Origin of the sequence: Nocardioides sp. (assembly GCF_044226765.1) — a bacterium.
In the GTDB taxonomy this organism is placed as follows: Bacteria; Actinomycetota; Actinomycetes; order Propionibacteriales; family Nocardioidaceae; genus Nocardioides.
On sequence record NZ_JBGAGJ010000001.1, the window covers coordinates 735,712 to 960,594 of the forward strand.

Consider the following 224,883-nt stretch of genomic DNA (forward strand, 5'->3'; position numbering starts at 1 on the left):
CCCCCAGTACGTCTCGGGTGTGCTCCCCCGCCGAGAGGGTGTCATGACACCGGACGCTAACAGGGTGTCATGACACCTGCCCAGCAGACTGGGCACATGCCAGGGAGGGGTACGCCACGCCGAACGTTCCGGATTCCAGACGAGTTGTGGGAAGCCGCTCAGCGCGAGGCTGAGGATCGCGACGAGGATCTATCCGACGTCGTCCGCCGGATGCTCAGGCAGTACGTCGACCACGACGACCCGAAGTAGCTCTGTCGCGGCCCTCCACGTAGGCGGCCAGGAGCCGGGCGAGCGCCGTGTCGACGTCCTCGCCGCGCGCCTTTGCCTCGGCCTGCGCTGCGGTCCACAACCCGTCGTCGATCTCGATCCCCCGAGCGGTGATCTCCATGCCGCCACGGTAACCGGTGCACACTCGTACATGCAGCCCCGAGCCGTCCGATAACCATTCACGATCGGGTGCGCTGCTGCAGGGTCCTGTCGCATCTGTTAGCCCAGCACCCCACCTAGGACCAGGTCGACCAGCGCCCCCGAGCGCTCCTCGACCTCCTCGTCGGTGAGGGTGATGTTGCCCAGGCGGATGCCGAGGGTCTGCATGGTGACGGCGCCGTAGAGGCACTGCGCGAGCATGTTGGGGTCGGTGCCGGTGGGCGCCTCGCCGCGCTCGATCGCGCGCTGGACGACCTGGTCGACGTGCTCGACCTGGACGTCGATCACCGCCGTCGAGAACGCACCGAGGGCCTCGGAGGCGCCGGCGGTGTCGATCGTGATGCGCAGGGTCGCCCAGCCGGCCGGCTCGCGGAAGTAGCGGAAGATGTTGCCGGCCAGCTCACAGAGGTCGCCGCGCAGCGATCCGGTGTCGACCGCGCCGAGCTCGTTGCTGGCGGTCCCGACCGCGTCGGTGAGGAGGGTGTCCTTGTCCTGCCAGCGCAGGTAGACCGTCGACTTCCCGACGCCTGCGCGACGGGCGACGCCATCCATGGTGAAGCCGGACCAACCGTGCTCGCCGTACTCCTCGAGCGCCGCGTCGATGATCCGCTTCTCCGCCCCCGGAGTCCGTGGTCGACCGCGGCCCCTGCGGGGCTCCTGTGTCGTGGACATGGTCGATTAGACAACATCCCGTGGCCCATGTGTGCGCAATCGCTAGGGTCGTCGACATGGCTGAGCCGTCGGCACCGCTCAAGCTCGGGCACCGCACCTACACCGACGGGCTGCCGCTGGTGATGGCCATCGTCAACCGCACCCCGGACTCCTTCTTCGACCAGGGCGCCACCTACGCCGAGGACCGCGCCTGGGCGCGTGTCGAGCAGGTCGTGGAGGAGGGTGCCGACATCGTCGACATCGGCGGGGTGCGGGCCGGCTACGGGCCACACGTCGACGTCGCTGAGGAGATCGGGCGGGTCGCGGGCTTCGTGGGGCGGGTGCGGGCGGCGTACCCCGACCTCGTCATCAGCGTCGACACCTGGCGCTCGGAGGTCGCGCAGGCCGTGCTCGAGCAGGGGGCCGACGTCATCAACGACGCCTGGGGCGGGCACGACCCCGACCTGGTGGCCGTCGCCGCCGCGCACGGGGCGGCGGTGATCTGCACCCACGCCGGCGGGCTCAGCCCGCGCACCGACCCCTACCGGCAGGAGTACGACGACGTGGTCGCCGCCTGCATCGAGACCACCGTCGGCCTGGCCGAGCGGGCGGTGGCCGCGGGCGTCGACCCGCACAGCGTGGTCATCGACCCGGCCCACGACTTCGCCAAGAACACCTTCCACTCCCTGGAGGTGACCCGGCGGATCGGGGAGATGGTGGACACCGGCTATCCGGTGCTGGTGTCGGTCTCCAACAAGGACTTCGTCGGCGAGACGCTCGGGCTGCCGGCCGGGGAACGGCTGCACGGGACGTTTGCCGCGACCGCGATCTGCGCGATGGCGGGGGCGCGGATCCACCGCGTCCACCAGGTGCGCGAGACGCGGCACCTGGTCGACATGGCGTGGTCGATCGCGGGCCGGCGGCCGCCGCTGCGGGCGATCCGGGGATTGGCATGAGGGCGGTGCTGGTGCCGGGGGTGCCGGCGCTGCTGCCGGCGTACGCGTCCTTGGAGGACCCGGTCGCGGCGCTGCGGGCTGTGTGTCTGGCTGCTGTTGCGTGGGCTGGGGAGGGTGGGCCGGTCGACGTGGTCGGGACGGCGCAGGGGGTGCGGGTCGGGGTGTCGTTGGTCGAGGCTGCGGGTGGGGTGGTTTCGAGACAGGCGCTAGCGCGCCTTCCTCAACCACCGGGGGGTCTCGATACGCCGTCGCTCGTTCCTCACGACGGCTACTCGACCAGCGATGGGGGTCTCGATACGCCGTCGCTCGTTCCTCACGACGGCTACTCGACCACCGAGGGAGCTCTCCCTCGCGACGGCTACTCGACCAGCGAGGTGTCCGGGCTGGTGGTGGTGGGGAACGGGTCGGCGAAGCGGGGGGAGGCGTCGCCGGGGTACGTCGACGAGCGGGCGGTCGGGTTCGACGCCGGGCTCGGGGCGCGGCTGAGGGCCGGTGACCTGGCCGGGGTCGACCACGAGCTGGCCCGCGAGCTGTGGGCCGACACGGCGGCCCTGGCGGAGCTGGCGGCGGTGCTGCCGGCCGGCTGCGCGGTGACGGTGGACCTCGAGGACGACCCCTTCGGCGTGCAGTACTGGGTGATGAGGTGGGAGTGGTGAGCTTCCGCGTGCTGGTCGGGCCGGACACCGACGACCTGGCGGCCCTCTACGCCGCCCCCGCCGACCCGTGGCTGCGGGTCAACATGGTGACCACCCTCGACGGCGCCGCCGCCGGTGCCGACGACCGCAGTGGCTCGATCAACAACGCCGTCGACAAGGTCGTCTTCGACCAGCTGCGGGCGCTGGCCGACGCGATCGTCGTGGGCGCGGGCACCGCGCGGGCGGAGGGCTACGCGCCGGTCGAGCGGCCGACCGTGGTCGTCAGCCGGCGCGCGGACGTGCCCGAGCGGCTGCGCGGCGGCGCGCCGGGAGCGGTGCTGGTCGCGACCTGCGCGAGCGCGGAGCACCTCGCCGAGGCGCGCGACCTGCTCGGCGCCGAGCACGTCCTGGTGCTCGGCGAGGGCGAGGTCGACCTGCGCCGGATGCGCGCGGAGCTCGGCGCCCGCGGACTGACTCAGCTCCTCGCCGAGGGCGGCCCCCACCTGCTGCGCGACCTCGTCGCCGCCGGGGCGGCCGACGAGATCTGCGTGACGATCGTGCCGCTCCTCGTGGCCGGGGAGCAGCCGCGGATCGCCCAGGGACCGCCCGTCGACGTACCGCTGGAGCTGCTCACCCTCCTCGAGCGGGAGGGCACCCTGCTCGGCCGCTGGCGGGTCCGGGGTTAGGCTGCGGAATCCGCCTGCTCGGGCAGGTCCCTAGATCGAGGAGAGCCATGTCGCGTCCCCTTCGCCTCTTCGCCGCGCTCGCCGCTGCCGCCCTGGGCGCAGCGGTGCTGCCGGCGGGGATGTCCGCCACCGCCGCACCACCCGACCACGGGATCTATCGCCCGGCCGGTGGCTTCAAGCCGTCGGGACCGCACGTGCGCGTGGCCCCGAAGCACTACACCGCCTTCCGGGTCCACCCCGGCCAGGTGCGCGCCGCCCTCGCCGGCGCGCCGGCCGCGGGCAGCCAGCGCACCGCAGCGATCACGCTCCCCACGCCGACCGGGGGGATCGAGCACTTCGCCGTGCAGCGCACCCAGCTGATGCAGCCGAAGCTGGCCGCCGCCCATCCCGAGATCTCCACCTGGGCCGGGTTCTCCACCGACCACCGCGGCACCAGCGTCGCGCTCGACGTCACCCCGATGGGCCTGCACGCCAGCGTCCGCCCGGGCGACGGCCAGGGCGCGTGGTACGTCGACCCGGCGTACAACACCCGCGGCACCACGACGCACCTGAGCTACTACGGCGGCGCGCTGCAGCAGCAGACCAAGCAGTTCGTCGAGCGCGAGATGCCGGCGGTCAAGAAGGCGATCGCGCACCGCAGCTCCGCCCGGGCCGCCAGCACCGCGACCGTCACGCAGAAGACCTACCGGCTCGCGCTGATCACCGACCCGACGTACGCGAGCTACTTCGGCGCGGCCAACGTGACCTCCGAGAAGGTCACCCTGCTCAACCGGGTCAACCAGATCTACAACGACGACCTGGCGATCAACCTGCAGCTCGTCAACGACAACGACAGGCTCAACCTCAACACCTGGGACGAGGCGACCGGGCCGAACGGGCCCTGCGGCGAGCACGCCTGCTACGTCGACGACCCGGACTCCGACGGCTACGTGCAGGGCCAGATCGCCTACTGCGACGTCGGCACGCTGGAGCGCAACCAGATCGTGCTCGGCCAGCTCGTCGGCGCCTCGAACTACGACATCGGCCACCTGATGCTCGGCGTCAACGGCGGCGGCATCGCCGGCCTCGGCGTCGTCGGCGGCATCGAGAAGGGGATGGGCTGCACCGGCCTGCCCGACCCGACCGGTGACTTCATGGCGATCGACTACGTCGCCCACGAGATGGGCCACCAGTTCGGCGGCAACCACACCTTCAACGGCACCCGGTGGAACTGCTCGGGCGGCAACCGCAACGCGGGCACGTCCGTCGAGCCGGGCTCCGGCACGTCGGTGATGGCGTACGCCGGCATCTGCCGCCAGGACAACCTGCAGAGCCACAGCGACCCCTACTTCTCCCAGCGCACCCAGACCGAGGCCAACCGCTACACCGGCTCGCCTGGGGCGCCGCCGGTGGAGGTGCAGGACGTCTCGCTGATGGGCTTCGACACCGACGGTGACACGCTCACCATCGGCTACCCCGGCACCGACCAGACGTTCACGCTGGAGCGCGGCGGCAGCGGCGAAACGGCGTACACGAACGCCAACGTCGAGCACGCCGTCGAGACCCTCACCGGTGAGGACGTCACCGTCGCCGGGTGGGGCTACGACCCCTACTCGGAGATCTACAACGACCCGCCGAACAACCACTACCCGGCGCCGCTGACGACGGTCGACGACGGCGGCTTCCAGGTGATGTTCGCCGGCGACGCCGACCCCTACACCTCCGACAGCGACCGGCAGGCGATGCACAACATCAAGGTCACGCCGTCCGACGGGGTCACCGCGCACGTCGGGGAGACCGCGAAGGGCGGGCCGGCCGACAACCAGGGCCGGCACAGCCGCACCGGCAACCACAGCCCGGTCGTCAGGGCGCCGGCGGACCGGACCATCCCGACCCGCACGCCGTTCATCCTCACCGGCAGCGGCACGGACCCCGACGGCGACCCGCTGGTCTACCTGTGGGAGCAGAACGACGACTCCCGCGGCCTCAACGGCACGGCGCTGATCGACAACTACAAGGACTACGGGCCGCTCTTCCGGGTCTTCGGCAAGGCGGCGAACGTCAGCGACTCCGGCACGCTGGAGTACAACTCGCCCGGTGAGAACCTGGCCACGGAGGGGTCCCGCTCGCGGACCTTCCCGGACCTGCGCCAGGTCCTCGACGGCAACACCAACGCCAAGACCGGCTCCTGCCCGCACGTCGACACGGTGATCGACCCCTACGTGCCGGTGCCGGACGACGCGGTGGACTGCTACTCGGAGTTCCTGCCGACCAAGAACTACCACGGCACGCCGGGCATGACGAACCGCGTCATGCACTTCCGGCTCACCGCGCGTGACCAGGTGCCCGGGGGCGGCGGCGTCGGCTACGACCAGGTGAACCTGCGGGTCAACCCGAAGGCCGGGCCGTTCCTGGTCACGACCTTCGGCAAGCCCGGGGTGACCGCGACCGGCGGGGCGAAGCGCAAGATCGCCTGGCAGGTCAACGGCACCCAGCAGATGGCGCCCACGGTCAAGATCCTGCTCTCGACCGACAACGGCCGACGCTGGACCGTGATCAAGAAGATGACCCCGAACGACGGGGCCACCAAGGTGAAGATCCCGAGGACGAGGACCAACCAGGCCCGGATCATGATCCGCGCCCGGGGAAACTACTTCTTCGACGTCAACGACGTGGCGTTCTCGATCAGGTAGCGCTCGCAACGACAGCCCCCGGCCGGGTGGTCGGGGGCTGTCGTGCGTTGCGGGGGTGCTTGGGTTCTGGGGTCTCGACAGGCTCGACCACCGGTGGGTTCGGTGGTCGAGCAGCGAGCGCAGCGAGCGGCCGTCGAGACCCCGGGGGGTGACCGCCGACGTCGGGTGCGGGGGTCTCGACAGGCTCGACCACCGGGGCGTCAGCCCGTGGTCGCGGGCTCCGTGGGGACGGGGAGGTCGAGGTCGCGGATCGCGGCGGCGAGCTTCGCTCCGATCAGGTCGTGGCCGGCCTGGTCGGCGACCCCGGGCTCGACGAGCAGGTCCGGCTTGTCGGTGCGGCCGGCCCCGGCCCAGCCCTCAGCGACCGGGTCGACGACGTAGCCGTCGTACTCGTCCATCAGGTCGGTGACCGCGCGGGTCATCTCCTCGTCGGGCGCGTCCTGGGCCAGCCGCCACGGCACGACCTGCACGAGCGTCGCGTGGGGGTACGCCGCACGCAGCCGGCCGACGTAGTCGTCCATCGCGGCGACGATCGCCGGCGTGGAGTAGACGCCGAGGTCGTTGCGGCCGGCGTCGACGACGACGACGTCGGGGGCCTGCTCGGGGAGGTCGTCGATGCGGTCGCCGAGGGTGGCGTACGTCGGGTCGAACGAGGAGCCGTCGCTGAGGAACCCGGTGCCGCGCTCGGCGTTGAGCGCGCACCGCCAGCCGAGGTCCTTCGCGGCGACGCACGCCTCGCCGGTGTGCGAGCGCTTCGCGCCGGCGCCGGCGGTGTAGCCGTCGCCGATCCACAGCGACACCGGCCGGGGGCCGGTGCTGTGGGTGGGACTCGAGCTCGGGCTGGGGCTGACGTCCGGCGTGAGCGTCGGCAGCGGGGGCGCCTCCTCGGCCTCGGCCGTGGTCTGGGCGACGCGATGGTCGAAGTCGACGAGCATGGCCGCGGTCCCGCCGACCACGCCGACGGTCAGCAGCCCGACGAGGATGGTGCCGACCCGAGACGTCACTCCCGAAGGCTAACCCGCGCCCCCTCGGGATCCGGCACACTGCCCTGCGTGGACGTGGGGATGACGCTGCCGGTGATGGAGCCGGACCTGTGGGCCGCCGAGGACACCCTCGAGCGGTGGGCGCGGGCGGTGGACGAGGGGCCGTGGTCGTCGCTGTGCTTCGGCGAGCGGATGGCCTTCGACAACCCCGAGACGCTGACGCTGCTCGGTGCGGCCGCCGCGTGGACGTCGCGGGTGCGGCTGGTCACCACCGTGGTGGTGCCGCAGCTGCACCCGCCGGTGCCGCTGGCCAAGGCGCTGGCAACGGGCGACCGGCTCTCGGGCGGCCGGCTGACCGTCGGGCTGGGAGTGGGCGGGCGCGACGAGGACTACCGGGCGGCCGACGCCGACCTGGCGACCAAGACGATCGCCGGGATGGCCGAGCGGGTCGCCGCGATGCGGCGGGTCTGGGCGGGGGAGCGGGTCGCGGACGCCGTACGCCCGGTCGGGCCGCCGCCGGTGCAGCCCGGTGGCCCCGAGCTGCTCGTGGGGACGCTCGGGCCGCGCACGATCCGGGCCGCGGCGGCCTGGGCGGACGGCCTGGCCGGGATGTCGCTCGACCTCGACCCGGCCGAGATGGCGAAGGTCTTCGCGCTGACCCGCGAGGCGTGGCGCGAGGCCGGGCGGCCCGAGCCGCGGGTGACGACGTCGTTCTGGTTCGCCCTCGACGACGGCGACGGCTCCGCCCGCGAGCAGATTCACCGGCACCTGCGGCACTACATGAACTGGATCCCGGCCGACTTCGTCGACCTGGTCGCCGCCACCGCCGGGTTCGCCGGCACGCCCGCGCAGCTGCGCGAGGTCCTCGACCGGGTCGCCGACCTCGGCGCCGACGAGGTGCAGCTGATCCCGACCGCGTCGTCGGTCGACCAGGTGCACCGGCTCGCGGACCTGCTGGTCTGATCGGGCGCCGGTTTCTCCCCCGGCTGGCCCACCGGGGGCCTAGGGTCGGCGCGTGCGCATGGACTGGGTGCCGGTCTCGGCGGCGCTGCTGCTGACCGGCGCCCTGGCCTTCTGCCTGGGCGCCTTCCTCATGCCGCGCTCGGACGACGCCGTCGACTCGCTGCGGATCGTGCAGGAGCAGGGCGGCCAGTGGATGACCGCCGCCGCGATCCTCGCGATCGCCGCGGTCTGCCTCTCGCTCGGCGTGCCCGCCATCCTCACCCTGGTGCAGCGGCGCGGCTGGGCCACCGGCCTGCTCGCGGCGGTCGTGCTGGAGGTCGGGTTCATCGGCACGGCGGCGTTCGCCCTGCTGATGGTCTTCTTCCACTCCCTGGTCGTCACCGGCACCGTCGAGGCGCACGGCCTCGACGACGTGGCGTCCGAGACCGGGCTGTCGGTCTTCTTCTGGATCTGGATCGCCGGGCTCTACGTCGGCGAGCTGCTGCTCGCCATCGCGCTGCTGCGCGCCCGGACCACGCCCGTGTGGGTGCCCGTGGTGCTGCTGCTCCACGTGTTCACGCTGCCGCTGTCGACGCTGCTGCCCGAGTGGCCGTCCAAGGGCACCTCGCTGCTGCTGGTGCTCGGCTTCGCCGGCGTCGCCATCCACGCCGCCTCGCCGGAGAACCGGCGGCGGCTGGGGTGAGGGTGGCGCGGGTTTCCGCGCAATTGCTGGGAGATGTAGCGGTCCGTGGGCCGATACCGGCACCTGAGCGCGCAATTGCACGGAAACCGACGCCCGCCGCAGGCCGGCCCGGCCGAGGAAACGCCAGCCGGCGCCCTCGCTAGCGCAGGGCGTCGGCGAGGGCGCTGACCTGGTCGAGCGGGGCGTCGTAGCCGGGGAAGTAGGCGCACACCCGCTCGGCCACGTCGCCGAAGCGGCGGCGGATCTCGGCGGCGCACTCCTCCGGGGTGCCGCGCACGGCGAGGGTCTCGAGCATCTCGTCGGTCACCAGGCCGAACATCGCCGCCCAGTCGCCCTGCTTCGACAGCCGGTTGAGCTCGGGCTGGACGTCGGCCCAGCCCTCGACATCCAGGACGGGGCGGTACGCCGGCGTGGAGCCGTAGAACGCGAGCAGCCCGCGCACGCCGACGCTCGCCGCGGCCAGCTCCTCCTCCGTCCGGCCCATCGCGACGATCGCCTGCGGCTGGATCGCGAGGTCGGCCCGAGTGCGGCCGGCCGCCTCGAGGCCGGCGTCGACCGCCGGCAGCGTCCGCTCGCGGAAGTGCCGGTGGCTGTGGAACGGCATCACCAGCAGCCCGTCGGCGACCTCGGCCGCCGTGCGCGTCATCACCGGGCCGAGGGCGCCGAGCAGCACCGGCGGGACGCCGTACGGGTTGGGACCGGGGACGAACGTCGGCGGCATCAGCGTGTGCCGGGTGAACTCGCCGCGGAAGTCGAGCCGGCTGCCCTCCTGCCACGCGGTGAGGATCGCCTTGATCGCCAGCACCGACTCGCGCATCCGGGCGGCGGGGCGGTCCCAGGTAGCGCCGTACCGGTGCTCGATGTGTGGGCGGACCTGGGAGCCCAGGCCGAGGCGGAACCGGCCCTGCGAGAGCAGCTGCAGGTCGTACGCCGCGTGCGCGAGGTGCATCGGGCTGCGCGGGATCGCGATCGCGACGTTGGTCATCAGGTCGACGTCGACCGCCTCCGCCGCGACGGCCAGCGGGAGGAAGACGTCGTGCGGGCCCTCGAACGTGAACAGCCCCGCCACCCCGGTCGCCGCGAGCTCACGGGCCCGGCGGGACGCCTCGTCCGGGCGGCCGTCGAGCTGGACGTCGAGGAGCACGGTGCGGCCGGGTCAGCGCAGCGCGAGGCAGCCCGAGGCGTGCGCCGCCCAGGGCAGCTCGGCGTCCTCGGCGATCCGGCGGTCGAGCTTGGCGGCCACGTCGTCGGGCCACGGGGCGGTGCGCCGGGAGCTCATGTCGATGTGGAGGAAGATCTCCTCCATCACGAAGCTCAGCCGCTGGTGGGTGTCGTCGAGCAGGTAGACCAGCACGTGGGCCGCCCGCTCCGAGCGGCCCAGCAGCCGCACCCGGGTGGTCAGCCGGTCGCCGGCGCGCAGCTCGGCGAGGTAGGTCAGGTGGTGCTCGGCGGAGAAGCAGGCGTGGCCGGCGGCCGGCCAGTTCTGCGGGATCCCGAGCTCGACCAGCGCCTCGTCCAGGCCCTCGCTCGCGATGCCGGTGTAGTGGCGCACGTTGAGGTGGCCGTTGACGTCCTCGAAGGCGATCGGCACCGGCTGCTCGGTGTACGCCGGCATCACGGCGAGCTCGTCGTACGTGGGCTGCGAGGTCGTGGTCACGGTTCGGGACGATACCGGTGCGAGCGGGGCTGCCAGTCGTAGACCACCGTGGTGGCCAGCACCAGGTCCTGCACCGAGCGGTTGCGCCGGTCGATCGCGACCCACATCAGGCCGATCGGGAAGCCGACGTAGAACGCCGCGCGCAGCAGGGCGCGCAACCAACCGACGTCACCGCCCCGGCTGCCGGTCACCCGCAGGCCGAGCAGGAGGTTGCCGTAGGTGCGGCCGCTGATCGCCCAGGTGACGGTGGTGTAGAAGCCCATGAGGAAGCCACCGAGCAGGACGCTGCGCAGAATGTTGGGGTCGGGGAAGGTGAACGTGCGCGGGTCGACGAGGAAGAGCAGGCCGGCGTACCCGAGGTAGAGCCCGATCAGGGCCCCGAAGATGATCGTCCCGTCGATCGTGGCGGCCGCCACGCGGGTCACGACGCCCGCGCGGCTGCCCTGGAAGGCCCGGGCCTCGCGGGGGATGGCCGAGAGCTCGTGCTGGTCCACGGTCAGGCCGTCCCGCCCGGCGCGGGCCGCGCGCGCTTGCGGCGCAGCAGCATCCGGTCGACGACCCGGGCGACGGCCTCGTCGGCGTTGACGCCCTGCAGGCGCACGGTCTGCACCGTGTCGGAGGCCATCGTGCCGGTCGAGCCGCGGATGATCTCCGGCAGGTCGATCTCGTCCATGACCTCCTCGACCAGGGCGGGCAGGTCCATGCTCGCCAGCACCTCGTCGATGATCCGCTTCAGGTCCACCCGGGTGGTGACGGTCTCGGTGAGGTCGAGCCGGTCGAGGATCTGCTCGATGTCGATGCGCTTGGCGACCTCGTCGAGGTCGACGGTCTCGATGACCGCCTCGACGTCGAGGCGCTGGGCCACCGCGTCCAGGTCGACGGTGGCGACCAGTCCGTCGAGGTCGACGTACCGCCGCACGGCGAGGTCGACCAGGCCGGGCGCCCAGGCGTCGACCTCGCGCACGATCCGGCCGCGGATCACCGCGCCGGTCGCGAGGAACGGCGCCGCCGCGCGCGCGACCAGGCCGTCGACCCGCAGCGTCCGCGCGGCCCGCGTCGCCACCGCCGCGGACACGGCGACCACGCCGACCACCAGGTCGACCGCGGTCAGGGCCGCTGCCGCGTCCTCCGGCAGCCGGCGTACGGGGACGCTCACGAAGGGCAGTGTCGCCCCCGCGCTCGCCGCCCGCCTCACCTTTAGCGGGTGAGGGGTGCCTAGGGTGTCCCGGTGACCTCGGATGATCGGGAATCAGGGAGTCAGGCGCGACAGGTGCGCGGCGAGCTCGACGCCGCCCTGACCGCCGTCGCCGACCACGGCCGGCTGAGCGCCCGGCTGGGGCGGGCGCGGGAGGCCGAGACCACTGCGTCCCGGGGGGTGGCCGCGGCGCGGGCGGTGCTCGCGGACGAGACCGCCGACGTCGCGGCGCTGGAGTCCTTCAGCCCGACCCGGATCTGGGCCGCGCTGCGCGGCAGCCGGGACACCGACCTCGACCGCGAGCGGGCCGAGCAGCAGGCGGCGGAGTACGCCGTCGCGCGGGCCGAGGCCGAGCTGGCGGCCGCGCAGGCGGAGGTGGCGTCGGCCGAGGCCGCGCTCGCCGCGCTGGGGGACGTGGCCGCGCGCCGGCAGCGGGCGCTGGCGGCGATGGAGGACTGGCTGCGCGCCTCCGACCCCGAGGTCGGCGGGCAGCTGCAGCGGCTGTCCGGCGAGGTGGCGGCGGCGACGGCGCAGCGCACCGAGGTGGCCGAGGCCGCGGGGGCCGCGGCGGAGGCCGCGCGGCTCCTCGGGGTGGCTCAGCAGTCGCTCGGGTCGGCAGGCGGCTGGGCGACGTACGACACGTTCTTCGGCGGCGGCCTGATGACCGACATGATGAAGTACGACCGGATGGACGCCACCCAGCAGGCGCTGCACCAGGCCGACGGCGCGCTGCGGCGGCTGGCCCGCGAGCTCGCCGACGTCGGCCTGCGCAGCACCGTCGACGGGCTGCAGGTCGACGGGCTGACCCGGACCTTCGACGTGTGGTTCGACAACATCTTCAGCGACTGGGCGGTGAAGTCGCGGATCTCCGAGGCCGCCGAGCGCACCGACCGGGCGGCGCGGCTGGTCCACGAGGTGCGCGTCCGGCTCGCCGAGGAGGACCGCGCGGTCGCGGCCACGCTGGCCCGGCTGACCGCCGAGCGGGAGCGGCTGCTCGGCGCCTAGCGCTTCCTGGTCAGCGCCTCGGGCTTGTGCACGGCCTCGCCGCCGCTCTGGTCGCTGCGGACGAGGTACTGCGGCTCGTCCTGCGACGCGCGCACGGTCCGGCCGGCCGCCTCGGTGTCGCTGGTGATCTTGCGGACCACCTCGCCCTCGGCCGTCCCGCCGTGGCTCTGCCAGGTGACCTTGTCGCCCTTCGTGAACTCAGCCATGTGCTGGTCGTACCCGGCCCCCCCGGACGTCATACGAGGTGGTCGCCGGGGCAGCCAGGTCGTATGACGTCCGGGCGGCCACCCCGGACGTCGTACGAGGCGGTCGCCGGGGCAGCCAGATCGTATGACGTCCCAGCCGGCCAGCAGCCTGCAGACGCCTACCGCGCCTTGCGGGCGCGAGAGGCGATCTTGGCGCGCTCGTTCTGGTCGAGGACGACCTTGCGGATCCGGACGGTCTCGGGGGTGACCTCGACGCACTCGTCCTCGCGGCAGAACTCCAGGCACTGCTCGAGCGACAGCTTCCGCGGGGGGACCAGCTTCTCGAAGTTGTCGGAGGTGGCGGACCGGATGTTGGTCTGCTGCTTCTCCTTGGTGATGTTGACGTCCATGTCGTCGGCGCGGGAGTTCTCGCCGACGATCATGCCCTCGTAGACCTCGGTCGCGGGCTCGACGAACATCACGCCGCGCTCCTGCAGGGAGGTCATCGCGTACGCCGTCGCCGCCCCCGAGCGGTCGGCGACCAGCGAGCCGGAGGCGCGCGAGCGGATCTCGCCGGCCCACGGCTCGTAGCCCTCGGAGATGTGGTGGGCGATGCCGGTGCCGCGGGTGTCGGTGAGGAACTCGGTGCGGAAGCCGATCAGGCCCCGCGCCGGGACCAGGAACTCCATCCGCACCCAGCCGGTGCCGTGGTTGGTCATCTGCTCCATCCGGCCCTTGCGGGTGGCTAGCAGCTCGGTGATGGTGCCGAGGTACTCCTCCGGCGCGTCGATGGTCAGCCGCTCGACCGGCTCGTGCACCTTGCCGTCGATCTCGCGGGTGACCACCTGCGGCTTGCCGACGGTCAGCTCGTAGCCCTCGCGCCGCATCTGCTCGACCAGGATCGCCAGCGCCAGCTCGCCGCGGCCCTGCACCTCCCACGCGTCGGGGCGCTCGGTCGGGAGCACCCGCAGCGACACGTTGCCGACCAGCTCGGCGTCCAGCCGGTCCTTGACCAGCCGCGCGGTCACCTTGTGGCCCTTGCCGCCCTTGCCGACCAGCGGCGAGGTGTTGGTGCCGATCGTCATCGAGATCGCCGGCTCGTCGACGTGGATCAGCGGCAGCGCGACCGGGTTCTCCGCGTCGGCCAGCGTCTCGCCGATGGTGATCTCCGGGATGCCCGCGACCGCGACGATGTCGCCCGGCCCGGCCGACTCGCCGGGCTTGCGCTCCAGGCCCTCGGTGACGAGCAGCTCGGTGATGCGCACGTTCTTCTTCTCGCCGTCGCGGCGGATCCACGCGACGGTTTGGCCCTTCTTCAGCGTGCCCTGCTTGATCCGCAGCAGCGCGAGGCGGCCGAGGAACGGCGACGCGTCGAGGTTGGTGACGTGTGCCTGGAGAGGCGCGCCCTCGTCGTACGTCGGCGCCGGGATCGTGTCGAGGATCGTGCGGAACAGCGGCTCGAGGTCGGTGCCGTCGGGCAGCTGCCCGTTCTCCGGCTGCTCCAGCGACGCGATGCCGGCCTTGCCGGAGGCGTAGACGACCGGGAAGTCCAGGGCGTCCTGGCTGTGGCTGTCGTCGAGCAGGTCCATGAAGAGCTCGTAGGTCTCGTCCACGACCTCCTCGATGCGGGCGTCGCCGCGGTCGACCTTGTTGACGACCAGCACGACCGGCATGTCGGCGTTCAGCGCCTTGCGCAGCACGAACCGGGTCTGCGGCAGCGGGCCCTCCGAGGCGTCGACCAGCAGCACGATGCCGTCGACCATCGACAGTCCGCGCTCGACCTCGCCGCCGAAGTCGGCGTGCCCGGGGGTGTCGATGATGTTGATCGTCATGCTGTCGACGCCGGCCTCGCGGGCGGACGGACCGGTGTAGTGGATCGCGGTGTTCTTCGCGAGGATCGTGATGCCCTTCTCGCGCTCGAGGTCACCGGAGTCCATCACCCGGTCGGCGACGCTCTCGGCCTGGTGCTCGGTGAACGCACCGGCCTGGCGGAGCATCGCGTCGACCAGGGTGGTCTTGCCGTGGTCGACGTGGGCGACGATCGCGACGTTGCGCAGGTCGCTGCGGGCGGAGGTAGGCACGAGGGTCGAGTCTAGTCGTGAGCTGGGTCCCGGCCCGCATCGGCGAGTACCCTCGAGGGCATGGGGGGCAGGCTGCGGCATGCCTTGTCTCGGGGGGCGCCGACATGGGGGGTCGCCGCGACGCTGGTCGCGAGCGCCCTGCTCGTGCTGCCCTCCTCCCCGGCGGCCGCGGTCAGTGCCGGGCGGCCGATCGCGGTCGGGGTCGGCGACGACGGCACGGCGTACGTCGGCTTCGCCTCCGGCGGCCGGCTGCTGCGCCTCGACGGTGACGGCGGGGTCGACGGGTCGCTCACTCTCGACCAGGACGCGCCGGTCGACGGGCTCGCCGTCGACGCGGACGGCGACGTGTGGGTCGACTACGGCGACAGTGTCTCCGAGCTCGCCCCCGACGGCACCCTGCTCAAGCACTTCGCGCACTCCCCGCAGCACGCCTGCCCGGCCGACGCCGCCCACAACCCGGCGCGGTACGGCGGCATCGCGGTCACCTCCTCGCGGATCTACGTCGCCGGCCGGTGTCGCGGGGACGTCGAGGTCTACTCGATGAGCGGCGTCCTGCAGGCGGCCGTCGACCTCCCCGGGAGCGGCTACCCGCGCGGGGTGGACGTCGCGCCGGCGTACGAGGGGATCCCGGCCCGGCTCTACGTGACCGTGCCGGACCAGGCGGTCGTGCAGGTCTACAACCTCGGCTCGCTGGGCTCCGGCTCGCGGCCGGTGCGGACCCTGCGGGTGCAGCGTGGCACGGGCTACGCCCGCCCGGTGCCGGCCGGCGTCGTGGCCGACGAGCGGGGGCAGGTGGCGGTGCTGGACTCCGCCAACAACGCGCTCTACCTCTACAACGGCAACCAGGGCTACGGCTTCTACCGGACCCTGGGCCACCCGCCCCGGCCCGGCTCGACCCTGGGCCACCTCGACCACCCGCGGGCGGTCGGGGCGCCGGACGTCGGCAGCAACTACTGGGTGGCCGACACCGGCAACGGCCGGGTCCAGCGCTGGACCAACGACGGCACCACCCGGTGGATGACCGACACCACCGTGCCCGGCGACCCCGGGGCGCCGGTCAACACCGCGCGCCCGGTCATCAGCGGCACCGTGGACGTCGGCGAGACGCTCACGTGCAGCAACGGCTCGTGGAGCGGAGCGCCGACGTCGTACACCCGGGTGTGGCAGCGCGACGGCGTGACGATCGACGGCGCCACCGACCCGGCGTACGACGTCGTGGCCGGCGACGCGGGCACCGACCTGACCTGCGTGGTGACCGCCCACAACGCGGCGGGCGCGAGCGGCCCGGCCAGCAGCGCCGCGGTGACGGTGCCGGGCGGGCCGGTGCCGCCGGTGCGGACGTGTCGCGGCAGCCCGTCGGTGCGCATCGACGGCGGCGCGCGCTACGCCCACGACCCCTACGTCGTGCTGACCGTCCGCGCACCGGCCGGCGCGACCACGGTGCAGATCTCCAACGACTCGTTCGCCCACTACGACACCAAGGTGCTCACCCGCAGCTGCCGCTACGCCTGGACGCTGCCGAAGCAGTCGAGCCGGACGCCGAAGACGGTGCGCGTGCGGTTCCCCGGCGCGGGGTCGGCCGGGGGTGCGTCGGACAGCATCGTGCTCGACTCGGCCGCGCCGGTGATCCACCGCGTGAGCGCGCACTGGAGCAACCCGCGGCACGGGTGGGTGGTGAAGATCAGCGCGACCGACCAGGGCACCGGCATCGCCACGGTCACCTACGGCCGCTCGCCGACCAGCAACCAGACCGTGCGCTGGGGCAAGGACATCGTGTCCTGGGACAGCGGGTGGATCAGCTACTTCCGGGTCAAGGACCGGGCCGGCAACGTGAGCGGCTGGTACCACCTCACCGGGATCTGAGGCTCCGGGGCCCCCTGGAGCCGCCCACCTAGGCTGGGGAGCATGCCGAGGATCGCGACGAACGACCGGGTCGACCGCGAGCAGCTGCTCGACTTCGTGCGCACCCGCCACCACCTGGTGCTGGTCACCACCCGCTCCGACGGCCGGCCGCAGGTCTCGCCGGTGACCGGCGGGGTCGACGGGGACGGCCGGATCGTCATCTCCACCTACCCCGACCGCGCCAAGGCCGCCAACCTGCGCCGCGACCCCCGGGCGAGCGTGCTCGTGCTCTCCGACGAGTGGGACGACGCCTGGGTGCAGGTCGACGGCACGGCCGAGGTGCTCGACATGCCGAGCCAGGAGGCCGAGGACGGCCTGGTGGAGTACTTCCGGTGCATCGCCGGCGAGCACCCGGACTGGGACGACTACCGCGCGGCGATGCGTCGGCAGGGCAAGACGCTGCTGCGGATCACGGTGGAGCGGTGGGGCCCGGTCGCGACCGGCGGGTTCCCGCCCGACCGGGCGCCGGACGCCGGCTGACCCCGCGGCTGATCCCGCGAGGGAGGCGGTCCAGACCACCCCCCATCCCGCAGAGAGCGACGGCGGTCCCGACTAGGCTCGCGCCGTGCGCGCCCGTTCATCCGTGGGCCGCCTGGTCGGCCTTGCCATGATCCTCGCGGGGCTCGGGACCGCGACCGTGGCGACCCCACCGGAGGCGGCCGCAGCCTCCACCCGTCCGACCGCCATCGGCCTGGCGCCGAGCGGCACGACGTACGTCGGGTTCGCCACCGGCGGCGTGCTGCAGCGGGTCAACGCCGCGGGCCACCGGCAGGGCGGGGTCCGGCTCGACCGGGTCGACCCCGTGGACGGCCTGTTCGTCAACCAGTCGGGCGACATCTGGGTCGACTACGGCACCAGCGTCTCGCTGCTCACCCCGGGTGGCCGGGTGCTCCGGCACTTCGCGCACGACCCGGTCGTCACCTGCTCGAGCACCGCGGTGCCCACCCGCTACGGCGGCATCACCGTCGCCGACGGCCGGGTCTTCGTCGCCAACCGCTGCACCAGCACGCTGTCGGTCTACAGCACCGGCGGGGCGCTGCTGGCCACGGTGCGCCTGTCCGGCCGCCCGCGCGGAGTGGCGTACGGCGTCGCGCAGTCCGGCCGTCCGGCGTTCGTCTACGTCGCGGTGCCCGACCGCGGCCAGGTGCTCGCGTTCCGCGCCGACACCCTGCGCAACAGCTCCCAGCCGGCCAGCCGCTACACGCTCAAGCGGCCGCGCGGCGGGCTGCGTCCCGCGCCCGGGGGCGTCGTGGTCGACCGGCACGGCCAGCTGACCGTGACCGACATGGCCAACAACGCGCTCTACCTGGTCAACACCAACTACAAGTACTCGCTCTACCGCACCCTGGGGCACCCGCCGCACGGCAGCAGCAAGGTCGGCCGCCTGCGCGCCCCGGGGGCACTGGCGCAGCACACCCAGGACGGCGGCGGACTGTCCGGCAACTACTTCGTCCTCGACACCAACAACAGCCGGGTGCAGCGGTGGAGCACGGGCGGCTACTCCTACTGGGGCCGCACGGTCTACCCCGGCAACGGCGGGGGTGGTGGCACCGGCGACGGCCCGAACAACGAGGCGCTCCCGAGCATCACCGGCACCCCGGAGGTCGGCAACACCCTCACCTGCCACCGGGGCAGCTGGCAGACCAGCGGGGGCACGATCTCCTACAGCTACTCCTGGCGACGCGACGGCAGCCCGATCTCCGGGGCGACCAGGTCGACCTACCTGGTCGTCGACGCCGACGAGGGTGCACGGCTGACCTGCCGGGTCACCGCCGTCGACCTCAACGGCAGCACCTGGGCGACCTCCGAGGGCGTCGACGTCGGCGGCGGGGGGAGCGGGCCGACGAACAGCGAGCCGCCGTTCATCACCGGCGCCCCGGCCGTCGGCAGCACGCTCACCTGCAACAAGGGGACGTGGAACGGGGGCGGCGGCCCGTCCGGGTCGATCTCCTACAGCTACGCCTGGCGGCGAGACGGTGCCGGGATCGGTGCCACGTCCGCGACGTACGTCGTCACGTCGGCCGACCGCGGCCACCAGCTGACCTGCCTGGTCACCGGCGCCAACGGCTCCGGCAGCCGGACCATCGAGAGCGACCCGGTGACCGTGCCCGGCGACGGTCCGTCCAACACGACGGCGCCGTGGATCTCCGGGACGCCGGAGCCCGGCCAGGTGCTGACCTGCAACCCGGGCGGCTGGTCGGGCACGGGGACCATCAGCTACTCCTACGTGTGGCGCCGCAACGGCACCGCGGTCGGCGCCGGGTCGACCTACTCCGTGGTCGGCGGCGACGTCGGCGCGTCGTTCGTCTGCACCGTCACCGCCACCGACGACACCGGCAGCACCCCGGTGCCCACCGCCGCGGTGACGATCACCTCGCCGTCGGGCGAGGCGCCGACGGCGGGGGCGACGCTCCCGAAGATCACCGGCACCCCCGCGGTCGGCCAGACCCTGACCTGCGTCAACGGCAGCTGGAACGGGTCGCCGACCTCGTTCGCCTACAGCTGGCGCCGCAACAGCACCGTGCTCGGCAGCACCTCCACGACGTACGTCGTGCAGGCCGGCGACGTCGGCGCCGCCCTGCGGTGCACCGTGGTCGCGAGCAACAGCTACGGCACCGCCACGGCCACGTCGGCGCCGGTCGACGTCCTCGACGCCAGCCCGCCGAGCAACAACACGCCCCCGAGCCTCAGCGGACCCGGGACGGTCGGCACCGCGCTCACCTGCGACAAGGGCAGCTGGTCGGGGCAGAACCTGGTCTACCACTACTCCTGGCGCCGCGACGGCACCCCGATCGCGGACACCGACGACAGCCGGTACGTCGTCCTGTCCGACGACCAGGGATCGACGCTGACCTGCCAGGTGACCGCCCGCAACACCGCCGGCAGCGTGTCGGTCCCCTCCACCGGCAAGACCGTCCCGGCGGCACCCGGGGGTGCACCGGACGTGCTCACGCTGCCGTCGATCACCGGGACGTCGGGCGAGGGCCTGCAGCTCACCTGTGACGTCGGCAGCTGGTCGGGCGCGCCCACCGGCTACGCCGTGGTCTGGCAGCGCGACGGCGTGACCATCGCGACCGGCATCACCTACACCCAGACCTCCGCCGACACCGACCACGCGCTGCGCTGCCTGGTGGTGGCGAGCAACGCGGCCGGACGGGGCGCGGCCCGATCGCCCGCGCGGGGCTCGGTGCCGTGCGGGGAGACCACCGGCGTGGTGATCAACGGTGGCGCCGCCGAGACGACCAGCCCCGAGGTCGAGCTGACGATCACCCCGCCGCCCGGTGCGCGGTGGTTCACGATCTCGAACAACGAGACGATGGCCGGTGGGCAGACCTTCGACGTCTCGGTCGGCTGCACGATCTACCCGTGGCAGATGGACTCGATCCCGGGCCTGCCGCTCTCCTGGTCGGTCTACGTCACCTTCGACAACGACGAGCACACCTACCACGACGACATCGTGATCCGGCAGCCCGCGCGGATGCGTTTGTGGTGATCCGGCGGGGGTGAGACTGGGTCGCATGGAGACCGGGCCCGTGGAGACCTGCCGATTCGTCCCGCCCTACCTCCTGCGCCGCATCGCGCCGCAGTCGCTGGTGGTCGACCAGGTCCACCGCGGGCGCCGGTCGGCGCTGCTGCTCGAGGGCCGCTCGGTCGTCGCACCGGGCGGGCCGGCGTGGCGGGTGCACACCGCGGCCCACGGCACCGACCTGCCGGGCGCGCCGGCGCGCGCGGCAGGCCAGCCCCCGTCCGGCGACCCGGCGGTCGACGAGGCCGCCGACGGGATCACCGGGGCGCTCGCGCTGTTCGCGGAGGTCTACGGCCGCTCGTCGTACGACGGCCACGGCGCGCCGGTGACGCTGTCGGTGCACTACGGGCAGGACTACGACAACGCCTTCTGGAACGGCACCCAGCTGGTCTTCGGCGACGGCGACGAGAAGGTGTTCGGGCGGTTCACCCGGCCGGTGGACGTGCTCGGCCACGAGCTGACCCACGCGGTCACCGAGCACACCGCGGGGCTGCGCTACCAGGACCAGCCGGGGGCGCTCAACGAGTCGATGTCCGACGTGTTCGCCTCCTGCCTCAAGCAGCGGCTGCTCGGGCAGACCGCCGAGGAGGCGGACTGGCTGATCGGCGCGGGGCTGTTCGTGCCCGGGATCCGGGCGCGGGCGCTGCGCGACATGGCCGCGCCCGGCACGGCGTACGACGACCCGCTGCTGGGCCAGGACCCGCAGGTCGGCACCCTCGCCGACTACGTCGAGACCAGTGACGACGACGGGGGCGTGCACATCAACTCCGGGATCCCCAACCGGGCCTTCCAGCTCGCCGCGGTCGGGATCGGCGGCACGTCGTGGGACGGTGCCGGGCGGATCTGGTACGCCGCGCTCACCGGTGGCGACGTGGGACCGGACACCGACTTCGCGGGGTTCGCCGCGGCGACGGTCGCGGCGGCGGGCACCCACGCGGACGCCGTACGCCGGGCGTGGTCGGCCGTCGGCGTGGCCACCGGCCGGCGGGTGGCCGTGCGGCGGTCTGGCGGGTTCGCGGGGCTGCGGACCGGGGCCGAGCTGGACCTCGACGGCGACGACCCGCGGGCGGCCGAGGCTGCCTGGCTGGTGGGGCGGGTCGACCTGGCCGCCGTACCCGCGGACGACCCGCACCCCGACCGCTACGTCTACGACCTCGACCTCTGCGGTGCTCGCGCCCGGGTCCCCGAGCAGCACCTCACCCCCGACCTGGCCCGGCTGGTGGAGCTGGTCCTGGGGGATAGTCCCTGACGATCGCGTGGTCAGGATGCCTTTCAGACCACTCGATCGTCAGGGACTATCCCTGTCGGGGGCTCAGGCCAGGGCGCGGTCGAGGGCGGCCTCGACGTGCAGGGTGGTGCAGGGGAAGACCGGGATGTCGGCGTCGGCCTGGCGGACCAGCAGCTCGAGCTCGGTGCAGCCGAGGATCACGCCGCCGGCGCCGGCGTCCCAGAGCTCGTCGATGAGCGAGACGACCGTGCGGCGCGAGGAGTCGAGCACCTTGCCGTGCACGAGCTCGTCGTAGATGACCCGGTTGAGGGTCTCGTGGTGCTCGGTCGCCGGGACGTGCACGGTGAGGCCGTGGGAGGCGATCCGGTCGGTGAAGAAGGACCGCGACATCGCGAACGTCGTCCCGAGGAACCCGACCTGCTCGACCCCCTGCGCCCGGCAGGCGTCGGCGACGACGTCGGCGAGGTGGAGCAGCGGGATGCCGACCGCGTCGGCGACCTGGTCGGCCACCCGGTGGAACGTCGTCGTGCACAGCAGCAGGAAGTCCGCCCCGCCCGCCTGGACCCCGCGGGCGGCGGTGGCGAGCACCTCGGCGACGTCGTCCCAGCGCTCCTGCTCCTGCAGCGACGTGACCTCGGCGAAGTCGACCGACGTCATCACCGTCCGCGCGGAGGAGAACCCGCCCCGCCGCTGCTCGACCCCCTGGTTCAGCGCCTGGTAGTACGCCGCGCTGCTCTCCCAGCTCATCCCGCCGACGAGTCCGATGGTCTGCATGCCGGGAGTCTGTCAGATCGGCCGCCGCGCCGGCCGGGTGCGACCCGTCTGTGGTCGCGGCAGCTGTAACGCGGGGTTATGGCCGCTTCCGCAGCCGCATGCGGCCTCTGCAGCGACCATAACCCCGCATTACAGCTCCGGGGCCGGTCGGGCTCAGCCCTGGCGGTGGACCTTGTGGTGGGCGGCCTGGGCGCGGGGGCGGATGACAAGCTCGTCGATGTTGACGTACGACGGGCGGGTGACCATCCAGGTGATCGCATCGGCGACGTCGTCGGCGGTGAGCGGCTCGGCCACGCCGGCGTACACGGCGTCGGCCTTCGCCTGGTCGCCGCCGAACCGGACCAGCGAGAACTCCTCGGTGCGCACCATCCCCGGCACCACCTCCATCACCCGCACCGGCTGGTCCCAGAGCTCGAGGCGGAGGGTCTCGGTGACGACCTGGGTGCCGTGCTTGGCGGCGGTGTAGCCGGCGCCGCCCTCGTAGGCGATCCGCCCGGCGGTCGATCCGACGTTGAGGATCGCCCCGGCGCCGCTGGCCAGCAGTGCGGGCAGCAGCGCCTTGGTCACCTCCATCAGCCCCAGGACGTTGACCTCGTACATCCGCCGCCACTCGTCGGCGTCGGCCTGCGCGACGGGGGCCGAGCCGAAGGCGCCCCCGGCGTTGTTGACCAGCACGTCGAGCCGGTCGCCGACGACGTCGGCCAGCGCGGCGACCGAGTCGGGGTCGGTGACGTCGCAGGTCACCGGCGTGCCCCCGATCTCGGCGGCGAGCGCCTCGATGCGGTCGCTGCGCCGGGCCGCGCAGAAGACGTGGAAGCCCTCGCGGGCCAGGTGGCGGGCGGTCGCGGCGCCGATGCCGCTGCTCGCCCCGGTCACGACGGCGGTGCGGGTCTGCTCCATGGCGCCATCCTGGTCGACCGGTCAACTCAGGTGGCACACTGTCTCGTCGTCACGGGGGCTCAGTCGATCCCGAGAGGGACCGATCTCGGAAGGAGAACGCGATGCGTTCAGCCGTGGCGCTCGCTGCTGTGGCCGGTGGGCTGTGCTGGGTCGCCGGAGCCTGGGTCGGGCCACTCGCCTGGCTCGGTGGACTGCTGCTCGCCGCGGCCGTCCTGGCGGCCGGGGCAGCGATGGTCAGCCGCACCGCGACCTGGCTGCGGGTGCTGGTCGCCGTCTGCTTCCTCGCCCTGGTCGCCTCCCTCGTCGCGCTCCTGGGCGACAGCCTGGGCCGGGAGGTCCTCCTGGTCGGGGTCGGGCTGCTCGCCGCGGCCGCCGGAGGGCTCGCGCTGGCCCGCCGGCCGGCCCACGACCCGCGCCCGCGCGGGGCACACGCGGCCTGAGAGGATCTCGACGCACGGGAATCACCGGCTCGGGGTACGTGTTCACCGTGGTTGGACCTTCCGGACAGCACACCCCGAGGTGGACGTGGACCCGATCCGTCGTGTGGCGATGATCAGCCTGCACACGTCCCCGCTCGACCAGCCCGGCACCGGGGACGCCGGCGGGATGAACGTCTACGTGCTCGAGCTCTCCAAGCGGCTGGCCGCCCAGGGCATCGAGGTCGACATCTTCACGCGCGCGACCAGCTCCGCGCTCGAGCCGGTCGTGCCGGCGTACGACGGTGTCACCGTGCGCCACGTCCACGCCGGGCCGTTCGAGGGGCTGACCAAGGGCGAGCTGCCCGGGCAGCTGTGCGCGTTCGCCCGCGAGGTGCTGCGCGCCGAGGCCGCCCAGCCCGAGGGCCACTACGACGTCGTGCACTCGCACTACTGGCTCTCCGGGCAGGTCGGGGCGCTGGCCCGCGACCGCTGGGGCGTGCCGCTGGTGCACACGATGCACACGATGGCCAAGGTCAAGAACCAGGCGCTCGCCGAGGGCGACACCCCCGAGCCGGCCGCCCGCACCATCGGCGAGGAGCAGGTGGTCGAGGCCGCCGACATGCTGGTCGCCAACACCGACCTCGAGGCAGCGCAGCTGGTCGGCCTCTACGACGCCGATCCCGGCCGGCTGGAGGTCGTCCACCCCGGCGTCGACCTCACCGTGTTCCGTCCGCACGACCGGCGCGAGGTGCGGGCCGCGCTCGGGCTGCCCGCGGACGCCGCGGTGCTGCTCTTCGCCGGCCGCATCCAGCCGCTCAAGGCGCCCGACGTGCTGCTGCGCGCGGTCGCCGAGCTGCTCGCGCAGACTCCGGCGCTGCGCTCCCGGCTGGTGGTGCCGGTCGTGGGCGGACCCTCCGGCTCGGGCCTGGAGCACCCCGAGTCGCTCGCCCAGCTGGCCACCGGGCTCGGGCTGGACGACGTGGTGCGGTTCGTCCCGCCGGTCACCCAGGACGAGCTCGCCCGGTGGTACGCCGCGGCGACGCTGGTCGCCGTACCGTCCTACAACGAGTCCTTCGGGCTGGTCGCCGTGGAAGCCCAGGCCACCGGCACGCCCGTCGTCGCCGCCGCGGTGGGCGGCCTGACCACCGTCGTCCGCGACGGCCACAGCGGCCTGCTCGTCGACGGCCACGAGCCGCACGACTGGGCCGCCGCCCTGCGCCGGGTCGTCGAGGACGACGCGCTCCGGCTGCGCCTGGAGGCCGGCGCGCTCGAGCAGGCCCGGGCCTTCTCCTGGGAGCGCACGGCCGAGCGGGTGCTCGAGGTCTACGAGCGGGCCCGCGCGGAGCTGCGGGAGACCGTGTGACGTCGACGGACGTGGCGCAGGTGATCCGCGACCACCTCACCGAGACGGGTGTGGAGTTCGACGAGGTCTCCGAGGGTGTCTTCTCGCTGTCGCTGCCCGGCGAGCGCAAGCTGCAGACCGCCTGCCGCCTCGACGTCGGCACGCACGCCCTCGGCGTGCACGCCTTCGTCTGCCGCCGCCCCGACGAGCAGCACGAACGCGTCTATCGGTGGCTGCTGGAGCGCAACCTGCGGATGTACGGCGTCGCCTTCGCCCTCGACGCGGTCGGCGACATCTACCTCGACGGTCGCCTCCCGCTGTCGGCGGTCACCCCCGACGAGCTCGACCGGCTGCTCGGCTCGGTGCTCACCTACGCCGACGAGTCGTTCAACACCATCCTCGAGCTCGGCTTCGAGTCCTCGATCCGCAAGGAGTGGGAGTGGCGCACCTCGCGCGGCGAGCCCACCGCGAACCTCGAGGCCTTCCGGGGGTGGCTCGCGCCCGACGACGACCCCGGGACGCAGAGCCGGTCGCCGGCTCAGTAGCGGCGCCAGTGGGCGTGGAACGCCACGTGCCGCGACGCGTCACCCGCATCCCAGGACCCGTGTACCTGGGTGTCGGTGACCCAGGCCCCGCTCGAGCAGTAGCCGCCGTGGCAGGTGCGGTGCCAGGCGGAGAGGTGGGTGCTGACGTGCGCGCCGCCGATCAGCTTGTGGCCGACCCGGAAGTGGGACATCTGGTTGTGCCCGTCGTAGTAGAAGCTGATGTGGCGGTGGTGGTGGTCGGTGCCCTCGTAGTGGCCCTGCGCGGGAAGCAGGGCGGTCCTCGACGACGAGGTCGCTGACGAGGTGGCGGTCGCCGGCTGCGTGCCGACCAGCAGGCCCGCGACCAGGGCGAGCATGGCGACGAGGGCGAGCCGAGCGCCTCGGGACGTGCGGTGGGAGTGGTGCATCGAGTCCTCCGTGCTGCGTCTGGTGGGCCGGGGGTCCCGAGACCCTTGTCACGCTAGGACTGCAGCTCGCGATGCGCCATGGTCAGCACGGGTCATCCGGTCGGGCACCGGGTCCGCGCCGCTACGCCGGCGGACCGACCTCCTCGGCGACCGTGCGCGGCTTGCGGCGGGCGACCGCGACGCCGACGAGGGCGAGCGCGCCGCCGGCGTACGCCATGGTCGGCGGGGCCTCGTCGAGCAGCAGCACGCCCATCACGATGGTGATCGGCGGGACCAGGTAGGTCGTCACGCCGAGGCTGCTGGCGCTCATGTGCCGCAGCGCGTAGGCGTAGGTCGTGAATGCGATCGCGGTGGGGAACACCCCGAGGTAGACCACCCACAGCACCGACGAGGCGGAGGCGTCGGCCGCCTCCCCGGCCAGCCGCCCCGCGAACGGCAGGCACACGATCGCGCCGACCGAGCAGGCCAGCCAGGTCACGTGGATCGCGGGCAGCCGCGCGACCAGCGGCTTCTGCAGGATCAGGCTGACCGAGTAGACGACCGCCGAGACCAGGCACAGGACGACGCCGAGCACGTCGTTGCCCCCGCCCTCGCTCATGGAGAGGCTGATCAGCCCGACCCCGGCGAAGGCGAGCGCCAGGCCGAGCCCGAGGTAGAGCGTGAACCGCTCGTGCAGGAACACCGCCGCCAGCAGCGCGATCAGCACCGGCGACACCTGGATGAGCATCGCCGCGGTGCCGGCGTCGACGCGCCGCTCGCCGGCGTTGAGGGCGACGTTGTAGACACCGAACCACAGCACCCCGATCACCACGATCGAGACCCACTGCCGCCCGGTGGGTCGCGGCACGCCCCGGCTCAGCGCGACCACCCCGAGGCACACCGCGCCGACGAGGAGCCGGCCGAGCGTCAGCGCGCCGGGCGAGAAGTCCTCGCCGAGGTGGCGGATCGCCACGAACGCCGACGCCCAGAAGAAGAGGGTGACCCCCACGGCCGCGACCGGCAGCCAGGCCGGCGGGGCCGCGACCACCTGGTCGCCGGCGGCCGTCGTGGTGCCCGTCGTGGTGCCCGTCGGGCCGGTCGGTGTGGTCACCCGGTCAGCGTAGGGACCGCCACCGACATCGGGCACGCGGGTTTCGGACGTGCCACCATCGGGCGATGAGCGACCTCCTCGGGACGACGTACGACGCCGTGACCGCCCACGTGAGCGGCCTGCCGCCCGAGCGGCTGGAGGAGCCCTCGCGGGCAGCCGCGTGGAACGTCCGTCAGCTGCTCTTCCACCTCCTCCTGGACGCGCAGCGGGCACTGGTGACCTTCGCGACGCCGGCCGACGGGGAGCCCGACGTCGACGACGTGACCTACTGGCGGCCGTTCCTGCCCGGGGGCGAGGACGACGCCGGGGCGCACGCCCGCTTCGTGGTCGCCGCCGCGGACGCGTACGACGGCGCGGCCGGCCTGCTGCGGCAGTGGACGGTGACCTCGCGGGCCGCGGCCCACGCCGCCCGGACCGCCGACCCGGCCGGCCCGGTCGCGACCCAGGGCCACGTGCTCACCGTGCCGGACCTCGTCTCGACGCTCGTCGTCGAGGCGACCATCCACCTCGTCGACGCCCACGGCGAGCCGCCGCCGGCGGCCGTCGCCCACACCCGCCGGGTGCTGGAGGCGATCTACGACGAACCGCTTCCGGGTTCGGGCCCGGAGGCGCTCCGGCTCCGGTAGCCTCCGGAGGCGCGGCTCGGGACGCTGTCCGTCCACAAACCCGGAAGGCTCCCATGCCCCGCCACACCCTCGCCGCGCTCGGCGCGGCCGTCCTCGGCCTGGCCCTCGTCCCGCTCGCCGGTGCCTCGACCTCCGCGAGCGCGGGCGGTGACACGGTCACGATGAGCGGCACCGCCTACCAGTTCAACACCGTCCACACGATGCTCGGCGGGGCGACCATCCACGTCGCGGAGGACCCCGACCTGACGACCACGGTCGCCGAGGACGGGACCTACTCCCTGGAGCTGCCCGACCACGCCACGGTGACGCCGTACATCACCAAGGACGGCTACGGCACGATCTATCTCCAGACCTTCCGCACCAACGGCCAGGACCTGGTCAACGTCAACTTCCAGACGCCCACGATCATGGTGCGCGACCTGCTGGCCCAGGGCCTGGGGATCGAGACCGACGACGACGGCTACCCGACGCAGTGCGCGGTCGTGACGACCGTGAGCACCAAGCAGGTGCGCGGCGTGACCTACCAGCAGTTCATCGACTGGGGCGCCCACGGCGTCGCCGGGGTGACCGCGACCATCACGCCGCAGGTCGGCAACCGCTTCTACTTCAACGAGCACGTGCTGCCCGACCCCAACCAGGCGAAGACCTCGGTCGACGGCGGCGTCGTCTGGACCGCGGTGCCCCCGGGCAAGTACACCCTCGCCGCGCACGGTGCCGGCTCGCGCTGGCCCGACGTGCACATCACCTGCGCGGCCGGCCGGATCGTCAACGCCAACCCGCCGTGGGGCCTCAACCAGCGCGCCACCACCGTCCCGACCCAGGTGCGGCCCACCTGGGCGAAGGGCAAGCGCGACGTACGCCGGCTGGCCGGCCTGACGGTCGCTGCGTTCCCCAAGCAGGTGCTGCCGGCGGCGGCGGTCGGGTACGGCGAGACGATCGACTTCCGCGGCCGGATCACCGTCGGCTGCACCGGCAGCGGCTGCTTCGCCCCGAAGTCGGTGCCGGGCAGCATGAAGAAGCCGGTGAACCTGATGACGGTGCTGGGCAAGGACGCAGCGAGGCTGCGGCCGGGACGCACGCTCACGGTCACGCTCGCGGTGCCCGGCTACAACACCCGGGTGGACTCGTGGCGGATCCCCGCCCACGGCACGCCGACCCGCCGCACGCAGTGCATCACGCTGGGCTGGAGCCGGCTCCAGAAGACCTGCTGAGCGCGTTCGAGCCGGACCTCCGAGCCCTCCGGGCTCCGAGGTCCGGTCTCGGCGCGCCCGTCGCCGCCTCGTGTCTCGCGCGCCGCGGGGTCGTTCGGCGCGCTGGATCGCTGACCCTCCGGGCTCAGAGGTCCAGCTTGTAGCCCAGCCCGCGGACGGTGACGAGGTACTTCGGCTCGCCCGGGTCGGGCTCGATCTTGGCGCGCAGCCGCTTGACGTGGACGTCGAGGGTCTTGGTGTCGCCGACGTAGTCCGAGCCCCAGACCCGGTCGATGAGCTGGCCGCGGGTCAGCACCCGGCCCGGGTTGCGCAGGAACATCTCGAGCAGCTCGAACTCCTTGAGCGGCAGCTTCTGCTGCTGGCCGTCGACGGTGACGACGTGCCGCTCGACGTCCATGCGGACCGGCCCGGCCTCCAGCGTCGCGGGCGCGAGCTCGGGCTCCTGCCCGCGGCGCAGGACCGCCCTGATGCGGGCCACCAGCTCGCGGGGGGAGTAGGGCTTGGTGACGTAGTCGTCGGCGCCGAGCTCGAGGCCGACCACCTTGTCGACCTCGTCGTCCTTGGCGCTCACCATGATCACCGGGACGCTCGAGGTCGCCCGGATCTGGCGGCACACCTCGGTGCCCGGGATGCCGGGCAGCATCAGGTCGAGCAGGACGATGTCGGCGCCGTTGCGGTCGAACTCGGTCAGCGCGGCGTTGCCGTCGGCGGCGACCGCGACCTCGTAGCCCTCCTTGCGCAGCATGTACGCGAGCGCGTCGCTGTAGCTCTCTTCGTCCTCGACGACGAGTACGCGGGTCACCGGCCTGCCTCCTGGTTGCTCGCTACGGGTGTCCGGCCCGAGAGGTGGCGGGGCAGCGTCAGGGTGAACGTGGACCCCTGCCCCTCGACGGACCACACCCGGACGTCTCCGCCGTGGGTGGCCGCCACGTGCTTGACGATGGACAGGCCGAGGCCGGTGCCACCGGTGGAGCGGTGCCGGGCCGGGTCGACACGGTAGAACCGCTCGAAGATGCGGTCGATCTCGCCCGGGGGGATGCCGATGCCCTGGTCGACGACCGAGATCTCCACCATGTCGCCGTCGACCTTGGTCGAGATGAGCACGGTGGCGTCCGGGTCGGAGTAGGACACCGCGTTGGCCACCAGGTTGGCGACCGCGGCCATCACCTGCTCCTCGTTGCCGAAGACCGCGAGGTGGGGCGTGCCGCCGGTGACCACCGAGATGCGCTTGGCGTCGGCGTCGATCGCGCTGGTGTCGACCGCGATCTTGACGACCTCGTCGATGTCGACCGACACCGGGTGGTCCAGCGGCTCGTCGCCCTGGAGCCGGGAGAGCTCGATGACCTGCTGCACCAGCCGCGAGAGCCGGTCGCTCTCGGTGAGCATCCGGTCGGAGAAGCGGCGTACGGCGTCGGGGTCGTCGGCCGCGTCGTGCACGGCCTCCGCGAGCAGCCGGATGGCGCCGACCGGCGTCTTCAGCTCGTGGCTGACGTTGGCGACGAAGTCGCGGCGCACGGCCTCGACCCGCCGCTCGCGGGTGCGGTCCTCCACCAGCGCCAGCACCAGCCGGGCGCCCAGCGGCGCGACGCGCGCGGTGACGTGGCGCGGGGACGCCGCGGGCCGGCTCATCAGCAGCTCGGTCTCGCGGATCTGGCCGTCGCGACGCACCTGCCGGACCAGCTCGGCCAGCTCGTCGGAGACCAGCACGGTGCCGCGCACCAGGCCCATGGCGTACGCCGGGGCGGAGGCCTTGAGCACCGTGTCGGAGTCGTCGACCAGGACCGCGCTGCTGCGCAGCACCGACAGCACGGCGGCGACGCCGTCGGGCACGGCGGGCTCGGGCGTGGGCTCGACGGAGCGCTGCTGGCGGTCGCTGACGTGCCAGGCGAGCACGGCGCCACCGGCGACCACCGCGCCGATGAGCGCCGCGGCGAACGCCTGCGTCGTCGGATCCACGCCTTGATCGTACGAGTGATTTCACCGCGAGTTCGCCCGGAGGCCCCGGGCTTCGCGATGTTCACCTCTCGTTCACGGTGCGTCGCCGGCCGTCCACCTGCCCGAACTAGGCTGATCCCCATGCGACAGGCCTTCCACGACCAGCTCGACGCGATCTTCGCCGACCTCGCCGACCTCTGCGGCGACGTCGAGCGCGCGGTCCGGCTCGCGACCGAGGCGCTGCTCCAGGGAGACTCGTCGGTCGCCGAGCAGGTCATCTCGGGGGACGCCGAGATCGACGCCGAGCGCGAGCAGATCGAGGACTCGGCCCTGCTCCTGCTCTCCCTCCAGGCCCCGGTCGCCAGCGACCTGCGCACCGTCGTCGCGGCGCTGCGGATGGTCAGCGACCTCGAGCGGATGGGTGACCTGTCGGTGCACGTGGCCAAGATCGCCCGGCTGCGGGTCCCCAACGTGGCGGTGCCCGAGCCGATGCGCCCGACCATCGAGCGGATGGCCGAGCTCGCCGAGACCATGGTGGCTCGGACCTCCCACGTGATCGCCGAGCGCGACGTCGACGAGGCGCGGTCGCTGGCCGAGGCCGACGAGGAGATGGACCGCCTGCGCCGCACCACCTTCGCCGACATGCTGTCGGCCGACTGGGAGCACGGCGTCGAGGCCGCGGTCGACGTGGCCCTGCTCGGCCGCTACTACGAGCGGATCGCCGACCACGCCGTCTCGGTGGCCAACCGGGTCGTCTTCGTGGTCACCGGCGAGACGCCGTACGCCGTCGACGCCTGAGGCTGCCCGGGATAGTCCCTGACGATCGAGTGGTCAGGACGGCTTGTCGACCACTCGAACGTCAGGGACTATCCCGGCGAAGCGCTGCTCAGCGGCCCTGGTTGGCGACCGCGGCGGCGGCCGCGGCGGCGGCCTCGGGGTCGAGGTAGCGGCCGCCCGGGACGGTCGGGCGCAGGTCGTCGCCGAGCTCGTAGACCAGCGGCATGCCGGTGGGGATGTTGAGTCCGGCGATGTCGGCGTCGCTGATGCCGTCAAGGTGCTTGACCAGCGCGCGCAGGCTGTTGCCGTGCGCCGCGACCAGCGTGGTGCGGCCGGCGCGGAGGTCGGGGACGATCGAGGACTCCCAGTACGGCAGGAACCGCTCGATCACGTCCTTGAGGCACTCCGTGCGCGGCATCTCGTCACCGAGGTCGGCGTACTGCGGCAGGCCCGCCTGCGACCACTCGGAGTCGTCGGAGATCGGCGGCGGGGGGACGTCGAAGGAGCGGCGCCAGAGCATGAACTGCTCCTCGCCGTACTGCTCGAGCGTCTCCTTCTTGTTCTTGCCCTGCAGGTCGCCGTAGTGCCGCTCGTTGAGCCGCCACGACCGCCGCACCGGGATCCAGTGGCGGTCGGCGACGTCGAGCGCCAGCGCCGCGGTGTTGATCGCGCGGCGCAGCAGCGAGGTGTGCACGACGTCGGGCAGCAGGCCCGACTCCTTGATCAGCTCACCGCCGCGGACGGCCTCGCCGCGGCCCTTGTCGTTGAGCGGGACGTCGACCCACCCGGTGAACAGGTTCTTGGCGTTCCACTCGCTCTCGCCGTGGCGGAGCAGGACCAGCGTGTACGTCATGGCCGGCGTCCCGTCACTCGGCGGACGAGGAGGAGTCGGGGGTCTCGACCGTGCAGTCCTCGGTGGCCGAGGAGCCGTCGCCGGACTCGTCCAGGCCCTCGTACTCGTGGCACGGCGGGTAGACCGGCACGTCGACCTCGACCGAGGAGCCGTCACCGAACCCGATGCTCAGCTCCAGGAAGCCCCCGGAGGCGACCTGGTCGCCGGTCAGCACGACGCCGCCCTCGTCGGCCAGGTTGACCAGGCCGCCGGCGGGCACGGTGATGGTCGTGAAGTCGGAGGCCTTGACGTCGCTGTCGGCGCCGGTGCCCGCGATCGAGGTGACCGTCGCCTGCTGCTCCTGGTCGTTGTTGGCGAACGACGCGATGAAGGTGCCCGAGCCCTCCTGGCCCGAGACCACGACGGCACCGAGGACGTCGACGTCGGCGTCGCGGTCGTTGACGCCCGCGCCCGGGGTGTAGACCCGGTCGGTGGCCAGGTCGAACCCGCACGAGGACAGGGTGGTGGCGAGCGCGAGGGCACCCGCGGCGGCAAGCACGCGGGCGGACAGGCGGAGCTGCATGATGAGGGCCTTCACGGGGTCGACGTCGGTGCGGGCCCCAGCCTAGCGGCGTGCGACCTCGCGCCCCGCAGAGGTCGGCCCGGGCCCGCTCAGCGGGACAGGCCGACGCTGCTGCCGACCAGCAGCAGTCCCACCAGGCACGCCGCGACCCAGCCGATCGCGAGCACGAGCAGCCGGGTGGCGCCGATGCGCAGCGCGATCCGCAGCGGCAGGTGCCGCAGGCCGTCCTCGTGGTCGGCGACCAGGCCCGGCAGGGCGCACAGCACGTGCACGCCGGCGCCGAGGAGCGCCGCCAGCGCGACCATCGACCACTGGGGCGGGCTGCCCTCCGTGGCGCCGCCCCAGCCGCCGTACGACAAGAAGAACGGGTAGAGCCCGTAGGCGACCGCCCACGGCAGCCAGGACAGCCAGCCCTGCCGCAGCACGACGTTGCCGAGCATCCCGACCGCGACCGAGGCGAGGTACGCCGCACCGGCGGTCACACCGTTCTGCACCGACAGCGGCACGACGAGCAGCACCGCGCAGGTCAGCGCGAACCACACGGTGCCGGGGTCGAGGTAGCCGTCCGCGATCGGCTTCCCGCTGCGCCCGTCCTGGGGCAGGCGGGCGGCGTCGCGGCGGCGGTCCACCAGGTCGTTGAACCAGCCGAGGATCGCCTGGCCCACCAGCACCGTCGCGAGCACCAGCCAGACCTCGCGGCCGCTGCGGCCGCTCAGCGCCGCCGCGACGGCCAGGCCGCCCGCGGTGAGCACCGCCTGGCGCGGGTGGGCCGCCTGGACGAGGAGGACCGGCATCGAGTGCGCGAGCAGGCGCCGGCTGGTCGCGGCCGGCTCCGGCGCGGCCGGCTCCGGGCCGGCCGGCTCCGGAACGGCCGGCTCCGGGGCGGCCGGCTCCGGCACGGCGACGGCGGTGCCGCCGGACGGCCCGCTCGGTGTCTCGACCGCGGGCGCCGCGGTCTCGGCGCTCTTGCGGCGGCGCAGCGTCGGTGACATGGCGGCAGTATCCGTCAGACCGCCGCCGAGCGGGAGGGTCCGGCGCCGACACGTGGCCGCCACCACACCGACCCCGGATCTGTCAAGCCCCGATTGTGCCTCTGACCTGCGCAAACGCGATTCGGCGTACCTGAGAGACGTGTTAGAATGTTCACCTAGGAAGGGGTACCTGACATATGACTTTCACTGTCGGCGAGACGGTTGTCTATCCGAATCACGGGGCCGCGGTCATCGAGGACATCGAGATGCGGACCATCAAGGGAGAGGACCGGCAGTACCTCGTACTCCGCATCGTCGCCCAGCAGGACCTGGTCGTGCGCGTGCCGGCCTGCAACCTCGATCTCGTGGGTGTGCGCGACGTCGTCGACAAGGAGGGCCTGGACCGCGTGTTCGACGTCCTCCGCGCGGCGCACGTCGAGGAGCCGACCAACTGGTCGCGGCGCTACAAGGCCAACCTCGAGAAGCTGCACAGCGGTGACGTGATGAAGGTGGCCGAGGTCGTCCGCGACCTGTGGCGCCGCGAGCGGGACCGTGGCCTGTCGGCCGGCGAGAAGCGGATGCTGGCCAAGGCCCGCCAGATCCTCGTCTCCGAGCTGGCGCTGGCCGAGCACACGAACGAGGACAAGGCAGAGGCGCTCCTCGACGAGGTGCTCGCTTCCTGATCTGCTGACGCGTTGGCCCCCGGACCCGGTCCGGGGGCCTTCGTGCGTCTCGGGCCGGGACGTCATACGTTGTGGTCGCCATGACGACCGATCCGTATGACGTCCTCGCCGACACCCCGGCGCTCGGCCTCGTAGTCGACGAGGACCGCGGGGCGCTGCCCTACGCGCTGGTCCACGGCGAGGCGCTGGTCGCGGCCGCCGCCTGGGCGCTGGGCGAGGCGGGGGTCACCCTGGTCGACACGGGTACGCCGTGGGGCACGCTGGTCGCCGCGGGCGAGCCCGTGGTGCTGCACGACGCGCTGTGCCCGATGACGCCGCCGGACTTCATCGTCGGGTGCGTCGCCCGGGCGGTCGAGCGGTCCTGCGTGGTGGTCGGGGTGCGCCCGGTCACCGACACCGTCAAGGTCGTCGCCGAGGGGCTCGTGGGCGAGACCGTCGACCGGGCCGGGCTGGTCGCGGTCGCCTCCCCGGTGGTGCTGCCGCCGTCGGTGGTCGCGGCCCTCGACGGCCCGCCGTCGACCGACCCGGTCGCCCTGGTGGCCGGGCTGCGGCGACGGTTCCCGGTCGAGCTCGTCGAGGCGCCGCCCGCCGCCCGCCGAGTGGGGTCGGAGGAGGACCTGCGGGTGCTGGAGGCGCTCACCGCGGGGTGACTCGCTGCCTGCTGCTGGTTTACCCGGTCGACCGGGTAAACCGTTGCTTGTCGGCCGAAGTTTCGGCCGACAAGCAACGGTTTTGGCCGACAAGTCCGGCGACGGGGTGGGCTCAGGCCAGGCGCAGCGCGAGGTCGAGGTCCTCGGGGAAGGTGATCTTCAGGTTGCGCGGGCTGCTGGGGACCGCGGCGACCGGCAGGTCGGTGTAGTGGGCCCAGCAGGCCGCGGTGTCGGTGCCGTCGAAGCCGTCGCGGGCGGCCTGCTCGTAGGCGGCGAGCAGCTCGGCCGCCCGGAACGCCTGCGGCGTCTGCACGCCGTCGAGCTCGGGCAGCTCCGCGCCGCCCAGGTCCAGCAGGCCGGGCAGCGGCACGCACGGGATCGCGCCGCCGTGCTCGCGGGCCGCGGCGAGCGTCGCCTCGAACAGCGCCCGCCCCGCGAGCGGCCGGGCGCCGTCGTGGATCGCGACCACGTCGAGGTCGCGGGCGACGATCTCGGGACGAAGCGCCTGCAGCGCGTGCCACTCCGACGCGTGCCGGGTGGCGCCGCCGTCGACGACGCCGACCTCGCGCCCGCCCAGGTGCGGCCCGAGGGCGTCGGCCACCAGGCCGTCCTCGCCGGGGCGGACGACCACGAGCACCCGGCGTACGTCGTCGAGCGCCAGCGCGTCCAGCACCGACCAGGCGAGGACCGGCCGGTCGCCCAGCGGCAGCAGCACCTTGTTGGAGCCGGCGCCGACCCGCTGGCCGGCGCCCGCGGCGAGGATCACGACGGCGGCGGGCACGACCGGAGTCTGCCACGCCCCGCTCGCCAGGGTTTTCACGGTTGTTACACGGCGTAACCGGGCCTTGATCCCGCCGCCCCTACGGTCGTCGGACCAGGAAGGGGCGACGATGGAGTGGCAGCCGGTGTGCCGGATGGCCGAGCTCGAGGTCGAACGCGGCGCCACCGCGCTCGTGCACGGCCAGGCGGTCGCGATCTTCCGCACCCAGGGCGACGAGGTCTACGCGCTCGGCAACCACGACCCGTTCGCCAAGGCCTCGGTCATCGCGAAGGGGATCGTCGGGGTCCGCGACGGGGTGCCGTTCGTCGCCTCCCCGGCCCACCGCCACGCCTTCGACCTGCGCACCGGCCGCTGCCTGGACGACGACCACGTGTCCGTCCCGGCGTACGACGTCCGCGTGGTCGAGGGCGTCGTGCTGGTCGGGCAGCGCAAGCACGCCGCGGCATGACGTCTCCTCGCAATTGAACGCTCAGTGCCCGTTGCGGGGCTCGGTAGTGGTCGTCGGCGCGCAATTGAACGCTCAGTGCCCGTTGCGGGGCTCGGTAGTGGTCGTCGGCGCGCAATTGAACGCTCAGTGCCCGTTGCGGGGCTCGGTAGTGGTCGTCGGCGGGCAATTGAACGCTCAGTGCCCGTTGCGGGGCTCGGTAGTGGTCGTCGGCGCGCAATTGAACGCTCAGTGCCCGTTGCGGGGCTCGGTAGCGGTCGTCAGCGCGCAATTGAACGCTCAGTGCCCGTCCCGGGCGGTCAGAGGCCGGAGGGGATGGTGGCGGTGAGGATGTCGTCGCCGCCGTAGACCGCGTCCTGCCAGACCAGGCGGTTGCCGGAGAGGGCGGGGAACCCCTGCTGGCCGCGGGTGTCGACCAGGTCGTAGATCTTGCCGGTGTCGAAGGAGACCAGGTAGAGGTCGGTGTCCTGCGCCTGCGCCTGCGCGGCCTTCGCCGCGCCGCCGCCGAGCAGGCCGACGACCTCGGGCCAGACGGCGTAGTGGTCGTTCATCGCGACCCCGAACGGCATGGCGCGGGTGGACAGGGTGGCCGGGGAGCCGGAGGACGGGTAGAGCACCGCGTTGCCCTGCAGGTCGGCGGCGACGACCCGGCCACCCGAGGCCGCCACGGACATCACCGTGTCGGCCATCGTGTCGAGCTGGCGGAAGCGGCCGCCGGGACGACCGACGAGCAGCGAGCCGTTGCCGGTGCCGACCGCGACCACGCCGTCGCCGGTGCCGACCGCGGTGACCAGGTCGTTGCCCAGCCGGAGCCGGGTCGAGGTGACCCGGCCGCGCGTGTCGACGTACGACACGGTGCCGTTCTCGGTCGCCCAGGCGGCTCCCTCGTCGGAGCCGGCCAGCCCGGCGATCGCGGTGCCGCGGTCTGCCTTGCCCACCACGCGGCTGCCGGAGCCCGGCGCGAACCGGACCACGGCCCCCGGCACCTGCCCCTGCGGGAACTCCAGCCCGACCAGGGCGTCCCCGGCGAAGACCACCTGGGAGGAGAACGTCGAGCCGTCCAGCGCGGTCGGCCGGGTGCCGACCCCGCCGGTCGCCAGCGCGCCGAAGCCGCCGTCGCCCTTGGCCAGCCAGGCGATCCGCTCGCCGTGGACAGCGGGCTGCGTCTCGGTCTCCGTCGCGTTGCTGACCACCTCGCCCACCACCTCACCGGTGTCGGCGCAGCCGGCGCAGATGTCGGCCTGGTCGAAGACCTCGCGCTCGACGCGGAGGATCACCGGGTCGGCGCCCGCGTCGACGGTGGTCTGCTCGATCGCCCGCCGGGCGTCGACGAACCCGGCGGTCGGCCCGAGCTGGGTGGTCAGCGTCGCGAAGACGATCTTGTCGAAGTCGGTCGCCAGCTGCGACCGCAGCGCGGGCACTCCGTCGATCTGGGCGAGTCGGCTGCGGATCGACCACAGCGCGTTGTTCCAGATCGCCGAGTTGGTGTGCACCCCGCCGTTGTCCTGGCTCAGGCGCACCGCGCTGAGCTTGCGGGTGCTGCTGTCGAGGGCGAAGAAGTAGTCGTCGAAGGTGGTGCCGTTGGGCAGGTAGCGCAGCGAGCGGGTGCCGTCGGGGTTGGCCTGGCACATGATGGTGTCGTCCAGGCCCTCGCAGACGTGCTCCATGACCGCGTTGCTGTCGCTGCCGAGGAACTGGTCGCCGATCACGTTGCCGAAGTAGTCGGAGAAGCTCTCGTTCATCGCGCCGGACTGCCCGGAGTAGACCAGGCCCGCCGACGACTGCGTGACGCCGTGGGTGATCTCGTGGGCGGCGGTGTCGATGTCGAGCTCACTGATCTCGGCGGGCTTCCCGTCGGGTGCGCACTGGTTGCCGTAGACCATCTGGAAGCCGTTGAAGTAGGAGTTGCAGAACTCGTTGTCGGCGTAGTGGATCGAGGAGATCATCGACGACCCGCGGTCGTCCCAGGACGCCCACCCCAGCGACCCGTAGTAGTCGTAGACCGCGCGACTGAAGGCCTGCGCGGCGATCGCTTCGGGGTCGGAGATCCGGGTGGACCGCTCCACGTAGCGCACCCCGGGCAGCCGCGAGTCGTCGTCGCTGCCCTGCATGTCCCAGGTCTCGATGCCGCCGCCGAGCGTGCGGGCGTCGAAGGTCGGCACGGTGCTGTCGAAGAGCACGACGCCGTCACGGGTCCGGACGCCGTACGCCGTCAGCCGGTCGCCGGTCGGGTCCGTGCCCGTCACCTTGACGGTGCCCTGCAGGGGCGCCAGCGCCGCCCGCCGGGCCACCGGGGTCCGGGTGGGTGTGGTCGCCCCGGCCCGCACGAGGCGCACCGGCGTCCGCCCCTCGGCCGACGCCGGCCGGGTCGAGACCAGGACCCCGGTGCGGGCGTCGATGAAGTAGAAGCCGTCGGTCGGGGCCAGCGCCGCGTCGGCGTCGGACTGGGTGATCGTCACCTTCCAGGCGAGCCGGCCGTCGCCGTCGGGCACGACCACCAGCTCCGGGGTGGTCACGCTCGAGCCGCCCGAGACGGCCTCGGCCCGCGCGGCCGCCCGATCCGCGTCGAGCACCGGCCGGGTCGGGACCTCCAGGCCCGCGAAGGCCCGGCCGCGCACGGCGTTGAGCCGGGGCCGGCCCGCGGCGTCGCCGATCGTGAACAGCAGCACGCCGTCCAGGACCGGGACCCCGCCGACCTGCTGCTCGGCGCGGATCGTCGTCGAGCCGGCTGTGGTGGGCGGCGTCTGGTCGCCGAGCGCCAGGTCCCCGGACGTGACCCCGAAGAGTCGCTCACCCCAGGTGTCGAGGAAGGACCCGACCACGTCCGCCGGGGTCGACCCGCCGAAGTAGCGCCCACCGGTCAGCTCCCCGAGGGCGCCGGTGACCTCGTCCTGCCGGCCCACCCACCCCGAGTCCGTCGAGGCCCGCAGCTCGTCGACGGCCGTGCGCAGCGCGTCGGTGGCGTCGCCGGCGTACCCGGTCGCCACCACCAGGGTCGTCGGCTGGGCGCCCGCGGCACCGAGCTGCGGCTCCTGTCCGTTGCACGCGGTGAGCAGCCCCGCCGCCAGGGCGACGAGGGCGAGCACCGGGGCACGGCGGAAGGTGGGCATGGTTCCGCGATTCTGGGACTGGTCCAGATAGGTGTCAACGACCCGATCGAACCGGTCTGGAACCCCCCGGACGGGTGCTCGGAAATGTCCGGACCACCGGGCACCATGCCCTGGTGACCTGCCCGACCTGTGCGACCGTGAACCCCGAGGTCGCCTCCTTCTGCCACCGGTGCGGCACCTCGTTGCGCGGCAGCGCGTCGACCCGGACCGCGACCTATGCCGTGCAGTCGTCGGAGGGCGTGAACCAGTTCGCGCTGATCTCGACGATCATGCCGCACACCAACCGCGAGACCGCCGACAACTACCGCTGGGCGATGATCGCGAGCGCGGTCTTCATCGTCGGCGCGACGGCGTTCGGGCTGCTGCCGGTCGCGATCGCCGCGGCGGCGTTCCTCGTGCCGGTCTCCTACCTGGTCTACATCTACGACGTGAACCTCTGGGAGGACGCCCCCGCCCCGGTGGTGATCGGGCTGTTCCTCGTGACCGGTGCGCTGTCGGTGGTCGTCTCCCTGGTGTTCTTCGACTGGGTCTTCGAGTCCCAGTACCAGAGCTTCGCCGCAGGCGGCAGCCGTGGCGGCATCGACACCCTGTCGGTCCCGGCGCTGCTGCTCTTCGCGGTCCTGCTGCCGGTGGTCGCCCAGGTCGTCGCCAACGTCCCGGCGGCGCTGCTGGCCACCCGGCCCCAGTTCGACGACATGATCGACGGGCTCACCTTCGGCGTCGCGGCCGGCACGGCGTACGCCGCCTTCGAGACGATCGTGGTCTTCCACTCGGTCTTCACCACCGGCGGCCTGCGCACCACCGACGGGCTGGCGACCTGGTTCGTGGTGATCGTGAACCTGATGGTGGTCAAGTCGCTGATCTACGGCACCGCGGCGGGCATCGCGGTCGCGGCGTTCTCCGGCAAGGGCGAGGGGTACGACGGCTTCACGGTGTCCTACGTCAAGAACTTCGCGTTCGCGACCGGCATGACGGTCCTCTACTGGCTGGGCGTGCGGCTGGCGGCGTACCTGCCGTTCGGCCAGGCGCTGGGCCTGCTCTGGGGCTTCCTCGTGCTGGCCGTGCTGGTCATCCGGATCCGGGTGATGCTGCAGGCGGCGCTGCTCGAGGCGGCGATCGAGGACGCCGCGAAGGAGGGGCACTCCAAGCGCGAGACGTTCGTGGAGACCTTCTGTCCCGAGTGCGAGAACATGCTGCTCGTCGGGTCGCAGTTCTGCATCGCGTGCGGCACCTCGGTGCGCTCGACCTCGCACCAGGCGCGACGACAGATGTCCGAGGCGGCCGAGGGAGGCGCGTCATGAGTGCCCCGACGCCGCCCCCGGCCGGTCCTCCGGCCACGCCGCCTCCCGCCGGTCCGCCTCCGGCTGGTCCCCCGGCCGGTCCGCCGGCTGGTGCTCCGGCCGGTCCGCCTCCGGTCGGTCCGCCGGCGTACCAGCCGGCGGCGCCGCCTCCGGGTGGGCTGTTCCGGTCGAGCCGCTTCCGGACGATCGGGCTGATCGTGGGCGGGGTCGTGCTGGCCGGCGTGGCCGGCGGCGTCGTGGCCGTGGTCGCCGGTGGTGGCGACGACGGTGGCTCGTCCTCCTCGCAGGCGCCGACGACCAACCCGGGGATCCTCGACCCCGAGCCGGTCGGCAGCATCGACACCCCCGCGGACGAGCCGACGCCCACCGAGGCGCCGACCGAGCAGCCGACCGAGGACCCGGTGCCGATCGAGCCGACGCCGACGGAGGAGCCGACGCCCACCGAGCAGCCGACCGAGCAGCCGACCGAGCAGCCGAGCCAGGAGCCGGTCACGTCCGGCGACGCCGTGCGCGTGGGCGGGGTGCTGGTGCCGCTGCCCGCGGGCTGGGCGCCGATGGGCGACGTCGGGTCGGACAACGCGGCGTTCACCGACGAGGACGGCAGCTGGGTCTACGTGCTGACCGGCACCGTCGATCCCGCGAGCGACGCCGGGAGCCTGCTCAGCAAGAACCTCGACTACTTCATCGGCGGCGAGAACTACAGCCAGGTGCGCAAGGGCGACATCGTGCCCCTGGACCCGTTCGGCTCGATCGTGTCGGCCGCGACCGTGGACTACCGGGCGACGTGGGTGGACTCGCAGGGGTCGATGCCGCTGCGCGGGGCGATCTGGTCGGCGGTACGCCAGGACGGGACTGCGGTGATCATCGCGGCCGAGCACGCCCCGCCGGGCGAGTGGGACGCGAGCGCCGCGGCCTGGGGGCCGCTCGTCAACGCCACGTTCAACCAGTTCGGTGGGAGCTGAGCGGGGCGCAGTTTCCGCGCAATTGCTCGCTCAGAGGCGCTGACGTCCATCCGGGGTCGGTCGTTTTCGTTCAATTGAACGCTCAGGCACCGCTACCCGCGGATAGTCGGTTCCTCAGCGCGCAATTGTGCGCAAACGCACCCCGGGCCGGCGCAGCCGAGGACCCGCGCCGAGTCAGAGGATCAGGGCGGTGGCGATCGCGGCGACGCCCTCGCCGCGACCGGTGAGGCCGAGGCCGTCGGTGGTGGTGGCCGAGACCGACACGGGCGCGCCGGCGGCGGCGGAGAGGGCCGCCTCGGCCTCCGCGCGGCGCGGGCCGAGGCGCGGCCGGTTGCCGATCACCTGCACCGCGACGTTGCCGACCTCGAACCCCGCGGCGCGCACCCGGGCGGCCGTCTCGGCCAGCAGCGCGGCGCCCGAGGCGCCCGCCCAGGCCGGGTCGGAGGTGCCGAAGTTCGAGCCGAGGTCGCCGAGCCCGGCCGCCGAGAGCAGCGCGTCGCAGGCCGCGTGCGCGGCCACATCGGCGTCGGAGTGGCCCTCCAGGCCGTGGGTCTCGTCGGGCCAGGCGAGCCCGGCGAGGTGCATCGGCACGCCCTCGACGAGCCGGTGGACGTCGGTGCCGATACCGATCCGGGGCACGATCCGGGGCGCGGGCGGCGGCGGGGATGTCACGGAATGATCATGCCTGAGCGCGGTCGCGGCCGCGCCGGCGAGCCACAATCGGTCGGGTGAGCACCTCTCGCGGCGCCTGGGCGGTGGCCGGGGTCGTCGCCGGGTACGCCGGCCTGGCCGCCGGCTCCTGCGTCTCCGCCCTCGCGACGGCGCGCGGCGGCGTGGTCGTCGCCGTCGCCGACCTGGTCATCGAGCGCACACCGGGCCAGGCGGCCGAGCAGGCGATCCAGGTCTTCGGCCACCACGACAAGACGGCGCTGGTCACCGGCATCCTGGTGCTCCTCACCCTGGTCTTCGCCGGCGCCGGCCTGCTCGCCCGGCGCGGCTGGCCCGGTCCGCTGCTCGTCGCCACCGCGGTGACGGCGGTCGGCCTCCTCGCGCTCACCTCCCGGCAGGGCACCTCGCCGGTCGAGTACGTCGCCCTGCTCGTCGGGCTGCTCACCTGGGTCGGCTGCCTCGCGCTGCTGACCGCGCCGCTGCGCCCCGCACCCACGCCCGCGGAGCCGGCCATGGGCGTCTCGCGCCGCGGGTTCCTGCTCCGGGTCGGTGCCGTCGGTGCCGGCGCGGCGGTCGTGGCCGTCGCCGGGCGGGCGGTCGGTGCGGGGCGCCGTCAGGTCGAGCAGGCCCGGCGGCTCCTCCGGCTGCCCGGCGTCACCCGGCCCGTGGTCCCGCGGGGGGTGGGCGTCGACGTCGCCGGGATGCCGCCGTGGGCGACGCCGAACGCCGAGTTCTACCGGATCGACACGGAGGTCGTCGTACCGGCGGTGGACCCGGCCACCTGGCGGCTGCGGATCCACGGGATGGTCGACCGGGAGGTCGAGATCGACTTCCAGGACCTCGTCGACCGGCAGGACACCGAGGCCTGGGTGACGATCTGCTGCGTCTCCAACGAGGTCGGGGGCGACCTGATCGGCAACGCCTGGTGGAGCGGGGTGCGGGTCGCCGACCTGCTGCGCGAGGCGGGCCCGCAGGAGGGCGCCGACGCGGTCCTGCAGACCTCCGACGACGGCTGGACCTGCGGCACCCCGCTCGAGGCGCTCACCGACGACCGGGACGCGATGCTCGCGATCGGGATGAACGGCGAGCCGCTGCCGGTCGAGCACGGCTTCCCGGTCCGCACGATCGTGCCCGGGCTCTACGGCTACGTCTCCGCCTGCAAGTGGGTGGTCGACCTCGAGGTCACGCGGTTCAGCGACATCTCGGCGTTCTGGACCGAGCGCGGCTGGTCGGAGCTCGGGCCGGTGAAGATGTCGTCGCGGATCGACGTGCCCCGCAACGGCGGCTCGGTCGACGGGCGTGGCGGCCAGGTGGCGGGCGTCGCCTGGGCCCAGCACACCGGCATCGCGGGCGTCGAGGTGGCGGTCGACGACGGCGACTGGCAGCCGGCGCGGCTGGCGCGGGTGCCCAGCGCCGACACGTGGGTGCAGTGGGTCGCGACCCTCGACGTGGAGCCGGGCGACCACACGCTCCGGGTGCGGGCGACCGACGCGGACGGCCGGGTGCAGACCGGCGAGCCGCACGACGTGGTGCCCGACGGCGCGACAGGCTGGCACACGATCGGCTTCACGGCCACCTGAGGAGGACGACGTGGGCGACTTCAGCGACCGCGACGGCGTGGCACTGGTCGTCGGGGGCAGCGGCGGCATCGGGCTGGCGGTGACCCGGCTCCTCGCCCAGCGGGGCAGCGACGTGGTCGTGACCTACCGCGCCCGCCCCGAGGCAGGAGCGGCCGCGGTCGAGGCCGCGCGGGAGTGGGGGGTGCACGCGACGGCGTACCCCCTCGACCTGACCGCTCCCACCGCCGCCGAGGACGCCGCCCGGGTCGTCGAGGCGGCGGCGGGCCACGGCGGCCTGCACACGCTCGTGCACGCGGCCGGCCCGCACGTCCCGATGGTGCACCTCTCCGGCGTCGCCCCGGCCGAGATGGCGGCGCAGCTGGCGGGCGACGCAGCCGGGTTCTTCACGGTCGTCTCGCCCGCCCTGCCGCACCTGCGCGACGCGCAGGGGTCGGTCGTCGCCGTCACGACGGCGGCGACCACCCGGTTCCCCGTCCGCGACGGGCTGTCCTCGGCGCCCAAGGCCGCCGTCGATGCCCTGGTCCGCGCGCTGGCCGCCGAGGAGGGGCGGTACGGCGTCCGCGTCAACGCGGTCGGCCCCGGCATGCTCACCGACGGGATGGCCGCCCGGCTGATCGACTCCGGCGAGCTGTCCGACGAGGCGCTGGCGGTCACCCGGCGCAACATCCCGCTGCGCCGCTTCGGCACCGCCCACGACGTCGCCGAGGCCGTCTGCTTCCTCGCCTCCGACCGGGCCGGCTTCGTGTCGGGGCAGAAGCTCGACGTCGACGGGGGCTGGGGCGTCTGACGAATGAGTGCTGCGGTGCCGCGATCCCTAGACTTGGCGGGTGACCTTCAGGCTGTACGACACCGCGACCCGCGAAGTCCGTGACTTCGTCCCCCTCGAGGAGGGGAAGGCGGGTCTCTACGTCTGCGGTCTCACCGTGCAGTCCGAGCCGCACGTCGGCCACGTCCGGTCGGGCGTGAACTTCGACGTGCTGCAGCGCTGGCTGCGCCACCTCGGCTACGAGGTGACGTTCATCCGCAACGTCACCGACATCGACGACAAGATCCTGATGAAGTCCGCCGACCAGGGGATCGCCTGGTACGAGCTGGCCTACCGGATGCAGCGCGAGCTCAGCCGCGCCTACGACGCGCTCAACGTGGCGCCGCCGACCTACGAGCCCGCGGCGACCGGGCACGTCCCGGAGATGATCGTGCTCATCGAGGAGCTGATCGCGAAGGGGCACGCGTACGCCGCCGAGGACGGCTCGGGCGACGTCTACTTCGACGTGCGTTCCTGGCCGGAGTACGGCGAGCTGACCCGCCAGGGAGTCGACGACATGGCCCCGGCCGAGGACGCGGATCCGCGCGGCAAGCGGGACCCGCGCGACTTCGCCCTCTGGAAGGGGTGGAAGAAGGAGTCCGAGCCGGAGACCGCCGCGTGGCCGAGCCCCTGGGGTCCGGGCCGCCCGGGCTGGCACATCGAGTGCTCGGCGATGGCGGGCAAGTACCTCGGCCCGGCGTTCGACATCCACGGTGGCGGCGTCGACCTGCGCTTCCCCCACCACGAGAACGAGCAGGCGCAGTCGCGCGCGGCCGGCCGGCCGTTCGCGTCGTACTGGATGCACAACGCCTGGATCACCACCGCCGGCGAGAAGATGAGCAAGTCGCTCGGCAACTCGCTGACGATCCCGGCCGTGCTGCAGACCTACCGCGGGATCGAGCTGCGCTACTACCTGGTGGCCGCGCACTACCGCAGCCACGTCGAGTTCTCCTTCGAGGCGCTCGACGAGGCGGCCGCGGGGTTCCGGCGGATCGAGAGCTTCCTCGAGCGCGCCGGTGAGGTGGCTCCCGGCGAGCTGCCGCCGGCCTTCGTGGAGGCGATGAACGACGACCTCGGCACGCCCGCCGCGATGGCAGTCCTCTTCGACACGGTGCGCGACGGCAACCGGGCCGACGACCCCGCGCCGTACGCCGCCCAGGTGGTCGCCATGCTCGACGTGCTCGGGCTGAACCCCGCCGACCCGGCGTGGGCCGGCGTCGGCGGGGAGGACCACCGGCTGACCGAGGCGCTCGACGTGCTCGTGGGTGCGCTGCTCGAGCAGCGGGCCGAGGCGCGGGCGGCCAAGGACTTCGCCACCGCCGACGCGATCCGGGACCGGATCAAGTCCGCCGGCATCGAGGTCGAGGACACCCCTGACGGACCGAAGTGGAGCCTGTCGTGACGGCGGGCCGGAGGGTGGATGAATCCCCGGTCAGCCGGGGAAACCTGACGTTGTCGGGGGTTGCAACCCCGACAACGTCAGGAAGACCCCGACAACCCTCCGGCTGTGGTGCGGCCCGGGCCGCAGCACCGACCACCGAGAAGGACACTGACGTGGCAGGCAACAGCCAGCGCAAGGGCGCGGTGCGCAAGAGCAGCAAGGGCAACCCGACCGCGGGGTCGGGCGGCCGGGTGCGCCGCGGCCTGGAGGGCAAGGGCCCGACGCCGAAGGCGAAGGACCGGCCCTACCACGCGCAGTACAAGGCCGCGCAGAAGGCGGAGAAGACCGCCGCGCGCCGGCCCCAGCGCAAGAGCAAGAGCAGCGACGCCGAGTGGGTCGCCGGGCGCAACTCGGTGGTCGAGGCGCTGCGGGCCGGGGTGCCGGTCACCGGCCTCTACGTCGGCGAGGGCGCCGAGCGCGACGGGCGGCTGCGGGAGGCGTTCGCCCTCGCCGCCGAGCGTGGGCTCAACATCTCGCAGGTCACCCGGGGCGAGCTCGACCGGATGACCGGGGGTGCCGTGCACCAGGGCCTGGCGGCGCGCATCCCGTCCTACCAGTACGCCCACCCCGACGACCTGCTCGACGCAGCCGCCGACGCGGGGGAGCCGCCGCTGATCGTGGCGCTCGACTCGGTCACCGACCCGCGCAACCTCGGCGCGGTCGTCCGCAGCGCGGCCGGCTTCGGCGCCCACGGCGTCCTCGTGCCCGAGCGGCGCTCGGCCGGCATGACCGCCTCGGCGTGGAAGACCAGCGCCGGCGCGGCCGCCCGGACCCCGGTCGCCCAGACCGTCAACCTGGTGCGCCAGCTCAAGGCCTACCAGGACGCGGGCTGCATGGTCATCGGTCTGGCGGCCGACGGCGACGTGAGCCTGCCCGACCTCGACCTCGCCGACGGACCGCTGGTGGTGGTGGTCGGGTCCGAGGGCAATGGCCTCTCCCGCCTGGTCAGCGAGACCTGCGACCAGCTCGTCTCGATCCCGATGGCCTCGACGCTGGAGTCCCTCAACGCGGGCGTGGCGGCCTCGGTCGCCCTCTACGCGATCGCGCAGGCGCGAGCCTGAGTGGGGACGCGCCAGCGGATCCACTGATGGTCGAGCGAGACGCGCGCCCGAGCCCGCGAGGGCGCGACCGGCGTGTCGAGACCCATCGACGACGTACGGCGCGCGTCCTGGCCCTCCTCGGGGTCTGGCTGGGCTGCGCGGTGCTCGCCGGGCTGCTGCTCTTCCTCGGCAGCAGCCGCGCGGTCGTGGTCGCCGGCCACGACGCGGTGGTCAGCCCGGACCTGAGCGGCTGGGCGGTGCTGCACACCGGGCCGGTGCTGCCCGACGTGCGGGTGCCGACCGACCAGGTCGTCGGCGTCGACATCCGGCTCGGCAAGACCAACGCCACCTCGGTCGACGACCTGGTCGACCGCTACGCACTGCTCGCCAGCCAGCCGCAGGGACAGGTCGAGAAGATCACCGGCGCGGTCCAGGGCATGGCGCTCGACGCGGCCCTGCGCGGTGCGGTGGTCGGGCTGCTGCCCGTGGGCATCTGGCTGCTCCTCGGAGCGCGCCGGCGCGGCGAGCTCCGCGCCCGGGTCGGACCGCGCCAAGCGGCCGTCGGCGTCGTCGTCCTCGCGCTGCTCGCAGTGGCCGTCTGGCAGCCGTGGACCGGGGACGAGGACCCGGTGCAGGCCGGCGAGGACTGGGAGTCGCTGGCGTCGTTCCTGGGCCCCGCCGTGCCGGTGCCCGACGAGCTCGACGGCATCGAGGTCCGCGGCGACGTCACCACGGCGTCGACGCACCGGCTCATCGAGAGCGCGGTCAGCACCTATGACACCAGCAAGACGTTCTACGCCGACGCCGCACGCCGCGCCGCGGACCTGCCGCTGCGCGCTCCTCGGCCCGGCGACACGGTCGTCGCCCTCGTCTCCGACCGGCACGACAACATCGGGATGGACCCCGTCGCCCGGGCGATCGCGGACGCCGCCGGCGCGACCGCCGTCCTCGACGGCGGGGACGACACCTCGATCGGGCGGAGCTGGGAGGCGTTCTCGCTCGACTCGGTGGACGCCGCCTTCGACGGGTTCGAGCGCTGGGGCGTGGCCGGCAACCACGACCACGGCGACTTCGTGCACGCCTACCTGGCCGAGCTCGGCTGGACCATGCTCGACGGCGAGGTGGTCGACGGACCGGCCGGCACGGCCCTCCTCGGCGTCGACGACCCGCGGTCGAGCGGCCTGGGGAGCTGGCGCGACGAGACCGGGCTGACCTTCGACGAGGTCGCCGCCCGCCTGGCCGACGCGGCCTGCGACTCCCGGCGCCGGGTCACCACGATCCTGGTGCACGACGCGAACCTCGGCCGCCCCGCCCTCGACCGCGGCTGCGTCGACCTCGTGCTCGGCGGCCACACCCACGTCCGCGCCGGCCCGCACCGGGTGACCGGGCCCGACGGGCAGGTCGGCTACACCTACACGACCGGGACGACCGGCGGGGCGGCGTACGCCATCGCCCTGGGCAGCAAGCCCCGTCGAGCGGCCGACGTCTCGCTGGTCACCTACCGCGCCGGGCGCCCCGCCGGGGTGCAGTGGGTGACGCTGCAGACCGACGGCACGTTCACCACGGGGGCGTGGGTGGCGCTGCGGTACCCCGGCTGACGCGGGTCCTCGGCGGCGTCGATTTCGTTCAATTGTTCCGAATAGGACGTCCCGCCGGCCCGCAAGCGGTGCATCCGCCAGCAATTGAACGCCCACGACCACCCCGAGCCCACCGGCCACGTGTCGTGCGTCACCTCTGCGCGCCGCGGTCGTTGAGCCAGAACTGATACACGTTCTAGTTCTCCCCTGGAGGGCCCGTGGTGCCGTTCCCCCGCGCCGTCGTCGCGCTCGTCGGGGCCGTGCTCGCGCTGCTCCTCGCGGCCTGCGGCTCCCAGCTCGACCCCGACACCGTCGCCCGGGCCGGCGGCACGACGGGCACCGGGGACGGCGGGGCGGTCGCTGCGGGCGACCCGGCGGCCGCCGGTCCGGACGGCTCGGTGCCGGACGCTGCCGGTGGCACGACGAGCACGGGTCGGGGCGGTACGACGACCGGCGGCTCGGCCGCGACCACCGGCGGCACCTCGGGCGGCACGGGCGGCGGGGCCGCGACGGGCGGCACCGGGGCCAACGCCGCCGCCGGTGCGACCAAGGCCGGCAGCTGCGCCGGGTTCAAGGACCAGACCGGCATCACCGACAAGACCATCGTCATCGGCAACTCCTCCGACGTGTCCGGCCCTGTGCCCGGGCTGTTCGAGGCCAGCCAGGACGCGGTGCGGGCCTACGTCGCCTACTTCAACGCCACCAGCGACATCTGCGGACGCAAGCTGGAGCTGAAGACCTACGACAGCCGCACCGACGCGGCCGCCGACCAGCAGGCCTACACCCAGGCCTGCGACGACACCTTCGCGATGGTCGGGTCGATGTCGGCCTTCGACTCCGGCGGCGCCAGCACCGCCCAGGGCTGCGGGCTGCCCGACCTCCGGTCCGCCGCGGTGACCGCCGACCGGCAGGCCTGCACGACCTGTTTCGGAGCGCAGTCGACGATCGCGGACGAGTTCCAGAACGCCGTCCCGGACTTCGTGAAGAAGAACCACCCGGACGCCGCCGCGCACGCCGCGATGCTCTACATCAACGCCGGCGCCGCCGCCGAGAACGGCAAGACCCAGGTCGCGGCGATGACCAAGCGCGGGATGCACTTCGACTACGTCCAGGGCATCGACATCTCGGAGTTCAACTACGCCCCCTACGTCCAGCAGATGAAGGACAAGGGCGTCCAGTACGTCCAGATGATCGGCGCCACCGCGCAGTTCGTGCGCCTGGCGCAGGCCATGCAGCAGCAGGGCTTCCACCCCGAGGTCTTCATGCTCGACCCGACCGCCTACACCCGCGACTTCGTGCAGAGCGGGGGCACGGCGGTCGAGGGGACCACGCTCTTCATCAACTTCACGCCGTTCGAGGAGGCGTCGAGCAACAAGGAGCTGCAGCTCTACCTCAGCTGGCTGCAGCAGGTGAAGCCCGGCGCGGAGCCCAGCTTTTTCGGGCTCTTCTCCTGGTCCGCCGCCCGGCTCTTCGTCCAGCGGGCGACCGCCCTCGGCGGCGGGCTGAGCCGGCAGAGCCTGGTCGCCGACCTGTCGAAGGTCGACGACTGGACCGCCAACGGCCTGCACTCACCGCAGCACGTGGGCCCCAAGCACACCGGCGAGTGCTGGCGGTTCATCTCCCTGCAGCACGGCCGGTGGGTCCCGGTGGGCGGCACGAAGTACTCCTGCAGCGGGACGTCGTGAGCCCGCGGGTGTCCAGACCGCTGTGTGGCCCGCGTCACCTCGGGTCGCGCAGGTCGTTGTCCGACCAGTCCCGGGGACAGGAGGGAGGACGATGATGCGCAGGCCGGCCGCAGTCCTGGCAGCAGCGGTGCTCTGCCTGCTCCTCGCCGCCTGCGGGTCCCAGCTCGACCCCGGCACGGTGGCCCGGGCGACCGGCTCGACCGGCGGCGGCACCGGTGACCCGGGCGTCGGCGGCACGGTCGCGGGCGGCGGCACCGGCGGCGGTACGACGGGTGGCGGCTCGCTCGGCAGCGGCACCGGCGGCGGCTCCACGGGCGGCACCGGCGGCACGACCACCACGGGCGGCGGCACCGCGACCGGAGGTGGCAGCACCTCCGGTGGCGACGCTCCTCAGGGCACCGGCGCGAACGCAGCCGCGGGCAGCGCCAAGGCGGCCAGCTGCGCCGGGTTCAAGAACCAGACCGGCATCACCGACAAGACGATCACGATCGCCAACGTCGCCGACGTGTCCGGCCCGGTCCCCGGCATCTTCGAGTCGGCCCAGCAGGCGACGCGGGCCTACGCGGCGTACTTCAACTCCACCAGCAGCATCTGCGGCCGCAAGCTCGAGGTCGAGCTGCTCGACAGCCGGGCCGACGCCGGCGCGGACCAGCAGGCCTACACCAAGGCGTGTGACGACGCATTCGCGGCCGTCGGCTCGATGGGTGCCTTCGACTCCGGCGGCGCCCAGGCGGCGCAGTCCTGCGGGCTGCCGGACATCCGGTCGACGACCACGACGCCCGAGCGCCGCGACTGCACGACCTGCTTCGCCGCGCAGGCGGTCGACCCGGGCCTGGTCAACGGGTCGATGCCGCGCTACTTCTACTCCAAGCTCAAGGACGCGACCCAGCACGCGGCCGTGCTGTACATCAACGCCGGTGCGGCCGCGGTCAACGCGCAGATGTTCAAGAACGCATACCCGAAGGCCGGCTGGAAGGTCGACTACTTCCAGGGCATCGACGTCTCGGAGTTCAACTACGCCCCCTACGTCCAGCAGATGAAGGACAAGGGCATCCGGCTGGTCACCTACACCGGGCCCTACCAGGACACCGTCAAGCTGCTCGACGCCATGCAGCAGCAGGGATTCGAGCCGGACGCGTTCGTGCAGGACGCGACGATCTACGACCAGAACTTCGTGGACCAGGCCGGCGACAACGGCAACGGCGTCTACACCTGGTCGACGACGAAGATGTTCGACGACACCAGCATCAAGGAGATGGCGCTCTACCGCTCCTGGCTGCAGCAGGTGAAGCCCGGGGCGGTGCCGAACTACTACGGTCTCTACGCCTGGTCGGCCGCGCGGCTCTTCGTCGAGCAGGCCGTCGCACTGGGCGGGAGGCTGACCCGGGCCTCGCTGGTCGATGCGGTCAGCAAGGTCAAGGACTGGACCGGCAACGGCCTCCACGTGCCGCAGCAGGTCGGCGCGAAGACGACCTCCACCTGCGGCTCGGTGCTCCAGCTGAACGACGGCACCTGGCGCCAGGTCTCGCCCGGCGGCTACATGTGCGGCCCCCTCCTGAGCGGGAAGTGACGCGCGATGTCCTCGATCCTCTCCTTCACGATCCTCGGCCTCTTCACCGGCGCCGCCTACGCGATCGCCGCCAGCGGCCTGGTGCTGACCTACACGACCACCCGGGTCTTCAACATCGCCCACGGCGCCTTCGGCATGGTGATGGCCTTCACCTTCTGGGACCTCAGCCAGCGGCAGGGGATGCCGACCTGGCTGTCCCTGGTCCTCGTGCTGGGCGTGGTCGCGCCGGGCACCGGGTGGCTGGTGCAACGGTTCGTCACGCGAGGGCTGGGCGAGGGTCCGGTCAGCGTCTCGCTGGTGGTCACGGTCGGCCTGTTCGTCGGGCTGATCGGCCTGGCCGAGTACGTCTGGCCGCCCGCGCCGCGCACCCTGCCGCCGTTCCTCCCCGACCACGGTCTCCAGGTCGGCGGCACCTACGTCACCGCCCACCAGCTGATCACGATCGTGCTCTCCGCGGTCGTCGCCGGGCTGCTGTACGTCCTGCTGAACCGCACCCGGATCGGCACCGCCATGCGGGCGTCGGTCGACAACCCCGTGCTGCTGCAGCTCTTCGGCGGCAAGCCGGACCGGGTCGCCTCCCTGTCCTGGGCGATCGGCACGTCGCTCGCCGCCCTCGCCGGCATCCTGCTCACGCCGGTCATCGGCCTCTCCTACTTCGACCTGACGCTGCTGGTGATCAACGCCTACGCCGCCGCGATGCTCGGCCGGCTCAAGAGCCTGCCGCTCACCTTCGTCGGCGCGATGGGGCTCGGCGTGCTGCAGTCCTTCGCGGTCGCCTATCTGCCCAGCCAGGGCAACCTCGCCGGCCTCCGCGCCGTCGTTCCGGCGCTCTTCCTCTTCGTCGTCATCATCGCGATGCCCCAGGCCCAGCTGCGGATCGGCCAGGTCAAGGGCATCGTGTCCGCGCCGCTCCCCTCGCTGCGGCAGTCGCTCGGCTGGGGTGCGGCGCTGCTCGCGGTCGTCGCCCTGCTCAGCCTCTCGATGTCCGACGCCGACCTGCTGCTCGTGGGCACCGCGGCGACGTACGCGATGGTGATGCTGTCGCTGGTCCTGCTCACCGGGTACGGCGGCCACGTCTCGCTCGCGCAGTTCACCTTCGCGGGGGTCGGAGCGCTGGCCTACGCCAAGCTGGACGAGCCCAACCTCTACGGCCTGGCCGTCTCGGCGGCGGTCGCGGCGGTCGTCGGGGCCCTCGTCGCGCTGCCGGTGCTGCGGCTGACCGGGCTCTACCTCGCGCTGTCGACGCTGGCCTTCGGCGTGCTGATGGACAAGCTGGTCTTCCAGGCCGACTTCGCCTTCGGCTACAACGGCACGCTCCACGCCGACCGGCTCTCGGTGCTCGGCCGCTCCTTCGACTCCACCGGCGGCTACGTGCTGGTGATGACGGTCTTCTTCGTGCTGATGTCGCTGGTGCTGCTGCTCCTGCGCCGCGGCGTGCTCGGGCGACTGCTCATCGCGATGCGCGACAGCCCGGCGGCGTGCGGCACCCTCGGGCTGGACATGCGGTGGTTCCGGGTCGCGCTCTTCGCCCTCTCCGCCGGCATGGCGGGGCTCGCGGGCGGGCTGTTCGCCGGCCTGCGCGGCACCATCGGGGCCGCGGACTTCCAGCTCTTCAACAGCCTGCCGCTGCTGCTGCTCGCCGTGGTCTGCGGGGTCACCTCGGTGACCGGCGCCGCGATGGGCGGCATCGGGCTGATGCTGCTCCCGGTGCTGCAGAGCAGCCGTCCCGAGCTCGCCGGCCTGGTGTTCGTGGTGCTCGGCTTCGGCGCGGTCGCGCTGGGCCGCGACCCCAACGGCCTGGCCAACCAGGTGTTCCGGGTCGGCCGGTGGCTCGAGGGCCGGTTCGGCGACCGGGTCCGCGCCGCCGTACCCGTGCTGCCGCTGCCGCGCGACCGCGCCGACTCCGGCGAGGAGACCGCGGTGCCCCTGAGCGAGCTGACCACCGTCGACGCGCTGCCCCTGGAGGAGGTGGGCATCCATGCCGCTGCTCGAGGTCGATGACGTCGTCGTCCGGTTCGGCGGGGTCACCGCGGTCGACCACGCCGCGTTCGTCGCCGAGGCTGGGCGGATCACCGGGCTGATCGGGCCCAACGGGGCCGGCAAGACCACCTGCTTCAACGTGATCAGCGGGCTGCAGCGGCCGAGCTCGGGTGCGGTCCGGTTCGCCGGTCGCACCGTGACCCGGCTGCCCGTGCACCGCCGGGCCCGCCGCGGGATGGGCCGCACCTTCCAGCGCCTCGAGGCGTTCGGGTCGCTCACCGTGCGCGACAACGTGCGGGTCGCCCGCGACATCCACCGGGGCGTGGCAGGGCTGGTCCGCCCCTCGGCCGCGGACGTCGACGGGCTACTGGAGCGGGTCGGCATCGCGGCGTACGCCGCCGAGCGGGCCGACGCCATCCCCACCGGTGCCGCGCGGCTGCTCGAGCTGGCCCGCTGCCTGGCCTGCGACCCCACGCTGCTGCTGCTCGACGAGCCGTCGTCGGGCCTCGACGAGACCGAGACCGACGCGTTCGGCCGGCTGCTGACCGAGCTGGCCGCCGAGGGCCGGGGGATCCTCATGGTCGAGCACGACATGGACCTGGTGATGGGCGTGTGCGACGACATCCACGTGCTCGACTTCGGCCGGGTGATCGCCTCCGGCCCGCCGGCCACGATCCGCACCGACGCCGAGGTGCAGCGGGCCTACCTGGGCTACGCCGACGACGAGCCGACCCAGGTCGGTGGGCAGCTCGCCGAGGCGCTGGCCCTCGCCGACGACACCCTCGTCCTCCCGGCGGTCCGATCATGATCACCCCACGAAGCTGCGGCCTTCCCCCGCTCCGCTCCTCCAGGCCACACCTCCGCGGGGGCCCCGAATGAGCGGCGTCCCGATCCTCGAGGTGGTCGACCTGCACGCGGCGTACGGCCGGATCGAGGTGCTGCGCGGGGTCGACCTGCGGGTCCCGAAGGGCGCGGTGATGGCGCTGCTCGGGCCCAACGGGGCCGGCAAGAGCACGCTGGTCAAGGTCGTCAGCGGCCAGAAGCAACCGACGTCCGGGGACGTGCACCTGGGGGGCGTGCACGTCTCCGGCGCGGCGCCCGAGGAGCTGGCCCGGCTGGGGCTGTGCACCGTGCCCGAGGGTCGGTCGGTGTTCCCCAACCTCACGGTCGAGGAGAACCTCACCCTGATGTCGTACGCCGGCGTGCCGATCCAGGCCGTGCACGACACGGCGTACTCCTACTTCCCGCGGCTGCACCAGCGCCGCCACCAGCTGGCCGGCACCATGTCGGGCGGCGAGCAGCAGATGCTCGCGATGTCGCGCGCGCTGGCGTCCGACCCGGCGCTGCTGCTGCTCGACGAGCTGTCGATGGGGCTGGCACCGCTGATCGTCGACGAGCTCTACGACACCGTCGCGCAGATCGCGGCGAGCGGCGTCTCGATCCTGTGCATCGAGCAGTTCGCGCGCACCGCGCTGCGGGTGGCGGACTACGCGGCGGTGATGACCGGCGGCCGGGTCGTCGCGACCGGCGAGCCCGCCGAGATCCTGGCCACGATGTCCGACGTCATCCTCGGAGGCGCAGCATGAAGCGGTTGCTCATCCCCACGATCTCGGCCGCGGCGCTCGCCGGCTCGGTCGTCCCGGTTCTGCTCGGGTCGCCGCCGGCGAGCGCGCACGCGGCCGGGGACCGCGGCGCGCCGGCGTTCAGCGGCTACAGCGCCGAGGCGACCGCGGCGCCGGTGCGGATCGAGGTCTACGAGCCGACCATCCCGATCCCGGCCGACCCCCAGCTGGAGGTCGAGATGGCCTACACCACCGTCGAGGCCGACTCCGGCAGCTCGACCGGCCGGGCCAGCTGGCTGTGGCCGGGCGACCCGGTGGGCGAGGGGGCGAAGACCTTCGGCGAGCAGCTGGGGCTCCCGCCGCAGCTCTTCGAGAACGGCTACCCCGTGCAGGTCAACGCCGGCCAGCCGTCGGGCGAGGCGGCGCAGGCCGACGAGCCGTTCCCGGGCACCGTGATGCGCACCAGCGCCACGCCCGGCCGGACCGTCGCGCAGGCCGGGTTCTCCCCTGACGGCCAGGTGCAGGACGGCCGCGCGCCGAGCGGGTCCGGCGGCTCCTCGGGCGTCCCCGGCCTCCCGTCGGTCCCGGGCCTGCCCGCGCTGCCCGGGCTCCCGTCGGCCGTCGAGCCACTGAGCAGCTTCGGTCAGGCGATCACCGGAGGCCGGACGACGGCCGCGGAGGAGCCCGCCCCGACCGGTGGCGCGCCCGGGCTGCCGCCGCAGCTGGCCGCGCTGGTCGACGTCGAGGGCTACACCTCGTCCAGCCAGGACGTCGCCACCGCCAAGCGGGTCACCACCACCTCGCGGGCCGCTCTCGGCGACGTCACGCTGCTGGGCGGCCTGGTCACCCTCGAGGGCATCCGGTCCACCAGCACCAGCACGAGCGACGGGCGCCGCAGCCGGGCCACCGGCACCTCGGTGCTCGGCGGCATCACTGTCGCCGGCCAGGAGTTCTCCTTCGGCTCCTCGGGCTACCGGGCCGGGCCGCAGCACGGCGACGCCCCCGCCGTACCCGACCAGGCCGCGGCCGCGCTGAAGCAGCTCGGGCTGACCGTCACGCTGCCGAGGCCGGACCTGCAGCGCAAGCAGGGCACCGCCGGCAGTGACGTCGCGGCGCTCCGGGTCGAGATCGACACGGGTGTGCTCCGCACGAAGCTCGACGCGCTCCCGATCGACACCCTCATCGGTGCCCTTCCCGACGACCCGCAGGAGCTGAAGAGCAACCTGCAGGCCGTCGCCGGACTCTCGCCGCGGATCGTGCTCACCCTCGCGACGGCGTCCACGTCGGTGGAGACCGTGCAGGGCATCACCTTCCCGACCGAGGTCCCCGACAACGACCACAGCTCGACCGCCGGCAGCGGCGACCCGGGCTCCTCCGGCGGGGGCGGGGGCTCCGCCGGGACATCGACCAGGGGCGGCACGTCGTCGACCGCGGCGCCGCCGGGCGCGACGGCGGGCGGGTCCGCCCCCGCCGCGGACCAGGCCCTGCCCGCCAGCCGGCTCACCGGCGCCGGCCTCCCGCCGCTCTACTCGATCCCCGGCGCCATCCTGGCCGGCGGCATCCTGCTCGCCGCGGCGGGCGGGACCTGGCTGCGCCGGATCGGGCTGATCGCCCTCGGTGGCGGCGCCTCCTGCTCCCACGGCCTCGACAGCGGCCTGCCCGACCTGCGAAAGGCATCGCGATGACCACCTTCGACCAGCCGATGACCCCCGCGCCCTCCGAGCGGCTCACGGTCGGGCTGCCTCGCGCCGGCGGCCGGACCAGCGGGTCGGGCGCCGCCCCGCTCAAGGACAACCACTACCAGCTCCTGCAGGTGGTGCTCTTCTGGGCGGGCGCGGTGCTGCTCCCGCTCGGGCTCGTGGTGATCGTGCTGGGCTGGTACGGCGCCGCCAACACGCCGTACCAGTACGACCAGCTCTCCTACCTGGTGTCCGGGGGGCTGCTGGGTCTCGGCCTGACCTTCACCGGCGGCTTCCTCTACTTCGGCGCCTGGCTGGCCCGGCTGGCGGCGGACGCCAAGGAGTCCCAGCGCCGGCTCGCCGACACCCTGCTGCTGCTCGCCGACGTCACCTCGCGCGCCGCCGCGACCCGCGACGACGGCGTCGACGTCTCCGCCCTCCCGGTCACCGCCGGCGACGGGACCACCCTGCACCGCCGCGACTGCGCCCTGATCGCGCACCGTGACGACCTTCGACCGGTCGGCGAGGGCAACGGTCACCTGACTCCCTGCCGGGTCTGCCGACCCTAGTCACTCCTCGACGGCGACCTCCTCCTCCGGGCGGGCCAGGAGGACGTGGTCGATGTAGTCGCGGGCGGTGTCGAGGATGCCGACCTCCTCGCCGGCGCGCTCGGAGAGGTACCACCGGTGCACGAGCAGCTCGTGGAACACCTCGGCCGGCTCGAGCCGGCCGCGCGCCTCGGGCGGGATCAGCGCCATCACCGGCTCGTAGACCTCGGTGAGCCAGCGGTTGGCGACCAGCGCGCGGTCCTCGCGCCCGAGACCGAGGCTGGCGGTGTACGACGCGATGTCGTTGAGCAGCCGGCGCGCCTGGGCGTCCTCGACGGTGAGCCCGGTGAGCCCCTGCAGCTCGCGCCGGTGGTGGCCCTCCTCGACCACCTTGGGCTGGATCACGATCCGGTCGCCGTCCCAGTCGGTGACGATGTCGAGCTCGTCGACGTCGAACCCGAGGTCGTTGAGCCGCTCGACCCGCTGCTCGATGCGCCACATCTCGTCGGCGGTGAACTCCTCCGGCGCGGTCAGCTCGTCCCACAGCGCGTGGTAGCGCTCGACCAGCAGGTCGACGATCTCGTGGGCCTCGACCTCGTGGGCCAGGGACTCGCTGGCCTGGAGGTCGAGCAACTCGGCGAAGACGTTCTCGGTCGCGACCGTGAGGTCGTACTCGCGCAGGTTGTCCGACAGGCTCGGCTTGAGCTCGCCGGTCTCGGCGTCGACGAGGTAGGCAGCGAACCCGCCCGCGCTGCGGCGGAACAGCACGTTGGACAGCGACACGTCGCCCCAGTAGAAGTCCGCGAGGTGCAGCCGGACCAGCAGCACCACCATGGCGTCCACCAGCGAGGGCAGGCTGTCGGCACTCAGGCCGTGGGCGAACAGGCTGCGGTAGGGCAGCGAGAACTGGAGGTGCTGGGTCAGCAGCGCCGCGGGCAGCTCCTCGCCGTCGGCGTCGACCCGGCCGGTCACGACGCCCTGCGGCACCACGGCGGGCAGGCCGATCCGGTGCAGGTCGCGGAGCATCCGGTACTCGCGGAACGCGATCTCCTCGACGGTCTCCTTGACCGCGTAGGTGTTGTCGCCGAGCCGCACGATGCGCACGACGTGGCGGGAGATGCCGCGCGGCAGGGGCACGACGTGCTGGGTCCACTCCTCGAGCGGTGTCGACCACGGCAGCCGGAGCAGGGCCGGGTCGGGCCGGTTGGCCACGATGCGCAGCGGCATGGACCGAGGCTAGTCGTCCGCGACGGGCACGGCCCCCGGCCGGGCCTGACGGGCACTTCCTGACGTTGTCGGGGGTTGCAACCCCCGACAACGTCAGGCAATCCCGGACAACCCCGGATGAATACCCGGCTGTCCGGGGATTCATCCACGGCTCGGCACCACGACTCGCAGGGACCCGGGCTAGGGTCGCCGGCGACGACGATCCGGACAGGGAGAGGGCAGATGGGCGACCCGAGGGGACCACTTGACCAGCGCCGGGCGGGGGTCCTGCTGCACGTGACGTCGCTGCCGGGCGGCGACCTCGGCGACGACGCCCACCGCTTCGTCGACTTCCTCCGCGCCGCCGGCTGCTCGGTCTGGCAGGTGCTGCCGCTGGTGCCGGCGGACGAGGAGTCCGGCTCGCCGTACCAGGCGCTCTCGACGATGGCCGGCGACCCGGCGCTGATCCACCGCGACGCCGAGGCCGGCCGCTGGCTCGGCGACCCGAGGGCGCTGGACGACCGTCGGCGGGAGGAGCTCGCGACCTGGTGCGCCGAGCACGCGGACTGGCTGGAGCCGTACGTCGAGTTCATGGCGCTGCGCGAGCTGCACGGGGGTGCGCCTTGGCAGAGCTGGCCCCGCCCGCTGCGCGACCGCGACCCGGAGGCCGTGCGCGCCGCCCTCGCGCCGGTCGCCGCCCGGGTCGACGAGCTGCGGCGCGAGCAGTGGGTCTTCGCGGTGCAGTGGACCCGCCTGCGTGAGCACGCGGCGGCCGCGGGGGTGCTCGTCTTCGGCGATCTGCCGATCTTCGTGTCGCTCGACAGCGCGGACGTGTGGGCGTCGCGGGACCTCTTCGAGCTCGACGAGGACGGCCGGCCCACGACGGTGACCGGATGCCCGCCGGACTACTTCGCCGCCGACGGGCAGCGCTGGAACAACCCGCACTACGACTGGGCGGCGATGGCCGCCGACGGCTACGACTGGTGGCGGCGGCGGATCGCCCGGCAGCGCGAGCTCTTCGACCTGGTCCGCATCGACCACTTCCGCGGGTTCGAGGCCGCCTGGCACGTCCCCGTCGACGCCCCGACCGCCCGGGACGGCTGGTGGGCCGCGGGGCCCGGCCCCGAGATCCTGGCCGCGCTGGTCGAGACGGCGGGGCCCGGGACGCTCGTGGCCGAGGACCTCGGGGTGATCACGCCCGAGGTGGACGCCCTGCGGACCCGCTTCGACCTGCCCGGCATGAAGGTGCTGCAGTTCGCGTTCGACGGCAGCGCCGACAACCCCTACCTCCCGCACCGCCACGGCGAGCGCAGCGTCGTCTACACCGGCACCCACGACAACGACACCACGGTGGGGTGGTGGAGCTCGCTGGACGAGGGGACGCGCGACGCCGTACGCCGGCTGCTGGCCGACCCCGGCGAGGAGATGCCGTGGGCGCTGGTCCGGCTCGCGCTGGCGTCGACCGCGCGGCTGGCCGTCGTCCCCGCCCAGGACCTGCTCGGGCTCGGCGGCGAGAGCCGGATGAACACCCCCGGCACCGACACGGGCAACTGGGCGTGGCGGGCGCCGGCCGGCGCCTTCACCCCCGAGCTCGCCGCCCGGGTCCGCGCGCTCGTTGCCGACTCCGACCGCCTCCCTGACCCCGGTCGTCAGGGACTATCCCGGCGGGGCTACCCCAGATAGAACTTGTTCTAGTAGCGTCCGACCTCGTGCAGCTCACCGACGGCGACCGGATCCGCGGCCTGCTGGCGACCTACTGCCGGCTGGTCGACGCGGGCGACTTCGCCGGCGTCGGCGCGCTGATGGCGCACGCCGTGCTGAGGACCGAGGAGGGGACGGTCCTCGCCACGGGCGCCGAGGAGGTCGAGCGGCTCTACGCCGGGCTCGTGAAGCTGCACGAGGACGGCACGCCGGGCACCCAGCACCTGGTCGCCAACACGGTCTTCGACGAGCCGCGCGCCGACGGGACGGTGACCGCGCGGTCGTCGTACCTGGTGCTCCAGGCGCTGCCCGGCCTGCCGCTCCAGCCGATCGTCACCGGCACCTACGTCGACACCTTCGAGGTCGCGGACTGGGCCGGCGCGGGCGGTGGCTGGCGGTTCACCGAGCGTCGGTTCGGCATCGGGCGCGCGGGCGTCCTCGATCACCACCTCACCATCACGTTCTGAAGGGGCCACACATGAACGAGCCAGGCAGCCGCGTCGTCGTCGTGACCGGGGCGGCGTCCGGGATCGGACACGCCACCGCGGCGCTCTTCCGCGACCTCGGCGACACCGTCTTCGGCCTCGACATCAACCCGACCGTGCCCGACGGCGTCACCTACGTCGAGTGCAACGTGGGCGACCTCGCGGCGGTCCAGCAGGCGGTGGAGGCGTGCGCCGTGCACGGCCGCATCGACGTCCTGGCCAACGTCGCCGGCATCGTGCAGTTCGGTCGCATCGAGACCGTCACCGAGGAGGAGTGGGACCGTGTGCACGCGGTCGACCTCAAGGGCCCGTTCTTCCTCATCCAGGCCGCGCTCCCGCACGTGCGCGCGGCGAAGGGCGCGATCATCAACGTCTCGAGCGTCGCCGGCAACGTCGCGCAGCCCTACGCCACGGCGTACGCCGCCGCGAAGGGCGGCCTCACCCAGCTGACCAAGGCGCTGGCCCTCGAGCTCTCGCCGGAGGGCATCCGGGTCAACGCGGTCTGCCCCGGCACCGTCGACACCCCGATCGTCGAGCAGGTCTTCCACAAGCTCACCGACGACCTGGACAGCCGGGTCGCGGACCGGCTGATGATGATGCTGCCCGGCGGGGCCATCAAGCCGGCCGAGATCGGCGAGACGATCGTGTGGCTGGCCTCGCCGGCCGCGCGGATGGTGACCGGCGCGGTCATCGCCCACGACGGGGGGATGAGCTGACCAGCTCCGCGAAGGCGACCAGCCGGTCGTCGGTGTGGAACAGCTCGGAGCAGGTCGTCAGCGTCAGCAGCCGCTGACCCGGCCGCTGCGGCGGCTCGACGCCGCCGTCCTCGGGGTTCGTCGGCAGCGGGTCGAGCACCCAGCCGGCCGTGAACGGGACCGTGAGCGCGTCGCCCCCGGTCACCAGGCGATAGGTGTACGTCGTCCGTGCGGTGTCGACGAGCACCTCGTCGCCCACCTCGAGGTCGGGCAGGTCCCGCAGCGGCTCGCCGTGGGTGACCCGGTGGGCGGCGAGCGCGTAGTTGCCGACCTCACCGGGGCCGGCAGTGCCCTCGACGTGCCCGAAGCCCGACGCCAGCGCCGTGTCGGAGGTGCCCTCGAGGACGGGTACGGCGTAGTCCGACCCGAACCGGGGGATCCGGACGATCGCGTCGGCCGTGCCCGCGTCGACGTGCACGCTCGTCTCGCCCTCGGACCAGCCGCGGTGGAGGTCGTCGACGACCGCGGCGTGCCGGCGCGCCGAGACCCAGTTGCTGCCGACGTACTCCCAGCCGATCCAGGCCAGCACCGCCGCGCCCGCCAGCAGGAGGACGACGCCCGCGGCGAGCAGCGTGCGTCGTCGCCGGGCCATGGCGCCATTGTGGGGGAGCCGTCGCGGCGCCGTAGCATGTGCGCCGCTGCCGGTGTAGCTCAGTTGGTAGAGCGCCTCTCTTGTAAAGAGGATGTCGCGGGTTCGACTCCTGTCACCGGCTCTATCGCCGGCTCTGTTGTCGGCGGGCCGCCGTACGTTCGCCACATGGCCCTCTGTCAGGGATGTGGAACGGTGCTCGTCACGAAGAGCGCCCGGTCCTACTGCAGCAATGCCTGTCAGCAGCAGTCGCGAAGGGCGACGATGCTCCTCCGATGGCTGGCGACCGGGGTCGGGGTGTTGAACTCCGCGCCTGGCCACTACATCCGCGAGTATCTCCGCGAGCAGCAGGACGGCCGGTGCGCGATCTGCGACATGCTCGCCCAGTGGAATGGGCTGCCGCTCGTCCTCGTGCTCGACCACATCGACGGCGACGCCGACAACAACCGCCGCGAGAACCTCAGGCTGGTCTGCCCCAACTGTGACTCCCAGCTGCCGACGTACAAGGCTCGCAACAAGGGACGCGGCCGGGCATGGCGTCGCGAGCGCTACGCGAACGGCCAGTCGTACTGACCGCTCAGCTCGCCGGCGAGTCCTGGAGCATCTGCTTCATCTGGCCGATCTGGGCGCTCTGCGACTCGACGATGGACTGGGCCAGGTCCAGGGCGGGCTGGTACTCGCCGTCGGCCAGCTCGGTCCTGGCCATGTCGATCGCACCCTGGTGGTGGGCGATCATCATGGTCAGCCACATCTTCTCGAAGGCCGACCGGTCGGTGGTGTTGGTCAGCTCACCGAGGTCGTCGTCGCTCATCATCCCGGGCGCGGAGCCGTCCATGCCGGGCATCTCGGACATGTTCCCCATGCCGCCCATCCCGGTGCCGGTGGCGGTCGGCTCGCCCCAGTCCTCCAGCCAGCCCTTCATCTCGTCGATCTCGGGCTGCTGGGCGTCGTAGATGTCCGTGGTCAGCTGCTCGAAGTCCGGGGAGAGGTCGCGGCCCTGGGTCATCGCCACCATCTGCAGCGCCTGCTCGTGGTGCGGCACCATCTCGGCGGCGAACGTCGCGTCCGCGTCGTTGTGCGCCGAGGACCCCGAGGACCCCGAGCCGCCGCCGCTGCTGTCGGACGAGGTGCAGCCGCCGAGCGCGAGCGCGACGGCGACGACGAGGGCGAAGAGGGCGGAGCGACGCGACCGGGTCATGGGGTCAACGGTAGGTGCGCCCGGGTGGGGAGGGCGGGGGCCAACGTCCTGAGTGCGCTGGCCAGGGGTCACCGCAGCCGGCGTACCTCGAACGACGCCGGCGGGTCGGCGATGGCGTCCTGGGCGGCCACGAGCTGGATCTCGCGGGTGCCGGCCCGCAGTGTCTCCTCGAGGATCGCGAACACCGACGCGGTGGTGCGGGCCAGGGCGGTCGGTGCCGACCCGGTGGTGCGCAGGTGGGCGAGGTAGAGGGCCGCCGTCACGTCGCCGCAGCCGTTGGGCGTGATCGGCAGCAGCGGGGTCTCGACCGCCCAGGCACCCTCCTCGGAGACCGCCACCACGTCGATGCGGCCCTCGGGCACGTCGCCGTGGACGACGCTGGTGACCAGCACGTCGCGCGGCCCGCGCTCGCGCACCTCGTCGACCGCATCGAGGATCTCCGCGAGGGTCGACGTCGAGCGCCCGGCGAGGAAGTCGAGCTCGAAGTGGTTCGGCGTCACGATGTCGGCCCGCGGCACCACCGTGTCGCGCATGAACTCGGGGATCCCCGGCCGCACGAACATGCCGCGGCCGACGTCGCCCATCACCGGGTCGCAGCAGTAGACGGCGTCGGGGTTGAGCTCCTTGACCCGCGCGACGGTGTCCAGGACGATCCCGCCGACGGCCGGGTCGCCCTGGTAGCCCGAGAGCACGGCGTCCGCCTCGCCGAGGACGCCGCGGTCCTCGATCCCGGCGATCACCTCGCGGACGTCCTCGGGCGCGAGCAGCGGCCCGCGCCACGCGCCGTACCCGGTGTGGTTGGAGAAGTGGACGGTGAGCACCGGCCAGACCTCATGCCCCAGCCGCTGCAGCGGGAAGACCGCGGCGGAGTTGCCGACGTGGCCGTAGGCGACCGAGGACTGGATGGACAGGATCTTCACCTGGCGGATCCTGCCCACCGGGACCTGTACGAGCAAACTAGAACGAGTTACATTCCATCGGTATGACGCTGCAGCGACCCGCCACCCTGACCGACGCCTTCCTCGAGGGGCTGGTCGCCCGGGTGCCGTCGACCAGCGGTGGCTCGTGGAAGCTGACCGAGGTCTACACCGGCGACCTCCTCGTCGAGCTGCCCCAGTCGACGCCGGCCGACGTCGAGCAGGCCTTCGTCACGGCTCGGGCGGCGCAGCGGGAGTGGGCCGCCCGGCCGCTGAAGGAGCGGCTCGCGGTCTTCAAGCGCGCGCACTCGCTCTTCCTCGACAACGCCCTGACCACGACCGACCTGATCCAGGCCGAGAGCGGCAAGAACCGGCGGATGGCGGTCGAGGAGACCTGCGACCCGGTGATGGTGATGAGCCACTACCTCAAGCGGGCGCCGCACCTGCTCAAGCCGGTCAAGCGCGGCGGGCCGGTGCCGTTCCTGTCGACGTCGACGGAGATCCGCCAGCCCAAGGGAGTCGTGGGGATCATCGCGCCCTGGAACTTCCCCTTCGCCACCGGCATCTCCGACTCCATCTCGGCGCTGATGGCGGGCAACGCGATCGTGCTCAAGCCCGACAACAAGACCGCCCTGTCGCCGCTCTACGGCGTGCAGATGCTCGAGGAGGCGGGCCTGCCTCGCGGGCTCTTCCAGGTGGTGTGCGGCGAGGGCCCCGACGTCGGGCCGGCGCTGATCGACAACGCCAACTACGTGATGTTCACCGGCTCGACCGCGACCGGGCGGGTCATCGGCGAGCGGGCCGGACGCAACCTGATCGGCTGCTGCCTCGAGCTCGGCGGCAAGAACCCGATGATCGTGCTGGAGGACGCTGACCTCGACGAGGTCGTGCAGGGCGCCATCTTCGGCGCGTTCGGCAACACCGGGCAGATCTGCATGCACATCGAGCGGATGTACCTGCCGGAGTCGCGGTACGACGAGTTCCGCGACCGGTTCGTCGCCGCGACCGAGGCGCTCGTGGTCGGTGCGTCGTACGACTTCGGTCCCGACATGGGCTCGCTGGTCTCGCCCGACCACCTCGAGCGGGTCAAGTCGCACGTCGACGACGCCGTGGCGAAGGGCGCCACGGTGCTGACCGGTGGGAAGGCACGGCCCGACCTCGGGCCGGCGTTCTTCGAGCCGACGATCCTCGAGGGCGTCACCACGGACATGCTCGCCGGTGTCACGGAGACCTTCGGGCCGGTCGTGGCGCTGCACCGCTACCGCACCGTCGACGAGGCGGTCGCGCTCGCGAACGACACCGACTACGGGCTCAACGCGTCGGTGTGGGGTGGCGACGTGGCGACCGCGTGCCAGGTGGGGCGGCGGATCGAGTCGGGCAACGTCAACGTCAACGACATCCTCGCCACCGCGTTCGCCTCCAAGGGCACGCCGTCGGGCGGTGTCAAGCAGTCCGGCGTCGGCGCCCGGCACGGCGACCAGGGGATGCTGAAGTACACCGACGTGCAGAACCTCGCCGTGCTCAAGAAGCAGGTGATGGGCGCCAAGCCCGGCCAGGACTACGAGAAGTACGTCAAGGGGATGCTCGGCGGCCTGCGGATGATGCGGCGGACCGGCATCCGCTGACGGCGCCCGCCGGCCGTCGTACCGTCGGCACATGTCGCTGCACCGGCCCTACCCACCCGACACCTACCACGGCGAAGGCGGTGAGGTGTCGGCGTGGATCCGCCGGGGCGACGAGCCGCCGGACGTCACCTACCGCACGGGCGGGACCTGCGAGTACATCGCGACCGGCGACCAGACCGGTGGCCGGTTCGGGCTCTACAAGTGGACCTTCGGGGAGACCGAGACCGGGCCCGACCCGCACTTCCACCGGTCGATCTCCGAGCAGTTCTACGTGCTGTCCGGCGAGGTCCGCCTGTACGACGGACGTGCGTGGGTCACCGCGCGCAGCGGCGACTTCCTCTACGTGCCCGAGGGTGGGCTGCACGGCTTCCGCGGGAGCGGCGGCGCGTCGATGCTGCTGATGTTCGCGCCCGGCGGGCCGCGCGAGGACTACTTCGAGACCCTCGCCCGGGGCGAGCAGATGACCGAGGAGGAGCGGGTGGAGTTCATGCTCCGCCACGACACGTTCTGGGTCTGACCGTTGAGTTGAGGGTTGCGACCCGTTGAGTTGAGGGTTGCGACCTGTTGATTTGAGGGTTTTGACGAGTCCGCGATGCTGGGTGGTCACCGTCCTCAAGTCGAGTGGTCAGAACTCCGAACTCGAGTGGCACAACCCTCAACTCAACGGTCAGGCAACCTGCAGCGACCGCTTGGACAGCCCCATCCAGAAGCCGTCGATGACCTGGAGCCCCGGTGCCTCGGGGTCGGTGGCGGCGCCGAGGGTGACGAAGAGCGGCGTGTAGTGCTCGACGGTCGGGTGGGCGTAGGGGAGCCCGGGGGCCTGGGCGCGGTAGTCGGCGAGCGCGTCGACGTCACCACGGGCCAGGGCGTCACCTGCCCACGCGTCGAAGTCGGCCGACCAACCGGGCACGGCCGCGTCGATCCGCCACTCGGTCAGGAACGGCAGGCCGTGGGTGAGGAAGCCGGACCCGATGATCAGCACGCCCTCGTCGCGCAGCGGGCGCAGCCGGGCGCCGAGCTCGAGCAACCGGACCGGGTCGTCGGTGGGCAGCGACAGCTGCAGGACCGGGATGTCGGCGTCCGGGTACATGATCCGCAGCGGCACCCAGGCGCCGTGGTCGAGGCCGCGGCTGGGGTGCTGGTGGACCGGCTCGGTGCTGGGCATCATCGCCGCGACCCGGGCGGCGAGCGCCGACGCGTCGGGGGACTCGTAGGTCATCTGGTAGTACTTCGGCGCGAACCCGCCGAAGTCGTAGACCAGCGGCGCACGGCTGGTGCTCAGCATCACCGGTGCGGACTCCCAGTGCGCGCTGACGACGAGGATCGCGCGCGGGCGCGGCAGGTCGCGGGCCCAGGCCGCCAGCTGGCCGGACCACACCGGGTCGTCGAGCAGGGGCGGGGCGCCGTGCCCGATGTAGAGCGCGGGCATCCGCGAGGTCGTGTCGGTCGTCATGTCGGCATAATGATTGCAGATTAAACTTTGTTCCGCACCCGGTCGCCGGGGTCGCCGGCCGCCAGCTGCGAGAGCGTGGCCAGCTCCTCCTGGGTGCCGAGGACCACGAGCACGGAGCCGGCCGGCAGCACGACGGTCCCGTCCGGGTTCGCCTCGAGGGGCGCGCGCGGTGCCCGGCGTACGGCGAGCGGCAGCGCGCCGGTCCGCACCCGGCACTGCCACACGGTGGCGCCGACCAGCTCCGAGCCGGCGGCCACCGGGACCTGCTGGATCCGCCAGTCGAGGGTGTCCTCGTGCATGACGACGTCGAGGAACTCCGCCACGTCGGGCTGCAGGGCGAACGCGGCCAGCCGTCGGCCGCCGAGCCGCTGCGGGTTGACCGCGCGATTCGCACCGGCGAGCTCGAGCTTGGTCTTCGACCCCGCGGTGCGGGCCCGGGCGACGATCACCACGTCGGGGCGCAGGGCCCGTGCCGAGAGCGTGCAGTAGACGGTGTCGGCGTCGGACTCCAGGCAGACGACCACCGCTCGCGCGTGCGCCAGCCCGGCGGCCAGCAGCACCTCGTCGCGGGTGACGTCGCCGACCAGGCGTGCGACGGTCGGGTCGAGCTCGGTGAAGCGGGCGGGGTCGGTGTCGACGACGACGACCTGCTCGCCGGTCGAGCGCAGGAAGTCCGACGCGGTCCGGCCGACCCGGCCGTAGCCGCAGATGATGACGTGGCCGCGCAGGGCGGCGATGTCCTTGGTCATCCGGCGCTCCTCCAGGTTGTGGCGCAGGTGGCCCTCGGTGACGGCCTCGAGGACCACGCCGAGGTTGTAGAGCACGGTGCCGACGCCCACGACGATCAGCCCCATCGTGAAGACCTCGGCGGCCGGCGAGAGCGGTCGCACCTCGCGGAAGCCGACGGTCGAGACCGTGGTCACGGTCTGGTACGCCGCCTCCATCAGCGTGAACCCCAGCAGCAGGTAGCCGACGGTGCCGAACACCGTGACGGCCAGCAGCGCGAGGAGCGCCGTACGGATGCGGTGCAGGGGTTCCACGTCCCGACCGTAGGGCGCCGCGAGTCCCCTCAGTACGGGCGAAGGTCCCTCACGCCACCGACGGCAGTCGCCAGTCGACGGGTCGCCCGCCCTGCCGCTCCAGGAGTGCGTCGACCTTCGAGAACGGCCGGGAGCCGAAGAAGCCGCGGTACGCCGACAGCGGCGACGGGTGCGGGGACTCGACGACCGGGATGCCCCCGAGCATCGGCTTGAGGCTGCGCGCGTCGCTGCCCCAGAGGATCGCCACGCAGGGCCCGCCGCGCCGCACCAGCGTCTCGATCGCGCACTGGGTGATCGGCTCCCAGCCCTTGCCGCGGTGGGCCGCCGACCGGCCGGGTTGGACGGTCAGGGCGCGGTTGAGCAGCATCACGCCCTGGTCCGCCCAGGCGGTCAGGTCGCCGTGCGGGGGCGGCTCGATGCCGAGGTCGGACTGCAGCTCGGTGTAGATGTTGACCAGGCTGGGCGGCAGCGGCCGCACGTGCGCCTCGACGGCGAACGAGAGGCCGATCGGGTGCCCGGGCGTCGGGTAGGGGTCCTGTCCCACCACGAGCACGCGGACGTCGGCGAGCGGTCGCTGGAAGGCGCGGAAGACCTGGTCGCCCCGGGGCAGGTAGCCGCGGCCCGCCCCCACCTCCGCCCGCAGGAACTGCCCCATCGCCGCGACCTGGTCGTCGACCGGCGCCAGCTGCTCGGCCCAGTCCGGCGCCATCAGGCCCTTCTCGACCAGCCCCGCGAGTGCGCTCACGCCGTGCAGGCTAGCGGCCGGGGGCGGCCCTCAGGCGCGGGCGGGGGCTGGGGTTGTCAGGCTCTTCCTGACGTTGTCAGGCGTTGCAACCCCCGACAACGTCATGAAGTCCCTGACAACCCCGGATGAATCCCCGGCTGACCGGGGATTCATCCCTCCCACGGCGCGACCACGCGGCGGGGGGGGGCGGGCCGGCTCAGAGCAGCGCCCCGACCTCGGCGGCGGCGCGCTGGCCGGCCCGGACGGCGCCGTCCATGTAGCCGGTCCAGTACGTCGAGGTCTCGGTGCCGGCCCAGTGCACGCGGCCGAAGGGCTGCCGGATCGCGGAGCCGAACCGGACCATCGTGCCCGGGGCGTAGTTGGCGACCGGCCCGCCGGTGGTCCAGCGCTCGTGGGTCCAGTCGTGCTCGACGTAGTCGATCGGGTGCAGCGCCTGCTCGCCGAACATCGCGGCGAACCCCTCGAGGACGGCGCGGCGGCGCTGCGCGCGTGGCAGCACGCCGTACCGGCGCCAGGTGTCGCCCCCGACGAAGGCGAGCAGCACGCCGGGATCGCCCGACGGCGGCGAGTTGTCGAAGACGGCGCGGGCCGCGCCGGAGTCGTTGATGCCGAAGCCGCTCAGGCCGGCGTCGCGCCAGAACGGCCGCCGGTAGACCGCGTCGCACTTCATCAGCTGGCCCAGGTCGAGGTGGCGCAGCAGCTGCAGGCGGCGGGTGGGGAGCCCCGGCCGCCAGTCGATGTCGAGCACGAGCGGCGGCGGGGCGGCCACGACCATCCGCCGGGCCCTTACGACGCCACGGCCGGTGTGCACCACGACGTGGCCGTCGCCCTGGTCGACCCGGCGGACCGGCGCCCGGAGGGCGACGACCTCACCGAGCCGCGCGGCGAGCCGCAGCGGGATCAGCTGGGAGCCACCGACGAAGCGCCGCTCCTGGGCGCCGCCCACGGTGTCGGAGTTGCGGGAGAACGTGCCGACGTGCCGCTCGTCGCCCGAGCACGCGACGTACCAGAGCACATAGAGCAGCGACAGCTCGTCGGGGTCGGCGCCGAAGCCGGGCTGGGTCCAGCACTCGATCAGGTTCGCGACACCGGCGCCGTTGACCGCGTTGCGCCGGATCCACTCCCCGAGAGTCTGCTGGTCCCACGCGGCCGCGCTCCGGTGCGACCAGGGTGCGGCGACGTCGATCTCGGCGGCCATCGCGTCGATGCGCTGGAGCAGGACGGCGGCGTCGGGGAGGATCGTCGGGTCGGGCGGGACGGTGCCGGCGTACTCCTGGCGGCCCAGGAGCGAGGACACGTAGACGCTGCTGCCGTCGGCGTGCTCGGGGAAGGTGGGGACGCCGAGCTCCTTCGCGAGCCGGGCGACGTGGGTCTGGGTCGGGCCGATGAACGCGCCGCCGGACTCGATGGTGGCGCCGTGGGTCCCCGGTCCGCGCAGGTGGTGGTTGAGGACCCGGCCGCCGACCCGGTCGCGGGCCTCGAGGAGCACCACGTCGAGGCCGGCCCGGGTCAGGTCGCGGGCGGCCACGAGGCCCGAGATGCCGGCGCCGACGACGACCACGTCCGTCCGCCGCGGCAGCACCCCCTGGCGGGACGCGGCGGCGACCTGGTCGTGGAGGGCGCCGGTGCCCAGGGCGAGCCCGGTGGCGGCGGCGCTGCCGAGCAGCGTGCGGCGGGTGACGGCCATGCCGTGCCCAACGAGCCACCGGCGCGCGAGGCACGCCGCGGCGGGGGCTAGCCGCGGTGCGCCCGGTAGAGCCGGTCGAGGAAGGCCAGCACCAGCGCCTCGCGCATCGCGGGGGACGCCAGGTCGATCATCGCGTTGACCTCGGCCATCCGGTCGGGCAGGTCGAGCGCGCCCGGCTCGCCCCCGGCCAGGCCGGACGCCGCCAGCAGACCGTCGAAGTCGTCGCTGGTGAGGGTGGCCGGGTCGAGCGCGGCGATGAACGCCGCCACCCCCGGGTCGACGGCGACCGGGCCGCTCGCCTGCGCCGTCGCGACCGACTCGGCCAGGGACGCGAGGAAGTCGTCGACGTGGGCGAGCGTCGCCGCGCTGACCGAGAGGTGGATGTTGGCCGGGTGGGTGCCGTAGGACATCTGCGGCTGCACGTACCACTGCCGCGAGGCCATCTCGTCGCACACCGTGAAGGGGTCGCTGCGCTCGTCGGTCACCAGCGCCACCAGCGTCGAGTCCGGCGCGGCGAGCACCCGCAGGCCGTCGATCGCGGCGACCCCGGCGACGATCCGGTCGACGGCCTCGAAGGTGTCGCGCGCCAGGCGCTCGTAGCCCTCGTCGCCCAGCGACTGCACGACGGCCCACGCGCCGGCGAGCGGTCCGCCGGACTTGGTGGACTGGATCGTCGAGTTGATCATCGTGTAGCCCGGCCAGGCGGCCCAGGCGAAGAACTGCGGCGCCCGCAGCTCGGACGAGCGGTGCAGCAGGATCGAGGTGCCCTTGGGGGCGTAGCCGTACTTGTGCAGGTCGGCGGAGATCGAGGTGACCCCCTCGACCGCGAACGTCCACGGCGGGACGGGGCGGCCCGCGCGGGCGGCGTACGGCAGGACCCAGCCGCCGATGCAGGCGTCGACGTGGCACCGGACGCCGCGCTCGGCGGCCGCGGCCGCGACCTCGGGCACCGGGTCCACGACGCCGTGGGCGTACGACGGCGCCGAGACCGCCACGAGCACGGTGCGGTCGGGGTCCTCGTCGATCGCCGCGACCATCGCCGCCGGGTCGGCACGGTAGTCCGAGCCGACCGGCACGACGACCGCCTCGACGCCGAAGTAGTGGGCCCCCTTGTGGAACGCGGCGTGCGCGGTGTCCGGGATCACCATCCGCGGGTGGTCGACATCCGGGCGGCTGTCGCGGGCGGTCTTGACCGCGAGCAGCACCGACTCGGTGCCGCCGGAGGTCACGGTCCCCTGGGCGGTCGGCGGGGCGTCGAGCAGGTCCGCCGCGAAGCCGACGACGTCGTTCTCCATCTGCACCAGGCTCGGGAAGGCGGTCGGGTCCAGCCCGTTGGAGCCGGCGTACGCCGCGACCGCCTCGCGCCCGATCCGGTCCACGTCGGGCAGGCCCGAGTCGTAGACGTAGGCGAACGTGCGACCGCCGTGCACGGGCAGGTCGGCCGCCTGCAGCTCGTGCAGACGGGCCAGGGCGTCGGAGCTCATGAGATCCCTTCCGGGGCGGGGTCGGTCGGCAGGTCCACGTGGGCCGCGTCGAGGGAGTAGCGGCGCAGCCAGAGCAGGCTGAGGATGATCAGGGCGGCCGGGAGCACCGAGAAGCCGAGGGTGATCGCGGTGAGGGCTGAGTCGGGTTGGACGACGTCGCCGTCGGTGGACGACCGGTAGCCCCCGATCGCCAGGACGATGGCGAACACCCCGGGCCCCAGGGCGAGGCCGAGCGTCTCGCCGGCGGTCCACACGCCGGTGTAGACGCCGACCCGGCCCGACCCGGTGCGGCGGGCGTCGTCGGCGGCGGCGTCGGGCAGCATCGCCATCGGGAACACCTGGCAGCCGGCGTACCCGATGCCGATGAGGACCGTCGCTGCGAAGACAAGCGCGAGCGGCGCCGACTGCGCGGTCGCAACGAGCAGGGCGCCGGCGGCGAGGACGACCGAGGAGGCGACGTACCCGCGCTTCTTGCCGATCCGGGTGCCGATCGCGGTCCACACCGGGGTGAGCAGCAGCGCGGGGCCGACGAAGCAGACGAACAGGATCGTGGCGGCGCCGTCGCGGCCCAGCACGTCGGAGGCCAGGTAGTCGACCCCGGCGAGCATGCAGCCGGTCGCCAGGGCCTGCACCACGAAGGTGGTCAGCAGGTGCCGGAAGTCGTCGGCGGTCGCGACGATGCGCAGCTGGTCGCGCAGCGAGCCGGCGCCGGGTCGCGGCGCGGCGACCGGCACCCGCCGGGTCCCGACGTAGGCGCTCACGACGCCGACCACGATGATCACGGCCATCACCACGCCCATCACGCGGTAGCCCGCGCGGCCGCCGACCGCGTCCCGGATGGCCGGCGCGCTCGCGCCCGCCAGCATGATCGTGAACGCCAGGATCGCCACCCGCCAGGTCATCAGGCGGGTGCGCTCGTCGTAGGAGTCGGTGATCTCGGCCGGCATCGCGACGTAGGGCACCTGGAAGAACGCGTACGCCGTGGCGCAGCCGAGGAAGAAGACCAGCACCCACGCCGCCTCGGCGAGCCGGCCCATCTCCGGCGCCGCGAACAGCAGGGCGAAGCCGACCGAGAGGGTCAGGCCGGCGCGCAGCAGCCACGGCCGCCGCGGGCCGCGCGGGTCGACGGTGCGGTCGCTGATCCGTCCGGCGATCGGGTTGAGGACGACGTCCCACGCCTTCGGCGCGAACACGATGAACCCGGCCGCGAGCGCGGCGATGCCGAGGCTGTCGGTGAGGTAGGGCAGCAGCATCAGCCCCGGGACGGTGCCGAACGCGCCGGTGGCGACGGAGCCCGAGCCGTAGCCGAGCCGGACGCTGCGGGGCAGGCGGTCGGTGGCTGGCATGGCGCGAGGCTAGTGCTGGTTTACCCGGTCGACCGGGTAAACCAGCACTTGTCGGCCGAAACTTCGGCCGACAAGCAACGGGATTGGCCGACAAGTCGGCCGACTGGTCAGCGGGAGAGTGCGCGGGAGCTGCCGGACCCGTAGCGGCGGGTCGGGTTCGAGCCGATCGTCTCCTCTGAGGCCGGGGCGGCTGTCGGCGGTGCTGCCTTCTTCGCCGGTGCCTTCTTCGCCGGTGCCTTCTTGGACGCGGTCTTCTTGGACGCGGTCTTCTTGGACGCGGTCTTCTTGCCGGCTGCCTTCTTCGCCGGCGCCTTCTTGGCCGGCGCCTTCTTGCCGACCGCCGTCCCCGACGTCACGGTCGGCTGGGACCACCGGTCGATCCACTCGTCGAGCACCCGCCAGGTGGTGCCCCGCGCGGCGCGCCCGGTGAGCATGCCGAGGTGGCCGCCCGGCACGATCTCGAACCGCACCTCGCGCGCTCCGCGCAGGAGCGGGACCACGGCCTTCACGGCGGCGACCGGGGCGATGCCGTCGGTCGAGCCGCCGAAGACCAGGACCGGGGCGGTGACGTCGGCCAGCGAGACGTCGTGGTCGCCGACCTGCAGCTCGCCGGTCGCGAGGGCGTTGCCCTTGGCGAAGCGGTGGTAGAGCTGCCCGAAGGAGCGGCCCGGGTACGCCGTCATTTGGGCCGTGAAGCGGTCGACGGCCTCGATCTGCGCCAGGAACTCGCGGTCGTCGAGGTGGGTGGCGATCGCGACCGGCTTGGTCACCAGCTTCTGGAACGACGACAGCTGGAACGCCCACCGCACCAGCGGCGTCGGCGCCCCGCCGACGGCGCGGTAGGTGCGGGTGATCAGCCCCCGGCCGGCGGTGAGGTCGAGCAACGGCCGCAGCGGGGCGACCAGCGGCACCTTGGTCACGTCGACCGGCGAGCCCACGACCGACAGCGACGCGATCGGCAGGTCCGGGCCGTCGGCGGCGGCGAGCATCGCGAAGATCCCGCCCAGGCTCCATCCGACCACGTGCACGGGCCGGCCACCGGCGTGGGCGGACACCTCGCGCACGGCGGTCGGCACGACCTCCTCGACCCAGTGCTCCAGGCCGAGGTTGCGGTCGCGGAACGACACGTTGCCGTACTCCACCAGGTACGTCGGCCGCCCGGCCTCGACGAAGTGCTGCACGACCGAGCAGCCGCGGCGCAGGTCGAAGCAGATCGCCGGCGCGGCCAGCGGGGTCACCAGCAGGACCGGGTCGCCCTGCGACCGCACGTTGACGGCGGGCCGGTAGTGGTAGACCTCCCGCAGGGTGCCCTCGTCGATCAGCGTGCGGGGCATCGGGCGCAGGTCGGCGAGGCCCCCGTACATGAGCAGCTGCGCGACGTTGCCGGCGGCCGCGACCAGCTGGTCGGGCCTGGGCACCAGGTCCATACCTTGAGAAACTACCGCAGCCCGAACGGGCTACGGACGGGGCATGAACCGGGGCAGCGCCGGCATGTCATCTGCGCCACGACCCAGGGTCGTCACGACCGCTCGGCGGGCCGCACGGTCTTGCCGTGCTCGGGCCGCACGGAGGCGAGCTCCTCGAGGAAGGACGCCGCCCAGGCGGCCACGTCGTGGCGGATCACCGTCTTGCGCATCGCGCGCATCCGCCGGACGACCTCGCGCTCGTCGGCGCGGTAGGCGTCCAGGAGCGCCTGCTTCATCCCGTTGATGTCGTAGGGGTTGATCTGCCAGGCCTGCCGCAGCTCCTCCGCGGCGCCGGCGAACTCCGAGAGCACCAGCGCCCCGTGGTCGTCGTACCGGCAGGCGACGTACTCCTTGGCGACCAGGTTCATGCCGTCGCGCAGCGGCGTCACGACCATGATGTCGGCGGCGCGGAAGAACGCCGCCATCTCCTCGCGGGGGTACGACGAGTGCAGGTAGTGCACCGCCGGCTGCCCGATCCGCCCCAGGTCGCCGTTGAGACGTCCGACCAGGCGCTCGATGTCGTCGCGCAGGATGCGGTACTGCTCGACCTGCTCCCGCGAGGGGGTCGCCACCTGCACGAACACCGCGTCCTCGACGTCGAGGTGACCCTCCTGGATCAGCTCGCCGAAGGCCCGCAGGCGGGCGTAGATGCCCTTGGTGTAGTCGAGCCGGTCGACGCCGAGGAAGATCTTGCGCGGGTTGCCGACGGCCTCGCGGATCTCCTTGGCCCGCCGGCTGACCTCCTCGGACCGGGCGAGCGACTCGTAGGCGTCGACGTCGATCGAGATCGGGAACGCCGCCGCCCGGACCGTGCGGCCGTCGGGCAGGTAGACCAGGTCGCGGTGGGTCTTGTGCCCCACCCGGCGCCGCACCAGGCGGACGAAGTTCTGGGCCGCGCCACTGAGCTGGAAGCCGACCAGGTCGGCGCCGAGCAGCCCCTCCAGGAGCTGGCGTCGCCACGGCAGCTGGGAGAACAGCTCGCTCGGCGGGAACGGGATGTGGAGGTAGAACCCGATCCGCAGGTCCGGTCGCAGCTCGCGCAGCATCGCCGGCACCAGCTGCAGCTGGTAGTCGTGCACCCACACGGTCGCGTGCTCGGCGGCGACCTCGGCGGCCTTCTCGGCGAAGCGGCGGTTGACCGCCACGTAGCTGTCCCACCACTCGCGGTGGAACTCGGGCTTGGCCACGACGTCGTGGTAGAGCGGCCAGAGGGTCGCGTTGGAGAAGCCCTCGTAGAAGTTCTCGATCTCCTCGGCGGTCAGCGACATCGGCACCAGGTGCATGCCGTCGGAGTCGAAGGGCTCGAGCCCCTGCTCGGTGCCCCCGGGCCAGCCGATCCAGGTGCCGTCGTTCGAGCGCATCACGGGCTCGAGGGCGGACACCAGGCCGCCAGGTGAGCGGCGCCAGCTGCCCGAGCCGTCCTTCTCCTCGACGCGATCCACCGGCAGGCGGTTCGCGACGATCACGAGGTCCGCGCCGCGAGAAGCCACGGTCCTCAGCCTAGTGCTCCTGCTGCTGCGTGCTCTGCTCTCCCCGGCCATGGCCCCCCGGTGCCCGGTCGGGGGCCGGAGCAGACGTGCCGCTCGGAGCGGCGTCGGTCAGGACCCCGGGAAGCGCACCCCGACCTGGGCGCGCAGGTCGTCCATCTGGCGCAGGATCGTCAGCGTCTGGGCGTGCGGCACCAGCGGGCTCTCCCGCAGCCCGGCCGCCAGACAGCGGCCGACCTCGACGATCTCGTGGGCGTAGCCCTGGCCCACCACCGGCTCCGTCGGCTCGATCTCCACCTGCTCCCCGGGCAGGAACACCCAGCTGCCCTCGCCCTGGACGTACGGCGTGAACGTGATCCGCTCCGGGTGGTGGAAGTCGTCGGCGTCGATCCGGCCGAGGTCGGTCGCGATCGAGGCGCGGCGCGACGACCACGACGACATCGAGGCCGTCATGGTCGCGAGCGCCCCCGCGGGGTAGCGGCCGGTCACCGCGACGTCGAGGTCGATCGCGTCCGCGGTCAGGTCGGCGACCGCGTGCAGCTCCTCGGCCTCACCGAGCACCAGGTGCGCGAAGGTCAGCGGGTAGATGCCCATGTCGAGCAGCGCCGACGCCCCCAGCGACGGGTTGAGCATCCGGTCCTCCGGTGGGGCGTCGACCCGGAAGCCGAGCTCGGCGTGCAGGTGGCGAGGCCGGCCGAGCTCGCCGGACCGCAGCCGATCGCGCAGCGCGAGGATCGCGGGGTGGCACGCCGTCCACATCGCCTCCATGAGGAACCGGTCGTGCTCGGCGGCCAGCCGCACCATCTCCTCGGCCGCCGCGACGTCCAGGGTCAGCGGCTTCTCGCACAGCACGTGCTTGCCGGCCTCGAGCGCGAGGCGGGCGTGGTCGAGGTGCAGGGCATGGGGCGAGGCGACGTACACGACGTCGACGGCAGGGTCGGCGACCAGCTCCTCGTAGGAGCCGTACGCCGTCCCGCCGTGCTCGGCAGCGAACGCCTCGGCGCTCGCGAGCCGGCGGGAGCCCACCGCCACCAGCTCCGCATCGGGCACGAGGGCGAGGTCGCGCGCGAAGGTCCGGGCGATCTTGCCGGTGGCGAGGATGCCCCATCGGGTCGTCATGCGCCGAGCCTAGGACGTCGTCGGCGACGCGCCCGGGAGGGCGAATGACATCCCTGTAGTTCCTCGCCTACAGTGGAGCCTGACCTGCACTGTCGTCACCACCGGGGGAGGACACCCATGGACGCCGCGAACGCCCTCGACGGCGCTGCCGCTGCCGGCACCGCCCCGACGCTGAGCGAGCGTGACCGCGAGATCCTCGACTTCGAGCGCCAGTGGTGGAAGTACGCCGGTGCCAAGGAGACCGCGGTGCGGGAGAAGTTCGACATGTCCTCGACCCGCTACTACCAGGTCCTCAACGCCCTCATCGACCGGCCCGAGGCGCTCGAGGCCGACCCGCTCCTGGTCCGCCGCCTGCGCCGGCTGCGGTCGGCCCGGCAGCGGCAGCGCTCGGCGCGCCGTCTCGGCTTCGAGGTCTGAGGGTGTCGACCGTGCGCACCAGCCGGCGCCCCCGGTCCGAGCGCGGGGCGGCGCTGCCCTCCCCGGTCGTGATGCTGAGCATCATCGCCGTCGCGATGGCCGGCATCGCCTTCGTCGCGACCCGCGGTGGTGAGCCGACCGAGCGCGAGGTCACGACCGTCGCCCGCAACACCACCCCCACGCAGTCGCCCTCGCCGACCTTCGGCGCGAGCACGAAGCCGACCCCGCTCAAGCCCCAGGTCCAGCGCGGCAAGGTCTACGTCGAGGTCTACAACAACTCCGGCATCACCGGACTGGCCGGCACCGTCGGGCAGCGGGCCAGCGGCATCGGCTGGAAGGTCGTCGGCGCGGACAACTGGTACGGCACGATCCCGGCCAGCACCGTCTACTACCCGCCGAAGCTCAAGGCCGCCGCCAAGCAGCTGGCCCTCGACCTCGGCGTCAAGCGCACCGCACCGGCGATCGACCCGATGCGGCTGGACCGGCTCACCCTGATCCTGACCGGCCCGCTGTCCTGACCCCGCCCGCGGGTGACAGGGTGGACCCATGGAGTTCACCTCACCCGAGGGGGAGCGGAAGTACGACGCGTTCGTCCGCGCCGCGCGCCGCGCGGTCGTCGGGCTGGACTTCGACGGCACCCTCGCGCCGATCGTCGACGACCCCGAGCAGGCGCACATCCACCCCGACGCCGGCGCGGTGCTCGTCGACCTCGCCGACGTGGTGGCCGCGGTCGCGGTGATCACCGGCCGGCCGGCCCGCCAGGCGCTGGCGCTCGGCGGCCTCGAGGAGGCGGGCAACGCCATCGGCGACACCGGCAAGGAGCTCTACCTCTTCGGGCAGTACGGCAACGAGCGCTGGAGCTCCACGCGCCGCCGGATCGTCTCGCCGCGCCCGCCGGCGGGCCTCGCGACCTTCCTGCGTGACCTGCCGCGGACGCTCCGGGAGGCCGACGCCGCGGACGCGTGGGTCGAGGACAAGGGGCTGGCCCACGCGGTGCACACCCGCCGGATGGCCGACCCGGACGGAGCGTTCGACCGGCTGCTGCCGCCGCTGCGCGCGCTCGCCGAGCGCAACGGCCTGGTGCTCGAGCCCGGCCGGCACGTCATCGAGGTGCGCGCGCCGGGCATGGACAAGGGCCAGGCGGTCGAGACCCTGGTGAGCGAGGTCGGGGCGGGCGCGGTCATGTTCGCCGGCGACGACCTCGGCGACGTCGAGGCGTTCGAGGCGGTCGCCAAGCTCGCCGCCGACGGCCTCCCGACCCTGCTCGTCTGCTCGGCCTCGTCGGAGGAGAGCGCGCTGGTCGCGCTCTCCGACGTGGTCGTGCACGGCCCCGAGGGCGTCCTCGACCTGCTGCGCCGGATCACCGCCGACGCCCGCGCCGCCTCCTGAGCGGCTGTTCTCCCTCAGCGAACGGGAGACGGTCTCCGGAACACCGCTCCGGCGCCGCGCGTTGTCGGGGCATGTCACTCAAGCTCCCCGTTCTCCTGGTCACCGACCTGGTGGTGCTCCCCGGCATGATCGTGCCGCTGGAGCTCGACGACGCCGCCCGCGCCGCGATCGACGCGGCCCGGGCCGGCAGCGACGGCGAGGTCCTGGTCGCGCCGCGCCTCGAGGACCGCTACGCGTCGTACGGCGTCGTGGCGACCGTCGAGCGCCTCGGCCACACCCCCCGCGTGGGCGGCCAGGGCGGCTCGCCGGCCGCCGTCCTCAAAGCGGGCGCCCGCGCCCGCATCGGCAGCGGGGTCCCCGGCCCCGGTGCCGCCCTCTGGGTCGAGGTCGACCCGGTCACCGAGCACGTCAGCGACCGGGCCCGCGAGCTCGCGGAGGAGTACCGGCGGCTGGTCGTCGCCGTGCTCCAGCGCCGCGAGGCGTGGCAGGTCATCGACACCGTGCACCAGATGACCGACCCGTCCGCCTTCGCGGACGCGGCCGGCTGGGCGCCGTACCTCTCGGTGGACCGCAAGCGCGAGCTGCTCGAGGACCCCGACGTCGAGTCGCGGCTGGAGAAGCTGGTCGGCTGGACCCGCGACCACCTCGCCGAGGCCGAGCTCACCGACAAGATCGGCGAGGACGTGCGCGAGGGGATGGAGAAGCAGCAGCGGGAGTACCTGCTGCGCCAGCAGCTCGCCGCGATCCGCAAGGAGCTCGGCGAGGGCGAGCCCGAGGGCGCCGAGGACTACCGGTCACGGGTCGAGGCGGCCGAGCTGCCCGAGCACGTGCGGGCCGCCGCGCTGAAGGAGGTCGACAAGCTCGAGCGCTCCAGCGAGCAGAACCCCGAGGCCGCCTGGATCCGCACGTGGCTGGACACCGTGCTCGAGCTGCCGTGGGCCGTCACGACCGAGGACTCCACCGACGTCGTCGGCGCGCGCGCCGTGCTCGACGCAGACCACCACGGCCTGGACGAGGTCAAGGACCGGATCGTCGAGCACCTCGCGGTCCGGGCGCGGCGCGCCGAGCGCGGCCTGCAGGTCGTCGGCGGCCGTGGCTCCGGCGCCGTCATCCTGCTCGCCGGCCCTCCCGGCGTCGGCAAGACCTCCCTCGGCGAGTCCGTCGCCCGGGCGCTCGGCCGGCGCTTCGTGCGGGTCGCGCTCGGCGGCGTGCGCGACGAGGCCGAGATCCGCGGCCACCGGCGGACGTACGTCGGTGCGCTCCCCGGCCGCGTCGTGCGCGCGATCAGGGAGGCCGGCTCGATGAACCCGGTCGTGCTGCTCGACGAGGTCGACAAGGTCGGCTCGGACTATCGCGGCGACCCGGCCGCGGCGCTGCTCGAGGTGCTCGACCCAGCACAGAACCACACGTTCCGCGACCACTACCTTGAGCTCGACCTGGACCTCTCCGACGTCTTGTTCATCGCCACCGCCAACGTGGTCGAGCAGATCCCGTCGGCGCTGCTGGACCGGATGGAGCTGGTGACGCTGGACGGCTACACCGAGGACGACAAGGTCGCCATCGCCCGCGACTTCCTGCTGCCCCGGCAGCTGGAGCGGGCGGCGCTGACCGCTGACGAGGTGACCGTGTCGGACGACGCGCTGCGCGAGCTGGCGGCGAACCACACCCGCGAGGCCGGCGTACGCCAGCTCGAGCGGCTGCTGGCCAAGGCACTGCGCAAGGCGGCGACCCGGCTCGCGACCGGCGAGACCCACGTCGACATCGGGGTGGGCGACCTCAAGGAGCTCGTCGGCCGGCCGCGGTTCACCCCGGAGTCGGCCGAGCGCACGTCGGTGCCCGGCGTGGCGACCGGGCTGGCCGTGACCGGCCTCGGCGGTGACGTGCTCTTCATCGAGGCCTCCGCGGCCGACGGTGCCGCGGGGCTGACCCTGACCGGTCAGCTGGGCGAGGTGATGAAGGAGTCCGCGCAGATCGCGCTGTCGTTCGTCCGCTCCCACGCGGCTGAGCTCGGCGTCGACCCGGCGGTGCTGGAGCGGGCGATCCACGTGCACGTCCCCGCGGGCGCGGTGCCCAAGGACGGTCCGTCGGCCGGGATCACCATGGTCACCGCGCTCACCTCGCTCGCGACCGGGCGCCCGGTGCGCTCGGAGGTCGGCATGACCGGCGAGGTCACCCTGGGCGGCCGGGTGCTGCCGATCGGTGGGCTGAAGCAGAAGCTGCTCGCCGCCCAGCGGGCCGGCCTCACCGAGGTGTTCGTGCCGCAGCGCAACGAGCCCGACCTCGACGACGTCCCCGCCGACGTGCTCGCCGCGCTCACCGTGCACCTCGTGGGCGACGTGCTCGACGTCGTACGCGGGGCCCTGGCCGCCCCGGCCGCGGCCACCTCCGAGGCCGCCTGAGGGATAGTCCCTGACGTTCGAGTCCTTCTCGAGCCCGATCGGGGGCGAGAACGTCAGGGACTATCCCCGTCCAGCATGCGGATGCGGTGTGCACATGCTGAGACGTGCGACGTAGTGTTGCTCCTGCTCATCCAGAGGGACTGAGGGAAACGGCCCGACGACGTCCCGGCAACCGCCGCTCGCACCTGCGAGCGGGACCTGGTGCCAAATCCGTCCGGTGCGAGAGCCGCCCCGGAAAGATGAGGAGGAACTCGTGAGCGCACCCACCCTCGAGCGGCCGGCCCTCCGCGCCGGCGCGTTCGGCCACGCGACCGCCCTGTCCTGCCGCGAGTGCGGCCACCGGGTCGACCTCGGACCGCACTACGCGTGTCCGGAGTGCTTCGGCCCGCTGGAGATCGCCTACGACTTCCCGCGGGTCACCCGCGAGCAGATCGAGGCCGGGCCCCGCAACATCTGGCGCTACAAGGCGCTGCTGCCGGTGCCCGACGACATCGAGACCAGCCCCAACACCGAGCCCGGGTTCACCCGGCTCCTGCCGGCGCAGAACCTGGCCGCCGAGCTCGGGCTGGCGAAGCTGTGGGTCAAGGACGACTCGACCAACCCGACCAACTCCTTCAAGGACCGCGTGGTCGCGTGTGCGCTCAGCGCAGCCCGTGAGTTCGGCTCGAAGGTGTTCGCCTGCCCGTCGACCGGCAACCTCGCCAACGCCGTCGCGGCGGCCGGCGCCCGCGCCGGGATCAAGACCGTGGTCCTCATCCCGAGCAACCTCGAGCAGCCCAAGCAGGTCAACTCCGCGGTCTTCACCGACTCCCTGGTCGCGGTCGAGGGCAACTACGACGACGTCAACAAGCTCGCCTCGGAGATCGCCGGGGAGGAGGACGGCTGGGCGTTCGTGAACGTCAACGTCCGGCCCTACTACGCCGAGGGCTCCAAGACGCTCGGCTACGAGATCGCCGAGCAGCTCGGCTGGCGGTTGCCCGACCAGATCGTCATCCCGGTCGCGAGCGGCTCGCAGCTGACCAAGGTGCACAAGGCGTTCCAGGAGCTGATCGCGCTCGGACTGGTCGAGGACAAGCCCTACCGGGTCTTCGGGGCGCAGGCGCAGGGGTGCTCGCCGGTCTCGGTCGCCTACAAGGCCGGCGTGGACGCGATCCGCCCGGTCAAGCCGGACACCATCGCCAAGAGCCTGGCCATCGGCAACCCCGCCGACGGCATCTACGTCCTCGACATCTGCCGGGAGACCGGCGGGGCCGTCGAGGACGTGACCGACGACGAGGTCCGGGACGGGATCGTGCTGCTGGCCCGCACCGAGGGCATCTTCACCGAGACCGCCGGTGGCACCACCGTCGCGGTGCTGAGGAAGCTGGTCGAGACCGGCCAGCTCGACACCGCGCTGGAGACCGTGGTCATCAACACCGGTCACGGCCTGAAGACCCTCGACGCGGTCTCGGGCTCGGTCGCGCCCGCCGCGACCATCGCGCCGTCGTACGCCGCCTTCGCCGCCACCGGCATCGCCTGAGTCTCGATACACCCGTCGCTCGTCCCTCGCGACGGGCACTCGACCATCGAAAAGAGGGTTCATGTCCGTCTCCGTCCGGATCCCGACCATCCTGCGCACCTACACCGGTGGTGACTCCGAGGTGAGCGCCACCGGCGCGACCCTGGCCGAGGTGCTCGACGACCTCGACAGCAGCTACAGCGGGATCAAGGGACGGATCGTCGACGACTCCGGCGAGCTGCGCCGCTTCGTCAACGTCTACGTCGGCAACGACGACGTGCGCTTCCTCGACAACCTGGCCACCCCCACGCCGGACGGCACCCAGATCTCGGTCATCCCGGCGGTCGCCGGCGGCTGATCCCGGCTCGCCGGGCGGCGGGGGTCCGGTACGGCGATACTGGCGCCATGAGCACGACGCCGACCGCGGCCGGCCGACCGACGCTGGAGCAGGTGGCCGCGCGCGCCGGCGTGGGCCGCGGGACGGCGTCGCGGGTCATCAACGGCAGCCCGAAGGTCTCCGCGCACGCCCGCCGGGCGGTGGAGGAGGCGGTCGCCGAGCTCGGCTACGTGCCCAACGCCGCGGCCCGCGCCCTGGTCCGGCGGCGCACCGACACGGTGGCGCTGGTGATCGCGGAGTCGGAGGAGCGGGTGTTCGGCGAGCCGTTCTTCGCCGGCATCGTCCGCGGGATCGGCGCCGCGCTCGCCGAGGCGGACCGCCAGCTGGTGCTCCTGCTCGCCCAGCACCCCGAGCGCCGGCAGGCCCTCGAGGGCTTCCTCACCCGCCAGCACGTCGACGGGGTGCTGCTGCTCTCGTTGCACGACGACGACCACCTGCTCGCCCGGCTGCGCGAGCACGGCGTCCCGGTCGTCGTCGGTGGGCGGCCCTCGGAGGGCGTGACCGCGGGCTGGGTCGACGTCGACAACGCCCAGGGCGCGGCCCTGGCGGTGGGCCACCTCCTGGCGGCGGGCCGGCACCGGATCGCGACCATCGCCGGCCCCGCCGACATGGTCGCCGGCCGGGCGCGGTTCCAGGGGTACGTCGAGGCGCTGACCGCTGCCGGGCAGGCGCTCGACGAGCGACTGGTCGAGCGTGGTGACTTCGGGCAGGCCAGCGGTGCGGTCGCGATGGCCGCGCTGCTGCGGAGCGCCCCCGACCTGGACGCGGTGTTCTGCGCCGACGACCTGATGGCGGTGGGCGCCCTCCAGGCGCTCCGGGCGGCGGGGCGCCGGGTCCCCGAGGACGTCGCGGTGGTCGGTTTCGAGGACGCGCCGGTCGCCCGGTCGACGAGTCCGGCGCTCACCACGGTGCGGCAGTCGGCCGACCAGATGGGCCGCGAGATGGTCGCGATGCTGCTCGAGACCATGGCCTCGGCTGGTCGAGACCTGCCGGGTCGGATGCTGCCCACCCGGCTCGTAGTGCGCGACAGCGCCTGAGCCAGCACCTACCATCTCCGCAATGGAGCAGCGCGGCGAGGCCGAGGTCCCGCTGGTCCTGCTCGCGACCTGCAAGGAGTGGGCCGACGGCGAGCCGGGTCACGCGGCGCTCGACGCTGCCCTCGCGGCGCACGGGCTGGCCAGCCGATGGGTGCTCTGGGACGACCTGAGCGTCGACTGGGGCATGGCCGAGGTGGTCGCCGTCCGGTCCACCTGGGACTACGACAGCCGACTCGGGGAGTTCCTGGGCTGGGCCTCCGGGGTCGGACCGGCGCTGCTCAACGGCGTCGAGGTCTTCCGGTGGAACACCGACAAGCGCTACCTGACCGACCTCCAGCGGGTCGGTCTCCCCGTGATCCCGACGGTGACCGCCGAGACGGTGTTCGACGTGCGCAAGGCCGCGGACGGCTTCGGCCTCTCCGTGGTGAAGCCGTGGGTCGCCGCCGGCGGGCGCGGGCTGGAGGTGGTCGCCGACGGGAAGGTCTGGCTGCCGCAGCCCGGCGCCCACCTCGGCCCCTGGGTCGTGCAGCCCCTGGTCGACACGATCCACCACTACGGCGAGACGTCGGTGTTCGTCATCGCCGGCCGCCCGGTCTCCCAGGTCCAGAAGCTGCCCAGCCGCACCGACATCCGCGTGCACGAGCAGTTCGGCGGCACCTCGCGCTCGGTGGAGCTCACCGAGAAGGCGGCGTCCCTGGCCGCCGAGGCCGTCGCGACCGTCGTGGACCTGCTCCACCAGGAGATCGTCTACGCGCGCGTGGACATGATGCAGTTCCGGGGCCGGCTCGTGGTGAGCGAGGTCGAGCTGACCGAGCCCGGGCTCTACCTCGACGTGCTGCCGCTCAACGCGCTGCCGTTCGCGGAGGCGATCGCCGCCCGCGCGTACCCGCACACCTGGTGACACTTTCTTGCACTCGCCCTGGTCGAGTGCTAAACATGACGCTGGCACTCTCCCCCGGAGAGTGACAAACCGGAGCGGCGCCAGCTGAGGTCCCGCACGCCGGCGAGAAAGGGTTCGCCGGGCCAGTGGGGGCCGTCCGTCGCGGGCAGCCCGCCGACCCGGATCCACGAACTCTGACATGCGAAGGATCGCAGGAGTCATGCCGAAGCTGATTGCATTCGACGAGGAGGCCCGGCGCGGGCTCGAGCGGGGTATGAACACCCTGGCCGACGCCGTGAAGGTCACCCTCGGCCCGAAGGGCCGCAACGTCGTCCTCGAGAAGAAGTGGGGCGCCCCCACGATCACCAACGACGGCGTGAGCATCGCCAAGGAGATCGAGCTCGAGGACCCCTACGAGAAGATCGGCGCCGAGCTGGTCAAGGAGGTCGCGAAGAAGACCGACGACGTCGCCGGTGACGGCACGACGACCGCGACCGTCCTCGCCCAGGCGATGGTCCGCGAGGGTCTGCGCAACGTCGCGGCCGGCGCGAACCCGATGGGTCTCAAGCGCGGCATCGAGGCCGCCGTCGCCGCCGTGTCCGAGCAGCTGCTCGGCATGGCCAAGGACGTCGAGACCAAGGAGCAGATCGCGTCCACCGCGTCGATCTCCGCCGCCGACACCACCGTCGGCGAGATCATCGCCGAGGCGATGGACAAGGTCGGCAAGGAAGGCGTCATCACCGTCGAGGAGTCGAACACCTTCGGGCTCGACCTCGAGCTCACCGAGGGCATGCGCTTCGACAAGGGCTACATCTCGGCGTACTTCGTCACCGACCCGGAGCGGATGGAGACGGTCCTCGATGACCCCTACATCCTGATCGCGAACCAGAAGGTCTCCTCGGTCAAGGACCTGCTGCCGGTGCTGGAGAAGGTCATGCAGTCCGGCAAGCCGCTGCTGATCCTCGCCGAGGACGTCGACGGCGAGGCCCTCTCGACGCTGGTCGTCAACAAGATCCGCGGCACCTTCAAGTCCGTCGCCGTCAAGGCCCCGGGCTTCGGTGACCGCCGCAAGGCCATGCTGCAGGACATCGCGATCCTGACCGGTGGCCAGGTCATCTCCGAGGAGGTCGGCCTCAAGCTCGAGAACGCCGACGTGGCGCTGCTGGGCCAGGCCCGCAAGGTCGTCATCACCAAGGACGAGACCACGATCGTCGAGGGTGCGGGCGACGCCGACCAGATCGCCGGCCGGGTGAACCAGATCCGCGCCGAGATCGAGAAGTCGGACTCCGACTACGACCGCGAGAAGCTCCAGGAGCGCCTCGCCAAGCTGGCCGGCGGCGTGGCCGTCATCAAGGTCGGCGCGGCCACCGAGGTCGAGCTCAAGGAGCGCAAGCACCGCATCGAGGACGCCGTGCGCAACGCGAAGGCTGCCGTCGAGGAGGGCATCGTCGCCGGTGGCGGCGTCGCCCTGGTGCAGGCGTCGGCGACGGCGTTCGACAAGCTCGAGCTCGTCGGTGACGAGGCCGTGGGCGCGAACATCGTCCGCGTCGCCACCGAGGCCCCGCTCAAGCAGATCGCGGTCAACGCCGGCCTCGAGGGCGGCGTCGTGGCGGAGAAGGTCAAGAACCTCGAGTCGGGCCACGGCCTGAACGCCGCGACCGGCGAGTACGTCGACATGATCGCCGAGGGCATCATCGACCCGGCCAAGGTGACCCGCAGCGCTCTGCAGAACGCCGCCTCCATCGCGGCGCTCTTCCTCACCACCGAGGCGGTCGTCGCCGACAAGCCCGAGAAGGCCCCGGCCATGCCGGGCGGCGACGGCGGCATGGGCGGCATGGACTTCTGAGCACCCCTGGTCCGGGCTAGCTCGCTAGCCCGGACCAAGCCGGGTGCAAGGTCGAGTAGCGCCGGCGCGGACGGGCGGAGCCCGGACGCGCGGCGCATATCGAGACCCAGTCCCTGTCGCAGCACAAGAACCACGCACCACCCAGCACCTCGAGCGGCCCCGGTCCCCAGCGGACCGGGGCCGTTCGGCATGTCCGGGGTCGCCGCGGGGCTGGGGCGCCGACGGTCAGTCGCCGCCGGAGAGGTCGCCGGCGGTCAGCCGGGCCTGGTCGGCCGCGATCCGGCCGCTGGCCCAGCCGGCGGGGTCGTGCCCGCCGCGCACGGTACCGTGGCGGACCTCGCCGCACCGGGCGGCGACCAGGTCGTCGACCGCCTCCCGTCGCGAGGCGAGCACCGGGAGGAGCTCGGTGGACTCGGCAGCGGCGGCACCGACGACGTGCTGGTTGACCTCGTCCAGTCGCTCCCCGATGCGGATGGCGAAGGCCACGAGGAACGCCGAGCGGAAGGACGGGCGGCGCGGGCGGGTGCCCGGAGGGGCCGACCGGGCGGCCGCGGCCAACCCCTGCTGCGCCTGGACCAGCAGCGACGTGAAGAGCACCTCGACCGCCGCGAGGTCGGCCTCGAACCCGACCACCGTCGAGTGGCCCAGTTGCGCGCTGAACAGCGTGCGGCAGCGACTGGCGGCCGCGACGGTCTGGAGCAGGAGCGACTTGGCGTCGGCGTACGGCGGGTCGACCGGCACCCGCACCATCGTCGGCTCGGCGGCAGTGCCCGCCGCACCGTCCAGCAGCGCCGTGTCGATGGCATGGCGGGTGATCAGCTCCTGGGCCTTGGCGGTCAGCGCGATCGCCTCGGCCACGAACTCGGTCGACTCGGCCTTCGCGAGCAGGCTGCGGACCCGCCGGAGCACGGGGTCCGCGGTCGACTCCCGCGTCCGAGGCCGCGCGGCAGCGGCCGCACCGGGTGGCGGGACCAGCACGTCGAGGGGCGGCAGGTGGTAGAGCGCCGGGAGCGCCTCGGTGACCGCGGTGCGCTCCTCGGCGGCCGTGAGGCCGAGCGTCGCAAGCAGGCGGGGAAGCCACCCGTCGGCCACGTCGGGCTCCCGACCGCCGACCTCCTCCGCCTGCTGTCGCCAGGACGGATGGAGCTGCTCCCCGCGGGCCAGCCGCCGGGCGCAGTCGACGGCGATCGCCGCCTCGAGGACCGTCGCGGTCCCGGTGCAGCGTCGGCCGATCCTGGCCTGGCGGAAGAGCTCGGCGGGCTGCCAGCCGCTCGCCCACAGCGTGGCGACCTGGTTGGACATCAGGTGCTCGGCGGCGGACAGCACGACCGACCACGGCAGCCGGTCGAGCTCCTCGCGCGCCCGGCGCCGGTCCGCGGGGTGGGCGTCGCGGAGGACGGCGGCGACGATCCACGCCGACTCCGCGCGCCGGGGGTCGTGCTGCGAGGCCTCCGGGCCGGTCCGGTCCGTGGGTCCGCCGCCGGCGGGACTCCTGCGCCGCCGCTCCCTACGGTTCTGGCTGTTCTTCCCCATGCGGCGGAACCCTAGGTCGCCGTGCCCCCTGGTCGCGGCCGCCCGGAGCCTGCCTGTGGATGAGCGTGCGATGGGCGCGTCGCCGCGGGGCATCCTGACGGCGTGGTTGAGCCGCGAGTCCCCAGGAGGCACGATGACTGCCATGACGGCTGCGACCGGGCTGCCGCAGGGACGGCCGCTGACGGCAGCCGATCTCGAGCAGATGCCCGATGACGGGCACCGGTACGAGCTCATCGACGGAGCCCTCATCGTGACGCCGTCCCCAGCGGTCCCCCATCAACGTGTCGTCGGCAACCTCCACCTGCTCCTGCGGGCAGCCTGCCCGGACGACCTCGAGGTGATGCTCGCGCCCCTGGACGTGACGGTCTCCGACGTCACGGTCCTCCAGCCGGACCTCCTGGTCGCGCCGCGCACCGCGCTGGCGGGCCGGACGATGGCCGGTCTCCCCGTGCTCGCGGTCGAGGTGCTCTCGCCCAGCACCAGGCTGATCGACCTCGAGCTCAAGCGCGCGGCGTTCGAGCGGGCCGGGGTCGCGTCGTACTGGGCGGTCGACCCCGAGGTCCCGTCCCTCACCGTGTGGCAGCTCGTCGACGGCCGGTACGACGAGGTGGTGGTCGTCGCGGGCGAGGAGACCGTCGGGCTCGACCAGCCGTATGCGCTGCAGGTGCGGCCGTCCGAGCTGGTCGGCTGAGCGCCCGGGTCCGCGCGGACTGGGGTCGGCAGGTGGGGACGGGCCAGCCCGATCGGGTCAGGCATCCTCCGCGTGCATCCCGGGAGAGTGCTCCCAGGTCCGCCGACCGTCGGTGGGCCGGCGAACGGGGGACGTGATGAGCGAGCGGACGCTGCGGCCGACGGCGTGGCAGGTGGCCCTGGTGACCATCGCGCTGGTCGCCGCGGGGGCACTGGTCGGTGGTGGTGCCTGGGCGAAGGCGAGGTACGACGCCGAGAACGCGCGGAGGGTCGGCGGGCTGCTGGCGGTGAAGGCTGCCACCTCGGCGGCGTCCCGGGCCGGCAAGCTGGTCGCGACCGACAAGAACGGCCGGGTGCCCGACAGCGCCCGTCTGGGCGGCGCGACGCTCGCGCAGGTCGCGACCATGTCGATCCCACCGCAGTCGGCCGGGGTCAGCGGCACCGCCGCGCAGACCGAGAACGGGCCGACCCTCTCCGGCACCGGGACCGGCGAGGCGCGGGTGTCCTTCATCGTGCCGCCCACCCACCAGGCCTCGAGGCCGATCACCCTGGACCTGGTCGTGCAGGAGCTGACCAACACGTCCTGCTCCGCCTACGTCTCGCTGACCGGGCTGCACGGCGAGGTCGGGCCGGCCTCCGCGGTGAGCAACGGCGCGTGGTACTTCCCGGGGACCACCAGCAGCATCGGCCAGCTCGACTTCCCGGTCGACGACGGGCAGGTGCACGTGTTCACCTTCCGGTTCGCCGACGCGGTGTCCCCGGGCGGCTACCTCGGGTTCTCGCTGCTCCGCGACGCGGACTCCGGCAACGACACCTGCAGCCAGCTCCGCATCATCGGCTATCAGGTGCACACCTGAGCCGACCGGACAGCGGCATCGGCGATGCCCGCCGAGGGCCGGCGTCTGACGGGCGCCGCGAGCAGCCGTGCCGTCGTGCCCACTCGAGGAGGGAGGTCCTCACCCGCCGACGGGCCGGACGGCAAAGATCTTCGCCGAGACCTGGCCCCACGACGTCCGGCGACGTACGGTCGAGCATGCGACCGGCTCGGCGCTCGCGGCGGGCGGGCGCCCTGGCCGCCGCCGTGGCCCTCCTCCTCACGGTGTTCGCGCCGGCGGCTGACGCCGACCTGAGCACCGCGAGCCCCGCGCCGCCGTACCTCCAGGGCACCGGCGAGCGCTTCTGGGCCAGCTCCAACAAGGCCTGGTCGGGTGCGCGCGAGCTCACGCCAGACGCCAGCAGCAACCCGCTGAGCAAGCCCCCCGGCAAGGCCGACCCGGACACCGTGGTGTGGGCCTCCCGGTGCACGGCCGCGGCGCAGACCGTGACGTTCCGGCGCACGCTGCGGCTCCCCGGTCGGCCGACGAAGGCGACCTTCACGATCGCCCCCGTCTTCCCGTTCAGCGTGCCGACCCCGTTCAAGACGTTCAAGCTCGCACTCAACGGGGCCACGGTCACGCAGGGGAAGCTCACGGGCACGCCCTACTCCGGACCGTCGATCGTGCTGGGCCCGAAGGTGCTCAAGCGATTCACCGACGGCAACAACACGGTGGCCGTGACCGTCGTGCGCGGTCCTCTCCCGAAGAAGCAGAAGAGGTGCAACACGTCGTCGGCGGACCTGACGGGCGTGGTGTTCCGGCTCTTCGGCGACCTCGATGCCGACCTGTCCCTGGTCGATGCGTCGGTGCCGACGACGAAGTACTACCCGGCGGCGACCCAGGTGCACGCGGTCGTCAACCTCAGCCTGACCAACAAGGGGCCGTCCGGTGTGATCAAGGGCGGCATCTTCAAGGTGCGGGTGGGCGGCATCTCGGACCTGGTGAACCTCAGCGAGTCGACGACCCAGATCCCGGGCACCTTCCCGTCGGCGCCGCCGCTGGACCAGTGCGAGACGACGACGGTCACCCCGAAGCCGAACCTCGTCGTCGAGATCCGGTGCGAGATGGGTGCGATGCCGGCCGGACGGGTCGCGCACCTCAGCCTCGGCCTCGAACAGACCTTCGCCTCGACGGAGTTCCACGAGGCGACGTCGACCCTGCAGTGGACGGTCAGCCACCCGATGGACAGCTCCTCGGACAACCAACGCGGGGCTCAGATCGTGTGGTGCGGGACCCTCTCGACGAAGCCGGAGTGCGCCACCGGCTGACTGCTGTGTGAGGGTGGAGGGGTGGACGAGAGCCGACGCGACCGCTTCGAGGAGGTCGCGCCGGGGCTGATCGAGCCGCTGCGCCGATTCCTCGCGCGCCGCACCGACCCGGCCACGGCGGACGACGTGCTCGCCGAGACGCTGCTCGTCTGCTGGCGACGGGCCGCCGACCTGCCGGAGGAGCCGCTGCCCTGGGTGTACGCCGTGGCGCGCAACTGCCTGCGCAACGCCGAGCGGTCGACGCGGCGCCAGGAGCGGGTCGCGGCCCGGATCATGGCGCAGCCGGCCGATCCCGGGCCCCCCGAGGACCCCGCGCTGCACGAGGCGCTGGCGACGCTGCGGCCGGAGGAGGCCGAGCTGCTCCGCCTCTGGGCGTGGGAGCAGCTGACGCCCGCCGAGATCGCGGTCGTGCTGGGGATCAGTGCCAACGCCGCGAGCACCCGCCTGACCCGGGCGAAGCAGAAGCTGTCCGACCGGCTGCGAAAGAGCAGGGCCGGTGCCGGACATGAGGAGTCGAGAGAGGGGAGACGGTCGTGACCGACGAGCTGCGCCAGCGCCTGCAGGCGTCCGACCCGGCGGCCTCCCTCCCGGCCGCCGACCCCGACGGGGTGGCCCGACTCCTGGAGGACGTCATGAGCACCGAGCCCACCACCGAGACCCGCGAGACGGGGACCCACGGACGCAGCCCGCTCACCTGGCTGGTCGCCGCGGCGGCGGTCCTGATCATCGCCGGCATCGGGGTCTTCGCCGTGCGCGGCCTGGACGGCGGCCCGGCGGCGCCCCCGAGCGCCGGGGGCGGCACCGGCGGCGCGCAGACGGTCACCGAGCTCGGCGCGCCGGCCGCGGCGGCGTACTCCGCCAAGTGCCTGGTGCCCAACGCCGAGACGCTCGCCCAGCAGGACGTCGCCTTCGACGGCACCGTCTCCTCGATCACCGACGGCACGGTGACGCTCGACGTGACCCACTGGTACGCCGGCGGCGACACCGACCTGGCCCGGGTCAAGGCGCCCCCGGAGGAGCTGCAGGAGCTCGTCGGGGCGGTGCGGTTCGAGCCGGGCGGGCGCTACCTGGTGAGTGCGAGCGACGGCCAGGTGACCGTGTGCGGCTTCAGCGCACCGTGGAGCTCGGAGCTGGCCGACCTCTACCAGCAGGCCTTCGGGTGACGGTGCACGGGCTCGTGCTCGCCGCGGGCGCCGGCTCGCGGATGGGCACCCCGAAGGCGCTGGTCCGCGGCGCGGACGGCGAGCCGTGGCTGGTGCGCGCCGTCGGCGTCCTCGCCGCCGGCGGCTGCGCCCAGGTCGACGTGGTGCTCGGCGCGGCCGCGGAGGAGGCGCTGCCCCTGCTCGAGGGCACCGGCGCCAGCGCCGTCGTCGCCGCGGACTGGGCGGAGGGGATGTCGGCCTCGTTGCGGGCGGGGCTGCGCGCCGTCGCCGCCTCCGACGCCGACGCGGTCGTGCTGACCCTGGTCGACCTCCCCGACGTCACCGCGGAGGTCGTGGCCCGCCTCCTCCGCCCGCTGCCGGCGCCGGCCACCCTGCGCCGCGCCGTCTACGACGGCCGGGCCGGCCACCCCGTCGTCCTCGGCCGCGACCACTGGGCGGGCATCGCCGCCGCTGCGGACGGTGACGAGGGCGCCCGGGGCTACCTCGCCGCCCGGCCGGTCGACCTCGTCGAGTGCGGCGACCTGGCCTCCGGCCACGACGTCGACCGCCCTCCGCCCGCTCCCTGACCCCCCGGGTTCGTCCACAGGCACGTTTGGTCACCAACCGCAGGTTTCAGGCCGGAATTTCTGCGGTTGGTGACCAAACGTCGTACGTCGCGAGCTGCTCCGTCGACCGGTGGAGCCCGTCACCCCTGGGCACCGCCTGCGGGGTCGTCCACAGGCACGTTTGGTCACCAACCGCAGGTTCCGGGCCGAAATTCCTGCGGTTGGTGACCAAACGACGCACCTCACGAGCACCGCTCTGAGCTGTGGACGGCCGGTGGGCCGGTCAGGGCCGGCCGCCGACCCGGCGGATCCGGACCGGCCCCCGGGCGGTGGCGAGGTCGACGACCTGGCCACCCTGGGTGACCTCGACCAGGCCGGCGGCCACGAGCCGGCCGGCGGCGGCGCGTGCGGCGTCCATCAGCGGCCGCCAGCCGTCGGGTGCGACCGCCCGGGCCGCGTCGGAGGGGCAGATCGTTGCGCCCGGCCGGCGGGCGGCGAGCAGCGCGAGGATGGCCCGCTCGAGCCGCCCGTCCACCTCGTCCATCCCCCCACTGTCACACCGGCGCCCAACCTCCGACCAACACCCGTCCCCGTAGCCTGGGTCACATGGACCTCGAGTCCCCGGCAGCCGTGGCCACGCGCCTCGGTGGGACCGGCTACCTCGCCGACGACGCGCTCGCCACGGTCACCTTCCTGGCGCTGCGGATGCAGCGACCGCTGCTGCTCGAGGGCGAGCCCGGCACCGGCAAGACCGCCCTGGCCGAGGCGATCGCCGAGACCCTCGAGCTCCCGCTGGTACGGCTGCAGTGCTACGAGGGCATCGACGCGACGCAGGCGCTCTACGACTGGGACTTCCCGCGCCAGATCCTCCACCTGCGCGCCCTCGAGGCGGCGGGAGCCGGATCCGATGTCGAGGAGGCCGAGAAGAGCCTGTACGACGCCCGGTTCCTCCTCGCCCGTCCGGTGCTCCAGGCGCTGCAGGCGAGCCCGGCGGTGCTGCTGGTCGACGAGGTCGACCGCGCCGACGACGAGTTCGAGGCGTTCCTGCTCGAGGTGCTGTCGACCTACCAGGTCTCCATCCCCGAGCTCGGCACGGTCCGGGCGGCCACGCCGCCGTTCGTGGTCCTCACCTCCAATCGGACCCGCGAGCTCCACGACGCGCTCAAGCGCCGCTGCCTCTACCACTGGATCGAGCACCCCGGCCTCGAGCGGGAGGTCGAGATCCTGCGCAGCCGGGCGCCGGAGGTGTCCGAGGCGCTGCGCCGGCAGGTGGTCGAGGTGGTGCAGCGGCTGCGCAGCCGCGACGACCTGCAGAAGCCGCCGGGCGTGGCCGAGACCCTCGACTGGGCCCGGGCGCTCCACCACCTCGGCACCGCCGAGATCGACCTCGAGGCGGCGGCCGCGACGCTCGGCGCGCTGGTGAAGTACCGCGAGGACGCCGAGCGGGTCCGCCACGCGCTGGACCAGATGCTGCGCTCATGAGCACCCAGGTCCGCCAGCCCGACGAGGTGCTCCTCGGGTTCACGCGCGCGCTGCGGGCCGCGGGGGTGCCGGTGACCCAGGACCGGGCCCAGGGCTTCCTCGCCGCGGCCGCAGAACTCGACGCCGGCGACCGGCGGTCGACGTACCTCGCCGGCCGGGCGACGCTCTGCGCGGGCCCGGACGACCTGGAGCGCTACGACCAGGTCTTCCACGCGTTCTTCGACGCCCGCGACGGACTCCCGCGCCCCCGGCCGGCCGCGCCGCCGGCCACCCCGAGCGCCGCGTCGCTGCCCCTCGACGAGGGCAGCGGCACCGGCGGCGAGGTCGACGAGGAGGTGCTGCGCGCCCTGGCCAGCGAGGTCGAGGTGCTGCGGCACCGGGACGTCGCGGCCCTCTCGGCTGCCGAGAAGCACCGGGTCGCGGGCCTGTTCGCGACCCTGCGACCGCGGCCACCGGTCCGGCGTACCGCTCGCCACCAGCGCTGGCACCGCGGGCAGGTCGACGCCTCGCGCACCCTGCGCTCCTCGCTGCGGCGGATGGGCGAGCCCGCCGAGATCGCCTGGCGCCGCCGCGGCACCCGGCCGCGCCGGGTGGTGCTGCTGGTCGACGTCTCCGGCTCGATGAGCGGGTACGCCGACGCGCTGCTGCGCCTGGCCCACCGGTTCACCCAGGTGTGCCCCTCGGTCGAGACGTTCACGGTCGGCACCCGGGTCACCCACGTGACGCGCGCGATGCGGATGCGTGACCCCGAGCGGGCGCTGGTCGCCGCGGGCACCACCGTGCCGGACTGGTCCGGCGGCACCCGGCTCGGGGAGACGCTGCGGTTCTTCCTGGACCGGTGGGGGCAGCGGGGCCTGGCGCGCGGCGCGGTGGTCGTGGTGTTCAGCGACGGCTGGGAGCGGGGCGACCCGGCGCTGCTCGGCGAGCAGATGGGCCGGCTGCAGCGGATCGCGCACCGGGTCGTGTGGGTCAACCCGCACCGCGGCAAGGCCGGGTACGAGCCGGTCCAGCAGGGCGTGGTCGCCGCCCTCCCGCACTGCGACGACTTCCTCGCCGGGCACTCCCTGGCGACCTTCGAGGACCTGGTGGAGGTGGTCTCCCGTGCGTGAAGTGCTGCCGGAGCTGATGACGTGGTGGCGGGCCGGCGAGACGGTCGGGGTCGGCACGGTGGTCGCGACCTTCCAGTCGGCGCCCCGGCCGCCCGGTGCGTCGATGCTCGTCGGCCCCGACGGCACCGCCGTGGGCTCGGTGTCCGGCGGCTGCGTCGAGGGCGCGGTCTACGAGCTGGGCCAGGCCGTGGTCGAGTCCGGGGTTCCGGTTCTGGAGCGCTATGGGGTCTCCGACGACGACGCGTTCGCCGTCGGGCTGACCTGTGGCGGCATCCTCGACGTCTACGTCGAGAAGGTCAGCCGCGAGACGTTCCCCGAGCTCGAGGAGATCGCCGCGGACGTCGACGCCGGCCGCCCGGTCGCCCTCGCCACCGTCATCGAGCACCCCGATCCCGCCCTCCTCGGCCGCCGCCTCGTCGTGCGGCCCGCCGGGATAGTCCCTGACCTTCGAGTGGTCGACACGCCGGTCGGGACCACTCGATCGTCAGGGACTACCCCAGCGCTCGGCTCCCAGCGCGCCGACGACGCGGTCCACGACGACGCGCTAGGGCTGCTCGCGGCCGGGCACAGCGCGACGCTGACCTACGGCCCCGACGGCGAACGGCGCGGGGAGGGCATGCGCGTGTTCGTGTGGGCCTTCGCGCCCAAGCCGCGGATGCTGGTCTTCGGCGCGATCGACTTCGCCGCCGCGGTCGCTCGGGTCGGCAGCTTCCTCGGCTACCACGTCACCGTGTGCGACGCCCGCCCGGTGTTCGCCACCGCGACCCGGTTCCCCGAGGCCGACGAGGTCGTCGTCGACTGGCCGCACCGCTACCTGACCGCCGAGGTCGAGGCCGGCCGGGTCGACGCCCGCACCGTGATCACGGTGCTCACCCACGACCCGAAGTTCGACGTACCCCTCCTCGAGGTGGCGCTGCGGCTGCCCGACGTCGCGTACGTCGGCGCGATGGGCTCGCGCCGCACCCACGACGACCGGCTCGCGCGGCTGCGCGAGGCCGGCCTCACCGACGCCGAGATCGCACGGCTCTCCAGCCCGATCGGCCTCGACCTGGGGGCGCGCACGCCGGAGGAGACCGCGATCAGCATCGCCGCCGAGATCGTCGCCGGCCGCTGGGGCGGGTCGGGCGAGCGGCTGGCCGGCCTGGAGGGGCGGATCCACCGAGACCTGTGACCCACGTCACCTGGTCGGTGTTACCTTCGCTCGCATGGCGCGAAGCGAGCTGCAGGCCCGCCGCGCGGCGGCGGTCCGGGCGTGGTCCACGTTCGTCGAGAACGCCGACGGGGCGGCCGACCTCGTGCGCCCCGAGATCCTCTCGAGCTGGACCCGGTCGGAGGCTGCGGTCGACCCCGACGTCCAGGAGGCGCCGCTCGCCGACGAGTCCGAGACGGCGTCGTACTGGCAGGGCTCGCCCCTCCAGACCGCCGTGGAGCGGGTCGAGGCGGAGCTGCGGCGCACGGCCGAGGACGGCGACCTGGTCATCGCGGTCACCGACCCGCAGACCCGCATCCTGTGGACGTACGGCGGCCGGGTCATGCGCCGCAAGGCCGAGAGCGTCAACTTCGTAGCCGGTGGGCGCTGGGACGACGAGTCCGTCGGCACCAACGCGCTGGACCTCGCGAACCGGCTCGCCCAGCCGGCCATGGTGTTCAGCGCCGAGCACTACGCGCCGATCGTGCACAACTGGGTCTGCTGGGCCGCCCCGCTGCACGACCCGGTGACGGGCACGCACCTGGGCGTCCTCGACCTCTCCACCAGGTGGGACCGCACCCACCCGATCGGGCTGGCCACGGCCCGCGTGATGGCGCGGCTGATCGAGGCGGCCATGCCCGCCTCGCAGCACCACCCCGTCGCCGGTGCCCTCGACGAGCGGTCCGAGCCGGGCCTGGTGATGCGGCTGCTCGGCACGGCCGAGACCTGGCTCGACGGCCAGCGGCTGCTGCTCAACCGCCGGCAGACCGAGGTGCTCGCCCTCCTGGCGATGCATCCCGAGGGCCTGTCGTTGGAGCGCCTGCACGCGTGCGTCTACGGCGACCAGGCCGTCACCCTCTCGACCCTCAAGGCCGAGGTCTCCCACCTCCGCTCCGCCCTCGGGGGCCAGCTCGCGTCCCGGCCCTACCGGCTCACCATGCCGGTGACCACCGACGTCGACCTCGTGCTCGGGCTGCTGCGTCGCGGCCGGGTCGCGGCCGCGGTCGACGCGTACGGCGGCGACCTGCTGCCCGGCACGAACTCGCCCGCCCTCCACGAGCTGGCCGAGTTCGTCGCCGTCGCCGTGCGCGAGGCGCTGCTCGCCGACCCCGAGCCCGACGCCGTGGTCCGCTACAGCGAGCTGGCGCCGTACGACACCGAGGTCGTCGAGGTCTGCCTGGCCCGCCTGGCCGGCGTGCCCCACCCGGCGGTGCCGCTGCTCAAGGGCCGGCTCGCCGCGGCCTCGCGCTGAGGCTGTCGGGACCCGCGCCTACCGTGGGCGCGGTGGAGATCCGCTACAGCCTCGCCCTGGTCACCGGCGCCGCCGACGGCCTGGGCCGCGAGCTCGCGCTGGCGCTGGCCCGTCGCGGTGCCGCGGTCCTGGTCGCCGACCGCGACCCGGCCGGGGCCGAGCAGACGGTGCGCCTGGTGCGCGAGCACCGGGTCGGCGGGTGGGCCTGCTGTGGCGACGTCACCGTCGAGGCGGACCTGCGGGCGCTGGCGGCCCGGGCCCGCGACCTCGGTGGCGCCGACGTGCTGGTCAACAACGCCGGCGGGTGGACGCCCGGCGAGCAGTACCCCGCGGCGCCGTACGACGCCTGGTCGCGCACCCTCGACCTCAACCTGCGTGCCCCGATGCTGCTCACCCAGCTCTTCCTCGCCGGCCTCGACGACCGCCGCGGGCCGGTCCGCCCGGCCGCGGTCGTCAACGTCGCCTCGAGCGCCGCCCTGGGCACGGAGGGCTACGGCTCGCCGGAGTACGCCGCGGCGAAGGCCGGGCTCGTCCGGTTCACCACCTCGCTCGGTGACCCGGCGACGGCCGCCCGGGCCCGGGTGATGGCGGTGGTGCCGGGGTGGATCGGGCTGCCGCGGGCCCACGAGCAGGTCGTTGCCCTCCCCGCCGCCGAGCGCCCGGTGCTCGTGCCGCCCGAGGCCGTCACCCGGGCGGTGGTCGACCTGGTCGCCCACGGACGGGCCGGTGAGGTGGTCGAGCTGACGTGACCGCGACGATGCCGCGTCAAGACGACTGTGTCACTAGACTTACCTCATGGTGGGAGCGGTGAGAGTGGAGCAGCCCGTGCCGACCGTGGTGCCCGAGCGGCACCGCGTCGCCGTCGTCGGAGGCGGCGCGAGCGGGGTGCTGACCGCCCTGCAGCTGCTCACCACCTCCGGGGACTCCGCGCTCTGCGTGACCGTCCACGAGGCGTCCGGGGTGCTCGGCCGCGGCATCGCGTACGGCACCTCCGACCCGCGGCACCTGCTCAACGTGCGTGCCCGCCACATGAGCGCCTTCGCCGACGTCCCCTCCGACCTGCTCGACTGGGCCCGCCGCGCCGGCCGCGACCCCGACCCGCAGGGCTTCCTGCCGCGGATGGAGTACGCCGCCTACCTGCAGGACACGCTGGCCTCGGTCGCCGACCACCGGCTGACCATCAGCGCCGGCCGCGTGGACGACGTCGTCGCCGTGCCCGGGGGCTTCGAGCTGCGCACGCGCGACCGGGTGAGCACGGCCGGGACCGTGGTGCTGGCCTCCGGCAACCAGGCGCCGCAGTCGCTGACCGTCGCCGGCGCCGACCTCGCCGGCCTGCCCGGCCACCTGCCCAACCCCTGGGACCTCGGGGCGCTCCGCGCGCTGCCGGCCGACGCCCACGTGGTGGTGGTCGGCACCGGGCTGACCGCCATCGACACGGTGATCACGCTGCTCGAGCAGGACCCCGGCCGCCGGGCGGTCATGGTGAGCCGACACGGGCTGCTGCCCTTCGGCCACATCGAGCAGCAGTCGACCGCGTGGGTGACCCGGGTGCCCGACGGGCCGCTGACCGCCGACGGCCTGGCGCTGCTGGTGCGGGAGCAGGTCGAGGCCGCACGCGCCCAGGGCGTCGACTGGCGCAACGTGGTCGACGGGCTGCGCGCGCCGACCCCGTCGATCTGGCGCCGCCTCGAGCTCGAGGAGCGCCGCCGGTTCCTCGACCGCTACGTGCGGGACTGGGAGATCCGGCGCCACCGGATGGCGCCGGAGGTCGCCGAGTGCATCGACGGCTACCGGCGCGCCGGCCGGCTCACGGTGGTCGGTGGGGGCATCGCGGACGCCGACGTCCGCGGCACCCGCGCCGAGCTGCGGCTCCCCGCGCTGGCGGAACCGGTCGTCGCCGACGCCGTCGTCAACTGCACCGGCCCCCTCACCGACGTCAGCCGCAGCGAGGACCCGCTGCTCCAGGCGCTCCAGGCGCGCGGCCTGGTCGCCCCCGACCCGCTGCGTCTGGGCATCGACACCACCCCCGCGGGCGAGGTCGTGGGCGCCGACGGCGCGGTCGTCGACGGCCTGCTCGCGGTCGGCCCGCCGCGCAAGGGCACGCTGTGGGAGTCCACCGCGATCCCCGAGATCCGCACCCAGGCCGCCGAGGTCGCCCGCCTCGCGCTGGCCCGCGCGACCGCCTGAGACTCGCACCGACGCGCCGGGGTCTCGACTCGCGGCCACGCCCTCGCAGGCTCGGGCGTGCGCTCGCTCGACCGGCACAGCCACGTCCGGGCGCTCGTTCCTCGCGCCCGGACGGCCTGCACCCAACCCTCCACCAACCCGGTGCTCCCTAGCGTGACCTGCGCCACAGCAGGCCCACGTCCCTCCAGGGAGAGTCCATGACCCGGATCAGCCTCACCGTCGACGGAGCGCGCGTCTCCGACGACGTCGAACCCCGCATGCTGCTCGTGCAGTACCTGCGCGAACGCCTCGGCAAGACCGGCACTGTCATCGGGTGCGACACCAGCAACTGCGGTGCGTGCACGGTGCACCTCAACGGCACGAGCGTGAAGTCGTGCAATGTCCTGGCCGTGCAGGCCGACGGCGGCGAGGTGACCACCATCGAGGGCCTGGCGAAGGACGGCCAGCTGCACCCGGTGCAGGAGGCGTTCCGGGAGTGCCACGGCCTCCAGTGCGGCTTCTGCACGCCCGGGATGATCATGCAGAGCGTCGACCTCCTCAATGAGAACCCGCACCCGACCGAGGAGGAGATCCGCGTCGGCATCGAGGGCAACCTGTGCCGCTGCACGGGCTACCACAACATCGTCCGCGCGGTGCAGCACGCCGCCTCCCAGACGCAGGGGGCCGACGCATGACCGCCACGCAGGAGCGCCCCGCCGACGAGGTCGAGCGCGAGATCGGCCGCGACCGGCGCCGCAAGGAGGACCAGCGGCTGATCACCGGCCGCACCCGCTGGACCGACAACATCCAGCTCCCCGGGATGCTGCACCTGGCGATGGTGCGCAGCCCGTTCGCCCACGCGAACATCGTCAGCATCGACACCAGCGCCGCGAAGGAGGCGCCCAACGTCGTCGCGGTGCTGACCGGCGCCGACTTCGGCGAGGAGCTCGGCGTGTGCATCAACGCCTGGCCGATCACGCCCGACCAGGTGACGCCGGTGCACTCCCCGATGCCGAGCGACCGGGTCGCGTTCGCCGGCGAGATCGTCGCGGTCGTCGTGGCCCGCAGCGCCGCGGAGGCCCGCGACGCCGCCGAGCTCGTCGACGTCGAGTACGACGAGCTGCCGGCCGCCCTCGACCTCAAGGAGGCCGCGGCCGACACGGCACTGGCCCACCCCGACCTCGGCACCAACAAGTCCGCGCTGTGGGTCTTCGACTCCGGCGAGGCGGGCACCGGCGCTCCGGTCGAGGACGCCATCAGCAAGGCCCGCACCGACGGGATCGTCATCGAGCGCGAGTACCGCCAGCAGCGCCTCATCCCCGCCTTCATGGAGCCGCGCTCGGTCGTGGTCGACCCGACCGGCGAGCAGTACGTCATGTACTCGGCCACCCAGATCCCGCACATCCTGCGCTTCGCCCTGGCCGCGACCACCGGCGTACCGGAGTCCAAGGTCCGCGTGATCGCCCCCGACGTCGGCGGCGGCTTCGGCGGCAAGCTCCAGGCCACCCCGGAGGAGTGGATCGCCTGGGCGGTCGGCCGGCGGATCGGCAAGCCGGTCAAGTACACCGAGACCCGCTCGGAGTCGCTCGTCTCGGGCCACCACGGCCGCGACCAGTGGCAGAAGCTCACGCTGGCGGCCGAGAAGGACGGGACCGTCACCGGGCTCAAGGTCGAGCTGCTCGCCGACCTCGGGGCGTACGTCGCCATCGTCGGCGGCGGCGTGCCGGTGCTCGGCGCGTTCATGTTCAACTCGATCTACAAGTTCCCGGCCTACCACTTCGCGGTGCAGACGGTCCTGACCAACAAGACCTGGACCGACGCCTACCGCGGCGCCGGCCGGCCGGAGGCGACGTACGCCATCGAGCGGCTGATGGACGAGCTGGCCGCCGAGCTCGGCGTGGACCCGCTGGAGGTCCGGGAGAAGAACTGGATCAAGCACGAGGAGTTCCCGTTCACCACGGTGGCCGGCCTCGAGTACGACTCCGGCAACTACGAGGCCGCCACCGCGCGGGCCAAGGAGATGCTGGGCTACGACGAGCTGCGGGCCGAGCAGATGGCGCGGCGTGCCTCCGGCGACCGCGTGCAGCTGGGCATCGGGGTCTCGACGTTCACCGAGATGTGCGGGCTCGCTCCGTCGCGGGTGCTCGGGCAGCTCGACTACGGCGCCGGCGGCTGGGAGAGCGCGAGCGTCCGGATGCTGGCGACCGGCAAGGTCGAGGTCGTCACCGGCGCCTCGGCGCACGGCCAGGGCCACGAGACGGCGTTCAGCCAGATCGTCGCCGACCGGCTCGGGGTGGCGTTCGAGGACGTCGAGGTCCTGCACGGTGACACCCAGGTCGCGCCCAAGGGGCTGGACACCTACGGGTCCCGGTCGCTGGTCGTCGGTGGCGAGGCCCTGGTGAAGGCGGCCGACAAGGTCATCGAGAAGGCCAAGCCGATCGCGGCGCACCTGCTCGAGGCGTCGCCGGAGGACATCGAGTTCGCCGGCGGCCGGTTCTCGGTCCGCGGCACCGACCAGGGGATGGCGATCGGTGAGGTCGCGCTCGCGACCTTCGCCGCCCACAACCTCCCCGACGGCGTCGAGCCGTCGCTGGACTCCGACGCGACGTACGACCCGGTCAACTTCAACTTCCCGCACGGGACCCACCTGTGCGCGATGGAGGTCGACACCGAGACCGGCGAGCTGACGATGCGCAAGTACGTCTGCTGCGACGACATCGGCAACATCATCAACCCGCTGATCGTCAGCGGGCAGGTGCACGGCGGCCTGGTGCAGGGCATCGCGCAGGCGCTGTGGGAGGAGGCGGTGTACGACGACAGCGGCACCTTGGTGTCCGGGTCGTTCGTCGACTACCTGCTGCCGACGGCGGCCGACACGATCAGCTTCGAGATCGACCACACGACCTCGCCGAGCCTGACCAACACGCTCGGCACCAAGGGTGTCGGTGAGGCGGGCACCATCGCGTCGACGCCGGCCGTGGTCAACGCGGTCGTCGACGCGCTGCGGCCGATGGGCGTCACCGACATCCAGATGCCGTGCACCCCCGAGCGCGTGTGGAAGGCGATCCAGGGCGCCGGTGCCGGCGGGTCGACGGAGGGGGCGGCGATGCCGCACTTCGATGCCGACGAACCCGGCACCTCGAGCACGGAAGGAGCCGGCGCATGATCCCGGCACAGTTCGACTACGTCGCCCCGACGTCGGTCGAGGACGCGCTGGCCGCGCTCGCCGAGCACGGCGACGACGCCAAGATCATCGCCGGCGGGCAGAGCCTGCTGCCGGTGCTGCGGATGCGGCTCAACGCGCCGGAGATGATCATCGACCTCGGCCGGATCGAGTCGCTGCGTGGCATCCGCGACGACGGCGACGCGATCGTGATCGGCGCGATGACGCCGCACGCGGTCGTCGGCTCCGACCCGCTCGTCGCCGAGCACGCCACGCTGATCTCCAAGGCGGTCGAGCACCTCGCCGACGCCCAGATCCGGCACCGGGGCACGTTCGGAGGCGCGCTCGCCCACGCCGACCCGGCAGGGGACCTCGGGGCGCCGGCGCTCGCCCTGGGGGCGCAGTTCGTGATCCAGGGCTCCGGCGGCACCCGCACGGTCGCGGCCGACGACTTCTTCGTCGACCTCTTCGAGACCGCCATCGGTGACGACGAGATCCTCACCGAGGTGCGGGTCCCCAAGCACACCGGCTGGGGCGCCCACTACGAGAAGTTCGTCCGGGTGGCCCACCAGTGGCCGATCGTCGCCGTCGCGGCGACCGTGCGCACCGAGGGCGGCGCCATCGCCGAGGCCAGGGTCGGGCTGACCAACATGGGCTCGACCCCGGTCCGTGCGCGGGCGACCGAGGCGGCGCTCGCCGGACAGCCCGCGACCGAGGACGGCGTACGCGCCGCGGCCGAGCAGGCCGCCGAGGGCACCAACCCGCCCTCGGACCTCAACGGCGAGGCCGACTACCGCCGTCACCTCGCCCGGGTGCTCACGCGGCGCGCGGTCGTCGCGGCGGCGGGAGGCTGAGGCGTGGAGCTCACCCACAGCTTCACCGTCCCGACGGGGGTCGAGGAGACCTGGGCCCACTTCCAGGACATCGCGCAGGTCGCGGAGTGCTTCCCGGGGGCCACGGTCACCTCGGTCGGGGACGACAGCTTCTCGGGGTCGGTGAAGGTCAAGCTCGGACCGATCGCGCTGGTCTACAACGGCTCGGGCACGTTCGTCGAGAAGGACGACGCCGCCCATCGGTTCGTCGTGGACGCCAAGGGCAAGGACAAGCGCGGCAACGGCACGGCCGGCGCGCTGGTCACGCTCACCATGGCCGAGACCGACGGGGCGACCTCGGTGGAGGTGGTCACCGACCTGGCGATCACCGGCAAGCCCGCCCAGTTCGGCCGCGGCGTGATGCAGGACGTCTCCGACAAGCTGCTCGGCCAGTTCGTCGACTGCCTGCACCACCGCCTCGCCGAGGGCCAGGAGGCGCCCGCCGCCGCCGAGCCGGCCTCCTCCGAGCCGTCTGCGGAGTCGGCCGCCGGGATACCCACGGACGAAGTGCAGGCTTCCGGGCCCGAGAAACCTGCAGAACGTCCGTGGGTATCCCCCACGCCCGCCCCGGCGGCGCCGGGGCAGGACGACGCGCTGGACCTCGGGGCGGCGGTGCTGCCGGTGCTGGCGCGCAGCTACTGGAAGCAGGGGGTCGGCGTCGTCGCCGTGCTCGCCCTGCTCTGGTGGCTGGTACGCCGGCGGCGCGACTGAGACCCGCGGCGACGTCATACGACCTGGTCGTCCCGGCGGCCAGGTCGTATGACGTCTCCCGGTGACCCGGCGGGAGGTCATCCGGGGTGGTTGTTCGGGCGACCGACTCGTATGACGTCCCCCGGGCCGCCGGCGCTGACCCGCGCCGCACCGCCCCGGGTGCGGCGGCTCGAGGAGGCGGTCAGTCGGTCGCGGCGCTGATCGTCTTCGCCGACGACGAGGAGAGCTCGGCGGGGTCGAGCTTCGTCGGGGCGCGCACGCCGTTGACCGCCGGGGTCAGCTGGGGCTCCAGCCGCAGCACGGCGATCACGCCGACCAGCAGGCAGCCGAGGACCAGCGAGCCGATGTAGACCGCGCCGAGGTCGTGGTCGACCAGGAACCCCGCGACCGGCGGCGCGATGATCGCGGCGAGCTGGAAGGCCCCCGAGCTGAGCGCGTTGTAGCGCCCGCGCAGCTCGTCGGGCGCCAGCTCGTTGACCAGCGCGGGGATCGTCGGCTGCAGCAGCGTCTCGCCGAAGGCGAACACCGACGTGCAGGCCGCGACCAGGAGCGTCGCACCGACCGTCCCCGACACCAGGCCGGTCGCGCCGAGCAGCAGCCACGACCCGGCCCACACCACGCCCATCACCGCGATCACCCGGGTGCGACGACGCCCCTCGATCCGCTGCAGGACGAACAGCTGCAGCACCACGATCACCAGCGTGTTGGCCGCGAACGCCAGCCCGAGACCCTGCGTCGACACGTCGCCGACGGCTCGCGCGTACGCCGGCATGCCGGCGTTGAGCTGGGAGTAGCCGACGTAGGAGGAGACGAACGACAGCAGCATCAGCGTGCCGACGGCCGGCCGCCGCGCGACCTCGAGGTAGCTCAGGCGGGGCGCCGGACGGCTCTCGGCGTCGTCGGGTGCCGGCACCGGTGCGGCCCGCCCCGCCACGTGGCGCAGCGGGACCAGCAGCAGGAAGAGCGCGGGCAGGTAGGAGATCGCGTCCGCGAGGTAGATCGTCTGGAAGGTGACGAGCCGCTCCACGTCGACGAACAGGCCGCCGACGATGCCGCCGATCCCGATGCCGAGGTTGAGCAGGGTGAAGTTCACGCCGAAGTACCGCTGCCGCAGCTCGACCGGCACGACGCTCGCCACCAGCGTCTGGAAGCCGGGCCAGGTCACCCCGAAGGCAGCGCCGGAGAGCAGCAGCGCGCACGCCGCGGCGGCCTCGGTCGAGGCGAAGGCGAGCAGCGTGTTGGCCACGACCTGCAGGACCAGGGCGCCGAGCAGGATCCGGCGCGCGCCGAAGCGGTCGATCGCCGCTCCGCCTGGCCCCACGACGAGGAAGCCGACGAGCGGGGAGAGGCCCAGCAGCAGCCCGACGTGGCCGAGCCCGAACCCGCGTACCTCGTGCAGGTAGACGACGTGGAAGGGCAGCACCAGGCCGGTGCCGATGAACTCGAACACGACGACCGACAGCAGCAGCCGGCCCTCGCGGGGCAGGTCGTGCCAGAACGACGCGAGGGTGGGCTTGGCAGCGGGTGTGGTCGACGAGCTCATATCTAGACCAGTCTCCCAGCGGCCACCGACAGAGCGCACGCGGATTCCCGACACCGTCGTCGCACCCTAGGCTCAGGGCCGTGAAGCGTGTCGTGGGCTACCTCGTCGGCATCGCCGTCGTGGTCGCGGTGGTGCTGGTGCCGGCGGTGATCTACGGGATCAACCTGTCGTCGGAGGACACCTCCGAGCCGACCACGATCACGTCGTACGTCGCCGACTTCGACGTCGACGCCCACGGCGACATGGTGGCGACCGAGAAGCTCACCGTGGACTTCCCGGTCAGCGGCCGGCACGGCATCTTCCGGTTCTTCGACCGCGAGGACCCGAACGACCCGAACGTCCGGCTGCAGCCGCACGACATCGAGGTCACCGCGGACGGCCGGCCGGTGCCGGTGACGCTGCTGTCCCCGGGTCACGGCCGCTACGTCAACGCGCGGATCGGCGACCCCGACATCACCCTGTCGACCGGTGAGCACGTCTACGTCATCCGCTACCAGATCGACGGCGTGCTCTCCGAGGGCTCGGGGGGCACCCCGACGCAGTTCTACTGGAACCTCGTCCCCGGCGGCTGGAAGCAGCCGATCGAGAAGACCGACCTCACCGTGCACCTGCCGGTCGCGGCGCAGGACGTGCAGTGCGCGGTGGGCAGCGGGTCGCAGGGCGGGTGCAAGGCGCGCGGCGAGGGCACGACGACCCTGCGCGTGCGCACCGGCTCGCTGCCGCCCCAGACCCCGGTGACGGTCAAGACCGGCCTCGACATGCCGACCCCGCCGGCGGGGACGTCCCTGCCCTGGTCGCCCCGGTTCGACCGGGTGCTCGGCACCAGCACGGCCGGGCTGGACGTCGTCCTCGGCCTCTCGGTGCTCGCCGGCGCCGGCGGCTACCTGCTGGCCCGCCGCACCCGCGAGAAGGACCCGCAGTTCCCGCTCATGTACGCCCCGCCGGAGGGGATCGGGCCGGCGCAGGCGGCGTACCTCGTGACCGAGGACGTCGACGACGAGCAGTACGTCGCGACGCTCCTCTACGCGGCCGAGCGCGGGGCGGTCGAGCTCGGCAAGGACGGCGACGACTGGACGATCACCGACAGGAACGGCCCGGCCGGCTGGGCGGGCCTGGACGAGGTGACCTCGCGGGTCGCGCACCTGCTCGGGGGCCCCGGCACCACCTTTGTCGCGCGCCGCAAGGACGTCGCGGCCGGCAAGCGCCTCAAGAGCGAGATCGACGGCTTCGAGTCCCACACCAAGTCCTGGGCCAAGCGGCACAAGCTGATGGTCAGCAGCGGCCTCGGCGGCTGGGGTTCGCTGGTGGTCCTGGGCTGCGTGATCGGCCTCTTCGTGCTGGCGACCTGGAACCCGCTGCACATGAGCGCGCTCGCGCTGATCCCGGGCCTGTTCGCCGTCTTCGGCGCCGGGCTCGCGGCGACCGGCGCAGGGACCAGGCGGACCGCGGCCGGCCGCGACCTCTGGTCGCGGGCCGGCGGCTTCCGCCGGATCCTGTCCACTCCCTCGGCCCAGGACCGCTTCGACTTCTCCGGGCGCCAGGAGCTCTACACCGCGTACATCCCCTGGGCGGTCGCCTTCGGCTGCGCCGAGCAGTGGGCGGAGAAGTACCGCACCGAGATGGCGACCGAGCCGCCCGTGCCCGACTACTTCCCCCACTACTACGCCGGCCTGGGCGCCGGTGCCGCGGTCAGCTCGATGGTCAGCGACTTCAACTCCACGGTCAGCTCGGCCATCTCCTCCTACGAGGCCACCCAGCGGTCGTCGTCCTCCGGCGGCGGGGGCGGCTTCTCCGGCGGCGGGGGCGGCGGCGGCGGGGGCGGCGGCTCGTGGTGACACCGCTGCGTCGTCCAGACTTGTCCTGACCCATCCATCGAGGAGTCCAGATGCTCATCGCCATCATCGTCATCGTCGTGGTCGTCGCCCTGGTGGGCTTCGTCGTCGTCGGCTTCAACAAGCTGCGCACCAGCGACATCGGCGCCCAGGAGGCGCTCGGCGGCATCGACGTGCAGCTCACCCGGCGCGCCGACCTGATCCCGAACCTCGTCGAGACCGTCAAGGGCTACGCGGCGCACGAGAAGGGGGTGTTCGAGGCGATCACGGCGGCCCGGGCGAGGGTGCAGGCCGCGGCCAAGGGCGACGACGTGCCGGCCAAGGCCGCTGCCGACGCCCAGCTGCAGGGCGCCCTGATGAACCTCAACGCGGTCGCGGAGAACTACCCCGACCTCAAGGCCAACCAGAACTTCCTCGACCTGCAGGGTCAGCTGGCCGAGACCGAGAACCAGATCTCGTTCGCCCGGCAGTACTACAACGACGCCGTCGCCACGCTGAACAAGCTGACGCAGACCATCCCGTGGATGTTCTTCACCGGGATCGCGAACGTGCACAAGCGCGACTTCTACGAGGCTCCCGAGGGCCAGCAGCAGGCGCCCGAGGTCTCCTTCGAGTAGCGGCCCGGGCGAGGGAGGGGAGTCGCCCGGACGGGTGGCGTGACCCGCCTCGGGGCGGGGTACTCGGCCGACATGCGCCTTCCCGTTGCTCGCGGCCCGCTGACCGAGGAGCTGTTCCGCGCGCTTCGGTCCGGCCCGGAGGACTTCTTCAGCGTCCTGGCCACCGCGCCCACCGCGGGCGGTGAGGACGCCGCGCTCGCGCTCTGGGTCCTGCACGAGCTGCACTACCGCGGCTTCGACGACGTCGACGACGCGATGGAGTGGGACCCCCAGCTGATGCGGGTCCGCGCCGTCCTCGAGCGTGACCTCGAGGCCCGGCTGCGGTCCCGGTTCGCCCGACCCGAGGGGCTGTCGTTCGTCGACGACTTCCTGGGCTGGGTCGACCAGCAGGACGGGGCGTCGGTCGCCCGGCACGTCCACCGCGAGGCCGACCGCGAGCAGGCGCTGGAGCTGCTGCGGCTCCGCTCGGTCTACCACCTCAAGGAGGCCGACCCGGTCGCGTGGCTGGTGCCGCGCCTGGGCACCCGCGCCAAGGCGGCGCTCATGGAGCTGCAGTACGACGAGTACGGCGGCGGCGACCCGAACCGCCTGCACCACCGCCTCTTCGAGATCGGGATGGCAGCGAGCGGCCTGGACGCGTCGTACGGCGCGCACGTGGACGCCGTCCCGCTCGAGGTGCTCGAGCAGAACAACGCCGTCTCCCTGCTCGGCCTGCACCGCCGCCTGCGCGGTGCGGCGCTGGGCCACCTCGCCGCGTTCGAGGCGACCAGCTCCCTGCCGTCGCGCCGGATGGCGCAGGGCCTGGAGCGTCTCGGCTTCCCGGCCGAGATGGTCGGCTACTACGCCGAGCACGTCGAGGCCGACGCCGTGCACGAGCAGCTCGCCGTGCGCACGATCGTCGCGGCCGTGCTCGAGGAGGAGCCGGAGCTCGAGGAGGACGTCTGGTTCGGCGCGTTCACCTGCCTCGACCTCGAGGACCGGTTCGCGCGGACGCTGCTGGCCCGTTGGGGCGTCGACGAGGAGCAGGTCGCGTGAGCGGTTCGACGCCGATCCCGCACCCCGACGTGGTGCTGTGCCCCGGTGGCCCGATGCTGCTGCGCGGCAAACACGTGGTCGAGGACGCCCAGGGCCGGCCGCACGAGACCACCCGGCCGGTCACCGCCGTGTGCCGCTGCGACCGCTCGCAGTCCTTCCCGTGGTGCGACGGCACCCACAAGGTGCTGCCGGACAAGCTCCGGCCTGCCTGAGCGCGCTGCGTCGGCTCCCTCAGAGGAGGTCGAGGCGGACCAGCACGCCGCGGTCGCACCAGCGGACCTCGTAGATCACCAGGTCGTCGTCGTGCATCCGGTCGCGCAGGGCGTCGACCTGCTCGACCGTGCCGAGCTGGATCAGCAGGCTGCCGCCGGGCAGCAGGTGCCGGCGTGCGACGTCGACGCACGTCCAGGCCACCGCCATGCCGTCGGCGCCGCCGTCGATCGCGAGCACCGGGTCCTCCGGGTAGCGCAGCACCTCCTCGCTGCGCACCCACGGCGGGTCGGCGACGACCACCGCGAACCGCTCGCTGTCGCGCAGCACGTCGTCCATCGCGCCCTCCCGCACCTGCACCCGGTCGGCGAGACCCGCCTGCTCGGCGTTGTGCCGGGCCCACTCGCACGCTGCCGGGTCGAGGTCGACGCAGACCAGCGGCCGGGCCGAGCCGACCACGGCGAGCAGTCCGATCTGCCCGGCGCCTGCACAGAGCTCCAGGACGGCGCCAGGCGGTGCGGTGGTGAGGACCTCCGCCGCCCACGCCGACTGCGCCTCGGTCCACGGGCGGGGCCGCAGCACCCGCCCGTCGAACGTGATCCGGAGCGGGCCGAACCCGATCGTCTCCGTCTGGGTCCCGGTGCCGGGCCGGGTGGGCGTGGCAGTCATGCGGGGGCGGTACCCCGCCGGGTGCCCGGTTACGCAGGGGTTCGGAGGAATGTCGGTGCAGAGGAAGCAGTCCACACCAGCCCCACCCGCACCAGCGGACGGGCACTCCCTGACGTTGTCGGGCGTTGCAACCCCCGACAACGTCAGGAATCCCCGGCTGACCGGGGATTCATCCCACCGTCCGATCACCCCCGGGGCCGGCGCAGCTCAGAACACGTGGAGGGGGCGGAACTGCACGGAGATCCGGGGGCCGGCGTGGGCGACCTTGGGGACGGCGTGCTCCCAGGTGCGCTGGCAGGAGCCGCCCATGACCAGCAGGTCACCGTGCGCCATCTCGACCGAGACCGAGCCACCGCCCAACCGGGGTCGCAGCGCGAGTCGCCGGGGGTCGCCGAGGGAGACGATCGCGACCATCGTGTCCTGCGTGCGGCCCCGGCCGATCGTGTCGCCGTGCCACGCGACGCTGTCGCGGCCGTCGCGGTAGTAGCAGCAGCCGGCCGTCACGAACGGCTCCCCGAGCTCGGGACGGTAGTGCGCCGACAGCGCGCCCCGGGCCCGGTCCAGCGCCGGGTGGGGGAGCGGCTCGCCGACGCCGTACGTGTGCAGGAGCCGCGGTACGTCGACCTCGCGGTCGTACATCTGCCGGCGCTCGGCCCGCCACGGCACGTCCCGCACGAGCGTCTCGAAGACCTCGTCGGCCTCGGGTAGCCAGGTGCGGCACACGTCGACCCACGCGCCGCGGGAGAGGGTCCGGCGCTCGATCCCGCCGAAGCCGGGCGCCCCGGCGGGCGGCGCCTCGAAGAGCGAGCCCTGGAAGTCCATGCGGTCGAGCATACGCGTGGATCGAACACCTGTTCGATATCCTAGGGGGTGAGTCAGGGGCGCCTCGGGGTCGGATCGTGACGAATGTCCATGGCAGCCGCGGCGCCGACCCGCGAGGCTGGACCCATGACCGCGCCGATGACCCACGCCGAGGCCGGAGCCCCCGACCTGGCTGCCCGCGTCCGCCACCTGACCAAGACCTACGGGACCGGCGACGCGCTGGTGACCGCGCTGGACGACGTCACCCTCGACGTCGTCGCCGGGGAGTTCACCGCGGTGATGGGCCCCAGCGGGTCGGGCAAGTCCACGCTGATGCACTGCTGCGCCGCCCTGGACACGGCCGACTCGGGGCAGGTGTTCATCGGCGACCAGGAGATCACCGGGCTCAAGGACAAGGCGCTGACGCGGCTGCGCCGCGACGAGATCGGGTTCGTGTTCCAGTCGTTCAACCTGGTCCCGACCCTGACCGCGCAGGAGAACATCACGCTGCCGCTGGCCATCGCCGGACGCAGCGCGGACCGGGAGTGGTACGACACCGTCATCGCGACGGTCGGCCTGGGCGACCGGCTCTCGCACCGGCCCAACCAGCTCTCGGGCGGGCAGCAGCAGCGCGTCGCCGTCGCGCGGGCGCTGGCCAGCCGGCCGCGGATCGTCTTCGCCGACGAGCCCACCGGCAACCTGGACTCCCACTCCGGCGCCGAGGTGCTCGAGCTCCTGCGCCGCAGCGTCGACGACCACGGCCAGACGGTCGTGATGGTCACCCACGACCCGGTCGCCGCGGCCTACACCGACCGGGTCGTGTTCCTCGCCGACGGCCACGTGGTCGAGGATCTGCGCGCACCCACGCGCGAGCAGGTGCTGGAGGTCATGAACCGGATGGCCGAGCCCGCCGCAGGCGACACGCCATGATCCGCGCCGCCCTCAAGAGCCTGCTGGGGCGCAAGCTGCGCCTGCTGATGAGCACCTTCGCGATCGTGCTCGGAGTGGCGTTCGTCGCCGGCACCCTGATCTTCTCCGACACGCTCAACCGCAGCTTCACGGCGCTGTTCGACTCCACCGTCGGCGACGTCGTGGTCCGCCCGGAGGGTGGTACGACGGCCGACGGCGCGCCCTCGAGCGTGACCCTCCCCGCCAGCCTGCTCGAGCAGCTCCGCTCGGTCCCCGGTGCGGCCCGGGTCGACGGCAACGTGAGCGCCACCGGGGTCTTCGTCGTCAGCGCCGACGGCAAGGTGGTCAGCGGGTTCGGTCCGCCGGCGATCGGGAGCAACTGGTCCGACGCGCCCGCCGGGCACGGACTCCGGGGCATCTCGATCATCTCCGGGCACGCCCCGCACGGGCCGGACGAGGTCGTGCTCGACGAGCGGACCGCGGACCGCGCGGGCTACCAGCTCGGCGACCAGGTGGAGATCATCCCCTCCACGGTGGCCGCCCCGGGTCGCGGCTCCGCCTCGCCGCAGGCCCCACCGGCCCGCCTGCAGCCGACCCTGGTCGGGATCGCCGGGTTCCCCGAGGGCGGCTCGCTGAACGGCGCGACCTACGCGGCGTTCGACACCCGGACCGCCCAGGACCTCTTCGTCGGCGGCGAGGACGTCTACAACGACGCCTGGGTCACCGCCGAGGACGGCGTCTCCCAGGCGCAGCTGCGCGACGCGGTCGCGGCCGAGCTGCCGGACGGCGTCGAGGCCGTCACCGGCGACCATGCGGCCGACGAGTCCGCCTCCGACCTGCTCAAGGCGGTCTCCTTCCTCACCACGTTCCTGCTGATCTTCGCCGGCATCGCCCTGGTCGTCGGCGCCTTCCTCATCGTCAACACGTTCTCGATCCTGGTCGCCCAGCGCAGCCGCGAGCTGGCCCTCCTGCGTGCGCTGGGCGCCTCGAAGCGTCAGGTCACCTGGTCGGTGCTGCTCGAGGCGTTCGTGCTCGGCGTGCTCGGCGCGACCGTCGGCCTCGGCCTCGGCGTGCTGCTGGCGCTGGGGATCCGGGCGCTCTTCGCCAACTTCGGGCTCGACCTGTCCGGGCAGTCGCTGATCTTCGCGCCGCGCACCTTCCTGGCGGCGTACGCCGTCGGCGTGCTGGTGACGATGGCGGCGGCCTGGCTGCCGGCCCGGCGGACCGGCCGGATCGCGCCGGTCCAGGCGCTGCGCGACGACGTGGCGCTGCCCGAGTCCTCGCTGCACCGCCGCTTCCTGGCCGGCACCGCACTGGTCCTGGTCGGCCTGGTCGTCCTCGCGCTCGGGCTCTTCAGCGACCTGCCGCACGGCGGCTGGCTGACCGGTGCGGGCGTCCTCGCGATCCTGCTCGGCGTGGCCGGCACGAGCCCGGTGATCTCGCGGCCGTTCCTGGCCGGCGTCGGCGCCCTCTACGCCCGCCTCTTCGGCACCGTCGGGCTGCTCGCCGGCCAGAACGCGCTGCGCAACCCGCGCCGCACCACCGCCACCGCCTCGGCGCTGATGATCGGGCTGGCGCTGGCGTGCACGATGGCCATCGTCGGCAACTCGGCCAAGGCGAGCGTCGACAAGACGATCGCCGACAACTTCGTCGGTGACTACATCGTCAGCAACGTCGTCGCGGCCGGGTTCACCCCCGCGATCGGCGACCAGATGGCGACCGTCGACGGCGTCGAGCGGGTGGTGCGCGAGCGGTTCCAGCGGGTGAAGCGGGACGGCGACACGATGGCCGTGGCGGCCATCGACCCCCAGGACGTGGACCGGTTCCGCCTCGCGGCGGTCGCGGGCGACCTCGGCGGCCTCGCCGACGGCGCCGTGCTGGTGCAGCAGTCGTGGGCCGACGACCACGGCGTGGAGGTGGGCGACGACCTCACCTTCGACATGCCCGCGGGCACGCGCACCTACCGGGTCGCGGGGATCGTCGAGGACAACCCGCTCCTGGTCGCGCCGGTCGCGATGACCCTCGACGACCTCACGGCCGCGGGCTTCCCGCCCAGCGACAACCTGCTGATCCTGTTCACCGACCACTCGCCCGGGATCCAGGACCGCCTCGACGCGGTCGTCGCCGACCTGCCCGTGGTCACCGTCAAGGACCAGGGGGAGTTCGCCCACGAGCAGCGCGCGCCGATCGACCAGCTGGTGCTGATGATCTTCGCGCTCCTCGGCCTGGCGCTGGTGATCGCGGTGCTCGGCATCGTCAACACGCTGGCGCTGTCGGTCATCGAGCGCACCCGCGAGGTGGGGCTGCTCCGGGCCATCGGCGTGAGCCGGCGCCAGCTGCGCTGGATGATCACCCTGGAGTCGGTGGTGATCGCGGTGCTCGGCGCCGTGCTCGGGGTCGTGCTGGGCATCGGGTTCGGCATCGCGCTGATGTACGCGCTGCGCGACCAGGGGCTCGAGGTGATTGACGTGCCGTTCGGCCAGCTGGGGGTCTTCCTGGTCCTCTCGGTGGTGATCGGGGTGCTCGCGGCCGTGTTCCCGGCGCGGCGTGCCGCCCGCCTCGACGTGCTCCAGGCGATCGCGACGGAGTGACCGCCGGGCCCCTGGCAGCAACCTGCCAGGGGGCGGTTTTACCCAGATCCGGGGACGCGGGCAGTCCGATGAAACTACCCTTCGGCCGTGGACGAGTTGCTGGTGACCGAAGGTCGTGCGCTCAAGCACGTCCAGGTCCGCGAGTACGTCCGCTCCCTGGTCACCGGGGCGGCACCGGGGTCGCCCGCACCCAGCGAGCGTGAGCTGGTGCACCGTTTCGGGGTCGCCCGGATGACGGTGCGGCAGGCGATGGACGCCCTCGTGGTGGAGGGGCTCCTCGAGCGGATCCCCGGGCGGGGCACGTTCGTCGCGCGCCCCCGACGCACCACGAGCCGGTTGACCAGCTACACCGAGGAGATGTCGCGCCGCGGCATGCTGGCGGAGTCGCAGACACTGCTGGCCCGCCGCGAGCAGGCGGGCCCCGGGGTGGCGCGGGCGCTGAGCCTCACCGAGGGCGACGCGGTGATCCACTGGCGCCGGCTGCGCCGCGCCGACGGCGTACCCATGTGCGTCGAGGACGCCTACCTCAACGAGGTGCTGATCCCCGGGTTCCTCCAGAGCGGGATGCCGACCAGCCTGTACGACGCCCTCGAGTCGCGCGGGCTGCGCCCCACCTGGGCCGAGGACTCGGTCAACGCCGACATCGTCAGCGAGGAGGAGGCCGAGCTCCTCGAGGTGCCGGCCGGCAGCGCCGTGCTGCGTCACAGCCGCCGGGCACTGTCGGGCGAGAAGGTCGTGGAGGTCTCGCGCACGGTCTACCGGGCCGACCGGTTCACGATGTGGATCCAGATCGGGTCCGAGGGGTAGCGCTCCTCCCCACGACATCTCGGTCGCCAGAGAGCCGTCGCGCCGACTAGCCTCCGGCCGTGACCCCGGCCGACCTGCTCGCTGCCTACGACGCCCAGCTCCGGCTGGACGCGGAGATGACCGGTGCCCGCAGCTGGCACCGCCACGGCCCGCTCGTGCGCGGGGTGTTCGGCAGGGGTGGCTTCGTCTCCTACCGCGACCTCGGTGACCTCGACGGCGCCCGGCTCGACGCGCTGGTCGCGGAGACGGTGGCCTGGTTCCGCGACGAGACCGACGTGACCTCCTTCGAGTGGAAGACCCGGGGCCACGACCGTCCGGCCGACCTGCCCGCGCGCCTGGTCGCGCACGGCCTGGAGCCCGACCCGGCCGAGACCGTGATGGTCGGCCGCGCCGAGCTGCTGGACCGGCCCGTCGACCTGCCCGACGGCATCACGCTGCGCCGGGCGGGTGCCGGCGGCGACCTGGCCGCCGACGTCGTGAGGGCGTCGCGGATGCAGGCCGAGGTCTTCGGCGGCGACGGGGGCGTCGGCCCCGCCGACCTGGTCGAGCTCCTGGCCGCCGACCCGGGCCGCCGGGGCCTGTGGCTGGCCGAGGACGCCGACGGCACCGTGGTCTGCGCCGGCCGCCTGGAGGTCGTGCCGGGCACCGAGTTCGCCGGGCTGTGGGGCGGCGCGACCGTCGCGCCGTGGCGCGGCCGCGGCATCTACCGCGCCCTGGTCGCCGCCCGGGCCCGGGCGGCCCTCGCGGCCGGCAGCGTCTACCTGCACAGCGACTGCACCGACCTGTCCCGGCCGATCCTCGAGCGCAGCGGGCTGGTCGCGGTGACCACCACGACGCCGTACCTGTGGAGGCGCGGCTAGAGACCACCCAGCGGCGCGACGACGTCGCCGGTCTCCTCGCACACCCACACCGGGTCGGGCCCACCGAGGTCGGGCTGGATGTAGAGCGCGTGCTGGGGGGCCTGGTCCCCGCACTCGAGGCAGAGCGGCCAGCGGCCGACGGTCTCGAAGAGTGCGTCCTGGACGTCCTGGGCGACCAGGCCGGCGACGTACTGCTCGCCCTCGGGCCACTGCTCGGCCCACCACCTGCGCTGCGACACCGCGTCCTCGAGGGCGGAGACCGCCGCGGCCGTGGCGTGGCGGCGCGCCTGGAGGTCGGCCAGGACGCGCGCTCGTGCGTCGAACAGCAGGCCGTTGTCCATGCTGCCATCATGCCTCGGCACTCCAGCGCGGCTCCCCGATCCGGTGCGGCGCCCGCCCTACCATGCCGACATGGGACCGGGGCTCCTCGAGGTCACCGTCCGCGACCCGCGCGACGTGGCGGGAGCGGTGGAGGGTGGCGCGGACCGCCTGCACCTCGCGACCGCCGCGTGGCTCTCGCCGGAGCCGGCGCTGGTGTCGGCGGTGTGCCGGGAGAGTGACGTGCCGGTCTTCGTGGTGCTGCGGCTCAACGACACCTGGAGCACGACCGGCGGTGAGCTGACCCGCCTGGTCGGCCTCGCCGAGGACTACCTCGGCTCCGGCGCCGCGGGGGTCTCGTTCGGCTTCCTCGACGGCGACCTGGAGGTCGACACCGAGATCTGCGCCTACCTGGTCGGGCAGCTGCCCGGCGTGCCGTGGACCTTCGGCCGCGCGATCGACGACACCCTCGACCTGCGCCGCTCCTGGCGCCGGGTCGCCGACCTGCCCGGGCTGGTCGCGGTCTGCTCGGCCGGGTCGCCCCGCGGGCTCGCCGTCGGCTACGACGAGCTGCTCGAGCTGGTGGCCGGCGACCCCGTCGTGGCCCGGACGCTGATGCCCGGTGGCGGCCTGGTGGCCGAGCAGGTGCCCTGGCTGGTGCGGGCGGACGTCCGCCAGCTGCACCTGGGCCGGCAGGCCCGTCCCGGCGGGTCGCCCAAGGCGTACGTCGACGCCGGGCTGGTCCGCTCCTGGCGGCTGCTCCTCGACCACGCCACGGAGCGCGCCGGCCGCTCCGCCGGGTGACCCCTGCTGACGACCGCTGCTGGATGATCCTCATCGACCCGCCCAACGCCCCGGGGCACGGCCGCCTCTGGTCGCACCTGGTCAGCGACACGTCGTACGACGAGCTGCACGCCTTCGCCCGCGGCCTCGGCATCCCCGCCCGCGGGTTCGACCGCGACCACTACGACGTGCCGGCCGAGCGGTACGACGACGTGGTCGCCGCCGGCGCCACCCCGGTCTCCTCCCGCGAGCTCGTCCGCCGGCTCACCGCCGCCGGGCTGCGGCGCCGCAAGCGGGGATAGTCCCTGACCATCGAGTGGTCACCACCGCGGCGAGGTCAAGTGGTCCTAGCAACGGTCATGCTGCTGCCGGTTTGGTCAGCAGTGCGTCCAGCGCTTGGGCTGGGGTCTGCAGGTTCAGGGTAGGGCGTGGTCGGGCGTTGAGGGTTGCGGCGATGCGGCGGAGGTCGGCTGCTGTGAACCTGGACAGGTCGGTGCCCTTGGTCAGCCAGTGCCGCAGGAGCCGGTTGGTGTTCTCGTTGGTGCCGCGCTGCCAGGGTGAGTGGGGGTCGCAGAAGTAGACCGGCATGTCGAGGTCGAGCTGGATCTTGTCGTAGCGGGCCAGCTCGGTGCCGCGGTCCCAGGTCAGCGACTGGCGTAGGTGCTCGGGCAGGTCGGCCATCTCGCGGATCATCGCGGCGGCGACGCTGTCGGCGTCGTGGCGGCCGGGCAGGTGCAGCAGGATCGTGAACCGGGTGGACCGCTCGACCAGGGTGCCGACCGCGACCCCGCCGGCGACCCCCATGACCAGGTCGCCTTCCCAGTGACCGGGCACGGCCCGGTCCCTGGCCTCGGCGGGCCGCTGGCTGATCTTGAACGCCTCCTTGTACGGGCTGTTGGCACGCTTCGGCGAGCCCTGGGGCTTGCGGCGGGGCCGGATGGTCGACAGCTGCCGGTACAGGTCCTTGCGCAGCTCCCCACGGGTCTGGACGTACAGCGCCTGGTAGATCGTCTCGTGCGACACGCGCTCCATGATCATGTGCGGGAAGTCGCGCTTGAGGATCGTGGCGATCAGTTTCGGTGACCAGCCGTCGTCCATCCACGCCTCGATCCGGCGACACAGCCCCGGGTTGGCGACCAACCGGAACTCCTTGGGCCGCTTGCGGGCCTGCACAGCGTTGTGGTGCGCCAGCCCGGCGTGGTAGCTGCCGTCGGGGCCGCTGTTGCGTTTGATCTCACGGCTGACCACCGACTTGTCCCGGTCGATCAGCGCACCGATCTCCTCCAGGGTGATCGGGTCGCCCTGCGCGCGTCGCCGCACGCACGCGGCGATGACCGCCCGGTCCTCGCTGGTCAGCACCCGGCGTCTGAGCCGGTCCGGGGTGGGCGGGTCCGACGCAGCCCCCGCGGTCGGCGGCGGGTCGAGCAACAGCACAACGTCCACGAGCCCGCCGCGCTTGCCGGGCATGAGCTTCAACGACACCGGAGCAGACTCGCGCCACCACTCCCACGCCGACTGCTTCGCCACGCCGGCCTCTCCAGCAGCAGCCGCGAGCGACCAGCCCTCGGCAACCCGGTCGAAGAACCGCTCACGGACCTCGTCGGACACACGTCTTCTGGGCACAACACCTCCACAAAGTCGGTGTTGCTAAGACCACTTGACTCCGCCCGCCTTCCGACCACTCGAACGTCAGGGACTATCCCGCCAGGCGGACCAGCTCGGCCGCGACGTTGACCCGGGCGGCGGACTCCCAGTGCTCCTGGCCGTGCCGGGTGGAGAAGAGGTGGGGCTTGGCGAGCAGGTCGCCGAGGATGCTCGCGCGGCCGCTCGCGAAGTCGGGGTCCGAGACGTGCGCCCACTCCCGGCGTACGGCGGCGACGTACTCGCCGTAGCGCTCGGCCGGCGCCGCGAGGATCGCGAGGTCGGCGTCGCTGAGCACCCCGCCGTTGGCGTCGCCGGCTGCGGGCCGGTGGTGCTCGGTCAGCAGCACCAGCCGCACCACCTCGTCGACCACCGCGGGCTCGACGAGCGTGGGCAGCGCCTCGGCGGCCCAGGCCGCGGAGCGCCGCTCGGCGTCCGGCTGGCCGTCGTAGACGCTGTCGTGGAACCACGCGGCGAGGACCACCGGCATCCGCTCGAACCGCTCGCCCGCGGCGCAGAGCTCGTTGACGCGCTCGAGCACCTCAGCGAGGTGCCGGCTGTCGTGGTAGCCGCGCTCGGGGTGGGCGTAGGAGGCGACCAGCTGGGCTCCCAGGGCGCGGGCGCCGGGGAGCGGCCAGGCCTCGAGCAGGTCCACGACGGACATCGAAGCAGCACCGTCGCGCTCGCGCTACGGTGGGCCACCGGACGAGAACGTGTTCTACCCCGAGGAGGTCCCGTGGCCGCGAGCGCAGCGACCGTCAGGCAGGTCGTCGAGCGGTACCTCGACCTCGTCGCGACCGGCACCGCCGACGAGATCGTCGCCCTCTTCGCCGACGACGCGACGCTCGAGGACCCGGTGGGCACGCCGGCCCGGCAGGGGGCTGCGGCGCTGCGCGAGTTCTACGCCGCCCTCGAGCCGCTCCGCGCGGAGACCCGCCTGGTGGAGCTGCGGGCGCTCGAGGGCTCGGCGGCGTTCCACTTCGAGGTCACGACGTACGTCGACGACGCGACCGTCACCGTGTCGCCGATCGAGGTGATGACCTTCGACGACGAGGGGCGGATCACCTCGATGCGCGCCTGGTGGGGCGACGAGGACATGCGGTTCGGCTGAACAGCCTCAGGTGGTGATGCACTTCGGGTTCGACTGGTCTGCTGCCCGCGGCACGGGCAGCTCGCCGAGAAATGTCTCTTGGCCAGTCGTGACGCCGATCGGGGCCGCCGAGTCAGGCTCAGCCGAGAACTTGACCTGCTTGAACAGGCAGTAGCCCTCGCCCATCATGTAGCCGCCGCTCTCCGTCGTGGGCTGGACGACGAGAGTCAAGTTGGTCTGGGTGGTCATCTGCCCCTGCAACGTGAAGTTGCCGTCCTTGTCGCTGTAGCCGGACGCGAGCTTGATGCCACTGGCGCTGTAGAGCGAGACGGACGCGCCGTGTGCCCCGGTGTAGGGCGGCGTCAGCGCGTAGGTCGAGCCCTGTCCTGTGGGGCCACCGTCGACCAGGCTGCCGGTGACCCAGCCGCCGCGCTTGGTCAGCCGGACGTCGCCGAAGGCCATGGCGCCGGCCCGGACGTTGCCGTTGCGCACGGTGCCGGTGGCGGGCAGCCACACGCCGGCGCCGTCGTACTTGAACCGGTAGCGGCCGGGGTAGACGCCGGTGAAGACGGCCTTGCCGCCCTTGACGGTCGCGGTCCACCACTGGCCGGTGACGGCGCTGGTGACGGTGAGCGCCGCGGACGGGGCGGACGCGCCGGCCGCGGTGTCGACGAAGACGGTGAGGTTGCCGGCGCGCTGCTTCAGCGCGACGTTCACGTTGCGCGACTGGGCGTAGTTCAGGCCGCCGGCCCAGGTGCACTTGCCGACGTACTGCTTCTTGCGGTCGTAGGTGAACAGGCAGTACTTGCCGGCCGGGAGCCCGCCGACGGCGAACTGGCCCTTGCTGTTGGCGGTCGTGGCGAAGGACTGGTTGCTCTGGTTCGCCGCGACCACGCGGGCGCCGGCCAGCGGCCGGCCGCCGCCGGTGGCGGTGCCGGTGATCGAGGCGCCGCGCCGCATCGTGACGTTGCGCGCGACCGCGCGGTCGCCGACCCGGACGGTGACGTCGGTGGGCGCGTACTTCTTGGTGTCCCACGACGCGCGCTGGTCGATGAACTGCAGGTGGTAGGTGCCCGGCGCGAGCTTGACGGAGTAGCCGCCGCCGTTGGCCCAGCCCTGGCCGAGGTAGCCCCAGCCGCTGTCGAACCACATCATCTTGACGTGGGGAGCGTCGTGGTTGGGGAAGATCAGCGACCCGTACACCCGCTGCTTGGTCACCGCCTGCGCCTGCGCAGGCGCCGCCACGCCGACGCCCACCAGCACGGTGAGCAGGGCGGTCAGGAGGACCAGCGCGGCGCGGAGGGAGCGAGCGGGGGAGGACATGTCTCCATGGTAGGTAGCCCGTCTGGACCAGCGGTCAAGGAAGTCTCAGGCTTTGCTCAAGACGCCTGGCTCCGCTGGTCGCGGCCCGGTGCCATCGCCCAGCGGATGGTGCCGGTCGCGGCGCCGCCGAGCGCCCGGACGACGGTGCGCTCGGAGATCGGCAGGTAGGGCAGCCGCAGCGGCTTGCGCGTCCAGCGCGGCATCAGCCCGACCGCGGCGGCGACCAGGACGCCGTACGGCGCCCGCGCGACCAGCGGCAGCGGCGGCTTGAGGAGCAGGAACGACACCGCTTCGCGGGCCTCGGTGGTCGCCTGCAGCTCCGGGCGGTACGACGCCAGCACCTGCGCGAGCTCGGCCTCGGTCGTCGGCGGGTCGACGACGCCCAGGCGGGCGGCGACCTCGCCGGCCTGCGCGACGTAGGTGTCCCGGTCGGCACCGACCAGCGGCTCGGCGCCGTAGACGTCGTGGGCCCGCAGGAAGCTGTCGACCTCCGCGACGTGCACCCACATCAGCAGGTGCGGGTCGCTGGCGGCGTACGGCGTGCCGTCCGGCATCGTGCCGGTGACCCGCTCGTGGATGCGGCGCACCGCCCGCACCGCGGCCTCCGCGTCGTCGGCGTGCCCGAAGGTGGTGACGGCCAGGAACGTGCTGGTGCGGGCCAGCCGGCCCCACATGTCGCCGCGGTAGCCGGAGTGCTCGGAGACCCCGCGCATCGCCGCCGGGTGGAGGGTCTGCAGCAGCAGCGCGCGGATGCCGCCGACGAACATGGACGCGTCGCCGTGCACGCGGGTGATCGGGCTGCCCGCCTCGAACCAGCGCGGGCCCGGCCGCCCGTGGATGCGCGCCGCCTGCTTCGGGCCGTCCGGCCCCGCGACGCGCAGGAACAGCTCCTGGCCCAGTCGCTCCCGCACCCCCGCCATGTCGCCGAGGATACGGACGACCGTCAAGACGGAGTGGTGGTGCCGGGCCCGGTGTCGGGCTCAGTGTCGGGCCCAGTGCCGGGCTCAGTGCCGGGCTCAGTGCCCGGCGTCGCTCCCGTCCCACGTGCGCAGCCACACCGTGTGCTCGGACTCGGCGAGCTTGGCGAGGGTGTCCTGCGGCAGCGGGTCGAGCGTGTCGGTCACGACGTAGCCGAGCTCGCCGCGGGTGGAGAGGTACTGGCCGGTGATGTTCGCGCCCGCGTCGGCGAGCACGCCGTTCACGCTCGCGAGGACGCCCGGGACGCTGGCGTGCAGGTAGCCGATCCGGTGCCCGGCCCGCAGCTCGGGCGCCTGGACGGTCGGCAGGTTGACCGACAGCTCGGTGCGGCCCTCGAGCACGAAGCCGGCCAGCTTGCCGGCCACGAAGTAGCCGATCTCCTCCTGCGCCTCCTGGGTCGAGCCGCCCACGTGGGGGGTCAGGATGACGTTGTCGAGGCCGCGCAGCGCCGACTCGAACGGGTCGCCCTGCGCCTTGGGCTCGATGGGGAACACGTCGAGCGCGGCGCCGGCGATGTGGCCGGTCAGGATGTGCTCGCGCAGTGCGACGTCGTCGACCACCATGCCGCGCGAGGCGTTGATGAACAGGCTGCGGGGCTTCATCTTCGCGAGCTGGTCGGCGCCGAACAGGCCGGCGTTGCCCGGCCGGCCGTCGACGTGGAGGCTCACGACGTCGGCCTCGGCGAGCAGGTCGTCCAGGGTCTTCATCCGCTGGGCGTTGCCGTGGGCGAGCCGGTCGGCGGTGTCGAAGAAGATGACCCGCATGCCCATCGCCTCGGCGAGGTTGGACAGCTGGGTGCCGATGTTGCCGTAGCCGACGATGCCGAGCGTGCGGCCGCGGATCTCGTGGCTGCCCTGGGCCGACTTGTCCCAGACGCCGGCGTGCATCCGCTCGGTCTTCTCGGCGAGCCGGCGGGCCAGCATGATGATCTCGCCGATGACCAGCTCGACGACGCTGCGGGTGTTGGAGTAGGGCGCGTTGAACACCGCGATGCCGCGGTCGGCGGCCGCGGTCAGGTCGACCTGGTTGGTGCCGATGCAGAAGCAGCCGATCGCGCGCAGGCCGGTCGCGGCGTCCAGGACCCGCGGGGTGATGTGGGTGTTGGAGCGGATGCCGAGCACGTCGACCGCCGGCCCGTCCGCGGGGGACAGGGTCTCGACCAGCTCGTCCTCGGAGAGGGACCCCGGGCGCAGCTCGACCTCGAAGCCGCGCGACCGCAGGATGTCGACGGCGACCGGGTGGATGTTCTCCAGCAGCAGCACCTTCACGGTCGACCAGCCTAGGTCGGGCCGGACCTGCGGGCCGAAACGGCGCCGAACGCTGGGACGGCGGGCATGATGCTGGGTATGGGAGCCCGCAGGCGCACGCGCGCCGTCCTGGTCGCCGTCGTGGTCGCAGTGGGGGTGACGGCCGCCGCCACCGGCACCATCGGTACGCCGGCGGCCGGCGCGCCCCCGGCCGGCGCGCACGCCGCTCCCGGTGACCGGGGGACCTGGCAGGTGCGTGCCACCGGCGACCGGCGCTACGAGGTGTCGTGGCGCTCGCCGAGCCTGCTCCCGACGACCGACGCGCGCCCGGTCGTGACCGGGCCCGCCTCGTTGCGGATCGGGGTCGCGTCCGTCGGTCCCGACCGGCGGACGGTGACGGCCACCGTGGTCGCCTCCGCCCCGCCGCGGGTCCGCGACCTCGACGTGGTGCTGTCCGGGGACCGGCTCGACGCCCGCGGGGACGACCGACTCCGCGCCGCCACGACGGCGGGCGCCGGCGCGCGCCTCGACCTGCCGGGCACGGTGACGCTGCCCGACGACCCGGGGGCGACAGGCCCGTTCGACGTGACGAGCAGCGACTACCAGCTCGCCCCCGTGAAGCTGCCCGGGATGCCCGAGCCGATCGAGATGGTCGGGCACGTGGTCGAGCCCGCCGCCGACGCGGTGACCGGCCCGCGGCCGCTCGTGCTGTTCCTCCACGGGCGGCACAGCGTCTGCTACGACCCCGCCGACCCCGATGCGGGCGGCGACACCTGGCCGTGCCAGGCGCCGCAGCAGGAGATCCCCAGCCAGCTCGGCTACGACTACATCCAGCAGGTGCTGGCCTCCCAGGGCTACGCGACCGTCTCGATCCGCGTCAACGGCATCAACGCCCAGGACTACCGGCTCCTCGACGGTGGCGCCGACGCGCGCGCCGCGATCGTCGAGCGGCACCTCGACCACTGGGCCGACATCGCGGCGGCGCACCAGGTCGACATGAGCAGGGTCGTGCTCGTCGGGCACAGCCGCGGCGGCGAGGGCGTCGACCGGGCGTCCCTGGAGATCCCGCTCAGCGCGCCGTACCGCGTGGTCGGGCAGGTGCTGATCGCCCCGACCGACTTCGGCAACCAGACGGCGCCGTACGTCCCGACGGTGACGCTGCTGCCGTTCTGCGACGGCGACGTCAGCGACCTCGAGGGCCAGCGGTTCACCGACGTCTCGCGCGACCTCACCACCGGTGACACCTCGCTCAAGAGCTCGGTGCTGGTGATGGGCGCCAACCACAACTTCTTCAACACCGAGTGGACGCCCGGGCTGGCGGCCGCGCCGGCGTGGGACGACTGGTACGGCCCCGAGCGCGGCGAGTGCGGTGCCAAGAACGCCGCCCGGCTCACGCCGCAGGAGCAGCAGGCGGTCGGCACGGCGTACGTCGCGGGCGCGGTCCACCTCTTCGCCGACGACGACCAGGGTGTGCTGCCGCTCTTCGACGGCTCGCGCGCGAGGGTCGCGTCGCTCGGCGACGCCCAGACCCTCTCCCACGCGATCGGCGGCGGGCGCGACGTGCGGGCGCCGCAGCGCGGGGCGGCGCTGGACCTGCCGGACGACGCGGACACCCGGATGTGCACCGGCGTCGACGACTCGGCGCGGGTCGCCTCCTGCACCCACGGCCTGGACTACGTCGCGGTGCATCCGCACTGGTCGTCGTCGGGGGAGATGCTGCCGACCCGGTCGTTCTTCCAGATGACCTGGACCGCCAGCGGCCAGGCCGGCGGCCTGGTGCTGCGCAGGCCGCTCGACCTGACCGACCGGCGCCTGGAGCTGCGCACGATCGCCGACCCGGGCGCCGGCCCGGTCGACCTCCGGGTGCGGATCACCGACGGCGACGGACACTCCGCTGTCCTGACCCCCGCGGGAGGTGGCGGCCTGCCGCTGCTCGGCAAGCGGGAGGACACCCGGAAGTACTGGGCGCAGGCCCTGGTCGTCGACCCCTCCGCGGCGGCGGGCGTCGACCTCGCCGACGTGACGAAGGTCGACCTGGTGTCCCACAGCGACCACGGCCGCGTGTGGGTGGCCGACCTGGCCGCCGCGCCGGCGACGCTGGCCCCCGTCCCCGACCGACGGCTCGCGACTGTCGACATCGGCCGGACCGTCGTGCCCGAGGGCGACGGCGACGCGCCGGTGACGGTGCGGGTGCCGTTCTCGGTGCACGGCGGCCTGACGGCCCCGGCGCGCATCGTGGTGGCGACGGTCGGGCAGTCCCGCGGCGACGTGCAGCGGTTCCCGATCGACCTGGCGCCCGGGCAGACCAGCGGCTGGGTCCCGGTGACCTACCAGCCCAACCGGGTGGACGACTACCCGCGGACGGTCACCCAGGTCTCCCTCCAGCCGGTGCGCGGGGTGATGACCGACTCGTGGGCCGGTGCCCTGTGGGTCGTCGACGACGACCCCGCGCCACGGGTCACGGTCCGGGCCGTGCGGGCCACCGTGCGCGAGGGTGCCTCGGCGAAGTGGGAGGTGCGGCTGTCCGCTCCGACCGGCTACGGCACCTTCGTCAGCGGCCGGGTCGTCCGAGGCCCGCGCCCGACGCTCTCGGTCGCCGACGTGCCGCGCGACTGGCTCGCCGGGCAGGTCGGCGGCCGGCCCGCGCCGACCGACCCGCTGTGGAAGTACCACCCCTCCACCTACGGCTCGCTCGACCCGGGCGAGACGCGCACGGTGCTGTCGGTCCCGACCGTGCGCGACGGGCGCGACGAGGGTCGCGAGTCGGTGACCCTGCGGATCCGGGTCGGGCGGACCGTCGTCGAGCGCACCGTCTGGGTCCGCTAGCCCGGTTGCGAAACTCGGTGGGCCGGGCCGCTCGAGCGGCCTAGCCTGCCGAGATGACCCCGACCGTGGACGCCTTCCACGCCCTGGCGCGCAGCTCGCCGTGGCGCTGGACGACGCTGCACCTGCGGCACCGCTCGCGCGGCATCGGGGCGTGCGAGGCGTGGGTGCGCCGACCCGGGGAGCTGCTGGTGCACACCGCGGACGGCCGCGAGCACCGGGAGACCGGCCTGCCGTACACCAGGTCGCTGGGCTTCGCCGCGGTCGCGGACGGCTCCTTCGTCCCTCCGCCGATGCCCGAGCCGGTGCTGCCGCACGAGGCGACGCCGTCGTACCGCCCCGACGGGCTGGTCGCCGAGCGGCCGTCCTCGGTCGAGGTGGACTACGACGACCCGATGTTCACCAACTACAGCTGGGTCGCGATGCTCGACCCGGTCGAGCTGAGCCACCACGTGTCCGTCTCCCGCCTGCGCGAGGACGAGCTCTCCGGCCGCCCGGTGTGGCGGGCGGACCTGCGCGCGCTGCCCGGCTACGAGCCGCGGTGCGGTGGCAACTGCTGCGAGCTGCTCTACAGCGAGGCGGGGCTGATGGCCGACTTCGACGACCCCGCCGAGGTGCCGGAGGCCTGGCGCGGCCGGACCTACCCCGACCACCACGACGTCGCGCTCGACGTGCAGACCGGCGTGGTCGTCCGCTGCCACCCCGTCGGCGGCGCCCCCGACGCGCCCTGGCTGGAGAACGACATCCTCGAGGTGGGCTGACCTCTGGGCCCGCGCCGGCTCGGCGGCCGCCCGGGACGTCATACGAGGTGGTCGTCGGGCCGACCGTGTCGGCTGACGTCCCGGTGGTGGTCGGGGAGGTCATGCGTGGTGGTCGTCGGGAGAGCCGTCTCGTCTGACGTCCCGGTGGCGGTCCGGGGGGAGGTCATGCGAGCTGGTGCCGGGGCAGCCATGTCGTATGACGTCCCGGTGGCCGGTCAGGGATTGCCTGACGTTGTCAGGCGTTGCAACCCCCGACAACGTCAGGCAATCCCTGACAACCCCGGATGAATCCCCGGCTGACCGGGGATTCATCCACCCAGCTACCGCGCCCCCAGGTCCTCCGCATCCACGATCCGGTAGGCGTAGCCCTGCTCGGCGAGGAAGCGCTGGCGGTTCTGGGCGAACTCGGCGTCGACGGTGTCGCGGGAGACGATCGTGTAGAAGTGGGCGGTTCGACCCTCGGTCTTGGGGCGCAGCAGCCGGCCGAGGCGCTGGGCCTCCTCCTGGCGCGAGCCGAAGGAGCCCGACACCTGGACGGCGACCTCGGCCGACGGCAGGTCGATCGAGAAGTTGGCGACCTTCGAGACGACCAGCAGTCCCACCTCGCCGGAGCGGAACGCGTCGAAGAGCCGTTGCCGCTCCTTCACGGGCGTCTCGCCCTTGATCACCGGTGCGTCCAGGGCGGCGGCGATCTCGTCGAGCTGCTCGATGTACTGACCGATCACCAGCGTCGGCTGGCCCGCGTGGGTGGCGATCAGCGAGCGCACCACGTCGATCTTGTGGTGGGTGCACGACGCGAGGCGGTAGCGCTCCTCGGGCTCCGCGGTGGCGTAGGCCAGCCGCTCCGACGACGGCAGGGTGACCCGGACCTCGACGCAGTCGGCCGGCGCGATCCAGCCCTGCGCCTCGATGTCCTTCCACGGCGCGTCGTACCGCTTCGGCCCGATCAGCGAGAACACGTCGCCCTCCCGGCCGTCCTCGCGCACCAGCGTCGCGGTCAGCCCCAGCCGGCGCCGGGCCTGCAGGTTCGCGGTCATCCGGAAGATCGGTGCGGGCAGCAGGTGCACCTCGTCGTAGACGATCAGGCCCCAGTCGCGGGCGTCGAGCAGCTCGAGGTGGGGATAGACGCCCTTCCGCTTGGTGGTGAGCACCTGGTACGTCGCGATGGTGACCGGCCGGACCTCCTTGACGGCCCCGGAGTACTCCCCGATCTCGTCCTCGGTGAGGGAGGTCCGCCGCACCAGCTCGTCCTTCCACTGCCGCGCCGAGACGGTGTTGGTGACGAGGATCAGCGTGGTCGCCTGGGCCTCGGCCATCGCGGCGGCCCCGACGAGGGTCTTGCCGGCCCCGCAGGGCAGCACGACGACCCCCGAGCCGCCGTGCCAGAAGGAGTCGGCGGCCTCGCGCTGGTAGGGCCGCAGGTGCCACGCCGTCTCGTCGAGCGCGATCGGGTGCGCCTCGCCGTCGACGTACCCCGCCCAGTCCTCGGCCGGCCAGCCGAGCTTGAGCAGCGCCTGCTTGAGGTTGCCGCGCTCGGAGGCGTGGACCACGACACCCCACTCGTCGGGCAGGGTGTCGTCGATCCGGTCGCCGAGCATGCCGGCGACCCGCTTGGCCCGCAGCACCTCCTCCAGCACCGGCCGGTCGGTGGAGACCAGGACCAGCCCGTGCGTGGGGTGCTTCTCCAGCCGCAGCCGGCCGTAGCGGGCCATGGTCTCGGCGACGTCCACGAGCAGCGCGTGCGGCACGGCGTACCGGCTGTAGTCCAGCAGCGTGTCGACGACCTGCTCGGCGTCGTGGCCGGCGGCCCGGGCGTTCCAGAGGCCCAACGGGGTCAGCCGGTAGGTGTGCACGTGCTCGGGGCTGCGCTCGAGCTCCGCGAACGGCGCGATCGCCTTGCGGCAGGCGTCGGCGCGCTCGTGGTCGACCTCGAGGAGGAGGGTCTTGTCCGACTGGACGATGAGCGGGCCGTCGTTCACTCCGTGGATCCTAGGTCGCGCCCCCTCAGGCGCCGGCGACCGCCTTCTGCCGGGCCCGGTACGCCGCCACGTTGGCGCGCGACGAGCACCGCTCGGAGCAGTAGCGGCGCGAGCGGTTGGGGGAGGTGTCGACGAAGACGTGGGTGCACGGGGGCGCGGCGCAGACGCCGAGCCGGTCGGCGCCGAGGTCGCAGACCAGCGTGGCGAGACCGAGGAGCGACTCGCCGACGAGGAGCTCGGCCACGGACGCGTTCTCGGTGGCCACGTGCAGGTGCAGGTGGTGCTCGTCGTGGTCGGAGATGCGCGGCGTGATCGGGTGCCGCGCCATCAGCGCGTTGAGGCCGGCGACGACGTCGGGGAGCCGGTCGGCCTCGCCGGCCTCGAAGACCGGCCGCAGCTCGCGCTGGAACTTCCGCAGCAGCATGCAGTCGCGGTCGGTCGCGCGGTCGCGGAGGCGCGGACGGTCCTCGAGGTACGCCGCCAGCCCCGCCACGTCCGGGAGGTCGGCGTTGAGCAGGGCGGCCGAGGCCTCGGCGTACTGCAGGAAGTCCACGTTTCAACAGTAGGGCGTCGGCCCAACGACGGCCCGGTGAATTGCCGGTGGGGTCAGCCGGCGGCGGGCCGGACCGTGGTGATCCGGTGGACCGCGAAGGTGCGCACGTCGTCGCTGCGGTGGTCGTGGGCGGTGAGCGAGCCGCCCTCGACGCGGATCGGGTCGACCAGCCGCTCGGAGGTGGTGCCCTGGTTGTCGACGTAGCCGATCAGCACGGTGGCGCGGGCCTCGACCGCCTCCCGCAGCGCGGCCATCGAGCCGCTGGGCGACAGCGTGGCCGCGGGGGAGGCCGGGCGCGCGGACTCCGCTCGGTCGCCCGCACGGATCGCGGTCACCGCGTGCGCGGCCTGGGCGCCCTCGCGGGCGGTGCGGGCCGCGGGAGCCCGGTGCTCGCGCGGGGTGCGGGCCCGCAGCAGGTCGGGCCGGGCGACGTGGACGGTGCCGTCGGCGCCCTCGAGGACGGGGGCCGCGCCGAGCTCGCGCAGGCGCGGGAGCAGCACGTCGACGGGGGTCGAGGACACCAGCACCGTCGGGGCGATGCGTCGCAGCCCGAGGGTGGCGGCTCGCGGGTGGTGCTGCAGCTCGGTGAGCGCGGTCTCGTCGTCGGACCGCAGGAACGCCTCGACCGCGCCGACCCGCACCGTGCCGTAGGTGCGCGCGGTGTCGTCGACGAGGTAGCTGAGCGGCTGCGGGACCGGGGTGCGGGACGCCGACCCGAGCAGCTCGTGCACCTCGGCTGCGGTCCAGCCGAGGTCGAGCGCGCGCCGGACCGAGCCGGGGGTGAACCGGTAGACCGTCGCCCCGCCGCGCGACTCCACGTCGGCGACCACCTGGAGGCGGCGGGCCAGCTGGGACTCCAGCGGCCCCGGGGCGACGGCGGTCAGGTCGGCCTGGAGCAGGACGTGGTCGACGGGCTCGGGCAGCAGGGCGGCGAGCAGCTCCTCCGCGCGGGCCCGGTCCTCGCCGAGGAGCGCCCGCCCGTAGGTCGTCAGCCCACCCAGCGCGACCAGCCCGAGCACGGCCGCCTCGTCCAGGGCCTGGGCGACCTGGTCGGCGCGGCTGCGGGGCCGGCGCGGCCGCAGCCACGCCACCCGCCGCGCCACCGAGGCGACGCCGGTGCCGGCCGCCAGCACCTCACCGTCGGGCAGGGACGCCAGCACCTCCAGGGCCATCCGGCGGCTCTCGACCTGGTGGCCGTCGGTGAGCTCGGGCGCGAGCGCGTTCCACACCTTGCCGGCCGGGTCCCGCTGGCCGACCAGGCTCGGTGTCCGTGGCGTGTCCAGCCACGCCGCGACCAGCGCCGTCCAGCGCTCGGCCATCGGCCCCTGCGTCCACCGGTCGAAGAGGTCGGTGGGCACCCAGGCCGGGTTGCCGTCGGGGTCGGCGGCGGTCGAGACCAGGCCGGCGGCGTACGCGGTCTCGACCAGCAGCGCCGCGGTCGGACCGTCGACCTGGAGGTCGGCCGCCGTGGCGCGCAGGTCGCGGACCCCGAGGCCGCCGCTGCGCAGCGCGGTCGGGGGCGCCACGCCCCAGTGGTCCAGGAGCAGCTCCACCCGGCGCACCGCCTCGAACGCCGCGCCGGCCCCGGTCCGGTCGACCAGCGCCGCCGGCCGGTCGGCGGTCGCCAGGTCCGGCACGACGTCGACCGGCTCCGTCGTGGTCCGCCCGCCGCGCAGCGCCAGGCCCACCTCGCCCGGCAGCACGACGGTCCCGCCGCCGCGCGGCACGAGCAGCCGGCGGGAGAGCAGCTCCTCGGCGGGGGTGCGGGCGTCCTCGGGGGTCACCGTGTGCCGGGACGTGCCCGTCGTGGCCTCGCCGCCGGACTCCAGCACGTGCTCGAGGAGGGCGCGTGCCGGCGGGGTGAGCTCGGCGAGCCGGGCCTGCACCTCGGCGGGCGCGAGCGGGTCGGCCGACACCGGTCGCAGCCCGCTCACCGAGAGCGCCTCGGCGACCCCGCTGAGGGCGCGCACCCCCTGCGGGGACTCCCAGGCCAGGGTCAGGTCCAGCAGCCGCGCCACGGCCCGCGCGACCGTCGCGGGGTCGGCGGCGACGACCTCCGTCAGCGCGTCGACCGTGGTTTGGCCCACGACGACGAGGGCATCTAGGACACTGAGCTCGGCGTTCGTCAGCTGGTCGAGCGCACGCAGCAGCGACGACCGGGTCGCGGCGCGGGAGGCCAGCTGGCCTGAGTCGTGAGGGGCCGGAGTGGCGAGATCGGGGCGGTCGAGGAGCAGCCGGGTGAGCCGGTCGTCCGGCCAGCTGCGCAGCTGGTCGGCGAGCGAGCGGTACCCCGTGGACATCCCCTCAACGCTACCCGGCCCCCCGTCGTGGAGGTGGCGGTGATGAGGCAGGTGGGGCTCCAGCACGGTGCGGCGACGGACGTCGGCCGGGTGCGCACCGTCAACGAGGACGCCCACCTGGCCGCGCCGCCCGTCTACGTGGTGGCCGACGGGATGGGCGGCCACGAGGGCGGGGACGTGGCCAGCGCGATCGTGGCCGAGGAGTTCGGCCTGCTCGCGGATCGTGGCTACGAGCCCAGCACGGCGGTCGATGCCGTGCGCGAGACCCTCGCCGCCTGCCAGCGCCGGATCCTGGAGTACGCCGTCCAGCAGCAGCACCACGGCGTCGACCGGCGCCGCAGCGCCGGGACCACCGTCGTCGCGGCACTGCTGGTCGAGGAGGCGGGTACGCCGGCGTGGCTGCTGGTCAACCTCGGCGACTCCCGTGCGTACCGGTTCACCGGCGGGGTGCTCGAGCAGGTCAGCACCGACCACAGCCTGGTGCAGGAGCTGGTGGACGCCGGGCAGATCACGCGCGAGGAGATGGCCACCCACCCGGAGCGCAACGTGATCACCCGCGCGCTCGGGGAGGGCCTCGCCGGGGACGCCGACTACTTCGTGGTGCCGCTGGCCGACGCGGAGCGCGTCCTGCTGTGCAGCGACGGCGTCAACGGGATGCTCGACGACGAGGCGATCGGCGCCGTGCTCGCCGAGACGTCCGACCCCCGGGACGCCGCCGACCGGCTGGTCGCCGCGGCGGTCGCCGCCGGCGGTGAGGACAACGCCACCGCCGTCGTCGTGGACGTCGTCGCGGTGCGCGAGGTCGACGACGCCGGCGCCGTCCGCGGGGAGGCCGACCTCGCGGCCCGGCTGGGGGGCCGGTCATGAGCTGGTCGGTCCGGGCGGGGGAGTGGTACGCCGTCCTCGGCGAGCGGACCGTCGTCGTGCTGCCGCCGGGCGAGAAGGCGCGGGTCGCCGCGCTCTGGGCGCTGGTCGACGACGGTGCCGGGTTCGACGAGACCCTCGACGCGCTGATCTCCTCGGGGCTGCGCGACCTGCCTGCCTTCGTCCTGGTCTGCCGGGAGGGCGACGAGACCCGCGTGGTGCTGCGGGGGGCGGCGCACGCGCACCTCGACACCGCCGACCCCACCGAGCCGCCGGTCCACGTCGACGGCGAGGAGGCGACCACCTGGGTCGAGCGCACGCTCGCCGGGGTCGTCGGCATCCGCGTGCAGGTCGCCGAGGAGACCGACCCCGAGGAGCTGCGGGTGGCCACCGGGCTGGTCCGGGTCGCGAGCGCCGCCTGGGGCATCGCGCCGGTCGACGAGCCGGTCGACGAGCCGGTCGACGAGCCGGTGGACGAGCCGGTGGAGGAGCCGGCGGACGAGCCGGCGGAGGAGCCGGGGGAAGCAGCGGCGGCCGAGCCGGCGCCGGACCGGCTGCCGGCGACCGAGGCCGTCGACCTGGCGGCCCTCGGCCTGGCCACCGAGCACGACGGACTCACCCGCGCCGGGGAGGAGCACCCCGTCGAGCGGGGCCTGCCCGGGATCCCCGGCCAGGCCCCGGCGCCGCCGGTCACGGCCCGCCCGGTGGCGCGCCTGGTCTTCAGCCACGACGAGGTCGTCGACGTCGACCGGGTGGTGCTCGTCGGGCGGGCCCCGGAGACCCGTGGCGCGGCCGGGGAGGAGCTGCGGCTGGTCCGGGTGCCGAGCCCGCAGCAGGAGGTCTCCGGCACCCACCTCGAGGTCCGTCCCGGATCCGGTGCCGACCACGGCTCCGCGGTCGTCACCGACCTCGGGTCGACCAACGGCACCCTGCTCCTGCGGCCCGGCCTGGAGCCCGAGGACCTGCGCCCGGGCATCGGCGTGCAGCTGGTCCCCGGTGCGGTCATCGACCTCGGTGACGGCGTCAGCATCGAGGTCGTCGCGCCGTGACCGCCGCGCCCGCCGCCGACCTCGACCGGCGGTTCCACGCCTTCGCCGTCGACCGTGCTCTCGCCTGGACGATCGACGGTGGGGCGATCTACCTGGCCTGGCGCCAGCTCGACGCCGCGGCCGCCGTGGCCGCCGGCGTCGCGGTGGTCCTCGTCGTCTTCTCCGTCGCCACCGTGCTGCTGGGCCGCACCGGCTCGTCGCCAGGCGGTGCGCTGCTCGGCGTCCGCGTCCTCGCGGCCGACGGCGGGGGGCCGATCGGGGCGGGCCGCGCCGTGCGCCGCCAGGTCGTGCTCGGTCTGGCGACCCTCCCGACCCTCGGTCTCGGGACCGCGATGCTCGCCTGGACCGCCGCCGCCGACCCCAGCGGCCGGCGGCGCGCCTGGCACGACCTGCTGGTCGGCTCCGAGGTCGTCGACGTGCGTCCCGTCCCGGCCGAGCCGGCGCCCGAGCCGGAGCCGCCCCGGGGCGTCGTCAACCTCACCGCCCTCCACCTGGTGCCTGCCGGCGCACCGCGCGCGCCGGAGCCGGACCCGGCGGCGAGCAGCCCCGCGCCGCCCGCGGCGTCCTCGTCCCCGCCCACCCCGCGCCGCCGCAGCCCCCAGCACCGGGCTCCCGATCCCGCTCCTGCAGCGGTGCCGCCGTCGCCCGCGCCGCCGCCGCGCCAGCGTTTGGGCCACCCGCTGCTGCCGGAGGCGAGTGCCCGCTGGCGGATCGGCTTCGACTCCGGGGAGTCGCTCGTCGTCGAGGGCCCCGTCCTGGTCGGCCGGCGTCCCGAGCCCCGGGCGGGCGAGGTGGCGCGCACCCTGCTCGCGCTGCCGTCGGCGGACATGTCGCTGTCGAAGACCCACGCCTCGGTGCAGGTGGCGGCCGACGGGGCCCTCGTCGTGACCGACCGTGGCTCCACCAACGGCTCGGTGCTGCTGCGTGGTGGCGTCGCCCGCGACCTGCCCCCCGGCCGGCCCACGACCCTGCTCGAGGACGACCACGTGCGCCTCGGCGACCGGATCATGACGGTCGTCCGCGAGCCGTGAGGCCGGGGTTCCCCGGTTTGGTAACGGTCCGATAACGAACCGGCCCGCCTCTTCCTTTTCACCTGCACCGGCAGGTCAACTGCACTCCTCCTGATCAGTGGCTCGGCACTGGATCCGGTGCCGTCCCACGCCAGGAGACCTCGGGCACACCCTGCCCCATCACCTTCAGGGAGGCACCACTTTGCGTAGGACCCGGGTCGCTGCAGCAGCGACCGCTTCACTGATCGCGACCGCCACGGCGCTGTCGCTGTCCACCCCGCAGGCCGGCGCGACGCCGTCCGGCGCACCGCCGTCGGGCAAGCACGTCTCCGACACCCCGTCCGACAACATCACGCCGGGCTGGAAGACCAAGTACGACCGGCTGCACCAGAAGGCGCTGGAGAAGCGCCTGCGCTCCGGTGGCACCGGTGCGGTCCAGAAGGTCGGCCGCGGGCAGTACGCCAAGGTGGCGCAGACCGGGAAGGACCGCATCTTCGTGGTCCTCGCCGAGTTCGGCGACACGCAGCACTCGGCCTACCCCTCCGACCCGAGCGCCCAGCGCACCGAGGGTCCGCTGCACAACGAGATCCCGGAGCCGGACCGCACGGTCGACAACTCCACGGTCTGGCAGAAGGACTACAGCCAGTCCCACTTCACCAGCCTGTACTTCAAGCGGATGAACAGCTTCTATCAGCAGCAGTCCTCCGGGCTGTACTCGGTCGAGGGCAAGGTCACCGCCTGGGTGAAGGTGCCGTTCAACGAGGCCCGCTACGGCAGTGACTCCTGCGGCTCGATCGTCTGCAGCAACGTCTGGTACCTCGTCCGGGACGCCCTGGCCGAGTGGGTGCAGGGGCGCATCGACGCCGGCTGGACCATGGAGCACATCACCGACTACCTGAAGACGTTCGACAAGCAGGACCGCTACGACTACGACCACGACGGCAACTTCAACGAGCCGGACGGCTACATCGACCACTTCCAGATCGTCCACGCGGGCGGCGACGAGGCGGACGGTGACCCGATCTACGGCTCGGACGCCATCTGGAGCCACCGCAGCAACGTCGGCATCCACTCCAACGGCACGGGCCCCGGGCCCGCCATCGGTGGCGTCGAGGTCGGCGAGGGCGGCCCGAGCGACGGCGGTGCCGTGCAGATCCCGAACAACCCGACGGGCGTCTGGGTCAGCGACTACACGATGCAGCCCGAGAACGGCGGTCTGAGCGTCTTCGCGCACGAGTACGGTCACGACCTCGGTCTCCCGGACCTCTACGACACCTCCGGCAACACCGGTGGTGCCAGCAACAGCGTCGAGCACTGGTCGCTGATGGCGCAGTCCCGCGGCAGCCTCCCCGGCGACGGCGGCATCGGCGAGCAGCCGCAACCGTTCGGTGCGTGGGAGAAGTTCCAGCTCGGGTGGCTCGACTACCAGGTCGCCCGCGCCGGCCGCTCCGGCACGTACCAGCTTCGTCCGGGTCAGTCGCTCAAGGGCAGCCAGCCCAACGGCCTGATCACGGTCCTGCCGGACAAGCCGGTCACCTTCCAGTACGGCGACCCGTGCGACACCTGCGGGGAGAAGTTCTACTACTCCGACAAGGGTGACAACCTCGACAACACGATGGCCCGCGAGGTCTCCGGCGGCGGCGAGCTGACCGCCAAGGTCCGCTACGACATCGAGGAGGGCTGGGACTACGCGTTCCTCCAGGCCTCCGACGACGGCGGTGACACCTGGACCGACGTCCCGAACAGCGAGAGCTACCCGGGCGAGGACCAGGGCACGTTCAACGGCAGCGGCACCGGCATCTCGGGCACGACCGACGGCCAGTGGGTCGACCTGACGGCCACGATCCCCGAGGGCACCGACGCCATCCGGTGGGAGTACCTCACCGACGGCGCCACCGCCGGGTCCGGCTTCCAGGTCGACAACATCACCCTGGGCGGCGACAACATCGGTGACGCCGAGGCCGGCAGCGGCGGCTGGGTGCTCGACGGATTCTCCGTCGTGGGCTCGCAGGAGACCAAGAAGTTCCTCAACGCCTACTTCGTCGACAACCGCCAGTACGTCGGCCGCGACAAGACGCTCGCGTACGTCTACAACTTCGCGGGCTTCCCGAACCGGCCGAACTGGGTGGACCACTTCAAGTTCCGCCCCGGTGCGCTGATCAGCTACTGGGACACGTCGTACACCGACAACAACGTCGGTGACCACCCCGGCCACGGAGAGATCCTGCCGGTCGACGCGCACCCGGAGTTCCAGCACGCCGACGACGGCTCCATCCTGCGTCCCAAGGTGCTGACGTCCGACTCGACGTTCTCGCTGCGGGCGGTCCCGTCGCAGAAGCTGCACTACCAGGGTCGTGCGTACATGACCAAGGCGCTGCCCGCGGTCCCGACGTTCAACGACCGCCTCGACTGGTGGTACGGGAACGACGAGCACACCAGCGGCGACAACCCCCACCCGGGCTTCTACCAGCCGGGCTGGAACAGCGTCGACGTCCCCAAGACCGGCACCGTGATCCGCGTGGTGAAGGTCGACAGGAACGGCGTGATGACCGTCAAGGTCTCGCACGCCGGCTGAGCACGATCGCACGACGACCGGGCCCCGTCACCCTCGTGGTGGCGGGGCCCGGCCGCGTCCGTGGCAGGCTGGGTCGCGATGTCGCACGTCTGGTACGTCTCCTACGGCTCGAACATGTCGGCGGCCCGGCTGACGTGCTACCTCGAGGGTGGCCGCCCACCCGGAGGTGTGCGCCACAACCCGGGCGCGCGGGACCGCACGCCCCCGGTCCGGGCGGTGCCGGTGGACCTGCCGGGCACCACCTACTTCGCGGGCGAGTCGCCGCAGTGGGGTGGCGGCGTCGCCTTCTACGACCACGACACCCCCGGGTTCACCGCCGCCCGGGGCTACCTGGTGACCGCCGGCCAGCTCGCCGACATCGCGGCCCAGGAGATGTACCGGGTGCCCGCGGCCGGCGACCCGGTCGAGCAGGTCCTGCTGGATCCCCGGCGGGCGGCCTCGGCACCGCACCGGCTCGGACCTGGCCGCTACGAGACGCTGGTCGAGGTCGGCCGGATCGACGGGCTCCCGATGCTGACCTTCACGGCCCCGCACGGCGCCCACGAGGTCGGGCACACCCGGCCCGCGCCGGCGTACCTGGAGGTCCTGGCGACGGGCCTGCGCGAGTCCCGTGGCTGGGACGAGGACGACGTCGCGGCGTACCTCGCCACGGTCCTGCCCCGGGCGTGACCTGCGGCCCCGCGAGCGGTGACCAGAGGCCTTCCCGTGAGGTGACCCGGAGGCCTAGGTTGCGGGTATGAGCTACGAGTACGAGGGCACGGTCAGCACCAGCGCGACTCCGGCGGACGTCTGGCACCTGTGGTCGGACGTCGGCAGCTGGCACTGCTGGGACCCGGCCGTGCAGGGCGTGGCGCTCGAGGGGCACTTCGCCGAGGGAGCCGCCGGCACCCTGACCCTGACCGGCAACATCCACGCTCCGTTCGTCCTGGAGATCGTCGAGCCCGGCGCCCGGTTCCTCGACCGGGTCACGATCGGCGAGCTGGTCGTCTACATCGACCACATGGTCAAGGCCACCGCGGACGGCGCGGAGGTCACGGTCCGCACCGCGGTCAGCGGCCCGAACGCCGAGGAGCTCGGCCCGGTCGTCGCCGCCGACACCCCCAAGGCGCTGGAGGCCCTCATCGGGCTGGCCGAGCAGAAGTCCTGACGCTGCTGTCGTAGCGGCGCCCACCCGTTCGTGGAGAGGGTGAGCACACCCACCCCACGAGAGGAACCGTCATGCGCGACCTGGTCACCACCCACTTCGTCTCCCTCGACGGCGTCGCCGAGGCCCCGGGCGGCGAGCCCGGCTACCGCCACTCCGGCTGGACGATGGACATCGAGCCGGACCCGGCGCAGTACGAGCGCAAGGGTCGCGAGCAGGAGGAGGCCGCCGCCTTCGTGATGGGTGGGCGCTCCTACGAGGCCTTCAGCGAGGTCTGGCCACCATGGACTACTTCGCGGGCTGGAACGCGATGCCCAAGTACGTCGTCTCGCGCACCGTGACCGACCCGCAGTGGCACAACACGACGGTGCTGTCCTCGCTGGCCGACGTCGCGCGGCTCAAGGAGGGCGACGGCGGACCGATCTTCGTCCAGGGCAGCATGCTGCTCACCCAGGAGCTCTTGAAGGCCGGCCTCGTCGACGAGATGCGGCTGATGGTCTTCCCGGTCGTCCTCGGCACCGGCCGCGGGCCGTTCCCCACCGATGCCGAGGACAAGGTGCGGCTCGAGCTGGTCGAGAGCACGACGTACGCCAACGGCGTGCAGTACCAGGTGCTCCGGGTGCGTCGCTGACGCGGCCCGGGCGGGCGCGGTCTGAGCGTTCAATTGTTGGGAGATGTCCGGCTACCTGCGGGTAGACCGCGCGGGAGCGTTCAATTGCTGGGGGAGGTCCCCCCGCGCCACCCCCAGCGCACCTGAGCGTTCAATTGTTGGGAGATGTCCGGCTACCTGCGGGTAGACCGCGCGGGAGCGTTCAATTGCTGGGGGAGGCGCCCCGCACCACCCCCAGCGCACCTCAGCACTCACCTGCGCACCCGTCGCAGAGCCAACGACGGACCAACGCGGGACGGCGTACCTTCGCGCCATGGAGTCCTACGCCAAGGGCGAGCAGGCGCCGGCGCTGCTCGAGGAGACGATCGGGGCCAACTTCGAGCGCACCGTCGCCGCGCACCCCGACCGGGAGGCACTGGTCGAGGTCGCGAGCGGGCGGCGCTGGACCTGGGCCGAGCTCGACCGCGACGTCGACGCACTCGCGATCGGTCTGGTGCGCGCCGGCATCGGCAAGGGCGACCGGGTCGGCATCTGGTCGCCCAACTGCGCGGAGTGGACGATCACGCAGTACGCCACCGCCAAGATCGGCGCGGTCCTGGTCAACATCAACCCGGCGTACCGCACCCACGAGCTCGGCTACGCGCTGAACCAGTCGGGGGCGAAGCTGCTCATCTCCGCGACCGAGTTCAAGACCAGCGACTATCGCGCGATGATCGAGGAGGTCCGGGCCGACGTCCCGCTCGAGCAGGTCTGGTTCCTGGACCAGCCGGAGTGGAGCGACCACAACGTCCACGACCCCGGGGTCACCCTGCTGGACGTGATGACCTGGACGCTGTCGCCGGACGACCCGATCAACATCCAGTACACCTCCGGCACGACCGGCTACCCCAAGGGCGCGACGCTCAGCCACCGCAACATCCTCAACAACGGCTACTTCACGACCGAGCTGATCAACTTCACCGAGCAGGACCGGCTCTGCATCCCGGTGCCCTTCTACCACTGCTTCGGGATGGTGATGGGCAACCTCGGCTGCACCAGCCACGGCGCGACGATGGTGATCCCGGCGCCCGGCTTCGACCCCGAGATCACGCTGCGCACGATCGAGGCGGAGCGCTGCACGGGGGTGTACGGCGTCCCGACGATGTTCATCGCGATGCAGCACCACCCGACCTTCGCCGAGCACGACCTGTCGTCGCTGCGCACCGGCATCATGGCCGGCTCGATCTGCCCGGTCGAGGTGATGAAGCGGTGCATCGACGACATGCACATGGCCGAGGTGTCGATCGCCTACGGCATGACCGAGACCAGCCCCGTGTCCTGCCAGACGCGCGCCGACGACGACCTCGATCGCCGTACCGCCACCATCGGCCGGGTCCACCCCCACGTCGAGGTGAAGATCGTCGACGCGGCGACCGGCGAGACCGTGCCGCGGGGCACGCCGGGCGAGCTCTGCACGCGCGGCTACTCGGTGATGCTCGGCTACTGGGACGACCCCGACAAGACCGCCGAGGCGATCGACGCCGACGGCTGGATGCACACCGGCGACCTCGCCGAGATGCGCGAGGACGGCTACTGCAACATCGTGGGCCGGATCAAGGACATGGTCATCCGTGGCGGGGAGAACATCTACCCGCGCGAGATCGAGGAGTTCCTCTACGCCCACCCCGACATCGAGGACGTGCAGGTGATCGGGGTCCCGGACGAGAAGTACGGCGAGGAGCTCTGCGCCTGGGTCCGGATGCGCGCCGGGGCCGAGCCCCTGGACGCCGACGCCGTGCGGGCCTACGCGACCGGGAAGCTGGCCCACTACAAGATCCCGCGCTACGTGATGGTCGTCGACGAGTTCCCGATGACCGTCACCGGCAAGATCCGCAAGGTCCAGATGCGCGAGGAGACGGCCCGCACGCTGGGCCTCGGCTGACACCGAGACCGTCGAGACACCAGAACCGGCCCTTCCCGGGCGCGACATGGGGGCGGTTCGGGTGTCTCGACGGCGAACTGGCCCGCTGGCACCGCCTGCCTAGTCTCGAGGACATGACCGAGTCTCCTGCCGTCCCGATCGACAGCGCCGTCCTGCCGGGCGGCTCCGCGATGCCGCTCCTGGGCTTCGGCACCTGGCAGATCACCGACGAGGACGCCGTGCGGGCCACCACCGCCGCGCTCGACTCCGGCTACCGCCACCTCGACACCGCCACCGTCTACGGCAACGAGGCGGAGGTGGGCCGGGCGCTGGCCGAGAGCGGCGTCGCCCGCGAGGACGTCTTCCTCACCACCAAGTTCCCGCCCAACCGCGCCGGCCGCGAGCTCGAGACGCTGCGGCAGAGCCTGGAGATGCTGCGGACCGACCACGTCGACCTTTGGCTGATCCACTGGCCCGGTGACGGGTCGGCCAACACCGACATCTGGCGCGCCTTCGTGGAGGCCCAGGAGGCCGGCCTGGCCCGCGAGATCGGGGTCAGCAACTTCGACACCCGCCTCGTCGACGAGGTCACCGCGGCGACCGGGGTCACCCCGGCCGTCAACCAGGTCGAGTGGAGCCCGCTGCTCTTCGACGCCGACGTGCTCGCTGCCCACCGCGAGCGCGGAGTGGTCCTCGAGGGCTACAGCGCCCTGCGCGGTGGCACGCTCGAGCACCCCGCGATCGCCGCGATCGCCGACCGCCTCGAGCGCACTCCGGCCCAGGTCATCGTGCGGTGGCACCTGCAGCACGGGGTCGTGGTGATCCCCAAGTCCACCCACCCCGAGCGGATCCGGTCCAACGCCGACGTCGCCGGCTTCGAGCTCACCGGTGAGGACATGGCGGCCCTGGACGCCCTGGGCGGTCCGCGCGCCTAGGGTCCTGCGATGACCCCGGAGGAGGTCGGCCGCCACGCGGAGTCGCTGCCGGGCGTGCGCCGCAAGGGCACCGCGGCACGACCGGCGTGGTACGTCGACGACCGGCTCGTCGTCCGCCTCGCCGACCCGACCACGGTCGTGGTCCGGGTGCCGCTGGGCCGGCGCGAGCAGCTGCTGGAGGAGTTCCCCGACACCTTCGGCGTCCCGCCGCGCATGGAGGCCCACCACAAGGTCGAGGCCTACCTCGACCACGCCGACGCCGACGCCGTCCGACGCGCCATCGAGCTCGCGTGGGAGATGCAGCGCCGGTGACCGACCGGCGGCGTCAGCTGTTCGGCACGCCGTCCACGTAGACGGTGCTGACCTGGACGGCGGTCATCAGCACCTGGGAGATGCCGGCGGCCGACCCCGTGCAGGACAGCGCGACCTTCCGGCGCCCCGACAGGTTGATGACCGCCTCGGTGCCCAGCGTCGCGTAGGTGCTTCCGGCAGGGACCGTGGTGGCTCCACCGCCGTTCCCGAGCGACCGCTTCGCCTGCACGTAGCACTGGGCGTCGCCGGCGCCCTCTCCCGTGAGGAAGACGTTGCCCGTGGCCGACACCGTGTAGCGCCCCGGCGGCAGGGTGAGGGTGACGACGGCGACCGGCGCCTCGGTCAGCGCGGTCCCCTCGCTGTGGGTGGTGGTGTAGGCCGACGGCCGGACCCGCTGGACGGCGCTCGGCTGCAGGTCGGCGTAGGCGAGCGAGCCGTTGCGCACGTCGGCCGCGGTGATGGTGCCGTCCTTGATGTCGGCGCCGGTGACCAGGCCGGCGGCGTAGCCGGCGCCCCCGACCCCGACCGCCAAGACGAGGGCGGCCGCGACGACGGCGTACGCCGACCGGCGGGTGCGGGGCTGTGGAGTGGTGGGTGAGTGGGCCATGGCCAGTCCTTGCGTCGACGCCAGGTCCCGAGTCGTGCTCCCGCTGCCGGAGCGCTCCTGACGGAGGTCGCGCCAGTCAAGCACCGACCGCCCCGGTCCACCACCGCACCCGTCGCCGCCCCACCCGCCCGTCCTTAAGGTGGGGGGCATGCACGCAGCGCCCCTGGTCGTCGGGTTCGACCTCGACATGACGCTGATCGACACCGCCCCCGGGTTCCGCGACGTGCTGGCCGCCCTCGGCGCCGAGCTCGGGGTCGAGTTCCCGGTCGAGGAGATGACCGCCCGGCTCGGGCCGCCCCTCGACCTGCTGCTCGAGCCCTACCTCGAGGCCGAGGCGATCGCGGCGGCCGGCGACCGGTTCCGCGCGCTCTACCCCGACCACGCCATCACCGGCACCCCGGCGTTCGACGGTGCACACGACGCGCTGGCCGCCGTGCGCCGGCACGGTGGCCGCACGATCGTCGTCACCGGGAAGTACGCCCCCAACGCCCAGCTGCACCTCGACCACCTCGGCTTCGACGTCGACCACCTCGAGGGCTGGGTGTGGGGCGTCGGCAAGGCCGACGTGCTGCGTCGCGAGGGCGCGACCGTGTACGTCGGCGACCACGTCCACGACGTCGAGGGCGCCCTGGCCGCGGGCGCGCTGAGCGTCTCGGTGCTGACGGGCGGCTGCACGCGCGAGGAGCTGCTGGCCGCCGGGACGCACGTCGTGCTCGACGACCTCGGCGCGTTCCCGGCCTGGCTCGACGAGCACGTCCTCGGGTTGCGGCTGGACGCGCTGGAGGCGGACCTGCGTGAGCGCGGCTCGGTGCTCGTCGCCTACAGCGGCGGCGCCGACAGCGCGTTCCTGCTGGCCGCCGCGGTGCGGGCGCTCGGCCCGGACCGGGTGGCCGCGGCGACCGGCTACTCCCACTCGCTGCCCCAGGTCGAGCGCGACCCCGCCCGCGCGTTCGCCGCGTCGCTCGGGGTCGAGGTGCTGACGCCGCGGACCCACGAGATGGAGCGCGAGGGCTACCGGGCCAACGGCGCCGACCGCTGCTACTTCTGCAAGGCCGAGCTCCTCGACGTGCTCGGCCCGCTCGCCGCGGAGCGCGGGCTGGCGCACGTCGCGACCGGCACGAACGCCGACGACGCGGTCGCCGGCTTCCGGCCCGGCATCCGGGCGGCCGCCGAGCGCGGCGCGATCACGCCGCTGCGCGACGCGGGCCTGACCAAGGAGCAGGTGCGCGAGGCGTCACGCCGCTGGGGGCTGCCCACCTGGGACAAGCCGGCAGCCGCCTGCCTGTCGTCCCGGGTCGCCTACGGCGTCGAGGTGACGCCGTACCGGCTCGGCCGGGTCGAGCGCGCGGAGGCCGCCGCGCGTGCTGCCCTGGCCGGGGCCGGGCTGACGAACCTGCGCGTCCGCGACCTCGGCGGCCGGGCCTCGGTCGAGGTCGACGCCGCGCTGCTGCCGCTGGACCCCGCGCTGGAGGCCGCCCTGCTCGAGGGCGTCCGGGCAGCGGGCTTCGACGCCGCCGAGGTGGATCCTCGCGGATTCCGTTCGGGCTCGATGAACGAGGCGCTATAGGCTTGATGCCCGGCTCGTCCCGGAGCAGATCCCCCGCGCAGGAAGAGGAAGTCCCGTGCCCACTGGCAAGGTGAAGTGGTTCGACGCCGACAAGGGCTTCGGGTTCCTGTCGCAGGAGGACGGACCGGACGTCTACGTCCACTCCGAGGCCCTCCCCGAGGGCACGACGACGCTCAAGGCCGGGACCCGCGTCGAGTTCGGCATCGCCCAGGGCCGTCGCGGCGACCAGGCCCTGCAGGTGCGGGTCCTCGACCGGCCGCAGTCGGTCGCGCGCAACCAGCGCGACGCCAAGCGACGCAAGCCCGACGAGATGGCGACCATCGTCGAGGACCTGATCCGGCTCCTCGACGGCATCGGCGAGTCCTACCGCCACGGCCGACACCCCGACCGCGCCACGGCACGGCCGGTCGCCAAGCTCCTGCGCGGGCTGGCCGACGAGCTCGACCACTCCTGACCCCGACCGGACGGCCGGCCGTCAGTTGCCGGTCGGCACCCGCTGCCGCATCCGGCGCGGGTGCCGCAGCAGCACGAACACGCCCCAGGCGGTGAGCACGACCGTCGCGACCGCGAGGCCGAGCCGCGGCGGGTCGATCGGCATCGCGATGCCGACGAAGCCGCCGATCACCCAGGCCAGCTGCAGGGTCGTGTCGCTGCGCGCGAACGCGCTGGCCTGCACGCGGTGTGGCACGTCGCGCTGGATGGTGGCGTCGAGGGAGAACTTCGCCAGCGCCTGGCCGAGCCCGGCCACCAGGCCGAGCAGGGCGAGCGCCAGCACCCCGTAGAGCAGGAACCCGAACAGCACGACCGCCACGTCGGCGACCAGCACCGCCGACACCGTGATCGCGGGGTTGATCTGCTTGAGCACCGAGGCCGCGACGACGCCGAGGAAGTTGCCGGTCGCCGCCCCGCCGACCACGAGCGCGGTCAGCAGCTCCGTGCTCCACCCGTCGATCGGGTTCTGCCGCAGCTGGAACGCCATGAACATGATGAGGAAGCCCGACATCCAGCGCGGGCCGCAGTTGGCGCGCAGGGCGTAGGCGACCGCCGGGGGGATGCGCACGCTGCCCGTCCGCGCGGTGGCCACCGCCTCGCGGCGCAGCAGCAGGTCACCCTCGCCGGCGCTGGAGTCGACCCGCGGCGGCAGTCGGACCGCGCCGATCGTCGCCGCGACGAAGAGCAGGAAGGCGTAGCGCAGCACCCACTCCGGCCCGGCCAGCGAGGCGAGGCCGGCCAGTGGTGCGGACACCGCGACGCCGACCATGCCTGCCATGGACACCCGGCCGTTGGCCTTGACCAGGGTGAAGTCGTCGGGGAGCAGGCGGGGCACGGCGGCGGCCCGCGTGACGCCGTACGCCTTGGACCCGACCAGCACCCCCAGCGCGGCGGGGAAGATCCAGACCGAGTCCGAGACGACCGCCCCGGCCAGCACCCAGCACAGGAACGCGCGGACCGCCATGGTCGCCCCGATCGCCCACCGGCGGCCGTGGGCGAAGCGGTCGAGGAACGGGCCGATCAGCGGGGCCACGATCGCGAACGGCAGCATCGTCAGCCCGAGGAAGAGCGCCACCTGGCCGCGCGCCTCGCCGGAGGGCACGGTGAAGAACAGCGTGCCCGCCAGTGCGATCGCCACGGCCGCGTCGCCGGCGGTGTTGAAGAAGTGCATCTGGATGAGCCGGGCCAGGCCGGACTCCCCGGCGCCCTCGGCCTCCGCGGCGCGTCGTGCCGTGCGCATGGTGAAGCTGCCCGCGCGGCGGGTCGCCCGGGCCGTCGCCCCGAGCCCGCGCGAGACCCGGGACCCTCCGGGCGTCGCGGGGTCGGGCAGGTCGGCCATGACCCCATCCTGCCCCGGAGGAGGCCACCCGACCTGACAGCGACAGGGCCGATGCGCGATGATTTCGCGCGTGACCCCCACCCTGCGCCCCAAGCCCGACTCGGCCGCCGTCGCGGCCGTCGACGTCGCCCGGGCCGCCCTGGTGGCCGACGTCGGCGGCGCGGACGTCGGCGAGCACCTGGGTCACGTGGTCGAGGGCGACCGGGTCGTCACCCACCTCTTCGCCTGCGAGCGGGCCGGCTACGTCGGCTGGCGGTGGTCGGTGACCGTGGCCCGCGCGTCCCGCCAGAAGCAGGTCACCGTCGACGAGGTCGTGCTGGTGCCGGGCGAGGAGGCGATCGTCGCCCCGCCGTGGGTGCCCTACCGCGAGCGGATCAAGCCCGGTGACCTGTCGCCCGGAGACCTGCTCCCGGTCGCCGACGACGACCCGCGCCTGGTCCCGACGTACTCGTTCGGCGACGACCCGCTCGACGCCGACGACAAGGCGCAGGTCCGCTCGGTCGCGGGTGACCTCGGCCTCGGACGGGTCCGCACTCTCTCGCGCGAGGGTCGCGACCTCGCCGCCCAGCGGTGGTACGACGGGGACGGTGGGCCGGACGGCCCGCTGGCCCGGTCGGCCCCGGACTCCTGCACGACCTGCGGGTTCCTGCTGCGCATCGCCGGCCCGCTCGCGGAGAGCTTCGGCGTGTGCGCGAACGGTGACGCCAACGACGACGGGCGGGTCGTGTCGCTCGACCACGGCTGCGGCGCCCACAGCGAGGTGCGGCTGGCCAAGAAGCACGAGCCCCAGCCGCTGCCCGACCACGTCTTCGACACCCTGACCGTCGACGGGTTCGTCACCGCCTAGCGCTGCTCAGACCTCCGGATCCGCGAGCACGGTCCGACGGTTGCGGCGCCGGCGGCAGTACTCCAGCCCGAGCAGGCCGAAGCCGAAGCCGGCCAGGCAGGTCCACAGCCACCACAGGTTGCCCGACTCCTCCAGGCGGCCGTAGAACGGCAGCAGCGCCACGAAGGCGACCAGCCAGGCCGCCGTGCCGACCTCGACGGTCCGGACGCCGTCGACGTCCAGCGGCTCGACGTCGGCCACGAAGAAGGTGCGGTTGCCGACCTCGTGGGTCATCGGCTGCCCCTCGTGCGGATCCACGGTGGACACGCTAGTCGACACCCGGACCGATCTGGGATGCTGCCGCCCGTGAGCGACCTGACGACGGCTGCCCCGCGCAGCGGCATCGACCGTTACTTCAAGATCACCGAGCGTGGCTCGACCGTCTCGCGCGAGGTCCGCGGCGGGTTCGTCACGTTCTTCACGATGGCCTACATCATCGTGCTGAACCCGATCATCCTGTCCGGGGCGGTCGACGTCGACGGCAAGCACCTCGGTGGTGACAACGGGTTCGTGGCGATCGCCGCGGGCACGGCGCTGGTCGCCGGCGTGATGACGATCCTGATGGGCGTCGTGGCCAACTACCCCCTCGCACTGGCCACCGGGCTCGGTCTCAACGCCTTCGTGGCCTACTCCATCGCTGGCCAGATGACCTGGGCGGACGCCATGGGGCTGGTCGTGATCGAGGGACTGGTCATCCTGGTGCTCGTCCTGACGGGCTTCCGGCAGGCGGTCTTCCATGCGGTGCCCGCGCAGCTCAAGGTCGCGATCTCGGTCGGCATCGGCCTGTTCATCGCACTCATCGGCTTCGTCGACGCCGGCTTCGTGCGGCGGATCCCCGACGCGGCGAACACCACCGTGCCGGTGCAGCTCGGGCAGACCGGGCAGCTCGCCGGGTGGCCGGTGCTGGTCTTCGCCTTCGGGCTCGCCCTGGTCATCGTGCTGTGGGTGCGCCACGTCAAGGGCGCGATCCTGATCTCGATCGCCGCCACGACGCTGCTCGCGATCGTGGTCGAGGCGATCGTCGGCGCGGGCTCCAGCGTCGACAACCCGAAGGGCTGGGGCCTCAACGTCCCCGCCTGGCCCGACAAGATCGTCTCCAAGCCCGACTTCGGCACCCTCGGTGACTTCAACCTGCTGGGGTCCTTCGAGAGCGTCGGCGTGGTCACCTCGCTGCTGCTCATCTTCACCCTGATGCTCGCCGACTTCTTCGACACGATGGGCACGATGACCGCGATCGGCGCCGAGGCCGGCCTGCTCCAGGAGGACGGCACCCCGCCCAACACCAAGCGCATCCTCATCGTCGACTCCCTGGCCGCGTCGGCGGGCGGTGCCGCCGGGGTCTCCTCCAACACCTCCTACATCGAGTCCGCGTCGGGCGTCGGCGAGGGTGCGCGCACGGGCCTGGCCTCTGTGGTCACCGGAGCCCTCTTCCTGCTCGCGATCTTCTTCACGCCGATCGTCGCGATCATCCCGTCCGAGGCGGCGGTCCCGGCCCTGGTCCTGGTCGGCTTCTTGATGATGCAGCAGGTCAAGGGCATCGACTGGGACGACCTGGAGGTCGCCATCCCGGCGTTCCTGACCATCGTGCTGATGCCGTTCACCTACTCGATCTCGGTCGGGATCGGCGCCGGCTTCATCGCCTACGTGCTGATCAAGGTCGCCCGCGGCAAGGCCTCCCAGGTGCACCCGCTGCTGTGGGGCGTCGCGGCCGCCTTCCTGCTGTTCTTCTGCATCAGCCCGGTCACCGACTGGCTCACCTGACCCGGAGTTTCGGCCGGGTGCCCCCGGGGTAGCACCGAACCACAGGATGAGGCGATCTCGGGGAGATGTGACGTGGGTGCTCGGACGCGGTCGGTGGCGGTGCTGGTGGCAGGTCTGGTCGCGATGGTCGGGATCCTGACGCCGGCCCCAGCGCTTGCCGACGGGCCGAAGGAGGGCTCCTACAGCCGCCACTTCAGTGCGACGAAGATGCGCTACTTCAAGACGCTGCACCGCTGTCTGGTGGTGTCGGTGTCGGGCACCTACAAGTTCCGCATCGAGTACGACACCCGGTGGTCGGCGTTCTACCGCGACCGCCGGGTCGTCCACCCGGCGTTCACCCTGCGCAGCTACCCCAAGTGCATCACCGGGCCCCAGATGTACAAGCCCGTCCACAAGATGGAGCTCACCCAGTCGTGGTCGTCCTCGACCTGCTCCACCGATGTCGGGATCTCGGTCTCGGCGCCGTGGGGCGTCGGGGTGAGCGCCTCGCAGAGCTGCGACCGGTCGCGGCTGGCCTACCGCAAGACCGAGTACGTCGGCCGCTCCGGTTCCCGCACGCAGTACAACAGCACGACCGTCGTCCACTACGACAACGAGTACCTCAAGCCGCTGGCGTGGGGTCATGCGTACGGCGGCCCCTCGGAGGTCAAGGCGCCGTTGTGCTTCAAGGTCGACGGCGACGTGGTCGTCTACCCGACCAAGCGCGGCGACTCCGACTCCTGGGAGTCCAAGCTCAAGCCCTGCGTCCGCTGGTGGTGACCGCGGCACCGGTCGCGGCGTAGGAGAGCCGGCGGCCGGTCTTGACCCAGGAATGCTTAGCATGGGTAATGAGTTACGCTAAACATCATGCCCACCGTGGAGAAGGTCGCCCGCACCGACGCCGGACTCGCCTCCGAGCTCCGGCTCAGCGTGATGCGGCTGCGCCGGCGCCTGGCCACCGAGCGCCACCCCGACAACGAGCTGAGCCTGGGCCAGATGGCCGTGCTCGGCTGCCTCTACCGGCACGGCGGAGCGCTCACGATCGGGGAGCTCGCCGCGGCCGAGCGGGTGCAGCCCCCGTCGATGACCCGCACCGTCAACTGCCTCGAGGGCAGCGGCGACGTCGTCCGCCGCCCGCACCCCACCGACCGCCGCCAGGTCGTGGTCGAGCTGTCCGACACCGGCCGGGCCCGGCTGCTGGCCGACCGCGACCGTCGTACCGCCTGGCTCGCCCAGCGGCTGCGTGAGCTCACGCCCGACGAGCGTGCGGTCCTCCGGCAGGCCGCGCCGATCCTCGAACGCCTCTCCCACCTCGACTGACCAAGGACCGATACCTCACGAGCCCCACGTTCCGCGCCCTCCACAACCCGAACTACCGCCTCTACCTGGCCGGCAGCGTCGTCTCGAACACCGGCACCTGGATGCAACGCGTCGCCCAGGACTGGCTGGTGCTGCAGCTGCCCGGCAACAGCGGCACCGAGCTCGGCATCACCACCGGCCTGCAGTTCCTGCCGGTGCTGCTGCTGAGCCCGTACGCCGGCGTGGTGGCCGACCGGTTCCCCAAGCGTCGCCTCCTGCAGGTGACCCAGGCGACGATGGCGCTGACCTCGCTGGTCCTGGCGGTGATCGCCGTCCTCGGGATCGTCTCGACCTGGCAGGTGTACGTGATCGCGGTGCTGTTCGGCGTGGGCGCGGCCTTCGACGGCCCGGCGCGGCAGTCGTTCGTGTCGGAGATGGTGGGGCAGGACGACCTCACCAACGCGGTCGGCCTGAACTCCGCCAGCTTCAACGCCGCGCGCATCCTCGGCCCGGCGCTGGCCGGCCTGATGATCGGCGCGCTGGGCGGGGGAGTGGTCGCGGCCGGCTGGGTCATCCTGCTCAACGCGGCCTCCTACGGCGCGGTGATCGCGCAGCTGCAGCGGATGGACACCTCCCTGCTCCGCACCCCGGAGCCGCGGGACCGGGCACCGGGCGCGCTGCTGGAGGGTGTCCGCTACGTCCGCAGCCAGCCCAAGATGGTGATGATCCTGGTGATGGTGTTCTTCGCGGGCACCTTCGGGATGAACTTCCAGATCACCTCCGCCCTGATGGCGACCGAGGTGTTCGGCAAGGGGGCCGGCGAGTTCGGGATCCTCGGCTCGGCGATGGCCGTCGGGTCGCTCACCGGGGCACTGATGGCGGCCCGCCGGGTCCGGATCCGGCTCCGCCTGCTGGTGGGGGCCGCCGTGGGCTTCGGCGCGGCCGAGATCGTGGCCGGACTGCTGCCGACGTACCTGGCGTTCGCGCTGTTCTGCCCCGTCATCGGCTTCTGCACGCTCACCTTGCTGAACTCGGCGAACGCCACGATCCAGCTGGAGTCCGACCCGGCGCTGCGCGGGCGGGTGATGGCGCTCTACATGACGATCGTGATGGGCGGCACCCCGCTCGGCTCGCCCGTGATCGGGTGGATCGGGCAGCACCTCGGCGCCCGCTGGAGCCTGGTGATCGGCGGCGCGCTGACGATCGCGGGGGTACTCTTGGCGCTCGCCGTCCTCGCACGGCTCCGCGGTGGTGCCCGCAGCGTTTTGCATGCGGTTGGGCCCGCGGGTAGCCTTGTTCCTCGTGTCTGGGACGACCAGACCGTTGCGCGTGCCCGGAGGCAGCCGGAAGGACAAGCTCCCGGCTCCGGCACGCAGCTGCCCCTCAGCGAGACCGTGAGCGGATCTCGCTGAGGCGTGGGAAGGGCGACACGCCCGACCTCGGGGGCGAGCAACGAGGGTGGGGGCAGCATCTCCCGGACACGGAGCAGGACAACCGTGCGGGCAGAGCGCTCGTACTGAGAGTCGAACAGAAGGGGAACCACCCGGTGCCCACCATTCAGCAGCTGGTCCGCAAGGGCCGCCAGGACAAGGTGTCGAAGAACAAGACGCCTGCCCTGAAGGGCTCGCCGCAGCGCCGAGGCGTCTGCACGCGCGTCTACACCACCACCCCGAAGAAGCCGAACTCCGCCCTGCGCAAGGTCGCCCGTGTGCGCCTGTCCAGCGGCGTCGAGGTCACGGCGTACATCCCGGGCGTCGGTCACAACCTCCAGGAGCACTCGATCGTGCTCGTCCGCGGCGGCCGGGTGAAGGACCTCCCCGGTGTCCGCTACAAGATCATCCGCGGCACGCTCGACACCCAGGGCGTGAAGAACCGCAAGCAGGCCCGCAGCCGCTACGGCGCCAAGAAGGAGAAGAGCTGACATGCCGCGCAAGGGTCCGGCCCCGAAGCGGCCGATCGACGTCGACCCGGTCTACGGGTCGCAGCTGGTCTCCCAGCTCGTCTCCAAGGTGCTGCAGGACGGCAAGAAGCAGGTCGCCCAGCGCATCGTCTACACCGCGCTCGAGGGCTGCCGCGAGAAGACCGGCACCGACCCGGTCGTCACGCTGAAGCGTGCGCTCGACAACGTCAAGCCGGCGATCGAGGTCAAGTCCCGCCGCGTCGGCGGCGCGACCTACCAGGTCCCGATCGAGGTCAAGGGCACCCGCGGCACCACGCTCGCGCTGCGCTGGCTGGTCGGCTACGCCCAGGACCGCCGCGAGAAGACGATGTCCGAGCGCCTGATGAACGAGATCCTCGACGCCTCCAACGGCCTCGGTGCCGCGGTGAAGAAGCGCGAGGACACCCACAAGATGGCCGAGTCCAACAAGGCCTTCGCCCACTACCGCTGGTGACTGGTCGCGGCCGGCGACCGCCCACCACGGTGGTCGCCGTCCGCAGGGGCGCGACGACTCCGGCCCCATCACCGAAACTTCTTTCTAAGGAACGCTGACAACAGTGGCTGTCGACATCACCACGGACCTCAACAAGGTCCGCAACATCGGCATCATGGCGCACATCGACGCCGGCAAGACCACCACCACCGAGCGCATCCTCTTCTACACCGGCATCACCTACAAGATCGGTGAGGTCCACGAGGGCGCCGCCACGATGGACTGGATGGAGCAGGAGCAGGAGCGCGGCATCACGATCACGTCGGCCGCGACGACCTGCTGGTGGAAGAACCACCAGATCAACATCATCGACACCCCCGGGCACGTGGACTTCACCGCCGAGGTCGAGCGCTCGCTGCGCGTCCTCGACGGCGCGGTCGCGGTGTTCGACGGCGTCGCCGGCGTCGAGCCGCAGACCATGACGGTGTGGCGACAGGCCAACAAGTACTCCGTGCCGCGGATGTGCTTCGTCAACAAGCTGGACCGCACCGGCGCGGACTTCTTCCGCTGCGTGGACATGATGGTCGAGCGCCTCAACTCCACCCCGCTGGTCCTCCAGCTGCCGATCGGCGCCGAGTCCGACTTCCTCGGGGTCGTCGACCTGGTCGGCATGCGCGCGCTCACCTGGCGCGGCGAGACCAAGATGGGCGAGGACTACGAGGTCGAGGAGATCCCCGCCGAGCTCGCCGAGCAGGCCGCGGAGTACCGCGAGAAGCTGCTCGAGACGCTCGCCGAGGCCGACGACGCCATCATGGAGAAGTACCTCGAGGGCGAGGACCTCTCCGTGGAGGAGATCGAGGACGCGATCCGTCGCGCCACCCTCGCCGACAAGCTCAACCCGGTGCTGTGCGGGACCGCGTTCAAGAACAAGGGCGTGCAGCCCCTGCTCGACGCCGTGGTCAAGTACCTGCCGTCGCCGCTGGACATCGACGCGATCATCGGCCACAAGCCGGGCGACGAGGAGACCGCGATCTCCCGCAAGCCGTCCGACGACGAGCCGTTCTCCGGCCTGGCCTACAAGATCGCCTCGGACCCGCACCTCGGCAAGCTGATCTACGTCCGGGTCTACTCGGGCAAGCTCGAGGCCGGCTCGACCGTGGTCAACTCGGTCAACGGCCGCAAGGAGCGGATCGGCAAGGTCTACCAGATGCACGCCAACAAGCGTGAGGAGATCGCGTCGGTCGGCGCCGGCCAGATCGTCGCCGTCATGGGCCTGAAGGACACCAAGACCGGCCACACGCTCTGCGACCCGCAGAACCAGGTCGTGCTCGAGTCGATGACGTTCCCGGCCCCGGTGATCGAGGTCGCGATCGAGCCCAAGACGAAGAGCGACCAGGAGAAGCTCGGCACGGCGATCCAGCGCCTCTCCGACGAGGACCCGACCTTCACGGTCAAGTCCGACGAGGAGACCGGCCAGACGATCATCGCCGGCATGGGCGAACTCCACCTGGAGATCCTGGTCGACCGGATGAAGCGCGAGTTCCGCGTCGAGGCGACCGTCGGCAAGCCGCAGGTGGCCTACCGCGAGACCATCCGCCGCAAGGTGGACAGCCACAGCTACACCCACAAGAAGCAGACCGGTGGTTCGGGTCAGTTCGCGAAGGTCGTCATCTCGATCGAGCCCAGCATCGACGAGGAGACCGGCACGGGGGCGGGCTACGAGTTCGTCAACAACGTGACCGGTGGCCGCGTGCCGCGTGAGTACATCCCGTCGGTCGACCAGGGCGCCCAGGAGGCCATGGAGTTCGGCGTGCTCGCCGGCTACCCGATGGTCGACGTCAAGGTCTCGCTCGAGGACGGCGCCTACCACGACGTCGACTCGTCCGAGCTCGCCTTCAAGATCGCCGGCAACCAGGCCTTCAAGGAGGCCGCCCGCCAGGCCAAGCCGGTGCTGCTCGAGCCGATGTTCGCCGTGGAGGTGACCACGCCGGAGAACTTCCTCGGCACGGTCATCGGCGACATCAACAGCCGGCGCGGCCAGATCCAGGCACAGGAGGAGCGTCACGGTGACATGGTCATCAACGCCCTCGTGCCGCTGTCCGAGATGTTCGGGTACGTTGGCGACCTGAGGTCGAAGACCTCCGGCCAGGCTTCGTACTCGATGGAGTTCGACTCGTACGCCGAGGTCCCCCAGGGCATCGCCGACGAGATCATCAAGAAGGTCCGTGGCGAGTAGTCGCCCGCAGGATCCTCAGCACCATCCAGCCAGTACGAGTCAAGCAACAAACAACACCAGGAGGAGCCCACAGTGGCTAAGGCGAAGTTCGAGCGGACCAAGCCGCACGTCAACATCGGCACGATCGGTCACATCGACCACGGCAAGACGACCCTGACTGCCGCGATCACCAAGGTCCTGCACGACAAGTACCCGGACCTGAACCCGTTCACGCCGTTCGACGAGATCGACAAGGCTCCCGAGGAGCGCCAGCGCGGCATCACGATCTCGATCGCGCACGTCGAGTACCAGACCGAGGCGCGCCACTACGCGCACGTCGACTGCCCGGGTCACGCCGACTACATCAAGAACATGATCACGGGTGCGGCGCAGATGGACGGCGCGATCCTGGTGGTCGCCGCGACCGACGGCCCGATGCCGCAGACCCGTGAGCACGTGCTGCTCGCCCGCCAGGTCGGCGTGCCGGCGCTGGTCGTCGCGCTCAACAAGTGCGACATGGTCGACGACGAGGAGCTCATCGAGCTCGTCGAGATGGAGGTGCGCGAGCTCCTCTCCGAGTACGAGTTCCCGGGCGACGACATCCCGGTCGTGCGCGTGGCCGCCTTCCCGGCGCTGAACGGCGACGAGAAGTGGGGCGAGTCGGTCTTCGAGCTGATGACCGCGGTCGACGAGTACATCCCGACCCCGGAGCGCGACACCGAGAAGCCGTTCCTCATGCCCGTCGAGGACGTCTTCACGATCACCGGTCGTGGCACCGTCGTCACCGGCCGCATCGAGCGCGGCATCATCAAGGTGAACGAGGAGATCGAGATCCTCGGCATCCGCGACACCTCGGCCAAGACCACGGTCACCGGTGTCGAGATGTTCCGCAAGCTGCTCGACGAGGGCCAGGCCGGTGAGAACGTCGGTCTGCTCCTCCGCGGCACCAAGCGCGAGGACGTCGAGCGCGGCATGGTCCTGGCCAAGCCGGGCACCACGACCCCGCACACCAACTTCGAGGCCTCGGTCTACATCCTCTCGAAGGAGGAGGGCGGCCGTCACACGCCGTTCTTCAACAACTACCGTCCGCAGTTCTACTTCCGGACCACGGACGTGACCGGTGTCGTGACCCTGCCCGAGGGCACCGAGATGGTCATGCCGGGTGACAACACCGAGATGTCGGTCGAGCTCATCCAGCCCATCGCGATGGACGAGGGCCTGCGGTTCGCGATCCGCGAGGGTGGCCGCACCGTCGGCGCCGGCCGGGTCACCAAGATCACGAAGTGATCGCCTGATCCAACCGAAGGGCCCCGCAGGCTGCGCAAGCAGCTTGCGGGGCCCTTCGCGTCGGATCAGGCATCCTGCGGACCCTCGAGCCGAGTCGGCGCTCCTGCCCTCCGGCGCGCAGCGCCCGCACCTGCCATAGCGCCGACTCGGCGACCCGACCCACGAGGCCGGCGAGCGCAGCGAGCGACGGCCGGACGGTGAGTGGGGCGACCCGGCCCACGAGGCCGACGAGCGCAGCGTGCGGGGCGACCGTGCCCACGAGGCCGGCGAGCGCAGCGAGCGACGGCCGGGCCTCGACCCCGGCAGTAGCGCCGACTCGGCACCCCTGAGCCCGGCAGTAGCGCCGACTCGGCGAGCTACCCCAGGAGCGCGGCGACCGCCTCGCCGAAGACCTCGGTGTGCCGGTCGACGTCGGCCTCGGTGTGGTGCGGGCTGAAGAGCGCCATGTTGTGGAACGGCGTGAGCAGCACGCCCCGGTTGAGGCACCACAGGTGGAGGAAGCCCTCCAGGTCCTCGTCGACCGCGGCGGCGGCGGCCGCGCCGTCGCGCGGGGGCGGGCAGAACCAGTACTCCGCACGGCAGCCCAGTTGCTGGACGTGCCAGGGCAGGTCGTGGTCGGCGATCACGCCGCTCACCCCGGCGGTGAACCGCTCGGCCAGCGGCACGGCGACCGCGAAGTCCTCCGCGCGCAGGCAGCTCGACAGGGTGGCCCGGATGGCGGCCAGGGCGAGGGCGTTGCCGGTCAGGGTGCCACCGACGCCGGCGACGTCGATCTCGTGGCCCAGCATGGGCCCGGAGAGGCGGTCGGCCACCGCGTCGGTCATGCCGTACGCCGCGCACGGGATGCCGCCGCCGATCGGCTTGCCGACCACCAGGAGGTCCGGCTCGAGGCCCCAGGCGGCCGTCGCGCCGCCCGGGCCGGCGCACAGGGTGTGCGTCTCGTCCACGACGAGCAGCACGTCGTGGCGCCGGGTGATCTCGCGGACCGCGTCGAGGTAGCCGGGGTCGGGCAGCACGATGCCGATGTTGGTCAGCGCGGGCTCCATCAGCAGGCAGGCGACGTCGCCCTGCGCCAGGCGGCGGTCCAGGGCGTCGGCGTCGTTGAAGGGGACGACCGCCGTCGTCTCCGACACCGGCACCTGCGGGCCGAGCGCCCCGGGCCGGGGGACGACCCGGTCACCCTCGAGCACGGCGAGCGTCTCGTCGACCGTGCCGTGGTAGCACCAGTCCATGACCGCGATCCGCGGCCGACCGGTGAGGTGCCGGGCGAAGCGCAGCACGAACCGGTTGGCGTCGGTGGCCGACATCGCCAGCTGCCAGCGCGGCAGGCCGAAGCGGCGGGCGAGCTCCTCCCCGACCCAGACCGCGTCGGCCGAGGGCAGCATGGTGGTGATGCCGCGCGAGGCGCGCTCGGAGACCGCCGCGGTGACCTGGGGCAGCGCGTGGCCGGTCATCGCGCCGGTGTCACCGAGGCAGAGGTCGACGTACTCCACCCCGTCGACGTCGGTCAGGCGCGCCCCCGAGGCGCTGTCGAGGAACAGCGGGAAGCGCCCGGGCCACCGCGTCATCCAGGGCATGGGCACGCCGGCCAGCAGTGGGCCACGGGCCCGCTCGGCGAGCGCGGCGGACCGCGGGTGCAGGTCGGCGAACCGGTCCTCCTCCGCGCTGCGGAGGGAGGCGAGTCGGGAGCGATCGATCATGACAGGGAAGATAGGGGATATGCCCGAGCAGAGCGTGCGACCGGCGCGCCCGCACCACAAGCTGACCGACGACGGCCGCCGCGTGCGCGAGGTGCTCACCTACTCCCGCCGCGGCAGCCGCTTCACCCCGCGGCAGGCGGCGGCCTGGGCGGCGTACGCCGAGCGGTGGTGGGTGCCCGACGAGGCCGTGGACGCGCCCGACTTCTCCCTGGCCGGCCTGTTCGGCCGGGAGGCGCCCCTCGTGGTCGAGATCGGCCCGGGGATCGGTGAGGCGACGGTCGCGCTCGCGGCCGGACGTCCCGACGCCGACGTGGTCGCGTTCGAGGTCTGGCGACCCGGGGTCGCCGACACCCTGGGCCGGATCGGCGAGGCCGGCCTGACGAACGTGCGGCTGCTGAGCGTCGACGCCGTGTGGTCGATGGAGCACCTGGTGGCGCGCGACAGCCTCGCGGCGCTGTGGACCTTCTTCCCCGACCCGTGGCACAAGAAGCGCCACCACAAGCGTCGACTGGTCACCCCGGCGTTCGCCCACCTCGCGGCCACCCGGCTGTCCGTGGGAGCGGAGTGGCGGCTGGCGACCGACTGGGCCGACTACGCCGACCAGATGGTCGAGGTCCTCGACGGCGAGCCGCTGCTGGAGGGCGGGGTCACCGAGCGGTGGGCGGAGCGGCCGGAGACCAGGTTCGAGCGCAAGGGCCGGGCAGCGGGCCGGGCGGTCACCGACCTCTGCTACGTCCGGCGCTGATCCGTCAGCCGTCGCTGGGCGGTGCGGTCGTGCGCCGGACCACCAGCCGGGTGGGCAGGACGACCTGCTCGGGGACCCAGTACTGCGCGGTGAGGGCGGCCAGCACCTGCTGGGCGGCGATCCGGCCCTGCTCGCGCACCGGCTGCGCGATCGTGGTGAGGTCGAAGATGACCGACATCTCGTGGTCGTCGATCCCGATCACCGAGAGGTCCTCGGGCACCCGCAGCCCGAGCTCGCGAGCCGCCCGCAGGACGCCGAACGCCATCTCGTCGGACCCCGCGAAGATCGCGGTGGGGCGCTCGGGCGCGGAGAGCAGTCGGTGGCCCGCCCGCACGCCACCGGCGACGGTGAAGGAGCCGTCGGCCTCGAGCGCCGCGTCGGGCGCGATGCCGACCGCCTCGATCGCCGCCCGGTAGCCCGCCAGCCGCGCGGCCGGGGCGGTGAAGTCCAAGACGCCCTCGACCGCGCCACCGACGTATGCGATGCGCCGGTGACCGAGGTCGAGGAGGTGGTCGGTGGCGTGCCGTGCCGCCTGCTCGTCGTCGATGCGCACGGTCGCCCACCCGGGCACGTCGGCGCCGACGACCGTGACCGGACGGCCGAGGTGGTCCAGGCGGATCAGCTCGTCGGGGCTGGGCTTGAGGCTCAGCACGAGCACCGCGTCGACCCGCTTGGTCAGCAGGCTGGTCTCGAACACCCGGTGCCGGGCGGCCTCGTCGCCGCCGAGGTTGTAGAGCAGCAGGTCGTAGCCGCGGTCGCGCAGGACCTCCTCGGCTCCCTCGACCACGGCCGCGAAGAACCACCGCGTCACGAACGGCACGACGACCGCGACGGTGCGGGTCTTGCCGCTGGCCAGCGCCGCCGCACCGGGTGAGGGCACGTAGCCGAGCCGCCGCGCCGTCTCCATCACCCGGACCCGGGTCTCGTCGGACACCCCCGGGAGGCCGCGCAGGGCGCGCGAGACCGTCGCGGTGGACATGTCCACCGCGCGGGCGACGTCCTTGATCCCGGTCATCGTGGGAACGCTCCCACTCGCACCGGTCCGCCGGTACGGTGGAGCCCATGCCCACCCACCTGCCGGACGGATCCACCCTCGCCCACGGCGTCGCGACCGCCGCGTACCAGATCGAGGGTGCCACCACCGAGGACGGGCGCGGGGCGTCGATCTGGGACACGTTCGCGGCCCGCCCGGGGGCGACCCGCGACGGGTTGGACGGGGCGACCGCCTGCGACTCCTACCACCGCTACGCCGAGGACCTCGACCTGGTGCGCGACCTCGGCGTCGGCTGGTACCGCTTCTCGATCGCCTGGCCACGGGTGCTGCCCGAGGGCACCGGCCGGGTCGAGTCGCGCGGCCTGGACTACTACGACCGGCTGGTCGACGCCGCCCTGGACCGTGGCATCCAGCCGATGGCCACCCTCTACCACTGGGACCTGCCGCAGGCCCTCGAGGACCGCGGCGGCTGGCCCGAGCGGGCGACGGCCGAGGCGTTCGCCGACTACGCGACCCTCGTGCACGAGCGGCTCGGCGACCGCGTGCACGTGTGGGCGACGCACAACGAGCCGTGGTGCGCGGCCTACCTGGGCTACTCCGCCGGCGTGCACGCCCCCGGCCGGCGCGAGGCCGGCGCCGGACACCGTGCCGCCCACCACCTCAACCTGGCTCACGGCCTGGCCGCTGCCCGCCTGCACGAGGCCGGCGTCACCGACCTCGGCATCGTGCACAACCTGGCGCCGTTCTGGCCCGAGACGCCCGAGGCGGCCGGCGCCGCCGACGAGCTCGACGCGGTCCGCAACCGGGTGTGGCTGGGACCGCTGACCGACGGGGCGTACGACGACGGTCTGCTGCGGGTGGCGCCCGAGCTCGCCGACCCGGCCCTGGTGCGCGACGGCGACCTGGCGCTGGTCCGCGGGTCCGCCGACTGGCTGGGCATCAACTACTACACGCCGTTCCGGCCCACGCTCGCCGACCCGGCGCTCGAGCGGCACCCGGAGGTCGAGGCCTACCCGGGAGCCACCCCGGTGTCCTTCGTGGTCCGCGAGCCGCGCACCGACATCGGCTGGGAGGTCGACCCGGCGGGTCTCGAGGACGTGCTGCTGACGACCCACCGGCGCACCGGGCTGCCCCTGCTGGTCACCGAGAACGGTGCGGCCTGCCCGGACCCGGTCGTCGACGGCACCGTCGACGACCAGGACCGGATCGACTACCTGCGCACCCACCTCGCCGCGACCGAGCGGGCCCGGTCGGCGGGCGCCGACGTGCGCGCTTACGTCGTGTGGACGCTGCTGGACAACTTCGAGTGGGCCGAGGGCTACACGAAGACCTTCGGCATCGTGCACGTCGACCCGGGCGACCAGACGCGGACGCCCAAGGCGTCGTACCACTGGCTCGCCTCCTTCCTCGCTCCCGAGTCCGGCACCACGTCCTGACGCGCCTGTGCGCTCGGCCTAGCCCTTGACGCTGCCCGCGAGCAGGCCGCGGACGAAGTAGCGCTGCAGGGACAGGAACACGATCAGCGGGATCACCAGCGACACGAAGGCTCCGGAGGCCAGCAGCTGCCAGTCCTGGCCGCGCTCTCCGACCATCTGCACCAGCTTCACGGTCATCGGCGACACCTCCGGGGAGGAGAAGACCAGGGCGACCAGCAGGTCGTTCCAGACCCAGAGGAACTGGAAGATCGCGAAGGCGGCGATCGCCGGCATCATCAGCGGCAGCATGATCCGGGTGAAGATCTGGACGTGACCGGCACCGTCGACGCGGGCCGACTCGATCAGCTCACCGGGGATCTCCCGCATGAAGTTGTGCAGCAGGAAGATCGCGAGTGGTAGCGCGAAGATCGTATGGGAGATCCATAGCTCGTAGAGACCACCGGCCGGTGCGTCCCTGCCGGCCAGCGGCATCAGGTTGAAGGGCGGGTCGACGTACAGCTTGAGCAGCGGGACCAGGGTCACCTGGATCGGCACGATCTGCAGCGCGAAGACGGCGATGAACAAGACGTACTTGCCCTTGAAGTCCATCCACGCGAAGGCGTAGGCCGCGAGCGTCGCCAGGCTGATCGGGATCAGCACCGCGGGGATCGTGATGACGATCGAGTTCACCAGGTTGTTGAACAGGTTCTCCTGCGAGGACCCGCCGTGCAGCACGTCCTTGTAGTTCTGCAGGGTGAACGACGGGTTGGTGAAGATCGTCCACCAGCCGGAGGTCTTGACGTCCTCCTCGGGCCGGAACGACGAGACGAGCAGGCCGAAGGTCGGCACCGTCCACAGGATCGCCACGATGATCGTGACGACCGACGCGGTCCGGCTCGACAGCGCCTCGGTGGCCGCCTGGGCGGCGGTCCGCTGGGGCTTGGTGGACCCGGGCTCGGTCTCGGCCGGGTCGCTCAGGACGCTGGTCATCGGGCCTCCAGCTTGCGCATCTGACGGATGTTGTAGATGACGACCGGCGTCACCAGGATGAAGATGACGACGGCGATGGCGGTGGCCAGGCCCTGGTTGCCGGACACGAAGTTCTGGAAGTAGAACTCGTAGGCCAGGACGCTGGTGTTGAAGTTGCCGCCGGTGGTCGTCTGGACGATGTCGAAGACCTTCAGCGTCGCGATGGTGATCGTCGTCAGCACCACGATCAGCGACGGGCGGATGCTCGGCACGGTGATGTAGCGGAACATCTTCCACCCGCCCACGCCGTCGAGGCGGGCCGCCTCGACGATGTCGTCGGGGATCGCCTTGATGGAGGCGGAGAGGATGGTCATCGCGAAGCCCGCCTGGATCCAGACGAGGATCACGATGAGGAACAGCGTGTTCCACGGCGAGTTCAAGATGAAGTTGTAGGTGTCCAGGTGCAGCCAGACCAGCACCTGGTTGGCGAGCCCGATCTGCTCCTTGTCGCCGGCCTTGTAGTCGTAGACGAACTTCCAGATGATCGACGCACCGACCATCGAGATCGCGACGGGCATGAAGATCAGGGCCTTGGCGAACTTCTCGAACCGGGCACGGTCGACCAGCACAGCGTACGCGAGGCCGATGCCGGTGGAGAACAGCGGCGTGAGGATCACCCACAGCAAGGTGTTGCGCAGGACGGTGACCTCCTGCGGGTTGGTGAACAGCGTTTTGTAGTTGTCCAGACCCACGAACGGTGGGTCGAAGAGGGCGGCGCCGTGCAGCGACTCCCACACGGTGACGATCGCCGGGTAGAGCAGGCCGATCCCGATCAGCAGCAGCGACGGCCCGAGGAACGCGGCGGCCTGGACCCGCTCGCCGGCTCTCGAGCGCAGGCGCTGGGTCAGCAGCAGGATGATCGCCATCACCGCGTAGAACAGCAGGATCGCGATGATCATCTGGACGAACTTGTCAGTCGTGCTCACAGGTCCTCCGGGGTGGGGGAGTCGGTGACGGACGAAACGGCGCCGGGACGGGCGAGCTGCCCCGCCCCGGCGCCGTCGGTCGTCAGGATGCCGGCCAGGAATCCTCGACGTTGGTCAGAGCCTGGTCGGTGCTCTCACCGGTGATCCATGCGGTCATCTGCTTCCAGAAGGTGCCGGCGCCGACCGCGCTCGGCATCTGGTCGGACCCGTCGAACCGGAACACGGCCTGGGGGTCCTGCAGGATGGTGGCGGAGAGCTGGTCGATCGGGCTGGACAGGTTGGAGATCTCCAGACCCTTGTTCGCGCTCACCCAGCCGCCGCCCGGCGTCGCCTTGGCCTTCTCGTTGGCCCAGACCGGGGTGGAGAGATAGGTCTGGAACGCGGCCACCTCGGGACGGTCGTCGAAGGCCGCCACGAACTCGCCACCGCCGAGGACCGGCTTGCCGAACTGGTCGTTCATCGTCGGCAGGTAGAAGGCGAAGACCTGGCCGGTGTTCGACACGTCGGTGCCCTCGGGCCACTGAGCGGCGTAGAAGCTCGCCATCCGGTACATCGCGCACTCGTTCTTCAGGATCGGCAGGCCGCCGTCCTGGAACGCGGTGGTCGCGATCGACTTGACGTCACCGAAGCCGCCGTTGACGTACTTGTCGTTCTTCAGGATCTTGCCCACGTCGTCCAGCGCGGTCTCGATCTTGGCGTCGTTGAACGGGATGTCGTGGTTGACCCACTGGTCGTAGACGTCCGGGCCCGCCGAGCGGAGGACGGAGTCTTCGAGCCAGTCGGTGCCCGGCCAGCCGGTGGCGTCGCCGGACTCGAAGCCCGCGCACCAGGGCTTCATGCCCGAGGCCTCGATCGTGTCGGAGAGCTTGAGCATGTCGTCCCAGGTCTCCGGGACGGTCCAGCCCTTCTCCTTGAACAGCTTCGGGGAGTACCAGACGAACGACTTCACGTTCGCGCCCAGCGGGGCGGCGTAGAGCTTGCCGTCCACCGAGCCGTAGTTGCGCCAGTCCTCGCCGAAGTACTCGTCGACGTTGTCGGAGACCGGCTTGGGCGCCTCGACGACCGAGCCCGAGGACACGACGGTCTTCAGCAGGCCGGGCTGCGGGATGTAGGCGATGTCAGGCGCGTTGCCGGCCTTGACCCGCACCACGAGCTGGGTCTCGAACTGGTCGGAGCCCTCGTACTTGACCTTGGCTCCGGTGCAGGTCGTGAAGAGCTTGTAGGAGTCCTCCTGGGCCTGCTGCTCCGGCGGCAGGATCGAGGTGTAGATCGACACGGTCTTGCCGGTCAGGTCGCCGTACTGGGCCAGCTGCTGCAGGTCCTTGCACTCGGACTTGCCCTCGCCGGGCCAGGTGCCGCTCGCCGAGCTGCTCCCTCCGCTGTCGCTGCTCGCGCAGCCAGCGAGGAAGAGTCCGGCACTTGCCAGGGCGGCGGCCGCCACTGTCCAGCGCCGCGTGTTGCGTGATCGCATGCGTGCATTCCCTTCTGCGTTTCTCAGCAGGTCCGTCCATGGGTCCGCACATGCTCGGAACCCGCTCTCCGTCGGAAACGATGCAAACGTTTACGCGACGGTCCGTCAAGCAGGAGCGATAACGTTTTCGTAACGCACGTCACAGATCCGTGGGAACGCTCCCACCGCCGGGGCGGCCGCCCCGGCCGTCGCCCTGCGCGGGTGCGGGGGTCTCGACGAGCTCGACCACCGGGTGGTGCGGTGGTCGAGCAGGGAGGAGCGCCAGCGACGACCGGGGCACCGGTGGTCGAGCAGGGAGGAGCGCCCGCGACGACCGGAGGCACCGGTGGTCGAGCAGGGAGGAGCGCCAGCGACGACCGCCCGTCGAGACCCCCGATGCCGGCCCGCCGTCACTCCACCAGCAGGGCCAGCTCCTCGTCCACGTAGGGATCCGCGAGCCCGGCGGCGTCCAGGTCGGCGCGCAGGGCGCGCTGCATCGCCAGGGCCTCCGCGGTGCGACCCAGGTGGCGCAGCGCCCAGGCCACCATCCACCGGGCCACTCGCGTCTCGTCCTCGCGCCCGATCCGCTCCCGGGCGACGAGCGCCTGCTCGAACGACGTCAGCGCGGCCGGCCAGTCACCGGCGTCGGCATGGACCATGCCGATGTTGTTGAGCAGCGAGGCGTCCCAGTCGCGGGCCGCGGGGTCGCTGCTGCGCCCGGCCACCTCGAGCGCGTGCTCGGTCAGGGCGAGCCGCTCGTCGACGGGTGCCACGAGCGCGCGCATGTGCAGCGCGTCCACCCGCAGGGCGTCGTCGCCTGCGGCGGAGGCGGCCTGCTCGGCCGCGTCGAAGTGCGCGCAGGAGGCGTCCGCGTCGCCCGAGGAGCGCAGGAGCCGGCCCCGCTCGAGCTCGACGTGCGCCGCCACCCGGGGTCCGCTCACCACCAGGCCGTCCAGCACGGCGTGGCCCTCGGCGTACCGCTCCTGTAGGCCGAGGGTGCGGGCGACCTGGGCGAGCAGCACCGCGCGCTCCTCGCCGTCGGCGACGGCCGCGGCGGCCCGGAAGCGCTGCTCCGACCCGGCCGGGTCGTCGAAGTCCCACAGGGCACGGAGGTCGGTCATGCCTGGATCCTCTCGTCGGTCACCGTCGGGCGACCAGCCGACGGCGCAGGTCTGACTCGCGGGCCAGCCGGGCGGCGTCGCGCGAGCGCCGGGTCGCGACCACGGCGGCGAGGAACGCCTCCGGCGGGGTCCCGGGAGGGGGTGGGGGAGCGACGTAGCGGCTCACCGCGTCCGCGAGCCGACGCCCCAGGTCGGCCCGCGACGCCGGGTCGATCTGCGCGCTGCGACCGAGGTACTGCCGGACGGCCAGGGCCAGGCCCGTCGGCAGCGACGCCACGTCGGCCCGGGCGGCCCACGTGGCCAGCTGCGGTGGCATCGCGGCCGGGGCCGGGAGCCGCAGCCGGACCCGCTCGCGCACGACGTACGTGCCGGCGGCGTAGTCGCCCAGCCGCTTGGTGCGGGGGCTCAGCAGCGCCGCGAAGAAGGCCGGGCTGCCGAGGAAGACGTAGATCTCGACCACGCCGACCAGTGCCCGGACGAACGCGTGCTGGAAGGAGATGGGGCCGGCGTCGTCGCGGACCGCGCGCAGCCCCAGGCACAGCTTGCCGACCGACCGTCCGCGGGTCAGCGTCTCGACGGTCGTGGGGTAGACCAGCAGGGAGAGGATCACCGAGGCGAGCACGGCGACCTGGAGCAGCGCGAGGTCCGTGTGCACCGCCGCCACCGCCAGCGCGATGGCCAGCGTGACCAGCAGGACCAGGGTGATCGTGACGTCCACGAGCCCCGACGCGATCCGTGAGCCCAGGCTCGCTGGCGGCAGGTCGAGGGCGACGGCCTCGCCGGTGACGAGGTCGTCGGTGGTGAGCGTCGCGAACTCGGGGGCCGCCATCGTGGGGTCAGTCTAGGAGCGCGGCGAGGATCTCGGGCCACCTCGACAGCAGCATGGAGAGGTGCCTGGTCCGGTCGTCCGGCCAGGTGTGGACGGGGCACCGGACGTCGGCCGGGGTGGCGTCCCAGGGGCGGAGGGTGAGCGCCGCGTCGCGCAGGTAGCCGTCGTGGTGACCAACGCCTCCCGCACCGAGGCGGCCACCTGGGCGGGCGTCCGCGCGGTGCCGAGCAGCGCCGCGTCGGCCGGCGGCAGGTCGTCGAGGAACCGGCGCGCGAGCGCCTCGTCATCGGGACCGGCGACGAGCGCGAGGGCGCGCACGCGGTCGGGGTGGCGCGCCGCGCACACCAGCGCGTACGCCGTACCGACCGACATGCCGAGCGCGGCGAAGCGGTCGATGCCGAGGGCGTCTGCTGCGGCGACGGCGTCGTCGGCGACCGAGGACTGGGTGGACGGGTGCCGGTCGGACCGGCCGTAGCCCGGCCGGTTGACCGCGACCAGCCGGACACCGAGCGCCTTGGCTGCCGACGCGCCGGTCATCGCGGCGTGGCGGGTGTCGGGGCAGCCGTGGAAGAACAGCACGGCGGGTCCGGCGACGCCGTTGTCCCAGTACTGCGCCGCCCTGCCGTCCGGCAGCCTGATGACCTCACCCACCCCGGGAGCCTAGGCTCCCAGCGTGGACCTCGACGCGTACGTCGCCGCGCACGGGTCGGAGTGGCAGCGCCTGGAGGCGCTCACGCGCAAGCGCCGGCTGACCGGCCTGGAGGCCGACGAGCTGGTCGACCGCTACCAGCAGGTCGCCACGCACCTGAGCGTGGTGCGCACCTCCGCCCCCGACCCGACGCTGGTCGCGCACCTGTCCTCGCTGCTGTCCCGGGCCCGCAACCGCGCCGTCGGCACCCGCACGGGCACCTGGCGGGGGGTCCGCAGGTTCTTCCTCGAGCGGTTCCCGGCCGCGCTCTACCGGTTGCGGTGGTGGTGGCTGGGCACGCTCGCGGTGTGCGTCGTGGTGGCCGCGGTGATGATGCTGTGGCTGCTGCAGCACCCGAACGTCGAGCAGAGCCTGCTGTCGCCGAGGGAGGTCGACCAGCTCGTCGAGCACGACTTCGAGGACTACTACAGCGAGTACGCCGCCAGCCACTTCGCGGCGCAGGTCTGGGTCAACAACGCCTGGGTGACCGCGCTGTGCCTGGCGCTGGGGGTGCTGGGGCTGCCGGTCGTCTACCTGCTCTTCTCCAACCTGGAGAACCTGGCCATCATCGGCTCGATCATGATCCGCCACGGCCACGCCGGGCACTTCTGGGGTCTGATCCTCCCGCACGGGATGCTCGAGCTCACCGCGGTGTTCGTGGCCGGCGGGGTGGGGCTGCGGCTGTTCTGGTCGTGGGTCGAGCCCGGGGGGCTCACCCGCGCCCAGTCGCTCGCGCACGAGGGCCGCACCGCCGGCACGGTGGCGCTCGGCCTGGTGGCGGTGCTCTTCGTCAGCGGCTGCATCGAGGCCTTCGTGACCCCCTCGCCCCTGCCCACCTGGGCGCGGGTCGGCATCGGCGTCCTCGCCGAGGCGGCCTTCCTCGCCTACGTCTTCGTCCTCGGGCGCCAGGCCCACGCCCGCGGGCTGACCGGCGACATCGACGACTCGTTGCTGGAGGACCGGGTGGCGACGCAGGCGTGAGGGGTGGATGAATCCCCGGTCAGCCGGGGATTCATCCGGGGTTGTCAGGCTCTTCCTGACGTTGTCAGGCGTTGCAACCCCTGACAACGTCAGGCACTGCCCGTCCGATGTTGCTGGTGGGGCTGGAGGGATCGCGAGTCTCTGGGTCGGTCCGTTTCCCCGGTCGACCGGGGAAACGCGCACGACACGCCGTACGACACCGGCGTGTCTGCACATTTCCCCGGTCAGCCGGTGAAACGAGCGACTCCTGGTGCCAGTGGGACTACAGCAACCCCCGCGCCTTGAGCGCGAGGTAGTGGTCGGCGAGGGCGGGTGGGAGCTGGTCGGCGTCGGCGTCGACCACGTCGACGCCGAGGGCGCGCAGGAGGCCGGCGGTGCTGCGGCGTCGGCGGATCGCCTGCTCGGCGGCGGCGGCGTCGTACACCTCGTCCAGGGTGCCGCGGCCGGCGGCGAGCTCCTCGAGCGCCGGATCGCGCACGGACGCCAGGACGACCCGGTGGTGCCGGGTCAGGGCCGGCAGGACGGGGAGCAGCCCCTCCTCGACCGCGGCGGGCTCCAGCGGCGTGAGCAGCACGACGAGCGCCCGCTGCCGGCCGAGCGCGCCGACCGCCCCGGCGAGCGTGTCCCAGTCGGCCTCGGCGATCACCGGCTCGAGGTCGGCCATCGCCTCCTGCAGGTGGGCGGCCACGTCGCGCGCTCCGGCGGCGCGCAGCCGGGCGCGCACCCGCCGGTCCCCGGCCACGAGGTCCACCCGGTCGCCTGCCCGCGCCGCGAGCGCGGCGAGGAGCAGCGCCGCGTCCATCGCGGAGTCCAGGCGCGGCACGTCGCCGACCCGTCCCGCGGAGGTGCGCGAGGTGTCGAGCACCAGCACCACCCGCCGGTCCCGCTCGGGCTGCCAGGTCCGCACCACGACCGTGCGGCTGCGCGCGCTGGCGCGCCAGTCGATCGAGCGTACGTCGTCGCCGCGGACGTACTCGCGCAGCGAGTCGAACTCCGTGCCCTGCCCCCGCACGCGTACGGCGGCCCGCCCGTCGAGCTCGCGGAGTCGGGCGAGCCTGCTGGGCAGGTGCTTGCGCGACTCGAACGGCGGCAGCGACCGCACCACGCCGGGCACCTGCCGGGTGTGCTGCCGGGCCGCGAGGCCGAGCGGTCCGCGCAGCCGCACCGTCACCCCGGTGGCGCGCAGGTCCCCGCGCCGCACCGGGCGCAGGGGCGTGCGCAGCACCGCCCGGTCGCCGGGGCGCAGGGCGAGCCGGTGCCGGTTGCCGGTCGCCCCGGCCGTGGGCTGCCACGCGTCACGCACCAGCCCGCGGGCGTGCCGGCCGCCCCCGTAGGTCACCAGCAGCCGGCTCTCTGCCGGCTGGCCGAGCCGTACGGTCCCGACCTCTGCCCGCTCGACCCCCAGCGACCGCGGGGACGCGGCGAGGAGCAGGTCGACCCCGACCAGGAGCGCCACGGCGAGGACCCACAGCCAGACCGTGTCGACCGACGGGCGCAGCACGACCGGGACCACCCCCAGCAGGAGCAGCAGCGGGACCCGCCCGGTGATGGCCACTACCGCGGCACCGGGACCGAGCCGAGCGCGGAGGCCAGCACCTGGGCGACGTCGACGCCCTCGAGCTCGGCCTCGGGCCGCAGCCCGAGCCGGTGCACGAGCGTGGCGTGGGCGAGCGCCTTGACGTCGTCGGGGGTGACGAAGTCGCGCCCCGTCAGCCACGCCCACGCCCGTGCCGACCGCAGCAGCGCCGTCGCCCCGCGCGGGCTGACCCCGAGGCTCAGCGAGGGCGCCTCGCGGGTCGCCCGGGCGATGTCGACGACGTACGCCGCGACCTCGGGGCTGACCTGGACCCGCCCGACCGCGGCGCGGCCGGCCGCGATGTCGTCGGCCCCGGCGACCGCGGTGACCCCGGCAGCAGCGACGTCACGCGGGTCGAAGCCCGCGGCGTGGCGGCGCACGATCTCCAGCTCGGCGGCGCGGTCGGGCACGGGCAGCACCACCTTGAGCAGGAAGCGGTCCAGCTGGGCCTCCGGCAGCGGGTAGGTGCCCTCGTACTCCACCGGGTTCTGGGTCGCGGCGACCAGGAACGGGCGGGGGAGCGGCCGCGAGACGCCGTCGACCGACACCTGCCCCTCCTCCATCGCCTCCAGCAGCGCGGACTGGGTCTTGGGTGGGGTGCGGTTGATCTCGTCGGCGAGCAGCAGGTTGGTGAAGATCGGCCCCTCGCGGAAGGTGAGCTCGCCGCGCTGCCCGTCGATCACCATCGAGCCGGTGATGTCGCCGGGCATCAGGTCCGGGGTGAACTGCACGCGCCGGGTGCCCACGGACAGCGCGCCGGCCAGGGTCCGCACCAGCAGCGTCTTGGCGACGCCGGGGACGCCCTCCATCAGCACGTGGCCGCCGCAGAGCAGCGCGACGAGGAGGCCGGAGACGGCGGCGTCCTGGCCGACGACGGCCTTGGCCACCTCGGTGCGTACGGCGCCCAGCCGGGCGCGGGCGTCCTCGGAGGAGATCTCGGTCATGGTCGGCGTACCTCTCTGTCGAGCTCGGCCAGCGTGCTGGCCAGGGTGATCAGGTCCTGGTCGGTCGCGGGCGGCGGCGCGGCCGGGCCCAGCAGGGCGTCGACCTCGTCGACCGGCCGGCCGGTGTGCCGGGCGAGGTCGCGCACGAGCGCGGCAGGGTCGGCGCCTGGCCCCATCGCCAGGCGGTCGGCCGCCCGATCGCGGGCCGCCGCACGCAGGGCGGCCGCGGCGTGCGCCCGGTCCGCGGCCCGACGGTAGAGCCGGCCCCGGCTCCGGGTGGTCTCGATCGCCTTGACCACCACGGGCAGCGGCTCGGTGGCCAGCGGGCCCAGCCGTCGTGCCCGCCACAGCATCAGCGCGACGACGGCCACGGCCGCCAGCAGCAGGGCCGGGCGGAGCCAGTCCGGGAGGAGGGTCGCGAGGCTGACCCCGTCGTCGCCGACCAGGTCGGAGACGGTCGGGACGTACCAGACCAGCCGGTCACCGCGACCGAGCAGGCGCAGGGCGAGCGCGGCGTCGTCCGCGCGCACCACCTGGTCGTTCGTCAGGGCCTCGCCGGCGCCGAGCAGCACCAGCCCGGGCCGCGGCTCGGCGAGCAACGCGCCGTGCTCGCCGCGGAAGCAGCCGCCGTCGACGGCGTACTCCACCGCGCTGTCGACCTCGACCTCGAGCCCCGCGACGACCGGGTCGGCGCAGTCGGCGGCACGGGGGCCGTCGAGCAGCACGCGGTACGGCGCCGCACGGACCCCGAACGCGCGCACGGTCCCCGGTCCGGGCTCGACGAGCACGAGCCGGGCACCGCCGGCGTGCGCACGCAGCCGCCGGATCGTGCTGCGGCCCAGCTGGTCGGTGGAGGTCACCACGATGGTGGTCTCCCCGTCGACGCGGGTCTGCTCGAGGGCGTCGGCGTCGCGCACCACCGCGACGTCGACGCCCTGGTCGGCGAGCACCCGCGCGACCGCCTGGGCCCCGGCCGGATCGGGATTGTCGGGGTCGAGCGGCGCGGTCCGCGTGGCGCCGCGGCCGGTCAGGGCGACGACCGCGACCGCCACCAGCAGGCCGGCCAGGACCACCAGCGTGGAGCGGTGCCGCGCCAGCCGGCCGGTCACGGCCGGCCCGCCAGGGCGTCGTCGAGCCGGAGCACCTCGGCCGCCTGCTCGGGGGTGGCCGGGCGGTCGCCGTACCTGACCTCGTCGAAGACGGCGGCGGTGCGCGTCACCCGGTCCCGGGCCGGCGGGTGCGCCGCACCGACCGCGGCCGCCACCTCGTGCGCCGTCGCGCCGGGCAGGTCGTCGAGCCGGCCCCTCTCCACCTGGCGCACGGCCAGGGCCCGGAAGCCGTCGACGACGGCGTCGCCGTTGCGGCCCTCGGCCAGGGCGCGCTCGGCCCGGAGCCGCAGCTCGGCTGCGGTCAGCACCTCGTGCTCCGCGACCACCGCGCGGCTGCGCTCGGCACGCGCGGTGCGCCGGGCGCGGCTGAGCAGCCAGGTGAGGCCGAGCGCGAGCAGCAGGAAGGCGACCATGGCGAAGAAGGCCGACAGCGGGGGCGTGCCGGAGGCGGCGCGGACCGTGCCGTCCACGAAGCGGCTGATCCAGTCCATCAGCTGCTGGAGCACGTCGTGGCGGTGGTACTCGGGTCGCAGGAGCTCCCGCTCGAGGAGCCGCTGTGCCTGCTCGGGGGACGGGTCGAGCGGAGGCTCGGTCACGAGATCCCGGCCCGCGCCATCAGCTCGACGTCGTACGCCTCCTTGCGCATCCGCTGGTCGAGGTACTGCAGCGAGGTCACGGCCGCGGTGAACGGGGTCACGAACGCCGTCTGCACCACGCTGCCGAGCGCGGTCAGCACGACCGTGGCCAGCGCGAGGTACTGGCTTGCGGGCACGGCCACGGCGAGGACCTGGGCCGCGATCGTGAAGGGGATGGTCAAGAAGCTGCCGGCCAGCCCGGTGATGATCGCGGTGAGCAGCCCGATCCCCAGCGTCCGCCAGAACTGCTGCCGGGTGAGCCGGAAGCCGCGGCCGATCGCCGCGAGGACGCCGGTCCGCTCGATCATCAGTGCCGGGACCGGCAGGTAGTAGACGCGCACCCACCACCACACGAGCAGCGCGAGGAACGCCGGCACCGTGACGACACCGAAGGCGACCACCAGCGCCGTCGGTGCGACCAGGACGACCACGACCCACACGGCCACGTAGGCCACGACCATCCCGGCGCCCATCAGTCCCAACACCACCGACAGTCCGATCAGCCGCCAGCGGGAGCCGTGGGTCGCCGCCCACGCCTCACCCAGGGAGAGGCGCCGCCCGACCGCCGCAGCGGCGACGACGTGGGCGACCATGCCGGTGACGAACACCAGGCCGAGCGCCTGGAGCAGGGTCCCGACCAGCAGCGCGCCGACCGTGCCGAGCGCGGCGAGCCCCTCGCCGCTCGTGGCGTCGGTGGTGCCGTCCGACGTCAGGTCGACGCTGAAGGTCAAGGCGGCCGTGAGCAGGACCGGCAGGGCCATCGACACCGCGGCGACCAGGACGGCCGAGCCGACGGTCGCCCGGGGGTTGAAGCGGATGATGCGGAACGCCCCGTCGTACATGTCGCCCAGGCCGAGCGGCCGCAGCGGGATCGCACCCGGCTTGTGGGCAGCGCCCAGCATCCCTGGCGGCATCCCCGGCGGCATCCCCGGCGGCACCGCGCCCGGGGGAGGCGGCGCGCCCCAGGCCGGCCGGGCGGGCGCGGGCGGCGGCTGCCAGCCCGGGGGTGGCGGCTGCCACCCGGGCGGCGGATGGGCGTCGTCCCCCGGCACGGGACGACCCTAGTGCTTGGCGAGCCCGCCCGGCAGCACGCACTCGGCGTCGAGGCCGAGGACGTGGTTGAGCCGCCCGAACGCCAGCCACGAGCCCAGGCACATGGACAGCTCGACGATCTCCCGGTCGGAGTACTCGGCCTTCATCCGGGTCCAGAAGCCCTCGTCCAGGCCCTCGTGGTCCAGCGCGTACCGCTCGGCGTACTCGGCTGCGAGGCGGGTGCGGTCGTCGAAGGCCGGGGTGGTGCGCCACTGCTCCACGGCCTCGGCGAAGCCGTCCTCGACCGTCGCGCCGGCACGCTCGGTGCGCCAGTCCTGACAGAAGAGGCAGCCGTTGATCTGCGCGATCCGCAGCCGAGCGGCCTCGAACTCGCGCAGGCCGAGCGTGGAGTGCTCGTAGACGCTCATCGAGAACCTCGAGGCCGCGACGCCGATGTGGGGGACCATCTCGCCCCAGACGTGCATGATGGGGTCCACGCCCTCGGGCAGGTCGACGATCATGGGGCACGATAGCCCGGTTCCTGGAACGTGTTCTACCGACTCGGCGGGCCCGTCGCTGGTTTCGAGACGGGTCGCGCGGCCCCTCGCTCCGCTCGGGTCCGCGCCGACCCTCCTCAACCCGGCACCGGACTCGGGACGCTCCTCGCTACGCTCGGATCCTCCCGCGGTGCTCGGATTTTGTCCTGTGCGCGATCTCTGCCAAGATAGTCCGGTTGCTTCGGCGGGTTGCCGGGGTGCGCACCACATCTTGACTCCTGAATCGCGTCTCCTGATGGTCCGCCATCGAGTGTGTTCAGTGGTCCGGCGTGCGGCCGCACCGAACCTGGAGACCCGATCCGCCCGGCTCGCCCGAGGGTGAGCGGGGTGCCACCAGCACCAGCGAGACAACCCAGCGGTCCGTGTTGTGCCAACCAGCACGACACGCCCGACCGCGGGGGTCGAGCGGCAGGGATGGTGGGAGCAGCCGGGACCGACTCAAGCCCGAGGACGTCCGGACGATGCACGCGGTACTGAACGAGTGAGGACGAGAGAGACCTATGGCGGGACAGAAGATCCGCATCAGGCTCAAGGCCTATGACCACGAGGTGATCGACACCTCGGCGCGCAAGATCGTGGACACGGTCACCCGCACGGGTGCCAAGGTCGCCGGCCCGGTGCCGCTGCCGACCGAGAAGAACGTGTACTGCGTGATCCGCTCGCCCCACAAGTACAAGGACTCCCGCGAGCACTTCGAGATGCGCACCCACAAGCGCCTCATCGACATCATCGACCCCACGCCGAAGACCGTCGACTCGCTGATGCGCCTCGACCTGCCCGCCGGCGTCGACATCGAGATCAAGCTCTGAGGTCTGACATGAGCACTTTCGAACGCAACGTGAAGGGCCTGCTGGGCACCAAGCTCGGCATGACCCAGGTCTGGGACGAGAACAACCGCGTCGTCCCCGTCACCGTCATCGCGGCCGGCACCAACGTCGTGACCCAGGTCCGCACCCCCGAGTCCGACGGCTACAACGCCATCCAGGTCGGCTTCGGCGAGATCGACGGCCGCAAGGTCACCAAGCCGCAGGCTGGCCACTTCGGCAAGGCCGGGGTCACCCCGCGCCGCCACGTGGTCGAGATCCGCACCGCCCTGGCGACCGACTTCACCGTCGGCCAGGAGCTGCCCGTCGACACCTTCGCCGCCGGCGAGGAGATCGACGTGACCGGCACCAGCAAGGGCAAGGGCTTCGCGGGCACCATGAAGCGGCACGGCTTCGCCGGCGTCTCCGCCTCGCACGGTGCGCACCGCAACCACCGCAAGCCGGGCTCGATCGGCGCCTGCGCGACCCCCGGTCGCGTGTTCAAGGGCGTCCGGATGGCCGGCCGGATGGGCACGGACACCGTGACGACCCAGAACGTCACCGTCCACGCCGTCGACGCCGAGAAGGGCCTGATCCTGCTCAAGGGCGCCGTTCCCGGCCCCAAGGGTGGTCTCGTGGTCCTGCGCTCGGCCGCCAAGAGCTCTCTCACTTCTGGCAAGGAGGCCTGAGCATGGCTACCGAGAAGTCCGCCGAGAAGGCGCCCGCGAAGAAGACCGCCGCGAAGAAGACGGCCGGAGCCCCCAAGGTGGCGAAGGTCGACCTCCCCGCGGAGATCTTCGACGTCGAGGTCAACGTCCCGCTGATCCACCAGGTCGTCGTGGCCCAGCAGGCCGCCGCGCGCCAGGGCACCCACGCCACCAAGACCCGCGGCGACGTCCGCGGCGGTGGCAAGAAGCCGTACAAGCAGAAGGGCACCGGTCGCGCCCGCCAGGGCTCGACCCGCGCCCCGCAGTTCGCCGGCGGTGGCACCGTCCACGGCCCGCAGCCGCGCAAGTACGACCAGCGCACGCCCAAGAAGATGAAGGCTGCCGCGCTCCGCGGTGCGCTGTCCGACCGGGCCCGCAACGACCGCATCCACGTCGTGGACGCACTGGTCGGCTCCGAGACCCCCTCGACCAAGGCCGCCCTGGCCGCGCTGTCGACGGTCTCCGACCGCCGCAACTTCCTCGTGGTGCTCGAGCGCAACGACTCCGTGACCTGGCTGTCGCTGCGCAACGCCCCCGAGGTGCACATCGTGGCGGTCGACCAGCTCAACACCTACGACGTGCTGGCCGCTGACGACGTCGTCTTCACCCGGGGCGCCTACGACGCCCTCGTCGGTGGCGCGACCGCCGGCGCCCAGGCCGAGGCCACCGAGGAGGCGGCGAAGTGAGCACCCTGCACAAGGACCACCGCGACATCCTGCTCGCGCCGGTCGTCTCCGAGAAGAGCTACAGCCTGCTCGACGCGAACAAGTACACGTTCCTGGTGCACCCGGACGCCAACAAGACCGAGATCAAGATCGCGGTCGAGAAGGTGTTCAACGTCAAGGTGACGTCGGTGAACACGATCAACCGCCCGGGCAAGACGCGTCGCACGCGCAACGGGATCGGCAAGCGCAAGGACACCAAGCGCGCGATCGTCAGCCTCGCCGAGGGCGACCGCATCGACATCTTCGGGGGTCCGGTCTCCTGACCGGCCGCCCGAGGAAGAGGACTGAGAAGACATGGCTATCCGCAAGTACAAGCCGACTACCCCGGGCCGTCGCGGCTCGTCGGTCGCCGACTTCGTCGAGATCACCCGGACGACCCCGGAGAAGTCGCTGACCCGCCCGCTGCCCAAGAAGGGTGGCCGCAACAACCAGGGCCGGATCACCACCCGGCACCAGGGCGGCGGCCACAAGCGGGCGTACCGGATCATCGACTTCCGTCGCTACGACAAGGACGGCGTGCCGGCCAAGGTCGCGCACATCGAGTACGACCCGAACCGCACCGCCCGGATCGCGCTGCTGCACTACGTCGACGGCGAGAAGCGCTACATCATCGCGCCGAAGGACCTGACGCAGGGCACCCGCGTCGAGTCCGGCCCGAACGCCGACATCAAGCCCGGCAACAACCTGCCGCTGCGCAACATCCCGGTCGGCACGACGATCCACTGCGTGGAGCTGCGTCCCGGCGGCGGCGCGAAGATCGCCCGCTCGGCCGGCAACAGCGCCCAGCTGGTCGCCCGCGAGGGCAGCCGCGCCACGCTGCGCATGCCCTCGGGCGAGATGCGCTTCGTCGACGTCCGCTGCCGCGCGACGGTCGGCGAGGTCGGCAACGCCGAGCAGTCGAACATCAACTGGGGCAAGGCCGGCCGGATGCGCTGGAAGGGCAAGCGCCCGACCGTCCGCGGTGTCGTCATGAACCCCGTCGACCACCCGCACGGCGGTGGTGAGGGCAAGACCTCCGGTGGTCGCCACCCGGTCTCGCCGTGGGGCAAGCCCGAGGGCCGCACGCGCAAGCGCAAGGCCTCCGACTCCCAGATCATCCGCCGTCGCAAGTCCGGCAAGGGTAGGAAGTAGCGAAAGATGCCTCGCAGCCTGAAGAAGGGTCCCTTCGTCGACGACCACCTGCAGAAGAAGGTGGACGCCGAGAACGAGAAGGGCACGCACAACGTCATCAAGACCTGGTCGCGTCGCTCGATGATCGTGCCGGACATGATCGGCCACACGATCGCCGTCCACGACGGTCGCAAGCACGTGCCGGTCTTCGTGACCGACGCCATGGTCGGCCACAAGCTCGGGGAGTTCGCTCCCACCCGCACCTACCGCGGGCACGTCAAGGAAGACCGGAAGGGGCGCCGTCGATGAGCACCACCGACCGCCAGCGCGTCAGCGCGCGCCGCGAGTCGCTGCTCGGCGACCAGCCGGGCGCGTTCGCGAGCGCCCGCTACTCGCGGATCACCCCGATGAAGGCCCGCCGTGTCGTCGACATGGTTCGCGGGCTCCCCGTCGACGAGGCCCTGGCGCTGCTGCAGTTCGCGCCGCAGGCCGCCTCCGAGACCGTCTACAAGGTGCTGGAGAGCGCGATCGCCAACGCCGAGACCACCGAGGGTCTCGAGCGCGGCGACCTGGTCGTCTCCGGTGCCCAGGTGGACGAGGGCCCGACGATGAAGCGCTGGCGCCCGCGCGCCCAGGGCCGGGCGACCCGGATCAACAAGCGGACCAGCCACATCACGCTGGTCGTGCAGCCGGCCGAGGTCGTCGCTGCGAAGAAGGGTGGAAAGTAACTCATGGGTCAGAAGATCAACCCGAACGGCTTCCGCCTGGGCATCTCGACCGACCACAAGAGCCGTTGGTACGCCGACAAGCTCTACAAGTCGTACGTCGGCGAGGACGTCGCGATCCGCAAGCTGCTCTCCAAGGGCATGGAGCGGGCCGGCATCTCCAAGGTGGAGATCGAGCGGACCCGTGACCGGGTGCGGGTGGACATCCACACCGCCCGGCCGGGCATCGTCATCGGTCGCCGCGGCGCCGAGGCCGACCGCATCCGCACCGAGCTGGAGAAGCTCACCGGCAAGCAGGTCCAGCTGAACATCCTCGAGGTCAAGAACCCCGAGATCGACGCCCAGCTGGTCGCCCAGGGTGTGGCCGAGCAGCTGTCGGGCCGCGTCCAGTTCCGGCGCGCGATGCGCAAGGCGATGCAGACCGCGATGCGCTCGGGTGCCAAGGGCATTCGGATCCAGTGCTCCGGCCGGCTCAACGGCGCCGAGATGTCGCGCACCGAGTTCTACCGCGAGGGCCGCGTGCCGCTGCACACCCTGCGCGCGGACATCGACTACGGGTTCTACGAGGCCCGCACGACCTTCGGCCGGATCGGCGTGAAGGTCTGGATCTACAAGGGCGAGGTCGCCGGCACCCGTGCCGAGCGCCAGGCCCAGGCCGCCGCCCGCGCCGGGGTCCCCGGTCGCGGTGGTCGTCCGCAGCGTGGCGGGGACCGCCCGAGCCGTGGCTCGCGCGGTGACCGTCCCTCGCGCGCCGACCGCGGTGGCGACGCTCCCGCCGTGACCGAGGCCCCCGCCGGTGGCGACACCGCACAGGCCACCACCACGGCTGAGACCCAGGAGGGCTGACCCATGCTGATGCCCCGTCGTGTCAAGCACCGCAAGCAGCACCACCCCAAGCGGACCGGTGCGGCCAAGGGTGGCACCCGGCTCGCGTTCGGCGACTTCGGGATCCAGGCGGTCGAGGGTCACTACGTGACCAACCGCCAGATCGAGTCCGCCCGTATCGCGATGACCCGTCACATCAAGCGTGGCGGCAAGGTGTGGATCAACATCTACCCGGACCGACCGCTGACCAAGAAGCCCGCCGAGACCCGCATGGGCTCCGGCAAGGGCTCGCCGGAGTGGTGGGTCGCCAACGTCAAGCCCGGTCGCGTCATGTTCGAGCTGTCCGGCGTCAGCGAGGACGTCGCCCGCGAGGCGATGCGCCGCGCGATGCACAAGCTCCCCATGAAGTGCCGTTTCGTCTCCCGTGAGGCAGGTGAATTCTGATGGCCGTCAAGGCACATGAGCTCGACGAGCTGAACGCCATCGACCTGGAGGCCCGCCTCCGCGAGGCCAAGGAGGAGCTGTTCAACCTCCGCTTCCAGGCGGCCACCGGTCAGCTGGAGAGCCACGGCCGGCTCCGCACGGTCAAGAAGGACATCGCCCGGATCTACACCGTGGTGCGTGAGCGCGAGCTCGGCATCCGGACCGCGCCGGGCTCGAGCAACGAGGACGAGAAGTGAGCACCTCCGAGAGCACGGCCACCGACCGCAACAGCCGCAAGGTCCGCGAGGGCCTGGTCGTGAGCGACAAGATGGACAAGACCGTCGTCGTGTCCGTCGAGGACCGCGTCAAGCACGCGCTCTACGGCAAGGTCATGCGGCGGACCTCGAAGCTCAAGGCCCACGACGAGACCAACGCCTGCGGCGTCGGCGACCGCGTGCTCCTCATGGAGACCCGGCCGCTGTCGGCCACCAAGCGCTGGCGGGTCGTCGAGATCCTCGAGCGCGCGAAGTAAGCCACCCGGGCGCCGCCCGGAATCCAACTCAGGGTTCGGCCAGGCTCGCCGCCCCAGTGCGGTGAGAACCGGCACGACATAGGAGAAACGAATGATTCAGCAGGAGTCGCGACTCAAGGTCGCCGACAACACCGGTGCGAAGGAGATCCTCTGCATCCGTGTCCTCGGTGGCTCGGGTCGGCGCTACGCCGGGATCGGCGACGTCATCGTCGCGACCGTGAAGGACGCGATCCCCGGTGGCAACGTCAAGAAGGGCGACGTCGTCAAGGCCGTGGTCGTGCGCACCGTCAAGGAGCGCCGCCGCCCCGACGGCTCGTACATCCGCTTCGACGAGAACGCCGCGGTGATCCTCAAGAACGACGGCGAGCCGCGAGGCACCCGCATCTTCGGCCCCGTGGGCCGCGAGCTGCGGGAGAAGAAGTTCATGAAGATCATCTCGCTGGCGCCGGAGGTGCTCTGAGCCATGGGGAAGAACAGCGTGAACATCAAGAAGGGTGACACCGTCAAGGTGATCGCCGGCAAGGACAAGGGTGCCGAGGGCAAGGTCATCCAGGTGCTCCGCGAGGAGCAGCGGGTGATCGTCGAGGGCGTCAACCGGGTCAAGCGGCACACCAAGGTCGTCAACCAGGGCGGCCGCGCCGGCACCACCGGCGGCATCATCACGACCGAGGCGCCGATCCACGTGTCCAACGTGATGCTCGTCGAGGGCAAGGGCGTGACCCGCATCGGCTTCCGTCGCGACAAGGTCACCAAGCGCCGTCCCGACGGCTCGACCTACGAGGCGGAGCGCTCCGTGCGCATCTCCCGCAAGACCGGCAAGGAAATCTGATGACCGAGACCCAGACCACCGCTGCCGCGGCGCCGCGTCTCAAGACGCGCTACCGCGAGGAGATCCTCCCCGCCCTGCGGTCGGAGTTCGACATCCAGAACGTCATGCAGGTGCCCGGCCTGACCAAGATCGTGGTCAACATGGGCGTCGGCGAGGCGGCTCGCGACTCGAAGCTGATCGAGGGTGCGGTCAAGGACCTCACCGCGATCACCGGCCAGAAGCCGCTGGTGACCAAGGCCCGCAAGTCGATCGCGCAGTTCAAGCTCCGCGAGGGCATGCCGATCGGCGCGCACACCACGCTGCGTGGCGACCGGATGTGGGAGTTCCTCGACCGCCTGCTGTCGCTCGCGCTCCCGCGCATCCGCGACTTCCGGGGCCTGAACCCGAACCAGTTCGACGGTCGCGGCAACTACACCTTCGGTCTCACCGAGCAGGTCATGTTCCACGAGATCGACCAGGACCGGATCGACCGGTCGCGCGGCATGGACATCACGATCGTCACCACCGCCACCAACGACGAGCAGGGTCGCGCGCTGTTGAAGCAGCTCGGCTTCCCGTTCAAGGAGAACTGACATGGCGAAGACTGCTCTGAAGGTGAAGGCGGCGCGCAAGCCGAAGTTCGCGGTGCGCGGCTACACCCGCTGCCAGCGCTGCGGCCGGCCCAAGGCCGTCTACCGCAAGTTCGGCCTGTGCCGCATCTGCCTGCGGGAGATGGCACACCGCGGCGAGCTGCCCGGCGTCACCAAGTCCTCCTGGTAATCACTCAAACGCGTTGAAGGTCGCCTGGCCGTGAGCGAGGCGAAACCACGACGAGAAAGACACACATCATGACGATGACCGACCCGATCGCAGACATGCTGACCCGTCTGCGCAACGCCAACCAGGCGTACCACGACGCGGTGACCATGCCGTACAGCAAGCTGAAGCAGGGCGTCGCGGAGATCCTCCAGCAGGAGGGCTACATCACCTCGTTCGAGGTGAAGGACCCGGCCGAGGGCGAGGTGGGCAAGACCCTGACCATCACCCTCAAGTACGGCCGCAACCGGGAGCGCTCCATCGCGGGCGTGCGCCGGATCAGCAAGCCCGGCCTGCGGGTGTACGCCAAGCACACGGGTCTGCCGAAGGTCCTCGGTGGCCTGGGCGTCGCGATCATCTCGACGAGCCAGGGCCTGCTGACCGACCGCCAGGCCAACCAGAAGGGCGTGGGTGGGGAAGTCCTCGCCTACGTCTGGTGACGACGAGAGCTGCGAAGGAGTAGAAGAGCATGTCGCGCATTGGCAAGCTTCCGATCGCGGTCCCGTCCGGCGTGGACGTCGCGATCGACGGCGCACACGTGACGGTGAAGGGGCCCAAGGGCACCCTCAGCCACACCGTGGCCGCACCCATCACGGTCGAGAAGGGCGACGGCGTCCTGGACGTCCGGCGTCCTGACGACGAGCGTCAGAGCAAGGCCCTCCACGGCCTCACCCGGACCCTGGTCAACAACATGGTCGTCGGCGTGACCGAGGGCTACGAGAAGAAGCTCGAGATCGTGGGCGTCGGCTACCGCGTCCTGTCCAAGGGTCCGACCCAGCTGGAGTTCCAGCTCGGGTACTCCCACCCCATCACGTTCAACGCCCCCGAGGGCATCACGTTCTCGGTCGACGGCCCGACCCGCCTCGGCGTCCAGGGCATCGACAAGCAGCTCGTCGGCGAGGTGGCGGCGAACATCCGCAAGCTGCGCAAGCCCGAGCCGTACAAGGGCAAGGGCGTTCGCTACGCGGGTGAGCACATCCGTCGCAAGGTCGGAAAGGCTGGTAAGTGATGGCCATCTCGCTGTCGAACAACAAGCACACGGCGTCGCGCACCAAGTCGCGGCTGCGCCGGCAGGTGCGCGGCCGCAAGAAGGTCGCCGGCACCCCGGACCGCCCGCGCCTGGTCGTGACCCGGTCCGCGAAGCACATCTCGGTCCAGGTCGTCGACGACCTGGCCGGCAAGACGCTGGCGTCGGCCTCGACCATGGAGTCGGACCTGCGTGGCTTCAGTGGCGACAAGACCGCCAAGGCCAAGAAGGTCGGCGAGCTGGTCGCGGAGCGGGCCAAGTCGGCCGGCATCGACGGCGTGGTCTTCGACCGCGCCGGCAACAAGTACCACGGTCGCGTCGCGGCCCTGGCCGACGGCGCCCGCGAGGGCGGCCTGAGCTTCTAGATCGCACAGATCGCACAAGAGAGAAGAGGAACAGTCTCATGAGCGGAGCCCAGCGCGGACAGCGCGGTGGCGAGCGCCGTGGTGGACGCGACGACCGTCGCGGCCAGGGCGCGGAGAAGACCGCCTACATCGAGCGCGTCGTTGCGATCAACCGTGTCGCCAAGGTCGTGAAGGGTGGTCGTCGCTTCAGCTTCACCGCCCTCGTGGTCGTCGGTGACGGTGACGGTCTCGTCGGCGTCGGCTACGGCAAGGCCAAGGAGGTGCCGGCGGCGATCGCCAAGGGTGTCGAGGAGGCGAAGAAGCACTTCTTCCGCGTCCCGCGCATCCAGGGCACGATCCCGCACCCGGTCCAGGGCGAGAAGGCGGCGGGCGTCGTCCTGCTGCGCCCGGCCGCACCCGGTACCGGTGTGATCGCCGGCGGCCCGGTGCGTGCGGTGCTCGAGTGCGCCGGCATCCACGACGTCCTGAGCAAGTCGCTCGGCTCGTCGAACCAGATCAACATCGTCCACGCCACCGTCGAGGCGCTGAAGATGCTCGAGCAGCCGGAGTCCGTCGCGGCCCGCCGCGGCCTCCCGGTCGAGCAGGTCACCCCGGCGGCGCTGCTGAAGGCCCGGGCCGAGGTGCCCGCGGGCACCGCGGAGGTGACCTCCTGATGGCACAGCTCAAGGTCCGGCAGGACCGCGGCCTGGTCGGCCTGAAGAAGAACCAGCGCGAGACGCTGCGGACCCTCGGCCTGAAGCGGATCGGCGACGTGGTCGTCAAGGAGGACCGCCCGGAGATCCGGGGCATGGTCAACACCGTCCGTCACCTCGTGACGGTCGAGGAGGTCGAGTGACATGACGCTCAAGCTGCACCACCTGCGTCCGGCACCGGGCGCCAAGACCGCCAAGACCCGCGTCGGCCGCGGTGAGGCCTCCAAGGGCAAGACCGCGGGACGTGGCACCAAGGGCACCAAGGCCCGCTACCAGGTCCCGGTCGCCTTCGAGGGTGGCCAGATGCCGATCCACATGCGGCTGCCGAAGCTCAAGGGCTTCAAGAACCCCAACAAGGTGGAGTTCCAGGTCGTCAACCTCGACCGCCTGGGCGAGCTCTTCCCCGAGGGCGGCGCCGTGACGGTCGACGACCTCGTGGCCAAGGGAGCCGTCCGCGACGGACTCCCGGTCAAGGTCCTCGGTCAGGGCGACCTCTCGGTCGCCGTCCAGGTGAGCGTGAACGCGTTCTCCGGCTCGGCGAAGGAGAAGATCGAGGCCGCCGGCGGCACCGCCACGGTGGTCTGAGCCTCGGTCTTGACCGGCACCAGCGTCCAGGGCGCGGCGCTCCTGTCCAGCGGCAGGAGCACCGCGCCCGGCGCGCTTTCGGGGGCTGCCCGTCGCCCTGTTAGGCTTCGACGGGTCCTTGCGATCACCTCGCAGGGGCCGCTTCATGCTTGGAGAAAGAGGATCTCGTGCTGAGCGCGTTCGCGAACGCTTTCCGGACCCCGGACCTGCGGCGCAAGCTGCTGTTCGTCCTGATGATCATCACGATCTTCCGGCTCGGGTCCCAGGTCCCCGCTCCCGGCGTCGACGTCGGGAACGTCCAGGCGTGCATCGACATCGCGTCCTCGGGCTCGAACTCCAGCCTCTACAGCATGGTCAACCTGTTCTCGGGCGGGGCGCTGCTCCAGCTGACCATCTTCGCGCTCGGGATCATGCCCTACATCACGGCCAGCATCATCCTGCAGCTGCTGGTCGTCGTGATCCCCCGGCTCGAGGCCCTCAAGAAGGAGGGCCAGTCCGGCCAGACGAAGATCACCCAGTACACCCGCTACCTGACGCTGGGCCTCGCCGTGCTCCAGGCGACCGGCATCGTGGCCCTGGCCCGCTCGGGGAACCTGCTCCAGGGCTGCGACCGCAGCCTCCTGCGCGACGACACCACGGCGACCTTCCTCGTCATGGTCGTCACCATGACCGCCGGGACCGCGGTCATCATGTGGCTCGGCGAGCTCATCACCGAGCGCGGCATCGGCAACGGCATGTCCCTGCTGATCTTCACGCAGGTCATCTCGCACTTCCCGTCCTCGCTCTGGGCGGTCCAGAAGGCCAACGGCTGGTGGACGCTGAGCATCGTCGTCGTGATCGGGCTGGTCATCATCGCCGCGGTCATCTTCGTGGAGCAGGCCCAGCGCCGGATCCCGGTGCAGTACGCCCGCCGGATGGTCGGTCGCAAGATGTTCGGCGGCAGCTCGACCTACATCCCGCTCAAGGTCAACCAGGCCGGCGTCATCCCGGTCATCTTCGCCTCGTCGCTGCTCTACCTGCCCGCGATGCTCGCGTCGTTCAACAACGACCCGAACAACAAGTGGGCGACCTGGATCAACGACTACCTCGTGCGGGGGGACCACCCGCTCTACATGCTGGCCTTCTTCGGCCTGATCGTCTTCTTCACCTACTTCTACGTCTCCATCACCTTCAACCCTCAAGAGGTGGCGGACAACATGAAGAAGTACGGCGGCTTCATCCCCGGGATCCGGGCGGGCAAGCCGACCGAGGAGTACCTCTCCTACGTCCTGTCCCGCATCACGCTGCCGGGTGCCCTGTACCTCGGCCTCATCGCCCTCATCCCCCTCATCGCGTTCGCCGTGATCGGTGCCAACCAGAACTTCCCGTTCGGTGGCACCAGCATCCTGATCATGGTCGGCGTCGCCCTGGACACGGTGAAGCAGATCGAGAGCCAGCTCCAGCAGCGCAACTACGAAGGATTCCTTCGGTAAGTGAGGCTGAGCTAGTCAGATGAGGCTGATCATCATGGGCCCGCCGGGTGCGGGCAAGGGCACCCAGGCGAAGTACATCGCCGAGCACTTCAAGATCCCCGCGATCTCGACCGGTGACATCTTCCGCGCCAACGTGTCCGAGGGGACCGAGCTCGGGCTCGCGGCCAAGCGCTACATGGACGCCGGCGAGTACGTGCCCGACGAGGTCACCAACGCGATGGTCCGCAACCGGATCGACGAGCCGGACGCCGAGGGTGGGTTCCTCCTGGACGGCTACCCGCGCACGCTCGCCCAGGTCGAGGAGCTCGACGGGATGATCCGGTTCACCGGCCACCAGCTCGACGCCGTGGTCTGTCTGACCGTCGACCGCGACGAGATCGTCAGCCGGTTGCTGCAGCGCGCCCAGGTCGAGGGCCGGGCCGACGACACCGAGGACGTCATCCGGCGCCGCCAGGAGGTGTACCTCGAGCAGACCGAGCCCCTGATCGAGGTCTACAAGCAGCGGGGGATCGTCGTGGAGATCGACGGCATGGGCGAGGTCGACGACGTGACGGCGCGGATCTTCGAGGCCCTGGACGTCGTACCCGAGTCATAGGGGAAGCCGCGCCAGCAAGGGGTGAACCAGCGGTGGCACTGTTCGACCGCGGCGTCGAGATCAAGACGCCGGAGCAGATCGCCGCGATGCGGCAGGCCGGCCTGGTGGTCGGCCGGACCCTCGAGGCGCTGCGCGAGGCCGTGCGCCCGGGCATCACGACCGGTGAGCTCGACGCGATCGCCGAGGACCACATCCGCAGCTCGGGGGCGACCCCGTCGTTCCTGGGCTACCACGGCTTCCCGGCCTCGATCTGCGCGTCGGTCAACGACGAGGTCGTGCACGGGATCCCTGGCGACCGGGTGCTCGCCGAGGGCGACGTCGTCTCGCTGGACTGCGGCGCCATCGTCGCGGACCGCACGGGGCGGGGTTGGCACGGGGACGCCGCGATCACGGTGCCGGTCGGCGCCGTGCCCGACGAGGTGACCGAGCTGGTCCGGGTGGCCGAGGAGGCGATGTGGCGCGGCATCGCCGCGGCCCACCTCGGTGGCCGGGTCACCGACATCTCGGCCGCGGTCGAGCGGCACGTGCGCAGCCAGGGGCGCTACGGCATCCTGGAGGACTACACCGGCCACGGGATCGGCTCGGCGATGCACCAGCCCCCGAACGTGCCCAACGTCGGGCGCCCCGGCAAGGGCCCCCGACTGGTCGAGGGCCTGGCGCTCGCCGTCGAGCCGATGGTCACCCTCGGCACCCAGGACGTGTCGGTCCTCGACGACGACTGGACCGTCGTCACCGACGACGGCCGCTGGGCCGCCCACTCGGAGCACACCTTCACCCTCACCTCGACCGGCACCTGGGTGCTCACCGCCCTCGACGGCGGCGAGGCGCGGCTGCGCGAGCTGGGGGTCCCCTTCGGGGGTGTGACAGACTAGGTCGCGCAGGGGGGAGTATCCCTTCGCCGCGGGTTCGTCAGCACGGGCTGGTCGCCCCGGATCCGCGGGTCGCCGGACGGCGGCGGGAGAGACTCCTGACGACCTCACCGTCCCCTGCCCCCAGGACCTTTCTCATGGAGATCTCCACCCTCGAGTGGGCCGTCACCATCGCCGTGACCGTGGCCGTGCTCGTGTTCGACGTCGTCGTGATCGCACGGAACCCGCACGAGCCCAGCTTCCGGGAGACGGCGACGGCGCTCACTGTCTACATCGGCGCCGCCATCGCCTTCGGTGCCTGGATCTGGTGGTCGCACGGCCACGACATGGGGGTGCAGTTCTACGCGGGCTGGCTGACGGAGTACTCGCTGTCGATCGACAATCTGTTCGTGTTCATCATCTTGATGGCCGCGCTCCGGGTGCCGCGCGAGTACCAGCAGGAGGCCCTCATGGTGGGCGTCATCCTGGCGCTGGTCTTTCGCGGAATCTTCATCGCGCTGGGCTACCAGTTGATCTCCAACTTCTCGTGGGTGTTCTACCTCTTCGGCGCCTTCCTCGTGTACACCGCGGTGTCGCTGGTCAAGAGCTACCGCAGCCACGAGGACGAGCACCCCGAGCACAACCGCGTCATCACGTTCGCGCAGTCCCACCTCAACGTCGGTGAGGAGTACCGCGGCCTGAAGCTGTTCTGGAAGGAGAACGGCGCGCGGGTGGTCTCCCCGATGCTCATCGTGATCATCGCGCTCGGCACGACCGACCTGCTCTTCGCGCTGGACTCGATCCCGGCGATCTTCGGCATCACCCAGGAGCCCTACCTGGTCTTCACCGCCAACGTGTTCGCGTTGATGGGCCTGCGGCAGCTCTACTTCCTGCTCGGGGGCCTGCTCAAGCGGCTGATCTACCTCTCGCTCGGGCTGTCGTTCATCCTCGCCTTCATCGGCGTCAAGCTGGTCCTCCACGCCCTGCACTCCAACGAGCTCCCGTTCATCAACGGCGGCGAGCCGGTGCACGTGCCGGAGATCTCGTCGTTGCTGAGCCTCGGGGTGATCGTCGTGACGCTGGCCGTGACGGCGATCGCGAGCCTGGTGGCGTCGCGCAACATGAGCGAGGAGGAGATCGAGGAGCGCACGAGCTCGCTGCGAGCCCCCGACGAGAGCGCGGCCACGGAATAGCGAGGCGCGTCGCAGGGGTTGATCCGGAGTGAGTGCTGGATCCCCCGCCCTGTCCGTCCTCGATCTCGTGCCTGTCCGCAGCGACCAGGCCACCGGCGACGCGGTGGCCGCCTCGATCGCCCTCGCGCGGACCGCGGACCAGCTCGGCTACCGGCGCTACTGGCTCGCCGAGCACCACAACATGCCGGCCGTCGCTGCCACCAACCCTCCGGTCCTCATCGGGCTGGTCGCCGGCGCGACGTCGACGATCCGGGTCGGGTCGGGAGGTGTGATGCTCCCCAACCACGCACCGCTCGTGGTCGCCGAGCAGTTCGCGCTCCTGGAGGCGGCGTTCCCCGGCCGGATCGACCTGGGCATCGGGCGGGCGCCGGGCAGCGACCCGGTGACGTCGTACGCCCTGCGGCACGGGGCGGGCGGGGTCAGCGACGAGGCCGTGACGCGCTTCCCCGAGTACGTCGACAACGTGCTGGCGATGATGGAGCCGGACGGCGTCGGCCTCCAGGTCCAGGGCCGCACCTACCCGCTGCGCGCGACCCCCTCGGCGCGCTCGGTGCCGCAGATCTGGCTGCTGGGGTCGTCGGACTACTCGGCCCGGCTGGCGGCCGAGAAGGGGATGCCCTACGTCTTCGCGCACCACTTCTCCGGCTCGGGCACCGCCGACGCGCTCGCGCTCTACCGGCAGGGCTTCCGGCCGTCCCCGGAGCTGGCGGAGCCGCGGACCTTCCTGACCGTCAACGCCGTCGTGGCCGAGACCGAGGAGGAGGCTGCCCGCCTCGCCCTGCCGCAGCTGCAGGCCATGCTCGCGCTGCGCACCGGCCAGGAGCTGCGCCCGCAGCGGCTGGTCGAGGAGTCCGAGAAGGTCGAGCTGCCGCCCGCGCACCTGGACCTGGTGGAGCAGATGGCCGCCCGGTGGGTCATCGGGGCCCCCGACCGCGCCCGCGCGCGGATCGAGGAGCTCGCGGCGACGTACCAGGTCGACGAGGTCATGGTGCACCCGGTGGCGGGCGCCTGGACCGGCACCGAGCCCGGGTCGAGCCCCGCCCGCGAGGAGACGCTGCGGCTGCTCGCCGGATTGTGACTTCGTGTCACGGTCCGGCTAGACTGGCGTGTCGGCCCAACGTGGGTCTGCTTCGTGGTGCCTCGCGGCTGCCCGGACCAGCGACCGAAACGCTCCTCGGAGCGGTTCGGGCGTGTGCCCGGGGAGAGGACCACGGGCGGCTCTACGAGGTCCACCGTCCCACCTGCACCACGGCGGGACGGGCGGTTCCCGGGCCACACGGTAGACAACCAACCAACGGATTGTGGAGGACATGCCGAAGAAAGAAGGCGTGATCGAGATCGAGGGCACCGTCGTGGAGGCCCTTCCGAACGCGATGTTCCGTGTGGAGCTGAGCAACGGCCACAAGGTTCTCGCCCACATCAGCGGCAAGATGCGCCAGCACTACATCCGGATCCTCCCCGAGGACCGGGTCGTGGTGGAGCTCTCGCCCTACGACCTCACCCGGGGTCGGATCGTCTACCGGTACAAGTAAGAAGAGCCGCTTCTACCGGAAAGGGCCTGACAGTGAAGGTCAAGCCGAGCGTCAAGCCGATCTGTGACAAGTGCAAGGTGATCCGTCGCCACGGCCGCGTCATGGTCATCTGCGAGAACCCGCGCCACAAGCAGCGCCAGGGCTGATCGCAGCGCACCAGCTGCACCACAACTGAACACACAACGTGATCGCTAGCCCGTCGTACGACGGCGCGAACCACCTCCGGAGCAGACGGCCGGAGCCCACCTCACGAGGCCGGGGACGCGACACGACCGAAACCGCTGCGAACAACCGTTAGGAAACATCGCCACATGGCACGCCTCGTTGGTGTGGACCTCCCGCGCGACAAGCGCATCGAGGTCGCACTCACCTACATCTACGGCATCGGCCGTACCCGCGCCCAGCAGGTCCTGCAGGCCACCGGGGTCAACCCGGACCTGCGCGTCCACGAGCTGGGCGACGAGGAGCTGGTCAAGCTCCGTGACGAGATCGAGTCCAACTTCAAGATCGAGGGTGACCTCCGTCGCGAGGTCCAGGCCGACATCCGTCGCAAGATCGAGATCGGCAGCTACCAGGGTCGCCGCCACCGCCAGGGCCTCCCGGTCCGCGGTCAGCGCACCAAGACCAACGCCCGCACCCGCAAGGGTCCGAAGCGCACGGTTGCCGGCAAGAAGAAGGCGAAGTGATCCGGCGCTGACGCGCTGATCCTCGTCACCAGAGCTTCCAGACCAGCTACTTCAGGAGATACTGCATGCCTCCCAAGAGCCGCACCGCGGCCGGCGCCAAGAAGGTGCGCCGCAAGGAGAAGAAGAACGTCGCCACGGGCGAGGCCCACATCAAGAGCACGTTCAACAACACCATCGTCACGATCACCGACCCGACCGGTGCGGTGATCTCGTGGGCCTCCGCCGGCACCGTCGGCTTCAAGGGGTCCCGCAAGTCCACCCCGTTCGCCGCGCAGATGGCCGCCGAGGCCGCCGGACGCCGGGCGATGGAGCACGGCATGAAGAAGATCGACGTCTTCGTCAAGGGCCCGGGCTCGGGCCGCGAGACCGCGATCCGTTCCCTGGGTGCGATCGGCCTCGAGGTCGGCACCATCCAGGACGTCACGCCCACGCCGCACAACGGCTGCCGCCCGCCCAAGCGCCGTCGCGTCTGACCCGGCGACCGAGAACAGGAGACTTGTAAGAAATGGCCCGTTACACCGGCCCCATGACCCGGAAGTCGCGTCGTCTCGGCGTCGACCTCGTCGGCGGCGACGCGGCGTTCGAGAAGCGCCCCTACCCGCCCGGCCAGCACGGACGCGCGCGCATCAAGGAGAGCGAGTACCGCTCGCAGCTGCAGGAGAAGCAGAAGGCTCGCTTCACCTACGGCGTGATGGAGCGCCAGTTCCACAACTACTACGTCGAGGCCTCCCGCCGCTCCGGCAAGACCGGCGACAACCTGCTCCAGCTGCTCGAGTGCCGCCTGGACAACGTCGTCTACCGCGCCGGCTTCGCCCGCACCCGCCGCCACGCCCGCCAGCTGGTCGTGCACGGCCACTTCACGGTGAACGGCCGCAAGGTCGACATCCCGTCGTACCAGGTCGCGGCGCACGACGTCATCGACGTCCGCGAGAAGTCGCTGGAGATGACCCCCTTCATCGTGGCTCGCGAGACCCACGGCGAGCGCGTCGTCCCGGCGTGGCTCGAGGCCATCCCGTCGCGGATGCGCATCCTGGTGCACCAGCTCCCGGTCCGGGCGCAGATCGACATCCCGGTCCAGGAGCAGCTCATCGTCGAGTACTACTCGAAGAAGTGACCCCCGGGGTGCCCCGCTGCGGCGGGGCACCCCGAACCACCTTCCGTCACCCAGCACATTCGGGCCCGTCAAATAGCGGGTGGGCCCGGAAAGGAAAGAACAAGTGCTCATCGCACAGCGCCCCACCCTGTCGGAAGAGAACGTCGACGAGTTCCGCTCGCGGTTCGTGATCGAGCCGCTGGAGCCCGGCTTCGGCTACACGCTGGGCAACTCGCTCCGGCGTACTCTGCTCAGCTCGATCCCGGGTGCCTCGGTCACGAGCATCAAGATCGACAACGTCCTCCACGAGTTCTCGACCATCGAGGGCGTCAAGGAGGACGTCACCGAGATCATCCTCAACCTCAAGGGCCTGGTCGTCTCCTCCGAGCACGACGAGCCGGTCACCATGTACCTGCGCAAGTCGGGTGCCGGGGACGTCACCGCCGCGGACATCGCGCCGCCGGCCGGTGTCGAGGTGCACAACCCCGACCTGAAGATCGCCACGTTGTCCGACAAGGGCAAGCTGGAGATGGAGCTGGTCGTCGAGCGCGGTCGCGGCTACGTGTCCGCGGTCCAGAACAAGGGTGCGGACAACGAGATCGGCCGGATGCCGGTCGACTCGATCTACAGCCCGGTCCTCAAGGTGACCTACAAGGTCGAGGCCACCCGTGTCGAGCAGCGCACGGACTTCGACAAGCTGGTCATCGACGTCGAGACCAAGCCGTCGATCCGCCCGCGCGACGCGATCGCCTCGGCCGGCAAGACCCTGGTCGAGCTGTTCGGGCTGGCCCGCGAGCTCAACGTCGAGGCCGAGGGCATCGACATCGGCCCGTCGCCCGTCGACGAGCAGCTCGCTGCCGACCTCGCCCTCCCGGTCGAGGACCTGCAGCTGACCGTCCGCTCCTACAACTGCCTCAAGCGCGAGGGCATCCACACCGTGGGTGAGCTCATCAGCCGCTCGGAGCAGGACCTCCTCGACATCCGCAACTTCGGCGCGAAGTCGATCGACGAGGTCAAGGCCAAGCTGGTCGAGATGGGCCTGTCCCTCAAGGACAGCGCGCCCGGCTTCGACCCGCACGCCGCGCTCGCGGCGTACGGCGACGACGACGACGACGCGTTCGTCGAGGACGAGCAGTACTGATCGAAATCGGCCGCAACCCCGCGGCCGTCTACCCCGGTACCTGACACGGCCGGAGAGATGGGAAGAACATGCCCAAGCCCACCAAGGGTCCCCGCCTCGGCGGGAGCCCGGCCCACCAGCGCCTGATCCTCTCGAACCTGGCGACCCAGCTGTTCGAGCACGGCCGGATCACCACCACCGAGGCCAAGGCGCGCGCGCTGCGCCCGGTCGCGGAGAAGCTGATCACCAAGGCGAAGAAGGGCGACCTGCACAACCGTCGTGAGGTGCTCAAGACGGTGCGCGACAAGTCGGTCGTCCACGTCCTGTTCACCGAGATCGCGCCGACCTTCGCGGAGCGTCCCGGTGGCTACACCCGGATCACCAAGGTCGGTCCGCGCAAGGGCGACAACGCCCCGATGGCGGTCATCGAGCTCGTGACCGAGGCCTACCAGCCGAAGCCGGCCCGCTCGAAGGCGACGAAGACGGCCCCGGCCGCCCCCGTCGCCGAGGAGACCGCTGCCGAGGAGACCGCTGCCGAGGAGACCACCGTCGAGGAGGCTCCCACGGAGCTGACCGACGAGGCGTCGCCGGAGGCCAGCGTCGTCGCCGAGGAGGAGCCCGTCGCGGACGAGGCGCCTGCCGAGGAGGCCGCCGCGGAGAGCACCGAGGAGGACGAGAAGGCCTGAGGCCCGATCGCCCCTCGCCGGCCCGTCAGAGCACCGCTCTGGCGGGCCGGTCCCATTTCACCGGGGGGTCACCAGGCGCGCTCGACGAGGCGGAGGGCCTCGGGGAGGGTGAGGCCGGCGCGGCGGGCGGTGGCGGCGTATGTCGCCGCGGCGGCTGTGGCGGTCTCGTCCGCCGACGCCGAGCGCTGCTGCGGGGCGACGAAGGTGCCGCGGCGGCCCTCGGTCACGACCACCCCGTCGGACTCCAGCGCCCGGTAGGCCTTGGCGACCGTGTTCACGGCCAGGCCGAGGTCGCCGGCGAGCGCACGGACGGTCGGCAGCCGGGTGCCGGCCGGGAGGTCACCCGACGCGGCCCGGGACGCGACCTGGGCGCGCAGCTGCTCGAACGGCGGGACGGACGAGGTGGCGTCCAGCGGGTGCACCTGCATCCCCGCATGGTAGAGACATCCTCATGGAGAGCGTCCTGGTCGTCGGGGAGTCGTTGGTGGACATCGTGCACACCGCCGACGGGGCCACGCTGGAGTACGCCGGCGGCAGCGCCGCCAACGTCGCCGTGGCTCTGGCGCGGCTGGGTCGGCAGGTGCGGTTCGCGACCGCGTGGGCCGACGATGCTCGTGGTGCCGTGCTCGCGGCCCACCTCGCCGACGCCGGGGTGGAGCTGGCCGGCGACCCCCGGGTGCTCGACCGCACCGCGACCGCGGCCGCCACCATCGGCGCCGACGGTGCGGCGTCCTACGAGTTCGACCTGGAGTGGCGCCTCGGCGTGGTCGGGACCGAGCCTGCGCCGGTCGTCGTGCACGTGTGCTCACTCGGTGCCGTGGTGGAGCCCGGCGCCGACCAGGTCCGCGAGCTGGTCGACCGGCTGCGGTCGGTCGCCACCGTCAGCTACGACGTCAACGCCCGTCCGGCCATCACCGGCACCGGCCCCGACGTCGTCGCGCTGGTCGAGCGGCTGGTCGCGCTCAGCGACCTCGTGAAGGCCTCCGACGAGGACCTCGAGCACCTCTATCCCGACCTCGACCTCGAGACCGCGGCCGCGCACCTGCTCGCGCTCGGTCCGGCCGCGGTCGTGGTGACCCGTGGCGGGGACGGCGCCACCTGGTTCGGTGGGACGGTGACCGCGGAGGTCGCGTCGCTGCCGGTCCAGGTCGCCGACACGATCGGGGCCGGCGACACGTTCGGTGCCGCCACGATCGACGCGCTGTGGGAGCGCGGCCTGCTCGGTGCAGACCACCGCGGTCGCCTCCGCGGCGTCGGGGCCGCCGACGCGGAGGCCGTCCTCGCCCACGCGGCCCGCGCCGCGGCCGTGACCGTGTCCCGACCGGGTGCGGACCCGCCGTACCGTCGAGAGCTCTGACGGAGCGCAACCGCGATCCTCAGTCGCCCTCCGGAGCCAGGTACGCGTGCACCAGCGGCACGACCGACGCTCCTTCGCCGCTCGCGGAGGCGACGCGCTTCATTGAGCCCGCGCGCACGTCGCCGGCGCAGAAGATGCCGGGCACGGTCGTCGCGAGCTCGGCCGGCGGCAGCCCGTCGTGCCAGTGCTCCTTGGGCACGTCGCGTCCGGTGAGCACGAAGCCCCGGGGGTCGCGCGCGACCTCGGCCGGGATCCAGTCGCAGTGGGGCTCGGCGCCGAGCAGCAGGAACAGTCCGTACGCCGACACCCGCTCGCGCTCGTCGGTCCGCACGTCCTCCAGGCACAGCCACTCCAGCCGGCCGTCGCCGCCGCCGTCGACGACGTGGGTGCAGGTGCGCACCGAGATCCGCGGGTTGTGCTCGATCTCGCCGATGAGGTACGACGACATCGTTTCGCCCAGGCTGGGTCGGCGCACCAGCACTGTGACCGAGCGGGCGAACCGCGCCAGGTGGACTGCCGCCTGGCCGGCGGAGTTGCCGCCCCCGACGACGAAGACGTCCTGGCCCTCCATCTCGCGGGCGGCGGTCATGGCGGCGCCGTAGAAGACGCCCGACCCCACGAGCTCCTCCAGCGGCTCGACCCGGAGCTTGCGGTAGGCGACGCCGCTGGCGATGACGACCGACCGGGCGTGCACCTCGCCGGACTCGGTGCAGAGCACGTGCGGCGCGCCGTCGCTTCCGGGGCGCAGCTCGTCGACGACCTGGCCGGTGTAGAAGCGGGCGCCGAAGCGCAGCGCCTGGTTGCGGGCCCGCTGGGCCAGCCGCATGCCGGAGATCCCGCGCGGGAAGCCGAGGTAGTTGCGGATCATCGAGCTGGTGCCCGCCTGGCCGCCGATCGCCTCGGCCTCGAGGATCACCGTCGAGAGCCCCTCGGAGGCGGCGTACACCGCGGTCGCGAGACCCGCCGGACCGCCACCCACCACCGCCACGTCGACGACGTGGTCGAGGTCGAGGTCGGTCGGCGCCCCGTAGATGCCGATCGCCACGTCGCGCACGGTGCGGGCGCGGATGACCGGGCGGTTGAGCGCGTAGACCAGCGGGAACGTGGCCTCGCCCTCGACGAGGTCGAGCACGAACCGGCCGCCCTCGGAGTCCGGGGCGTAGACCCGGCTCGGCATGCCCATCCGGTCGAGGAAGTCGCGGATGGCGAGGGTGAGCCCGTCGCGCGCCGGCGAGACGATCTTGACCGCCACGACCTCGGGGTCGGCGACCGTCGAGCCCCAGTCGGAGAGCAGGTCGGTGATCGCGTTGTGGAACTCCTCGTCCCGCACCCCGCGCGGCATCAGCAGGTAGGCGTCGTACTTGCCGGCGGCCATACCCGGCCGCAGCGTCGGTGCGTCGGTGAGGAAGCGGTCCCAGTGGGCGGTGATCACCCGGCGCGCGGTCGGGACCTTCTCGCGCAGCTTGTGGAAGGCGTGCAGCACGGACTCGGCGTCAGGGACGACCGACTCGGACACGAACATGGCCACGGTGCCGCCGGCTCCCACGACGTCGTGGGTGATCTCGAGGGCCTCGCGGCACGAGGCGGCGAGGCGGACGTCGTACTCCTGCCGGTAGCGCGCGAAGCCGGCGCGCAGCTCGTCGGGGTGCTCGGCCCCGATGAGGACGATGGCGGGGATGCTCACCACCTCAGCCTAGGAGCGCGCGCAATAGGGTGAGGGCCGTGCGGATCCGGCTCGACCTCTCCTACGACGGCACCGACTTCCACGGGTGGGCCGCCCAGCCGGGGCTCCGGACCGTGCAGGGCGAGCTGGCGGCGGCGCTGGCGACCCTGCTGCGGGTGCCCTCGGTCGACCTGGTCTGCGCCGGCCGCACCGACGCGGGCGTGCACGCTCGCGGTCAGGTGGTGCACACCGACCTCGAGGACCCGCCGCCCCCCGAGGTGCTGGTGCGCCGGCTCAACGGGATCCTGCCTGCCGACGTCCGGGTACGACGGGCGGCCGTCGCGCCGGTGTCCTTCGACGCGCGCTTCGGAGCGCTGTGGCGGCGCTACGCGTACCGCATCGCCGACCGCCCCGAGGCGGTGGACCCGTTGGTGCGCGGCCACGTGCTCGCCTGGCCGCGACCGCTGGACCTCGAGGCGATGAACGCGGCGTCGCAGCTGCTGGTGGGACGCCACGACTTCGCGTCGTTCTGCAAGCAACGGGAGGGAGCGACGACGATCCGCACCCTCGACGAGCTGTCCTGGGACCGGGACGCCGCCGGGGTCGCGGTCGGGACCGTCCGCGCGGACGCCTTCTGCCACAGCATGGTGCGGTCGCTGGTGGGCTGCCTGGTCGTGGTCGGGGAGGGGCGCCGACCGGCTGCCTGGGCAGGGGAGGTGCTCGCGGCGGAGGCGCGGTCCTCGTCGGTGCCGGTCGTGCACGCCCACGGCCTGACCCTCGAGGAGGTCGCCTACCCGCCCGACGACGAGCTCGAGGCGCGCTCCCTGCAGACCCGGGCGAAGCGGGTGCGCGATGAGTGAGGAGCACTACTTCGCGGCCGACCCGTCGGTGCCGTTCGTGCGCGAGGCGTTCGACTGCACGGTGTGGGGACACGACCTGCGGCTGGTGAGTGGGGCCGGTGTGTTCAGCCGCGGCCACCTCGACCACGCGACGGCGGTCCTGTTCCGGGAGACCGCGCCGCCCGCGCCCGGCCGGGTGCTCGACCTGGGGTGCGGGTACGGCGTCATCGGGCTCGCGGTCGCGGCCGCGGTGCCCGGTGCGGTGGTCACGGGCGTCGACGTCAACGAGCGGGCGCTGCTGCTCGCCGCCGAGAACGCGGCGGCCCTGGGCCTGGCCGACCGGTTCACCGCGGTGACCCCGGACGCCGTGCCCGCGGACGCGACGTACGACGAGATCTGGTCCAACCCCCCGATCCGGATCGGCAAGGCGGCGCTGCACGAGCTGCTGCTCACCTGGCTCCCGCGGCTGGCCCCCGGCGGCCGGGCCGTGCTGGTGGTCGGCAAGAACCTCGGCGCCGACTCGCTCCAGCGCTGGCTGGGGGAGCAGGGCTGGCCGACGCAGCGGATCGCCAGCGCCAAGGGCTTCCGCGTGCTGGAGACGCGCAGCGCGCGACCGTAGGCTGCAGCGCGTGGAGACTCGGGAGGCGGCACCGGCGGTGCGGCCGGTCCGCCGCGAAGCGGGCTGGGGTCCCATCCGCTGGGTCGGCTGGGTCCTCCTGGGGTGCTGTGTCGCACTGCTGGTGACCGGTGTCGTCGCCGGCGAGCGGCCGGGCTCGTACGACGACCTGCGGCTCGCCGTCGAGCGCGGCGACGTGGACGCAGCGACCGTGACCGGCGGCATGCAGGGCGACTACATCGGGGCCGTGTCGGTCGGGGTGCACTGGCGCGACGGTCTCGTGCGACGCGTCGCCCACGTCCTCGAGGTGCACCCGGCGCCGCGCTACCCGAGGTCTGCCGACGGGACGCCGCGGGTCTTCAGCGTCGAGGAGGATCTCGCGTCGCTCGACCGGAGTGTCGAGGTGACCCGGGAGGGCCGGGACAGCGCAGGGTGGTCCGAGGTCCGCGGGTGGCGCCTCCCGAGGTGGGCCGGCTGGCTGGTCCTCACGCTCTGGGTCGGCACGTTCGTCCTGATCGTCGCGGGGCCCCAGCCGTGGCGCGCCAACCGGTGGGCCTGGTTCTGGGCGCTCGCGTTCGCAGCTCCCGTGGGCATCCCGGCGTACCTGCTCCTCGGCGGGCCGAGCGGCCTGCTGCCGCCGGTCGTCGGTGGCCGCCGCATCCGCGGTGGGGTAGGACTGCTCCTCGCGCTGGTCACGACTGCCGCGCTCGGTGCCGTCGCCACCTCGGTAGGACTCTGAGCCGGCGCCCGAGCCGGTCGAGGGCCGGCCGCGGCAGGAGGGCTCTCGTGACGCTGCTGCCGGATCTGTCGGCGCCGGCCGTGCCGCCGCTCCAGCCCCACGCGTCACAGCGGACGGGCAGTTCCTGACGTTGTGGGGCGTTGCAACCCCTGACAACGTCATGAATCCCCGGCTGACCGGGGATTCATCCACCGTCCCGCCGCCAGGCCGGGGGTCGGCGAGTCGTGCCCAGGCCGTCAGCTGCCGTGCAGCAGCTTGCGGAACAGGCCCACGGTCTCTTCGACGGCGGCCTGGGCGGCGGGGGAGTGGCGGCCCATGTCGACGAAGCCGTGGATCATGCCGGGGAAGGTCCGGACCTCGACCGGTACGCCGGCGGCGTCGAGCGCCGCCGCGTAGGCCAGGCCGTCGTCGCGGAGCGGGTCGAGCTCGGCCACGACGACGACCGCGGGCGCCAGGCCGTCGAGCCGGCCGTGCAGCGGGGAGAGGCGCGGGTCGGCGCGGTCGACGTCGGCCAGGTGGCCGACGTACTGCTCGTCGAACCACACCATGGTCGCGATGTCGAGGAAGTAGCCCTCGCCGTTCTCCTCGTGTGAGGGGTAGGAGCCACCCGTGTCGGTGACGGGGTAGATCAGCAGCTGCCCGGCGAGCGCGACGCCCTCGTCACGCATCGTCTGGGCGACGACGGCGCTGAGGTTGCCACCGGCGCTGTCCCCCGCGACGGCGAGGCGGTGGTCCCCGCCGAGGTCGGCGAGGTGGGCGGCCGCCCAGCGGGTCGCGGCGATCGCGTCCTCCAGCCCGGCAGGGAACGGGTGCTCCGGCGCGAGCCGGTAGTCCACCGACACGACGACGGCGTCGCAGCCGGTGGCCAGGGTCCGGGCCGTGAGGTCGTGGGTGTCCAGGTCGCCGATGACGAAGCCGCCGCCGTGGAGCATCACGACCGTCGGGAGCGGACCCTCGGCCACCGGGCGGTAGATGCGGGCGGCCCGCGGGCCGTCGCCACCGGGCACCTCGGTGTCCTCCACCGACGCGACCTCCGGCAGGGAGGCGGGGTCGCGCAGGTCGACGGTCAGCATCCGGAACCCGTGCCGGGCCTGCTCGGGGGTGCTCTCCGACATCGGCGGGTTGCCGGCGGCGGCGATCAGCTCCAGCAGTCCGGCCAGGTGCGGGTCGATCGGCATGACGGTCCTCTCGAGGTCAGACGAAGGCGTTGACGCCGGTCTCGGCGCGCCCGATGAGCAGCTTCTGGATCTGCGAGGTGCCCTCGTAGAGGGTCATCACGCGCGCGTCGCGCAGGTACTTCTCGGCCGGGTACTCGTCGACGTAACCGGCACCGCCGTAGACCTGGATCGCGTTGCCGGCGGCGCGCACCGCCGCCTCGGAGGCGAACAGCTTGGCCTTCGACGCGGCGGTCCCGAACGGCTCGCCGCGGTCGATCAGGTCGGCGCAGCGCCACACCAGCAGCCGCGCGGCGTCGGCGTCGACCGACATGTCCGAGATCAGCTCCTGCACGAGCTGGAACGACGCCAGCGGGCGGCCGAACTGGGTCCGGGACGTCGCGTACGCCACCGAGGACTCCAGACAGCCCTGCACGATGCCGACGCACCCCGCGGCCACCGCCACCCGGCCCTTGTCGAGGGTGGTCATCGCGATCTTGAAGCCCTGGCCCTCCTCGCCCAGCCGCGCCGAGGCCGGCACCCGCACGTCGGAGAGGAACAGCTCGGCGGTCGCCTGGCCGCGCAGCCCGAGCTTGCCCTTGATCTCGCGGGCCTCGAAGCCCGGCGCGTCGGTCGGCACGAGGAACGCCGTCACGCCCCTCGGCCCGTCGTCGCTGGTGCGCGCGAAGACGAGTGCGACGTCGGCCCAGGTGCCGTTGGTGATGAACAGCTTCTGGCCGTTGAGCACGTAGTCGTCGCCGTCACGTCGCGCGCGGGACGTGAGGTTGCCCGCGTCCGACCCGGTGTCGGGCTCGGTGAGCCCGAAGCACCCGAGCGCGGTGCCGGAGGCGATCCGCGGCAGCCACTCCTGCTTCTGCTCCTCGGTGCCGAAGCCGAGCACCGACTTGCCGAAGAGCCCGCTCGACACCGACACGATGCCGCGGAGGGCGGAGTCGGCACGGCCCAGCTCCTCCATGCCGAGCACGTAGGTCAGGTAGTCGCCGCCGAGCCCGCCGTACTCCTCGGGGATGGTCAGGCCGAAGAACCCGATCTCGGCCATCTTCGGGATGATCGCGAGGTCGACCTGCTCGTCGCGGTCCCACTGGGTGCGGTGCGGGACGGCCTCGCGGTCGAGGAAGTCGCGGGCGAGCTCGCGGAACGCCTGCTGCTCGTCGCTGAGGGTCAGGTCCATGGTCGGACGCCTTTCGATGTGGTGTCTCGATACGCCGTCGCTCGCGCCTCGCGACGGCTACTCGACCAACGAACCGCTCGGCGCGGGCAGGTCGATGAGGGTGGCCAGCGCGCGGCGGTGCGCCTCGGGGGTGCCGAGGAGCAGCTCGTCGGCCTTCGCGCGCTTGAGGTGGAGGTGGGCCGGGTGCTCCCACGTCATGCCGATGCCGCCGTGCAGCTGCACGGCCTCCTCCGCCGCGTGGGTCGCGGCCTCGCCGCAGAACGACGCCGCGACCGCCACGGCCACCGGGGCGTCGGGGTCGCCGGTCGCGAGAGTCGCGGCGGCGTACCGCGCGGCGGCGTCGGCCTGCTCGACGAGCGCGTAGAGGTCCGCGAGCCGGTGCTTGAGCGCCTGGAACCCGCCGACGACGCGGCCGAACTGGCGTCGCTCCTTGAGGTAGGCGACGGTCGTCTCGAGGCACCACCGCGCCACGCCGACCTGCTCGGCCGCGAGGAGCCCCGCGCCCACGAGCAGGGCCCGGTCGACCGCGGCCGTGGCGTCGGAGGCGACCAGCGTGCGCTCGGCGCCGTCGAGGTCGACCCGGGCCAGCGGGCGGGTCATGTCGAGCGAGCTCACCGGCGTGACGGTCGCGCCGCGAACCGCGTACAGGGCGCCGTCCTCGGGGAGCAGGAGGACGTCGGCCGGCAGCCCGACCGTGGTCAGTGCGGGTGCGCCCGACCTCGAGGCGGGCCGCACCAGCAGCGCCGCGGTCTGCTCGCCCGAGGCGAGCGCCGGGAGGATCTCGGTGTCCCCGGCGACGTGCAGGGCGGTCGTGGCCACCACGCTCGACGTCAGGTACGGCGACGGCGCGGCCGCACGGCCGAGCTCCTCGAGCACGGCGGCGGCCTCGCGGGCGGAGGCGCCGGCACCGCCGAGGTCCTCGGGCACGAGCAGCCCGGGCAGCCCGAGGTCGACGAAGGCCGACCAGAGCGGCGCGGTCACGTCGTCGTGGCCGTCGTAGAGCGCCGTGACCCGGTCGGGCGGCGCGTGCCTGTCGACGACCGCGCGCACCGAGGCACGCAGGTCCTGCTCGACGTCGTCGGGGAGCAGGTCGACGGAAGCGGGGGCCGTGGGGTGGTTCATCGGGGGAGGTCCTTCCACGGCACGTCCTTGTCGACCCGGTGCTCGGCGGGCAGGCCGAGGACCCGCTCGGCGACCACGTTGCGCAGCACCTCAGAGGTGCCGCCCTCGATCGAGTTGCCCTTCGCGCGCAGGTAGCGGTAGCCCGCGTCCTTGCCGAAGAAGTCGACCTGCGTGGGTCGGCGCATCGTCCAGTCGTCGTAGGCCAGGCCGTCGTCGCCGAGCAGGTCGAGCTCGAGCGCCGACAGCTCCTGGTTGATCTTCGCGAACGACAGCTTCATCGCGGAGCCCTCGGGCCCGGGTACGCCGGCGGTCAGCTTCTGCCGCAGCCGGGTGGCCGTGATGCGGGCGACCTCCGTGTCGACCCACCCGCGCAGCAGCCGCTCGTGGGTCTCGGGGGTGCGCAGCTCGGGATGCTCGCGCCAGGTGCGGGCGACGTTCATGACCATCCCGAACTCGCGGGGGAAGGCCCCGCCGCCGATGGCGACCCGCTCGGCCGACAGGGTCGCGTTGGCGACCTTCCAGCCCTCGCCCACGGCGCCGAGCCGGTCGCTGTCGGCGACCCGCACGTCGGTCAGGAAGACCTCGTTGAACTCGGCCTCGCCGGTGATCTGGCGCAGCGGTCGCACGTCCACACCCGGGTCGTGCATGTCGAGCAGGAAGTAGGACAGCCCGGCGTGCTTGGGCTGGTCCGGGTCGGTGCGTGCCACGAGGATCGCCCGGTCCGCGATGTGGGCGGACGACGTCCACACCTTCTGGCCGTTCACGATCCACGTGTCGCCGTCGAGGACGGCCCGGGTGGCGAGCCCCGCCAGGTCGGAGCCGGCGCCGGGCTCGGAGAAGAGCTGGCACCAGATCTCCTCCCCGCACCACAGGGGCCGCAGGTAGCGGCGCTTCTGCTCGTCGGTGCCGAAGGCGAGGATCGTCGGTGCCGCCATGCCGAGCCCGATGCCGTTGCGGCGCGGGTCGTTGTCGGGGGCGCCGGCGGCCAGCAGCGCCTCCTCGACGGCCGGCTGGAGACTGCGGGGCAGCCCCAGGCCGCCGAGCCCCTCGGGGAAGTGCACCCACGCCAGGCCCGCGTCGAAGCGGGCGTGCAGGAAGTCGAGCCGGTCCGTGGTCGCCGGCGGGTGCTCGGCGAGCAGCGTGTCGACGCGTGCGAGCAGGTCTGCCTCATCCACCGGTGCTGTGCCTCGCGATCTCGGCCTTGGCGAGCGAGTTCTTGTGCACCTCGTCCGGGCCGTCGGCGAACCGCAGCGTGCGGACGGCGGCGTAGGCGTTGGCGAGCATGAAGTCCTGCGAGAGGCCGCCTCCGCCGTGCACCTGGATCGCCTTGTCGAGGATCCACTGGACCGTCGACGGCGTCGCGATCTTGATCGCCTGGATCTCGGTGTGGGCACCGCGGTTGCCGACGGTGTCCATCAGCCAGGCGGTCTTGAGCACCAGCAGCCGCAGCTGCTCGAGGCGCACGCGGGACTCCGCGATCCAGTCGCGGACGACGCCCTGGTTGGCCAGCGGACGGCCGAACGCCACCCGGCTCGTCGCGCGCCGGCACATCATCTCGATCGCGACCTCGGCGATGCCGATCGCGCGCATGCAGTGGTGGATGCGACCGGGACCGAGCCGCGCCTGGGCGATCGCGAACCCGGTGCCCTCGTCGCCGACCAGGTTGCTCACCGGCACCCGGACGTCGGTGAACCGGAGCTCCGCGTGGCCGCCGTGCTCGTGGTCGTCGTACCCGAAGACCTCCATGCCGCGGACGACCTCGACACCGGGGGTGTCCCGCGGCACGAGCACCATGCTCTGCTGACGGTGCCGCGACGCGCTCGGGTCGGTCTTGCCCATCACGATCATGATCTCGGCGTGCGGGTTCATCGCGCCCGTGATCCACCACTTGCGGCCGTTGATCACGTACTCGTCGCCGTCGCGCTCGATCCGCGTCTCGATGTTGGTGGCGTCGGAGGAGGCCACGTCGGGCTCGGTCATTGCGAACGCCGAGCGGATCTCACCGCGCAGCAGCGGCTGCAGCCACCGCTCCTTCTGCTCCTCGCTGCCGAAGAGCGAGAGCACCTCCATGTTGCCGGTGTCGGGTGCCGCGCAGTTCAGGGCCGCCGGGGCCAGGTGGCCGAGCCGGCCGGTGATCTCGGCGAGCGGGGCGTACTGCAGGTTCGTCAGCCCGGGGGAGTCGGCGTGCTCGACCGGCAGGAAGAGGTTCCAGAGACCAAGGTCGCGGGCCTCGGACTGCAGCTGGCCGAGGATCGGCACCTCGGTCCAGGCCCACCGGTCCTCCAGCTGCCCGAGCTGCTCGTGGAAGACGGGGGCGGAGGGCACCAGCCGCTCCTCCATGAAGGTGAGCAGGCTCTGCCGCAACGACTCGGTGCGTGCGTCGAGCGCGAAGTCCATGTCCGTGCCTCTCGTTCAGTGGTCGGCGAGGGCGTCGAGCCCCCGGGCGATGAGCGGGTCGAAGCCCGCGGAGATCTGGTCGAAGCCCTCGCCGACGGTCCCGCCCTGCAGGAACCGGAAGTGGATCCCCTCGAGGATCACGGCGAGCTTGAAGTAGGCGAGCCCCAGGTGGAACCCCATGTCCCCGAGGCCCCGGCCCCGCCGCTCGGCGTACCGGGCCAGGTGCGCCTCGCTGCTCGGGTAGCCGGGGGCCCGGCCGACGTCGGAGACGAGTCCCGCAGCAGGCATCGACGACAGGTTGTCGTAGACCAACAGGAGCGCGAGGTCGGTGCGGACGTCGCCGAGGGTGGCCATCTCCCAGTCGACGACCGCCTTGATGTGGTCGTCGCTGCCGGTCAGCAGGTTGTCGAGACGGTAGTCGCCGTGCACGATGCCGACCCAGGCCGGGTCGTCCTCGGGCACGCGTGCGGTCAGCAGCCGGTGCAGCTCGTCGGCGTCGGGCCGGTCCGTCGTCTTCGAGCCCTCGAGCTGCCGGCCCCAGCGGCGGACCTGACGCTCCAGGAACCCCGCCGGACGGCCGAACTCGGTGAGGCCCACCGAGGCCGGGTCGACCTCGTGCAGCGTGGCGAGCACGTCGACCATCTCGGTGGCGATCGCCGCCGTCCGCTCGGGGCCGAGCGCCGCCAGCTGCTGGGAGGAGCGGTACGCCGTCCCGTCGACCGGCTCCATCACGTAGAACGGAGCGCCGATCACGTCCGGGTCCTGGCAGAGCGCGTAGGTGGCCGGCACCGGCACCGCGGTCGGGGCCAGCGCGGTCATCACGGTGTGCTCGCGGGCCATGTCGTGCGCGGTGGCCTGGACGTGGGCGAGTGGCGGGCGGCGCACGATCCACGAGCGAGACCCGTCGGAGATCCGGTAGGTCAGGTTGGAGCGACCGCCCGCGATCACGCTGCCGCTCAGGTCGCCGGTGATCTCGCCGGGCCGCTGGGCGTCGTACCAGGCGCGGAACGCGGCCAGGTCGAGGCCCGGAGTCGGGTCGGTGGTCTCGTCGGTCATCCCATCAACCCGCTCTCGTCGAGCTTCTGCTGCAGCCGGCCCATGCCGCGCAGCCACTTGTCGGTGTCGGTGGCCCGGGCGACGTAGTAGGTCCCGATCTCCGGGTGCGGGAGCACGAGGAACCGGCCCTCCTCGATCGCTGCGACCGCGGCCTCGGCGACCTCCTCGGGCTCGAGCGCGCCGTCGCGGGTGAGCAGCTCCTGCAGGGGGCCGGCCGAGTCGAGCATCGCGGTCCGCACGCCCTGGGGGCAGATCGCGTGCACGTCCACGCCGCGGTAGCCGTAGGTGACCGCGAGCCACTCCGCGAACGCGACCGAGGCGTGCTTGGTGACCGAGTACGGCGCCGTCCCGATCATGGTGAGCAGCCCGGCCGCCGAGGCGGTGACGACGAAGCGACCGCCCTGCCCGTCGGCGAGCCACCCGGGGACGAGCTCGCGGGCGGCGCGGACGTGGGCCATCACGTTGACGTCCATCGTGCGCTGCCACAGCTCGTCGGGCGCCTGCAGGCTGTCGACGCCGAACGCGCCGTCGACGCCGGCGTTCGCGAAGTAGACGTCGACGCGGCCCAGTGCGTCGGTCGCCGCGGCGAGCAGCGCCTGCACGCCCTCGGTCGACGAGGCGTCGCCCGGGACGGCGGTCCCCCCGACCTCCGCGGCCACGGCGCGGGCGTTGTCGGCGTCGAGGTCGTTGACCACGACCCGGGCCCCCTCGGCGGCGGCCCGGACGGCCAGCGCCCGGCCGATCCCGCGGCCGGCTCCGGTGACCACGACGCCCGTGCCGGCCAGCTTCCCAGCGGCGCCCATCAGTGGCCGCCCACCAGGGTGATGCCGCCGTCGAGGGTGATCGTCTGGCCGGTCACCCAGGAGGCCTCCTCGGAGAGCAGGTAGGCGACCGCGCTGGCGACGTCCTCGGGCACCCCGAGGCGGCGCAGCGGGTACTTCGCCGCGACCTCCTCCTCGCGGCCCTCGTAGAGCAGGCTGGCGAACGCCGTCTTGACGACGGCCGGGGCGACCGCGTTGACGCGCACCGCCGGGCCGAGCTCGACGGCCAGCGACTCGGTGAGGCTGATCAGCATCGCCTTGGAGGCGCCGTACATCGCGATCATCGGGGCCGGGGTGACCCCGGAGACCGACGAGATGTTGACGACCGAGCCGCCGTGCTCGCCCATCCAGGCGTGGTAGGCCGCCTGCGTCCACGCGAGGGCACCGAGGGCGTTGACCTCGATGATCTTGCGGGCGGCGCCGAGGTCGAGGTCGACCAGGGGCCCGGCGACCGGGTTGATGCCGGCGTTGTTGACCAGCAGGTCCAGGCTCCCGAACGTCTCGATCGTGCGGCGTACGGCGTCCGCCCGGTGCTCGGGGTCGTCGGCCTTGCCCGCGACGCCGAGCGCGCGGGTCGGCCCGCCCAGCGACGTCACCGCCTCCTCGAGCGCCTCCGGCTTGCGCGCGGTGACGCAGACCGAGACGCCCTCCTCGACCAGCCGGTGGGCGATGCCCAGCCCGATGCCGCGGCTCGCACCGGTGACCAGCGCGACCTTGCCGGAGAGTCCGTGCACCCTGCTCCTCCTGCTCCCGGGGCCCTTGCCCCGTGACTAAGCGCTTGCTTACCATGTTCTCCGTGAGCGCGTCCACCCCCGCGACCGATGCCCGGACCCGGCTGGCCCGGGCCGCGGTCGACGCGTTCGCGTCGCGCGGCTTCCACGGGACGACGACGCGCGACATCTCCACGGCGGCGGGGATGAGCCCCGCGGCGCTCTACGTGCACCACCGGTCCAAGGAGGAGCTGCTCTTCGAGCTCGCCCACGTCGGGCACCTGCGGGTGCTGGAGATGGTGCGGGCGTCGGTGGCGCGCAGCAGCGACCCGGTGACCCAGCTCGGTGACCTCGTCGAGGACTTCGTGCGCGACCACGCGGTCGCCCACACCGGGGCCCGGGTGATCAACTACGAGCTCGCCGCGCTGAGCGAGGAGCACCGCGAGCAGATCCTCGCCGTCCGCCACGACATCGACGTGGTGGTGCGCGACGTGGTCGACCGGGGCGTCGCGAGCGGCGCCTTCACCACCCCCGACCCGCGGATGACCTCGCTGGCGGTGCTCTCCCTCGGCATCGACGTGGCCCGCTGGTTCCGCGACGAGGGTCGCTGGACCCCCGACCAGGTCGCCGCGCACTACCGTCTCCTCGCCCTGCGGATGGTCGGCGCGGCGGGATAGTCCCTGACCATCGGGTGGTCCCGGGGGCCGTCCGACCACTCGATCGTCAGGGACTATCCCGGCCGGCTGGCAGGATCGGGGGCATGGCCTACACCCCCGCCGAGGACAGGTACGACCCGGGCGCGACCGGGATGGCGTACCGCTGGACCGGGCGCAGCGGGCTGCGGCTGCCGGTGATCTCGCTGGGGCTCTGGCAGAACTTCGGCAACGACCGGCCCGAGGAGACCCAGCGGGCGGTGCTGCGACGGGCGTTCGACCGCGGGGTGACCCACCTGGACCTGGCGAACAACTACGGCCCGCCGTACGGCCGGGCCGAGGAGAACCTGGGCCGCTACCTGCGCGACGACCTGGCCGGCCTGCGCGACGAGCTGGTGATCTCGACCAAGGCCGGCTACGACATGTGGCCCGGCCCGTACGGCCAGGGTGGCGGCTCGCGGAAGTACCTGCTCGCCTCGCTCGACCAGTCCCTGGCCCGGATGGGGCTGGACTACGTCGACATCTTCTACAGCCACCGCTTCGACCCCGACACCCCGCTGGAGGAGACGGTCGGCGCGCTCGACCACGCCGTGCGGCAGGGCAAGGCGTTGTACGCCGGCATCTCGTCCTACTCGGCCGCGCAGACCCACGAGGCGGCCGCGATCGCCCGCGACCTCGGGACGCCGCTGCTCATCCACCAGCCGTCGTACTCGATGCTCGACCGCTGGATCGAGTCCGACGCCGACGGCCTGAGCCTCCTCGACGAGCTCGAGGAGCAGGGCCTGGGCTGCATCGTGTTCTCACCTCTGGCGCAGGGCCTGCTGACCGACCGCTACCTCGGCGGGGTCCCGGCCGACTCCCGGGCCGCCCGCGCCGGCTCCAGCATCGGCGCCGACCGGCTCGACGAGACCACGCTCGGGCGGGTGCGGGCCCTGGACGGCATCGCCCGCGCCCGCGGTCAGCGGCTCGCCCAGCTGGCCCTGCAGTGGGTGGTCCGCGACCCACGGGTGACGTCCGCGGTGATCGGGGCGAGCTCGGTCGAGCAGCTCGACACCAACCTCGACGCCCTCACGTTCCCGCCCCTCGACGAGCAGGAGCTGCGCGCGATCGAGGAGGCGCTCGCCGCCGGCGACCACGCGTAGCGGCCTACGGGGCCGGCGGCTCCGTCACGCTGTCGTCGTCCACGACGATCCCCGGCCACGCCTCCTCCAGGCCGGTCAGGCCCGCGTCGGTCGGGTCCAGGCCGAGGGTCGAGCGCAGGTAGGCGATGACGACCTGCTTGATCGCCGGCCACGCCTGGGTCGGCGCGACGGTGGGGTCGACGCAGCCGTCGGTCGCCAGCGGCCGGATCTGGTCGAGGAACTGGGACGGCAGGCCGAGCGCCTCGCCGATCGCCAGCAGCCCGCCCGACCCGGCACCGACCTCGCAGAGGTCGGAGAAGACCAGGTGGCCCGAGCCGCCGATGAGGACCATCCGCTTCGGCGCGTTCATGGCGTCGTACGCCGCCTGCAGCCGGTCGAGCTTCACGATGGTGTCGTCGGTCGCGGCCACGATCATGCCCGGCCGGTCCGGGACGTCGGTGCCGGTCTGGTCGAGGGCGCCGACGGAGGCGCCCGCCATCCCGACGAAGGTGTCGACCCGCTTGTCGGCCACCGCGAGCTGCTCCGACGCCCGGCCACCGGCCGAGTGGCCGAGGGCCGCGATCCGGGACATGTCGACGTGACGGAACAGCCAGTTGTCCCGGGTCCGGTTCTTCTGCCCGACCAGGGTGATGGTCGCCGAGAGGTCGTCGACGTCACCGGCCGTGGCGGGCTTGAAGGTGAGCAGCCGCGTGATGTCCCGGCTCGGGTGCTCCGGCGCCGCGACCACGAAGCCCCACGACGCCAGCGCCGAGGTCAGGTACGAGGACTGGGTACGGAAGCCGGCGTACCCGTGGCTGAAGACCACCAGGGGGAACTTCGCCGCCGCGACGGGCGCCCGCTGGACGCCGCCGCTGGGGTAGGCGACCGAGAAGTCGTCCGGCACCTGCTGCCGCAGCGCCGGGGGCATCCAGTTGACCAGGTCGTAGCTCCAGACCTTCTTCCCCCGCACGGCCGCCTTGGGCGCGGGGTACCAGACCGTCACCTTGGCACCCGAGGGCAGCCGCAGGCCGCGCACGCCGACGCCGAACGGACCCTTCTTCGCGAACGTCGTGGGTCCGACCGCCGGGGGCAGCGAGCGCTCCGCGGAGGCGGGCGCACCCAGGCCGAGGGGCAGCAGGAGGGCGGTCGTCGCGGTGGCGGCGACGGCGGCGATGCCGCGCAGGAGGGTGGTCACGTCGGCACGGTAGCCCCGCGTCCCGCGGGGCGGGGTGGAAACCGGGGTGCTTGCTCCCGCGCGATGACGGACAATCGTCCCCCGTGGGACATGTGGACGTGGCCGGGGTCCGGTACGAGCTCCCGGACGGCCGGGTGCTGCTCGACGACGTGTCGTTCCGGGTCGGTGAGGGCGCGAAGGTGGCGCTGGTCGGGGCGAACGGCGCCGGCAAGACGACGCTGCTGCGGATCGTGACCGGCGAGCTCACGCCGCATGCCGGGGCGGTGACGCGCTCGGGCGGTCTCGGGGTGATGCGACAGGCGGTCGGCGCCGGGCTCGGGGACGACCCGACGGTCGCGGACCTCCTGCTCAGCGTCTCGCCGCCGCGGATCAGGGCCGCCGCCGCGGAGGTCGACCGCTGCGAGCTGGCGCTGATGGATGCCGACGACGAGGCGGCGCAGATGGCCTACGCCCATGCGCTCTCGGAGTTCGCCGACGCCGGCGGCTACGACGTCGAGGTCACGTGGGACGTGTGCACGATGGCGGCGCTGTCGCTGCCCTACGACCGCGCGAAGTACCGCACCCTGGGCACGCTCTCCGGCGGCGAGCAGAAGCGGCTGGTCCTGGAGTTCCTGCTCCGCGGCCCCGACGAGGTGCTGCTGCTCGACGAGCCGGACAACTACCTCGACGTGCCGGGCAAGGTCTGGCTCGAGGGCCGGATCCGCGAGTCCGACAAGACGATTCTCTACATCAGCCACGACCGGCAGCTGCTGGACAACACGGCGACCCGCGTGGTCACCGTGGAGCTGGCCCGCGGCGGGCACAGCGCGGGCAACACCGTCTGGACCCACCCGGGCGGGTTCGCGTCGTACCACGAGGCGCGCCGCGACCGGTTCCTCCGCTTCGAGGAGCTGCGCCGGCGCTGGGACGAGGAGCACGCCAAGCTCAAGCAGCTGGTGCTGCACTACAAGATCAAGTCGGAGTACAACGACGGCATGGCGTCGCAGTACCGCGCCGCCCAGACCCGCCTGCGCAAGTTTGAGGAGGCCGGCCCGCCGACCGAGCAGCCGCGGGAGCAGCAGGTCACGATGCGCCTGCAGGGCGGCCGCACCGGCAAGCGCGCCGTCGTGTGCGAGGGCCTGGAGCTGACCGGGCTGATGAAGCCCTTCGACCTCGAGGTCTGGTACGGCGAGCGGGTGGCCGTGCTGGGGTCCAACGGATCGGGCAAGTCGCACTTCCTGCGCCTCCTCGCGGCCGGCGGCAGCGACCCCGACGTCGAGCACCGCCCGGTCGGGGACGTGGAGATCAAGCCCGTCGCCCACACGGGCACCGCCAAGCTGGGTGCGCGCGTGCGACCGGGCTGGTTCGTGCAGACCCACGAGCACCCCGAGCTGGTCGGTCGGACCCTGCTGGACATCCTGCACCGCGGTGACGGCTCGCCCCACGGGCGCTCCGGGATGGGCCGCGAGCAGGCCGCCCGGGTCCTCGACCGCTACGAGCTGGCGCACGCGGGCGAGCAGCGGTTCGAGTCGCTCAGCGGCGGTCAGCAGGCGCGCTTCCAGATCCTGCTGCTCGAGCTGTCCGGGGCGACCCTCCTGCTCCTCGACGAGCCCACCGACAACCTCGACGTCCAGTCCGCCGAGGCGCTGGAGGACGGCCTCCGGGCGTTCGAGGGCACCGTGCTCGCGGTCACCCACGACCGGTGGTTCGCGCGGGGGTTCGACCGGTTCCTCGTCTACGGCGCCGACGGCGCGGTCTACGAGTCCGACGGGCCGGTGTGGGACGAGGGCCGGGTGGAGCGGGTCCGGTGAGCGACCACCTGGAGGTCGTGGCGGTCGACGGCGGCGACGAGGTGCTGCTGCGCGGCTGGCACCGTGCCTACGACGAGGGCGCCCGCCACGGGCTCGAGGACGTCGCCTCCCCGTGGAGCCTGGAGGAGGTGCGGGTCCGGTTGACCGAGCCGGCGGTCCGTCAGAGCACGCACCTGTGGGCCGGGGTCGCCGCCGGCGAAGTCGTCGCGGCCGCGGAGGTGCGGCTGCCCCTCCTGGACAACCTCGAGCACGCGTACGTCGACGTGCAGGTCCGCCCGGACCGGCGCCGGCGCGGGTACGGCGCCGCGCTGCTCGCCCACGTCGAGGGCTTCGCGCGCTCGGAGGGCCGGTCCACGGTGCTCGCCGAGAGCTTGTGGCCCATCTCGGCCCCGGTCGACGGGCGCGGCGAGCCCGGGCCCGAGATGCTGCGCCGGCACGGCTACTCGCTGGCGTTGGTCGACGTCCAGCGCGATCTCGCACTTCCGGTCCCGACGGCCACGCTGGACGCCCTCGCCGCCGAGGCGGCACCCCACCACACGGCGTACACGCTGCGCTCCTTCGTCGGCCCGGTGCCCGAGGAGCTGGTGCACGGGTGGGCCGAGCTGGTCGGCTCCCTCGCCGTCGAGGCGCCGATGGGCGAGCTGGTGATGGAGGCCGAGTCGGCGGATGTCGACGCGCTGCGCGCCGACGAGCGCGTGATCGAGCAGCAGGCGCGCACGAAGTACAACACCGCCGCGATCGACGCGCAGGGCGAGGTGGTCGGGTACACCGACATCGCCACCAGTGCGCACGACCCGGGCCGCGGCTACCAGTGGGGCACGCTCGTGCGGCGTGCGGACCGCGGGCACCGCCTGGGGCTGGCGCTGAAGGTGGCGAACCTGCGGCTGCTGCAGGAACGGGACCCGGGCACGACCCGGCTGACGACCTACAACGCCGAGGTCAACGACCACATGATCGCGGTCAACCAGACGCTCGGCTTCGTGCCCGTGGCGCGGCTCGGGGAGTTCTCCAGGACGCTGGCCTGAGCGCGTGAGGAGGGCCCCGCCGCACGCTGGGAGACGGACCTGCGTGCGACGGGGCCCTCGGGGCTCCCCTCCTTCTCGCCTCCTTCTCGGGAGGAGGAGGGGAGGATCAGGAGCTGGACGACGAGGCGTCGGAGTCCAGCGTGAGCGAGACGGTCTTGGTCTGGCCGTCGCGCAGGTAGGTCACGGTGACCTGGTCGCCGGGCCGGTACGCCCGGATCGTCGCGACCAGCGAGTCCGCACCGGTGATGACGTGGTCGTCGATCTTCGTGATCACGTCGCCCTTGTCGAGCCCGGCCTTGCCGGCGGTCGAGTCCGAGCCGATCTCCTCGACCCGGGCGCCCTCGGTGGTCGAGGTGGTGTCCTGGCCGGACGCGTCGGCGACGGAGATGCCGAGTCGGGCGTGGGTGGGGGTCTCGCCGTTGATCATCTGCTGGATGACCGGCATCACCTCGTCCATCGGGATCGCGAAGCCGAGGCCGATCGAGCCGGCCTCGCCCTGGGTCGAGCCGGCGGTGCGGATCGAGGCGTTGATGCCGACCACCTTGCCGTCGAGGTCGACCAGTGCGCCGCCGCTGTTGCCGGGGTTGATCGCGGCGTCGGTCTGGATGGCCGGGTAGGTCGTGGTGTTGCCCTGGCCGTCCGAGCCCACGTCGACCGGGCGGTCCAGCGCGCTGACGATGCCGCTGGTCACCGTGGAGTCCAGGCCGAAGGGCGAGCCGATCGCCACGACGCTCTGGCCGACCCGCAGGTCGCTCGACTTGCCGATCGTCGCCGGCTGCAGCCCGGACACCCCCTCCGCCTTGATCACGGCGGTGTCGGTCAGCGGGTCGGTGCCGACGATCGTGGCCTTGGCCGAGGTGCCGTCGTTGAAGTCCACGCTCATCGAGCCGTTCTGGCCGGCGACCTCGGCGACGTGGTTGTTGGTGAGGATCTCGCCGTCGGAGCTGAGGATGATGCCGGAGCCCGAGCCGGAGCCCTCGGTGCCGGAGACGTTGATCTTGACCACCGAGGGCAGCACGGCGGCGGCCACCTGCTCGACCGAGCCGTCGGGGGCCGGCGTGTCCGGGGTGTCGACGACCTGGGAGGTCGAGGGCGAGGCCGAGGCGCTCGAGCCGGACGACCCCTCGCCGTCGAGCGAGCTGTAGACGGCGGCGCCCCCGACGCCGGCCAGGCCACCCACCACGACCGCGGTCGCCACGACGGTGGCCGTGAGGCCCGCACGTCGCGGCCGGCGGACCGGCAGCGGCTGCGTCATGGTCGGCGGGCCGGACGGCGGCGGGCCCTGGGGCACGGGGTGCTGGAAGTACGGGTTGTGTCCCGGCGGCGGTGTGGTGGGCTGGTCGGTCATGCCATCACGGTCGCCAGTCGGCCTGTGACCTTGCTGAGACGGCGCTTTGTGGGCGCGAAAAGATTCAGCCCTCGGGGTCCTCGACCGCGAGCGCCAGCCGCTTGAGCAGACCGGCCAGCGTGGCCCGCTCCTGCTCGTCGAGCACGTGGAGCAGCTCGTCCTCGCCCCGGCCGCGCAGCTCCATCGCCCGCCGCCAGACCGCGGCGCCGGCCCGGGTGACCTCGACGTCGACCCGGCGCCGGTCGTCGGCGTCGGCGCGCCGCTGGATCCACCCGGCGTTCTCGAGCGCGTCGAGGCGCCCGGTCATCCCTGCGTTGCTGATGCCGAGGTCGGCGGCCAGGGCCGAGGGGCTCGCGTGGCCCGGGGTGTCGCGGATCATCAGCAGGTGCAGGGTGTCGTACTCGAAGTCCTGGAGGCCGGTCGCGAGCAGGGCCTGCTGCTTGACGCCGCGCAGGTGCTTGGTCAGCCGGCCGATCCGCACCACGATCGCCTCCACGTCGTCCTCGAAGGAGACGTCGATCCAGTGGTCGCGCCACCGCGCGACGTGGCGGTCCGCCCAGTCCTCGCGGTCGCGGGATGCCTCCACGGAGGCATCCTACGGAAATCTTCGTTGACGAATAGTTCGTCAGCGAATTGAATAGGCGGCATGGCGGTCTCGGGCGACATGGGCACGGTGGAGAGCCCGCTGCGGCACCGCGACTTCCGGCTCCTCGTCGCCGGTACGACGACCAGCTCGCTCGGCAACGCGATCACGCCGATCGCACTGGCCTTCGCGGTGCTCGACCTCGGCGGCACGGCGACCCAGCTCGGGCTCGTGGTGGCGGCGTATGCGCTCGCCGACGTGGTGACCGTGCTGTTCGGCGGGGTGCTCGGCGACCGGGTGCCGCGCCAGCTGATGATGGAGGGCTCGTCGATCGCGTGCGCGCTCGCCCAGGGTCTGGTGGCGGTGCTGCTGGTCGGCGGCTGGGCCACGATCGGGCTGCTGGCCGTGCTCGGCGCTGTCAACGGCTGCCTCGGGGCGCTGAGCCAGCCGTCGTCCTCGGCAATGACGCGGATGACGGTGCCGCCCGGACTGCTCGGTCGTGCCGTGGCGATGCGGGCGCTGCTGCAGACCAGTGCAGCGGTGGTCGGCTACGCGCTGGGCGGCGTGCTCGTGGCGGCCGTCGGCTCGGGCTGGGCGATCGGGGTCGACGCGCTCACGTTCGCGGTGGCGGCCTGGTGCTTCGCCCGGCTGCACGTCCCGCACACCCGCCCGGAGGGCCAGCGGCAGACGTTCCTCGCGGACCTCGGAGAGGGGCTCCGCGAGGTGCTGCGCCACACCTGGCTGTGGCTGCTCATCGGCCAGGCGCTGCTCTACCACCTCTTCTACGGAGGAGCCCAGTCGGTCCTCGGGCCGATCGTGGTCGGCGACGGGATCGGCCGGTCGGCCTGGGGGCTCGCGCTCGGCACGCTGATGGCGGGCTTCGTGGTGGGTGGGCTCGTCTGCCTGCGGTGGGAGCCGCGCCACGGCCTGTTCGTCGGCACCGCGCTGCTCTCGCTGACCGCCGCCTTCCCCCTGGCGATGGCGCTGAGCGACCAGCTCGCGCCCATCCTGGTCGGGGCCTTCCTGCACGGCTTCGGGCTCCAGGTCTTCGACGTGCAGTGGCAGGTCTCGATCCAGCAGAACATCCCCGAGGACCGGCTGGCCCGCGTCTACTCGTTCGACATGGTCGGCTCGTTCGTCGCCCGGCCGGTGGGCCTGGCGCTGGTCGGACCGGTCGCGGAGGCGGTCGGCTTCGACCGCTGGCTGGTCGTCGTGGGCTGCGTGATGGGTGGCTCGGCGCTGCTGTCCCTGCTCTCGCCGGACGTTCGGCACCTCGAGCGGACCTGACCACAAGATTCCCGCAAGGCGCGCCCGCCGCCGCCCCGCCGGCCCGACCCGGTGCCATCGTGGGTAGGCACGCGTCCTGGGGGGAGTCACGCATGCGCAAGCTCACGTCCGCTGCGGTGGTCCTCGCCTGCTGCGTCGGCGCGCTGGCGGTGCTGCCGGCCGGCGGGCCCGCGGTCGCGGCCACCGGGTGCACCACCGTCACGCAGCCCCTGGGCGCCGCGACCGGGTGGACCGAGTTCGTGGAGGGCAACGGGACCCGCACCTCGGAGTCCGAGGGCGCCATCGCGTACGGCGGCGACCACACGGCAAGCGGGATGACGGTCGGGACCCGGCTGGCAGCGGGCTTCCCGGCCGGGTCGGCAGCGCTGGTCGTCGCCGGCGCCCACGGCACCTACAACCTGCAGCGCGGCAGCGCCTACCTCAGCCCCAGGTCGGGCGTGAACTTCAACGGCGGCTCCGGCACCGGCTACCTCGCCACCGACCCGGTCGACTTCGCGGCGGCCTTCGCCGACCTGCGGGCCCGGTCGACCGCCTGGGGCGCCGCCACGCCCACCGGGACCGTGGTGGCCGGGACGACGGGCGGCAACGCGGCGAACGTGCTGACCGGCACCGACCCGACCCTCAACGTCTTCACGATGACCGCGGCGCAGCTCGGGTCCGGCAAGCACATCGGCATCGACGTCCCCCCGGGGTCGACCGTCCTGGTCAACGTGCCCGGCGCCACGGTGAGCATCACCGGGCAGCTGTGGATCAAGACCGGCGGTGGGTTCCAGCAGGCGAACGACTCGCTGATGGCGAGCTGGCCCGGAGTGCTGTGGAACTTCCCCGACGCCACCTCGATCGCGATGTCCTTCGGCTCCGCCTGGGGTGGCAGCATCCTCGCGCCGAGGGCGGCCCTGACGGTCTCCTCGGTGGGTCACACCATCGGCCAGGTGGTGGCCCGGTCGTTCAGCTCGGGCTTCGAGACCCACCAGCGGCTCTTCCCCGACACCGCGTGCCTGCCGGCCCCCACGGCGCCGACCGGGCCGGCCGACGTCACCGTGACCAAGACGGCCTCGACCTCGAGCCCGCACGGCGGCGACACCGTCACGTACGCGCTGACCGCCCGCAACGTCGGGCTGTCGCCGGCCGAGGGCGTCGTGCTCACCGACCGGCTCCCCGCGGGCGTCACCTTCGACTCGGCCAGCCCGGGCTGCACGATCTCGGCCGGCACGGTCACCTGCGCCGTCGGCACCCTCGCCCCGTCGGCGTCGGCCGCGGCCTGGGTGAAGGTCGTCGCGAACCCCGTCGCCGGCGCCGGTGCCGCGCCCCACCCGCAGGCCTACCACTGGTTGAAGCCCTACAAGGTCGAGCAGCAGGTCGACCTCGACCCCGGCCAGACCCGCAGCGTCACCGTGTCCTGCACGGGCGACGACATCCTCAGCGACGGGTCGGTCCGCCTCGACCACGTCGACGTCGGCACCGGCGCGCTCACCGACCTGCGCGTGCTCAGCGCGGAGTCGACGGGCACCGGCACCTGGAAGGCGGTCGTGCAGAACCCGACCACCGGGCGCGCGCAGGCCAAGGCCTTCGTCGTCTGCCTGCCCGCCAGCACGGAGTCGGCCGACCGCCAGAGCGGGTACGACGACCGGCACCGGCACCCGCTCGCGGCGGACTCGACGCTGGTCACCGCCACCACGGCGTACGGCGTCGGCCGCCGGACGAGCACGCTGACCTGCCCGGCGGGGACCGTGCCGGTGGCGCCGGGCTACTCGCTCTCAGGAGGCGACGCCACGCTGGCCGCGTCGGAGCACGACCACTCCGCGGCGCCGCGGAGCTGGACCTTCGCCTTCGAGGTGGCCGCGCCGACGACCGCCACGGTCAGCACCCGCTGCCTGCACACGACGGTCGGCGCGGTCCTCGGGCACACGCACGAGCTGCGGTTCACCGAGGTCGTCCGGACGGTCACGGTCAGCGGGCACACCGTCGCCGAGGGCGACGAGCTGCAGGTCGCCTGCCCCGAGGACGCCAAGGGTGTCGTGGCGACGTGGGACCTGCCGGCCGGGGTCCGCAGCCTCGGCAACGACCCGCGCCTGAAGGCGCGGGCCTTCCGGCTCCACAACGCCACCGGCACCGCGAAGACCGCCACGATCGACCTGCTCTGCCTGCGCGACCGCACCACCACCGAGGACATGGGCACCTCCGACCCGGTCTCGATCGACAACACCGTGATCGTCGGCTCGGCCTCCGCCGACGCCGACGGGACCAACAACTCCTCGACCGCGACCGTGACGGTCCAGCCCGGCGCCGCGACCGCGGCCGTCGTGGGCCGGGCCGCGGCCACGACGTCCTCGCTCGCCCTCCGGGTGGTCTCCTCGATGCCCGGTCGCGGTGCCGTGACGGTCCGGTCCGGGACCGTCGTCCTCGCCCGCGGCATCGTCACCTTCCGGGCCGGTGCGGCCGCGACCGCGCGTCCGCGGCTCACGCCGGCCGGGCTGCGCCGGATCGGCCGGCTCCACCGGGTCCGGGTCACCGTCGACCCGACCCGCGGCCCGACGACGTCAGCGACCCTGCCGGTCGCCCCGGTCAGACCGGCAGGCCACGCTCGCGCAGGGTCGCGCGGAGTTCCGCTGCGGTCCTGAAGCGGATCGCGTCCATGCCGAGGGCGGCCGCGGCGTCGACGTTCACCTGCTTGTCGTCGACGAAGACCAGGAACTCGGCGGGGACGCCGGCTCGGTCGACCACGGCGCGGTAGGCGGCCGGGTCGGGCTTCGCGGCGCCGATCCGACCCGACACCACGACCTCGTCGAAGAGGCCGAGGACCTCGAACCGCCGCGGTGCGTGCGGGTACAGCTCGGCGGACCAGTTGGTCAGGGCGAACAGCGGCACGCCGGCCTCGTGGAGGTCGCGCACGATCGCACCGGTGCCCGGCACCTCGCCGAGCAGGGACGCGGCGAAGTTCGCCCGGTAGGCCAGGGCGTGCGCCGCCCAGTGCGGGTGGGTGCGGCGCACCTCCGCCTCGGCGTCCGCCCACGAGCCGCCCGAGTCGGGCCCGTGGTTCCACGCCATGAAGTCGAAGTCGTCGGCGGCGAGGAACCGCCGCGCCTCCACCTCGCCCACGCCGGCGGCGATCGCCGCCCCGGGGTCCCAGTCGATCAGGACGTTGCCGAGGTCGAGGACGACGGCTGCGGGGGTCGGGTGACCTTGGTTGCGGTCGGCGTTCGTCTCACTGGGTCTCGATACGCGCGTCACGGCTTCGCAGGCTCAGCCGTGGCGCTACTCGACCTGGCCCGGCTTCGTCGCGGCGCTGGGCTGAGCAAGCTCAGCTCCAGCGCTCCGACGCGGGCACAAACTCCAGCGTCCGGGCGCCGGTGTAGATCTGCTTGGGGCGCGCGATCTTCTGCTCCTTGTCCTGCACCAGCTCCGACCACTGGGCCAGCCAGCCCGGGGTGCGGCCGATGGCGAACAGGACGGTGAACATCTCCGGCGGGAACTGGAAGGCCTCGTAGATCAGCCCGGAGTAGAAGTCGACGTTCGGGTAGAGCTTGCGCTTGACGAAGTACTCGTCCTCGAGCGCGATCTTCTCCAGCTCCTGCGCGATCTCCAGCAGCGGGTTGACCCCGGTGACCTCGAAGACGTCGTCGCAGGCCTTCTTGATGATGGTCGCCCGCGGGTCGTAGTTCTTGTAGACCCGGTGGCCGAAGCCCATCAGCCGCTCGTTGCCGTCCTTGACGCCCTGGATGAACGCCGGGATGTTCTCCTTCGAGCCGACCCGCCGCAGCATCCGCAGCACCGCCTCGTTGGCACCTCCGTGCAGCGGGCCGTAGAGCGCGCCGATCCCCGCCGAGACGGCGGAGTAGGGGTCGACCTGCGAGGAGCCGACCGAGCGGACCGCGTTCGTCGAACAGTTCTGCTCGTGGTCGGCGTGGAGGATGAACAGCACGTCCAGGGCCCGCACCAGGCGCTCGTCGGCCTCGAACTTCGACTCGCTCATCTTGAACAGCATGGAGAGGAAGTTCGCGGTGTAGCTCAGGTCGTTGTCCGGGTAGACGTACGGCTTGCCCTGCGCGTGCCGGAAGGCCCACGCGCCCAGCGTCGGCATCTTCGCGATCATCCGCACGATCTGGATGTGCCGGTTCTGCGCGTCGCTGATGTTGCGCGCGTCGGGGTAGAAGGTCGAGAGGGCCCCCACCGACGCCATCAGCATCCCCATCGGGTGGGCGTCGTAGCGGAAGCCCTGCATGAACGACTTCACGTTCTCGTGCACGAAGGTGTGGAAGGTGATCTCGTGCACCCAGGTCTCGTACTGCTCCCGGGTGGGCAGCTCGCCGTGGATGAGGAGGTAGGCGACCTCGAGGAAGCTCGACTTCTCCGCCAGCTGCTCGATGGGGTAGCCCCGGTACTCCAGGATGCCCTTGTCGCCGTCGATGTAGGTGACCGAGCTGCGACACGACGCGGTGTTCACGAACCCGGGGTCGTAGACCGCCAGGCCGGGGGCGTCGTCGCCGGTCTTGATCTGGCCCAGGTCCGCGGCCTTGATGGCGCCGTCGGCGATCGGGACCTCGTACTCCTGTCCGGTGCGGTTGTCGCGGACGGTGAGAGAATCAGTCACCCCCCCAACTTAGTCGGCGCCCGGGCGGCGTGCGAACACGGTGTCCGAGGACCGTGCGCCTCGGCGGGCGCGGGGAGGGCGCCGGAGCCGGGTCCCTGCGGTTTTGACCAGCCCGAACGCCGCCCCGTACTCTTGTCAGTCGCGCCTCCTGCCGCGCTCCGGCCCAGCCACGGGACCGGGGTGCAGACCCGGAGAAGACCACCGCCGCAGCACGGGCGGGGGCCGGAGACCGGGCAGTGTTCGTCAGAAGGCGTGGCTCCACCACCCGGCCGGCGCACGGTCGACCGGGCCCGACGAACGAAGGAAGCACTCTCGTGCGCACGTACAGCCCCAAGCCCGGCGACATCACCCGCCAGTGGCTCGTCATCGACGCGACCGATGTCGTCCTCGGCCGCCTCGCGGTGCAGACCGCCAACCTCCTGCGCGGCAAGCACAAGCCGATCTTCGCCCCGCACGTCGACACCGGCGACTTCGTGATCATCGTGAACGCCGAGAAGGTCGCGCTCACCGGTGACAAGAAGACGACGAAGATGGCCTACCGCCACTCCGGCTACCCGGGCGGCCTCTCGGCCACCCCGATCGGTGAGGTCCTGGAGAAGGACGCCCGCAAGGCCATCGAGAAGGCCGTGTGGGGCATGCTGCCGAAGAACAAGCTCGGCCGTCAGATGCTCAAGAAGCTGAAGGTCTACTCCGGTCCCGAGCACCCGCACCAGGCCCAGAAGGCCACGCCGTTCGAGATCAAGCAGATCTCCCAGTAATCCACCTGCACGGACACCGAGAGAAGAGATTGCATCAACATGGCTGACACCAACGAGGTCGAGGAGACCTACGAGGTCGACGAGCAGGGGATCGCGTACAGCTCCGAGAGCGCCCCGTCCGCCGACGCCCCGCTGCGTCCTGCGACCATCGCCCCCGCCGCGGCCACCGGCCGGCGCAAGGAGGCCGTCGCCCGCGTCCGGATCGTCCCCGGCACCGGCCAGTGGACCGTCAACGGCCGCACGCTGGACTCCTACTTCCCGAACAAGCTGCACCAGCAGGTCGTCAACGAGCCCTTCGCTGCCCTGCAGCTCGAGGGCCGCTTCGACGTCATCGCCCGCATCCACGGCGGCGGCATCACCGGCCAGGCCGGTGCGCTGCGCCTGGGCGTGGCCCGCTGCCTGAACGCCGTCGACGTCGAGGCGAACCGCCCGTCGCTGAAGAAGGCCGGCCTGCTGACCCGCGACGCCCGCGTCATCGAGCGCAAGAAGGCCGGGCTCAAGAAGGCCCGCAAGGCTCCGCAGTTCAGCAAGCGCTAGTCCCCACCGGATGCCGCGCATCTTCGGCACCGACGGGGTCCGGGGCCTCGCCAACGGTCAGCTGACCGCTGAGCTGGCCCTGGACCTGTCGGTCGCTGCCGCTCGGGTCCTGGCCGACCGAGGCGAGTTCGCGGGCCACCGCCCGCTCGCCGTGGTCGGCCGGGACACGCGGATCTCGGGACAGTTCCTCGAGCACGCCGTCGTCGCCGGCCTCGCGTCGGCCGGCGTCGACGTGCTCCGGCTGCGGGTGCTGCCGACCCCGGCCGTGGCCTTCATGACCCAGGCGCTGGGTGCCGACCTCGGCGTGGTCATCAGCGCCTCGCACAACCCGATGCCCGACAACGGCATCAAGTTCCTCGCCCGCGGCGGGCTCAAGCTCGACGACGCGGTCGAGCGCGAGATCGAGCAGCATCTCGACGAGCCCTGGGAACGGCCGCTCGGCGCCGACGTGGGCCGCGTGACGCCGTACGCGACGGCGGTCCAGGAGTACGTCGACCACCTGCTCTCGACGATCGAGGCGCCGCTGGCCGGCATCCGGGTGGTGCTCGACTGCGCGCACGGCGCGGCGTACGAGGCCGGCCCGGCCGCCCTGCGCGCCGCCGGCGCGGAGGTGGTCGCGATCGGGACCGACCCCGACGGCCTCAACATCAACGACGGCTGCGGCTCCACCCACCTCGGCCCGCTGCAGGCCGCGGTCGTCGAGCACGGCGCCCACGTCGGGTTCGCCCTCGACGGCGACGCCGACCGCTGCCTGGCCGTCGACCACACCGGCACGCCCGTCGACGGCGACCAGATCATGGCGGTGCTGGCGCTGGGGATGTCCGAGCGCGGCCGCCTGCACCGGGACACGGTCGTCGCGACCGTGATGAGCAACCTCGGCTTCGTCAACGCGATGAAGGCGGCCGGCATCGGCGTGCGGCAGACCAAGGTCGGCGACCGCTACGTGCTCGAGGCGATGCGGGTGTCCGGCTACTCCCTCGGCGGCGAGCAGTCCGGTCACGTCATCATGAGCGACCACGCCACGACCGGCGACGGCATCCTGACCGCCCTGCACGTGCTGGAGCGGATGGCGACGACCGGGCAGAGCCTGCAGGACCTCGCCGGGATCGTCACCCGGCTCCCGCAGGTGCTGGTCAACGTCCCCGACGTGGACAAGTCCCGCGCCGACGAGGACCCCGTCGTCGCCGCCGCGGTCGCCGAGGAGGAGGCGGCGCTGGGTGACGGCGGCCGCGTGCTCCTGCGGCCCTCCGGGACCGAGAA

231 protein-coding genes, 1 tRNA gene and 1 riboswitch (2 of these 233 cut by a window edge) are annotated in these 224,883 nt (G+C 72.7%); of the genes, 151 read left to right on the plus strand and 81 right to left on the minus strand.

From position 1 onward, the window contains the following. Window positions 1–45: the 5' end (the start) of an acyltransferase family protein gene (locus tag ACILRH_RS03520; protein WP_395690803.1), read on the minus strand. The gene continues 1,206 nt to the left of window position 1, outside the view; only the first 45 of its 1,251 coding nucleotides appear in the window; it begins with the start codon at window positions 43–45; its stop codon lies beyond the left edge, outside the window. 51 nt (window positions 46–96) lie between these two features. Here ACILRH_RS03520 and ACILRH_RS03525 point away from each other — a divergent pair, with 51 nt between their 5' ends. Beyond that, on the plus strand, window positions 97–249 hold the full coding sequence (locus ACILRH_RS03525; RefSeq protein WP_395690804.1) for a ribbon-helix-helix protein, CopG family: 153 nt from the start codon (window positions 97–99) through the stop codon (window positions 247–249). On the opposite strand, the gene ACILRH_RS03530 is transcribed toward ACILRH_RS03525, so the two are convergent. Then, on the minus strand, window positions 215–388 hold the full coding sequence (locus tag ACILRH_RS03530) for a hypothetical protein (protein WP_395690806.1): 174 nt from the start codon (window positions 386–388) through the stop codon (window positions 215–217). The genes ACILRH_RS03525 and ACILRH_RS03530 overlap by 35 nt on opposite strands. Before the next feature lie 98 nt (window positions 389–486). Further along, window positions 487–1,098, minus strand: coding sequence for a TetR/AcrR family transcriptional regulator (locus tag ACILRH_RS03535; RefSeq protein WP_395690808.1), 612 nt, complete (start codon window positions 1,096–1,098; stop codon window positions 487–489). A 56-nt stretch (window positions 1,099–1,154) separates the two neighbouring features. On the opposite strand from ACILRH_RS03535, the gene folP reads away from it, so the two are divergent. The 4 genes from folP to ACILRH_RS03555 are packed head-to-tail and all read left to right on the plus strand — an operon-like array spanning window position 1,155 to window position 6,026. Beyond that, window positions 1,155–2,033, plus strand: a complete 879-nt coding sequence (folP, locus tag ACILRH_RS03540) for a dihydropteroate synthase (RefSeq protein ID WP_395690810.1) — start codon at window positions 1,155–1,157, stop codon at window positions 2,031–2,033. After that, window positions 2,030–2,689, plus strand: coding sequence for a hypothetical protein (locus tag ACILRH_RS03545; RefSeq protein ID WP_395690812.1), 660 nt, complete (start codon window positions 2,030–2,032; stop codon window positions 2,687–2,689). The genes folP and ACILRH_RS03545 overlap by 4 nt, the downstream gene beginning before the upstream one ends. Then, window positions 2,686–3,354, plus strand: coding sequence for a dihydrofolate reductase family protein (locus ACILRH_RS03550; protein ID WP_395690813.1), 669 nt, complete (start codon window positions 2,686–2,688; stop codon window positions 3,352–3,354). The genes ACILRH_RS03545 and ACILRH_RS03550 overlap by 4 nt, the downstream gene beginning before the upstream one ends. Before the next feature lie 47 nt (window positions 3,355–3,401). Continuing rightward, complete coding sequence (locus ACILRH_RS03555) at window positions 3,402–6,026, plus strand: M12 family metallo-peptidase (protein WP_395690814.1); 2,625 nt, start codon at window positions 3,402–3,404, stop codon at window positions 6,024–6,026. A 200-nt stretch (window positions 6,027–6,226) separates the two neighbouring features. On the opposite strand, the gene ACILRH_RS03560 is transcribed toward ACILRH_RS03555, so the two are convergent. Then, window positions 6,227–7,030, minus strand: a complete 804-nt coding sequence (locus ACILRH_RS03560; protein WP_395690816.1) for an SGNH/GDSL hydrolase family protein — start codon at window positions 7,028–7,030, stop codon at window positions 6,227–6,229. A gap of 48 nt (window positions 7,031–7,078) precedes the next feature. Here ACILRH_RS03560 and ACILRH_RS03565 point away from each other — a divergent pair, with 48 nt between their 5' ends. Both ACILRH_RS03565 and ACILRH_RS03570 read left to right on the plus strand, forming a co-directional pair. Continuing rightward, entirely contained in the window at window positions 7,079–7,972 is an 894-nt protein-coding gene (locus tag ACILRH_RS03565) for an LLM class flavin-dependent oxidoreductase (RefSeq protein ID WP_395690818.1), read from the plus strand. A 52-nt stretch (window positions 7,973–8,024) separates the two neighbouring features. Next, complete coding sequence (locus tag ACILRH_RS03570) at window positions 8,025–8,654, plus strand: hypothetical protein (protein WP_395690820.1); 630 nt, start codon at window positions 8,025–8,027, stop codon at window positions 8,652–8,654. Between the two features lie 139 nt (window positions 8,655–8,793). On the opposite strand, the gene ACILRH_RS03575 is transcribed toward ACILRH_RS03570, so the two are convergent. From ACILRH_RS03575 to ACILRH_RS03590, 4 genes are read right to left on the minus strand one after another with little or no spacing between them, the layout of a single operon-like run. Further along, on the minus strand, window positions 8,794–9,798 hold the full coding sequence (locus tag ACILRH_RS03575; RefSeq protein WP_395690822.1) for a TIGR03617 family F420-dependent LLM class oxidoreductase: 1,005 nt from the start codon (window positions 9,796–9,798) through the stop codon (window positions 8,794–8,796). A 12-nt stretch (window positions 9,799–9,810) separates the two neighbouring features. Next, window positions 9,811–10,311: a thioesterase family protein gene (locus ACILRH_RS03580; protein ID WP_395690823.1), complete on the minus strand. Its 501-nt coding sequence runs from the start codon at window positions 10,309–10,311 to the stop codon at window positions 9,811–9,813. Next, window positions 10,308–10,805: an RDD family protein gene (locus ACILRH_RS03585; protein ID WP_395690824.1), complete on the minus strand. Its 498-nt coding sequence runs from the start codon at window positions 10,803–10,805 to the stop codon at window positions 10,308–10,310. The genes ACILRH_RS03580 and ACILRH_RS03585 overlap by 4 nt, the downstream gene beginning before the upstream one ends. A gap of 2 nt (window positions 10,806–10,807) precedes the next feature. Continuing rightward, window positions 10,808–11,467, minus strand: a complete 660-nt coding sequence (locus tag ACILRH_RS03590; RefSeq protein WP_395690826.1) for a hypothetical protein — start codon at window positions 11,465–11,467, stop codon at window positions 10,808–10,810. 114 nt (window positions 11,468–11,581) lie between these two features. Between ACILRH_RS03590 and ACILRH_RS03595 the strand changes: the two genes are divergently transcribed. Continuing rightward, window positions 11,582–12,511: a hypothetical protein gene (locus ACILRH_RS03595; protein WP_395690828.1), complete on the plus strand. Its 930-nt coding sequence runs from the start codon at window positions 11,582–11,584 to the stop codon at window positions 12,509–12,511. On the opposite strand, the gene ACILRH_RS03600 is transcribed toward ACILRH_RS03595, so the two are convergent. Together ACILRH_RS03600 and typA are read right to left on the minus strand one after the other, a co-directional pair. Beyond that, window positions 12,508–12,717 (minus strand): DUF2945 domain-containing protein, encoded by a 210-nt coding sequence (locus ACILRH_RS03600; protein ID WP_395690829.1) that lies wholly within the window; start codon window positions 12,715–12,717, stop codon window positions 12,508–12,510. The genes ACILRH_RS03595 and ACILRH_RS03600 overlap by 4 nt on opposite strands. Before the next feature lie 158 nt (window positions 12,718–12,875). Further along, entirely contained in the window at window positions 12,876–14,777 is a 1,902-nt protein-coding gene (gene typA / locus ACILRH_RS03605; RefSeq protein ID WP_395690830.1) for a translational GTPase TypA, read from the minus strand. 60 nt (window positions 14,778–14,837) lie between these two features. Here typA and ACILRH_RS03610 point away from each other — a divergent pair, with 60 nt between their 5' ends. The 4 genes from ACILRH_RS03610 (at window position 14,838) to ACILRH_RS03625 (ending at window position 21,454) form a co-directional block, all read left to right on the plus strand. Further along, window positions 14,838–16,640 (plus strand): hypothetical protein, encoded by a 1,803-nt coding sequence (locus ACILRH_RS03610; protein WP_395690831.1) that lies wholly within the window; start codon window positions 14,838–14,840, stop codon window positions 16,638–16,640. Window positions 16,641–16,682: 42 nt separating this feature from the next. Further along, a complete protein-coding gene (locus ACILRH_RS03615) occupies window positions 16,683–17,159 on the plus strand; it encodes a PPOX class F420-dependent oxidoreductase (RefSeq protein WP_395690832.1) in 477 nt (158 codons plus the stop codon). Between the two features lie 85 nt (window positions 17,160–17,244). After that, the gene (locus tag ACILRH_RS03620; protein ID WP_395690833.1) at window positions 17,245–20,172 is read left to right on the plus strand and encodes a hypothetical protein; all 2,928 of its coding nucleotides are present in this window, start codon (window positions 17,245–17,247) and stop codon (window positions 20,170–20,172) included. A gap of 25 nt (window positions 20,173–20,197) precedes the next feature. Next, on the plus strand, window positions 20,198–21,454 hold the full coding sequence (locus ACILRH_RS03625) for a protealysin inhibitor emfourin (protein ID WP_395690835.1): 1,257 nt from the start codon (window positions 20,198–20,200) through the stop codon (window positions 21,452–21,454). Window positions 21,455–21,517: 63 nt separating this feature from the next. Here the strand turns inward: ACILRH_RS03625 and ACILRH_RS03630 are convergent, their stop codons facing one another. Both ACILRH_RS03630 and ACILRH_RS03635 read right to left on the minus strand, forming a co-directional pair. Continuing rightward, window positions 21,518–22,207 (minus strand): aspartate/glutamate racemase family protein, encoded by a 690-nt coding sequence (locus ACILRH_RS03630; RefSeq protein WP_395690836.1) that lies wholly within the window; start codon window positions 22,205–22,207, stop codon window positions 21,518–21,520. A 153-nt stretch (window positions 22,208–22,360) separates the two neighbouring features. Continuing rightward, entirely contained in the window at window positions 22,361–23,107 is a 747-nt protein-coding gene (locus tag ACILRH_RS03635; protein ID WP_395690837.1) for an SDR family NAD(P)-dependent oxidoreductase, read from the minus strand. Window positions 23,108–23,208: 101 nt separating this feature from the next. Between ACILRH_RS03635 and ACILRH_RS03640 the strand changes: the two genes are divergently transcribed. The 3 genes from ACILRH_RS03640 to ACILRH_RS03650 all read left to right on the plus strand — a co-directional run bounded on the left by ACILRH_RS03640 (window position 23,209) and on the right by ACILRH_RS03650 (window position 25,413). Then, the gene (locus tag ACILRH_RS03640) at window positions 23,209–23,547 is read left to right on the plus strand and encodes a hypothetical protein (protein ID WP_395690838.1); all 339 of its coding nucleotides are present in this window, start codon (window positions 23,209–23,211) and stop codon (window positions 23,545–23,547) included. A 109-nt stretch (window positions 23,548–23,656) separates the two neighbouring features. Beyond that, a complete protein-coding gene (mshA, locus tag ACILRH_RS03645) occupies window positions 23,657–24,889 on the plus strand; it encodes a D-inositol-3-phosphate glycosyltransferase (protein WP_395690840.1) in 1,233 nt (410 codons plus the stop codon). Next, entirely contained in the window at window positions 24,886–25,413 is a 528-nt protein-coding gene (locus ACILRH_RS03650; protein ID WP_395690841.1) for a YbjN domain-containing protein, read from the plus strand. Before mshA ends, ACILRH_RS03650 begins: the two co-directional genes overlap by 4 nt. Here the strand turns inward: ACILRH_RS03650 and ACILRH_RS03655 are convergent. Continuing rightward, on the minus strand, window positions 25,407–25,820 hold the full coding sequence (locus tag ACILRH_RS03655; protein WP_395690842.1) for a hypothetical protein: 414 nt from the start codon (window positions 25,818–25,820) through the stop codon (window positions 25,407–25,409). The two genes, ACILRH_RS03650 and ACILRH_RS03655, sit on opposite strands and share 7 nt — an antisense overlap. Window positions 25,821–25,941: 121 nt before the next feature. Beyond that, window positions 25,942–26,910, minus strand: a complete 969-nt coding sequence (locus ACILRH_RS03660; protein WP_395690844.1) for a DMT family transporter — start codon at window positions 26,908–26,910, stop codon at window positions 25,942–25,944. Window positions 26,911–26,975: 65 nt separating this feature from the next. On the opposite strand from ACILRH_RS03660, the gene ACILRH_RS03665 reads away from it, so the two are divergent. Together ACILRH_RS03665 and ACILRH_RS03670 are read left to right on the plus strand one after the other, a co-directional pair. After that, window positions 26,976–27,536, plus strand: a complete 561-nt coding sequence (locus tag ACILRH_RS03665) for a maleylpyruvate isomerase N-terminal domain-containing protein (RefSeq protein ID WP_395690846.1) — start codon at window positions 26,976–26,978, stop codon at window positions 27,534–27,536. A gap of 53 nt (window positions 27,537–27,589) precedes the next feature. Next, complete coding sequence (locus tag ACILRH_RS03670; RefSeq protein ID WP_395690848.1) at window positions 27,590–28,747, plus strand: hypothetical protein; 1,158 nt, start codon at window positions 27,590–27,592, stop codon at window positions 28,745–28,747. A gap of 124 nt (window positions 28,748–28,871) precedes the next feature. Here ACILRH_RS03670 and ACILRH_RS03675 read toward each other — a convergent pair whose 3' ends face one another. Together ACILRH_RS03675 and ACILRH_RS03680 are read right to left on the minus strand one after the other, a co-directional pair. Continuing rightward, on the minus strand, window positions 28,872–29,549 hold the full coding sequence (locus ACILRH_RS03675; protein ID WP_395690850.1) for a response regulator: 678 nt from the start codon (window positions 29,547–29,549) through the stop codon (window positions 28,872–28,874). Then, window positions 29,546–30,703 (minus strand): sensor histidine kinase, encoded by a 1,158-nt coding sequence (locus tag ACILRH_RS03680; RefSeq protein ID WP_395690851.1) that lies wholly within the window; start codon window positions 30,701–30,703, stop codon window positions 29,546–29,548. The genes ACILRH_RS03675 and ACILRH_RS03680 overlap by 4 nt, the downstream gene beginning before the upstream one ends. A 120-nt stretch (window positions 30,704–30,823) precedes the next feature. Here ACILRH_RS03680 and phoU point away from each other — a divergent pair, with 120 nt between their 5' ends. Beyond that, window positions 30,824–31,480: a phosphate signaling complex protein PhoU gene (gene phoU, locus ACILRH_RS03685; RefSeq protein WP_395690853.1), complete on the plus strand. Its 657-nt coding sequence runs from the start codon at window positions 30,824–30,826 to the stop codon at window positions 31,478–31,480. 88 nt (window positions 31,481–31,568) lie between these two features. Here phoU and ACILRH_RS03690 read toward each other — a convergent pair whose 3' ends face one another. The 3 genes from ACILRH_RS03690 to ACILRH_RS03700 form a co-directional block, all read right to left on the minus strand. After that, on the minus strand, window positions 31,569–32,312 hold the full coding sequence (locus ACILRH_RS03690) for a phosphoglyceromutase (protein WP_395690855.1): 744 nt from the start codon (window positions 32,310–32,312) through the stop codon (window positions 31,569–31,571). Window positions 32,313–32,325: 13 nt separating this feature from the next. Beyond that, window positions 32,326–32,889, minus strand: coding sequence for a hypothetical protein (locus ACILRH_RS03695; protein WP_395690857.1), 564 nt, complete (start codon window positions 32,887–32,889; stop codon window positions 32,326–32,328). Between the two features lie 74 nt (window positions 32,890–32,963). Continuing rightward, window positions 32,964–33,866, minus strand: coding sequence for a UbiA family prenyltransferase (locus ACILRH_RS03700; protein WP_395690859.1), 903 nt, complete (start codon window positions 33,864–33,866; stop codon window positions 32,964–32,966). Window positions 33,867–34,042: 176 nt separating this feature from the next. Between ACILRH_RS03700 and ACILRH_RS03705 the strand changes: the two genes are divergently transcribed. Together ACILRH_RS03705 and ACILRH_RS03710 are read left to right on the plus strand one after the other, a co-directional pair. Beyond that, a complete protein-coding gene (locus ACILRH_RS03705) occupies window positions 34,043–34,528 on the plus strand; it encodes a CarD family transcriptional regulator (RefSeq protein WP_243059025.1) in 486 nt (161 codons plus the stop codon). Window positions 34,529–34,608: 80 nt separating this feature from the next. Beyond that, window positions 34,609–35,178, plus strand: a complete 570-nt coding sequence (locus ACILRH_RS03710; protein ID WP_395690861.1) for a 2-C-methyl-D-erythritol 4-phosphate cytidylyltransferase — start codon at window positions 34,609–34,611, stop codon at window positions 35,176–35,178. 112 nt (window positions 35,179–35,290) lie between these two features. Here the strand turns inward: ACILRH_RS03710 and ACILRH_RS03715 are convergent, their stop codons facing one another. Continuing rightward, window positions 35,291–35,959 (minus strand): 2-C-methyl-D-erythritol 4-phosphate cytidylyltransferase, encoded by a 669-nt coding sequence (locus ACILRH_RS03715; RefSeq protein WP_395690863.1) that lies wholly within the window; start codon window positions 35,957–35,959, stop codon window positions 35,291–35,293. A gap of 109 nt (window positions 35,960–36,068) precedes the next feature. Here ACILRH_RS03715 and nirD point away from each other — a divergent pair, with 109 nt between their 5' ends. After that, window positions 36,069–36,407 carry a nitrite reductase small subunit NirD gene (nirD, locus tag ACILRH_RS03720; RefSeq protein ID WP_395690865.1) on the plus strand — a complete coding sequence of 113 codons (339 nt, stop codon included), beginning with the start codon at window positions 36,069–36,071 and terminating at the stop codon, window positions 36,405–36,407. Between the two features lie 296 nt (window positions 36,408–36,703). Here the strand turns inward: nirD and ACILRH_RS03725 are convergent, their stop codons facing one another. Beyond that, the gene (locus ACILRH_RS03725) at window positions 36,704–39,514 is read right to left on the minus strand and encodes a M4 family metallopeptidase (protein ID WP_395690867.1); all 2,811 of its coding nucleotides are present in this window, start codon (window positions 39,512–39,514) and stop codon (window positions 36,704–36,706) included. A gap of 113 nt (window positions 39,515–39,627) precedes the next feature. On the opposite strand from ACILRH_RS03725, the gene ACILRH_RS03730 reads away from it, so the two are divergent. After that, window positions 39,628–40,815 carry a PrsW family intramembrane metalloprotease gene (locus tag ACILRH_RS03730; protein WP_395690868.1) on the plus strand — a complete coding sequence of 396 codons (1,188 nt, stop codon included), beginning with the start codon at window positions 39,628–39,630 and terminating at the stop codon, window positions 40,813–40,815. Between the two features lie 197 nt (window positions 40,816–41,012). Beyond that, window positions 41,013–41,777 (plus strand): hypothetical protein, encoded by a 765-nt coding sequence (locus ACILRH_RS03735; protein WP_395690869.1) that lies wholly within the window; start codon window positions 41,013–41,015, stop codon window positions 41,775–41,777. A gap of 174 nt (window positions 41,778–41,951) precedes the next feature. Here ACILRH_RS03735 and ispF read toward each other — a convergent pair whose 3' ends face one another. Beyond that, window positions 41,952–42,449, minus strand: a complete 498-nt coding sequence (ispF, locus tag ACILRH_RS03740) for a 2-C-methyl-D-erythritol 2,4-cyclodiphosphate synthase (protein WP_395690871.1) — start codon at window positions 42,447–42,449, stop codon at window positions 41,952–41,954. Between the two features lie 56 nt (window positions 42,450–42,505). On the opposite strand from ispF, the gene ACILRH_RS03745 reads away from it, so the two are divergent. The 12 genes from ACILRH_RS03745 to ACILRH_RS03800 all read left to right on the plus strand — a co-directional run bounded on the left by ACILRH_RS03745 (window position 42,506) and on the right by ACILRH_RS03800 (window position 57,934). After that, window positions 42,506–44,026 (plus strand): molybdopterin-dependent oxidoreductase, encoded by a 1,521-nt coding sequence (locus tag ACILRH_RS03745; protein ID WP_395690873.1) that lies wholly within the window; start codon window positions 42,506–42,508, stop codon window positions 44,024–44,026. Window positions 44,027–44,036: 10 nt separating this feature from the next. Next, the gene (locus ACILRH_RS03750; RefSeq protein WP_395690875.1) at window positions 44,037–44,813 is read left to right on the plus strand and encodes an SDR family NAD(P)-dependent oxidoreductase; all 777 of its coding nucleotides are present in this window, start codon (window positions 44,037–44,039) and stop codon (window positions 44,811–44,813) included. 40 nt (window positions 44,814–44,853) lie between these two features. Then, the gene (cysS, locus tag ACILRH_RS03755; protein ID WP_395690877.1) at window positions 44,854–46,233 is read left to right on the plus strand and encodes a cysteine--tRNA ligase; all 1,380 of its coding nucleotides are present in this window, start codon (window positions 44,854–44,856) and stop codon (window positions 46,231–46,233) included. A 152-nt stretch (window positions 46,234–46,385) separates the two neighbouring features. Next, on the plus strand, window positions 46,386–47,333 hold the full coding sequence (rlmB, locus tag ACILRH_RS03760) for a 23S rRNA (guanosine(2251)-2'-O)-methyltransferase RlmB (RefSeq protein WP_395690879.1): 948 nt from the start codon (window positions 46,386–46,388) through the stop codon (window positions 47,331–47,333). 26 nt (window positions 47,334–47,359) lie between these two features. Then, window positions 47,360–48,910: a metallophosphoesterase gene (locus ACILRH_RS03765; RefSeq protein ID WP_395690881.1), complete on the plus strand. Its 1,551-nt coding sequence runs from the start codon at window positions 47,360–47,362 to the stop codon at window positions 48,908–48,910. A gap of 200 nt (window positions 48,911–49,110) precedes the next feature. Next, window positions 49,111–50,574: an ABC transporter substrate-binding protein gene (locus tag ACILRH_RS03770; RefSeq protein ID WP_395690883.1), complete on the plus strand. Its 1,464-nt coding sequence runs from the start codon at window positions 49,111–49,113 to the stop codon at window positions 50,572–50,574. Window positions 50,575–50,665: 91 nt separating this feature from the next. Beyond that, entirely contained in the window at window positions 50,666–52,144 is a 1,479-nt protein-coding gene (locus ACILRH_RS03775; protein WP_395690885.1) for an ABC transporter substrate-binding protein, read from the plus strand. A gap of 6 nt (window positions 52,145–52,150) precedes the next feature. Beyond that, window positions 52,151–54,145: an ABC transporter permease subunit gene (locus tag ACILRH_RS03780; protein WP_395690886.1), complete on the plus strand. Its 1,995-nt coding sequence runs from the start codon at window positions 52,151–52,153 to the stop codon at window positions 54,143–54,145. Further along, window positions 54,123–54,932, plus strand: coding sequence for an ABC transporter ATP-binding protein (locus ACILRH_RS03785; protein WP_395690888.1), 810 nt, complete (start codon window positions 54,123–54,125; stop codon window positions 54,930–54,932). Before ACILRH_RS03780 ends, ACILRH_RS03785 begins: the two co-directional genes overlap by 23 nt. 67 nt (window positions 54,933–54,999) lie before the next feature. Further along, on the plus strand, window positions 55,000–55,710 hold the full coding sequence (locus tag ACILRH_RS03790; protein ID WP_395690889.1) for an ABC transporter ATP-binding protein: 711 nt from the start codon (window positions 55,000–55,002) through the stop codon (window positions 55,708–55,710). Beyond that, the gene (locus ACILRH_RS03795) at window positions 55,707–57,371 is read left to right on the plus strand and encodes a choice-of-anchor P family protein (RefSeq protein WP_395690891.1); all 1,665 of its coding nucleotides are present in this window, start codon (window positions 55,707–55,709) and stop codon (window positions 57,369–57,371) included. Before ACILRH_RS03790 ends, ACILRH_RS03795 begins: the two co-directional genes overlap by 4 nt. Then, the gene (locus tag ACILRH_RS03800; protein WP_395690893.1) at window positions 57,368–57,934 is read left to right on the plus strand and encodes a hypothetical protein; all 567 of its coding nucleotides are present in this window, start codon (window positions 57,368–57,370) and stop codon (window positions 57,932–57,934) included. The genes ACILRH_RS03795 and ACILRH_RS03800 overlap by 4 nt, the downstream gene beginning before the upstream one ends. Here ACILRH_RS03800 and ACILRH_RS03805 read toward each other — a convergent pair whose 3' ends face one another. Further along, entirely contained in the window at window positions 57,935–59,140 is a 1,206-nt protein-coding gene (locus tag ACILRH_RS03805; protein WP_395690895.1) for a DUF4032 domain-containing protein, read from the minus strand. A gap of 222 nt (window positions 59,141–59,362) precedes the next feature. Between ACILRH_RS03805 and malQ the strand changes: the two genes are divergently transcribed. Genes malQ through ACILRH_RS03820 form a run of 3 tightly spaced genes read left to right on the plus strand, consistent with a single transcriptional unit; the run spans window position 59,363 to window position 62,021 of the window. Next, window positions 59,363–60,802, plus strand: coding sequence for a 4-alpha-glucanotransferase (gene malQ / locus ACILRH_RS03810; RefSeq protein WP_395690896.1), 1,440 nt, complete (start codon window positions 59,363–59,365; stop codon window positions 60,800–60,802). A gap of 26 nt (window positions 60,803–60,828) precedes the next feature. Then, window positions 60,829–61,287: a nuclear transport factor 2 family protein gene (locus ACILRH_RS03815; RefSeq protein ID WP_395690898.1), complete on the plus strand. Its 459-nt coding sequence runs from the start codon at window positions 60,829–60,831 to the stop codon at window positions 61,285–61,287. A gap of 11 nt (window positions 61,288–61,298) precedes the next feature. Beyond that, complete coding sequence (locus tag ACILRH_RS03820; protein ID WP_395690900.1) at window positions 61,299–62,021, plus strand: SDR family NAD(P)-dependent oxidoreductase; 723 nt, start codon at window positions 61,299–61,301, stop codon at window positions 62,019–62,021. Here ACILRH_RS03820 and ACILRH_RS03825 read toward each other — a convergent pair. Further along, window positions 61,993–62,652, minus strand: coding sequence for a class E sortase (locus ACILRH_RS03825; RefSeq protein WP_395690902.1), 660 nt, complete (start codon window positions 62,650–62,652; stop codon window positions 61,993–61,995). The genes ACILRH_RS03820 and ACILRH_RS03825 overlap by 29 nt on opposite strands. A 48-nt stretch (window positions 62,653–62,700) precedes the next feature. Between ACILRH_RS03825 and ACILRH_RS03830 the strand changes: the two genes are divergently transcribed. Both ACILRH_RS03830 and ACILRH_RS03835 read left to right on the plus strand, forming a co-directional pair. Next, window positions 62,701–62,773: transfer RNA gene (locus ACILRH_RS03830), tRNA-Thr, on the plus strand. A 140-nt stretch (window positions 62,774–62,913) separates the two neighbouring features. Next, window positions 62,914–63,222 (plus strand): HNH endonuclease signature motif containing protein, encoded by a 309-nt coding sequence (locus ACILRH_RS03835; protein ID WP_395690904.1) that lies wholly within the window; start codon window positions 62,914–62,916, stop codon window positions 63,220–63,222. 4 nt (window positions 63,223–63,226) lie between these two features. On the opposite strand, the gene ACILRH_RS03840 is transcribed toward ACILRH_RS03835, so the two are convergent. Together ACILRH_RS03840 and pdxY are read right to left on the minus strand one after the other, a co-directional pair. Further along, window positions 63,227–63,847, minus strand: a complete 621-nt coding sequence (locus tag ACILRH_RS03840; RefSeq protein WP_395690906.1) for a DUF305 domain-containing protein — start codon at window positions 63,845–63,847, stop codon at window positions 63,227–63,229. A gap of 68 nt (window positions 63,848–63,915) precedes the next feature. Beyond that, entirely contained in the window at window positions 63,916–64,767 is an 852-nt protein-coding gene (gene pdxY, locus ACILRH_RS03845; protein ID WP_395690908.1) for a pyridoxal kinase PdxY, read from the minus strand. 62 nt (window positions 64,768–64,829) lie between these two features. Here pdxY and ACILRH_RS03850 point away from each other — a divergent pair, with 62 nt between their 5' ends. Further along, window positions 64,830–66,389: a succinic semialdehyde dehydrogenase gene (locus tag ACILRH_RS03850; RefSeq protein WP_395690910.1), complete on the plus strand. Its 1,560-nt coding sequence runs from the start codon at window positions 64,830–64,832 to the stop codon at window positions 66,387–66,389. Window positions 66,390–66,420: 31 nt separating this feature from the next. Next, a complete protein-coding gene (locus tag ACILRH_RS03855; protein ID WP_395690911.1) occupies window positions 66,421–66,906 on the plus strand; it encodes a cupin domain-containing protein in 486 nt (161 codons plus the stop codon). A 150-nt stretch (window positions 66,907–67,056) separates the two neighbouring features. Here ACILRH_RS03855 and ACILRH_RS03860 read toward each other — a convergent pair whose 3' ends face one another. The 9 genes from ACILRH_RS03860 to ACILRH_RS03900 form a co-directional block, all read right to left on the minus strand. After that, entirely contained in the window at window positions 67,057–67,842 is a 786-nt protein-coding gene (locus tag ACILRH_RS03860) for a dioxygenase (protein WP_395690913.1), read from the minus strand. Between the two features lie 20 nt (window positions 67,843–67,862). Further along, complete coding sequence (locus ACILRH_RS03865) at window positions 67,863–68,882, minus strand: potassium channel family protein (protein ID WP_395690914.1); 1,020 nt, start codon at window positions 68,880–68,882, stop codon at window positions 67,863–67,865. Window positions 68,883–68,931: 49 nt separating this feature from the next. Then, entirely contained in the window at window positions 68,932–69,591 is a 660-nt protein-coding gene (locus ACILRH_RS03870) for a uracil-DNA glycosylase (protein ID WP_395691208.1), read from the minus strand. Window positions 69,592–69,823: 232 nt separating this feature from the next. Beyond that, complete coding sequence (locus ACILRH_RS03875; RefSeq protein ID WP_395690915.1) at window positions 69,824–71,314, minus strand: flavin monoamine oxidase family protein; 1,491 nt, start codon at window positions 71,312–71,314, stop codon at window positions 69,824–69,826. Between the two features lie 47 nt (window positions 71,315–71,361). Beyond that, entirely contained in the window at window positions 71,362–72,798 is a 1,437-nt protein-coding gene (locus tag ACILRH_RS03880) for a pyridoxal phosphate-dependent decarboxylase family protein (RefSeq protein ID WP_395690917.1), read from the minus strand. Next, entirely contained in the window at window positions 72,795–74,144 is a 1,350-nt protein-coding gene (locus tag ACILRH_RS03885; RefSeq protein WP_395690919.1) for an MFS transporter, read from the minus strand. The genes ACILRH_RS03880 and ACILRH_RS03885 overlap by 4 nt, the downstream gene beginning before the upstream one ends. A gap of 107 nt (window positions 74,145–74,251) precedes the next feature. Then, the gene (locus ACILRH_RS03890) at window positions 74,252–75,571 is read right to left on the minus strand and encodes an alpha/beta fold hydrolase (protein ID WP_395690920.1); all 1,320 of its coding nucleotides are present in this window, start codon (window positions 75,569–75,571) and stop codon (window positions 74,252–74,254) included. A 92-nt stretch (window positions 75,572–75,663) separates the two neighbouring features. Continuing rightward, window positions 75,664–77,100 (minus strand): trehalose-6-phosphate synthase, encoded by a 1,437-nt coding sequence (locus tag ACILRH_RS03895; protein WP_395690922.1) that lies wholly within the window; start codon window positions 77,098–77,100, stop codon window positions 75,664–75,666. Between the two features lie 108 nt (window positions 77,101–77,208). Then, window positions 77,209–78,216, minus strand: a complete 1,008-nt coding sequence (locus ACILRH_RS03900; protein WP_395690923.1) for a Gfo/Idh/MocA family protein — start codon at window positions 78,214–78,216, stop codon at window positions 77,209–77,211. Window positions 78,217–78,333: 117 nt separating this feature from the next. Between ACILRH_RS03900 and ACILRH_RS03905 the strand changes: the two genes are divergently transcribed. The 9 genes from ACILRH_RS03905 (at window position 78,334) to groL (ending at window position 88,079) form a co-directional block, all read left to right on the plus strand. Continuing rightward, complete coding sequence (locus ACILRH_RS03905; RefSeq protein WP_395690925.1) at window positions 78,334–78,633, plus strand: DUF3263 domain-containing protein; 300 nt, start codon at window positions 78,334–78,336, stop codon at window positions 78,631–78,633. Between the two features lie 11 nt (window positions 78,634–78,644). After that, window positions 78,645–79,151: a LytR C-terminal domain-containing protein gene (locus ACILRH_RS03910; RefSeq protein ID WP_395690927.1), complete on the plus strand. Its 507-nt coding sequence runs from the start codon at window positions 78,645–78,647 to the stop codon at window positions 79,149–79,151. 28 nt (window positions 79,152–79,179) lie between these two features. Beyond that, window positions 79,180–80,022, plus strand: coding sequence for a trehalose-phosphatase (gene otsB / locus ACILRH_RS03915; RefSeq protein ID WP_395690928.1), 843 nt, complete (start codon window positions 79,180–79,182; stop codon window positions 80,020–80,022). Between the two features lie 71 nt (window positions 80,023–80,093). After that, window positions 80,094–82,421 carry an endopeptidase La gene (lon, locus tag ACILRH_RS03920; RefSeq protein ID WP_395690929.1) on the plus strand — a complete coding sequence of 776 codons (2,328 nt, stop codon included), beginning with the start codon at window positions 80,094–80,096 and terminating at the stop codon, window positions 82,419–82,421. A 124-nt stretch (window positions 82,422–82,545) separates the two neighbouring features. Beyond that, window positions 82,546–82,667: riboswitch (SAM riboswitch) on the plus strand. Between the two features lie 7 nt (window positions 82,668–82,674). Continuing rightward, a complete protein-coding gene (gene thrC, locus ACILRH_RS03925) occupies window positions 82,675–83,940 on the plus strand; it encodes a threonine synthase (RefSeq protein ID WP_395690931.1) in 1,266 nt (421 codons plus the stop codon). A 61-nt stretch (window positions 83,941–84,001) separates the two neighbouring features. Beyond that, entirely contained in the window at window positions 84,002–84,277 is a 276-nt protein-coding gene (locus ACILRH_RS03930) for a MoaD/ThiS family protein (protein WP_395690932.1), read from the plus strand. A gap of 47 nt (window positions 84,278–84,324) precedes the next feature. Then, a complete protein-coding gene (locus ACILRH_RS03935) occupies window positions 84,325–85,353 on the plus strand; it encodes a LacI family DNA-binding transcriptional regulator (RefSeq protein WP_395690934.1) in 1,029 nt (342 codons plus the stop codon). Between the two features lie 22 nt (window positions 85,354–85,375). Further along, window positions 85,376–86,254: a RimK family alpha-L-glutamate ligase gene (locus ACILRH_RS03940; RefSeq protein ID WP_395690935.1), complete on the plus strand. Its 879-nt coding sequence runs from the start codon at window positions 85,376–85,378 to the stop codon at window positions 86,252–86,254. A gap of 199 nt (window positions 86,255–86,453) precedes the next feature. Further along, the gene (gene groL, locus ACILRH_RS03945; RefSeq protein ID WP_395690937.1) at window positions 86,454–88,079 is read left to right on the plus strand and encodes a chaperonin GroEL; all 1,626 of its coding nucleotides are present in this window, start codon (window positions 86,454–86,456) and stop codon (window positions 88,077–88,079) included. Window positions 88,080–88,304: 225 nt separating this feature from the next. On the opposite strand, the gene ACILRH_RS03950 is transcribed toward groL, so the two are convergent. Next, window positions 88,305–89,612, minus strand: coding sequence for a DUF2786 domain-containing protein (locus ACILRH_RS03950; RefSeq protein ID WP_395690938.1), 1,308 nt, complete (start codon window positions 89,610–89,612; stop codon window positions 88,305–88,307). A 142-nt stretch (window positions 89,613–89,754) separates the two neighbouring features. On the opposite strand from ACILRH_RS03950, the gene ACILRH_RS03955 reads away from it, so the two are divergent. From ACILRH_RS03955 to ACILRH_RS03980, 6 genes are all read left to right on the plus strand, one after another. After that, on the plus strand, window positions 89,755–90,303 hold the full coding sequence (locus ACILRH_RS03955; protein WP_395690940.1) for a Uma2 family endonuclease: 549 nt from the start codon (window positions 89,755–89,757) through the stop codon (window positions 90,301–90,303). 136 nt (window positions 90,304–90,439) lie between these two features. Next, window positions 90,440–91,159: a hypothetical protein gene (locus ACILRH_RS03960; RefSeq protein WP_395690941.1), complete on the plus strand. Its 720-nt coding sequence runs from the start codon at window positions 90,440–90,442 to the stop codon at window positions 91,157–91,159. 176 nt (window positions 91,160–91,335) lie between these two features. After that, window positions 91,336–92,445 carry a hypothetical protein gene (locus ACILRH_RS03965; RefSeq protein WP_395690943.1) on the plus strand — a complete coding sequence of 370 codons (1,110 nt, stop codon included), beginning with the start codon at window positions 91,336–91,338 and terminating at the stop codon, window positions 92,443–92,445. 21 nt (window positions 92,446–92,466) lie between these two features. Further along, the gene (locus tag ACILRH_RS03970; RefSeq protein ID WP_395690944.1) at window positions 92,467–92,982 is read left to right on the plus strand and encodes an RNA polymerase sigma factor; all 516 of its coding nucleotides are present in this window, start codon (window positions 92,467–92,469) and stop codon (window positions 92,980–92,982) included. Then, on the plus strand, window positions 92,979–93,608 hold the full coding sequence (locus tag ACILRH_RS03975; RefSeq protein ID WP_395690945.1) for a hypothetical protein: 630 nt from the start codon (window positions 92,979–92,981) through the stop codon (window positions 93,606–93,608). The genes ACILRH_RS03970 and ACILRH_RS03975 overlap by 4 nt, the downstream gene beginning before the upstream one ends. Beyond that, the gene (locus ACILRH_RS03980) at window positions 93,605–94,174 is read left to right on the plus strand and encodes an NTP transferase domain-containing protein (protein WP_395690947.1); all 570 of its coding nucleotides are present in this window, start codon (window positions 93,605–93,607) and stop codon (window positions 94,172–94,174) included. The genes ACILRH_RS03975 and ACILRH_RS03980 overlap by 4 nt, the downstream gene beginning before the upstream one ends. Window positions 94,175–94,436: 262 nt before the next feature. On the opposite strand, the gene ACILRH_RS03985 is transcribed toward ACILRH_RS03980, so the two are convergent. After that, on the minus strand, window positions 94,437–94,697 hold the full coding sequence (locus ACILRH_RS03985; protein ID WP_395690949.1) for a DUF3253 domain-containing protein: 261 nt from the start codon (window positions 94,695–94,697) through the stop codon (window positions 94,437–94,439). Between the two features lie 62 nt (window positions 94,698–94,759). Here ACILRH_RS03985 and ACILRH_RS03990 point away from each other — a divergent pair, with 62 nt between their 5' ends. The 10 genes from ACILRH_RS03990 (at window position 94,760) to ACILRH_RS04035 (ending at window position 106,097) form a co-directional block, all read left to right on the plus strand. Then, complete coding sequence (locus ACILRH_RS03990; protein ID WP_395690951.1) at window positions 94,760–95,635, plus strand: AAA family ATPase; 876 nt, start codon at window positions 94,760–94,762, stop codon at window positions 95,633–95,635. Then, on the plus strand, window positions 95,632–96,744 hold the full coding sequence (locus ACILRH_RS03995; RefSeq protein WP_395690953.1) for a VWA domain-containing protein: 1,113 nt from the start codon (window positions 95,632–95,634) through the stop codon (window positions 96,742–96,744). Before ACILRH_RS03990 ends, ACILRH_RS03995 begins: the two co-directional genes overlap by 4 nt. Beyond that, window positions 96,737–97,915, plus strand: coding sequence for an XdhC family protein (locus ACILRH_RS04000; protein ID WP_395690954.1), 1,179 nt, complete (start codon window positions 96,737–96,739; stop codon window positions 97,913–97,915). Before ACILRH_RS03995 ends, ACILRH_RS04000 begins: the two co-directional genes overlap by 8 nt. 34 nt (window positions 97,916–97,949) lie before the next feature. Continuing rightward, on the plus strand, window positions 97,950–99,185 hold the full coding sequence (locus tag ACILRH_RS04005; protein ID WP_395690956.1) for a transcriptional regulator: 1,236 nt from the start codon (window positions 97,950–97,952) through the stop codon (window positions 99,183–99,185). Between the two features lie 32 nt (window positions 99,186–99,217). Beyond that, entirely contained in the window at window positions 99,218–99,934 is a 717-nt protein-coding gene (locus ACILRH_RS04010; RefSeq protein ID WP_395690958.1) for an SDR family NAD(P)-dependent oxidoreductase, read from the plus strand. A gap of 58 nt (window positions 99,935–99,992) precedes the next feature. Further along, window positions 99,993–101,372 (plus strand): FAD/NAD(P)-binding protein, encoded by a 1,380-nt coding sequence (locus ACILRH_RS04015; protein WP_395690959.1) that lies wholly within the window; start codon window positions 99,993–99,995, stop codon window positions 101,370–101,372. 197 nt (window positions 101,373–101,569) lie between these two features. Next, the gene (locus ACILRH_RS04020; protein ID WP_395690961.1) at window positions 101,570–102,046 is read left to right on the plus strand and encodes a (2Fe-2S)-binding protein; all 477 of its coding nucleotides are present in this window, start codon (window positions 101,570–101,572) and stop codon (window positions 102,044–102,046) included. After that, window positions 102,043–104,517: a xanthine dehydrogenase family protein molybdopterin-binding subunit gene (locus tag ACILRH_RS04025; RefSeq protein WP_395690963.1), complete on the plus strand. Its 2,475-nt coding sequence runs from the start codon at window positions 102,043–102,045 to the stop codon at window positions 104,515–104,517. Before ACILRH_RS04020 ends, ACILRH_RS04025 begins: the two co-directional genes overlap by 4 nt. Then, window positions 104,514–105,368: an FAD binding domain-containing protein gene (locus tag ACILRH_RS04030; RefSeq protein WP_395690964.1), complete on the plus strand. Its 855-nt coding sequence runs from the start codon at window positions 104,514–104,516 to the stop codon at window positions 105,366–105,368. The genes ACILRH_RS04025 and ACILRH_RS04030 overlap by 4 nt, the downstream gene beginning before the upstream one ends. Before the next feature lie 3 nt (window positions 105,369–105,371). Next, a complete protein-coding gene (locus ACILRH_RS04035; RefSeq protein ID WP_395690966.1) occupies window positions 105,372–106,097 on the plus strand; it encodes an SRPBCC family protein in 726 nt (241 codons plus the stop codon). Window positions 106,098–106,278: 181 nt separating this feature from the next. Here ACILRH_RS04035 and ACILRH_RS04040 read toward each other — a convergent pair whose 3' ends face one another. Next, window positions 106,279–107,640, minus strand: coding sequence for an MFS transporter (locus tag ACILRH_RS04040; protein ID WP_395690968.1), 1,362 nt, complete (start codon window positions 107,638–107,640; stop codon window positions 106,279–106,281). 80 nt (window positions 107,641–107,720) lie between these two features. Between ACILRH_RS04040 and ACILRH_RS04045 the strand changes: the two genes are divergently transcribed. The 4 genes from ACILRH_RS04045 to ACILRH_RS04060 all read left to right on the plus strand — a co-directional run bounded on the left by ACILRH_RS04045 (window position 107,721) and on the right by ACILRH_RS04060 (window position 111,336). Next, entirely contained in the window at window positions 107,721–109,475 is a 1,755-nt protein-coding gene (locus tag ACILRH_RS04045; RefSeq protein WP_395690970.1) for a DUF2207 domain-containing protein, read from the plus strand. 50 nt (window positions 109,476–109,525) lie between these two features. After that, complete coding sequence (locus ACILRH_RS04050; protein WP_395690971.1) at window positions 109,526–110,089, plus strand: LemA family protein; 564 nt, start codon at window positions 109,526–109,528, stop codon at window positions 110,087–110,089. Window positions 110,090–110,161: 72 nt separating this feature from the next. Beyond that, window positions 110,162–111,124, plus strand: a complete 963-nt coding sequence (locus tag ACILRH_RS04055; protein WP_395690973.1) for an iron-containing redox enzyme family protein — start codon at window positions 110,162–110,164, stop codon at window positions 111,122–111,124. Then, complete coding sequence (locus tag ACILRH_RS04060) at window positions 111,121–111,336, plus strand: CDGSH iron-sulfur domain-containing protein (protein WP_395690975.1); 216 nt, start codon at window positions 111,121–111,123, stop codon at window positions 111,334–111,336. Before ACILRH_RS04055 ends, ACILRH_RS04060 begins: the two co-directional genes overlap by 4 nt. A gap of 19 nt (window positions 111,337–111,355) precedes the next feature. Here the strand turns inward: ACILRH_RS04060 and ACILRH_RS04065 are convergent, their stop codons facing one another. Together ACILRH_RS04065 and ACILRH_RS04070 are read right to left on the minus strand one after the other, a co-directional pair. Beyond that, complete coding sequence (locus ACILRH_RS04065) at window positions 111,356–112,003, minus strand: methyltransferase (protein WP_395690977.1); 648 nt, start codon at window positions 112,001–112,003, stop codon at window positions 111,356–111,358. 207 nt (window positions 112,004–112,210) lie between these two features. After that, complete coding sequence (locus ACILRH_RS04070; RefSeq protein WP_395690979.1) at window positions 112,211–112,825, minus strand: alpha-ketoglutarate-dependent dioxygenase AlkB; 615 nt, start codon at window positions 112,823–112,825, stop codon at window positions 112,211–112,213. A 126-nt stretch (window positions 112,826–112,951) separates the two neighbouring features. Between ACILRH_RS04070 and ACILRH_RS04075 the strand changes: the two genes are divergently transcribed. The 4 genes from ACILRH_RS04075 to ACILRH_RS04090 all read left to right on the plus strand — a co-directional run bounded on the left by ACILRH_RS04075 (window position 112,952) and on the right by ACILRH_RS04090 (window position 117,971). Continuing rightward, window positions 112,952–113,734, plus strand: coding sequence for an ABC transporter ATP-binding protein (locus ACILRH_RS04075; RefSeq protein WP_395690981.1), 783 nt, complete (start codon window positions 112,952–112,954; stop codon window positions 113,732–113,734). Then, window positions 113,731–116,304: an ABC transporter permease gene (locus ACILRH_RS04080; protein ID WP_395690983.1), complete on the plus strand. Its 2,574-nt coding sequence runs from the start codon at window positions 113,731–113,733 to the stop codon at window positions 116,302–116,304. Before ACILRH_RS04075 ends, ACILRH_RS04080 begins: the two co-directional genes overlap by 4 nt. Window positions 116,305–116,391: 87 nt before the next feature. Next, window positions 116,392–117,111, plus strand: a complete 720-nt coding sequence (locus ACILRH_RS04085) for a GntR family transcriptional regulator (RefSeq protein WP_395690984.1) — start codon at window positions 116,392–116,394, stop codon at window positions 117,109–117,111. A 59-nt stretch (window positions 117,112–117,170) separates the two neighbouring features. Next, the gene (locus tag ACILRH_RS04090; RefSeq protein ID WP_395690985.1) at window positions 117,171–117,971 is read left to right on the plus strand and encodes a GNAT family N-acetyltransferase; all 801 of its coding nucleotides are present in this window, start codon (window positions 117,171–117,173) and stop codon (window positions 117,969–117,971) included. Here ACILRH_RS04090 and ACILRH_RS04095 read toward each other — a convergent pair. Then, window positions 117,968–118,312: a hypothetical protein gene (locus tag ACILRH_RS04095; RefSeq protein ID WP_395690987.1), complete on the minus strand. Its 345-nt coding sequence runs from the start codon at window positions 118,310–118,312 to the stop codon at window positions 117,968–117,970. The genes ACILRH_RS04090 and ACILRH_RS04095 overlap by 4 nt on opposite strands. Before the next feature lie 70 nt (window positions 118,313–118,382). On the opposite strand from ACILRH_RS04095, the gene ACILRH_RS04100 reads away from it, so the two are divergent. Both ACILRH_RS04100 and ACILRH_RS04105 read left to right on the plus strand, forming a co-directional pair. Further along, complete coding sequence (locus tag ACILRH_RS04100) at window positions 118,383–119,093, plus strand: copper homeostasis protein CutC (protein WP_395690988.1); 711 nt, start codon at window positions 118,383–118,385, stop codon at window positions 119,091–119,093. Next, window positions 119,090–119,374, plus strand: a complete 285-nt coding sequence (locus ACILRH_RS04105) for a DUF4031 domain-containing protein (RefSeq protein ID WP_395690990.1) — start codon at window positions 119,090–119,092, stop codon at window positions 119,372–119,374. Before ACILRH_RS04100 ends, ACILRH_RS04105 begins: the two co-directional genes overlap by 4 nt. 55 nt (window positions 119,375–119,429) lie before the next feature. Here ACILRH_RS04105 and ACILRH_RS04110 read toward each other — a convergent pair whose 3' ends face one another. Both ACILRH_RS04110 and ACILRH_RS04115 read right to left on the minus strand, forming a co-directional pair. Next, entirely contained in the window at window positions 119,430–120,680 is a 1,251-nt protein-coding gene (locus ACILRH_RS04110; protein ID WP_395690134.1) for an IS30 family transposase, read from the minus strand. A gap of 88 nt (window positions 120,681–120,768) precedes the next feature. Beyond that, window positions 120,769–121,377, minus strand: coding sequence for a hypothetical protein (locus ACILRH_RS04115; protein WP_395690991.1), 609 nt, complete (start codon window positions 121,375–121,377; stop codon window positions 120,769–120,771). Window positions 121,378–121,449: 72 nt separating this feature from the next. Between ACILRH_RS04115 and ACILRH_RS04120 the strand changes: the two genes are divergently transcribed. Then, window positions 121,450–121,824, plus strand: a complete 375-nt coding sequence (locus tag ACILRH_RS04120; protein WP_395690993.1) for a nuclear transport factor 2 family protein — start codon at window positions 121,450–121,452, stop codon at window positions 121,822–121,824. A gap of 6 nt (window positions 121,825–121,830) precedes the next feature. Here the strand turns inward: ACILRH_RS04120 and ACILRH_RS04125 are convergent, their stop codons facing one another. From ACILRH_RS04125 to serA, 3 genes are all read right to left on the minus strand, one after another. Then, complete coding sequence (locus tag ACILRH_RS04125; RefSeq protein ID WP_395690994.1) at window positions 121,831–123,126, minus strand: hypothetical protein; 1,296 nt, start codon at window positions 123,124–123,126, stop codon at window positions 121,831–121,833. A gap of 56 nt (window positions 123,127–123,182) precedes the next feature. Then, on the minus strand, window positions 123,183–124,046 hold the full coding sequence (locus ACILRH_RS04130) for an oxygenase MpaB family protein (RefSeq protein ID WP_395690996.1): 864 nt from the start codon (window positions 124,044–124,046) through the stop codon (window positions 123,183–123,185). A gap of 96 nt (window positions 124,047–124,142) precedes the next feature. After that, complete coding sequence (serA, locus tag ACILRH_RS04135) at window positions 124,143–125,372, minus strand: phosphoglycerate dehydrogenase (RefSeq protein ID WP_395690998.1); 1,230 nt, start codon at window positions 125,370–125,372, stop codon at window positions 124,143–124,145. A 78-nt stretch (window positions 125,373–125,450) separates the two neighbouring features. On the opposite strand from serA, the gene ACILRH_RS04140 reads away from it, so the two are divergent. After that, window positions 125,451–128,177 (plus strand): hypothetical protein, encoded by a 2,727-nt coding sequence (locus ACILRH_RS04140; RefSeq protein WP_395691000.1) that lies wholly within the window; start codon window positions 125,451–125,453, stop codon window positions 128,175–128,177. Between the two features lie 53 nt (window positions 128,178–128,230). Continuing rightward, entirely contained in the window at window positions 128,231–128,935 is a 705-nt protein-coding gene (locus ACILRH_RS04145) for a hypothetical protein (protein WP_395691002.1), read from the plus strand. A 320-nt stretch (window positions 128,936–129,255) separates the two neighbouring features. Here the strand turns inward: ACILRH_RS04145 and ACILRH_RS04150 are convergent, their stop codons facing one another. From ACILRH_RS04150 to ACILRH_RS04160, 3 genes are read right to left on the minus strand one after another with little or no spacing between them, the layout of a single operon-like run. Beyond that, the gene (locus tag ACILRH_RS04150) at window positions 129,256–130,914 is read right to left on the minus strand and encodes a DNA repair helicase XPB (protein WP_395691003.1); all 1,659 of its coding nucleotides are present in this window, start codon (window positions 130,912–130,914) and stop codon (window positions 129,256–129,258) included. Between the two features lie 25 nt (window positions 130,915–130,939). After that, the gene (locus tag ACILRH_RS04155) at window positions 130,940–131,467 is read right to left on the minus strand and encodes a CGNR zinc finger domain-containing protein (RefSeq protein WP_395691005.1); all 528 of its coding nucleotides are present in this window, start codon (window positions 131,465–131,467) and stop codon (window positions 130,940–130,942) included. A 53-nt stretch (window positions 131,468–131,520) separates the two neighbouring features. Beyond that, window positions 131,521–133,767 carry a helicase-associated domain-containing protein gene (locus ACILRH_RS04160; protein ID WP_395691007.1) on the minus strand — a complete coding sequence of 749 codons (2,247 nt, stop codon included), beginning with the start codon at window positions 133,765–133,767 and terminating at the stop codon, window positions 131,521–131,523. 42 nt (window positions 133,768–133,809) lie between these two features. Between ACILRH_RS04160 and ACILRH_RS04165 the strand changes: the two genes are divergently transcribed. The 11 genes from ACILRH_RS04165 (at window position 133,810) to ACILRH_RS04215 (ending at window position 144,166) form a co-directional block, all read left to right on the plus strand. Further along, the gene (locus ACILRH_RS04165) at window positions 133,810–134,634 is read left to right on the plus strand and encodes a PP2C family protein-serine/threonine phosphatase (RefSeq protein WP_395691008.1); all 825 of its coding nucleotides are present in this window, start codon (window positions 133,810–133,812) and stop codon (window positions 134,632–134,634) included. After that, complete coding sequence (locus ACILRH_RS04170) at window positions 134,631–135,680, plus strand: FHA domain-containing protein (RefSeq protein ID WP_395691010.1); 1,050 nt, start codon at window positions 134,631–134,633, stop codon at window positions 135,678–135,680. Before ACILRH_RS04165 ends, ACILRH_RS04170 begins: the two co-directional genes overlap by 4 nt. Next, the gene (locus tag ACILRH_RS04175; protein WP_395691012.1) at window positions 135,677–136,711 is read left to right on the plus strand and encodes an RDD family protein; all 1,035 of its coding nucleotides are present in this window, start codon (window positions 135,677–135,679) and stop codon (window positions 136,709–136,711) included. The genes ACILRH_RS04170 and ACILRH_RS04175 overlap by 4 nt, the downstream gene beginning before the upstream one ends. Before the next feature lie 181 nt (window positions 136,712–136,892). Continuing rightward, a complete protein-coding gene (locus tag ACILRH_RS04180) occupies window positions 136,893–139,265 on the plus strand; it encodes an immune inhibitor A domain-containing protein (protein ID WP_395691013.1) in 2,373 nt (790 codons plus the stop codon). Window positions 139,266–139,343: 78 nt separating this feature from the next. After that, window positions 139,344–139,934: a histone deacetylase gene (locus ACILRH_RS04185; RefSeq protein ID WP_395691015.1), complete on the plus strand. Its 591-nt coding sequence runs from the start codon at window positions 139,344–139,346 to the stop codon at window positions 139,932–139,934. A 67-nt stretch (window positions 139,935–140,001) separates the two neighbouring features. Continuing rightward, window positions 140,002–140,412, plus strand: coding sequence for an SRPBCC family protein (locus tag ACILRH_RS04190; RefSeq protein ID WP_395691017.1), 411 nt, complete (start codon window positions 140,002–140,004; stop codon window positions 140,410–140,412). A 71-nt stretch (window positions 140,413–140,483) separates the two neighbouring features. Continuing rightward, entirely contained in the window at window positions 140,484–140,750 is a 267-nt protein-coding gene (locus tag ACILRH_RS04195; protein ID WP_395691018.1) for a hypothetical protein, read from the plus strand. After that, window positions 140,693–141,040: a dihydrofolate reductase family protein gene (locus ACILRH_RS04200; RefSeq protein ID WP_395691020.1), complete on the plus strand. Its 348-nt coding sequence runs from the start codon at window positions 140,693–140,695 to the stop codon at window positions 141,038–141,040. The genes ACILRH_RS04195 and ACILRH_RS04200 overlap by 58 nt, the downstream gene beginning before the upstream one ends. Window positions 141,041–141,332: 292 nt before the next feature. Continuing rightward, window positions 141,333–142,940 carry an AMP-binding protein gene (locus ACILRH_RS04205; RefSeq protein WP_395691022.1) on the plus strand — a complete coding sequence of 536 codons (1,608 nt, stop codon included), beginning with the start codon at window positions 141,333–141,335 and terminating at the stop codon, window positions 142,938–142,940. A 113-nt stretch (window positions 142,941–143,053) separates the two neighbouring features. Next, entirely contained in the window at window positions 143,054–143,854 is an 801-nt protein-coding gene (locus ACILRH_RS04210; RefSeq protein ID WP_395691023.1) for an aldo/keto reductase, read from the plus strand. A 9-nt stretch (window positions 143,855–143,863) separates the two neighbouring features. Next, a complete protein-coding gene (locus tag ACILRH_RS04215) occupies window positions 143,864–144,166 on the plus strand; it encodes a hypothetical protein (RefSeq protein WP_395691025.1) in 303 nt (100 codons plus the stop codon). Window positions 144,167–144,179: 13 nt separating this feature from the next. Here the strand turns inward: ACILRH_RS04215 and ACILRH_RS04220 are convergent, their stop codons facing one another. Beyond that, entirely contained in the window at window positions 144,180–144,773 is a 594-nt protein-coding gene (locus ACILRH_RS04220) for a hypothetical protein (RefSeq protein WP_395691027.1), read from the minus strand. Between the two features lie 148 nt (window positions 144,774–144,921). Here ACILRH_RS04220 and ACILRH_RS04225 point away from each other — a divergent pair, with 148 nt between their 5' ends. Continuing rightward, window positions 144,922–146,340, plus strand: coding sequence for an HAD family hydrolase (locus ACILRH_RS04225; protein WP_395691029.1), 1,419 nt, complete (start codon window positions 144,922–144,924; stop codon window positions 146,338–146,340). A 55-nt stretch (window positions 146,341–146,395) separates the two neighbouring features. Further along, on the plus strand, window positions 146,396–146,794 hold the full coding sequence (locus ACILRH_RS04230; RefSeq protein ID WP_395691030.1) for a cold-shock protein: 399 nt from the start codon (window positions 146,396–146,398) through the stop codon (window positions 146,792–146,794). A 21-nt stretch (window positions 146,795–146,815) separates the two neighbouring features. On the opposite strand, the gene ACILRH_RS04235 is transcribed toward ACILRH_RS04230, so the two are convergent. Further along, on the minus strand, window positions 146,816–148,171 hold the full coding sequence (locus tag ACILRH_RS04235; RefSeq protein ID WP_395691031.1) for an MFS transporter: 1,356 nt from the start codon (window positions 148,169–148,171) through the stop codon (window positions 146,816–146,818). 58 nt (window positions 148,172–148,229) lie between these two features. Here ACILRH_RS04235 and ACILRH_RS04240 point away from each other — a divergent pair, with 58 nt between their 5' ends. Further along, the gene (locus ACILRH_RS04240) at window positions 148,230–149,018 is read left to right on the plus strand and encodes a DUF3027 domain-containing protein (RefSeq protein ID WP_395691033.1); all 789 of its coding nucleotides are present in this window, start codon (window positions 148,230–148,232) and stop codon (window positions 149,016–149,018) included. A gap of 6 nt (window positions 149,019–149,024) precedes the next feature. Here the strand turns inward: ACILRH_RS04240 and ACILRH_RS04245 are convergent, their stop codons facing one another. Beyond that, window positions 149,025–149,315, minus strand: a complete 291-nt coding sequence (locus ACILRH_RS04245; RefSeq protein WP_395691035.1) for a DUF2530 domain-containing protein — start codon at window positions 149,313–149,315, stop codon at window positions 149,025–149,027. Window positions 149,316–149,351: 36 nt separating this feature from the next. Between ACILRH_RS04245 and ACILRH_RS04250 the strand changes: the two genes are divergently transcribed. The 8 genes from ACILRH_RS04250 to tuf all read left to right on the plus strand — a co-directional run bounded on the left by ACILRH_RS04250 (window position 149,352) and on the right by tuf (window position 157,970). Continuing rightward, window positions 149,352–150,818 carry an NCS2 family permease gene (locus ACILRH_RS04250; protein WP_395691037.1) on the plus strand — a complete coding sequence of 489 codons (1,467 nt, stop codon included), beginning with the start codon at window positions 149,352–149,354 and terminating at the stop codon, window positions 150,816–150,818. A 72-nt stretch (window positions 150,819–150,890) separates the two neighbouring features. After that, window positions 150,891–151,577, plus strand: coding sequence for a hypothetical protein (locus ACILRH_RS04255; protein ID WP_395691039.1), 687 nt, complete (start codon window positions 150,891–150,893; stop codon window positions 151,575–151,577). Between the two features lie 87 nt (window positions 151,578–151,664). Then, the gene (locus ACILRH_RS04260) at window positions 151,665–152,117 is read left to right on the plus strand and encodes a MarR family winged helix-turn-helix transcriptional regulator (RefSeq protein ID WP_395691040.1); all 453 of its coding nucleotides are present in this window, start codon (window positions 151,665–151,667) and stop codon (window positions 152,115–152,117) included. Continuing rightward, window positions 152,114–153,508: an MFS transporter gene (locus tag ACILRH_RS04265; protein ID WP_395691209.1), complete on the plus strand. Its 1,395-nt coding sequence runs from the start codon at window positions 152,114–152,116 to the stop codon at window positions 153,506–153,508. The genes ACILRH_RS04260 and ACILRH_RS04265 overlap by 4 nt, the downstream gene beginning before the upstream one ends. A gap of 134 nt (window positions 153,509–153,642) precedes the next feature. Next, window positions 153,643–154,017: a 30S ribosomal protein S12 gene (gene rpsL, locus ACILRH_RS04270; protein WP_011757353.1), complete on the plus strand. Its 375-nt coding sequence runs from the start codon at window positions 153,643–153,645 to the stop codon at window positions 154,015–154,017. 1 nt (window position 154,018) lies between these two features. Then, on the plus strand, window positions 154,019–154,489 hold the full coding sequence (gene rpsG / locus ACILRH_RS04275; protein ID WP_395691042.1) for a 30S ribosomal protein S7: 471 nt from the start codon (window positions 154,019–154,021) through the stop codon (window positions 154,487–154,489). Between the two features lie 103 nt (window positions 154,490–154,592). After that, on the plus strand, window positions 154,593–156,704 hold the full coding sequence (gene fusA, locus ACILRH_RS04280) for an elongation factor G (RefSeq protein ID WP_395691043.1): 2,112 nt from the start codon (window positions 154,593–154,595) through the stop codon (window positions 156,702–156,704). A 72-nt stretch (window positions 156,705–156,776) separates the two neighbouring features. Further along, window positions 156,777–157,970, plus strand: coding sequence for an elongation factor Tu (gene tuf / locus ACILRH_RS04285; protein WP_395691044.1), 1,194 nt, complete (start codon window positions 156,777–156,779; stop codon window positions 157,968–157,970). A gap of 356 nt (window positions 157,971–158,326) precedes the next feature. On the opposite strand, the gene ACILRH_RS04290 is transcribed toward tuf, so the two are convergent. Then, window positions 158,327–159,670 carry an aspartate aminotransferase family protein gene (locus ACILRH_RS04290; RefSeq protein WP_395691045.1) on the minus strand — a complete coding sequence of 448 codons (1,344 nt, stop codon included), beginning with the start codon at window positions 159,668–159,670 and terminating at the stop codon, window positions 158,327–158,329. 19 nt (window positions 159,671–159,689) lie between these two features. Here ACILRH_RS04290 and trmB point away from each other — a divergent pair, with 19 nt between their 5' ends. Then, the gene (gene trmB, locus ACILRH_RS04295; protein WP_395691046.1) at window positions 159,690–160,415 is read left to right on the plus strand and encodes a tRNA (guanosine(46)-N7)-methyltransferase TrmB; all 726 of its coding nucleotides are present in this window, start codon (window positions 159,690–159,692) and stop codon (window positions 160,413–160,415) included. Between the two features lie 4 nt (window positions 160,416–160,419). Here trmB and ACILRH_RS04300 read toward each other — a convergent pair whose 3' ends face one another. After that, a complete protein-coding gene (locus ACILRH_RS04300) occupies window positions 160,420–161,430 on the minus strand; it encodes a LacI family DNA-binding transcriptional regulator (RefSeq protein ID WP_395691047.1) in 1,011 nt (336 codons plus the stop codon). Between the two features lie 47 nt (window positions 161,431–161,477). On the opposite strand from ACILRH_RS04300, the gene ACILRH_RS04305 reads away from it, so the two are divergent. Beyond that, window positions 161,478–162,845, plus strand: a complete 1,368-nt coding sequence (locus ACILRH_RS04305) for a GH1 family beta-glucosidase (protein ID WP_395691049.1) — start codon at window positions 161,478–161,480, stop codon at window positions 162,843–162,845. Between the two features lie 18 nt (window positions 162,846–162,863). Here the strand turns inward: ACILRH_RS04305 and ACILRH_RS04310 are convergent, their stop codons facing one another. The 6 genes from ACILRH_RS04310 to ACILRH_RS04335 form a co-directional block, all read right to left on the minus strand. Then, window positions 162,864–163,814, minus strand: coding sequence for a carbohydrate ABC transporter permease (locus tag ACILRH_RS04310; protein WP_395691050.1), 951 nt, complete (start codon window positions 163,812–163,814; stop codon window positions 162,864–162,866). Next, window positions 163,811–164,779 (minus strand): carbohydrate ABC transporter permease, encoded by a 969-nt coding sequence (locus ACILRH_RS04315; protein WP_395691051.1) that lies wholly within the window; start codon window positions 164,777–164,779, stop codon window positions 163,811–163,813. Before ACILRH_RS04315 ends, ACILRH_RS04310 begins: the two co-directional genes overlap by 4 nt. A gap of 82 nt (window positions 164,780–164,861) precedes the next feature. Beyond that, a complete protein-coding gene (locus ACILRH_RS04320) occupies window positions 164,862–166,250 on the minus strand; it encodes an ABC transporter substrate-binding protein (RefSeq protein ID WP_395691052.1) in 1,389 nt (462 codons plus the stop codon). A 389-nt stretch (window positions 166,251–166,639) separates the two neighbouring features. Further along, entirely contained in the window at window positions 166,640–167,350 is a 711-nt protein-coding gene (locus ACILRH_RS04325) for a tetratricopeptide repeat protein (RefSeq protein WP_395691054.1), read from the minus strand. Between the two features lie 19 nt (window positions 167,351–167,369). Then, window positions 167,370–168,179, minus strand: a complete 810-nt coding sequence (locus ACILRH_RS04330) for an RDD family protein (RefSeq protein WP_395691055.1) — start codon at window positions 168,177–168,179, stop codon at window positions 167,370–167,372. A gap of 12 nt (window positions 168,180–168,191) precedes the next feature. After that, entirely contained in the window at window positions 168,192–168,830 is a 639-nt protein-coding gene (locus ACILRH_RS04335) for an alpha/beta fold hydrolase (RefSeq protein WP_395691057.1), read from the minus strand. 22 nt (window positions 168,831–168,852) lie between these two features. Between ACILRH_RS04335 and ACILRH_RS04340 the strand changes: the two genes are divergently transcribed. Beyond that, window positions 168,853–169,848, plus strand: coding sequence for a stage II sporulation protein M (locus tag ACILRH_RS04340; protein ID WP_395691059.1), 996 nt, complete (start codon window positions 168,853–168,855; stop codon window positions 169,846–169,848). Between the two features lie 262 nt (window positions 169,849–170,110). On the opposite strand, the gene ACILRH_RS04345 is transcribed toward ACILRH_RS04340, so the two are convergent. Genes ACILRH_RS04345 through ACILRH_RS04370 form a run of 6 tightly spaced genes read right to left on the minus strand, consistent with a single transcriptional unit; the run spans window position 170,111 to window position 175,665 of the window. Then, on the minus strand, window positions 170,111–171,403 hold the full coding sequence (locus ACILRH_RS04345) for a DUF58 domain-containing protein (protein WP_395691060.1): 1,293 nt from the start codon (window positions 171,401–171,403) through the stop codon (window positions 170,111–170,113). Further along, window positions 171,403–172,368, minus strand: a complete 966-nt coding sequence (locus ACILRH_RS04350; RefSeq protein ID WP_395691061.1) for an AAA family ATPase — start codon at window positions 172,366–172,368, stop codon at window positions 171,403–171,405. Before ACILRH_RS04350 ends, ACILRH_RS04345 begins: the two co-directional genes overlap by 1 nt. Then, window positions 172,365–173,477, minus strand: coding sequence for a DUF4350 domain-containing protein (locus tag ACILRH_RS04355; RefSeq protein ID WP_395691063.1), 1,113 nt, complete (start codon window positions 173,475–173,477; stop codon window positions 172,365–172,367). Before ACILRH_RS04355 ends, ACILRH_RS04350 begins: the two co-directional genes overlap by 4 nt. Continuing rightward, on the minus strand, window positions 173,474–174,073 hold the full coding sequence (locus tag ACILRH_RS04360; RefSeq protein ID WP_395691064.1) for a DUF4129 domain-containing protein: 600 nt from the start codon (window positions 174,071–174,073) through the stop codon (window positions 173,474–173,476). The genes ACILRH_RS04355 and ACILRH_RS04360 overlap by 4 nt, the downstream gene beginning before the upstream one ends. Next, window positions 174,070–175,164 carry a hypothetical protein gene (locus ACILRH_RS04365; RefSeq protein WP_395691066.1) on the minus strand — a complete coding sequence of 365 codons (1,095 nt, stop codon included), beginning with the start codon at window positions 175,162–175,164 and terminating at the stop codon, window positions 174,070–174,072. Before ACILRH_RS04365 ends, ACILRH_RS04360 begins: the two co-directional genes overlap by 4 nt. A gap of 9 nt (window positions 175,165–175,173) precedes the next feature. Next, window positions 175,174–175,665 (minus strand): carboxymuconolactone decarboxylase family protein, encoded by a 492-nt coding sequence (locus ACILRH_RS04370; protein WP_395691067.1) that lies wholly within the window; start codon window positions 175,663–175,665, stop codon window positions 175,174–175,176. A gap of 536 nt (window positions 175,666–176,201) precedes the next feature. Here ACILRH_RS04370 and rpsJ point away from each other — a divergent pair. The 33 genes from rpsJ (at window position 176,202) to rplQ (ending at window position 195,069) form a co-directional block, all read left to right on the plus strand. Beyond that, window positions 176,202–176,510 carry a 30S ribosomal protein S10 gene (gene rpsJ / locus ACILRH_RS04375; RefSeq protein ID WP_008360994.1) on the plus strand — a complete coding sequence of 103 codons (309 nt, stop codon included), beginning with the start codon at window positions 176,202–176,204 and terminating at the stop codon, window positions 176,508–176,510. Between the two features lie 8 nt (window positions 176,511–176,518). After that, window positions 176,519–177,193, plus strand: coding sequence for a 50S ribosomal protein L3 (rplC, locus tag ACILRH_RS04380; protein WP_395691069.1), 675 nt, complete (start codon window positions 176,519–176,521; stop codon window positions 177,191–177,193). Window positions 177,194–177,195: 2 nt separating this feature from the next. Beyond that, window positions 177,196–177,897: a 50S ribosomal protein L4 gene (gene rplD, locus ACILRH_RS04385; protein WP_395691071.1), complete on the plus strand. Its 702-nt coding sequence runs from the start codon at window positions 177,196–177,198 to the stop codon at window positions 177,895–177,897. Next, entirely contained in the window at window positions 177,894–178,199 is a 306-nt protein-coding gene (rplW, locus tag ACILRH_RS04390) for a 50S ribosomal protein L23 (RefSeq protein ID WP_224123994.1), read from the plus strand. The genes rplD and rplW overlap by 4 nt, the downstream gene beginning before the upstream one ends. Before the next feature lie 31 nt (window positions 178,200–178,230). After that, a complete protein-coding gene (gene rplB, locus ACILRH_RS04395; RefSeq protein ID WP_395659561.1) occupies window positions 178,231–179,067 on the plus strand; it encodes a 50S ribosomal protein L2 in 837 nt (278 codons plus the stop codon). Window positions 179,068–179,073: 6 nt separating this feature from the next. Next, window positions 179,074–179,355, plus strand: coding sequence for a 30S ribosomal protein S19 (rpsS, locus tag ACILRH_RS04400; protein WP_343909183.1), 282 nt, complete (start codon window positions 179,074–179,076; stop codon window positions 179,353–179,355). Then, a complete protein-coding gene (gene rplV / locus ACILRH_RS04405; protein WP_395691073.1) occupies window positions 179,352–179,774 on the plus strand; it encodes a 50S ribosomal protein L22 in 423 nt (140 codons plus the stop codon). The genes rpsS and rplV overlap by 4 nt, the downstream gene beginning before the upstream one ends. A 3-nt stretch (window positions 179,775–179,777) precedes the next feature. Beyond that, complete coding sequence (rpsC, locus tag ACILRH_RS04410; protein WP_395691074.1) at window positions 179,778–180,617, plus strand: 30S ribosomal protein S3; 840 nt, start codon at window positions 179,778–179,780, stop codon at window positions 180,615–180,617. A 3-nt stretch (window positions 180,618–180,620) separates the two neighbouring features. Continuing rightward, the gene (rplP, locus tag ACILRH_RS04415) at window positions 180,621–181,040 is read left to right on the plus strand and encodes a 50S ribosomal protein L16 (RefSeq protein WP_378562128.1); all 420 of its coding nucleotides are present in this window, start codon (window positions 180,621–180,623) and stop codon (window positions 181,038–181,040) included. Further along, window positions 181,034–181,276 carry a 50S ribosomal protein L29 gene (gene rpmC, locus ACILRH_RS04420; protein WP_395691210.1) on the plus strand — a complete coding sequence of 81 codons (243 nt, stop codon included), beginning with the start codon at window positions 181,034–181,036 and terminating at the stop codon, window positions 181,274–181,276. The genes rplP and rpmC overlap by 7 nt, the downstream gene beginning before the upstream one ends. After that, entirely contained in the window at window positions 181,273–181,551 is a 279-nt protein-coding gene (rpsQ, locus tag ACILRH_RS04425; protein ID WP_395691076.1) for a 30S ribosomal protein S17, read from the plus strand. Before rpmC ends, rpsQ begins: the two co-directional genes overlap by 4 nt. Before the next feature lie 91 nt (window positions 181,552–181,642). Then, window positions 181,643–182,011, plus strand: coding sequence for a 50S ribosomal protein L14 (rplN, locus tag ACILRH_RS04430; RefSeq protein ID WP_011757324.1), 369 nt, complete (start codon window positions 181,643–181,645; stop codon window positions 182,009–182,011). A 3-nt stretch (window positions 182,012–182,014) separates the two neighbouring features. Further along, entirely contained in the window at window positions 182,015–182,380 is a 366-nt protein-coding gene (rplX, locus tag ACILRH_RS04435) for a 50S ribosomal protein L24 (RefSeq protein ID WP_395691078.1), read from the plus strand. Next, the gene (rplE, locus tag ACILRH_RS04440; protein WP_395691080.1) at window positions 182,380–182,952 is read left to right on the plus strand and encodes a 50S ribosomal protein L5; all 573 of its coding nucleotides are present in this window, start codon (window positions 182,380–182,382) and stop codon (window positions 182,950–182,952) included. Before rplX ends, rplE begins: the two co-directional genes overlap by 1 nt. Before the next feature lies 1 nt (window position 182,953). After that, window positions 182,954–183,139: a type Z 30S ribosomal protein S14 gene (locus tag ACILRH_RS04445; protein WP_011757321.1), complete on the plus strand. Its 186-nt coding sequence runs from the start codon at window positions 182,954–182,956 to the stop codon at window positions 183,137–183,139. A gap of 68 nt (window positions 183,140–183,207) precedes the next feature. Next, entirely contained in the window at window positions 183,208–183,615 is a 408-nt protein-coding gene (gene rpsH, locus ACILRH_RS04450; protein WP_395691081.1) for a 30S ribosomal protein S8, read from the plus strand. Window positions 183,616–183,644: 29 nt separating this feature from the next. Then, window positions 183,645–184,184, plus strand: coding sequence for a 50S ribosomal protein L6 (gene rplF, locus ACILRH_RS04455; RefSeq protein ID WP_395691083.1), 540 nt, complete (start codon window positions 183,645–183,647; stop codon window positions 184,182–184,184). Beyond that, window positions 184,184–184,567 (plus strand): 50S ribosomal protein L18, encoded by a 384-nt coding sequence (rplR, locus tag ACILRH_RS04460; protein ID WP_395691084.1) that lies wholly within the window; start codon window positions 184,184–184,186, stop codon window positions 184,565–184,567. The genes rplF and rplR overlap by 1 nt, the downstream gene beginning before the upstream one ends. A 38-nt stretch (window positions 184,568–184,605) precedes the next feature. Next, a complete protein-coding gene (rpsE, locus tag ACILRH_RS04465) occupies window positions 184,606–185,220 on the plus strand; it encodes a 30S ribosomal protein S5 (protein WP_395691086.1) in 615 nt (204 codons plus the stop codon). Further along, window positions 185,220–185,402 carry a 50S ribosomal protein L30 gene (gene rpmD, locus ACILRH_RS04470; protein ID WP_182524546.1) on the plus strand — a complete coding sequence of 61 codons (183 nt, stop codon included), beginning with the start codon at window positions 185,220–185,222 and terminating at the stop codon, window positions 185,400–185,402. The genes rpsE and rpmD overlap by 1 nt, the downstream gene beginning before the upstream one ends. 1 nt (window position 185,403) lies before the next feature. After that, window positions 185,404–185,844 (plus strand): 50S ribosomal protein L15, encoded by a 441-nt coding sequence (rplO, locus tag ACILRH_RS04475; RefSeq protein ID WP_395691088.1) that lies wholly within the window; start codon window positions 185,404–185,406, stop codon window positions 185,842–185,844. 167 nt (window positions 185,845–186,011) lie between these two features. After that, window positions 186,012–187,316 (plus strand): preprotein translocase subunit SecY, encoded by a 1,305-nt coding sequence (secY, locus tag ACILRH_RS04480; RefSeq protein WP_395691090.1) that lies wholly within the window; start codon window positions 186,012–186,014, stop codon window positions 187,314–187,316. A gap of 19 nt (window positions 187,317–187,335) precedes the next feature. Continuing rightward, a complete protein-coding gene (locus tag ACILRH_RS04485; protein WP_395691092.1) occupies window positions 187,336–187,911 on the plus strand; it encodes an adenylate kinase in 576 nt (191 codons plus the stop codon). Window positions 187,912–187,943: 32 nt separating this feature from the next. Beyond that, a complete protein-coding gene (map, locus tag ACILRH_RS04490; RefSeq protein WP_395691093.1) occupies window positions 187,944–188,783 on the plus strand; it encodes a type I methionyl aminopeptidase in 840 nt (279 codons plus the stop codon). 134 nt (window positions 188,784–188,917) lie between these two features. After that, window positions 188,918–189,952, plus strand: a complete 1,035-nt coding sequence (locus ACILRH_RS04495) for a TerC family protein (protein ID WP_395691094.1) — start codon at window positions 188,918–188,920, stop codon at window positions 189,950–189,952. Between the two features lie 28 nt (window positions 189,953–189,980). Next, complete coding sequence (locus tag ACILRH_RS04500; RefSeq protein WP_395691096.1) at window positions 189,981–191,030, plus strand: LLM class flavin-dependent oxidoreductase; 1,050 nt, start codon at window positions 189,981–189,983, stop codon at window positions 191,028–191,030. A gap of 232 nt (window positions 191,031–191,262) precedes the next feature. Beyond that, a complete protein-coding gene (infA, locus tag ACILRH_RS04505) occupies window positions 191,263–191,484 on the plus strand; it encodes a translation initiation factor IF-1 (RefSeq protein WP_011757309.1) in 222 nt (73 codons plus the stop codon). Between the two features lie 32 nt (window positions 191,485–191,516). Continuing rightward, on the plus strand, window positions 191,517–191,630 hold the full coding sequence (gene rpmJ, locus ACILRH_RS04510; protein WP_011757308.1) for a 50S ribosomal protein L36: 114 nt from the start codon (window positions 191,517–191,519) through the stop codon (window positions 191,628–191,630). Between the two features lie 165 nt (window positions 191,631–191,795). Next, window positions 191,796–192,170: a 30S ribosomal protein S13 gene (gene rpsM / locus ACILRH_RS04515; RefSeq protein ID WP_395691098.1), complete on the plus strand. Its 375-nt coding sequence runs from the start codon at window positions 191,796–191,798 to the stop codon at window positions 192,168–192,170. A 65-nt stretch (window positions 192,171–192,235) separates the two neighbouring features. Further along, window positions 192,236–192,643: a 30S ribosomal protein S11 gene (gene rpsK, locus ACILRH_RS04520; RefSeq protein ID WP_028636387.1), complete on the plus strand. Its 408-nt coding sequence runs from the start codon at window positions 192,236–192,238 to the stop codon at window positions 192,641–192,643. A 32-nt stretch (window positions 192,644–192,675) separates the two neighbouring features. Beyond that, window positions 192,676–193,284: a 30S ribosomal protein S4 gene (gene rpsD / locus ACILRH_RS04525; RefSeq protein ID WP_395691099.1), complete on the plus strand. Its 609-nt coding sequence runs from the start codon at window positions 192,676–192,678 to the stop codon at window positions 193,282–193,284. 103 nt (window positions 193,285–193,387) lie between these two features. Beyond that, window positions 193,388–194,404 carry a DNA-directed RNA polymerase subunit alpha gene (locus tag ACILRH_RS04530; protein ID WP_395691101.1) on the plus strand — a complete coding sequence of 339 codons (1,017 nt, stop codon included), beginning with the start codon at window positions 193,388–193,390 and terminating at the stop codon, window positions 194,402–194,404. A gap of 68 nt (window positions 194,405–194,472) precedes the next feature. After that, window positions 194,473–195,069: a 50S ribosomal protein L17 gene (rplQ, locus tag ACILRH_RS04535; protein WP_395691102.1), complete on the plus strand. Its 597-nt coding sequence runs from the start codon at window positions 194,473–194,475 to the stop codon at window positions 195,067–195,069. A 68-nt stretch (window positions 195,070–195,137) separates the two neighbouring features. Here rplQ and ACILRH_RS04540 read toward each other — a convergent pair whose 3' ends face one another. Beyond that, window positions 195,138–195,497: a GntR family transcriptional regulator gene (locus ACILRH_RS04540; protein WP_395691103.1), complete on the minus strand. Its 360-nt coding sequence runs from the start codon at window positions 195,495–195,497 to the stop codon at window positions 195,138–195,140. Window positions 195,498–195,520: 23 nt separating this feature from the next. On the opposite strand from ACILRH_RS04540, the gene ACILRH_RS04545 reads away from it, so the two are divergent. Continuing rightward, complete coding sequence (locus ACILRH_RS04545; protein ID WP_395691105.1) at window positions 195,521–196,426, plus strand: PfkB family carbohydrate kinase; 906 nt, start codon at window positions 195,521–195,523, stop codon at window positions 196,424–196,426. 19 nt (window positions 196,427–196,445) lie between these two features. Here ACILRH_RS04545 and ACILRH_RS04550 read toward each other — a convergent pair whose 3' ends face one another. Further along, window positions 196,446–198,110: an FAD-dependent oxidoreductase gene (locus ACILRH_RS04550; RefSeq protein ID WP_395691107.1), complete on the minus strand. Its 1,665-nt coding sequence runs from the start codon at window positions 198,108–198,110 to the stop codon at window positions 196,446–196,448. Between the two features lie 38 nt (window positions 198,111–198,148). Here ACILRH_RS04550 and truA point away from each other — a divergent pair, with 38 nt between their 5' ends. The 3 genes from truA to ACILRH_RS04565 are packed head-to-tail and all read left to right on the plus strand — an operon-like array spanning window position 198,149 to window position 200,283. Further along, entirely contained in the window at window positions 198,149–198,949 is an 801-nt protein-coding gene (gene truA, locus ACILRH_RS04555; protein ID WP_395691108.1) for a tRNA pseudouridine(38-40) synthase TruA, read from the plus strand. After that, window positions 198,942–199,547 (plus strand): class I SAM-dependent methyltransferase, encoded by a 606-nt coding sequence (locus ACILRH_RS04560; protein ID WP_395691109.1) that lies wholly within the window; start codon window positions 198,942–198,944, stop codon window positions 199,545–199,547. The genes truA and ACILRH_RS04560 overlap by 8 nt, the downstream gene beginning before the upstream one ends. A gap of 10 nt (window positions 199,548–199,557) precedes the next feature. Then, complete coding sequence (locus ACILRH_RS04565) at window positions 199,558–200,283, plus strand: hypothetical protein (protein ID WP_395691111.1); 726 nt, start codon at window positions 199,558–199,560, stop codon at window positions 200,281–200,283. Between the two features lie 236 nt (window positions 200,284–200,519). Here the strand turns inward: ACILRH_RS04565 and ACILRH_RS04570 are convergent, their stop codons facing one another. The 8 genes from ACILRH_RS04570 to ACILRH_RS04605 are packed head-to-tail and all read right to left on the minus strand — an operon-like array spanning window position 200,520 to window position 208,759. Beyond that, entirely contained in the window at window positions 200,520–201,461 is a 942-nt protein-coding gene (locus tag ACILRH_RS04570) for an alpha/beta hydrolase (RefSeq protein WP_395691113.1), read from the minus strand. Between the two features lie 16 nt (window positions 201,462–201,477). Continuing rightward, window positions 201,478–202,629, minus strand: a complete 1,152-nt coding sequence (locus ACILRH_RS04575; protein WP_395691114.1) for an acyl-CoA dehydrogenase family protein — start codon at window positions 202,627–202,629, stop codon at window positions 201,478–201,480. A 57-nt stretch (window positions 202,630–202,686) separates the two neighbouring features. Continuing rightward, entirely contained in the window at window positions 202,687–203,751 is a 1,065-nt protein-coding gene (locus ACILRH_RS04580) for an acyl-CoA dehydrogenase family protein (RefSeq protein WP_395691116.1), read from the minus strand. Then, window positions 203,748–204,926, minus strand: a complete 1,179-nt coding sequence (locus ACILRH_RS04585) for an acyl-CoA dehydrogenase family protein (protein ID WP_395691118.1) — start codon at window positions 204,924–204,926, stop codon at window positions 203,748–203,750. Before ACILRH_RS04585 ends, ACILRH_RS04580 begins: the two co-directional genes overlap by 4 nt. Continuing rightward, window positions 204,919–206,148 (minus strand): acyl-CoA dehydrogenase family protein, encoded by a 1,230-nt coding sequence (locus ACILRH_RS04590; RefSeq protein WP_395691119.1) that lies wholly within the window; start codon window positions 206,146–206,148, stop codon window positions 204,919–204,921. The genes ACILRH_RS04585 and ACILRH_RS04590 overlap by 8 nt, the downstream gene beginning before the upstream one ends. 15 nt (window positions 206,149–206,163) lie before the next feature. Further along, window positions 206,164–207,204, minus strand: coding sequence for a phosphotransferase family protein (locus ACILRH_RS04595; protein ID WP_395691120.1), 1,041 nt, complete (start codon window positions 207,202–207,204; stop codon window positions 206,164–206,166). Continuing rightward, window positions 207,201–208,007: an SDR family oxidoreductase gene (locus ACILRH_RS04600; protein ID WP_395691121.1), complete on the minus strand. Its 807-nt coding sequence runs from the start codon at window positions 208,005–208,007 to the stop codon at window positions 207,201–207,203. The genes ACILRH_RS04595 and ACILRH_RS04600 overlap by 4 nt, the downstream gene beginning before the upstream one ends. Continuing rightward, complete coding sequence (locus ACILRH_RS04605) at window positions 208,007–208,759, minus strand: SDR family oxidoreductase (RefSeq protein ID WP_395691123.1); 753 nt, start codon at window positions 208,757–208,759, stop codon at window positions 208,007–208,009. Before ACILRH_RS04605 ends, ACILRH_RS04600 begins: the two co-directional genes overlap by 1 nt. 53 nt (window positions 208,760–208,812) lie before the next feature. Here ACILRH_RS04605 and ACILRH_RS04610 point away from each other — a divergent pair, with 53 nt between their 5' ends. Continuing rightward, window positions 208,813–209,412 carry a TetR/AcrR family transcriptional regulator gene (locus ACILRH_RS04610; RefSeq protein ID WP_395691125.1) on the plus strand — a complete coding sequence of 200 codons (600 nt, stop codon included), beginning with the start codon at window positions 208,813–208,815 and terminating at the stop codon, window positions 209,410–209,412. Between the two features lie 83 nt (window positions 209,413–209,495). Next, a complete protein-coding gene (locus tag ACILRH_RS04615) occupies window positions 209,496–210,530 on the plus strand; it encodes an aldo/keto reductase (protein ID WP_395691127.1) in 1,035 nt (344 codons plus the stop codon). Window positions 210,531–210,534: 4 nt separating this feature from the next. Here the strand turns inward: ACILRH_RS04615 and ACILRH_RS04620 are convergent, their stop codons facing one another. Then, window positions 210,535–211,704 (minus strand): alpha/beta hydrolase family protein, encoded by a 1,170-nt coding sequence (locus ACILRH_RS04620; RefSeq protein WP_395691129.1) that lies wholly within the window; start codon window positions 211,702–211,704, stop codon window positions 210,535–210,537. 83 nt (window positions 211,705–211,787) lie between these two features. Here ACILRH_RS04620 and ACILRH_RS04625 point away from each other — a divergent pair, with 83 nt between their 5' ends. Further along, the gene (locus ACILRH_RS04625) at window positions 211,788–213,494 is read left to right on the plus strand and encodes an ABC-F family ATP-binding cassette domain-containing protein (protein WP_395691130.1); all 1,707 of its coding nucleotides are present in this window, start codon (window positions 211,788–211,790) and stop codon (window positions 213,492–213,494) included. Continuing rightward, window positions 213,491–214,519, plus strand: coding sequence for a GNAT family N-acetyltransferase (locus ACILRH_RS04630; protein WP_395691132.1), 1,029 nt, complete (start codon window positions 213,491–213,493; stop codon window positions 214,517–214,519). The genes ACILRH_RS04625 and ACILRH_RS04630 overlap by 4 nt, the downstream gene beginning before the upstream one ends. Window positions 214,520–214,625: 106 nt before the next feature. On the opposite strand, the gene ACILRH_RS04635 is transcribed toward ACILRH_RS04630, so the two are convergent. After that, a complete protein-coding gene (locus tag ACILRH_RS04635) occupies window positions 214,626–215,867 on the minus strand; it encodes a S1C family serine protease (RefSeq protein ID WP_395691133.1) in 1,242 nt (413 codons plus the stop codon). 64 nt (window positions 215,868–215,931) lie between these two features. After that, entirely contained in the window at window positions 215,932–216,453 is a 522-nt protein-coding gene (locus ACILRH_RS04640) for a MarR family winged helix-turn-helix transcriptional regulator (protein WP_395691135.1), read from the minus strand. Between the two features lie 60 nt (window positions 216,454–216,513). Between ACILRH_RS04640 and ACILRH_RS04645 the strand changes: the two genes are divergently transcribed. After that, the gene (locus tag ACILRH_RS04645) at window positions 216,514–217,737 is read left to right on the plus strand and encodes an MFS transporter (RefSeq protein ID WP_395691136.1); all 1,224 of its coding nucleotides are present in this window, start codon (window positions 216,514–216,516) and stop codon (window positions 217,735–217,737) included. Window positions 217,738–217,829: 92 nt separating this feature from the next. Beyond that, on the plus strand, window positions 217,830–220,358 hold the full coding sequence (locus ACILRH_RS04650; RefSeq protein WP_395691138.1) for a choice-of-anchor A family protein: 2,529 nt from the start codon (window positions 217,830–217,832) through the stop codon (window positions 220,356–220,358). On the opposite strand, the gene ACILRH_RS04655 is transcribed toward ACILRH_RS04650, so the two are convergent. Both ACILRH_RS04655 and ACILRH_RS04660 read right to left on the minus strand, forming a co-directional pair. Then, on the minus strand, window positions 220,303–220,968 hold the full coding sequence (locus tag ACILRH_RS04655; protein ID WP_395691140.1) for an HAD family hydrolase: 666 nt from the start codon (window positions 220,966–220,968) through the stop codon (window positions 220,303–220,305). The two genes, ACILRH_RS04650 and ACILRH_RS04655, sit on opposite strands and share 56 nt — an antisense overlap. A gap of 70 nt (window positions 220,969–221,038) precedes the next feature. Next, a complete protein-coding gene (locus ACILRH_RS04660) occupies window positions 221,039–222,328 on the minus strand; it encodes a citrate synthase (RefSeq protein ID WP_395691141.1) in 1,290 nt (429 codons plus the stop codon). 314 nt (window positions 222,329–222,642) lie between these two features. Between ACILRH_RS04660 and rplM the strand changes: the two genes are divergently transcribed. The 3 genes in view from rplM to glmM are tightly spaced (at most 39 nt apart) and all read left to right on the plus strand, a layout consistent with a single transcriptional unit that may run on beyond the window. Continuing rightward, on the plus strand, window positions 222,643–223,086 hold the full coding sequence (gene rplM, locus ACILRH_RS04665) for a 50S ribosomal protein L13 (protein ID WP_395691143.1): 444 nt from the start codon (window positions 222,643–222,645) through the stop codon (window positions 223,084–223,086). Between the two features lie 39 nt (window positions 223,087–223,125). Further along, entirely contained in the window at window positions 223,126–223,623 is a 498-nt protein-coding gene (gene rpsI, locus ACILRH_RS04670) for a 30S ribosomal protein S9 (RefSeq protein ID WP_395691145.1), read from the plus strand. Window positions 223,624–223,633: 10 nt separating this feature from the next. Then, window positions 223,634–224,883: the 5' portion of a phosphoglucosamine mutase gene (glmM, locus tag ACILRH_RS04675; protein WP_395691147.1), read on the plus strand. Its footprint extends 97 nt past the window's final position; the window shows 1,250 of its 1,347 coding nt (coding positions 1–1,250); its start codon is at window positions 223,634–223,636; the stop codon falls past the right edge of the window.

Coding starts and splice junctions, on each gene's coding strand:
- ACILRH_RS03525 (WP_395690804.1), top strand. CDS start 97: ATGCCAGGGAGGGGTACGCCACGCCGAACGTTCCGGATTCCAGACGAG.
- ACILRH_RS03530 (WP_395690806.1), bottom strand. CDS start 388: ATGGAGATCACCGCTCGGGGGATCGAGATCGACGACGGGTTGTGGACC.
- ACILRH_RS03535 (WP_395690808.1), bottom strand. CDS start 1,098: ATGTCCACGACACAGGAGCCCCGCAGGGGCCGCGGTCGACCACGGACT.
- folP (WP_395690810.1), top strand. CDS start 1,155: ATGGCTGAGCCGTCGGCACCGCTCAAGCTCGGGCACCGCACCTACACC.
- ACILRH_RS03545 (WP_395690812.1), top strand. CDS start 2,030: ATGAGGGCGGTGCTGGTGCCGGGGGTGCCGGCGCTGCTGCCGGCGTAC.
- ACILRH_RS03555 (WP_395690814.1), top strand. CDS start 3,402: ATGTCGCGTCCCCTTCGCCTCTTCGCCGCGCTCGCCGCTGCCGCCCTG.
- ACILRH_RS03600 (WP_395690829.1), bottom strand. CDS start 12,717: ATGGCTGAGTTCACGAAGGGCGACAAGGTCACCTGGCAGAGCCACGGC.
- ACILRH_RS03610 (WP_395690831.1), top strand. CDS start 14,838: ATGGGGGGCAGGCTGCGGCATGCCTTGTCTCGGGGGGCGCCGACATGG.
- ACILRH_RS03615 (WP_395690832.1), top strand. CDS start 16,683: ATGCCGAGGATCGCGACGAACGACCGGGTCGACCGCGAGCAGCTGCTC.
- ACILRH_RS03625 (WP_395690835.1), top strand. CDS start 20,198: ATGGAGACCGGGCCCGTGGAGACCTGCCGATTCGTCCCGCCCTACCTC.
- ACILRH_RS03630 (WP_395690836.1), bottom strand. CDS start 22,207: ATGCAGACCATCGGACTCGTCGGCGGGATGAGCTGGGAGAGCAGCGCG.
- ACILRH_RS03635 (WP_395690837.1), bottom strand. CDS start 23,107: ATGGAGCAGACCCGCACCGCCGTCGTGACCGGGGCGAGCAGCGGCATC.
- ACILRH_RS03640 (WP_395690838.1), top strand. CDS start 23,209: ATGCGTTCAGCCGTGGCGCTCGCTGCTGTGGCCGGTGGGCTGTGCTGG.
- mshA (WP_395690840.1), top strand. CDS start 23,657: ATGATCAGCCTGCACACGTCCCCGCTCGACCAGCCCGGCACCGGGGAC.
- ACILRH_RS03655 (WP_395690842.1), bottom strand. CDS start 25,820: ATGCACCACTCCCACCGCACGTCCCGAGGCGCTCGGCTCGCCCTCGTC.
- ACILRH_RS03665 (WP_395690846.1), top strand. CDS start 26,976: ATGAGCGACCTCCTCGGGACGACGTACGACGCCGTGACCGCCCACGTG.
- ACILRH_RS03670 (WP_395690848.1), top strand. CDS start 27,590: ATGCCCCGCCACACCCTCGCCGCGCTCGGCGCGGCCGTCCTCGGCCTG.
- phoU (WP_395690853.1), top strand. CDS start 30,824: ATGCGACAGGCCTTCCACGACCAGCTCGACGCGATCTTCGCCGACCTC.
- ACILRH_RS03690 (WP_395690855.1), bottom strand. CDS start 32,312: ATGACGTACACGCTGGTCCTGCTCCGCCACGGCGAGAGCGAGTGGAAC.
- ACILRH_RS03700 (WP_395690859.1), bottom strand. CDS start 33,866: ATGTCACCGACGCTGCGCCGCCGCAAGAGCGCCGAGACCGCGGCGCCC.
- ACILRH_RS03705 (WP_243059025.1), top strand. CDS start 34,043: ATGACTTTCACTGTCGGCGAGACGGTTGTCTATCCGAATCACGGGGCC.
- ACILRH_RS03710 (WP_395690861.1), top strand. CDS start 34,609: ATGACGACCGATCCGTATGACGTCCTCGCCGACACCCCGGCGCTCGGC.
- nirD (WP_395690865.1), top strand. CDS start 36,069: ATGGAGTGGCAGCCGGTGTGCCGGATGGCCGAGCTCGAGGTCGAACGC.
- ACILRH_RS03725 (WP_395690867.1), bottom strand. CDS start 39,514: ATGCCCACCTTCCGCCGTGCCCCGGTGCTCGCCCTCGTCGCCCTGGCG.
- ACILRH_RS03765 (WP_395690881.1), top strand. CDS start 47,360: ATGGTCGAGCGAGACGCGCGCCCGAGCCCGCGAGGGCGCGACCGGCGT.
- ACILRH_RS03775 (WP_395690885.1), top strand. CDS start 50,666: ATGATGCGCAGGCCGGCCGCAGTCCTGGCAGCAGCGGTGCTCTGCCTG.
- ACILRH_RS03780 (WP_395690886.1), top strand. CDS start 52,151: ATGTCCTCGATCCTCTCCTTCACGATCCTCGGCCTCTTCACCGGCGCC.
- ACILRH_RS03785 (WP_395690888.1), top strand. CDS start 54,123: ATGCCGCTGCTCGAGGTCGATGACGTCGTCGTCCGGTTCGGCGGGGTC.
- ACILRH_RS03790 (WP_395690889.1), top strand. CDS start 55,000: ATGAGCGGCGTCCCGATCCTCGAGGTGGTCGACCTGCACGCGGCGTAC.
- ACILRH_RS03795 (WP_395690891.1), top strand. CDS start 55,707: ATGAAGCGGTTGCTCATCCCCACGATCTCGGCCGCGGCGCTCGCCGGC.
- ACILRH_RS03800 (WP_395690893.1), top strand. CDS start 57,368: ATGACCACCTTCGACCAGCCGATGACCCCCGCGCCCTCCGAGCGGCTC.
- ACILRH_RS03805 (WP_395690895.1), bottom strand. CDS start 59,140: ATGCCGCTGCGCATCGTGGCCAACCGGCCCGACCCGGCCCTGCTCCGG.
- malQ (WP_395690896.1), top strand. CDS start 59,363: ATGGGCGACCCGAGGGGACCACTTGACCAGCGCCGGGCGGGGGTCCTG.
- ACILRH_RS03820 (WP_395690900.1), top strand. CDS start 61,299: ATGAACGAGCCAGGCAGCCGCGTCGTCGTCGTGACCGGGGCGGCGTCC.
- ACILRH_RS03825 (WP_395690902.1), bottom strand. CDS start 62,652: ATGGCCCGGCGACGACGCACGCTGCTCGCCGCGGGCGTCGTCCTCCTG.
- ACILRH_RS03835 (WP_395690904.1), top strand. CDS start 62,914: ATGCTCCTCCGATGGCTGGCGACCGGGGTCGGGGTGTTGAACTCCGCG.
- ACILRH_RS03840 (WP_395690906.1), bottom strand. CDS start 63,847: ATGACCCGGTCGCGTCGCTCCGCCCTCTTCGCCCTCGTCGTCGCCGTC.
- ACILRH_RS03850 (WP_395690910.1), top strand. CDS start 64,830: ATGACGCTGCAGCGACCCGCCACCCTGACCGACGCCTTCCTCGAGGGG.
- ACILRH_RS03855 (WP_395690911.1), top strand. CDS start 66,421: ATGTCGCTGCACCGGCCCTACCCACCCGACACCTACCACGGCGAAGGC.
- ACILRH_RS03860 (WP_395690913.1), bottom strand. CDS start 67,842: ATGACGACCGACACGACCTCGCGGATGCCCGCGCTCTACATCGGGCAC.
- ACILRH_RS03870 (WP_395691208.1), bottom strand. CDS start 69,591: ATGGCGCCGGACTGGGCCGAGCAGCTGGCGCCGGTCGACGACCAGGTC.
- ACILRH_RS03875 (WP_395690915.1), bottom strand. CDS start 71,314: ATGGCCGTCACCCGCCGCACGCTGCTCGGCAGCGCCGCCGCCACCGGG.
- ACILRH_RS03880 (WP_395690917.1), bottom strand. CDS start 72,798: ATGAGCTCCGACGCCCTGGCCCGTCTGCACGAGCTGCAGGCGGCCGAC.
- ACILRH_RS03885 (WP_395690919.1), bottom strand. CDS start 74,144: ATGCCAGCCACCGACCGCCTGCCCCGCAGCGTCCGGCTCGGCTACGGC.
- ACILRH_RS03890 (WP_395690920.1), bottom strand. CDS start 75,571: ATGGACCTGGTGCCCAGGCCCGACCAGCTGGTCGCGGCCGCCGGCAAC.
- ACILRH_RS03900 (WP_395690923.1), bottom strand. CDS start 78,216: ATGACGACCCGATGGGGCATCCTCGCCACCGGCAAGATCGCCCGGACC.
- ACILRH_RS03905 (WP_395690925.1), top strand. CDS start 78,334: ATGGACGCCGCGAACGCCCTCGACGGCGCTGCCGCTGCCGGCACCGCC.
- otsB (WP_395690928.1), top strand. CDS start 79,180: ATGGAGTTCACCTCACCCGAGGGGGAGCGGAAGTACGACGCGTTCGTC.
- lon (WP_395690929.1), top strand. CDS start 80,094: ATGTCACTCAAGCTCCCCGTTCTCCTGGTCACCGACCTGGTGGTGCTC.
- ACILRH_RS03930 (WP_395690932.1), top strand. CDS start 84,002: ATGTCCGTCTCCGTCCGGATCCCGACCATCCTGCGCACCTACACCGGT.
- ACILRH_RS03935 (WP_395690934.1), top strand. CDS start 84,325: ATGAGCACGACGCCGACCGCGGCCGGCCGACCGACGCTGGAGCAGGTG.
- ACILRH_RS03940 (WP_395690935.1), top strand. CDS start 85,376: ATGGAGCAGCGCGGCGAGGCCGAGGTCCCGCTGGTCCTGCTCGCGACC.
- groL (WP_395690937.1), top strand. CDS start 86,454: ATGCCGAAGCTGATTGCATTCGACGAGGAGGCCCGGCGCGGGCTCGAG.
- ACILRH_RS03950 (WP_395690938.1), bottom strand. CDS start 89,612: ATGGGGAAGAACAGCCAGAACCGTAGGGAGCGGCGGCGCAGGAGTCCC.
- ACILRH_RS03955 (WP_395690940.1), top strand. CDS start 89,755: ATGACGGCTGCGACCGGGCTGCCGCAGGGACGGCCGCTGACGGCAGCC.
- ACILRH_RS03960 (WP_395690941.1), top strand. CDS start 90,440: ATGAGCGAGCGGACGCTGCGGCCGACGGCGTGGCAGGTGGCCCTGGTG.
- ACILRH_RS03965 (WP_395690943.1), top strand. CDS start 91,336: ATGCGACCGGCTCGGCGCTCGCGGCGGGCGGGCGCCCTGGCCGCCGCC.
- ACILRH_RS03985 (WP_395690949.1), bottom strand. CDS start 94,697: ATGGACGAGGTGGACGGGCGGCTCGAGCGGGCCATCCTCGCGCTGCTC.
- ACILRH_RS03990 (WP_395690951.1), top strand. CDS start 94,760: ATGGACCTCGAGTCCCCGGCAGCCGTGGCCACGCGCCTCGGTGGGACC.
- ACILRH_RS03995 (WP_395690953.1), top strand. CDS start 95,632: ATGAGCACCCAGGTCCGCCAGCCCGACGAGGTGCTCCTCGGGTTCACG.
- ACILRH_RS04005 (WP_395690956.1), top strand. CDS start 97,950: ATGGCGCGAAGCGAGCTGCAGGCCCGCCGCGCGGCGGCGGTCCGGGCG.
- ACILRH_RS04020 (WP_395690961.1), top strand. CDS start 101,570: ATGACCCGGATCAGCCTCACCGTCGACGGAGCGCGCGTCTCCGACGAC.
- ACILRH_RS04025 (WP_395690963.1), top strand. CDS start 102,043: ATGACCGCCACGCAGGAGCGCCCCGCCGACGAGGTCGAGCGCGAGATC.
- ACILRH_RS04030 (WP_395690964.1), top strand. CDS start 104,514: ATGATCCCGGCACAGTTCGACTACGTCGCCCCGACGTCGGTCGAGGAC.
- ACILRH_RS04040 (WP_395690968.1), bottom strand. CDS start 107,640: ATGAGCTCGTCGACCACACCCGCTGCCAAGCCCACCCTCGCGTCGTTC.
- ACILRH_RS04050 (WP_395690971.1), top strand. CDS start 109,526: ATGCTCATCGCCATCATCGTCATCGTCGTGGTCGTCGCCCTGGTGGGC.
- ACILRH_RS04055 (WP_395690973.1), top strand. CDS start 110,162: ATGCGCCTTCCCGTTGCTCGCGGCCCGCTGACCGAGGAGCTGTTCCGC.
- ACILRH_RS04065 (WP_395690977.1), bottom strand. CDS start 112,003: ATGACTGCCACGCCCACCCGGCCCGGCACCGGGACCCAGACGGAGACG.
- ACILRH_RS04070 (WP_395690979.1), bottom strand. CDS start 112,825: ATGGACTTCCAGGGCTCGCTCTTCGAGGCGCCGCCCGCCGGGGCGCCC.
- ACILRH_RS04075 (WP_395690981.1), top strand. CDS start 112,952: ATGACCGCGCCGATGACCCACGCCGAGGCCGGAGCCCCCGACCTGGCT.
- ACILRH_RS04080 (WP_395690983.1), top strand. CDS start 113,731: ATGATCCGCGCCGCCCTCAAGAGCCTGCTGGGGCGCAAGCTGCGCCTG.
- ACILRH_RS04095 (WP_395690987.1), bottom strand. CDS start 118,312: ATGGACAACGGCCTGCTGTTCGACGCACGAGCGCGCGTCCTGGCCGAC.
- ACILRH_RS04100 (WP_395690988.1), top strand. CDS start 118,383: ATGGGACCGGGGCTCCTCGAGGTCACCGTCCGCGACCCGCGCGACGTG.
- ACILRH_RS04115 (WP_395690991.1), bottom strand. CDS start 121,377: ATGTCCGTCGTGGACCTGCTCGAGGCCTGGCCGCTCCCCGGCGCCCGC.
- ACILRH_RS04125 (WP_395690994.1), bottom strand. CDS start 123,126: ATGTCCTCCCCCGCTCGCTCCCTCCGCGCCGCGCTGGTCCTCCTGACC.
- ACILRH_RS04130 (WP_395690996.1), bottom strand. CDS start 124,046: ATGGCGGGGGTGCGGGAGCGACTGGGCCAGGAGCTGTTCCTGCGCGTC.
- ACILRH_RS04140 (WP_395691000.1), top strand. CDS start 125,451: ATGGGAGCCCGCAGGCGCACGCGCGCCGTCCTGGTCGCCGTCGTGGTC.
- ACILRH_RS04145 (WP_395691002.1), top strand. CDS start 128,231: ATGACCCCGACCGTGGACGCCTTCCACGCCCTGGCGCGCAGCTCGCCG.
- ACILRH_RS04160 (WP_395691007.1), bottom strand. CDS start 133,767: ATGTCCACGGGGTACCGCTCGCTCGCCGACCAGCTGCGCAGCTGGCCG.
- ACILRH_RS04165 (WP_395691008.1), top strand. CDS start 133,810: ATGAGGCAGGTGGGGCTCCAGCACGGTGCGGCGACGGACGTCGGCCGG.
- ACILRH_RS04170 (WP_395691010.1), top strand. CDS start 134,631: ATGAGCTGGTCGGTCCGGGCGGGGGAGTGGTACGCCGTCCTCGGCGAG.
- ACILRH_RS04185 (WP_395691015.1), top strand. CDS start 139,344: ATGTCGCACGTCTGGTACGTCTCCTACGGCTCGAACATGTCGGCGGCC.
- ACILRH_RS04190 (WP_395691017.1), top strand. CDS start 140,002: ATGAGCTACGAGTACGAGGGCACGGTCAGCACCAGCGCGACTCCGGCG.
- ACILRH_RS04195 (WP_395691018.1), top strand. CDS start 140,484: ATGCGCGACCTGGTCACCACCCACTTCGTCTCCCTCGACGGCGTCGCC.
- ACILRH_RS04200 (WP_395691020.1), top strand. CDS start 140,693: ATGGACTACTTCGCGGGCTGGAACGCGATGCCCAAGTACGTCGTCTCG.
- ACILRH_RS04205 (WP_395691022.1), top strand. CDS start 141,333: ATGGAGTCCTACGCCAAGGGCGAGCAGGCGCCGGCGCTGCTCGAGGAG.
- ACILRH_RS04210 (WP_395691023.1), top strand. CDS start 143,054: ATGACCGAGTCTCCTGCCGTCCCGATCGACAGCGCCGTCCTGCCGGGC.
- ACILRH_RS04215 (WP_395691025.1), top strand. CDS start 143,864: ATGACCCCGGAGGAGGTCGGCCGCCACGCGGAGTCGCTGCCGGGCGTG.
- ACILRH_RS04220 (WP_395691027.1), bottom strand. CDS start 144,773: ATGGCCCACTCACCCACCACTCCACAGCCCCGCACCCGCCGGTCGGCG.
- ACILRH_RS04225 (WP_395691029.1), top strand. CDS start 144,922: ATGCACGCAGCGCCCCTGGTCGTCGGGTTCGACCTCGACATGACGCTG.
- ACILRH_RS04235 (WP_395691031.1), bottom strand. CDS start 148,171: ATGGCCGACCTGCCCGACCCCGCGACGCCCGGAGGGTCCCGGGTCTCG.
- ACILRH_RS04240 (WP_395691033.1), top strand. CDS start 148,230: ATGATTTCGCGCGTGACCCCCACCCTGCGCCCCAAGCCCGACTCGGCC.
- ACILRH_RS04250 (WP_395691037.1), top strand. CDS start 149,352: ATGCTGCCGCCCGTGAGCGACCTGACGACGGCTGCCCCGCGCAGCGGC.
- ACILRH_RS04260 (WP_395691040.1), top strand. CDS start 151,665: ATGCCCACCGTGGAGAAGGTCGCCCGCACCGACGCCGGACTCGCCTCC.
- rpsG (WP_395691042.1), top strand. CDS start 154,019: ATGCCGCGCAAGGGTCCGGCCCCGAAGCGGCCGATCGACGTCGACCCG.
- ACILRH_RS04290 (WP_395691045.1), bottom strand. CDS start 159,670: ATGATCGATCGCTCCCGACTCGCCTCCCTCCGCAGCGCGGAGGAGGAC.
- trmB (WP_395691046.1), top strand. CDS start 159,690: ATGCCCGAGCAGAGCGTGCGACCGGCGCGCCCGCACCACAAGCTGACC.
- ACILRH_RS04300 (WP_395691047.1), bottom strand. CDS start 161,430: ATGACCGGGATCAAGGACGTCGCCCGCGCGGTGGACATGTCCACCGCG.
- ACILRH_RS04305 (WP_395691049.1), top strand. CDS start 161,478: ATGCCCACCCACCTGCCGGACGGATCCACCCTCGCCCACGGCGTCGCG.
- ACILRH_RS04310 (WP_395691050.1), bottom strand. CDS start 163,814: ATGACCAGCGTCCTGAGCGACCCGGCCGAGACCGAGCCCGGGTCCACC.
- ACILRH_RS04320 (WP_395691052.1), bottom strand. CDS start 166,250: ATGCGATCACGCAACACGCGGCGCTGGACAGTGGCGGCCGCCGCCCTG.
- ACILRH_RS04325 (WP_395691054.1), bottom strand. CDS start 167,350: ATGACCGACCTCCGTGCCCTGTGGGACTTCGACGACCCGGCCGGGTCG.
- ACILRH_RS04330 (WP_395691055.1), bottom strand. CDS start 168,179: ATGGCGGCCCCCGAGTTCGCGACGCTCACCACCGACGACCTCGTCACC.
- ACILRH_RS04350 (WP_395691061.1), bottom strand. CDS start 172,368: ATGACCGAGATCTCCTCCGAGGACGCCCGCGCCCGGCTGGGCGCCGTA.
- ACILRH_RS04370 (WP_395691067.1), bottom strand. CDS start 175,665: ATGATCGTCGACCTGCCCGAGGGCGTGGACCCCATCATGCACGTCTGG.
- rpsJ (WP_008360994.1), top strand. CDS start 176,202: ATGGCGGGACAGAAGATCCGCATCAGGCTCAAGGCCTATGACCACGAG.
- rplC (WP_395691069.1), top strand. CDS start 176,519: ATGAGCACTTTCGAACGCAACGTGAAGGGCCTGCTGGGCACCAAGCTC.
- rplD (WP_395691071.1), top strand. CDS start 177,196: ATGGCTACCGAGAAGTCCGCCGAGAAGGCGCCCGCGAAGAAGACCGCC.
- rplB (WP_395659561.1), top strand. CDS start 178,231: ATGGCTATCCGCAAGTACAAGCCGACTACCCCGGGCCGTCGCGGCTCG.
- rpsS (WP_343909183.1), top strand. CDS start 179,074: ATGCCTCGCAGCCTGAAGAAGGGTCCCTTCGTCGACGACCACCTGCAG.
- rplV (WP_395691073.1), top strand. CDS start 179,352: ATGAGCACCACCGACCGCCAGCGCGTCAGCGCGCGCCGCGAGTCGCTG.
- rpsC (WP_395691074.1), top strand. CDS start 179,778: ATGGGTCAGAAGATCAACCCGAACGGCTTCCGCCTGGGCATCTCGACC.
- rplP (WP_378562128.1), top strand. CDS start 180,621: ATGCTGATGCCCCGTCGTGTCAAGCACCGCAAGCAGCACCACCCCAAG.
- rplN (WP_011757324.1), top strand. CDS start 181,643: ATGATTCAGCAGGAGTCGCGACTCAAGGTCGCCGACAACACCGGTGCG.
- rplX (WP_395691078.1), top strand. CDS start 182,015: ATGGGGAAGAACAGCGTGAACATCAAGAAGGGTGACACCGTCAAGGTG.
- rplE (WP_395691080.1), top strand. CDS start 182,380: ATGACCGAGACCCAGACCACCGCTGCCGCGGCGCCGCGTCTCAAGACG.
- ACILRH_RS04445 (WP_011757321.1), top strand. CDS start 182,954: ATGGCGAAGACTGCTCTGAAGGTGAAGGCGGCGCGCAAGCCGAAGTTC.
- rpsH (WP_395691081.1), top strand. CDS start 183,208: ATGACGATGACCGACCCGATCGCAGACATGCTGACCCGTCTGCGCAAC.
- rplF (WP_395691083.1), top strand. CDS start 183,645: ATGTCGCGCATTGGCAAGCTTCCGATCGCGGTCCCGTCCGGCGTGGAC.
- rplR (WP_395691084.1), top strand. CDS start 184,184: ATGGCCATCTCGCTGTCGAACAACAAGCACACGGCGTCGCGCACCAAG.
- rpsE (WP_395691086.1), top strand. CDS start 184,606: ATGAGCGGAGCCCAGCGCGGACAGCGCGGTGGCGAGCGCCGTGGTGGA.
- rpmD (WP_182524546.1), top strand. CDS start 185,220: ATGGCACAGCTCAAGGTCCGGCAGGACCGCGGCCTGGTCGGCCTGAAG.
- rplO (WP_395691088.1), top strand. CDS start 185,404: ATGACGCTCAAGCTGCACCACCTGCGTCCGGCACCGGGCGCCAAGACC.
- ACILRH_RS04485 (WP_395691092.1), top strand. CDS start 187,336: ATGAGGCTGATCATCATGGGCCCGCCGGGTGCGGGCAAGGGCACCCAG.
- ACILRH_RS04495 (WP_395691094.1), top strand. CDS start 188,918: ATGGAGATCTCCACCCTCGAGTGGGCCGTCACCATCGCCGTGACCGTG.
- infA (WP_011757309.1), top strand. CDS start 191,263: ATGCCGAAGAAAGAAGGCGTGATCGAGATCGAGGGCACCGTCGTGGAG.
- rpsM (WP_395691098.1), top strand. CDS start 191,796: ATGGCACGCCTCGTTGGTGTGGACCTCCCGCGCGACAAGCGCATCGAG.
- rpsK (WP_028636387.1), top strand. CDS start 192,236: ATGCCTCCCAAGAGCCGCACCGCGGCCGGCGCCAAGAAGGTGCGCCGC.
- rpsD (WP_395691099.1), top strand. CDS start 192,676: ATGGCCCGTTACACCGGCCCCATGACCCGGAAGTCGCGTCGTCTCGGC.
- rplQ (WP_395691102.1), top strand. CDS start 194,473: ATGCCCAAGCCCACCAAGGGTCCCCGCCTCGGCGGGAGCCCGGCCCAC.
- ACILRH_RS04540 (WP_395691103.1), bottom strand. CDS start 195,497: ATGCAGGTGCACCCGCTGGACGCCACCTCGTCCGTCCCGCCGTTCGAG.
- ACILRH_RS04545 (WP_395691105.1), top strand. CDS start 195,521: ATGGAGAGCGTCCTGGTCGTCGGGGAGTCGTTGGTGGACATCGTGCAC.
- ACILRH_RS04560 (WP_395691109.1), top strand. CDS start 198,942: ATGAGTGAGGAGCACTACTTCGCGGCCGACCCGTCGGTGCCGTTCGTG.
- ACILRH_RS04570 (WP_395691113.1), bottom strand. CDS start 201,461: ATGCCGATCGACCCGCACCTGGCCGGACTGCTGGAGCTGATCGCCGCC.
- ACILRH_RS04575 (WP_395691114.1), bottom strand. CDS start 202,629: ATGGACCTGACCCTCAGCGACGAGCAGCAGGCGTTCCGCGAGCTCGCC.
- ACILRH_RS04580 (WP_395691116.1), bottom strand. CDS start 203,751: ATGAACCACCCCACGGCCCCCGCTTCCGTCGACCTGCTCCCCGACGAC.
- ACILRH_RS04590 (WP_395691119.1), bottom strand. CDS start 206,148: ATGGACTTCGCGCTCGACGCACGCACCGAGTCGTTGCGGCAGAGCCTG.
- ACILRH_RS04595 (WP_395691120.1), bottom strand. CDS start 207,204: ATGACCGACGAGACCACCGACCCGACTCCGGGCCTCGACCTGGCCGCG.
- ACILRH_RS04600 (WP_395691121.1), bottom strand. CDS start 208,007: ATGGGCGCCGCTGGGAAGCTGGCCGGCACGGGCGTCGTGGTCACCGGA.
- ACILRH_RS04610 (WP_395691125.1), top strand. CDS start 208,813: ATGTTCTCCGTGAGCGCGTCCACCCCCGCGACCGATGCCCGGACCCGG.
- ACILRH_RS04615 (WP_395691127.1), top strand. CDS start 209,496: ATGGCCTACACCCCCGCCGAGGACAGGTACGACCCGGGCGCGACCGGG.
- ACILRH_RS04635 (WP_395691133.1), bottom strand. CDS start 215,867: ATGACCGACCAGCCCACCACACCGCCGCCGGGACACAACCCGTACTTC.
- ACILRH_RS04645 (WP_395691136.1), top strand. CDS start 216,514: ATGGCGGTCTCGGGCGACATGGGCACGGTGGAGAGCCCGCTGCGGCAC.
- ACILRH_RS04650 (WP_395691138.1), top strand. CDS start 217,830: ATGCGCAAGCTCACGTCCGCTGCGGTGGTCCTCGCCTGCTGCGTCGGC.
- rpsI (WP_395691145.1), top strand. CDS start 223,126: ATGGCTGACACCAACGAGGTCGAGGAGACCTACGAGGTCGACGAGCAG.